This window comes from Pseudomonas rosaeacicularis (assembly GCF_057128745.1).
Map to the genome: position 1 here is coordinate 202,675 of NZ_JBSKHT010000001.1, position 228,320 is coordinate 430,994.

At 58.6% G+C, this 228,320-nt stretch carries 209 protein-coding genes, 2 tRNA genes and 4 pseudogenes (1 of these 215 running past the window's edge); 95 read left to right on the forward strand and 120 right to left on the reverse strand.

Annotated elements, in window-relative coordinates:
- Positions 1–249: 249 nt before the first annotated feature.
- From ACWKWM_RS00980 to ACWKWM_RS01010, 7 genes are all read right to left on the reverse strand, one after another.
- The gene (locus ACWKWM_RS00980; protein ID WP_483844328.1) at positions 250–921 is read right to left on the reverse strand and encodes a gamma-glutamylcyclotransferase; all 672 of its coding nucleotides are present in this window, start codon (positions 919–921) and stop codon (positions 250–252) included.
- A 182-nt stretch (positions 922–1,103) separates the two neighbouring features.
- Positions 1,104–2,072: a CDP-6-deoxy-delta-3,4-glucoseen reductase gene (locus ACWKWM_RS00985; protein WP_483844329.1), complete on the reverse strand. Its 969-nt coding sequence runs from the start codon at positions 2,070–2,072 to the stop codon at positions 1,104–1,106.
- On the reverse strand, positions 2,072–3,538 hold the full coding sequence (ubiD, locus tag ACWKWM_RS00990) for a 4-hydroxy-3-polyprenylbenzoate decarboxylase (protein WP_483844330.1): 1,467 nt from the start codon (positions 3,536–3,538) through the stop codon (positions 2,072–2,074). The genes ACWKWM_RS00985 and ubiD overlap by 1 nt, the downstream gene beginning before the upstream one ends.
- Positions 3,539–3,620: 82 nt before the next feature.
- Complete coding sequence (locus ACWKWM_RS00995; protein ID WP_483844331.1) at positions 3,621–5,576, reverse strand: acyltransferase family protein; 1,956 nt, start codon at positions 5,574–5,576, stop codon at positions 3,621–3,623.
- Between the two features lie 103 nt (positions 5,577–5,679).
- Entirely contained in the window at positions 5,680–6,939 is a 1,260-nt protein-coding gene (rho, locus tag ACWKWM_RS01000) for a transcription termination factor Rho (RefSeq protein WP_032625122.1), read from the reverse strand.
- Positions 6,940–7,168: 229 nt separating this feature from the next.
- Entirely contained in the window at positions 7,169–7,498 is a 330-nt protein-coding gene (gene trxA, locus ACWKWM_RS01005) for a thioredoxin TrxA (RefSeq protein ID WP_331188630.1), read from the reverse strand.
- Positions 7,499–7,623: 125 nt separating this feature from the next.
- Positions 7,624–8,328, reverse strand: a complete 705-nt coding sequence (locus ACWKWM_RS01010; RefSeq protein ID WP_483844332.1) for a FadR/GntR family transcriptional regulator — start codon at positions 8,326–8,328, stop codon at positions 7,624–7,626.
- Positions 8,329–8,579: 251 nt separating this feature from the next.
- Here ACWKWM_RS01010 and ACWKWM_RS01015 point away from each other — a divergent pair, with 251 nt between their 5' ends.
- The 5 genes from ACWKWM_RS01015 (at position 8,580) to ppx (ending at position 13,464) form a co-directional block, all read left to right on the forward strand.
- Positions 8,580–9,365, forward strand: a complete 786-nt coding sequence (locus ACWKWM_RS01015) for a transporter substrate-binding domain-containing protein (RefSeq protein WP_483835063.1) — start codon at positions 8,580–8,582, stop codon at positions 9,363–9,365.
- A 40-nt stretch (positions 9,366–9,405) separates the two neighbouring features.
- Positions 9,406–10,071: an amino acid ABC transporter permease gene (locus tag ACWKWM_RS01020; protein ID WP_483844333.1), complete on the forward strand. Its 666-nt coding sequence runs from the start codon at positions 9,406–9,408 to the stop codon at positions 10,069–10,071.
- Positions 10,071–10,721, forward strand: a complete 651-nt coding sequence (locus tag ACWKWM_RS01025; protein WP_483844334.1) for an amino acid ABC transporter permease — start codon at positions 10,071–10,073, stop codon at positions 10,719–10,721. The genes ACWKWM_RS01020 and ACWKWM_RS01025 overlap by 1 nt, the downstream gene beginning before the upstream one ends.
- A complete protein-coding gene (locus tag ACWKWM_RS01030; protein WP_483844335.1) occupies positions 10,708–11,445 on the forward strand; it encodes an amino acid ABC transporter ATP-binding protein in 738 nt (245 codons plus the stop codon). The genes ACWKWM_RS01025 and ACWKWM_RS01030 overlap by 14 nt, the downstream gene beginning before the upstream one ends.
- A 516-nt stretch (positions 11,446–11,961) precedes the next feature.
- A complete protein-coding gene (ppx, locus tag ACWKWM_RS01035) occupies positions 11,962–13,464 on the forward strand; it encodes an exopolyphosphatase (RefSeq protein ID WP_483844336.1) in 1,503 nt (500 codons plus the stop codon).
- Here ppx and ppk1 read toward each other — a convergent pair.
- Both ppk1 and ACWKWM_RS01045 read right to left on the reverse strand, forming a co-directional pair.
- On the reverse strand, positions 13,451–15,661 hold the full coding sequence (gene ppk1 / locus ACWKWM_RS01040; protein ID WP_483844337.1) for a polyphosphate kinase 1: 2,211 nt from the start codon (positions 15,659–15,661) through the stop codon (positions 13,451–13,453). The genes ppx and ppk1 overlap by 14 nt on opposite strands.
- Positions 15,662–15,677: 16 nt before the next feature.
- Positions 15,678–15,811, reverse strand: a pseudogene (locus ACWKWM_RS01045) (porphobilinogen synthase); the annotation flags it as partial.
- A gap of 369 nt (positions 15,812–16,180) precedes the next feature.
- On the opposite strand from ACWKWM_RS01045, the gene ACWKWM_RS01050 reads away from it, so the two are divergent.
- Positions 16,181–16,798 (forward strand): DedA family protein, encoded by a 618-nt coding sequence (locus ACWKWM_RS01050; RefSeq protein ID WP_483844338.1) that lies wholly within the window; start codon positions 16,181–16,183, stop codon positions 16,796–16,798.
- A gap of 215 nt (positions 16,799–17,013) precedes the next feature.
- Positions 17,014–17,682, forward strand: coding sequence for an isoprenoid biosynthesis glyoxalase ElbB (gene elbB, locus ACWKWM_RS01055; protein ID WP_483844339.1), 669 nt, complete (start codon positions 17,014–17,016; stop codon positions 17,680–17,682).
- A 22-nt stretch (positions 17,683–17,704) separates the two neighbouring features.
- Here the strand turns inward: elbB and ACWKWM_RS01060 are convergent, their stop codons facing one another.
- The 4 genes from ACWKWM_RS01060 to ACWKWM_RS01075 all read right to left on the reverse strand — a co-directional run bounded on the left by ACWKWM_RS01060 (position 17,705) and on the right by ACWKWM_RS01075 (position 21,542).
- The gene (locus ACWKWM_RS01060; RefSeq protein ID WP_483844340.1) at positions 17,705–18,151 is read right to left on the reverse strand and encodes an NfeD family protein; all 447 of its coding nucleotides are present in this window, start codon (positions 18,149–18,151) and stop codon (positions 17,705–17,707) included.
- 10 nt (positions 18,152–18,161) lie between these two features.
- Positions 18,162–19,100 (reverse strand): SPFH domain-containing protein, encoded by a 939-nt coding sequence (locus tag ACWKWM_RS01065; protein WP_483835055.1) that lies wholly within the window; start codon positions 19,098–19,100, stop codon positions 18,162–18,164.
- 189 nt (positions 19,101–19,289) lie between these two features.
- Positions 19,290–21,074: a type IV pilus assembly ATPase TfpB gene (gene tfpB / locus ACWKWM_RS01070; RefSeq protein WP_483844341.1), complete on the reverse strand. Its 1,785-nt coding sequence runs from the start codon at positions 21,072–21,074 to the stop codon at positions 19,290–19,292.
- A gap of 120 nt (positions 21,075–21,194) precedes the next feature.
- A complete protein-coding gene (locus ACWKWM_RS01075; RefSeq protein ID WP_483844342.1) occupies positions 21,195–21,542 on the reverse strand; it encodes a hypothetical protein in 348 nt (115 codons plus the stop codon).
- Between the two features lie 149 nt (positions 21,543–21,691).
- On the opposite strand from ACWKWM_RS01075, the gene ACWKWM_RS01080 reads away from it, so the two are divergent.
- The gene (locus ACWKWM_RS01080; protein WP_483844343.1) at positions 21,692–22,162 is read left to right on the forward strand and encodes an Lrp/AsnC family transcriptional regulator; all 471 of its coding nucleotides are present in this window, start codon (positions 21,692–21,694) and stop codon (positions 22,160–22,162) included.
- A 148-nt stretch (positions 22,163–22,310) separates the two neighbouring features.
- On the opposite strand, the gene ACWKWM_RS01085 is transcribed toward ACWKWM_RS01080, so the two are convergent.
- The gene (locus ACWKWM_RS01085; RefSeq protein WP_483844344.1) at positions 22,311–23,678 is read right to left on the reverse strand and encodes a CYTH domain-containing protein; all 1,368 of its coding nucleotides are present in this window, start codon (positions 23,676–23,678) and stop codon (positions 22,311–22,313) included.
- 166 nt (positions 23,679–23,844) lie between these two features.
- On the opposite strand from ACWKWM_RS01085, the gene argE reads away from it, so the two are divergent.
- Together argE and argA are read left to right on the forward strand one after the other, a co-directional pair.
- Entirely contained in the window at positions 23,845–24,996 is a 1,152-nt protein-coding gene (gene argE, locus ACWKWM_RS01090; protein ID WP_483844345.1) for an acetylornithine deacetylase, read from the forward strand.
- A gap of 118 nt (positions 24,997–25,114) precedes the next feature.
- The gene (gene argA / locus ACWKWM_RS01095) at positions 25,115–26,413 is read left to right on the forward strand and encodes an amino-acid N-acetyltransferase (protein WP_483844346.1); all 1,299 of its coding nucleotides are present in this window, start codon (positions 25,115–25,117) and stop codon (positions 26,411–26,413) included.
- A 185-nt stretch (positions 26,414–26,598) separates the two neighbouring features.
- Here the strand turns inward: argA and gshA are convergent, their stop codons facing one another.
- The 3 genes from gshA to ACWKWM_RS01110 form a co-directional block, all read right to left on the reverse strand.
- Positions 26,599–28,185, reverse strand: coding sequence for a glutamate--cysteine ligase (gene gshA, locus ACWKWM_RS01100; protein WP_483844347.1), 1,587 nt, complete (start codon positions 28,183–28,185; stop codon positions 26,599–26,601).
- Positions 28,186–28,383: 198 nt separating this feature from the next.
- On the reverse strand, positions 28,384–28,767 hold the full coding sequence (locus tag ACWKWM_RS01105; protein ID WP_483844348.1) for a PaaI family thioesterase: 384 nt from the start codon (positions 28,765–28,767) through the stop codon (positions 28,384–28,386).
- A complete protein-coding gene (locus ACWKWM_RS01110; RefSeq protein WP_483844349.1) occupies positions 28,767–31,091 on the reverse strand; it encodes a Tex family protein in 2,325 nt (774 codons plus the stop codon). Before ACWKWM_RS01110 ends, ACWKWM_RS01105 begins: the two co-directional genes overlap by 1 nt.
- 282 nt (positions 31,092–31,373) lie before the next feature.
- Between ACWKWM_RS01110 and ompR the strand changes: the two genes are divergently transcribed.
- Positions 31,374–32,126 (forward strand): osmolarity response regulator transcription factor OmpR, encoded by a 753-nt coding sequence (gene ompR / locus ACWKWM_RS01115; RefSeq protein WP_483835045.1) that lies wholly within the window; start codon positions 31,374–31,376, stop codon positions 32,124–32,126.
- Between the two features lie 173 nt (positions 32,127–32,299).
- Complete coding sequence (locus ACWKWM_RS01120; RefSeq protein WP_483844350.1) at positions 32,300–33,613, forward strand: ATP-binding protein; 1,314 nt, start codon at positions 32,300–32,302, stop codon at positions 33,611–33,613.
- Between the two features lie 59 nt (positions 33,614–33,672).
- Here the strand turns inward: ACWKWM_RS01120 and rimK are convergent, their stop codons facing one another.
- Genes rimK through rimA form a run of 3 tightly spaced genes read right to left on the reverse strand, consistent with a single transcriptional unit; the run spans position 33,673 to position 35,850 of the window.
- Positions 33,673–34,578 (reverse strand): 30S ribosomal protein S6--L-glutamate ligase, encoded by a 906-nt coding sequence (gene rimK / locus ACWKWM_RS01125; protein WP_268798963.1) that lies wholly within the window; start codon positions 34,576–34,578, stop codon positions 33,673–33,675.
- On the reverse strand, positions 34,575–35,057 hold the full coding sequence (gene rimB / locus ACWKWM_RS01130; protein WP_483835043.1) for a retropepsin-like aspartic endopeptidase RimB: 483 nt from the start codon (positions 35,055–35,057) through the stop codon (positions 34,575–34,577). Before rimB ends, rimK begins: the two co-directional genes overlap by 4 nt.
- Before the next feature lie 16 nt (positions 35,058–35,073).
- Positions 35,074–35,850, reverse strand: a complete 777-nt coding sequence (rimA, locus tag ACWKWM_RS01135; protein WP_483844351.1) for a S6 modification regulatory phosphodiesterase RimA — start codon at positions 35,848–35,850, stop codon at positions 35,074–35,076.
- Between the two features lie 123 nt (positions 35,851–35,973).
- Here rimA and ACWKWM_RS01140 point away from each other — a divergent pair, with 123 nt between their 5' ends.
- Positions 35,974–36,375 (forward strand): RNA-binding S4 domain-containing protein, encoded by a 402-nt coding sequence (locus tag ACWKWM_RS01140; protein ID WP_483835041.1) that lies wholly within the window; start codon positions 35,974–35,976, stop codon positions 36,373–36,375.
- 124 nt (positions 36,376–36,499) lie between these two features.
- Here the strand turns inward: ACWKWM_RS01140 and ACWKWM_RS01145 are convergent, their stop codons facing one another.
- Positions 36,500–37,297, reverse strand: a complete 798-nt coding sequence (locus ACWKWM_RS01145; protein ID WP_483844352.1) for a phosphatase PAP2 family protein — start codon at positions 37,295–37,297, stop codon at positions 36,500–36,502.
- A 97-nt stretch (positions 37,298–37,394) separates the two neighbouring features.
- On the opposite strand from ACWKWM_RS01145, the gene hslO reads away from it, so the two are divergent.
- The 4 genes from hslO to ACWKWM_RS01165 all read left to right on the forward strand — a co-directional run bounded on the left by hslO (position 37,395) and on the right by ACWKWM_RS01165 (position 41,450).
- Complete coding sequence (gene hslO, locus ACWKWM_RS01150) at positions 37,395–38,297, forward strand: Hsp33 family molecular chaperone HslO (RefSeq protein ID WP_483844353.1); 903 nt, start codon at positions 37,395–37,397, stop codon at positions 38,295–38,297.
- A 194-nt stretch (positions 38,298–38,491) separates the two neighbouring features.
- A complete protein-coding gene (locus ACWKWM_RS01155) occupies positions 38,492–40,033 on the forward strand; it encodes a phosphoenolpyruvate carboxykinase (protein ID WP_483844354.1) in 1,542 nt (513 codons plus the stop codon).
- A gap of 213 nt (positions 40,034–40,246) precedes the next feature.
- Positions 40,247–41,089 (forward strand): RNase A-like domain-containing protein, encoded by an 843-nt coding sequence (locus ACWKWM_RS01160; RefSeq protein WP_483844355.1) that lies wholly within the window; start codon positions 40,247–40,249, stop codon positions 41,087–41,089.
- Positions 41,090–41,117: 28 nt separating this feature from the next.
- A complete protein-coding gene (locus ACWKWM_RS01165; RefSeq protein WP_483844356.1) occupies positions 41,118–41,450 on the forward strand; it encodes a hypothetical protein in 333 nt (110 codons plus the stop codon).
- On the opposite strand, the gene ACWKWM_RS01170 is transcribed toward ACWKWM_RS01165, so the two are convergent.
- Positions 41,447–42,355: a hypothetical protein gene (locus ACWKWM_RS01170; protein ID WP_483844357.1), complete on the reverse strand. Its 909-nt coding sequence runs from the start codon at positions 42,353–42,355 to the stop codon at positions 41,447–41,449. The genes ACWKWM_RS01165 and ACWKWM_RS01170 overlap by 4 nt on opposite strands.
- A 100-nt stretch (positions 42,356–42,455) precedes the next feature.
- Entirely contained in the window at positions 42,456–43,586 is a 1,131-nt protein-coding gene (locus tag ACWKWM_RS01175; protein ID WP_483844358.1) for a hypothetical protein, read from the reverse strand.
- Between the two features lie 321 nt (positions 43,587–43,907).
- Here ACWKWM_RS01175 and ACWKWM_RS01180 point away from each other — a divergent pair, with 321 nt between their 5' ends.
- Positions 43,908–45,836, forward strand: coding sequence for a RecQ family ATP-dependent DNA helicase (locus tag ACWKWM_RS01180; RefSeq protein ID WP_483844359.1), 1,929 nt, complete (start codon positions 43,908–43,910; stop codon positions 45,834–45,836).
- Positions 45,837–45,891: 55 nt separating this feature from the next.
- On the opposite strand, the gene ACWKWM_RS01185 is transcribed toward ACWKWM_RS01180, so the two are convergent.
- Positions 45,892–47,025, reverse strand: coding sequence for a S8 family peptidase (locus ACWKWM_RS01185; protein WP_483844360.1), 1,134 nt, complete (start codon positions 47,023–47,025; stop codon positions 45,892–45,894).
- Between the two features lie 197 nt (positions 47,026–47,222).
- On the opposite strand from ACWKWM_RS01185, the gene ACWKWM_RS01190 reads away from it, so the two are divergent.
- Positions 47,223–47,648, forward strand: coding sequence for an acyl-CoA thioesterase (locus ACWKWM_RS01190; RefSeq protein ID WP_483844361.1), 426 nt, complete (start codon positions 47,223–47,225; stop codon positions 47,646–47,648).
- Positions 47,649–47,711: 63 nt separating this feature from the next.
- Here ACWKWM_RS01190 and ACWKWM_RS01195 read toward each other — a convergent pair whose 3' ends face one another.
- The 4 genes from ACWKWM_RS01195 to ACWKWM_RS01210 form a co-directional block, all read right to left on the reverse strand.
- Positions 47,712–48,188, reverse strand: a complete 477-nt coding sequence (locus ACWKWM_RS01195) for a glycine zipper domain-containing protein (RefSeq protein WP_483835031.1) — start codon at positions 48,186–48,188, stop codon at positions 47,712–47,714.
- 311 nt (positions 48,189–48,499) lie between these two features.
- On the reverse strand, positions 48,500–50,830 hold the full coding sequence (locus tag ACWKWM_RS01200) for an FdhF/YdeP family oxidoreductase (protein WP_483844594.1): 2,331 nt from the start codon (positions 50,828–50,830) through the stop codon (positions 48,500–48,502).
- A gap of 2 nt (positions 50,831–50,832) precedes the next feature.
- The gene (gene fdhD / locus ACWKWM_RS01205; protein WP_483844362.1) at positions 50,833–51,672 is read right to left on the reverse strand and encodes a formate dehydrogenase accessory sulfurtransferase FdhD; all 840 of its coding nucleotides are present in this window, start codon (positions 51,670–51,672) and stop codon (positions 50,833–50,835) included.
- A 94-nt stretch (positions 51,673–51,766) separates the two neighbouring features.
- A complete protein-coding gene (locus ACWKWM_RS01210) occupies positions 51,767–52,654 on the reverse strand; it encodes a LysR family transcriptional regulator (RefSeq protein WP_483844363.1) in 888 nt (295 codons plus the stop codon).
- A 163-nt stretch (positions 52,655–52,817) separates the two neighbouring features.
- Between ACWKWM_RS01210 and lysM the strand changes: the two genes are divergently transcribed.
- Positions 52,818–53,264, forward strand: a complete 447-nt coding sequence (lysM, locus tag ACWKWM_RS01215) for a peptidoglycan-binding protein LysM (RefSeq protein ID WP_483844364.1) — start codon at positions 52,818–52,820, stop codon at positions 53,262–53,264.
- Positions 53,265–53,373: 109 nt separating this feature from the next.
- Here the strand turns inward: lysM and yrfG are convergent, their stop codons facing one another.
- Entirely contained in the window at positions 53,374–54,036 is a 663-nt protein-coding gene (yrfG, locus tag ACWKWM_RS01220; protein WP_483844365.1) for a GMP/IMP nucleotidase, read from the reverse strand.
- 97 nt (positions 54,037–54,133) lie between these two features.
- Here yrfG and nudE point away from each other — a divergent pair, with 97 nt between their 5' ends.
- Positions 54,134–54,700, forward strand: a complete 567-nt coding sequence (nudE, locus tag ACWKWM_RS01225; RefSeq protein WP_483844366.1) for an ADP compounds hydrolase NudE — start codon at positions 54,134–54,136, stop codon at positions 54,698–54,700.
- Positions 54,697–55,539 (forward strand): 3'(2'),5'-bisphosphate nucleotidase CysQ, encoded by an 843-nt coding sequence (gene cysQ / locus ACWKWM_RS01230; protein WP_483844367.1) that lies wholly within the window; start codon positions 54,697–54,699, stop codon positions 55,537–55,539. The genes nudE and cysQ overlap by 4 nt, the downstream gene beginning before the upstream one ends.
- Positions 55,540–55,640: 101 nt before the next feature.
- Here the strand turns inward: cysQ and ACWKWM_RS01235 are convergent, their stop codons facing one another.
- The 7 genes from ACWKWM_RS01235 to rfbB all read right to left on the reverse strand — a co-directional run bounded on the left by ACWKWM_RS01235 (position 55,641) and on the right by rfbB (position 62,863).
- The gene (locus ACWKWM_RS01235; protein WP_483844368.1) at positions 55,641–56,108 is read right to left on the reverse strand and encodes a YiiD C-terminal domain-containing protein; all 468 of its coding nucleotides are present in this window, start codon (positions 56,106–56,108) and stop codon (positions 55,641–55,643) included.
- 16 nt (positions 56,109–56,124) lie between these two features.
- Positions 56,125–57,504, reverse strand: a complete 1,380-nt coding sequence (locus ACWKWM_RS01240; RefSeq protein WP_483844369.1) for a sigma-54-dependent transcriptional regulator — start codon at positions 57,502–57,504, stop codon at positions 56,125–56,127.
- Complete coding sequence (locus tag ACWKWM_RS01245; RefSeq protein ID WP_483844370.1) at positions 57,501–59,312, reverse strand: sensor histidine kinase; 1,812 nt, start codon at positions 59,310–59,312, stop codon at positions 57,501–57,503. Before ACWKWM_RS01245 ends, ACWKWM_RS01240 begins: the two co-directional genes overlap by 4 nt.
- A gap of 170 nt (positions 59,313–59,482) precedes the next feature.
- On the reverse strand, positions 59,483–60,373 hold the full coding sequence (gene rfbD / locus ACWKWM_RS01250) for a dTDP-4-dehydrorhamnose reductase (RefSeq protein ID WP_483844371.1): 891 nt from the start codon (positions 60,371–60,373) through the stop codon (positions 59,483–59,485).
- Positions 60,370–60,915 carry a dTDP-4-dehydrorhamnose 3,5-epimerase gene (rfbC, locus tag ACWKWM_RS01255; RefSeq protein ID WP_483844372.1) on the reverse strand — a complete coding sequence of 182 codons (546 nt, stop codon included), beginning with the start codon at positions 60,913–60,915 and terminating at the stop codon, positions 60,370–60,372. The genes rfbD and rfbC overlap by 4 nt, the downstream gene beginning before the upstream one ends.
- Positions 60,912–61,787, reverse strand: a complete 876-nt coding sequence (rfbA, locus tag ACWKWM_RS01260; RefSeq protein WP_483844373.1) for a glucose-1-phosphate thymidylyltransferase RfbA — start codon at positions 61,785–61,787, stop codon at positions 60,912–60,914. The genes rfbC and rfbA overlap by 4 nt, the downstream gene beginning before the upstream one ends.
- Complete coding sequence (gene rfbB, locus ACWKWM_RS01265; protein ID WP_483844374.1) at positions 61,784–62,863, reverse strand: dTDP-glucose 4,6-dehydratase; 1,080 nt, start codon at positions 62,861–62,863, stop codon at positions 61,784–61,786. The genes rfbA and rfbB overlap by 4 nt, the downstream gene beginning before the upstream one ends.
- A 277-nt stretch (positions 62,864–63,140) precedes the next feature.
- Here rfbB and ACWKWM_RS01270 point away from each other — a divergent pair, with 277 nt between their 5' ends.
- From ACWKWM_RS01270 to ACWKWM_RS01300, 7 genes are all read left to right on the forward strand, one after another.
- Positions 63,141–66,068, forward strand: coding sequence for an aminotransferase (locus ACWKWM_RS01270; protein WP_483844375.1), 2,928 nt, complete (start codon positions 63,141–63,143; stop codon positions 66,066–66,068).
- A 288-nt stretch (positions 66,069–66,356) separates the two neighbouring features.
- Positions 66,357–67,463 (forward strand): agmatine deiminase, encoded by a 1,107-nt coding sequence (aguA, locus tag ACWKWM_RS01275; protein ID WP_483835016.1) that lies wholly within the window; start codon positions 66,357–66,359, stop codon positions 67,461–67,463.
- A 178-nt stretch (positions 67,464–67,641) separates the two neighbouring features.
- The gene (locus ACWKWM_RS01280; RefSeq protein ID WP_483844376.1) at positions 67,642–67,845 is read left to right on the forward strand and encodes a hypothetical protein; all 204 of its coding nucleotides are present in this window, start codon (positions 67,642–67,644) and stop codon (positions 67,843–67,845) included.
- Between the two features lie 249 nt (positions 67,846–68,094).
- Positions 68,095–69,378 (forward strand): OprD family porin, encoded by a 1,284-nt coding sequence (locus tag ACWKWM_RS01285; RefSeq protein ID WP_483844377.1) that lies wholly within the window; start codon positions 68,095–68,097, stop codon positions 69,376–69,378.
- A gap of 460 nt (positions 69,379–69,838) precedes the next feature.
- The gene (locus ACWKWM_RS01290; RefSeq protein ID WP_483844378.1) at positions 69,839–70,612 is read left to right on the forward strand and encodes an AraC family transcriptional regulator; all 774 of its coding nucleotides are present in this window, start codon (positions 69,839–69,841) and stop codon (positions 70,610–70,612) included.
- 139 nt (positions 70,613–70,751) lie between these two features.
- The gene (locus tag ACWKWM_RS01295) at positions 70,752–70,925 is read left to right on the forward strand and encodes a DUF1427 family protein (RefSeq protein ID WP_483835010.1); all 174 of its coding nucleotides are present in this window, start codon (positions 70,752–70,754) and stop codon (positions 70,923–70,925) included.
- Positions 70,926–70,966: 41 nt separating this feature from the next.
- Complete coding sequence (locus ACWKWM_RS01300) at positions 70,967–71,926, forward strand: quinone oxidoreductase family protein (RefSeq protein WP_483844379.1); 960 nt, start codon at positions 70,967–70,969, stop codon at positions 71,924–71,926.
- A 40-nt stretch (positions 71,927–71,966) separates the two neighbouring features.
- On the opposite strand, the gene ACWKWM_RS01305 is transcribed toward ACWKWM_RS01300, so the two are convergent.
- From ACWKWM_RS01305 to ACWKWM_RS01320, 4 genes are all read right to left on the reverse strand, one after another.
- Positions 71,967–72,749 (reverse strand): substrate-binding periplasmic protein, encoded by a 783-nt coding sequence (locus ACWKWM_RS01305; protein WP_483844380.1) that lies wholly within the window; start codon positions 72,747–72,749, stop codon positions 71,967–71,969.
- A gap of 167 nt (positions 72,750–72,916) precedes the next feature.
- A complete protein-coding gene (locus ACWKWM_RS01310; RefSeq protein WP_483844381.1) occupies positions 72,917–73,543 on the reverse strand; it encodes a glutathione S-transferase family protein in 627 nt (208 codons plus the stop codon).
- Positions 73,544–73,660: 117 nt separating this feature from the next.
- Positions 73,661–73,933: a hypothetical protein gene (locus tag ACWKWM_RS01315; protein WP_483844382.1), complete on the reverse strand. Its 273-nt coding sequence runs from the start codon at positions 73,931–73,933 to the stop codon at positions 73,661–73,663.
- Positions 73,930–74,145: a hypothetical protein gene (locus tag ACWKWM_RS01320; protein ID WP_483844383.1), complete on the reverse strand. Its 216-nt coding sequence runs from the start codon at positions 74,143–74,145 to the stop codon at positions 73,930–73,932. Before ACWKWM_RS01320 ends, ACWKWM_RS01315 begins: the two co-directional genes overlap by 4 nt.
- A 285-nt stretch (positions 74,146–74,430) precedes the next feature.
- Here ACWKWM_RS01320 and ACWKWM_RS01325 point away from each other — a divergent pair, with 285 nt between their 5' ends.
- The gene (locus tag ACWKWM_RS01325) at positions 74,431–74,856 is read left to right on the forward strand and encodes a hypothetical protein (protein WP_483844384.1); all 426 of its coding nucleotides are present in this window, start codon (positions 74,431–74,433) and stop codon (positions 74,854–74,856) included.
- Positions 74,853–75,017 carry a hypothetical protein gene (locus ACWKWM_RS01330; RefSeq protein WP_483844385.1) on the forward strand — a complete coding sequence of 55 codons (165 nt, stop codon included), beginning with the start codon at positions 74,853–74,855 and terminating at the stop codon, positions 75,015–75,017. The genes ACWKWM_RS01325 and ACWKWM_RS01330 overlap by 4 nt, the downstream gene beginning before the upstream one ends.
- 23 nt (positions 75,018–75,040) lie before the next feature.
- Here the strand turns inward: ACWKWM_RS01330 and ACWKWM_RS01335 are convergent, their stop codons facing one another.
- The 8 genes from ACWKWM_RS01335 to ACWKWM_RS01370 form a co-directional block, all read right to left on the reverse strand.
- Positions 75,041–75,244 carry a hypothetical protein gene (locus ACWKWM_RS01335; protein WP_483844386.1) on the reverse strand — a complete coding sequence of 68 codons (204 nt, stop codon included), beginning with the start codon at positions 75,242–75,244 and terminating at the stop codon, positions 75,041–75,043.
- A 322-nt stretch (positions 75,245–75,566) separates the two neighbouring features.
- On the reverse strand, positions 75,567–75,875 hold the full coding sequence (locus ACWKWM_RS01340; RefSeq protein WP_483844387.1) for a DUF6124 family protein: 309 nt from the start codon (positions 75,873–75,875) through the stop codon (positions 75,567–75,569).
- Positions 75,876–76,354: 479 nt separating this feature from the next.
- Positions 76,355–76,430: transfer RNA gene (locus ACWKWM_RS01345), tRNA-Thr, on the reverse strand.
- A 294-nt stretch (positions 76,431–76,724) separates the two neighbouring features.
- Entirely contained in the window at positions 76,725–77,942 is a 1,218-nt protein-coding gene (locus ACWKWM_RS01350) for a methyltransferase (RefSeq protein WP_483844388.1), read from the reverse strand.
- A gap of 240 nt (positions 77,943–78,182) precedes the next feature.
- Entirely contained in the window at positions 78,183–78,872 is a 690-nt protein-coding gene (locus ACWKWM_RS01355; protein ID WP_483844389.1) for an ABC transporter permease, read from the reverse strand.
- A complete protein-coding gene (locus tag ACWKWM_RS01360; protein WP_483844390.1) occupies positions 78,869–79,564 on the reverse strand; it encodes an ABC transporter permease in 696 nt (231 codons plus the stop codon). The genes ACWKWM_RS01355 and ACWKWM_RS01360 overlap by 4 nt, the downstream gene beginning before the upstream one ends.
- A 71-nt stretch (positions 79,565–79,635) precedes the next feature.
- Entirely contained in the window at positions 79,636–80,403 is a 768-nt protein-coding gene (locus ACWKWM_RS01365) for an ABC transporter substrate-binding protein (protein WP_483844391.1), read from the reverse strand.
- A 12-nt stretch (positions 80,404–80,415) separates the two neighbouring features.
- Positions 80,416–81,189 carry an ABC transporter ATP-binding protein gene (locus tag ACWKWM_RS01370; RefSeq protein ID WP_483844392.1) on the reverse strand — a complete coding sequence of 258 codons (774 nt, stop codon included), beginning with the start codon at positions 81,187–81,189 and terminating at the stop codon, positions 80,416–80,418.
- A gap of 452 nt (positions 81,190–81,641) precedes the next feature.
- Here ACWKWM_RS01370 and gabP point away from each other — a divergent pair, with 452 nt between their 5' ends.
- The 3 genes and pseudogenes from gabP (at position 81,642) to ACWKWM_RS01385 (ending at position 83,858) form a co-directional block, all read left to right on the forward strand.
- Positions 81,642–83,030, forward strand: coding sequence for a GABA permease (gabP, locus tag ACWKWM_RS01375; protein ID WP_483844393.1), 1,389 nt, complete (start codon positions 81,642–81,644; stop codon positions 83,028–83,030).
- Positions 83,031–83,282: 252 nt separating this feature from the next.
- Positions 83,283–83,549 carry a type II toxin-antitoxin system Phd/YefM family antitoxin gene (locus tag ACWKWM_RS01380; protein WP_483844394.1) on the forward strand — a complete coding sequence of 89 codons (267 nt, stop codon included), beginning with the start codon at positions 83,283–83,285 and terminating at the stop codon, positions 83,547–83,549.
- Positions 83,521–83,858: pseudogene (locus ACWKWM_RS01385) on the forward strand (type II toxin-antitoxin system RelE family toxin). Before ACWKWM_RS01380 ends, ACWKWM_RS01385 begins: the two are co-directional and overlap by 29 nt.
- A 13-nt stretch (positions 83,859–83,871) precedes the next feature.
- On the opposite strand, the gene ACWKWM_RS01390 reads toward ACWKWM_RS01385, so the two are convergent.
- From ACWKWM_RS01390 to ACWKWM_RS01415, 6 genes are all read right to left on the reverse strand, one after another.
- On the reverse strand, positions 83,872–84,420 hold the full coding sequence (locus tag ACWKWM_RS01390; protein WP_483844395.1) for a cytochrome b: 549 nt from the start codon (positions 84,418–84,420) through the stop codon (positions 83,872–83,874).
- Positions 84,421–84,477: 57 nt separating this feature from the next.
- Positions 84,478–84,981 carry a hypothetical protein gene (locus ACWKWM_RS01395; protein ID WP_483834956.1) on the reverse strand — a complete coding sequence of 168 codons (504 nt, stop codon included), beginning with the start codon at positions 84,979–84,981 and terminating at the stop codon, positions 84,478–84,480.
- A 145-nt stretch (positions 84,982–85,126) separates the two neighbouring features.
- Positions 85,127–85,202: transfer RNA gene (locus ACWKWM_RS01400), tRNA-Phe, on the reverse strand.
- A gap of 102 nt (positions 85,203–85,304) precedes the next feature.
- Positions 85,305–85,577, reverse strand: coding sequence for an oxidative damage protection protein (locus tag ACWKWM_RS01405; RefSeq protein ID WP_483844396.1), 273 nt, complete (start codon positions 85,575–85,577; stop codon positions 85,305–85,307).
- Positions 85,574–86,641, reverse strand: coding sequence for an A/G-specific adenine glycosylase (gene mutY, locus ACWKWM_RS01410; RefSeq protein WP_483844397.1), 1,068 nt, complete (start codon positions 86,639–86,641; stop codon positions 85,574–85,576). The genes ACWKWM_RS01405 and mutY overlap by 4 nt, the downstream gene beginning before the upstream one ends.
- 174 nt (positions 86,642–86,815) lie before the next feature.
- A complete protein-coding gene (locus ACWKWM_RS01415; protein WP_483844398.1) occupies positions 86,816–89,035 on the reverse strand; it encodes an AsmA family protein in 2,220 nt (739 codons plus the stop codon).
- Between the two features lie 379 nt (positions 89,036–89,414).
- Between ACWKWM_RS01415 and ACWKWM_RS01420 the strand changes: the two genes are divergently transcribed.
- The 7 genes from ACWKWM_RS01420 (at position 89,415) to ACWKWM_RS01450 (ending at position 95,709) form a co-directional block, all read left to right on the forward strand.
- Positions 89,415–91,076: an OFA family MFS transporter gene (locus ACWKWM_RS01420; RefSeq protein WP_483844399.1), complete on the forward strand. Its 1,662-nt coding sequence runs from the start codon at positions 89,415–89,417 to the stop codon at positions 91,074–91,076.
- Between the two features lie 291 nt (positions 91,077–91,367).
- On the forward strand, positions 91,368–91,961 hold the full coding sequence (hisB, locus tag ACWKWM_RS01425) for an imidazoleglycerol-phosphate dehydratase HisB (protein WP_483834951.1): 594 nt from the start codon (positions 91,368–91,370) through the stop codon (positions 91,959–91,961).
- Positions 91,961–92,599, forward strand: coding sequence for an imidazole glycerol phosphate synthase subunit HisH (gene hisH, locus ACWKWM_RS01430; RefSeq protein ID WP_483844400.1), 639 nt, complete (start codon positions 91,961–91,963; stop codon positions 92,597–92,599). Before hisB ends, hisH begins: the two co-directional genes overlap by 1 nt.
- Positions 92,599–92,859 carry a DUF2164 domain-containing protein gene (locus ACWKWM_RS01435; protein WP_483844401.1) on the forward strand — a complete coding sequence of 87 codons (261 nt, stop codon included), beginning with the start codon at positions 92,599–92,601 and terminating at the stop codon, positions 92,857–92,859. The genes hisH and ACWKWM_RS01435 overlap by 1 nt, the downstream gene beginning before the upstream one ends.
- A gap of 92 nt (positions 92,860–92,951) precedes the next feature.
- The gene (hisA, locus tag ACWKWM_RS01440; RefSeq protein WP_483844402.1) at positions 92,952–93,689 is read left to right on the forward strand and encodes a 1-(5-phosphoribosyl)-5-[(5-phosphoribosylamino)methylideneamino]imidazole-4-carboxamide isomerase; all 738 of its coding nucleotides are present in this window, start codon (positions 92,952–92,954) and stop codon (positions 93,687–93,689) included.
- A gap of 122 nt (positions 93,690–93,811) precedes the next feature.
- A complete protein-coding gene (gene hisF / locus ACWKWM_RS01445; protein WP_483834947.1) occupies positions 93,812–94,582 on the forward strand; it encodes an imidazole glycerol phosphate synthase subunit HisF in 771 nt (256 codons plus the stop codon).
- A gap of 371 nt (positions 94,583–94,953) precedes the next feature.
- Positions 94,954–95,709, forward strand: coding sequence for a substrate-binding periplasmic protein (locus ACWKWM_RS01450; protein WP_483844403.1), 756 nt, complete (start codon positions 94,954–94,956; stop codon positions 95,707–95,709).
- A gap of 93 nt (positions 95,710–95,802) precedes the next feature.
- On the opposite strand, the gene ACWKWM_RS01455 is transcribed toward ACWKWM_RS01450, so the two are convergent.
- From ACWKWM_RS01455 to gpmI, 4 genes are all read right to left on the reverse strand, one after another.
- Positions 95,803–96,603, reverse strand: coding sequence for a divergent polysaccharide deacetylase family protein (locus tag ACWKWM_RS01455; protein ID WP_483844404.1), 801 nt, complete (start codon positions 96,601–96,603; stop codon positions 95,803–95,805).
- Between the two features lies 1 nt (position 96,604).
- Positions 96,605–97,936 (reverse strand): S41 family peptidase, encoded by a 1,332-nt coding sequence (locus ACWKWM_RS01460; protein ID WP_483834944.1) that lies wholly within the window; start codon positions 97,934–97,936, stop codon positions 96,605–96,607.
- Positions 97,937–97,966: 30 nt separating this feature from the next.
- The gene (locus ACWKWM_RS01465) at positions 97,967–99,280 is read right to left on the reverse strand and encodes a murein hydrolase activator EnvC family protein (protein WP_483844405.1); all 1,314 of its coding nucleotides are present in this window, start codon (positions 99,278–99,280) and stop codon (positions 97,967–97,969) included.
- Positions 99,281–99,433: 153 nt separating this feature from the next.
- On the reverse strand, positions 99,434–100,969 hold the full coding sequence (gpmI, locus tag ACWKWM_RS01470) for a 2,3-bisphosphoglycerate-independent phosphoglycerate mutase (RefSeq protein ID WP_483844406.1): 1,536 nt from the start codon (positions 100,967–100,969) through the stop codon (positions 99,434–99,436).
- A gap of 189 nt (positions 100,970–101,158) precedes the next feature.
- Here gpmI and ACWKWM_RS01475 point away from each other — a divergent pair, with 189 nt between their 5' ends.
- From ACWKWM_RS01475 to secB, 3 genes are read left to right on the forward strand one after another with little or no spacing between them, the layout of a single operon-like run.
- A complete protein-coding gene (locus tag ACWKWM_RS01475; RefSeq protein ID WP_483844407.1) occupies positions 101,159–101,572 on the forward strand; it encodes a rhodanese-like domain-containing protein in 414 nt (137 codons plus the stop codon).
- Positions 101,573–101,827: a glutaredoxin 3 gene (gene grxC, locus ACWKWM_RS01480; protein ID WP_483844408.1), complete on the forward strand. Its 255-nt coding sequence runs from the start codon at positions 101,573–101,575 to the stop codon at positions 101,825–101,827.
- A 39-nt stretch (positions 101,828–101,866) separates the two neighbouring features.
- Complete coding sequence (secB, locus tag ACWKWM_RS01485; protein WP_483844409.1) at positions 101,867–102,358, forward strand: protein-export chaperone SecB; 492 nt, start codon at positions 101,867–101,869, stop codon at positions 102,356–102,358.
- A 70-nt stretch (positions 102,359–102,428) separates the two neighbouring features.
- On the opposite strand, the gene trmL is transcribed toward secB, so the two are convergent.
- Positions 102,429–102,884 carry a tRNA (uridine(34)/cytosine(34)/5-carboxymethylaminomethyluridine(34)-2'-O)-methyltransferase TrmL gene (gene trmL, locus ACWKWM_RS01490; protein ID WP_483844410.1) on the reverse strand — a complete coding sequence of 152 codons (456 nt, stop codon included), beginning with the start codon at positions 102,882–102,884 and terminating at the stop codon, positions 102,429–102,431.
- Between trmL and ACWKWM_RS01495 the strand changes: the two genes are divergently transcribed.
- Positions 102,883–103,323: a hypothetical protein gene (locus ACWKWM_RS01495; protein WP_483844411.1), complete on the forward strand. Its 441-nt coding sequence runs from the start codon at positions 102,883–102,885 to the stop codon at positions 103,321–103,323. The genes trmL and ACWKWM_RS01495 overlap by 2 nt on opposite strands.
- A 382-nt stretch (positions 103,324–103,705) precedes the next feature.
- Here ACWKWM_RS01495 and tauD read toward each other — a convergent pair whose 3' ends face one another.
- From tauD to tauA, 4 genes are all read right to left on the reverse strand, one after another.
- Positions 103,706–104,539, reverse strand: coding sequence for a taurine dioxygenase (tauD, locus tag ACWKWM_RS01500; RefSeq protein WP_483844412.1), 834 nt, complete (start codon positions 104,537–104,539; stop codon positions 103,706–103,708).
- A gap of 62 nt (positions 104,540–104,601) precedes the next feature.
- Positions 104,602–105,456, reverse strand: coding sequence for a taurine ABC transporter permease TauC (tauC, locus tag ACWKWM_RS01505; RefSeq protein WP_483844413.1), 855 nt, complete (start codon positions 105,454–105,456; stop codon positions 104,602–104,604).
- Entirely contained in the window at positions 105,453–106,244 is a 792-nt protein-coding gene (tauB, locus tag ACWKWM_RS01510; protein ID WP_483844414.1) for a taurine ABC transporter ATP-binding subunit, read from the reverse strand. The genes tauC and tauB overlap by 4 nt, the downstream gene beginning before the upstream one ends.
- A gap of 25 nt (positions 106,245–106,269) precedes the next feature.
- Positions 106,270–107,247 carry a taurine ABC transporter substrate-binding protein gene (tauA, locus tag ACWKWM_RS01515; protein ID WP_483844415.1) on the reverse strand — a complete coding sequence of 326 codons (978 nt, stop codon included), beginning with the start codon at positions 107,245–107,247 and terminating at the stop codon, positions 106,270–106,272.
- Between the two features lie 791 nt (positions 107,248–108,038).
- On the opposite strand from tauA, the gene ACWKWM_RS01520 reads away from it, so the two are divergent.
- The 6 genes from ACWKWM_RS01520 to ACWKWM_RS01545 all read left to right on the forward strand — a co-directional run bounded on the left by ACWKWM_RS01520 (position 108,039) and on the right by ACWKWM_RS01545 (position 113,533).
- Entirely contained in the window at positions 108,039–109,427 is a 1,389-nt protein-coding gene (locus ACWKWM_RS01520; RefSeq protein ID WP_483844416.1) for an OprD family outer membrane porin, read from the forward strand.
- A 145-nt stretch (positions 109,428–109,572) separates the two neighbouring features.
- Complete coding sequence (locus tag ACWKWM_RS01525) at positions 109,573–110,211, forward strand: peroxiredoxin (RefSeq protein ID WP_483844417.1); 639 nt, start codon at positions 109,573–109,575, stop codon at positions 110,209–110,211.
- Between the two features lie 459 nt (positions 110,212–110,670).
- Entirely contained in the window at positions 110,671–111,636 is a 966-nt protein-coding gene (locus ACWKWM_RS01530; protein ID WP_483844418.1) for a sulfonate ABC transporter substrate-binding protein, read from the forward strand.
- A gap of 27 nt (positions 111,637–111,663) precedes the next feature.
- Positions 111,664–112,461, forward strand: coding sequence for an aliphatic sulfonate ABC transporter permease SsuC (ssuC, locus tag ACWKWM_RS01535; protein WP_483844419.1), 798 nt, complete (start codon positions 111,664–111,666; stop codon positions 112,459–112,461).
- Entirely contained in the window at positions 112,458–113,267 is an 810-nt protein-coding gene (ssuB, locus tag ACWKWM_RS01540) for an aliphatic sulfonates ABC transporter ATP-binding protein (RefSeq protein ID WP_483844420.1), read from the forward strand. Before ssuC ends, ssuB begins: the two co-directional genes overlap by 4 nt.
- 50 nt (positions 113,268–113,317) lie before the next feature.
- Positions 113,318–113,533, forward strand: coding sequence for a TOBE domain-containing protein (locus ACWKWM_RS01545; protein WP_133773552.1), 216 nt, complete (start codon positions 113,318–113,320; stop codon positions 113,531–113,533).
- A gap of 149 nt (positions 113,534–113,682) precedes the next feature.
- On the opposite strand, the gene ACWKWM_RS01550 is transcribed toward ACWKWM_RS01545, so the two are convergent.
- Together ACWKWM_RS01550 and ACWKWM_RS01555 are read right to left on the reverse strand one after the other, a co-directional pair.
- A complete protein-coding gene (locus tag ACWKWM_RS01550; RefSeq protein ID WP_483844421.1) occupies positions 113,683–114,321 on the reverse strand; it encodes a TetR/AcrR family transcriptional regulator in 639 nt (212 codons plus the stop codon).
- A 229-nt stretch (positions 114,322–114,550) separates the two neighbouring features.
- On the reverse strand, positions 114,551–115,927 hold the full coding sequence (locus tag ACWKWM_RS01555; protein ID WP_268799124.1) for a glutamine synthetase family protein: 1,377 nt from the start codon (positions 115,925–115,927) through the stop codon (positions 114,551–114,553).
- A gap of 620 nt (positions 115,928–116,547) precedes the next feature.
- On the opposite strand from ACWKWM_RS01555, the gene ACWKWM_RS01560 reads away from it, so the two are divergent.
- The 7 genes from ACWKWM_RS01560 to ACWKWM_RS01590 all read left to right on the forward strand — a co-directional run bounded on the left by ACWKWM_RS01560 (position 116,548) and on the right by ACWKWM_RS01590 (position 125,020).
- Positions 116,548–117,906: a glutamine synthetase family protein gene (locus tag ACWKWM_RS01560; protein ID WP_483844422.1), complete on the forward strand. Its 1,359-nt coding sequence runs from the start codon at positions 116,548–116,550 to the stop codon at positions 117,904–117,906.
- Between the two features lie 80 nt (positions 117,907–117,986).
- Positions 117,987–119,351 (forward strand): aspartate aminotransferase family protein, encoded by a 1,365-nt coding sequence (locus ACWKWM_RS01565; RefSeq protein WP_483844423.1) that lies wholly within the window; start codon positions 117,987–117,989, stop codon positions 119,349–119,351.
- A 216-nt stretch (positions 119,352–119,567) separates the two neighbouring features.
- The gene (locus ACWKWM_RS01570) at positions 119,568–120,665 is read left to right on the forward strand and encodes a polyamine ABC transporter substrate-binding protein (protein WP_483844424.1); all 1,098 of its coding nucleotides are present in this window, start codon (positions 119,568–119,570) and stop codon (positions 120,663–120,665) included.
- A gap of 264 nt (positions 120,666–120,929) precedes the next feature.
- Entirely contained in the window at positions 120,930–122,024 is a 1,095-nt protein-coding gene (locus ACWKWM_RS01575) for a polyamine ABC transporter substrate-binding protein (protein ID WP_483844425.1), read from the forward strand.
- Positions 122,025–122,079: 55 nt separating this feature from the next.
- Positions 122,080–123,222 carry a polyamine ABC transporter ATP-binding protein gene (potA, locus tag ACWKWM_RS01580; RefSeq protein ID WP_483844426.1) on the forward strand — a complete coding sequence of 381 codons (1,143 nt, stop codon included), beginning with the start codon at positions 122,080–122,082 and terminating at the stop codon, positions 123,220–123,222.
- A 35-nt stretch (positions 123,223–123,257) separates the two neighbouring features.
- Entirely contained in the window at positions 123,258–124,139 is an 882-nt protein-coding gene (locus ACWKWM_RS01585; RefSeq protein WP_483835385.1) for an ABC transporter permease subunit, read from the forward strand.
- Entirely contained in the window at positions 124,136–125,020 is an 885-nt protein-coding gene (locus ACWKWM_RS01590; protein WP_483844427.1) for an ABC transporter permease subunit, read from the forward strand. The genes ACWKWM_RS01585 and ACWKWM_RS01590 overlap by 4 nt, the downstream gene beginning before the upstream one ends.
- 140 nt (positions 125,021–125,160) lie before the next feature.
- Here ACWKWM_RS01590 and ACWKWM_RS01595 read toward each other — a convergent pair whose 3' ends face one another.
- Positions 125,161–127,548: a penicillin acylase family protein gene (locus tag ACWKWM_RS01595; protein WP_483844428.1), complete on the reverse strand. Its 2,388-nt coding sequence runs from the start codon at positions 127,546–127,548 to the stop codon at positions 125,161–125,163.
- A 237-nt stretch (positions 127,549–127,785) separates the two neighbouring features.
- Between ACWKWM_RS01595 and ACWKWM_RS01600 the strand changes: the two genes are divergently transcribed.
- Positions 127,786–128,703 carry a ParB/Srx family N-terminal domain-containing protein gene (locus ACWKWM_RS01600; RefSeq protein ID WP_483844429.1) on the forward strand — a complete coding sequence of 306 codons (918 nt, stop codon included), beginning with the start codon at positions 127,786–127,788 and terminating at the stop codon, positions 128,701–128,703.
- Here the strand turns inward: ACWKWM_RS01600 and ACWKWM_RS01605 are convergent.
- A complete protein-coding gene (locus ACWKWM_RS01605) occupies positions 128,697–129,302 on the reverse strand; it encodes a DUF6436 domain-containing protein (RefSeq protein ID WP_483844430.1) in 606 nt (201 codons plus the stop codon). The genes ACWKWM_RS01600 and ACWKWM_RS01605 overlap by 7 nt on opposite strands.
- Before the next feature lie 114 nt (positions 129,303–129,416).
- On the opposite strand from ACWKWM_RS01605, the gene bipL reads away from it, so the two are divergent.
- Positions 129,417–130,358, forward strand: a complete 942-nt coding sequence (bipL, locus tag ACWKWM_RS01610; RefSeq protein ID WP_483844431.1) for a phospholipase BipL — start codon at positions 129,417–129,419, stop codon at positions 130,356–130,358.
- A gap of 347 nt (positions 130,359–130,705) precedes the next feature.
- Here the strand turns inward: bipL and ACWKWM_RS01615 are convergent, their stop codons facing one another.
- Both ACWKWM_RS01615 and ACWKWM_RS01620 read right to left on the reverse strand, forming a co-directional pair.
- Positions 130,706–130,963 (reverse strand): hypothetical protein, encoded by a 258-nt coding sequence (locus tag ACWKWM_RS01615; RefSeq protein WP_483844432.1) that lies wholly within the window; start codon positions 130,961–130,963, stop codon positions 130,706–130,708.
- A gap of 331 nt (positions 130,964–131,294) precedes the next feature.
- Positions 131,295–132,041 carry a DUF2059 domain-containing protein gene (locus tag ACWKWM_RS01620; protein ID WP_483844433.1) on the reverse strand — a complete coding sequence of 249 codons (747 nt, stop codon included), beginning with the start codon at positions 132,039–132,041 and terminating at the stop codon, positions 131,295–131,297.
- 195 nt (positions 132,042–132,236) lie between these two features.
- Between ACWKWM_RS01620 and ACWKWM_RS01625 the strand changes: the two genes are divergently transcribed.
- Entirely contained in the window at positions 132,237–132,875 is a 639-nt protein-coding gene (locus tag ACWKWM_RS01625) for a 2OG-Fe(II) oxygenase (protein WP_483844595.1), read from the forward strand.
- A 231-nt stretch (positions 132,876–133,106) separates the two neighbouring features.
- Positions 133,107–133,559, forward strand: coding sequence for a DUF4399 domain-containing protein (locus tag ACWKWM_RS01630; RefSeq protein ID WP_483844434.1), 453 nt, complete (start codon positions 133,107–133,109; stop codon positions 133,557–133,559).
- A 58-nt stretch (positions 133,560–133,617) separates the two neighbouring features.
- On the opposite strand, the gene ACWKWM_RS01635 is transcribed toward ACWKWM_RS01630, so the two are convergent.
- Positions 133,618–134,490, reverse strand: coding sequence for a methyl-accepting chemotaxis protein (locus tag ACWKWM_RS01635; RefSeq protein WP_483844596.1), 873 nt, complete (start codon positions 134,488–134,490; stop codon positions 133,618–133,620).
- Positions 134,491–134,520: 30 nt separating this feature from the next.
- Positions 134,521–135,243: pseudogene (locus ACWKWM_RS01640) on the reverse strand (MCP four helix bundle domain-containing protein); the annotation flags it as partial.
- Positions 135,244–135,570: 327 nt separating this feature from the next.
- On the opposite strand from ACWKWM_RS01640, the gene ACWKWM_RS01645 reads away from it, so the two are divergent.
- Together ACWKWM_RS01645 and ACWKWM_RS01650 are read left to right on the forward strand one after the other, a co-directional pair.
- A complete protein-coding gene (locus ACWKWM_RS01645) occupies positions 135,571–135,804 on the forward strand; it encodes a hypothetical protein (protein WP_483844435.1) in 234 nt (77 codons plus the stop codon).
- Positions 135,801–136,103, forward strand: a complete 303-nt coding sequence (locus tag ACWKWM_RS01650; RefSeq protein ID WP_483844436.1) for a cell division protein ZapA — start codon at positions 135,801–135,803, stop codon at positions 136,101–136,103. Before ACWKWM_RS01645 ends, ACWKWM_RS01650 begins: the two co-directional genes overlap by 4 nt.
- A 147-nt stretch (positions 136,104–136,250) precedes the next feature.
- Here ACWKWM_RS01650 and ACWKWM_RS01655 read toward each other — a convergent pair whose 3' ends face one another.
- Positions 136,251–137,291: a threonine aldolase family protein gene (locus ACWKWM_RS01655; protein WP_483844437.1), complete on the reverse strand. Its 1,041-nt coding sequence runs from the start codon at positions 137,289–137,291 to the stop codon at positions 136,251–136,253.
- A 113-nt stretch (positions 137,292–137,404) separates the two neighbouring features.
- Here ACWKWM_RS01655 and ACWKWM_RS01660 point away from each other — a divergent pair, with 113 nt between their 5' ends.
- The 10 genes from ACWKWM_RS01660 to ACWKWM_RS01705 all read left to right on the forward strand — a co-directional run bounded on the left by ACWKWM_RS01660 (position 137,405) and on the right by ACWKWM_RS01705 (position 149,816).
- Positions 137,405–138,151, forward strand: coding sequence for a TraX family protein (locus ACWKWM_RS01660; RefSeq protein WP_483844438.1), 747 nt, complete (start codon positions 137,405–137,407; stop codon positions 138,149–138,151).
- Positions 138,152–138,380: 229 nt separating this feature from the next.
- Entirely contained in the window at positions 138,381–139,598 is a 1,218-nt protein-coding gene (gene alaC, locus ACWKWM_RS01665; RefSeq protein WP_483844439.1) for an alanine transaminase, read from the forward strand.
- A 441-nt stretch (positions 139,599–140,039) separates the two neighbouring features.
- A complete protein-coding gene (gene glyA / locus ACWKWM_RS01670) occupies positions 140,040–141,293 on the forward strand; it encodes a serine hydroxymethyltransferase (RefSeq protein ID WP_483844440.1) in 1,254 nt (417 codons plus the stop codon).
- Between the two features lie 15 nt (positions 141,294–141,308).
- Positions 141,309–142,559, forward strand: coding sequence for a sarcosine oxidase subunit beta family protein (locus ACWKWM_RS01675; protein ID WP_032628141.1), 1,251 nt, complete (start codon positions 141,309–141,311; stop codon positions 142,557–142,559).
- Positions 142,560–142,579: 20 nt separating this feature from the next.
- Positions 142,580–142,894: a sarcosine oxidase subunit delta gene (locus ACWKWM_RS01680; protein WP_483844441.1), complete on the forward strand. Its 315-nt coding sequence runs from the start codon at positions 142,580–142,582 to the stop codon at positions 142,892–142,894.
- Positions 142,891–145,911 carry a sarcosine oxidase subunit alpha gene (locus ACWKWM_RS01685; protein ID WP_483844442.1) on the forward strand — a complete coding sequence of 1,007 codons (3,021 nt, stop codon included), beginning with the start codon at positions 142,891–142,893 and terminating at the stop codon, positions 145,909–145,911. The genes ACWKWM_RS01680 and ACWKWM_RS01685 overlap by 4 nt, the downstream gene beginning before the upstream one ends.
- A gap of 139 nt (positions 145,912–146,050) precedes the next feature.
- Positions 146,051–146,683 (forward strand): sarcosine oxidase subunit gamma, encoded by a 633-nt coding sequence (locus tag ACWKWM_RS01690; RefSeq protein WP_483844443.1) that lies wholly within the window; start codon positions 146,051–146,053, stop codon positions 146,681–146,683.
- A 156-nt stretch (positions 146,684–146,839) separates the two neighbouring features.
- Positions 146,840–147,697 carry a formyltetrahydrofolate deformylase gene (purU, locus tag ACWKWM_RS01695; protein ID WP_483844444.1) on the forward strand — a complete coding sequence of 286 codons (858 nt, stop codon included), beginning with the start codon at positions 146,840–146,842 and terminating at the stop codon, positions 147,695–147,697.
- A 129-nt stretch (positions 147,698–147,826) separates the two neighbouring features.
- Positions 147,827–149,026, forward strand: a complete 1,200-nt coding sequence (fdhA, locus tag ACWKWM_RS01700) for a formaldehyde dehydrogenase, glutathione-independent (RefSeq protein ID WP_349797674.1) — start codon at positions 147,827–147,829, stop codon at positions 149,024–149,026.
- A 214-nt stretch (positions 149,027–149,240) separates the two neighbouring features.
- A complete protein-coding gene (locus ACWKWM_RS01705) occupies positions 149,241–149,816 on the forward strand; it encodes a DUF1190 domain-containing protein (RefSeq protein WP_483844445.1) in 576 nt (191 codons plus the stop codon).
- Between the two features lie 46 nt (positions 149,817–149,862).
- On the opposite strand, the gene ACWKWM_RS01710 is transcribed toward ACWKWM_RS01705, so the two are convergent.
- Together ACWKWM_RS01710 and ACWKWM_RS01715 are read right to left on the reverse strand one after the other, a co-directional pair.
- Positions 149,863–150,537: an anti-sigma factor gene (locus ACWKWM_RS01710; RefSeq protein WP_483844446.1), complete on the reverse strand. Its 675-nt coding sequence runs from the start codon at positions 150,535–150,537 to the stop codon at positions 149,863–149,865.
- Positions 150,534–151,172 carry a sigma-70 family RNA polymerase sigma factor gene (locus tag ACWKWM_RS01715; protein WP_483844447.1) on the reverse strand — a complete coding sequence of 213 codons (639 nt, stop codon included), beginning with the start codon at positions 151,170–151,172 and terminating at the stop codon, positions 150,534–150,536. Before ACWKWM_RS01715 ends, ACWKWM_RS01710 begins: the two co-directional genes overlap by 4 nt.
- A 218-nt stretch (positions 151,173–151,390) precedes the next feature.
- On the opposite strand from ACWKWM_RS01715, the gene ACWKWM_RS01720 reads away from it, so the two are divergent.
- Positions 151,391–151,957, forward strand: coding sequence for a DUF2780 domain-containing protein (locus tag ACWKWM_RS01720; protein WP_483844448.1), 567 nt, complete (start codon positions 151,391–151,393; stop codon positions 151,955–151,957).
- A 32-nt stretch (positions 151,958–151,989) separates the two neighbouring features.
- Here ACWKWM_RS01720 and cadR read toward each other — a convergent pair whose 3' ends face one another.
- A complete protein-coding gene (gene cadR / locus ACWKWM_RS01725) occupies positions 151,990–152,448 on the reverse strand; it encodes a Cd(II)/Pb(II)-responsive transcriptional regulator (protein ID WP_483844449.1) in 459 nt (152 codons plus the stop codon).
- An 82-nt stretch (positions 152,449–152,530) separates the two neighbouring features.
- Here cadR and ACWKWM_RS01730 point away from each other — a divergent pair, with 82 nt between their 5' ends.
- From ACWKWM_RS01730 to ACWKWM_RS01740, 3 genes are all read left to right on the forward strand, one after another.
- On the forward strand, positions 152,531–154,858 hold the full coding sequence (locus ACWKWM_RS01730) for a heavy metal translocating P-type ATPase (RefSeq protein WP_483844450.1): 2,328 nt from the start codon (positions 152,531–152,533) through the stop codon (positions 154,856–154,858).
- Between the two features lie 228 nt (positions 154,859–155,086).
- Positions 155,087–156,118, forward strand: a complete 1,032-nt coding sequence (locus ACWKWM_RS01735) for a hypothetical protein (protein ID WP_483844451.1) — start codon at positions 155,087–155,089, stop codon at positions 156,116–156,118.
- A 5-nt stretch (positions 156,119–156,123) separates the two neighbouring features.
- The gene (locus ACWKWM_RS01740) at positions 156,124–156,489 is read left to right on the forward strand and encodes a hypothetical protein (protein WP_483844452.1); all 366 of its coding nucleotides are present in this window, start codon (positions 156,124–156,126) and stop codon (positions 156,487–156,489) included.
- Between the two features lie 66 nt (positions 156,490–156,555).
- Here ACWKWM_RS01740 and hutG read toward each other — a convergent pair whose 3' ends face one another.
- The 15 genes from hutG to hutC form a co-directional block, all read right to left on the reverse strand.
- Positions 156,556–157,362, reverse strand: a complete 807-nt coding sequence (gene hutG / locus ACWKWM_RS01745) for an N-formylglutamate deformylase (protein WP_483844453.1) — start codon at positions 157,360–157,362, stop codon at positions 156,556–156,558.
- 21 nt (positions 157,363–157,383) lie between these two features.
- Positions 157,384–158,589, reverse strand: coding sequence for an imidazolonepropionase (gene hutI, locus ACWKWM_RS01750; protein ID WP_483844454.1), 1,206 nt, complete (start codon positions 158,587–158,589; stop codon positions 157,384–157,386).
- Between the two features lie 124 nt (positions 158,590–158,713).
- Positions 158,714–160,108 (reverse strand): amino acid permease, encoded by a 1,395-nt coding sequence (locus ACWKWM_RS01755; protein ID WP_483844455.1) that lies wholly within the window; start codon positions 160,106–160,108, stop codon positions 158,714–158,716.
- A 230-nt stretch (positions 160,109–160,338) separates the two neighbouring features.
- Positions 160,339–161,874, reverse strand: coding sequence for a histidine ammonia-lyase (hutH, locus tag ACWKWM_RS01760; RefSeq protein ID WP_483844597.1), 1,536 nt, complete (start codon positions 161,872–161,874; stop codon positions 160,339–160,341).
- Between the two features lie 11 nt (positions 161,875–161,885).
- The gene (gene hutH, locus ACWKWM_RS01765) at positions 161,886–163,514 is read right to left on the reverse strand and encodes a histidine ammonia-lyase (RefSeq protein ID WP_483844456.1); all 1,629 of its coding nucleotides are present in this window, start codon (positions 163,512–163,514) and stop codon (positions 161,886–161,888) included.
- Positions 163,515–163,528: 14 nt separating this feature from the next.
- Entirely contained in the window at positions 163,529–164,392 is an 864-nt protein-coding gene (locus ACWKWM_RS01770) for a quaternary amine ABC transporter ATP-binding protein (RefSeq protein WP_483844457.1), read from the reverse strand.
- Positions 164,392–165,243 (reverse strand): ABC transporter permease, encoded by an 852-nt coding sequence (locus ACWKWM_RS01775; RefSeq protein WP_483844458.1) that lies wholly within the window; start codon positions 165,241–165,243, stop codon positions 164,392–164,394. Before ACWKWM_RS01775 ends, ACWKWM_RS01770 begins: the two co-directional genes overlap by 1 nt.
- A gap of 214 nt (positions 165,244–165,457) precedes the next feature.
- Positions 165,458–166,426, reverse strand: a complete 969-nt coding sequence (locus ACWKWM_RS01780) for an ABC transporter substrate-binding protein (RefSeq protein ID WP_483844459.1) — start codon at positions 166,424–166,426, stop codon at positions 165,458–165,460.
- Positions 166,427–166,758: 332 nt separating this feature from the next.
- Positions 166,759–168,450, reverse strand: coding sequence for a urocanate hydratase (hutU, locus tag ACWKWM_RS01785; RefSeq protein WP_483844460.1), 1,692 nt, complete (start codon positions 168,448–168,450; stop codon positions 166,759–166,761).
- A gap of 394 nt (positions 168,451–168,844) precedes the next feature.
- The gene (locus ACWKWM_RS01790; protein ID WP_483844461.1) at positions 168,845–169,573 is read right to left on the reverse strand and encodes an anti-sigma factor; all 729 of its coding nucleotides are present in this window, start codon (positions 169,571–169,573) and stop codon (positions 168,845–168,847) included.
- Positions 169,570–170,136 carry a sigma-70 family RNA polymerase sigma factor gene (locus ACWKWM_RS01795; RefSeq protein WP_483844462.1) on the reverse strand — a complete coding sequence of 189 codons (567 nt, stop codon included), beginning with the start codon at positions 170,134–170,136 and terminating at the stop codon, positions 169,570–169,572. The genes ACWKWM_RS01790 and ACWKWM_RS01795 overlap by 4 nt, the downstream gene beginning before the upstream one ends.
- A 104-nt stretch (positions 170,137–170,240) precedes the next feature.
- Positions 170,241–170,771, reverse strand: coding sequence for a DUF3455 domain-containing protein (locus ACWKWM_RS01800; RefSeq protein ID WP_483844463.1), 531 nt, complete (start codon positions 170,769–170,771; stop codon positions 170,241–170,243).
- 134 nt (positions 170,772–170,905) lie between these two features.
- Positions 170,906–172,081 (reverse strand): Na+/H+ antiporter NhaA, encoded by a 1,176-nt coding sequence (gene nhaA / locus ACWKWM_RS01805; RefSeq protein WP_483844464.1) that lies wholly within the window; start codon positions 172,079–172,081, stop codon positions 170,906–170,908.
- A gap of 100 nt (positions 172,082–172,181) precedes the next feature.
- The gene (locus ACWKWM_RS01810) at positions 172,182–172,775 is read right to left on the reverse strand and encodes a HutD/Ves family protein (RefSeq protein ID WP_483844465.1); all 594 of its coding nucleotides are present in this window, start codon (positions 172,773–172,775) and stop codon (positions 172,182–172,184) included.
- Positions 172,772–173,482 carry a histidine utilization transcriptional repressor HutC gene (gene hutC / locus ACWKWM_RS01815; protein WP_483844598.1) on the reverse strand — a complete coding sequence of 237 codons (711 nt, stop codon included), beginning with the start codon at positions 173,480–173,482 and terminating at the stop codon, positions 172,772–172,774. Before hutC ends, ACWKWM_RS01810 begins: the two co-directional genes overlap by 4 nt.
- A gap of 210 nt (positions 173,483–173,692) precedes the next feature.
- Here hutC and ACWKWM_RS01820 point away from each other — a divergent pair, with 210 nt between their 5' ends.
- On the forward strand, positions 173,693–175,057 hold the full coding sequence (locus ACWKWM_RS01820) for a formimidoylglutamate deiminase (protein ID WP_483844466.1): 1,365 nt from the start codon (positions 173,693–173,695) through the stop codon (positions 175,055–175,057).
- Positions 175,058–175,171: 114 nt separating this feature from the next.
- On the opposite strand, the gene ACWKWM_RS01825 is transcribed toward ACWKWM_RS01820, so the two are convergent.
- The 7 genes from ACWKWM_RS01825 to ACWKWM_RS01855 all read right to left on the reverse strand — a co-directional run bounded on the left by ACWKWM_RS01825 (position 175,172) and on the right by ACWKWM_RS01855 (position 185,035).
- Positions 175,172–175,699: a lipocalin family protein gene (locus ACWKWM_RS01825; RefSeq protein ID WP_483844599.1), complete on the reverse strand. Its 528-nt coding sequence runs from the start codon at positions 175,697–175,699 to the stop codon at positions 175,172–175,174.
- Between the two features lie 50 nt (positions 175,700–175,749).
- Positions 175,750–176,004 (reverse strand): hypothetical protein, encoded by a 255-nt coding sequence (locus tag ACWKWM_RS01830; protein ID WP_483844467.1) that lies wholly within the window; start codon positions 176,002–176,004, stop codon positions 175,750–175,752.
- A 216-nt stretch (positions 176,005–176,220) separates the two neighbouring features.
- Complete coding sequence (locus ACWKWM_RS01835) at positions 176,221–176,823, reverse strand: DUF924 family protein (protein ID WP_483844468.1); 603 nt, start codon at positions 176,821–176,823, stop codon at positions 176,221–176,223.
- A 5-nt stretch (positions 176,824–176,828) separates the two neighbouring features.
- Positions 176,829–177,839, reverse strand: a complete 1,011-nt coding sequence (locus tag ACWKWM_RS01840) for a class 1 fructose-bisphosphatase (RefSeq protein ID WP_483844469.1) — start codon at positions 177,837–177,839, stop codon at positions 176,829–176,831.
- Positions 177,840–178,006: 167 nt separating this feature from the next.
- Entirely contained in the window at positions 178,007–179,386 is a 1,380-nt protein-coding gene (locus tag ACWKWM_RS01845; RefSeq protein WP_483844470.1) for a DUF3999 domain-containing protein, read from the reverse strand.
- Positions 179,383–182,235 (reverse strand): DUF2339 domain-containing protein, encoded by a 2,853-nt coding sequence (locus ACWKWM_RS01850; RefSeq protein ID WP_483844471.1) that lies wholly within the window; start codon positions 182,233–182,235, stop codon positions 179,383–179,385. Before ACWKWM_RS01850 ends, ACWKWM_RS01845 begins: the two co-directional genes overlap by 4 nt.
- Before the next feature lie 316 nt (positions 182,236–182,551).
- A complete protein-coding gene (locus tag ACWKWM_RS01855; RefSeq protein WP_483844472.1) occupies positions 182,552–185,035 on the reverse strand; it encodes a glycogen/starch/alpha-glucan phosphorylase in 2,484 nt (827 codons plus the stop codon).
- Positions 185,036–185,337: 302 nt separating this feature from the next.
- Between ACWKWM_RS01855 and pip the strand changes: the two genes are divergently transcribed.
- The 4 genes from pip (at position 185,338) to mdoH (ending at position 191,705) form a co-directional block, all read left to right on the forward strand.
- Positions 185,338–186,309: a prolyl aminopeptidase gene (gene pip / locus ACWKWM_RS01860; RefSeq protein ID WP_483844473.1), complete on the forward strand. Its 972-nt coding sequence runs from the start codon at positions 185,338–185,340 to the stop codon at positions 186,307–186,309.
- Positions 186,310–186,482: 173 nt separating this feature from the next.
- Complete coding sequence (gene dtd, locus ACWKWM_RS01865; protein WP_483844474.1) at positions 186,483–186,920, forward strand: D-aminoacyl-tRNA deacylase; 438 nt, start codon at positions 186,483–186,485, stop codon at positions 186,918–186,920.
- 257 nt (positions 186,921–187,177) lie between these two features.
- Entirely contained in the window at positions 187,178–189,124 is a 1,947-nt protein-coding gene (locus ACWKWM_RS01870; RefSeq protein ID WP_483844475.1) for a glucan biosynthesis protein G, read from the forward strand.
- Positions 189,117–191,705: a glucans biosynthesis glucosyltransferase MdoH gene (gene mdoH, locus ACWKWM_RS01875; protein ID WP_483844476.1), complete on the forward strand. Its 2,589-nt coding sequence runs from the start codon at positions 189,117–189,119 to the stop codon at positions 191,703–191,705. Before ACWKWM_RS01870 ends, mdoH begins: the two co-directional genes overlap by 8 nt.
- A gap of 161 nt (positions 191,706–191,866) precedes the next feature.
- Here the strand turns inward: mdoH and ACWKWM_RS01880 are convergent, their stop codons facing one another.
- The 12 genes and pseudogenes from ACWKWM_RS01880 to ubiE form a co-directional block, all read right to left on the reverse strand.
- Entirely contained in the window at positions 191,867–193,807 is a 1,941-nt protein-coding gene (locus tag ACWKWM_RS01880; RefSeq protein ID WP_483844477.1) for a methyl-accepting chemotaxis protein, read from the reverse strand.
- 269 nt (positions 193,808–194,076) lie between these two features.
- Positions 194,077–194,940, reverse strand: coding sequence for a methyl-accepting chemotaxis protein (locus ACWKWM_RS01885; RefSeq protein ID WP_483844600.1), 864 nt, complete (start codon positions 194,938–194,940; stop codon positions 194,077–194,079).
- A pseudogene (locus tag ACWKWM_RS01890) lies at positions 194,932–195,993 on the reverse strand (methyl-accepting chemotaxis protein); the annotation flags it as partial. The gene ACWKWM_RS01885 and the pseudogene ACWKWM_RS01890, both read right to left, overlap by 9 nt.
- A gap of 278 nt (positions 195,994–196,271) precedes the next feature.
- Positions 196,272–196,979 (reverse strand): 16S rRNA (uracil(1498)-N(3))-methyltransferase, encoded by a 708-nt coding sequence (locus ACWKWM_RS01895; RefSeq protein ID WP_483844478.1) that lies wholly within the window; start codon positions 196,977–196,979, stop codon positions 196,272–196,274.
- Complete coding sequence (gene tatC / locus ACWKWM_RS01900; RefSeq protein ID WP_483834867.1) at positions 196,976–197,770, reverse strand: twin-arginine translocase subunit TatC; 795 nt, start codon at positions 197,768–197,770, stop codon at positions 196,976–196,978. The genes ACWKWM_RS01895 and tatC overlap by 4 nt, the downstream gene beginning before the upstream one ends.
- The gene (tatB, locus tag ACWKWM_RS01905; RefSeq protein ID WP_483844479.1) at positions 197,767–198,288 is read right to left on the reverse strand and encodes a Sec-independent protein translocase protein TatB; all 522 of its coding nucleotides are present in this window, start codon (positions 198,286–198,288) and stop codon (positions 197,767–197,769) included. The genes tatC and tatB overlap by 4 nt, the downstream gene beginning before the upstream one ends.
- Before the next feature lie 10 nt (positions 198,289–198,298).
- Positions 198,299–198,571, reverse strand: a complete 273-nt coding sequence (locus ACWKWM_RS01910) for a twin-arginine translocase TatA/TatE family subunit (RefSeq protein WP_483834865.1) — start codon at positions 198,569–198,571, stop codon at positions 198,299–198,301.
- 44 nt (positions 198,572–198,615) lie between these two features.
- A complete protein-coding gene (locus ACWKWM_RS01915; protein WP_483834864.1) occupies positions 198,616–198,948 on the reverse strand; it encodes a phosphoribosyl-ATP diphosphatase in 333 nt (110 codons plus the stop codon).
- A gap of 2 nt (positions 198,949–198,950) precedes the next feature.
- On the reverse strand, positions 198,951–199,343 hold the full coding sequence (hisI, locus tag ACWKWM_RS01920) for a phosphoribosyl-AMP cyclohydrolase (RefSeq protein WP_483844480.1): 393 nt from the start codon (positions 199,341–199,343) through the stop codon (positions 198,951–198,953).
- Between the two features lie 56 nt (positions 199,344–199,399).
- Positions 199,400–201,019, reverse strand: a complete 1,620-nt coding sequence (gene ubiB / locus ACWKWM_RS01925) for a ubiquinone biosynthesis regulatory protein kinase UbiB (RefSeq protein ID WP_483834862.1) — start codon at positions 201,017–201,019, stop codon at positions 199,400–199,402.
- The gene (locus tag ACWKWM_RS01930; RefSeq protein WP_483844481.1) at positions 201,016–201,639 is read right to left on the reverse strand and encodes a ubiquinone biosynthesis accessory factor UbiJ; all 624 of its coding nucleotides are present in this window, start codon (positions 201,637–201,639) and stop codon (positions 201,016–201,018) included. Before ACWKWM_RS01930 ends, ubiB begins: the two co-directional genes overlap by 4 nt.
- Complete coding sequence (gene ubiE, locus ACWKWM_RS01935) at positions 201,639–202,409, reverse strand: bifunctional demethylmenaquinone methyltransferase/2-methoxy-6-polyprenyl-1,4-benzoquinol methylase UbiE (RefSeq protein ID WP_483835379.1); 771 nt, start codon at positions 202,407–202,409, stop codon at positions 201,639–201,641. Before ubiE ends, ACWKWM_RS01930 begins: the two co-directional genes overlap by 1 nt.
- Before the next feature lie 143 nt (positions 202,410–202,552).
- Here ubiE and ACWKWM_RS01940 point away from each other — a divergent pair, with 143 nt between their 5' ends.
- From ACWKWM_RS01940 to ACWKWM_RS01950, 3 genes are all read left to right on the forward strand, one after another.
- On the forward strand, positions 202,553–202,831 hold the full coding sequence (locus tag ACWKWM_RS01940; RefSeq protein ID WP_483834860.1) for a polyhydroxyalkanoic acid system family protein: 279 nt from the start codon (positions 202,553–202,555) through the stop codon (positions 202,829–202,831).
- Between the two features lie 213 nt (positions 202,832–203,044).
- Positions 203,045–203,467: a phasin family protein gene (locus ACWKWM_RS01945; protein WP_483844482.1), complete on the forward strand. Its 423-nt coding sequence runs from the start codon at positions 203,045–203,047 to the stop codon at positions 203,465–203,467.
- A 10-nt stretch (positions 203,468–203,477) separates the two neighbouring features.
- The gene (locus ACWKWM_RS01950) at positions 203,478–204,395 is read left to right on the forward strand and encodes a phasin family protein (RefSeq protein WP_483844483.1); all 918 of its coding nucleotides are present in this window, start codon (positions 203,478–203,480) and stop codon (positions 204,393–204,395) included.
- A gap of 146 nt (positions 204,396–204,541) precedes the next feature.
- Here the strand turns inward: ACWKWM_RS01950 and ACWKWM_RS01955 are convergent, their stop codons facing one another.
- From ACWKWM_RS01955 to ACWKWM_RS02000, 10 genes are all read right to left on the reverse strand, one after another.
- Positions 204,542–205,156 (reverse strand): TetR/AcrR family transcriptional regulator, encoded by a 615-nt coding sequence (locus tag ACWKWM_RS01955; protein ID WP_483844484.1) that lies wholly within the window; start codon positions 205,154–205,156, stop codon positions 204,542–204,544.
- Between the two features lie 136 nt (positions 205,157–205,292).
- Positions 205,293–206,975 (reverse strand): class II poly(R)-hydroxyalkanoic acid synthase, encoded by a 1,683-nt coding sequence (phaC, locus tag ACWKWM_RS01960; RefSeq protein WP_483844485.1) that lies wholly within the window; start codon positions 206,973–206,975, stop codon positions 205,293–205,295.
- Positions 206,976–207,135: 160 nt separating this feature from the next.
- Complete coding sequence (gene phaZ, locus ACWKWM_RS01965) at positions 207,136–207,990, reverse strand: poly(3-hydroxyalkanoate) depolymerase (RefSeq protein ID WP_483844486.1); 855 nt, start codon at positions 207,988–207,990, stop codon at positions 207,136–207,138.
- Between the two features lie 193 nt (positions 207,991–208,183).
- Entirely contained in the window at positions 208,184–209,863 is a 1,680-nt protein-coding gene (phaC, locus tag ACWKWM_RS01970) for a class II poly(R)-hydroxyalkanoic acid synthase (protein ID WP_483844487.1), read from the reverse strand.
- A gap of 319 nt (positions 209,864–210,182) precedes the next feature.
- On the reverse strand, positions 210,183–210,563 hold the full coding sequence (locus ACWKWM_RS01975) for a gamma-butyrobetaine hydroxylase family protein (protein WP_483844488.1): 381 nt from the start codon (positions 210,561–210,563) through the stop codon (positions 210,183–210,185).
- Positions 210,564–210,727: 164 nt separating this feature from the next.
- Positions 210,728–212,059 carry an ATP-dependent protease ATPase subunit HslU gene (gene hslU, locus ACWKWM_RS01980; RefSeq protein WP_483844489.1) on the reverse strand — a complete coding sequence of 444 codons (1,332 nt, stop codon included), beginning with the start codon at positions 212,057–212,059 and terminating at the stop codon, positions 210,728–210,730.
- 69 nt (positions 212,060–212,128) lie between these two features.
- Complete coding sequence (hslV, locus tag ACWKWM_RS01985) at positions 212,129–212,659, reverse strand: ATP-dependent protease subunit HslV (RefSeq protein ID WP_268799193.1); 531 nt, start codon at positions 212,657–212,659, stop codon at positions 212,129–212,131.
- 286 nt (positions 212,660–212,945) lie between these two features.
- Positions 212,946–213,635 (reverse strand): SPOR domain-containing protein, encoded by a 690-nt coding sequence (locus ACWKWM_RS01990; RefSeq protein WP_483844490.1) that lies wholly within the window; start codon positions 213,633–213,635, stop codon positions 212,946–212,948.
- A gap of 1 nt (position 213,636) precedes the next feature.
- Positions 213,637–215,373, reverse strand: a complete 1,737-nt coding sequence (gene argS, locus ACWKWM_RS01995) for an arginine--tRNA ligase (protein WP_483844491.1) — start codon at positions 215,371–215,373, stop codon at positions 213,637–213,639.
- A gap of 229 nt (positions 215,374–215,602) precedes the next feature.
- On the reverse strand, positions 215,603–217,822 hold the full coding sequence (locus ACWKWM_RS02000) for a primosomal protein N' (RefSeq protein WP_483844492.1): 2,220 nt from the start codon (positions 217,820–217,822) through the stop codon (positions 215,603–215,605).
- A gap of 168 nt (positions 217,823–217,990) precedes the next feature.
- Between ACWKWM_RS02000 and rpmE the strand changes: the two genes are divergently transcribed.
- The 3 genes from rpmE (at position 217,991) to ACWKWM_RS02015 (ending at position 220,496) form a co-directional block, all read left to right on the forward strand.
- Positions 217,991–218,221, forward strand: coding sequence for a 50S ribosomal protein L31 (gene rpmE, locus ACWKWM_RS02005; protein ID WP_268799197.1), 231 nt, complete (start codon positions 217,991–217,993; stop codon positions 218,219–218,221).
- Positions 218,222–218,244: 23 nt separating this feature from the next.
- Positions 218,245–219,048: a thermonuclease family protein gene (locus ACWKWM_RS02010; protein WP_483844493.1), complete on the forward strand. Its 804-nt coding sequence runs from the start codon at positions 218,245–218,247 to the stop codon at positions 219,046–219,048.
- Between the two features lie 179 nt (positions 219,049–219,227).
- Positions 219,228–220,496: a malic enzyme-like NAD(P)-binding protein gene (locus ACWKWM_RS02015; protein WP_483844494.1), complete on the forward strand. Its 1,269-nt coding sequence runs from the start codon at positions 219,228–219,230 to the stop codon at positions 220,494–220,496.
- A gap of 225 nt (positions 220,497–220,721) precedes the next feature.
- Here ACWKWM_RS02015 and ACWKWM_RS02020 read toward each other — a convergent pair whose 3' ends face one another.
- Entirely contained in the window at positions 220,722–223,199 is a 2,478-nt protein-coding gene (locus ACWKWM_RS02020) for a penicillin-binding protein 1A (RefSeq protein WP_483844495.1), read from the reverse strand.
- Positions 223,200–223,405: 206 nt separating this feature from the next.
- Between ACWKWM_RS02020 and ACWKWM_RS02025 the strand changes: the two genes are divergently transcribed.
- The 6 genes in view from ACWKWM_RS02025 to aroK are tightly spaced (at most 53 nt apart) and all read left to right on the forward strand, a layout consistent with a single transcriptional unit that may run on beyond the window.
- Entirely contained in the window at positions 223,406–224,470 is a 1,065-nt protein-coding gene (locus tag ACWKWM_RS02025) for a pilus assembly protein PilM (protein WP_483834833.1), read from the forward strand.
- Positions 224,470–225,036: a PilN domain-containing protein gene (locus ACWKWM_RS02030; RefSeq protein ID WP_483844496.1), complete on the forward strand. Its 567-nt coding sequence runs from the start codon at positions 224,470–224,472 to the stop codon at positions 225,034–225,036. Before ACWKWM_RS02025 ends, ACWKWM_RS02030 begins: the two co-directional genes overlap by 1 nt.
- On the forward strand, positions 225,033–225,656 hold the full coding sequence (gene pilO / locus ACWKWM_RS02035; RefSeq protein WP_483844497.1) for a type 4a pilus biogenesis protein PilO: 624 nt from the start codon (positions 225,033–225,035) through the stop codon (positions 225,654–225,656). Before ACWKWM_RS02030 ends, pilO begins: the two co-directional genes overlap by 4 nt.
- Positions 225,653–226,180, forward strand: a complete 528-nt coding sequence (gene pilP / locus ACWKWM_RS02040) for a type 4a pilus biogenesis lipoprotein PilP (RefSeq protein WP_483844498.1) — start codon at positions 225,653–225,655, stop codon at positions 226,178–226,180. The genes pilO and pilP overlap by 4 nt, the downstream gene beginning before the upstream one ends.
- 53 nt (positions 226,181–226,233) lie before the next feature.
- Positions 226,234–228,315: a type IV pilus secretin PilQ gene (locus ACWKWM_RS02045; protein WP_483844499.1), complete on the forward strand. Its 2,082-nt coding sequence runs from the start codon at positions 226,234–226,236 to the stop codon at positions 228,313–228,315.
- Positions 228,316–228,319: 4 nt separating this feature from the next.
- Position 228,320, forward strand: partial view of a shikimate kinase AroK gene (gene aroK / locus ACWKWM_RS02050; protein WP_483844500.1) — a 1-nt sliver only. It continues 518 nt past the right edge of the window; only 1 of the gene's 519 nt is visible here; its start codon straddles the right edge of the window (only 1 of its three bases is visible, at position 228,320); the stop codon falls past the right edge of the window.

Consider the following 228,320-nt stretch of genomic DNA (forward strand, 5'->3'; position numbering starts at 1 on the left):
TTGTTCGCGAATCATTCGAACTGGCAATTAACAGGTGTTGCCGAACGACCGCCTCGCGAAAAAGTTCGCTCCTACAGTTCAGCACGCGGCTGCTTACACCACCTCACCTTTCATTCTTACTGTCGATTGTCTTGCTTGCGCAGATGCTAGGGCACAACGCAATCCTGTAGGAGCGAACTTGTTCGCGAATCATTCGAACTGGCAATTAACAGGTGTTGCCGAACGACCGCCTCGCGAAAAAGTTCGCTCCTACAGGGCGCCCACCGAGTTACACCGTTTCAACCGCGCCTCCAGATTCAAATCCGGCATGGCGTGGGTGCGCAGTGCGTTGATGGTTTGTTCGACGTAATCGCGGGTGGTGCCGTAACGGCCGCTGGCGCTGGCGAGCACTTGGGTCAGTACGCTGTCAGGGAGGTTGCCGGCGTAGCTGGGTAGATGCCGTTCAAGGACGAAGCCCAAGGCCTGGACCTTTGTGCCATCTTCAAGACGGCAACTGAGCCAGTGGGGGCGATAGGAAGGGAAAGGCATCTCTCGTTGCCACAGCGCGAGCAACGACTCTTCGAGATTGTCGTCCGGCAGCCGGTACGCAAAGCCGCTACACGAGCCGCCGCGATCAAGACCAAATACCAACCCTGGCTGTTCGGGTGTGCCGCGATGTTCGTGGGACCAGAGATACAGGCCGCGATGATAGCCATGCACGCGACCGCGTTGACGCTCTATCGCAGTGCATTCCGGTCGCCAGATCAGTGAGCCGTAGGCGAATAACCAGACCGGCCCACCCTGATGACGGGTCATCGTTGCGTGCATCGAGGCGATCAGTTGTTCACGGGTCAGTTTCGGGCCCAGATCGATTACGGGCGGATAAGCAAGCCCGAGACCATCATGGACTGCCGCCACCAAGCTATTGATTTGATTCCCCATCTGTTCCCCCTGACAGCAAAACTGTCAGTTGCTGCGACCCTGTATCGCATTGGGCCGCATCAGGCTACTGCCACCGGAGAAGTGCTCCGGTGATGCAAAAAGCTTAACGGTAATCTGTCACCGAGAAGACGAATACCTTGGAGCATGCAATTTGTAATCCGTCGTTTGTACCGGCAGTCTGCTCAGCCGCGCGGCGCGTAGGCAAATACATCGGCGCGCATCTGATGCGCATCCATTCCCGCTTCGACCAATGCGTCGAGAGTCGCATAAACCATTGCGGGGGAGCCACTGCCGTAGACGTAAATCGACTTCAAGTCGTTGATGTCCTCGCGCACCGCTTCGTGCAGCATGCCGCAGCGTCCTTCCCAGCCACACAAGTCGCTGACGATTTTATGCAGTTGCAGGTTTTCGAGTTTCTTCCACTCATCCCAGTGGCTGATTTCGTAGAAGTCTTCCGGGCGGCGCACGCCCCAGTACAGATGCACCGGATGCGGGAAACCCTTGGCACGGCAATGTTCGATCAGGCTGTGCATCTGCGCCATGCCGGTCCCGGCAGCGATCAGAACCAGCGGCCCGTCAGGCAGTTCGGCCAGGTGCGTGTCGCCAAACGGCAACTCGATGTGGGCAATGCCGTCACGCTGCAGTTGAGCGATGAGTTTCTGCGCACTGCTTTCGCGGGCCAGCACGTGGATTTCCAGATCGCGACCGGCCTCAGGTGCTGACGCCATGGAGAACGCCGATTTCTCGCCGTCGTCCCGCTTGATCATCAAGTACTGACCCGCGTGATAACGAGGAGGTTTGCCTGCGGGCGCGCGCAGCGTCACGCGAAAAACGTCACCGCCGACATCAGCACACTCGACGACCTGGCAGGCGAGTTTGCGCATCGGCAGTTCTCCGGGAGCAAGCACGCCGTCCCACATCACCACGCAGTCTTCAGCCGGTACAGCGAGGCAGGCGTAGATTTCGCCGTGGTCATGGACTACGCCGTCCTGCGTCACACTGCCCTCGACCAGCAGCGCCGAACAGATATGACAATTGCCATTGCGGCAGCTGTTTGGGCATTCGTAGCCCAAACGCTGAGCCGCATCGAGGATTCGCTCGCCCGGCAACATCTCAAGCACTGCGCCCGAAGGCTGCAAGGTTACGCGCATCAATCTATTCCCAACTGATTCCAGATATCGTCGATCCGGCGAGTGACGGCCTCGTCCTTGACGATGGCGCGACCCCACTCCCGCGTAGTTTCGCCCGGCCACTTATGCGTGGCATCCAGCCCCATTTTTGAACCCAGACCTGACACCGGCGACGCGAAGTCCAGGTAGTCGATTGGGGTGTTGTCGATCATCACCGTATCGCGCTTGGGGTCCATGCGCGTCGTGATCGCCCAGACCACGTCATTCCAGTCCCGGGCATTGATGTCGTCGTCGGTGACGATAACGAATTTGGTGTACATGAACTGTCGCAGAAACGACCACACCCCCAACATGACGCGCTTGGCGTGCCCCGGATACTGCTTTTTGATGGTCACGATTGCCATGCGGTAAGAGCATCCTTCCGGCGGCAGGTAGAAATCGATGATTTCCGGGAACTGCTTTTGGAGGATGGGCACGAACACTTCGTTCAATGCCACACCGAGAATCGCCGGCTCATCAGGCGGACGGCCAGTGTAGGTGCTGTGATAAATCGGTTTGATGCGGTGGGTGATGCGCTCGACGGTGAACACCGGGAAGCTGTCGACTTCGTTGTAATAACCGGTGTGATCGCCGTAAGGGCCTTCATCTGCCATTTCGCCCGGATGAATCACGCCTTCGAGCACGATTTCCGCGCTGGCCGGGACTTGTAGATCGTTGCCACGGCATTTGATCAGCTCGGTTCGGTTGCCACGCAGCAAGCCCGCAAAGGCGTATTCGGAAAGGCTGTCTGGCACCGGCGTCACAGCGCCAAGAATGGTCGCCGGGTCTGCACCCAATGCCACAGAAACCGGGAAGGGCTTGCCGGGATGCTTGTCGCACCAGTCCTTGAAGTCTAGCGCGCCGCCGCGATGGCTCAGCCAGCGCATGATGACCTTGTTGCGGCCAATCACTTGCTGGCGATAAATACCCAGGTTCTGACGTTCTTTATTGGGGCCGCGAGTGACGGTCAGGCCCCAAGTGATCAGCGGGCCGACATCGCCAGGCCAGCAGGTCTGCACAGGCAGCATGCCGAGGTCGACGTCGTCGCCTTCGATCACGATCTCCTGACACGGCGCGTCTTTGACCACTTTCGGGGCCATGGCGATGACTTTGCGGAAGATCGGCAGTTTGGACCAAGCGTCTTTCAGGCCCTTGGGCGGCTCGGGCTCTTTGAGGAATGCCAGCAGTTTGCCGATTTCACGCAGTTCGCTCACGGACTCTGCGCCCATGCCCATTGCCACGCGCTCGGGTGTACCAAACAGGTTGCCGAGCACCGGAATGTCGTAGCCGGTGGGGTTTTCGAATAACAGGGCCGGGCCCTTGTTGCGCAGGGTCCGGTCGCATATTTCGGTCATTTCCAATACAGGGGAAATGGGTACCTGGATGCGTTTCAACTCTCCGCGCTGCTCAAGCTGCTGCACGAAATCCCGTAGATCCTTGAATTTCATTAACCCGGCCACTTAACAAATAGACGCACATCCTACCTGCTCTGGCGGGCAACGGCAGCTTCGGAACGTGGATTTACCCGCGTTATCTGGCGTTTTCGCTGAGGAATATCGGTGCCAACAAAGGCTTCATACGCTCGCCGCCCTGATCGGACAGATGGTTTTCATCCATGTACTGCGAAAAGCCGTCGAATTCGGCGCGACAAATACCTCTGATGCACATCAATGCCGAAGGATCGAGCACGTGCACTTGAGGATCTGCGGCGCTCAGGCGGCGGAACAATGAATCAAGAAACTGCTGACGCGCTTGATGATCGGCTAGCGGACGGCCAACGTTTTCGGCGCTACGGCCGATCATCGCCAGGCTGCTAAGACGCCCGACAGTGCCCTGACGTTGTAGTGGGACTTCCTTGAAAATCCACACCCGTGCGCCCGTCGCCCGCAGCTTCGCGACCATGTCTTCAAGGTCCGCGGCGACTTTCTGCTCAGCCACGGCGCGACTGTCGTTGCGATAAAGAACGTGCTGCCAGTCGCCGTCCTCTTCGCCATACAAATACAGACTCCAGCGTGCGGCCAGCACCACGTCATGAATGTGCTGTTCGCGGACGGTTTGCAGCGTCTGCTGGTTGAAGTCCTGACACTGCGGACGCACTTCGTTACCGAGGATCGGCAGGCACCCGGACAGGCTTGCCAGCCACACAGGCGTCGCAAAACGCTGCGCATCGGCTTTGATCGCGGGCAGCAACGCAGCCGCATGGCTGTCGCCCCACACCAGTTGGATCGGCGGCGTGTCGCCATCTGCGCCGAAGCGGCAGACCTTTTTCAGGTCCGGGCTATCACGTTGTAGCAGGCAATCCATCTGGCCCATTTGCCAGTCACGGGCCTTTGCGTATTGCATGGCCTGACCGGACAGTCGCCCCGGCACACCATCGGCCGAACGAATCACCTGACCCGCGCCAGCGATCACGACCATTGTAATCAGGCCACCCACCAATACAGGCTTGCGCCCGGCCAGCCAGCGTTTCTCCCGAAACGGCAGCTCGATAAAGCGCCAGCTCAGCCATCCCAATACCACGCTCAGCGCCACCCACATCAGCGCCTCTCTTGGCTGCATGCCGTCAACTGACGCCGCATTGGCATAAACGAAAATCGGCCAGTGCCACAGATACAGCGAGTACGAAATAAGGCCAACGCCCACCATCGGGCGCGTACTTAGCAGCCGACCCACCCAAGTGGGCGTTTGACCGTTGGCCCAGAGCATCGCTGTCGCGCCCAGCACCGGCAATAGCGCTGGCCAGCCTGGAAACGCGTTGAATTTATCGAAACCCAATACAGCGAACAGTACCGCGCCGATCCCGGCCAGGCTGATGACTTGATATGCCATCGGCGGCAGTTTGCGCGTCGGCACGGGCATCACTGCGAGCATCGCGCCACAGAGCAATTCCCACGCGCGCATGGGCAGCAGGAAAAAGGCTGCGTCAGGCTCACGCTTGATCATCCACACGTTGAGTGCGAACGACACCAGCAGAAGGGCGAACAACATCAGCCGCCACTGACGCAAATAACGGGTCAGCAGCACCATCAGCAACGGAAAGAAGATGTAGTACTGCTCTTCCACCGACAGCGACCAGGTGTGCAGCAGCGGTTTGAAGTCTGACGCCGGGTTGAAGTAGCCATCCTGGCGCATGAACAGGATGTTGGACATGAACGTGGCTTGATAGCGCACTGCTCGACCGAGCTGCGAATAGTCACTGGGCGGCATGAGCATCCAGCCTACGATCAGCGTCGCGAGCAGGACGACGCTCAGCGCAGGAATGATGCGACGTGCGCGGCGGGCCCAGAAGTCCACGAAGCTGAAACGCCCTGCGCTGATCTCACGAAAGATGATGGAAGTGATGAGGTAGCCGGAAATGACAAAAAATACGTCCACACCGACGAAGCCGCCGCTGATCCCACCCAGACCGAAGTGGAACAGAACCACTGGAATAACGGCCAATGCGCGCAGGCCGTCGATGTCTCGACGATTTCCGAAGGTGTGCATGACGCTCCTTGTCGCGCTTTATGAAAAAAGCGCTGGCAAAAAAAAATGGTGTCCAAAAGGACACCATTCTTTTTTAGCAGTTCAGCCAGTTTGATGACGCGTGTTACTTGCGCTTCATCGACAGGAAGAACTCATCGTTGGTCTTGGTCTGTTTCAGCTTGTCGATCAAGAACTCGATGGCAGCGACTTCATCCATAGGATGCAGCAGCTTGCGCAGAATCCACATGCGCTGCAACTCGTCATCGGCTGTCAGCAACTCTTCGCGGCGCGTGCCGGAACGGTTGATGTTGATGGCCGGGAAGACGCGTTTTTCTGCGATCTTGCGATCCAGAGGCAGCTCCATGTTGCCGGTGCCTTTGAATTCTTCGTAGATCACTTCGTCCATCTTCGAACCGGTTTCAACCAGCGCGGTGGCGATGATGGTCAGCGAGCCGCCTTCTTCGATGTTGCGCGCAGCACCGAAGAAACGCTTTGGTTTCTCGAGGGCGTGAGCATCGACACCACCAGTCAGTACCTTGCCGGAACTAGGAATAACGGTGTTGTAGGCGCGAGCCAGACGGGTGATGGAGTCGAGCAGGATGACCACGTCCTTCTTGTGCTCGACCAGGCGCTTTGCCTTCTCGATCACCATTTCGGCGACTTGCACGTGACGGGTAGGTGGCTCGTCGAAGGTGGAGGCAACCACTTCACCGCGCACGGTGCGCTGCATTTCGGTTACTTCTTCCGGGCGCTCATCGATCAGCAGAACGATCAGATGCACTTCCGGGTTGTTGCGCGTGATGTTCGACGCGATGTTCTGCAGCATGATGGTCTTGCCCGCTTTTGGCGGAGCAACGATCAGACCGCGCTGACCTTTACCGATCGGCGCACACAGGTCGATGACACGGCCGGTGAGGTCTTCGGTGGAGCCGTTACCGGCTTCCATCTTCATGCGGATGGTCGGGAACAACGGCGTCAGGTTTTCGAAAAGAATCTTGTTCTTCGCGTTCTCCGGACGGTCGTAGTTGATCGTGTCGACCTTGAGCAGTGCGAAATAACGTTCGCCTTCCTTCGGAGGGCGAATCTTGCCGACGATGGTATCGCCGGTACGCAGGTTGAAGCGGCGGATCTGGCTAGGCGAGACATAGATGTCATCAGGGCCCGCGAGATACGAAGCATCAGCCGAACGCAGGAATCCGAAGCCGTCCTGGAGGATCTCCAGCACGCCGTCACCCGAGATTTCCTCGCCGCTTTTAGCGTGCTTTTTCAGCAGGGAGAAGATCACGTCCTGCTTGCGCGAACGGGCCATATTTTCTATGCCCATCTGTTCGGCCATTTCGAGCAGATCGGTAATAGGCTTTTGCTTGAGTTCAGTCAGGTTCATATAGGAATGACGTAATCATGTATGGAGGGGGAAATTAAGCTTTTGGCTTAATGAGGCCGCGCCGCAGAGAAGGCGACAGGATCGCGTAGTAAATCGAAAGGAGAGCGTCGGCGACGGCTAGCAGGGGGCAACGGAGAAGCCGTTGCGGGGCCGAATGTACCACCTGATTTTCCAAGCGTCTAGTGTGCCGCCCAAAAAAAACCCCGCTATTTGCGGGGCTTTTGCGCCATCAGATGTTGGCGTCGAGGAATGCTTGCAACTGCGATTTGGACAGGGCGCCGACCTTGGTCGCCGCTACTTCACCATCCTTGAACAACATCAGAGTCGGGATGCCACGAACGCCATGCTTGGCGGGTGTTTCCTGATTTTCATCGATGTTCAGCTTGGCGATGGTCAATTTGCCTTCGTAGGTACCGGCGATATCGTCCAGAACCGGGGCAATCATTTTGCACGGGCCACACCATTCAGCCCAGTAATCTACCAATACAGGACCGCTAGCCTTCAGGACATCGGCTTCGAAGCTTGCGTCACTGACGTGTTTGATAAGTTCGCTACTCATGAGAGTTTCTCCGAGGTCGTAGGCAAAAAAACGTGGTCCATCATAGCGGCACCAGGCCGCGACAGGAAGCCGGGGTTGATTGTCTCTTGCTATGACCGCGTTTCAGCCAGCTAATTGAAGAAACTTCAGCCTGCTGGGGCCACGAACACAATGCCCGTGCGCAACGCCGCGCCCCGGATGTGTTCCTGCATAGCTTTTTGCGCTGGGCCGGACGCATTGCGGGCGAGGGCGCGGAGGATCTTGCGGTGTTCCTGCCACGTTTCCATGGCTCGGCCTGGGCGTATGAACGGCAGTTTCTGACTTTCGAGGAAGATGTCGGCGCTCGCGGTAATGATGCTCAGGATGGCCTGATTGCCGCTGGCGACCAGAATGCGGCGATGGAAATCGAAATCCAGGCGCGCGGCAGATTCGAAATCCCCGCCACGCAACTCCAGACGCATGGACTCGACATTGTCCTCCAGGTTGTCGCGCTCCTCGGCCGTCAGCGTCACGGCTGCAAGGCCTGCAGCGAAGCCTTCGAGCGCATAACGCAGTTGAAAAGTCTCGGACGGCGAAGCAGTTGCCGCAAAAGGCCAGGAAAATCCACTCGTGCTCTGTTGTGGTTCAGAAATCGCCTGAACGAACACGCCTTTGCCAGGCTGAACGTTGACCACGCCCAGCGCACTTAAAGACGACAGTGCCTCACGCAATGAGGCGCGACTCACGCCCAGGCGAACAGCCAGATCACGCTGTGACGGCAGGCTGTCACCTGCCACATAGCCTTGCTCGGCGATCAATTTTCGGATCGCTTGAAAGGCAGCTTCGGGTACTGCAATGGGACTCGGGTGCATGGCAAGTTCAGGCGCATTCGTCGTCGAAAGACCTCTTGTATAACCATCTGGCCGATACAGCAAGTGACGCCCAAGCCAGGTGCGCCGGGGCTTTGGCTCGCTCCAAAGCAGGGCGAAGAAGCTGCGAACTGTTCAGACCAGTAAGACCGAAAGCGTGGCGCAGCCCATCATTCCCGGTGCCTCTCAATGAATGGCATGGGCTGTGCACTACTGCTTTGAGAAATAACTTTCGTTCGATCCGGAGACGTCCCATGACCAAGCGTTACAGCGCTCTGTTTGCCGCCCTGTTTGCCAGCCTGATGCTGACTCAGGCCCCCGCCCACGCCAACGGCCTGGACGATGTGACCGCGCGCGGCACGTTGAAAGTCGCAGTACCGCAAGACTTCCCGCCGTTTGGTTCGGTAGGCCCTGACATGAAACCTCGTGGTCTGGACATCGACACCGCGCAACTGATCGCCGACCAGTTGAAGGTCAAGCTTGAGCTGACCCCGGTCAACAGCACCAACCGCATTCCGTTTCTCACCACCGGCAAGGTGGATCTGGTGATTTCCAGCCTCGGCAAAAACCCGGATCGCGAGAAGGTGATCGATTTTTCCAACGCCTACGCGCCTTTTTACCTGGCAGTGTTCGGTCCGCCTGATGCGGCGATCAACAGCCTGGATGACCTGAAAGGCAAGACCATCAGCGTGACCCGTGGCGCCATCGAAGACATCGAGCTGACCAAAGTGGCGCCGCAGGAAGTGACCATCAAGCGCTTCGAGGACAACAACTCCACGATCGCTGCCTACTTGGCGGGTCAGACCGACCTGATCGCCAGCGGCAACGTGGTGATGGTCGCGATCAGCGAAAAGAACCCCAAGCGTATCCCGGCACTGAAAGTGAAACTCAAGGATTCCCCGGTGTATGTCGGCGTCAATAAAGGCCAGCCGGAACTGCTCGCCAAGGTGAATGAAATCATCGAAGCCGGCAAGAAAGACGGCGCTCTGGAAAAGAACTCCCAGACCTGGCTCAAGCAACCGCTGCCTGCTGATCTTTGATCGCTGCTTCTAATCACTGCATCTGATCCGGGGCGTTTAAATGGCTTATCAGTTCGACTTCATACCGGTGCTGCAAAATGCTGATCTCTTGCTGCGCGGGGCCTTGTTCACGCTGGAACTGACGGCGATAGGGACATTACTCGGGGTCAGCCTGGGCATTGTGGGTGCCATCGTCCGCGCCTGGAAAATCCAGCCGTTCTCGGCAATTTTCGGGGTCTACGTCGAGCTGATACGCAATACGCCATTCCTGGTGCAGCTGTTCTTTATCTTCTTCGGCTTGCCGTCGTTGGGCATCCAGATTTCCGAGTGGCAAGCGGCGATTCTGGCAATGGTGATCAACCTGGGGGCTTATTCCACGGAAATTATCCGGGCGGGTATTCAGGCGATTTCCGCCGGACAGATTGAGGCGTCGGCCGCCTTGGCGATGACGCGCTACGAGACTTTTCGCCATGTGGTGCTGATCCCGGCACTGGGCAAGGTGTGGCCGGCATTAAGCAGCCAGATCATCATCGTGATGCTCGGCTCGGCGGTGTGTTCGCAGATCGCCACCGAGGAGTTGAGCTTTGCCGCTAACTTCATCCAGTCGCGTAACTTTCGGGCCTTCGAGACTTACATCATCACCACGCTGATTTATCTGTGCATGGCGCTGTTGATTCGTCAGCTGCTGGGCTGGATTGGCCGCCGCTACATCGCAAGGAGCAGCTGATGTCTGATTTCACGCTTTGGGACGTCGTCCGCAACCTGCTTACCGGCTTGCAGTGGACACTGGCGTTGTCGCTGGTGGCGTTTATCGGTGGAGGCATCATCGGTTTGATCGTCATGACGATGCGCATCTCGGATACCTCTGCCTTTCGAACGCTCGCCCGCTGCTACATCGAGCTGTTTCAGGGCACGCCGCTATTGATGCAGCTGTTTCTGGTGTTTTTCGGTGTCGCGCTTATGGGCGTCGACATCTCGCCATGGCTAGCCGCCGCACTGGCGCTGACGCTGTTTACCAGCGCCTATCTGGCCGAGATCTGGCGTGGTTGCGTGGAGTCGATCTCCAAGGGGCAGTGGGAGGCGTCGGCGAGTCTGGCGCTTACCCCGCTTGAGCAACTGCGTCACGTCATCCTGCCCCAGGCGCTGCGCATAGCAGTCGCGCCGACCGTGGGCTTTTCGGTGCAGGTGGTCAAAGGCACTGCTGTGACATCAATCATCGGCTTCACCGAACTGACCAAAACCGGCGGCATGCTCGCCAACGCTACCTTTCAGCCTTTTATGGTCTACGGCTTCGTTGCCTTGGGCTACTTCCTGCTTTGCTACCCCTTGTCGCTCAGCGCTCGCTACCTGGAAAGGAGACTGCATGCCTCTGCTTAGAATTTCCGCGCTGCATAAATATTACGGCGACCATCATGTCCTCAAGGGCATCGACCTGACTGTCGAAGAAGGCCAGGTTGTGGCCATCATCGGCCGCAGCGGCTCGGGCAAAAGCACGCTGCTGCGAACGCTCAACGGTCTGGAATCGATTAACGATGGCGTGATTGAGGTTGATGGCGAATACCTCGACGCCGCCCGTGCTGATCTGCGCTCGTTACGGCAGAAGGTCGGGATGGTGTTTCAACAGTTCAATCTGTTCCCGCATTTGACGGTCGGTGAAAACGTGATGCTGGCGCCGCAAGTGGTGAAGAAGGTGCCAAAAGCGGAAGCCGCCCGGTTGGCCAAGGCCATGCTTGAACGAGTGGGGTTGGGCGAGAAGTTCGATGCCTTTCCCGATCGCCTGTCAGGCGGCCAGCAACAGCGCGTGGCGATTGCTCGCGCGCTGGCGATGTCTCCAAAAGTGTTGTTGTGCGACGAAATTACCTCGGCGCTGGACCCCGAATTGGTCAACGAAGTGCTCAGCGTGGTGCGTCAGTTGGCCAAAGATGGCATGACGCTGATCATGGTGACCCACGAAATGCGTTTTGCCCGGGAAGTGGGCGACAAGCTGGTGTTCATGCACCAGGGCAAAGTGCATGAAGTCGGCGATCCGAAAGTGCTGATGGCCGACCCGAAAACCCCTGAACTGGCGAATTTTATCGGCTCGGTAGAGCAGGGCGCCTAGCATTGTTCTGTGGGAGCCGACTTGCTGGCGAGGCCGCCAATGCGGCGTGTCAGGCATGACGCTTCGCGAACAAGTTCGCTCCTACAAAGCCTGGCTTCCGGCTTTTATTGGGCGAGAGGGCGGCATTCCGATTTGCCCGCGAAGCTGGCACAGCGGTTTTCTGATGTACTGAGTGCCTGATTTCAGGGCCGCTGCGCGATCCCGGCCCATCGCTGCCGTCGTGACCTCCGAGAGCTGCTACGCCCTCCGGGCAGAAGCGGATGGCGGGGCGGTTGATTCTGCCCGAAGGGCGTAGGAGCCCTGCTTGCAGGCGATCGGCTGCGCAGCAGTCGTAAAGATGCGAAGGCGGTGTGTCAGGCATGATGCCTCGCGAACAAGTTCGTTCCTACAGAGCACGTACCTGCTTCGCGAAAGCGCAACGCGGGCAGCCAGCTCTGGATCTTCGTCGTCACCGCGTTTGGCGGCAGTGCTGGATCGTGGCACGATGTCGGGGTTATCGACCGAGGCCTTTTCTCCATGCCGCAATCTACAGCCATAAACCTCTCGCTGATCGCTGCGATCGACTTGGGCTCCAACAGTTTTCACATGGTGGTCGCCAAAGCCAATCAGGGCGAGATACGCATCCTTGAGCGCTTGGGCGAGAAGGTGCAGCTGGCCGCAGGCATCGACGACGAGCGCCAGCTCAGCGAAGAGTCCATGCAGCGCGGGCTTGATTGTCTCAAGCGCTTCGCCCAACTGATCAACGGCATGCCGCTTGGCGCCGTAAGAATCGTGGGCACCAACGCCCTGCGTGAAGCCCGCAACCGCGGCGAATTCATCCGCCGCGCTGAAGAAATCCTTGGCCATCCCGTTGAAGTCATTTCTGGCCGTGAAGAAGCGCGTCTGATTTACCTCGGCGTGTCCCACACCCTAGCCGACACCCCAGGCAAACGTTTGGTTGCTGACATTGGCGGCGGCAGCACCGAGTTCATCATCGGTCAGCGCTTCGAGCCACTGCTGCGCGAAAGCCTGCAAATGGGCTGCGTCAGTTTCACTCAGCGCTATTTCAAGGACGGCAAGATCACCCCGGCGCGTTATGCACAGGCCTACACCGCTGCGCGTCTGGAGATCATGAGCATCGAACACGCTCTGCATCGCCTGACCTGGGATGAGGCCATCGGTTCGTCCGGTACCATCCGCGCCATTGGTCTGGCACTGAAGGCCAACGGCCACGGGGCGGGGGAGGTCAACGCCGAAGGGTTGGCCTGGCTCAAGCGCAAGCTGTTCAAGCTGGGCGAAGTCGACAAGATCGATTTCGACGGCCTCAAGCCCGACCGCCGCGCAATATTCCCGGCGGGTCTGGCGATCCTCGAAGCGATATTCGACGCCCTCGACCTGCAACGCATGGACCACTGCGAAGGCGCCCTGCGTGAAGGTGTGCTCTACGACCTGCTAGGCCGTCATCACCACGAGGACGTCCGCGAACGCACCCTCACCTCGCTGATGGATCGCTACCACGTAGATCTGGAACAAGCTGACCGCGTTGAGCGCAAGGCGCTGCATGCACTGGAGCAAGTTGCCAAGGCGTGGGATCTGGAAGACGACAGCTACCGCGAGCTATTGAGCTGGGCGGCGAAGGTCCACGAAGTCGGGCTCGACATCGCGCACTATCACTACCACAAGCACGGCGCATACCTGATCGAACACTCGGATCTGGCCGGGTTCTCGCGCGAAGATCAGCAAATGCTCGCGCTACTGGTGCGCGGTCATCGGCGTAATATTCCGAAGGACAAGTTTGCCGAGTTCGGCGATGAAGGCGTGAAGCTGATCCGGCTATGCGTGCTGTTGCGTTTCGCGATCCTGTTTCACCACATTCGCGGCACCCAAGAGATGCCGCAACCTGTGTTGACCGCCAACGGCAACACCCTTGACGTGCTGTTCCCCGATGGCTGGCTGGAAAACAACCAACTGACTCAGGCCGACTTCGGGCTGGAAGCCGATTGGCTGACTCGAGTCGGTATCGTCCTCACCGTACGCTAAGTACCGGATGGCTCAGGCGCTCCAGCAGGGTCGCCTGGGCGCTTCGAGCGTTCTGGTTGCCGGTTGGCGTGCTACGGATGTAACGGCCATCAGACTGCAACAGCCAGCTGTGGGTGTTGTCGGTCAGGTACACCTCAAGCTCCTTCTTCACTCGCAGAATCAATTTCTTGCCCTCGACGGGGAAGCAAGTCTCGACACGCTTGTCCAGATTGCGCTCCATCCAGTCAGCACTGGACAGAAACATCTGCTCTTCGCCGCCATTGAGGAAGTAGAAGACCCGGGTGTGTTCCAGGAAGCGGCCGATGATCGAGCGCACATGAATGTTGTGGGACACTCCCGCAATCCCTGGGCGCAGGCAGCACATGCCGCGCACCACCAGATCGATTTTCACGCCGGACTGACTCGCCTTGTACAGCGCGCGGATGATCTTCGGATCGGTCAGCGAGTTGAACTTGGCGATGATGTGCGCCGGCTTGCCATCAAGGGCGAACTGCATCTCCCGGGCAATCATGTCGAGCATGCCCTTCTTCAGCGTAAACGGCGCATGCAGCAGCTTCTTCATGCGCAGCGTCTTGCCCATGCCGATCAACTGACTGAACAGTTTACCGACGTCTTCGCACAAGGCGTCGTCGGAGGTCAGCAGGCTGTAGTCGGTGTACAGACGGGCGTTGCCAGCGTGGTAGTTGCCTGTGCCCAGATGCGCGTAACGGACGATTTCGCCCGCTTCCCGACGCAGGATCAGCATCATCTTGGCGTGAGTCTTGAACCCCACCACGCCGTAGATCACCACCGCACCGGCCGCCTGCAGACGGCTGGCCAATTGCAGGTTGGACTCTTCATCAAAGCGCGCACGCAACTCGATAACGACTGTGACCTCCTTGCCGTTGCGCGCCGCATCCACCAGCGCATCGACAATTTCCGAGTTGGCGCCGCTGCGATACAGGGTTTGGCGCACGGCCAGCACGTGAGGGTCTTTGGCGGCTTGACGCAGCAAATCCACGACTGGCGTGAATGACTCGTACGGATGCAGCAGCAGAATGTCCTGCTTGCTGATCACGTTGAAAATGTTTTCGCTGTTCTGCAGCAGCTTGGGGATCGCCGGGGTGAACGGCAGATATTGCAGCTCTGGATGGCTGTCCAGGCCGGTGATGCTGAACAGCCGCGTCAGGTTGACCGGGCCATTGACCTGATACAGCTCGGTCTCGCTCAGGTTAAATTGCTTGAGCAGGTAATCCGACAGGTGCTTGGGACAGGTGTCGGCCACTTCCAGACGCACTGCATCGCCATAACGACGGGAGAACAACTCGCCACGCAGCGCGCGGGCCAGGTCTTCGACGTCTTCGGAGTCCAGCGCCAGGTCAGCGTTACGGGTCAAGCGGAACTGATAGCAGCCCTTGACCTTCATGCCCTGGAACAGGTCATCGGCGTGGGCGTGGATCATCGAAGACAGGAACACGTAGTTGTCGCCAGGGCCGCCGACGTCTTCCGGCACTTTGATGATGCGCGGCAGCAGGCGCGGCGCCGGGATGATTGCTAGGCCCGAGTCGCGCCCAAAGGCGTCGATGCCTTCGAGCTCGACGATGAAGTTCAGGCTTTTGTTCACCAGCAGCGGGAACGGGTGCGTAGGGTCGAGGCCAATCGGGGTGATGATCGGCGCGATTTCGTCACGGAAATAACGACGTACCCAAGTCTTTAGCTTGGTAGTCCAGTAACGGCGACGGATGAAGCGGACCTGATGTTTCTCCAGTTCCGGCAACAGGATGTCATTGAGGATCGCGTATTGGCGGTCAACGTGACCGTGCACCAATTCGCTGATGCGGGCGAGCGCCTGGTGCGGTTGGAGACCGTCGGCGCCGGCTTGCTCGCGGGCGAAGGTGATCTGCTTCTTGAGGCCCGCGACACGAATTTCGAAGAACTCATCCAGATTGCTGGAGAAGATCAGCAGGAACTTCAAGCGTTCGAGCAGGGGATAGGACTCATCGAGCGCCTGCTCCAACACGCGAATGTTGAATTGCAGCTGGGACAGCTCGCGATGGATGTAGAGGCTGCTGTCATCCAGGTTCGGGATGATGATGGCCGGCGCCACCGGATGATGAGGCTCGAAGGCCGGTACGACTTCAATCGTCGGTTCGACCACGGGCGCTGTCTCCTGGGCGTCGATCTCGACGGCGGCTTCGGTGAGTCCTTCGGTATTCATGAATGATCCTGTGAGGCTATTGCCCTTTTAACAGTTGGGCTGCGCGAACGGCAAAAAATGTTGTAATCCCGTGTGCGCCAGCACGTTTGAAAGCGGTGAGGGACTGAAGAATCACACCTCACTCAGCCACCCATTCTGAATCGCGGCCAATGGGAACCGTTGATCAGTTCGCGACAATGGGGTTGCCGACCCGGCCATACGATGAAGACGTCAGGTCGTCCGAAGCGGTCACGCAGCATGGCGGTGGCCTCCTGTAACTGATATGGAAGCGTGTACTCGTGAATAGACAGCTGCCGGGCCGCAATAAATCCAGCCGGGCGAACAGGCGCGACAGTTATAGGCTGCCATTATGACCGGCGTGTGACAGTCTTGGTTTGCTGTGGTCCGTCAAGACGAGCGATCACTTCTGGAGGAATTATCCCTCTACATCGTAGGAAACTTTAACGCCGAGACACATTTGCACACTTTCCTGAATGTCTTGGGCGAGTTAGGCTGCGCGTTCATTTCGCCAGCACCCACATGATGCTCCAGCAATTTCTACAAGAATTTGGCTACTTCGCCCTCTTCCTCGGGACCTTCTTTGAAGGTGAGACCATTTTGGTGCTCGCCGGATTCCTTGCGTTCCGCGGATACATGGACATCAACCTGGTCGTGGTCGTGGCGTTCTTCGGCAGCTATGCCGGCGACCAGCTGTGGTACTTCATGGGGCGCAAGCACGGTCGCAAACTGCTGGCGCGCAAGCCACGCTGGCAATTGATGGGCGACCGTGCGCTGGAGCACATTCGTCGTCACCCGGACATCTGGGTGCTGAGCTTTCGTTTTGTTTACGGCCTGCGCACTGTCATGCCGGTTGCGATTGGCCTGTCGGGCTATCCGCCGGGCCGTTACTTGCTGCTCAACGGCATCGGTGCGGCGGTTTGGGCTGCTGCGCTGGGTGCTGCCGCTTACCACTTCGGAGCGGTGCTCGAAGGTTTGTTGGGCAACGTCAAAAAATACGAGCTGTGGGTCCTCGGCGCTTTGCTGTTGCTGGGCGCAGGGCTGTGGCTGCGTCGTCGTCTGAAGAATGCGCGCATTGCCAGACAAGCCAGGCTTGCTGAGCCTGCACCCGTCGAAGTCAAAAACCGTCCTGACGAATAAACCGCGTGCCAGCGCGGTTGCCATCCTGCCAATATCCCGCCCAAAGAATGAACACCCCGCCGTTGTCGCGATCCATGTAAATAAGATTCTGCGTGTGGCCGCCATTTGACTCTATCGTTAACGCTGGCGCTTCGGTTTGCACACGCGCCATGGAAATCGACTGACCCGGCGCGCCCATTCTGCCTGTAGCGCGCCAACGAATGGGAGCACACAGCATGACCAAGAAAGTAGCTGTCATTCTTTCCGGCTGCGGCGTCTATGACGGCGCGGAGATCCAGGAAAGCGTGCTCACCCTGCTGCGACTCGATCAACGCGGCGCGCAAGTGAAGTGCTTTGCGCCCAATATTGTGCAGCACCACGTCATCAATCATCTCAACGGCGAAGAAATGCCCGAGACGCGCAACGTGCTCATCGAGTCAGCGCGCATCGTGCGGGGCGCCATTGAGGACATCCGCGAAGCCGACATCACCGAGTTCGACGCGCTGATCATTCCTGGTGGGTTTGGCGCGGCGAAAAATCTGTCTAACTTTGCGGCTGAAGGCTCGAGCTGCAAGGTGCAGGCAGAAGTATTGGCAATGGCTGAAGCGTTCGCCGAAGCGGGCAAGCCTATCGGCCTGATTTGCGTGTCACCTGCGCTGGCGGCAAAAATCTACGGCCCAGGCGTGACCTGCACCATCGGCAACGATGCCGACACCGCAGCGCAAATCACCCGCATGGGTGGCAAGCACGAAGACTGTGCAGTCACCGAGATCGTTGAAGACAAGGCGCGCAAACTGGTGAGTACCCCGGCTTACATGATGGCCAAGTCCATTGGCGAAGCTGCGTCTGGCATTAACAAACTGGTGGACCGGGTGCTTGAGTTGACCCACGAGAACGATGCGTAAACCCGAGTTTGCCGAAGGATCGTCAGGCGGGTTCGACCTTCAGAATCGCGCCATCCTGACTCACTACCCGCACCAGACTTCCCACAGGCGCATCGGGACCGATCACCATCCACACGCCGTCGTTGACTTTGATTTTGCCTCGCCCGGCCATGATCGCGTCATGAACGGTGAATGTTCGGCCGATCAGCTCTTGACCGCGCATGTTCAGCCCTGGCTGATCCGATTGCCGAATCACCACCCGTTGCCGGCGCCACCAGTAAACGGCGGTCAGCACCGAGAGCACGGCGAACAGCAAGAACTGCAGCTCCCACGCCATGCCGGGCAGGATGTACGTAAGAATGCCGACGGCGGCCGCAGCCACACCGATCCACAGCAGATAACCGCCTGCGCCGAATACCTCGAGAATCAACAGCACCGTGCCCAGCGCCAGCCAGTCCCAGAACGACAGGGTTTGCAGGTAATCCAGCATGCTCGCCCCCTCAGACTTTTTTGGTCGGCGCAGGCGGCGGCGTGCCGAAGGTGGCTTTGACGATTTCGCCGATGCCACCCACCGCGCCAATCACCTGACTGGCTTCCAGCGGCATGAGGATCACTTTGCTGTTGTTGGCCGATGCCAACTGGCCCAGTGCGTCGATGTACTTCTGCGCGACGAAGTAGTTGATTGCCTGCACATTGCCGGTGGCAATAGCTTCGGACACCACCTGCGTTGCGCGAGCTTCGGCTTCGGCTTGTCTTTCACGCGCTTCGGACTCCAGGAACGCCGCCTGACGTCCACCTTCGGCCTCAAGAATCTGCGCCTGTTTCTTGCCCTCGGCCGTGAGAATGGCCGACGCGCGCAGGCCTTCTGCTTCGAGGATCTGTGCGCGTTTGATCCGCTCGGCTTTCATCTGGCCGCTCATGGCTGCCATCAAATCGGCAGGCGGGCTGATGTCCTTGATTTCGATCCGGGTGATCTTGATGCCCCACGGCGCCGTGGCTTCATCAACGGTGCGCAGCAGCTTTTCGTTGATGTTGTCGCGCTGGCTGAGCATGGCGTCCAGCTCCATCGAGCCGAGCACGGTGCGGATGTTGGTTTGCAGCAAGTTGCGCAGCGCGTGCTCCAGATTGTTGATCTCGTACGCCGCCTGAGCGGTATTGACCACCTGGAAGAAGCACACGGCGTCGATCTGCACTGTGGCGTTGTCTGCGGTGATGACTTCCTGGGGCGGGATGTCCAGCACGCTTTCCATGACGTTGATCTTGCGACCGATGCGGTCCATAACCGGCACGATGATGTTTAGCCCCGGTTTGAGCGTGTTGGTGTATCGCCCAAAGCGCTCGACCGTCCATTGGTAGCCCTGCGGCACCACTTTGAAGCCCATGAACACAATGGCGATCGCCAGCGCGACAAACAGTAAAACCACACTACCGATTTGCATAACCTTTCCCTGTTGGTTGTTGGTTGTTGGTTGTTGGTTGTTGGATGAGGTCATTGAGCGTGAGCGTGCTGCCGCGAAAGCCCTGTAGGAGAGAATTCATTCGCGAGAGTCTTCCAGTCAATGAAACTTCATCGGCTGAACATCCCTCGCGAATAAATTCGCTCCTACAGAGCAAGGCGAAAAATATGCCTACCGCTGTTCGCTCTGCGGCGTCACGCGCAGCACTTCTTCAAGCGTAGTCAAACCGGCGGCGACTTTCTGCGCTCCGGACAGGCGAAGGCTGCGCATCCCTTCTTTGAATGCCTGACGGCGCAACCCGGTGAGGTCCAGGTCCGCGACGATCTGCGACTTCACCGCATCCGACAGCAGCATGATCTCGTACACGCCCGCGCGGCCACGATAACCCGTGTCGCGGCATTCGACGCAACCTACTGCCCGATGCGCACCGGTGGGGACGGGCGCTTGCCATGGGCGTGTCAGGGTCTGCCAGTCGGCCTCGTCCAACTCGATCGGCGCCTTGCAGTGGGGACATAACGTGCGTACCAGCCGTTGCGCCATCACCCCCAGAATCGTGGCCTTGAGCAGATAATGCGGAACCCCCAACTCCAGCAACCGACTGATCGCGCTGGGGGCGTCGTTGGTGTGCAGCGTCGACAGCACGAGGTGCCCGGTGAGCGCTGCCTGAATCGCCATTTCCGCAGTTTCCAGATCGCGGATCTCGCCGATCATGATGATGTCCGGGTCTTGCCGCATCAGCGCACGCACCCCGCTGGCAAAGGTCAGGTCAATGTTGTGCTGGACCTGCATCTGATTGAACGCAGGCTCGACCATCTCGATGGGGTCTTCGATCGTGCAGAGGTTGACCTCCGACGTCGCCAGCTTCTTGAGCGTGGTGTACAGGGTGGTGGTCTTGCCGGAGCCGGTCGGCCCGGTAACCAGAATGATGCCGTTTGGCTGGCGCGTCATGTCCTGCCAGCGGCGCAAGTCATCGTTCGAAAAGCCCAGTTGATCGAAATCCTTGAGCAGCACTTCCGGGTCGAAGATCCGCATGACCATTTTTTCGCCAAACGCCGTTGGCAGCGTCGACAGGCGCAATTCGACTTCGCCGCCGTCGGGTGTCTTGGTCTTGACCCGGCCATCCTGGGGTTTGCGTTTTTCGGCGACGTTCATCCGCCCCAGGCTTTTCAGGCGACTGACGATTGCCATGTTCACCTGGGACGGGAACTGATAAACGTTGTGCAGCACGCCATCAATGCGAAAGCGCACCATGCCCTGATCGCGACGCGGCTCGATATGAATATCGCTGGCGCGTTGCTGGAAAGCGTACTGAAACAGCCAGTCGACGATGTTGACGATGTGGGCATCGTTGGCGTCGGGCTCCTGGTCGCTGGCGCCGAGCTTGAGCAGTTGCTCGAAGTTACCGAGGTTGGTAAGTTTTTGATCGGTCGCATTCGCGCCGCTGACGGACTTGGCCAGCCGATAAAACTCGACGGCAAGGCGCTGGATGTCCACTGGGTTTGCGACGACGCGTTTGATGGGCAGCTTCAGCACGTGAGTCAGGTCGGCTTCCCACGCGCTGACGTAGGGCTGCGCGCTGGCGATAGTCACTGCATCGCGGTCTATACCGACCGCCAGAATCTTGTGGCGTTGGGCAAAGGCGTAGGACATGAGCGGGGTTACGGCGGCTACGTTGATCTTCAGCGGGTCAATGCGCATATACGGTTGAGCAACCTGTTCGGCCAACCATGCGGTCAGGGTTTCCAGATCAAGCTTTCTACCGGGTCGTTGAAGGTTGTCGAGTTGCTGGGTCGCGAGGAATTCCAACGGGTGGACGCTCGCGTTTTGTGCACTTCGGCGAACAGTCAGCGCTTGCTCGGCGCTGTCCTGATCCACAAATCCCTGGGTAACGAGGTCACGCAACAGGTCGTTCAGATCCAGCCAGCGGTCCTGGGAGGATGAAGCGAGGACGGACATGCAGGCTCCTTTGGGCGAGACGGCTTACTTCGGTAAGCAAGAGTAGTCCCAAGCGTGCCAGTTGTTGCGCCTGTCATGTGAGTAAGCGTTGCCAATATTTTTTTTAATCAGTCCGAACGCTCAGCCGGCGGCGAGTGGCATTGTCTCCGGCAGGGCGTGCAATTCGGCGATTGACTCCAGCTCTACCGAGCAAACGCTGACCAAACTGCGCATCTTTTCACCGATGACTTGCGCACGATGCCAAGTCAGATCGCCCACCTGGGCCTGGATCATTAACAGGCCGTCTTGTTGCAGAACGCTGACCTGTTGCGGGATCAGGTACTGCATTGCGAACAAATTGAGCACTCGGCAGAGCAGATCGGGCTCGGCTTCGGCCAACACTTGATAGCGGGCGCGACAATGCGCGTTGCTGGCAGACCATGCATCCGGGCGCAGCGGGACGTTGTGGACGGCTTCGAGATGAGACATGCGGGACGCTCCTTATTCGGCGGGAAGATGATCGGGATTCGTTGGAAGAAATCTTTACACGCGGGAAAAGAAATTTCTGGTCTGAGATCGATTGATTTAGTCTGTACGCGAATTGTTTATGCATCGGTGGTCGATGCTGAGAATTGATTATGCAAATTGAGCTGGATGGCCACGATCGGAAGATTCTCGCGCTGTTGCAGGAGGACGCTTCTCTGTCCAGCGCGCAAATCGCCGAGCAGGTGGGCTTGTCGCAGTCACCGTGTTGGCGAAGGATTCAGCGCCTCAAGGATGAAGGCGTGATTCGGCGTCAGGTGACGCTGCTGGATCGCAAGAAAATCGGCCTGAACACACAGATATTCGCGGAAGTGAAACTCAACGCCCACGGCCGCTCGAATTTTACGGAGTTCACCGAAGCTATTCGCGGATTTCCCGAGGTGCTGGAGTGTTACGTGTTGATGGGGTCGGTGGATTTCTTGCTGAGAATCGTCACGCCGGACATTGAGGCGTACGAGCGCTTCTTCTTCGAGAAGCTGTCGCTGGTGCCGGGGATACAGGAAGTGAATTCGACAGTGGCGCTCTCGGAGATCAAATCGACCACCAGTTTGCCGATTGAGCGGTAGTTCGCGGGAGTGGACCCCCTCAGAAGCATCGCGAGCAAGCTCCCTCCCACCGAATTTTGGTTAAGCGAATAACTTTCCGCCAACCGACAACAGTGTGGGAGGGAGCTTGCTCGCGATGCGGTGAAGCAAGCGCCGGCGTTTTACCGATTTACATCTTCAACAGCGTTTTCCACGAGCGGCTTTGCAGCACGACGATGGTTTGCTGCATGCGGGCATCAAGGAATTCGTCAGTGATGTCCAGGTGCGCCAGTTGCTCCAGCTTGTTCAGCTCGCCGTACAGTCGATCAAGTTCCGGCAAATCCAACGCCGAACGGGCGTAGTGCAGCCAGACCTGAATGCGCTCGATGCGTGGCAATTGTTCAGCCAGATCTTCCGGCTGCTGCTGATAGCGCGCTAGGTTCAGCGCAGTCGCTTCGTCGGCGAGGAAGCGTGCGACCCAGCTTTCAACCATCGCCGCGCCCTGACGGTTACCACGGTTATTGCGCTCAAGGGTCCAGCTACGCGCCATCAACCAGCGTGAGGTATTGAGCGAAAACTGGCCCCAGCGCGGGTCTTCCAGCTCTTCGATGAACTGCTCATGGGCGGCGCCACGGACATCGGCGTCTTCCTGACCGGCCTGCACCAGCGTGCGCCAATCTTCGATCAAGGCATCCAGCGCGGCGCGCAAGTTATGAGTGGTCGAGCGCGGTGCGGCCTGACCGAGGCTGCCAGCCAAGGCGCGCAGTTCAGCGAGCACTTCGACCCACTCCTGCAACAGGCTCCAGTGACCGTTGAAACGATATTGCTCGGCCAGACGCTGGCTGCTGCCCAGCAAATACCAGGCGACGGCGCTGAACGCTTCATCCAGCGACAATTCTGCCGGGATTTGCGGAGTCGGCAGTTTCACCGCGTAGCTGCTGGTATCCGACAACCGATAGCCGCGCTCGGCTTTGCTGATGTCACACGGCATCAGCGCGAGCTTTTCGGCGAGCTCGGCAGCCAATTCCAGCAGTGCCGCGGGCTCGCCTTCGCGCAACTCCAGTTCCAGCTCGCAGATTTCTTCTTCCTGCTTGCCGACGATGACTTTGCCCAGGTCCAGCGCAGCTTCGATGACCACTTTGGATTTGCCACGGCCCCAGGCTATTTCGGCTTTTTCGCGCACGAAATCGGTGGTGAACACCGGTTTGATGGTCTTTTTATCCAGATCGGCCAGCTGCTCGGGCCAGCATTCGCCGTCGAGCTTTTTCAGGTCCAGCTTGGCTTTGGGCAGGTCCCAGTTGTACTCATTGCGCTCAGACAGCCCCGCGACGCTTTGACCGCGGGTCTTGAGCGTCTGGATGATCGCGTCGCCATCACGGCGCAGGCGCAGCGCGACTTTGGCCTGAGCCAGTTCGCGCTCGGGGGTGTCGAAGTACTGGTTGAAAAGCTCGAGGCGCTCCCAACCGCTTTTGTTGCGTTTCTTGAGCAACGGGTGCTCGTGCAGCGCGATGAGGGTTTCGCGGCTGACGCGGAGTTTGATTTCGGTTTCTTTCTGCATGGCCGGAGAATCCAAGCGCTGATCGCTGATAAACGGGGGGCGCAGCCGGGTTCGACACAGCTGCAACGGCCGAGCAGTGTACAGGACATCAACCGTGACAGTTTATTCCCGGACGCCAATCACCCTATGATGGGGCGCGTGTCTTCACCGCTTTGAGGAAGTGCCCATGCCGTTGCCGTCCATGAAAGACCAGTTCGCGGCCTTGATCGCTGCGCCTTCGGTGAGTTGCACTCAGCCGGCTCTGGATCAATCCAATCGCCCTGTCATCGACCTGCTGGCCGGTTGGTTGGGGGATTTGGGTTTTGTCTGCGATATCCAGCAAGTGCTGCCCGGCAAGTACAATTTGCTGGCGACCTACGGCACTGGCCCCGGCGGCCTGGTGCTGGCGGGTCACAGCGACACGGTTCCGTATGACGACGCGTTGTGGAAGACCGATCCACTCAAACTGACGGAAGTCGACGGCAGTTGGGTAGGACTCGGCAGCTGTGACATGAAAGGTTTCTTCGCCTTGATCATCGAGGCCGTGCGGGACTTGGTCGATCAGCCGTTCAAGCAGCCGCTGATCATTCTCGCCACCTGCGACGAAGAAAGTTCGATGTCAGGCGCGAAGGCTCTGGCGGCAGCGGGGAAACCATTGGGCCGTGCAGCGGTGATCGGCGAGCCAACGGGTTTGAAGCCGATTCGGCTGCACAAAGGCGTGATGATGGAGCGCATCGAGATTTTAGGGCGCAGCGGTCATTCCTCGGACCCGAGCCTGGGACACAGCGCCCTTGAAGCGATGTACGACGCCATCGGCGAGCTAAAGGGCCTGCGCACCCAATGGCAGGCGCAATTTCGCAATCCGCAGTTCAGCGTGCCGCAGCCGACCATGAACTTCGGCTGCATCCACGGCGGCGACAACCCGAACCGAATCTGCGGTCAATGCTCGCTGGAGTTCGATTTGCGGCCGTTGCCGGGCATGGATCCGGAAATGCTGCGCGCCGCCATCCGGCAAAAGCTTCAGCCGCTGGCCGAGTTGCATCAGGTGCAGATCAACTACGCGCCGTTGTTTTCGGAAGTGTCGCCATTCGAGCAAGATGCCGATGCGGAACTGGTTCGCGTTGCCGAGCGTCTGACCGGTCATACGGCCCAAGCAGTGGCATTTGGCACAGAAGCGCCTTATCTTCAGCGCCTTGGCTGCGAAACCATCGTGCTGGGCCCCGGCGACATTGCTTGCGCCCACCAGCCCGGTGAATACCTCGAAATGTCACGCTTGCAGCCTACAGTGCGTCTATTGCGCCAATTGATCGAACATTATTGCCTGACGCCCGCCCGGTGAATCAGGTATTACCCAGAAGGAGAGTGCGCGTGTCGCCAAGCCTGTTCCGACGATAAAGCTCATGCGGCTTTGAGTTTTTTCCTACCCCTCGTCCCTCTTTTTACAGGCTCTTTCGGTTATGCCCGATTACGTTAATTGGCTTCGTCACGCTTCTCCCTACATCAATGCCCACCGCGATCGCACCTTCGTCGTCATGCTGCCTGGCGACGGCGTCGATCACCCGAACTTCGGTAACATCGTTCACGATCTGGTGCTGTTGCACAGCCTGGGCGTGCGACTGGTGCTGGTTCACGGTTCACGTCCGCAGATTGAAGCCCGTCTGCAAGCGCGTGGCCTAACCCCCCATTTTCATCGCGATATGCGCATCACCGATGCAGCGACGCTTGAGTGCGTGATCGACGCCGTTGGCGCACTGCGGCTGGCCATTGAAGCGCGCCTGTCGATGGACATGGCCGCTTCGCCGATGCAGGGCTCACGTTTGCGAGTGACCAGCGGCAACCTGGTGACGGCGCGGCCGATTGGCGTGCTTGAAGGCGTGGATTACCAGCACACTGGCGAAGTGCGCCGGATTGACCGCAAGGGCATCAATCGTCTGCTGGACGAGCGTTCCATCGTGCTGCTGTCGCCCGTCGGTTATTCGCCGACCGGTGAAATTTTCAACCTCGCCTGCGAAGACGTCGCCACCCGCGCGGCCGTGGATCTGGCGGCGGACAAGCTGCTGCTGTTCGGTGCCGAACCTGGTCTGCTGGACGCTCAAGGCAAGCTGGTGCGCGAATTGCGACCGCAGCAAGTCCCAGCTCACCTGCAACGGCTGGGTAATAACTATCAGGCTGAATTGCTGGATGCTGCTGCCGAGGCATGTCGCGGCGGTGTGGCGCGCAGCCATATCGTCAGTTATGCCGAAGACGGCGCGCTGCTGTCGGAGCTGTTCACGCGCGCTGGCGGCGGTACGCTGGTTGCGCAGGAACAGTTCGAGTTCGTGCGTGAGGCGGGCATCGGCGATGTCGGCGGCTTGATGCAGCTGATTACGCCGCTCGAAGAGCAGGGCATTCTGGTGCGTCGTTCCCGTGAAGTGCTGGAGCGAGAGGTCGAGCAGTTCAGTGTGGTCGAGCGCGAGGGGTTGATCATTGCCTGCGCAGCGCTGTATCCGATTGCGGATTCCGAGGCGGGGGAGCTGGCGTGTCTGGCGGTCAACCCGGATTACCGTCACGGCGGGCGCGGGGATGAGTTGCTGGAGCGGATCGAAGAGCGAGCGCGGGAGCTGGGGTTGAAAACTCTGTTCGTCCTCACCACCCGCACCGCCCACTGGTTCCGTGAGCGCGGTTTTGAGCCCAGCAGCGTTGATCGCCTGCCAAGTGCGCGGGCGTCGCTCTACAACTATCAGCGTAATTCGAAGATTTTCGAGAAGGCGTTGTAAGCGCCCCCAACGATTTGTAGGAGCGCGCTTGCCGGCGAAGAATTTGTCAGGCGCCAGACAATATCGGGCACGTTGGCCTCATCGCGGGCAAGCGCGCTCCTACAGTCGAGGGTGTCTCTGATTGCAGAATCAAATGTGGGAGCGGACCTGTCCGCTCCCACAAGTTGTTTTGAGTCACTGATTGCTCAGTTACTGATCGCCAGAATACTGGCCTGATACGCGCCGACGAAGATGTCGAAATCTACCTTCTCTTCGGTTTGCTCAAGCTCTGCCTGTTGTGCATGGGAGTTGCGGGCCAGGCTTTCGAAGTGCGATTGCTCCTCAACGCTCAACGGCTGGCTGCGGAAATGCTCGGCATGGGCCTGGCTTTGACGGAACGAAAACGCCGTGAAGCCTTCCTTGTGCTCGGCCATGCTCGCCAGCACCTGCGCCGATGGCGTCAGCGAAGCATCCGCCACTTTTGCGCGCTGCACTGCCAGCGATTTGGCGTGCTCATCAACGCCCTGACTTTCGTCCAGCAGCGCCATGATCGGCTCGATCTTGTCCAGCAACTCGTCGGCCCAGACTTTCAGGTCGATGGTTGTGTCGTTGCGATTCAACTCCAGGCCAGGACGACGACCCTCCTTGACCACCGTCAGGAAGTTCGACGCAGCGTTATTGCATTCGTTTTCTGCCAGCTGCGGGCTTTCCTGCAGGGCACAGAACAGAATGAACGCGTCCATGAAGCGTGCTTGCTGCAAATCAATGCCGGTAGGCAGGAACGGGTTGATGTCCAGGCAGCGGACTTCAACATATTGCACACCGCGGGCGACGAGCGCCTGAATCGGGCGCTCACCGGAATACGTCACGCGTTTCGGGCGAATGGTGGAGTAGTACTCGTTTTCGATCTGCAGCACGTTGGTATTGAGCTGAATCCACTCACCATCCTTGTGCGTGCCGATCTCGACATACGGTGCGTAAGGCGTTGCAACGGCTTTGCGCAGGCTGTCGGTGTAGCTGATCAGATCGTGGTAGCACGGCGTCAAGTCTGCTTGGGCGTTGCTTTGATAGCCCAGATCGCTCATGCGCAGGCTGGTGGCATACGGCAGATACAGTGTGTCGGCATCCAGTTGTTCAAGCTGATGCGAACGACCGCGCAGGAAACTGGCGTCCAGCGCAGGCGATGCGCCAAACAGATACATCAGCAACCAACTGTAGCGACGGAAGTTACGAATCAGCCCGATATAGCTGTGGGACTGATAATCGCGGGCATCGCCATCGAAACTTTCGGTCTGCTTGAGCAGCGGCCAGATGGCTTCTGGAAGCGAAAAATTGTAATGAATGCCGGCAATGCATTGCATCGTCTTGCCATATCGCAGAGCCAGGCCCTTGCGATAGACGTATTTGAGCTGACCGATATTCGACGTGCCGTAGTAGGCGATCGGAATATCTTCTTCGGCGGGCAGCGGGCAGGGCATCGACGGGCTCCAGAGGAACTCGCCACCCAGTTTGCTGTAAGCGAAGCGGTGGATCTGGTCCAGGCTTGCCAGAGTGTCGACCGGATTCTTCAGCGCAGGCGTGATGAACTCCAGCAGGGACTCGGAATAGTCAGTGGTGATCTGCTCGTTGGTCAGCGCAGCGCCGAGGGCCTCGGGATGCGGCGTCTGAGCCAGGCGGGCATCACCTGTCACGCGTAAACATTCACGCTCGATGCCGTGCAAGCACTGCTCTAACAGGGAGAGGTTGGTGCGCTCGCTAAGCAGAGCCAGGCGGCGGTTGAGAATTTCGCTCAAGTTGAATTCCTTCACGCATCAGTCGGCCCTATATGGGGATCGTAATGACGGTCTACAAGGGTGAGGAAAAAAACTGGCGTTGACGCCTCGTTTCGGCCTGAACGCCCGGTTTCCGGTAACCGATGATCCAGCATCGATTTCAGAGTATTTCGACACTGTTACACCGTGCCGAAATTACCCCATAACCATGTCGGACAGCTAGACGACAGCGAACGTGCCCTGCGCTTTCGCGACAAGTTTGTCGTCCTGACGTACTTCGGCTTCGACCACCAGGGTTCGCCTGCCGGCGTGCAGGACCGTGCTGACGCAGGTCACTTCACCGTCGGCCACGCCGCGCACGTAGTTGATTTTGCATTCAACCGTGACGCTGCGTTGTTCAAAACCATGGGAGCTGGAACACGCCAGCCCCATGGCGATATCGACGAGGCTGAAAATCGCCCCGCCGTGCATCACGTTGCCGCGATTGCGCAGGTGCGGCTCAAGCGCCAGTGCAACTTCGGCCACGCCGTCGCCCAATCGCACGACGCGACAGCCGAGGGTCTTGAAGTACGCGCTTTGCGTCAACTCGTCTGGAATTTCCATCAGCGCTTCTTCAGTTGTTTAGCGTTGGCGAACAGCGAGGCCATGGCGTTGTTGGCCGGGGCCGCTGTGGCAGTTTCCTTGCGTGGGGTGCTTTGCTGCTGCTGGCGCGGCGCGGAACCCGGGCGCGCACCACGCGCACCGTCGATCTTCTCGCCGGGTGTATCGCTCATGCGCATCGACAGGCCGACGCGTTTGCGCGGGATATCGACTTCCATGACCTTCACTTTCACCACGTCGCCCGCCTTGACCGCTTCGCGTGGGTCCTTGATGAACTTCTCCGACAGCGCTGAGATGTGTACCAAACCGTCCTGATGCACGCCGATGTCGACAAACGCACCGAAGTTAGTGACGTTGGTCACGACGCCTTCGAGGATCATGCCCAATTGCAGGTCCTTGAGGTCTTCGACGCCGTCCTGGAATTCAGCTGTTTTGAACTCGGGGCGTGGATCACGGCCCGGCTTTTCCAGTTCTTGCAGGATGTCGGTGACGGTCGGCAGACCGAAGGTTTCGTCCGTGTACTTTTTTGGGTCCAGACGCTTGAGGAAGCTGGCATCACCCACCAGCGAGCGAATGTCACGATCGGTTTCGGCAGCGATGCGTTGCACCAGCGGATAGGCTTCCGGGTGAACGGCTGAGGAATCCAGCGGGTTGTCGCCGTTCATGACGCGCAGAAAGCCTGCCGCCTGTTCGAAGGTTTTCTCGCCCAGACGCGCGACTTTCTTCAGCGAAGCACGGGTTTTGAAGGCGCCGTTCTCGTCACGGTGGGCGACGATGTTCTGCGCCAGCGTGGTGTTGAGGCCGGAAATACGCGCTAGCAGGGCCACGGAGGCGGTGTTTACGTCCACGCCTACGGCGTTCACGCAGTCCTCGACCACAGCGTCCAGGCCGCGCGCCAGCTTTAGCTGCGACACGTCGTGCTGGTATTGGCCGACGCCAATGGATTTCGGGTCGATCTTCACCAGTTCAGCCAATGGGTCTTGCAGCCTACGAGCAATGGAAACCGCGCCACGGATCGACACGTCCAGATCCGGAAACTCCTTGGCTGCCAGTTCCGACGCGGAATACACCGATGCACCTGCTTCGGACACCATGACTTTGGTCATTTTCAGACCTGGATACTTTTTGATCAGGTCGGCAGCCAGTTTGTCGGTTTCGCGGCTGGCGGTGCCGTTGCCGATGGCGATCAGGTCAACGGCATGCTTGGCGCACAAGGCGGCCAATACAGCGATGGTCTGGTCCCACTGGTTTTTCGGGACGTGCGGGTAAACCGTGGCGTAGTCGAGCAGCTTGCCAGTGGAATCGACCACTGCGACCTTGCAACCGGTGCGCAAGCCTGGGTCCAGGCCCAACGTAGCGCGTGGGCCGGCCGGAGCTGCCAGCAGCAAATCGTGCAGGTTATGGGCGAAGACGTTGATCGCTTCGGTTTCTGCACCCTCGCGCAACTCGCCGAACAGGTCGGTTTCCAGGTGGGAATAGAGTTTTACCTTCCAGGTCCAGCGCACCACTTCAGCCAGCCACTTGTCAGCCGGGCGATTCTGGTTCTGCAAACCGAAACGTTCGCCAATCATCAGTTCGCAAGGGTGCATGGTGCCTGGCAGCTCTTCGCCGACTTTCAAGGCGGAGCTAAGGATGCCTTCGTTGCGGCCACGAAAAATCGCGAGCGCGCGGTGAGATGGCATGCTTTTCAGTGGTTCGTCGTGTTCGAAGTAGTCGCGGAACTTCGCTCCTTCTTCTTCCTTGCCAGCGACAACACGAGCGCTGATCACCGCCTCGTGCTTGAGGAAGCTGCGAAGTTTCTCCAGCAGGCTGGCGTCTTCCGCGAAGCGCTCCATCAGGACGTACTTGGCGCCTTCGAGGGCTGCCTTGACATCGGCCACGCCTTTTTCAGCGTCGATGAAGCGCGCCGCTTCGGTCTCAGGCGTCAGGCTCGGGTCGTTGAACAGACCGTCGGCTAACTCGCCCAAACCGGCTTCCAGGGCAATCTGGCCCTTGGTGCGGCGTTTTTGTTTGTACGGGAGATAAAGGTCTTCGAGGCGGGTTTTGGTGTCGGCGAGTTTAATGTCGCGCGCCAGTTCAGGCGTCAGCTTGCCTTGTTCTTCGATGCTGGCGAGGATGCTGATACGACGCTCATCCAGCTCGCGCAGGTAGCGCAGGCGCTCTTCCAAATGACGCAATTGCGTGTCATCGAGGCTGCCAGTCACTTCTTTACGGTAGCGAGAAATGAAGGGCACGGTTGAGCCTTCATCCAGTAGCGCGACGGCCGCTTCGACCTGTTGCGGGCGGACACCGAGTTCTTCGGCGATGCGGCTGTTGATACTGTCCATAAAACCACCTGGCAAATGTGAGTGCTAAAAATCCAGCTACTGGCGAACTGCCTTGTTTAAGCGTTGCCTGACCTTGAAGGCGGCGCATTATACCCAGCCAACCCTGAATAGGGGACCCGCCGACGCCGCCCAGCCCAAGCGGCTTGGCAATGTCCGGATTATCCTTCGCAAACCCGCGCGCAAGAGCGTCGGTGGCAGCTCAGGAAAAATCTGCTAACAATGCACACGGTGCGCATCACAGCAGCTACGCCATAATGCGCGCCGAGATCAAAGGAGCATCCTATGAGCAGCACCGCACAAACGGTTGAAGGCGAGAAAATCCTCATTGTTGATGATGACCCAGGCCTTAGCAGTCTGTTAGAGCGCTTTTTCACCAGCAAGGGCTATCGTGCCCGTGCTGTGGCCAACGTAGAGCAAATGGATCGCTTGTTGGCTCGCGAGGTTTTCCACCTTGTTGTGCTGGATCTGATGCTGCCGGGCGAAGACGGCCTGTCGGCCTGCCGTCGCTTGCGTGCAGCGAACAATCAAGTGCCGATCATCATGCTGACCGCCAAAGGCGATGAGCTGAGCCGAATCAAGGGCCTTGAGCTTGGCGCTGACGATTACCTGGCCAAACCTTTCAACCCCGACGAACTCATGGCTCGCGTCAAAGCGGTCCTGCGTCGTCAGGCCGTTCCGGTCCCCGGGGCGCCAGGTACGGAAGACGAGTCCGTTACTTTCGGCGAATACGAGTTGTCACTGGCCACGCGCGAGCTCAAGCGCGGCAATGAAGTGCACATGCTCACCACCGGCGAGTTTGCGGTCCTCAAAGCGCTGGTCATGCATGCGCGTGAGCCACTGACCCGCGACAAGCTGATGAACCTGGCCCGTGGCCGCGAATGGGATGCCCTGGAGCGCTCCATCGATGTGCAGATTTCCCGTCTGCGCCGCCTGATCGAGCCGGACGCGGCTAAACCGCGTTACATTCAGACCGTTTGGGGGGTGGGCTACGTCTTTGTGCCAGACGGCAACAGCGACGCAAATGCTGAAAAGTAATCCCTGACCGGTCACATTTCAGGGCGGTTTCAACGCCCAATCTAATCTCCAGTCGCGCTGATTTCCCCATAAACGGGGCTTTCAGCGTGACTGGTTTTGGCGTACCTCTCGATCCGCCGATTCGCAATACAATCCGAGCCTGACTCGCTCCTGCAAAGTGTGTAGCTGCTGTTATGAAGACACCGCTGTGGTTTCCGCAAAGCTTTTTCTCCCGCACCCTCTGGCTAGTGCTTATCGTCGTTTTGTTTTCCAAGGCGCTGACACTGGTTTATCTGTTGATGAACGAAGACGTGCTGGTCGACCGTCAATACAGCCATGGTGTGGCGTTGACGCTGCGGGCGTATTGGGCGGCCGATGAAAGTGATCGCGAACCCATTGCCGAGGCCGCAGGTTTGATTCGGGTGGTGGGCGGCGGTGTGCCGGAAGGCGAACAGCATTGGCCGTATTCCGAGATATATCAGCGTCAGATGCAAGCCGAGCTGGGTGCCGACACCGAAGTGCGCTTGCGTGTGCATGCGCCGCCGGCACTCTGGGTGCGGGCTCCAAGCCTGGGCGATGGCTGGCTGAAGGTGCCGTTGTATCCACACCCCTTGCGGGGGCAGAAAATCTGGAGCGTGCTCGGCTGGTTCCTGGCTATCGGACTGTTATCCACCGCGTCAGCCTGGATTTTTGTCAGCCAACTCAATCAGCCACTCAAACGCCTAGTGTTCGCAGCGCGTCAATTAGGCCAGGGGCGCAGTGTGCGCTTGCCGGTCAGCGACACGCCCAGTGAGATGACCGAGGTCTACCGGGCGTTCAACCAGATGGCCGAGGACGTCGAGCAGGCCGGGCAGGAACGCGAATTGATGCTGGCCGGCGTTTCCCACGATTTGCGCACGCCATTGACGCGACTGCGGCTGTCCCTGGAGTTGATGCCTGGGGACAACGACCTGACCGCAGGCATGGTGCGCGATATCGAGGACATGGACGCGATTCTCGATCAGTTCCTGGCGTTCATTCGTGACGGGCGTGACGAAGAAATCGAGGAGGTCGATCTCGGCGACTTGGTGCGTGAAGTGGTGGCGCCGTACAACAGTCCCGAGGAACAGATCCGGTTGTGCCTGGAACCGATTCCGCCTTTTGCGCTTCGGCGGATTTCGTTGAAACGGCTGCTGGCAAACCTCATTGGCAATGCCATGCACCACGCGGGTAATGGAGTTGAGGTGGCGGCCTACGTTTCGGGAGACAGTGGCGCACCTTATGTAGTGCTGAGCGTGCTGGATCGCGGGGCAGGGATCGATGAGTCTGAGCTGGAAGGCATTTTCAATCCGTTCATTCGTGGCGACCGCGCACGCAGCGGGAAGGGCACGGGGTTGGGGCTGGCAATCGTCAAACGGATTGCTGCGATGCACGGCGGTAACGTCGAGTTGCGCAACCGGTCAGGTGGGGGGCTGGAAGCGAGGGTCAGGTTGCCGTTGGGTTTGATGCTGCCGAGGGATGCGGATTGAAGTTCTGATCTGTTGGAGCGAGTGGGGCGGAATGCCGCCCACTCGCTCCAACAAAATTATCAGCCTTTTCCCTTTGTCCTGGTCATGTGCGGTCCGCCGTTTTTCTCGATGTATTGAATGATCATCCCGGCTACGTCTTTCCCGGTTGTCGTTTCAATACCTTCAAGGCCGGGCGACGAGTTCACTTCCATCACCAGCGGGCCGTGATTGGAGCGCAGGATGTCGACGCCTGCAACGCTCAACCCCATGACCTTCGCCGCGCGAATCGCAGTCATGCGCTCTTCTGGCGTGATCTTGATAAGGCTCGCCGTCCCGCCCCGGTGCAGGTTGGAACGAAACTCACCAGGCTTGGCCTGGCGCATCATCGATGCGATCACCTTGTCGCCGACCACGAAGCAACGGATGTCCGCGCCTCCAGCTTCCTTGATGTACTCCTGCACCATGATGTCCTGCTTGAGGCCCATGAACGCTTCGATCACCGATTCAGCCGCAGTCGCGGTTTCACACAGCACCACGCCGATGCCTTGAGTACCTTCCAGCACTTTGATCACCAGCGGTGCGCCATTAACCATCTGGATCAAGTCTGGGATGTCGTCCGGTGAGTGAGCGAAGCCTGTCACCGGCAGACCAATCCCGCGCCGCGAGAGCAATTGCAGCGAGCGCAACTTGTCCCTTGAACGGGCAATCGCCACGGATTCGTTGAGCGGGAAAACGCCCATCATTTCAAACTGACGCAATACGGCGCAGCCGTAAAACGTAACGGAAGCACCAATACGCGGGATGACCGCGTCGAAGCCTTCCAGTGGCTTTCCTCGATAGTGAATCTGCGGCTTATGACTGGCGATATTCATATAGGCGCGCAGGGTATCGATCACCACCACCTCATGGCCTCGGGCAATGCCAGCTTCGACCAGACGGCGGGTTGAATACAGACGCGGGTTTCGCGAAAGCACAGCGATCTTCATGCAGCACCTGTGGCAGAGGAATTAGAGGCCGGGAATACCGGCTTGTCCTGAACGTATGTAATGCCCGGATTGACCACCAACTGGCCATCAATCAAAGCGTTGGAACCCAGTAGCAGCCGATAACGCATGGCTTTGCGGCAGGCCAGCGTGAACTCCACCGGCCAGACCCGATCACCGAGCGCAAGCGTGGTACGAATCACATAGCGCACCTGCGCATGGCCGTTGGAGCTTTTTATGGTTTTCATGGCTACCAGTTGCGCTTCGCATCGGCGATGGCGCAGTTGGACGATCGTGCCGAGATGCGCGTTGAAGCGCACCCATTTCTCTCCGTCGCGTTCGAAGGGTTCAATTTCCGTCGCATGCAGGCTGGAAGTGCTGGCGCCAGTATCGATTTTCGCTCGCAGGCCAGCCACCCCCAAGTCAGGGAGCGCCACCCATTCGCGTAGGCCAATGACTGTCAAATGATCAAATGTTTTCAATACGGTTCCGTACGTTTCACGCGGTCTGCCAAACACCCGAATCAATCTGGGCCAAGGCCTTGAATGCAGGCTTGGCGAACCAGTAGCCCTGCATCAGAAAAATGCCGCAGTCGGCGAGAAAGTCCCGTTCCTCGGCATGCTCGATGCCTTCGGCGATGACTGTAACGCCCAACTCGGTACACATTGTGACAACCCCACGAACGATAGCCTGACGAACGCGATCGCGATGAATATCGCGTATCAGCGCCATGTCCAGCTTGATCAGGTCGGGTTGGAAATCTGCGAGCAGTGTCAGGCCTGAGTGGCCTGCGCCAAAATCGTCGATGGCCGTCTTGAAACCGTACTCACGGTACTCGCGCAGGATATGAGCGAGATGAGCGGTGTCCAGTTGCTCGCTTTCGACGGTTTCGAAAATCAGCCGGTCCAGAGGAAAGTTATGCGCCCGAGCGGCTTCCAGCGTGCTGCGTATGCACAACTCGGGACGGTACACCGCATTGGGCAGAAAGTTGATCGACAGATGCGCGGTCATGCCCAACTCGGCGGCAGTGGCGATTGCCCGGGTGCGGCACAGTTGATCAAACCGGTAGCGATTCTGATCGTTGACCCGGGCCAGCACTGACATGGCGCCTTCGCCACTTATGCCGCGCACCAAGGCTTCGTGGGCAAAAACAGATCGGTCTCGCAGGTCTACGATCGGCTGATAGGCAAAGGCAAAATCGAAATCCAGTTCAGGACTGGTTTTACATCCCGCGCAGCCGCCAGGCGACGTTAAAGAAGTGGGGAAATCTGTCACGTCGCACTCCATATGAGTCAGGCGCCATTGGTCTTGGCGCGCATTCTAATCAAGGGTTTGGATTGGTGGGTGATTGGTGTGTCGTAGTACAGTTTCTGACTATTACTCAATCGAGGAATTCAGATGGCACAAAAGTCAGATGAAGACGACAAGGTTCGTTTGGATAAATGGCTCTGGGCTGCGCGCTTCTTTAAAACGCGTGCCTTGGCAAAAGCCGCTATCGAAAGCGGCAAGGTGCATTGTCGGGGCGAGCGTTGCAAGCCCGGCAAGGAGCCGCGCGTCGGAGATGAGTTTCAGATACGTGCCGGATTCGACGAGCGCACAGTCGTTGTTCTCGCACTGTCCATCGTTCGGCGTGGCGCGCCTGAGGCTCAATTGCTCTATAGCGAAACCCCCGAAAGCCTCGCCAAGCGCGAGAACGCCGCCGCACAGCGCAAGGCTGGCAGCCTGGGTGTGACCACCGACGGCAAACCGACCAAGAAACAGCGCAGGCAGTTATTTCATTTTCATTCGGCAGATGATTAAGAGTCGATTGAAAATTTGTGGGAGCGGACCTGTCCGCGAATGCGGTTAGTCGGGCGAAAGAGATGTGCCGCATTCACCGACCTCTTCGCGGACGACTCCGCTCCCACAATGTCAGCAACCCTGATTAACCACGCACTATGCTCAAGCCTCCAACCAGAGGCACCCGCGCCAGCAGCTTGAAAATGGGCGCGGTTGCCCTCAATAACAAAGGTGTCGCCTTGGCAACGAACGGGGTGTAGTAGCTCCAGCCCAGTGCCAGCAATGCGATCATGACGCCGCCGATGTAATCGTCCTGGCCCCAATGCGCGCCCGCCACCAGGCGCGGCATCATGAACAACAGCGCCAGCGCCCAGATGATGATGCGCTGGCCGACGGTGCGGCTGAAAACGGTCATGAACATAGCCCAGATCAACAGCACTGACGCATGGTCACCCGGGAAGCTCTGGCTGGAACGGTCTTTGAGCTGCCACTTGTCTTCAAGGACGGGGAAGATTTCGCTGAGCTTGATGGCGTCAGGAATCACCATTGATGCACTGTCATGCTGAAGCGATGTGTGATCGATAATTTTGGAGAAAACCGTACGGATGATCAGCAGAACGATCAGCGTTACGACAAACCCGATCATGGCCGAGCGGGTCTGTGCGGCCTGGAACACCCAATCGCCTTTGATCAGCAGCGTCAGCAGGATGATGCCGACCACCGCGTCGAAGGGACGCATACTGGCGACAGTCCAGATGTAAAGCCACACTGTGTTCTGCTCCAGCGGACGATTGAGCAGATGAAATAGCCACTCATCGAACTGGGTGAAGAGTGCATGACCTGTGGGCCAGATCCACACAAGCAGCAGCGCAAGCGCCACCAGATTACACAGTACAAAACGGCTGAAATTCCACCTGGGTTGGAACAGCGCGGGATACTCCATAAAATGCCCCCATCGGCTAGACAGTGCACCAATAGGTGCTAAACGGCGCTTTATAAGCGCTTGTCATTACTTTGTCATCAATTCAGATACTTTCCCTATGCATGATTTTCCGGACACCGATTACACCCAGCGCTTCATATTTGACGAGAGCGACGTTCGTGGCGAAATCGTTGCGCTGGAGCGCAGCTACGCCGAAGTGCTGGCCAAACACACCTATCCCGAGCCGGTCGCGCAATTGCTTGGTGAGATCCTCGCCGCTGCCGCATTGCTCGTTGGTACGTTGAAGTTCGATGGCTTGCTGGTGCTGCAGGCGCGCTCCGTTGGCCCGGTGACGTTGCTGATGGTCGAGTGCTCCAGCGAACGTGAGATTCGCGGCATCGCCCGTTACGATGAATCCCTTATCGTGCCCGGCGCTACGCTTCAGCAGTTGATGCCCGACGGTGACTTGACCATGACCATGGACCCGCGACGGGGCAAACGCTATCAGGGCATTGTCGGTCTGGACGGCGTGGACCTGTCGGAATGCCTGTCGACCTACTTTGTGATGTCCGAGCAATTGCCGACGCGTTTCTGGCTCAATGCCGACGGCAAGCGCGCTCGCGGTCTGCTGCTCCAACAACTGCCAGCGGCGCGCCTCACCGACCCACAAGAGCGCGAGGCGAGTTGGCAGCACGTGACGACGCTTGCCAGCACGCTGACGGCTGAAGAGTTATTGAGTCTGGATAACGAAACCGTCTTGCATCGTCTGTTCCACGAAGACCCGGTGCGCATGTTCGACAGTCAGCCGCTAACATTCCGCTGCAGCTGCTCGCGCGAACGTTCTGCCAATGCTCTGGTCAGTCTTGGTCTGGAAGATGCACAGCAATTGGTGATCGAGCACAATGGCGTAGTCGAGATCGACTGCCAGTTCTGCAACGAACGCTATTTGTTCGATTCCACGGATGTAGCGCAGCTGTTCGCAGGTGGTGGCGTGGACTCACCCTCAGACACCCGTCATTGAGGTAGTGCCACGCTCTGAGTGGGCGGTTTCGTGTCAATCAGGGCGGGCAAATCCCATATGTAGTTACTGACCGGAGGGCCCTACCTTTTCTAGGGTTTTCTGGCATAATCCGGCCCACTTTTCGCTGTAGTAGTGGTTGTTTTTTTACTACAAAACGTTTGGAGCACTCGGCCTTTGAGCCGACGGGGACACTCATGACGCAAGCCAATAGCACCGTGTATACCGATCTCAGCATTGATGATCTGGTGAAAGAAGCCCTGAATCGCGGTGAAGGCGAGCTGGCCGATACTGGCGCACTCGTCGTGAAAACTGGCCATCGTACTGGCCGTTCACCGCTCGACCGTTTCATCGTTGAAGAGCCGAGCACTCAGGCCGCCATTGCCTGGGGCCCGATCAACCGCAAGTTCCCAGCCGACAAGTTCGACGCCTTGTGGGATCGCGTTGCGGCCTATCTGGGCGAGCGCGATCATTTTGTTTCTCACGTGCATGTAGGCTCGGATCCGGCTTACTACCTGCCGGTCAAGATGAGCACTGAGACGGCGTGGCACAACATGTTCGGTCGTTGCCTGTTCATCAATCCAGAACAGTACAACGAAGGCGCCAAGCAGGAATGGCAGGTCATGAACGCCCCTTGGTTCGTCTGCGAGCCTGAGCGTGACGGCACCAATTCCGACGGCACGGTGATCATCAACTTCGCGGCCAAAAAAGTGCTGATCGCAGGCATGCGTTACGCCGGCGAAATGAAGAAGGCCATGTTCTCGGTGCAGAACTTCCTGCTCCCGGCTCACGACGTCCTGCCAATGCACTGCGCGGCCAACATGGGCGAAGACGGCGATGTGACACTGTTCTTCGGTCTGTCGGGCACCGGTAAAACCACACTGTCTGCAGACGAGAGCCGTTACCTGATTGGTGACGACGAACACGGCTGGGGTGAAGGCGTTGTATTCAACATCGAAGGTGGTTGCTATGCCAAGTGCATCGACCTCTCCGAGAAGAACGAGCCCGTCATCTGGAAAGCCATTCAGCACGGCGCCGTTCTGGAAAACGTCGTTCTGGATGCTGACAAAAAAGCGGATTACGCCGACGACAGCCTGACTCAGAACAGCCGGGCCGCGTACCCGCGTGAACTGATCGAAAAGCGCGCTCCGAAAAACCTCGGTGGCGAGCCGAACGCAGTGATCTTCCTGACGTGCGACCTGACCGGCGTGCTGCCGCCAGTGTCGATCCTCAGCGAAGAGCAAGCCGCGTATCACTTCCTGTCGGGTTACACCGCACTGGTTGGCTCCACCGAGATGGGTTCGGGCTCGGGTATCAAGTCCACGTTCTCCACCTGCTTCGGCGCGCCGTTCTTTCCGCGTCCGGCTGGTGAGTACGCTGAACTGCTGATCAAGCGCATCCGTGGCTTCAACTCCAAGGTCTATCTGGTCAACACCGGCTGGACTGGCGGTGGCTACGGAGTTGGCAAACGTTTCAACATTCCCACCACGCGCGGCGTGATCGCAGCGATCCAGAGCGGCGCGTTGATTGGTACCGAAACCGAGCACCTGGACACCGTCAATCTTGACGTGCCGAAGTCGGTACCGGGCGTCGACACCGCACTGCTTAACCCACGCAACACTTGGGCAGACAAAGCGGCTTACGACGAAGCTGCCAAAGCGCTTGCGACTTTGTTCACCGAGAACTTCAAGAAGTTCGAAGTGAGTGACGCGATTAAAGCAGCGGGTCCGAAGTTGTAAGATTCGGATTGGTTGAAAGAAAACCGCCCCTCGGGGCGGTTTTTTATTGTCTTGGATTTCACGTTATAGGAGTTGTCTTGTTCTTTTGTACGAAGCTTCCCTAACGCTTGTAACTGTCTTGTTGCTTCTGATTTTCAGCCTTAGCCTGCGCGGCATCGTCGCACGTATGACGGCTGAAAATTATAAGTCACTCCAGGGACAGGTCTGTTCACTATGTATAAAACCGAAGACTTTCGCGTCACGCTAAGCTTTGCTCAAATGGCAGCGATCTTAACTCAAGATTCGTTATCTGAAGGTGAGATAAGATCGAATCGCATATTTGGCAGTTTGCGTTTGGTTGGAGGCATCGTAGAGCTTGCAGGTGCTGGTGTTCTTTGTGCACTTCCAGAGCCGACCATGATAAGCAAGGTCGGATGCGTGGCTATGGGGGTGCATGCTTCCGATCAACTGTCTGCTGCGTCAACGCAGATTCTTACCGGTAAGCAAACCGATTCGTTGGCGTTCAAAGGTGGGGCTTCTGTCGCGAAGTCATTCGGAGCCTCCAATGATGCGGGTCAGGTCATTGGTCTGGCGATGGAGTTCGCAGTCCCGCTTTCGACGGCTTCGCTGTACAACGCATTCAGAGTGTCCTCCGTAAGGGCGGGGAGAATGACTGTCGTGACGAGTGAGATACCGTTGCACGCGCCTAAAAAGCTGGGTGGTGGTCATACGATTGCTAAGCATGTTGGCAAGGCGTTGGAATTTCTGCAACAACGTCTTGCGTCGAGGAAAGTCCATATAGCGAGTACTTTCCCTGACCTCGCGACTGCCGAGCTAGCAGTAAGTCAGGCAATCCATGAGAATAAATTAAAAATTTTAATGTATTCAAAAGTAAAATTTCTTCTAAAGCGGCCTCAGGTTGAGTTTATCACTGATCTCAATAGGGTGATCGGCTGGGGTATCACCAAAAATGCGCCCAATGAGGTTATTGAAATGTCAAAAGTTCACGTGATTATCAAGCTGACTGATTACAATCATATGCCTTATTTCATTATTACTGCTTTTCCAGTTAAGTGAGGTGTCGCCGATGATTTATGGAGTGCTCATGGGGTTTATGTACGAGGTCGGAGCTGGAGTGGGTGAGTTTTTGTCGGATGAAGAGAGGGTTATATATGTTCCGCTTCAATTGTCTGAGATAGTCAGCGAATACTTCGATACCCATGGCATCGTCAGTGTGTTTTTTCTAAAAAGACAGATAAAAAGCTATATCAAAAAAAACATGACTGCTAGCGGGTTGATATACTCCGAGCCGTTTAATCAAGAATTGCGTTTTCCAGAAGACTACTTCGAAGGCGACCTACACGTATTCCTGACAAACGTCCTGTCCTTAATCGACGCAGAGCGCAAGGCGCGGATTAAAAAGTTCTTCTCCCGTTAGCCTGCATTCTCAGTCGACGGAAAGTCCTGTGTGATATCAAAGCTTCCTTTGGCAACCACGCTTTTGGCTTCGCACAGTTTCGCGTCAAACCCCGGATGGCGTTCGCCGTGCTCGGCGGCGTAGGTCGCGGCCTCCTTGGAGCAGGCTTCGTTGGGTTGTTCCGGGCCGGAGGCTGCGTTGAACTGGAAGCTCCCGATCAGTCGATAGCGCACCAGCAGCTTGTTATCGGAATGCAATTTCTCCACCGAGCTGAAATCGAGTTTTACGTTGCTGTTGGCACCTGTCTTGTCTTTGTCGAAGTACAGGTAATACGCGCCGGTGTCGTAGGACGCATTGCTTTCGCCGTGGGAAACCTCAACGCGGCCGCCCTGAAACAGCAGCTCGATATGAGGTTGGGAAGGGTTTTCAAACGAAAAGCCAAGGATCGGGCCGATGCTGACACTGTTGCTGTCGCCATCTTTGATCTGATTACCACTAAGCGTGAGCCAGTTCGCGCCAGGCTCTTTCCCAGGAAGGAATCCGACGGCGACGTCATCGCCTGTCGCCTCGTAATGCAGATTCAGATCGCCAATCACGTCGATCGACATTTTTTTCAACGGACCGTCTGTATTGGCTCCGACGCGTCTGGCTTCAGGGGCTTCATCATTGCCACAGCCGGAGAGCGTAGTGAGCAGAACTGCGAGCAACAGCATGAACAGGCGAGAAAACGGGCGTGCGGCAGCGGGGGTCATGTGCTTTTCCATAAGTGAGCGGCTGGAGGCGCTTCTGTTTGGTTGCAGATGTGACCGCAGAAATGAGGCGTTGCTCGCACAATCATCAAAATAATAGCAATCGCCCCTGAGCAGGGGCGATTGCTTTGGAGCTGAATTCTTGGCGCGGCGTCGTTCTATCAAGTCAGCCGTCAAACCGGTGAATCATCGAATCGCACAAAATGTGGTATTACAAGAAACCGTATGTCGCACTATGCAATAAGTTTCGCGTTGGAGCAATGATCAGCGTATTTGTTCACTTGATGTTTTTATAGGCCTCATCTCCTTTCGCCAAAGTTGCCGCCAAGCCTTCCTTTGGTGCCAGGGGCGCACCCGCGATAGTCGAAAATGCCTTTTCCTTTTCGCCATGACTCACGATGCGTTCGTCATTTCGGTGCTCGGTAATCAAAGTATAAGTCTGCTTATGCATGTTGGTGAACTCCTTCTCCCGCTTCACTATACTTTTATGCAGGGCGCTGATTTTATCCGGCGTCAATTCGAGTTTGTTCTTCAGCGAAACACCCCACCGAGTCAAACAGACTTCGGCATAGTGGCGCGTCAGTTGGCCGGGTTCGGGCAGGACATCGGGTCCCGATGCGCCGGTCGCTGAAGTGTTTCCGACCAGCGTGGCGTGGCGGCCAGGCATTGGGTACAGGTTCACGGTGGTGCTAGGATCGGTTTTTGGAATCACACAAGCGAACCCTTTTGAGCGCTCATCACGGGCATAAAACCCGACGTATTTTTTAACGTTGGACCCAAGATGCACCTTCCACAGCTGGAAGTTAAGTGGGCCAGGCACTGGATCAATTGCCAGGATATTGACCGGGACCCCACGCAGAGCGGGGTCTGCGCTCATGGCATTTGCCAGCATGTGGCAGCTGATGCCGCCGCGACTCCAGCCCACCAGATTGACCTGCGTAGGAATAGGCCCGTCAATGCGGAACATTTTTATGATTCCCTCCTGAAGCTCTTGCTGGCTGACCTTGCGATCACCGTAATCATAAGTGCGCCAAAGCCAGGAGCCTGCCACTTCAACATCTTGAATAGGCACTCCGGCCTTTTTCAGTCGTTCATAGTCCTGTTGTGAGAGTTTACTTCTTTGCCAGTGACTCTTGCCTTTCATCACGTTGATCGCATGTTGGACGTTTTCGTGCCAGCCTTTGCCGAACGCAGTACCACTCATGCCATAACCCTCGGACTTGGTAAATAAGTCGTCGGCTTGCAAATTACCGCTGCCCGGCCCGTCCACAATTATCCATTCTGCGAACTCTTTGCCCAGGCAGTTACCGGCCAATGTTGAAATTAATTCGCCATTCTTGAAGTCTTTGTTGATGGTGTCGTATTTGTTGGAGCCGGTGCCGCAAAAGAAAACTGTAAAAGTACTCATGATGTATCCTCATTCCATTGAAGGTAGGAATGAGGCTACATGAATATTTTATTAGTTTAGTTCTGCTGTTGTTACCTGATATTTAAAAGCGGTAAATACTCATCCCTTCCCAGTGCGGGTTTCAGGACATTTGTGGACGAGAAGCACAGACTGCATAAGGAGCAACAGGATCCAACGCTTTGTCTAATCGCAGACTCAGACGTAAATTTTGCAGCTGACCTGTATCCTGCTTTCATTTCTGTAACGGTTTTGGCCTGTTGAAGCCCAGACCCGCCGCGTTAAGGTTTCAGCTCTTTCTGGCGGTCAAAGGAGTGGCAGCATATGCATCAAACCCTTGAGCAGGTTTTTGGATTTCAGCAGTTTCGCGCAGGGCAAGAGGTCACGATTGCCGCGGTATTGTCGGGACGTTCGGCGGCGGCGATTTTCCCAACCGGTTCCGGCAAGTCCCTGTGCTATCAACTTCCCGCGTTGTTGTTGCCGCACCTGACATTGGTGGTGTCGCCGCTTCTGGCACTGATCCAGGATCAACTGGCGTTTCTCCAGCGCCACGGTATAGCAGCGGCCAGCATCGACTCGGCACAAAATCGCGACGAGGTTGCTGATGTCATGTCCCGAGCACGCTCCGGTGAGCTGAAGATTCTGATGATTTCCGTGGAGCGTTTGAAGAACGAGCGTTTTCGGCATTTCATCACCCAGATTCCCATTTCCTTACTGGTAGTGGATGAAGCGCACTGCATCTCCGAATGGGGACATAATTTCCGCCCGGACTATCTGAAATTGCCGGACTACCAGCGCGAATTCAACATCCCGCAAGCATTGCTCCTGACGGCCACCGCTACGCCGGACGTGATTGCAGACATGCAGAGCAAATTTGCTATCGCGCCGGAGGACGTGGTCACTACAGGATTTTATCGATCTAACCTCAAACTGCTGGTGGAACCGGTGGCAGGTCACGATAAACGTCGGCGTTTGGTGCAGTGGCTGGGCGAGCGAGCCAATCAACCGGCCATCGTCTACGTGACACTGCAAAAGACTGCCGAATTTATTGCTCTGCATCTCTCTGAAAATGGCATTCCTGCTTACGCCTACCACGCAGGACTCGTCCACGATAAACGCGAGTCGATTCAGCGTCAGTTCATGGACGGCAGGATTAACTGCATCGTCGCTACCATCGCCTTCGGCATGGGCATCGACAAGAGTGACATTCGCAACGTCGTGCATTTCGATCTGCCCAAATCCATCGAAAATTACAGTCAGGAAATTGGCCGGGCAGGACGTGACGGCGCGCCGTCCGAGTGTTTGGTGCTGGCCAATCGTGACAGCGTGAATGTGCTGGAAAACTTTGTGTACGGCGACACACCTGAGCTTGAAGGCATACGGCGCGTACTTGAGGACGTGCTCAATGCGCGAGGCGATGGTCAGTGGGAGTTTCTGCTGACGCCGCTTTCGGACATGAGCAACATTCGCCAGCTACCCCTCAAAACGCTGCTGGTGCAGCTCGAACTCCGCGGCATCATTGCGCCGCGCTATTCCTATTTTGCGGAGTATCGATTCAAGTTCCTGCTGACCGCAGAGCAAATCGTCCAGCGTTTCGAGGGCGAACGCCGACAATTCGTACAGGCCCTGATGGAGACCTCCAGCAAGGCGCGTACTTGGGCGACAGTAAACTTTGACGCGATGTTTCAGCAGTACCAGGCTGATCGCGGGCGCGTCGTTACTGCGCTGGATTACTTTCAGGAGAAGGGCTGGATCGAGCTGGAAAGCAAGCAGATGACGGAGGTGTACAGCCTGCTCGACACAGACTTTGATCTGGACTCGCTGAGTGGCGAATTGCACGCGCACTTTGCTCACCACGAGCGCACTGAAGTTGCACGGGTTCACGCGATGCTGGATGTGTTCAGCAGCGAACAATGCTTGAGTCATCGGCTCGCCCGGTATTTCGGCGATGAACAGTCGCCTGAGCATTGCGGGCATTGTTCAGTGTGCGAAGGGCGCGTCGCCCGATTGCCAGCGCCCCCTGTGCTCGCGCCATTTGAAGCGCAGGATTTTCAAGGGCTGTGCGGCGAGTTTATTGCCAGGCATTCGAGTGCCAAGGGCTTTGAGCCGAGCGCAGAATGCCTGACCCGATTCCTGTGCGGGATCAGCGTGCCTATGTTCACCAAGCTTAAGGCCCGGAGTATCACTGGGTTCGGGATGCTGGAGAATTACCCGTATGCGTTGGTGCGCGAGTGGGTCCAGAGCCAGGTTTGATACAGCTCGCTGTGGCTGCGACGCGATCATCACAGCCACGCTCGGGCGCGCAATCTTATGAGTCGCTGTCCTCAGGCGTTGCGAATTGCTGTTTCGCTTCGATCGCAGCCGCATCAAGATCCAGAACGCCTTGGCCATACGCTTCTTCATTGGCAAACATGCCATTGCGGTTAGCGGTAGCCAGCAAGATCGTGCGCAACTGCTGAAGGCTGGCCTGGGGATAAAGACTTTGCATCGCCGCCAGTGCGCCGCTGACCATGGCCGTGGCCGGAGAGGTGCCCGCAGTTTCAGTTAATGCTCCGTCTTTGCCCGTTGTCAAAAGGCCGCGGTCCTTGCCTCCATCTCCACCCGGAGCGGCGATGCACCACTTCGCGGCGACCGCGCAGTAGTTGGACTTGTCGGTAACCAGCGTTCCCTCATTATTGAGCGCCACAACGGCCAGCCAGCCTTTTTCCAGTTCACTCACGGCAAAGGGCAGGCCGGGCTCTGCCAGAGGCTGTCGCTTGAGCTCGTTTCCGGTTGGGAAAACAAACACCGCACCGTTACTTACCAGCTCACGCGCCATTGCTAATGACTCCGGCATCACCTGCTTGTAACGCGCCTCGGTAATTTCTGTGGCTGGGATGGAGTTTGCCCAGGAGTTGCTGATGATTCGCGCTCCGGCGTCGAAGCTGAGCTTCCACGATTGAGCTATCTCGCTATCAAAGAAGAAGGGTTCGTCATTGTCCCCGAAGCGCATCGGGATAACTTGTGAGTCGTAGGCGACGCCGTGGATACCTTCACCATCTTTATTGGCGGCGATGATGCCTGCCATTTCGGTCCCGTGGCCCTTCACGTCGATTGTGCCGGGGACATTGCGCATGAAGTCATACCCCGGATCAGCGATGCGGCCGCGAAACTCCGGGAGAGCGGTATTCAGGCCTGAGTCTATAACGGCGACAGTAACTCCCTGTCCCGTACCGCCGAGCGCGTAAAGCGTTGAAGCCTTGATGATGGCGAGACCCTTTTGAGCCTTGTACTCATCGGTTTCAAACTCGGTGATGTTCCAGTTGTCTTGAGAAGTGTCGGCCTGCTTCGCGGGTGTGATGCAACCCGTGAGCAGCATCGGCAAAATCAAAGTGGCAATGCCCAAGCGGTGTTTTGTGTCGGGGGCTTTCAGTGTGAGACGGTTCCGGGGAAATTTGTACATACGCAGCTCCATGATGTAAATCCACTACGCTTCCTGCGTAATGGTCGTCGGCTGGCAGTATCGAGGCTTTATCAGGCTTTATCAGGCTTTGGAGTCGTAGATATGTATCTTTTTATGCGCTGCGCAACTGACGAAGGGGGTGGTCATTTGAGTCCCCGGCAGCGACCTCTCATCCGCTTGAGCAAGGTTTGTGATTAATGAGTACAACGCAACGCGCCGACTACGTTCACTTCCAGCCGATCACCACCCGCTGGCATGACAACGATATCTACGGCCATGTGAACAACGTTACTTACTACAGCTTCTTCGACAGCGCCGTGAATACCTACCTGATCGAGCGGGGCGGCCTGGATATTCATGACGGTGCGGTGGTGGGGTTTGTGGTCAGCTCATCGTGCGATTACTTCGCGTCAATTGCCTATCCCGATCTGATCGAAATTGGTCTGCGGGTCGCCAAGCTGGGCAACAGTTCAGTGCAATACGAACTGGCGGTTTTTAAATCGGGTGAGGATGACGCCTGCGCGGCGGGGCGATTCGTACACGTTTTCGTGGACCGCGCCTCGAATCAGCCAGTGCCGATCCCCGACGCGCTGAGAAGGGCTATGACATTGTTGCAGGTCTGAAAACAACACTGGCCGCTTTTCAGGGCGGCCAGTGGTTGAACTCTTGATCACGGGCGTAACGGATTAACGGTGACGCCAATGACGTTGGTTCTTGCGATGACCGTAGGCGTGGCCGCGTGGGCCATGGCCGTTACGGTAATCGCGACGATCACCGCGATAGCTGCGGTCGTCATCACGACGGCTCTCGTTGCCCATATAGTTACCCAGCGCGCCACCTGCGCCACCACCGGCTGCGGCGCCGATCAGGCTACCGGTGCTGCCGCCAACGCTGCGGCCGATGACGTTACCGCCGGCTGCGCCCAGGCCACCACCAAGGGCTGCTTCAGTACGGTTGCGGCGATTCGCGCCAACCGCACCACCCGCTGCACCACCTAAACCTGCACCAATGGCCGAACCTGTGCTGCCGCCAATCTGTTGGCCGACAACGGAACCGAGTACCCCACCCAATGCTCCGCCCACACCGGCAGTCACATTGTCGCCAGCTGAAGCGAAACCAGTGGCCAGAGTGAGTGACAACAACAGAATCGAGGAATACTTCATGTATGGACTCTCGTAGGGATGACGGCGCGATCCTGCAATCATGTAGGAAATGTCACAATCAAAATCCGACGAGTAGCACGACTTGTATACAAAACGCTAAGTTATTGTTTTGGTTGAGGAACTAAGGCCGGAATCGACAGTCCTAGATTACTTCACACAGGCCCGAATCACGCGATTCGGGCCTTTTTTGTGGGGCAAGTCCTGTAGGAGCGAATTTATTCGCGAGGCCCGTCTGGCTAGCAAAGTTAGCCAAACGGTCCTACGGCTCGCGCATGAATCCGCTCCTACAGAGAAGTTATCCCCGGTACAAATCATACAATCCGCGCCACCTCAACATGCCGCTCCAGCTTGATCGCGACAAACTTCGATGTCGGCGTGCTGCTGCCTTCGCCAACGCTCTCCAGCGGCACCAGCGGATTGACCTCAGGGTAATACGCCGCAGCCTGCCCGGCAGGGATGTCGAATGCAAGCAGGGTAAAGCCCTTCACGCGGCGCACGATGTCATCGCCCCAGATCGACACGATATCGGCCTTCTGCCCCGGCACGAAGCCCAGGCGAACAATGTCAGCCTCGTTCATGAACATCACGTCACGCTGACCTTTCACACCACGATAACGGTCGTCCAAGCCATAAATGGTGGTGTTGTACTGATCGTGTGAGCGCATCGACTGCATGATCAGGTCGGGAATGATCCCTGTCGCGCGAACGCCCTCGTGCACCAGATCCACCGGCAGCAAGTTCGGCTTGAAGTTGGCACGAGCACTTGGCGTGTTCCAGCGACGAACGCCCGCCGAGTTACCGAGGTAGAAGCCGCCCGGATTTTTGATCTTCTCGTTGAAGTCTTTGAAACCCGGAATGGTATCGGCGATCAGGTCGCGAATGCGGCTGTAGTCTTCCACCAGCCACAACCAGTCCACCGGCTGCTTGCCCAATGTTGCGTTGGCGATGCCTGCAAGGATCGCAGGCTCGGAGCGCATCTGCTGGGACAGTGGTTTGAGCTGGCCGTTGGAGGCGTGAACCATGCTGAACGAGTCTTCTACAGTGACTGCCTGCGGACCTTCGACCTGAATGTCGATATCGGTACGACCGAAGCACGGCAGGATCAACGCGTCTTTGCCGTGCATCAGGTGGCTGCGGTTGAGTTTGGTGCTGATCTGCACCGTCAGGTCGCAATTGCGCAGCGCTTCGGCAGTGCGTGGACTGTCCGGCGTCGCCTGAGCAAAGTTGCCACCCAGACCGATGAAGACTTTCGAACGACCTTCCAGCATCGCGTGAATCGCTTCGACCACGTTATGCCCGTTGCTGCGTGGCACTTTGAACTGGAAACGTTTTTCCAGAGCGTCGAGGAAGAACACCGGCGGGCGCTCGTTGATGCCCATGGTGCGGTCGCCTTGCACGTTGCTGTGGCCACGTACCGGGCAAAGACCTGCGCCAGGGCGGCCGATGTTGCCGCGCAGCAGCATCAGGTTGGCGACTTCCTGGATGGTCGGTACCGAATGGCGATGCTGGGTGATCCCCATCGCCCAGCACATGATCACGTTTTTGCCTTTTGCGTACATGCGCGCGGCGCGCTCGATATCTTCCAGCGGCAGACCTGACTGCTCGATGATCGCTTCCCACGTGGTGTCGTCGATCTTGGCCAGGTAATCGAGCACGCCCTGGGTGTGCTCATTGAGGAAGTCGTGGTCGAACACCGACGGCGCATTGGTCGCCTGGGCCTCACGTTCCCACTGCAGCAAAAATTTGGCCATGCCGCGCAACAGTGCCATGTCGCCGCCCAGTGCCGGGCGGAAGTAAGCGGTGTTGGTGGGCTCGGAGCCATTGCTGAGCATTTCCAGCGGGTGTTGCGGGTGCTGGAAGCGCTCCAGGCCGCGCTCTTTGAGCGGATTGACGCAGACCACTTGCGCGCCACGCTGCACTGCTTCACGCAGCGGTTCAAGCATGCGCGGGTGGTTAGTGCCGGGGTTCTGACCGAGTACGAAAATAGCGTCGGCGTGTTCGAAATCATCGAAAGTCACAGTGCCTTTGCCGACACCGACGCTTTGCGACAGCGCCACGCCGCTGGCTTCGTGGCACATGTTCGAGCAGTCAGGGAAATTGTTGGTGCCGTAAGCGCGAACGAACAGCTGGTACAAATAAGCAGCTTCGTTGCTGGCCCGACCTGAGGTGTAGAACTCGGCCATGTCCGGGCTTGGCAGGTTGTTCAGGTGTTTGGCGATCAGCGCGAACGCATCGTCCCAGCTGATCGGCTTGTAGCGATCGGTCTGGGCGTCGTAGGTCATCGGCTCGGTCAGGCGGCCCTGATATTCCAGCCAGTAATCGCTTTGCTCCAGCAATGCGCTGACGCTGTAACGGCTGAAAAACGACGGGTCGACGCGGCGCTTTGTGGCCTCCCAGTTCACCGCCTTGGCGCCGTTCTCGCAGAACTTGACCATGCCGCTTTCTGGCGAATCGCCCCATGCGCAACCCGGGCAGTCAAAACCGCCGTTCTGGTTGGTCTTGAGCATCATGCGCAGGTTTTTCAGCGCGTTGTCGCTGGTCAGCCACGCCTGCGTCACGCTGATCAGTGCGCCCCATCCACCGGCCGGACCTTTGTACGGCTTGTAACGCGGAATCGGGGTTTTGTCGGCTTGTTTGTGCATGCTCAAACTGGATTCTCCATCGCAGGGCTGTAAACCCGCGGCGCACTTTTCTGCGGCAGGTGGATTAAATTGAGGTTGTGACGACGCGCCCATTGCAGCGCCAGGCCCGTGGGCGAGGACAGGCTGACCAGGGTTTGAATGCCTGCACGCAGGACTTTTTGAATCAGTTCGAGACTGCAACGACTGGTGACGATAGCCAGGCCGCCCGCCGTAGGAATGTTCTGGCGAATCAGCGCGCCGATCAGTTTGTCGAGGGCGTTATGCCGGCCGATGTCTTCGCGGCCCATGAGTAATTCGCCTTCATCGTTCATGAACACCGCGGCATGGACGGCGCCGCAATGCATGCCCAGTGGCTGGAATTCATTGATGCGCTGGCGCAGGCCTTCAAGCCATTGAACAGGGGGGAGCGGGGCGCCGGGCAATACGTTCAGTTCAGGCAGCGCCTGCTCAACGGCTTCGACGCCACACAGGCCGCAACCGCTGGTGCCAGCCATCTGGCGACGTTGAGTCTTGAGGTTCCAGAAGGCGCGATTGGCGATTTCTACTTCAGCGGTCAACGCCGACCCGCAGCCACCGAGCTTGATGTCATAGATTTCGTCGGGAGAAGCGATGAGGCCACTGCCCAGACTAAAGCCCACAACGAAGTCCTCGAGATCGGTTGGAGTGACTAGCATTACTGCCTGGCTGATGCCGTTGTACGCGATGGCCAACGCCACTTCTTCGGCAAGATCGGCCGGCTCTTCGGCGTCACGCGCGAGGTTGGTGTAGCTGTAGGGCTGGCTTGCGGCGGGCGCGGGCAGGGTTTTTGCGGGCGCCGTGCTGTCCGTGCGCTTGGCGTGCATGGGAAGTACCGGCAGAGTTGTCAGGCCTTTAGCCTAGGCTTGTTACCATATGGCGTCTAATTGCTAGTACTGATGCGCCGATAGATGACGTCGATCAAGATAGCTCGATCATTTTCTGGTATAGCGCAAAGCATGCCTCGGCCAGTGCAGAGCGCGGCGCAGCACGGCGCATGATCAGCCCAAGGCGAGCCAACGTTTGAGCATCCTCTATGGGCTGCAATCGCAGGTGTTCAGTCAATGATTCGAGCCCGCCCTGCAGTGGCATGATTGCGCAGCAGAATCCGCCGTGGACGGCCTGCATCAGTTGATGCACCGCATCGGTCTGGATCAGCGGCTGGGGTTGCAGACCGCGGCTGTGGAAGTTGTGGTCGATGGACTGACGAAAATGCATACCGCTGGTGAGCATGCCGAGCGGCAGTTCGATCAGGCTTTCCCAACTTATTGGGGCTTCGCCGAAACTGAAATGACGCTGGTCGTACATCAGGCCCATGCGTGTTTCGGCCAGTTCCAGAGAATCGAAACGGTCGTTATCCAGGCGCTCGAGATAAGAAACGCCTAGATCCAGACGATTGCTCGCCAGCTGGTCGAGAATCTGCTCGGAGCTCAGGGACGACAGTTCAAAGCGCATATTCGGATGAACGGTATGCAGTCTTTGCAGCAAGGGCAACGGATCGAAACTCGACAACGGCACCACGCCCAGCCGCAATGTCCCGACCAGATGGCCCCTGCACGCCGCGGCTTCAGCCAGCAAACCATCGTAGGCCGCCAGTACAGTCCGCGCCCATGCCAGTACGCGCTCGCCTGGAGCTGTGAAACCCTCAAAGCGCTGACCGCGATTGACCAACGGCAAGTCGAGCTCTTCCTCAAGGCTGCGCAAGCGCATGGAGAGGGTCGGCTGAGTGATGTGGCATCGCGCTGCGGCTTGCCCGAAATGACGGGTCTCATCGAGCGCAATCAGGAATTTCAGCTGTTTGATGTCCATCGTCACTCCATTGGGTGCAAGGCAGGCGCCGCGATTCTAGCGCGACCGGATGTCGCATGGCTTGAAACCTTGCGTAGGGGTCATTGGTCGGAAGTGCTGTTCGGGCAAAGTCAGCGGACTAAGGTTGTTGCTTAGGACATCAAAACCACAATGGAGAAACGACATGAGTCTGTTTAGTTTTGTGAAAGAAGCCGGTGAAAAACTCATCGACCTTCTGACGCCTGGCAATGCCAATGCTGAAGAATCCCTGAAGAAGCACATTTCAGATGTGGGGTTGGGCAATCCCAACGTTTCGGCAACCGTCGACGGTGACAAAATCACTTTGACCGGTGAAGTCGCAAGCCAGGAAGAAAAGGAAAAGATCGTGCTCGCCGCGGGCAATATTGCGGGCGTGGGCAGTGTGGATGATCAACTCACTATTGCCGCAGGCGCGCCTGCTGCAGTTGCCGCCAAGTTTGTGACTGTCGAGAAGGGCGACACGCTGAGTGCTATTTCCAAGCGTGTATACGGCGATGCCAACAAGTATCAGAAGATCTTCGACGCCAACAAACCGATGCTCAAAGACGTGAACAAGATTTATCCGGGTCAGGTGCTGCGTATTCCGGAATAAGGGCCCCAGCGCCTGTTTAATCGCTTTCGCGGACAGTTCCGCTCCCGCAACAGCATCGATATCTGTGGGAGCGGACCTGTCGTGAAGACGGTAGTCCTGACAATCCGATTCAAAGCCCCGCTATCAACTCCTGATAATCCGTCACCGCCTCAAATTCCTCGGTATTTTTCGGCCCTTTGCGGCTGTCCGGCTCTCTCACGGCCAGCAAATGCCTGACGCCATAACGCCCCGCGCTGCGCAGGATCGACAAGGTGTCGTCGATGAATAGACTGCGTGCCGGGTCGAAATCTATCTCAGCGTGCAGCGCATCCCAGAATTGCGGGTTTTCCTTGGGGAAGCCGTAGTCATGGGAGCTGATCAGGCGCTCGAAATAGGGGGCAAGTTCGATGCGCTCCATCTTCAGCGACAGCGAATCGCGGTGTGCATTAGTGATCATGATCACCCGCTTGCCCGCGTGTTGAAGCGCCGCAAGAAAGGTTTCGGCGTCAGGACGCAGGGCAATCAAATGGGCAATCTCGACTTTGAGTTCACGCACTGAAAGCTTCAGCTCGGTGCTCCAGAAGTCCGTGCAGTACCAGTTCAGCGTGCCGGCGTTCTTCTCGAAAAGCGGCAGTAGCTCCATTTCGGCCATCGCTCGGCTGACGCCGTGCAGTTCGGCGTAGCGCTGCGGCAAGTGCTCAAGCCAGAAGTGGTTGTCGAAGTGCAGGTCGAGCAGCGTGCCGTCCATGTCCAGCAGAACGGTGTCGATCTCGCGCCAGGGCAAAGAAGGCATAAAAAACTCTCAGCGGTGAAAAAGTGCGCCGGCAGATCCGACAAAGACATTCGCAAAAGCCACGGTATAGTACTCCGTCCACGCCAAGGAGCCCGTCATGCGCCAGAAACCCACCGTATTAGCCCGCGAAATCGTCGCCAGCAGCCGCCTGTTCCGTGTTGAAGAAGTGCAACTGCGCTTTTCCAATGGCGTCGAACGCGTCTATGAACGTTTGGTCGGGCGCGGCAACGGATGCGGCGCGGTGATGATCGTGGCAATGCTTGATGATGAGCATGCGGTATTGATTGAAGAGTATTGCGGCGGCACTGACGAATACGAGTTGTCCCTGCCCAAGGGCCTGATCGAGCCGGGCGAGGACATTTTGGCCGCTGCTAACCGAGAGCTTAAAGAGGAAGCAGGCTTCGGCGCACATCAGCTGGAGCTGCTCACTGAGCTGTCATTGTCTCCAGGCTACATGAGCCAGAAAATCCAGGTGGTGCTGGCGACCGACTTATATGAAGAAACACTCCCAGGCGATGAACCCGAGCCGATGCGGGTGGACAAGGTCAATTTGCGCGAGCTGTCGAGCTTGATCGAACACCCGCAATTTTCCGAAGGTCGCGCTTTGGCGGCGCTGTATCTGGTGCGCGATCTGCTGACCCAACGCGGGGTGTTCCAGCCATGACTGATGCGTTCGCGCACTTGCCGCATCCTTTGTTGGCACCGGTTGTGGACTTGTGCCGTCGGGCGGGTGAAGCCATTTTGCCGTTCTGGCGCAATGGCGTTGAAGTCACTTCAAAATCCGACAATTCTCCGGTCACGGCGGCTGATCTGGCCGCGCACCATGTGTTGATCGACGGCCTCAAATTACTCGCCCCTGACATTCACATTCTCTCCGAAGAAGATGCCGACATTGCGCTGAGCCAACGTTCGGGCTGGGATCGCTGGTGGTTGGTCGATCCACTGGACGGCACCAAGGAGTTCATTGCTGGCAGCGAAGAGTTCACCGTGAACGTGGCACTGATCGAAAACGGTCGGGTGGTGTTCGGCGTGGTGTCGATGCCGACCAACGATCGCTGTTATTTCGGCGGAGAAGGCCTCGGCGCATGGCGCAGTGAGGCTGCCGGACACCTGGCGCCTATTTATGTACGTACCGAGCCTGCCGCAGGCGAGACGTTTACCGTGGTTGCCAGCCGCCGCCATTCCAGTCCTGAGCAGGAGAAGCTGCTGGCCGGATTGTCTTCGGCAGTCGGGCCATTGCAGCTCACCAATATCGGCAGTTCGTTGAAATTTTGCCTGTTGGCCGAAGGCGCCGCCGATTGCTATCCGCGTCTGGCGCCTACCTCGCAATGGGACACGGCTGCGGCTCAAGGCGTGCTGGAAGGCGCGGGCGGCGTGGTGTTGGATCTGGCGGGGGAAGTGTTCACCTATCCGCCCCGGGAATCTCTGCTCAACGGCTTCTTCCTGGCACTGCCGGCCAAAGCCCCTTGGCGCGATGCGCTGCTGGAATTAGCCAAAAACTGATGCAGATCCTGTAGGAGCGAACTTGTTCGCGAGGCGCTCTGGCTGATACACCACGTAAGCCGCATCGCCAACAAGTTGGCTCCTACAGGAAATATGCGAGCTTATCGATGAAGCACGAACTGCCCGCTGAACGTCACCGCCGATTTATCTGAATCCTGTGCAACGATCCGCGTATCCAGTGTCAACCGCGCTCGTCCACGTCGCTCGTACATTCTCAAAAACCGATTCCACGTCGCTTCATCCGGCGCGTCGCATATCGCCACAGCATCGGTTTTTACCGGCAGCGGATAGCTGATCTGTCCTTCCTGAATCACGATATGACCGTCGTCGATGCCGGCCTCCTTGAGCCGCACATGCAGCCAGCCCCAGCCCGCCAGCACCGCGCCGCAATACAGGCTGCCGCCGAACAGCGTGCTTTTGTGGTTCACGTTGGGCGCAAGCGGCAGGTGCAGGCGCAATGTGTGGTCGTGCCAGCTAAGCACTTTTATTCCCATGTCGCGGGTCAGCGGGATGTCGCGATGCAGCACCGCTTCCAGCGCCTTGGCCTGGGCGCAATCGCCGTCGTCCATGGACCGTTTCACCTGATCACTCGACGTCATCGTGACCCCCGCCGCTGAAGGTCAGACCGTGCTTGCGCAGCTTGTCGTGCAAGGTTTTACGCGGTAGCCCGAGTGATTCGGCCAGACTGCGCACAGAGCTGTGAGGGCGCGACAGTTCGGCGGCGATCAGCGAGCGCTCAAAACTCTCGACCTGCTCGCTGAGCCCACCGCCAGTGCTTGGCAAGTCCGGTTGCTGATTGCCTTCCAACTCCAGCTCCAAACCAAGGGCGAACCGCTCGGCGGCGTTTTGCAGCTCGCGCACGTTGCCGGGCCAGGTGTGACGCAGCAGCAGCGCGCGATGCCCCGGTTGCAACTCGTGGCGCGGCAAACCGTGACGCAAACTTGCGGCGTCGGCAAAGTGCTGGAACAGCACCAGCGGATCTTCGCCACGCTCACGCAGGGGCGGAATACGCAGCGGCGCAACGTTGAGCCGGTAGTACAAGTCGGCGCGGAAGCGGCCTTGATCGGCGGCCTGGCGCAGGTCTTCTTTGGTGGCGGCAATTACTCGTATATCCAGCGCGATCTGCTGATTGCCGCCCAGTCGCTCAACCACCCGCTCTTGTAGCAGGCGCAGCAGTTTGACCTGCACGTCCAGGCTCATGCTTTCGATTTCATCGAGAAACAACGTGCCGCCGTTAGCGAACTCGAACTTGCCGATGCGACGTTTTTGCGCGCCGGTAAACGCTCCGGGCTCATGCCCGAACAGCTCGCTTTCCACCACGGATTCGGCCAAAGCCCCAGCGTTGATGGCCACAAACGGCCCGTTTCGGCGATTGGACAAATCGTGCAGCGCCCGTGCGACGACCTCTTTGCCAGCGCCAGTTTCTCCCAGGATCAGCACGTCGGCCTTGGTCGCTGCGAGCGCGCCGATCTGGTCGCGCAGGCGTTGAATCGGCGCCGAAAACCCGACCAGCCGATTGCTCAGTTGCTGACGATCACTCAGTGCCAGACGCAAGCTGCGGTTATCAAGTACCAGACGGCGCAGGGCGAGGGCGCGGCGTACGCTGTCGAGCAACGCGTCGCTGGCGAACGGTTTTTCCAGAAAGTCGTAAGCACCCGCCCGCATGGCCTGGACCGCGAGCGGAACATCGCCGTGGCCAGTAATTAGCAACACCGGCAAGTCGGGGTCTTGAGCGTGCAGCTGTTTGAGCAGTTCCAGGCCATCGATCCCCGGCATCCGGATGTCGCTGACGATCACGCCGGGCCAGTCGCGCTCGATGCGTGCCGGTAAACCTTGGGCATCGCTCAGGGGCAGAATTTTCAATCCGGCGAGGTCCAGGGTCTGACTCAGCGCCTGACGCAGATGCGGGTCGTCGTCGATCAGCACAACCTGAATCCGGCTGTCGATGGCGGTGTCCGTACTCATGCAGATAAGTCCTCTGACGGTTGTAGGTTGACGCCCGAAGCGCCGGCGCGCATGCGCAACGTCAGCAATGCGCCGCCGTCTGGATGATTGGCGAACAGCAACTCGCCGCCCAGCGCGCGCATCAGCGTATCGCAGATCGCAAGGCCCAGGCCAAGGCCCTGGGTGCGCGTCTTGGTGGTGAAAAACGGCTCGCGGGCGCGTTCCAGTGCTTCTTTGGAAAATCCCTGCCCGTTGTCGCGAATGTACAGATTGACGCCATCCTCGATGCGCTCGGCACTTATCCACAACTTGCGCGGCGGGCCCTTTTCAGTGAGCGCATCCAGCGCGTTCGCCAGCAGATTGCCGAGCACCTGGCGCAGTCGCGTTTCGCCCGCCTGCACCCATAGCGTCGCAGCTGGCAGATCGCGGATCAGCTCCACTTCCATGCCCCGACGACGTTTGGCCAACAAGGCCAGTGCATCGTCCAGCGCCGGTTGCAGGGCCACGCTTTCAGGCGCATGGCGATCGCGGCGGGCGAAAGCGCGCAGGTGGGCAATGATTGAAGCCATGCGCCCGGTCAGCTCGCTGATCAGCTTGAGGTTGCCGCGCGCATCTTCGGTGCGCTCGTGATCAAGCAATACTTCGGCGTTCTCGGCGTAACTGCGAATCGCCGCCAGCGGTTGATTGAGTTCGTGGCTGATGCTCGCCGACATGGTGCCCAACGCCGACAGCTTGCTGGCCTGCACCAGCTCATCCTGCGCCCTGAACAACTCCTGCTGCGCGTGCTCGCGTTCGAGCACTTCCTGACGCAGCCGGCCGTTTGCGCCTTCCAGATCGCTGGTGCGTTCGATCACGCGGATCTCCAGTTCGCGCCGGGCCTTGGCTTCGAAGGCGATGCGATCCAGATAGTGACGACGGCGCTGCATCATGATACCCAGCAACAGCATCAGCACCATTAACGTCGCGCCGCCGATGGCGACCACAGTGCGCACGGGACGCGAGACCAGCACCCGAGGCGCCAGAATATTCACGCTCCAGCCGGTTTCGCCGATTTGCTGGGTCTGGGTCAGCCAGCTCGGCTCATCGAGCAGCAAGGGGCGCGGATCGCGAGTGGGATACGGCTGGTTGGCGACGATGGCCTGTTTTTCCTCTTCACTCAGCGGACGGGTCGCGCGGAATCGCCAGTTGGGGTTGGAGGTCAGGATGACGACGCCGTTGTGGTCGGTGACCAACAGCTGTTCCGGGGTTTTGCCCCACAGGGTTTCGGTGTGGTCCAGATCGACCTTGACCACCAGCGCGCCGAGCACGTTATCGCCATCGCGCACCGCCGCGCCGAAGAAGTAACCGCGCTTGGCGGATGTTGTGCCCAGACCGAAGAAGCGCCCAAGGCGCCCGGCCATGGCATCGCTAAAATAGGGGCGGAAGGCGAAGTTGCGCCCGACGAAGCTGTCGCGCTTGTCCCAGTTGGAGGCCGCGAGCGTGTCGCCGTTGGGGGCCATCAGGTACATGACTTCGGCGCCAGTCTGTTGCGCCGTCGTCATCAGCAGCCGGTTGGCAGCGTCTTGGGCCTGTTTGTCCTGAGGGTTGGCCAGCGCGGCGCGCAGGGCAGGAATATCGCCGAGGATCTGCGGCATGACTTCGTAGCGGTGCAGGGTGCCCAGCAGGTTGGCGACGTAGAGGTCCAGGGTCTGACGATTCTGGCTCAGCAGTTCGTTGCGGTAGTAACGCTCGGCGAGGTGTTCGAGCGGCCACAACAGCGGCGCGAGAATCAGCGCCAGCAAGGCGAGACTGCGCCAGCGGGGGCGGCGTGGGAGGGTTGCGGTGTTCATCGTTGCGCTTACGCCGATTGATTCGTCGGTGTCTGCACCTACGTCTTCGCGGACAGGTCCGCTCCCACAGGATTTACGCAATCAATGTGGGAGCGGACCTGTCCGCGAACGAGCGCGAAGCGGTCGCAAACAGGTGAGCCCGTTGTCCTCGGGCAGTCACCGCATTATGCCTACCGCTGCTGTGCTAAGCACTCCAGCAATGCGTTGTGCCAATCCGGTTGGCTCACGCCCCATTCGCGCTGCAGCAGACTGCAATCCAGGCGCGAGTTGAGCGGGCGCGCGGCGGGCGTCGGAAACGCACTGGACGGAATTGGCTCAAGCGCTGCGCAGGGTTTGCCTTGTTCGATCAATTGCTGACCAATCGCTTGCGCGAAGCCGAACCAGGAAGTCTCACCGCTGGCGGTCAGGTGATAAACACCCCAAGCGCCAGCGTCACCGGTTTGCCAGCGCTCGATCAATTGCTGCGTGCTCTGGGCAATGGTCCCAGCCCAGGTCGGCGCGCCGATCTGATCCGCCACAATCGTCAGTTTTTCGCGTTCCTGCAGCAAGCGCTGCATGGTCAGCAAAAAGTTACGACCCACCAGCGAATACACCCAACTGGTGCGCAGGATCAGGTGCTGCCCGCCGACCGCTGCAATGGCCTGCTCGCCCGCAAGTTTGCTGCTGCCATAAACACCGAGGGGGTTGGTCGCATCCGACTCGATCCACGGGCCGTTCTTGCTGCCGTCGAACACGTAGTCAGTGGAGTAATGAATCAGCGGGATGCCCAGCGCCGCAGCTTCTTCGGCCAGCACGCCTGGCGCCAAGCCGTTGATGGCCAGCGCCAGTTCAGGCTCACTTTCCGCCTGATCCACAGCCGTGTGCGCAGCCGGGTTGATGATCAGGTCCGGCTTGATCTCGCGCACTGTGGCCCGAAGCGACTGCGGTTGGCTCAGGTCAAATTGATCGCGGCCCAGCACGATCAGCTCGCCCATGCCTTTCAAGCTGTGCTGCAACGCCTGGGACACCTGACCGTGCTGACCGCTGATCAGGATGCGCAGCGGCTTTGACGGCGTACTCATGGGAACAGGTCCGCGTCTTTGAAGCGCTTGCCGTCCTGATCCTTGGCGGACAGCTTTGGCGCTTCACTTAAACCCCAATCGATGGCCAGGTCCGCGTCGTCCCAACGGATGCAGCGCTCAGCAGACGGCGTGTAGTAATCGGTGGTCTTGTACAGGAACTCGGCGTGCTCGCTGAGCACCACAAAACCGTGGGCGAAGCCAGGCGGCACCCACAACTGACGAGCGTTTTGCGCCGACAGATGCACGCCTACCCAGCGGCCGAAGGTTGGCGAGCTGCGACGAATATCTACAGCCACGTCAAACACCTCACCCACGGTGACGCGCACCAGTTTGCCCTGCGCGTGCTCGACCTGATAATGCAGGCCGCGCAGCACGCCTTGTTGCGAGCGTGAATGGTTGTCCTGAACGAACTGCGCGGTCACGCCAGTCGCCTCAGCGAAGGCTTTGGCGTTGAAGCTCTCATAGAAGAAACCACGCTCATCACCGAACACTTTTGGCTCGATGATGAGGACTTCAGGCACTTCGCAAGCGGTGACTTTCACTGACTTTCCCCTGCCACTTTGAACAGATACTGACCGTAACCGGTTTTGCCGAAGTAGTCGGCGCGGCTGAGCAGATAATCCTTGTCGATCCAGCCATTCTGAAAGGCGATCTCTTCCAGACACGCCACTTTCAAGCCTTGGCGATGCTCGATGGTCTGCACGTACTGCGACGCTTCCAGCAGGCTGTCATGGGTGCCGGTGTCAAGCCAGGCAAAGCCACGACCGAAGCGCTCGACGCGCAGATCACCGCGTTGCAGGTAAGCATTGTTGACGTCGGTGATTTCCAGCTCGCCCCGTGGTGACGGCTTGACGTCCTTGGCGATCTGTACGACTTCGTTGTCGTAAAAATACAGCCCGGTTACGGCGTAGCTGGACTTCGGTGTCTTGGGTTTCTCTTCGATGGACAGCGCTTGCCCGTTTTCGTCGAAATCCACCACGCCGAAGCGTTCCGGGTCTTTCACCCAGTAGCCGAACACGGTAGCGCCGGATTTCTGATCGTTGGCGCGCTTGAGTTGATCGCTGAAATGCTGGCCGTGGAAGATGTTGTCGCCCAGGATCAGGCAAACCGAGTCATCGCCGATGAATTCTTCGCCAATCAAAAACGCCTGTGCCAGACCGTCGGGCTTTGGCTGTTCAGCGTAGTGAAAGTTGACTCCGAATTGGCTACCGTCGCCCAGCAGGGCGCGGTATTGCGGCAGGTCCAACGGGGTGGAAATCACCAGGATTTCTTTGATGCCCGCCAGCATCAGCACCGAGATCGGGTAGTAAATCATCGGCTTGTCGTAAATCGGCAGCAGTTGCTTGGAAACCCCAAGAGTAATGGGGTGCAGGCGCGTGCCTGAGCCGCCTGCCAGTACGATTCCTTTGGTCATGCGATCAAGTCCTTAAGTGAAGTGCCCAGGCGTTCGCCCTGATAACTGCCGTCTTGCACGTTGCGGCACCACTCGAGATTGTCGAGGTACCACTGCACGGTTTTGCGCAGGCCAGATTCGAAGGTTTCCTCCGGCGTCCAACCCAGGTCGTGTTCGATCTTGCTGGCGTCGATTGCGTAGCGCATGTCGTGGCCGGGGCGATCGGTGACGTAGGTGATCAGATCGGCGTAGTTGTCGACGCCTTTGCGTTGCTCCGGCGCGAGCTCTTCAAGCAGCGCGCAGATGCCCTTCACTACGTCGATGTTCTTCTGCTCGTTGTGACCGCCGATGTTGTAGGTCTCGCCGACAACGCCTTTGGTGACGACTTCGAGCAGTGCCCGGGCGTGGTCTTCAACGAACAGCCAGTCGCGCACTTGCAGGCCGTTGCCATAGACCGGCAGTTTCTTACCAGCCAAGGCATTGAGGATGACCAGCGGGATCAGCTTTTCCGGGAAGTGGAACGGGCCGTAGTTGTTCGAGCAGTTGGTCACGACCACTGGCAGCCCGTAGGTGCGATGCCAGGCGCGGACCAGATGGTCGGACGCAGCCTTGCTCGCAGAGTACGGCGAGCTGGGCGCGTAAGGGGTGGTTTCGGTGAACAGGTCGTCAACGCCGTGCAGGTCGCCGTACACCTCGTCCGTGGAGATATGGTGGAAGCGGAACGAGGCCTGTTCGGCTTCGGTCAGGCTCGACCAATAGCTGCGGGTGGCTTCCAGCAAACTGTAAGTGCCGACGATGTTGGTCTGAATAAATTCAGACGGGCCATCGATTGAGCGGTCGACATGGGATTCAGCGGCCAGATGCATGATCGCCTGAGGCTGAAACCGTGCGAGCACTTTGCTGACGGCATCTTGATCAACGATGTCCGCCTGCACAAACTCGTAACGGCTATTGGTTACGATACTTTGCAGCGATTCCAGATTGCCCGCGTAAGTCAACTTGTCGAAGTTCAGTACGTCGTGATCAGTGTTATTGATGAGATGGCGGATCAGCGCTGAGCCAATAAATCCCGCACCGCCAGTGACAAGTATTCGCATGGGTGGACCTTCTTCCCTGGATAGACGTAAAGATAATGAGCCATAGCTTGTGGGGCGACGCGCCTGCGCGCAAGGCAGAACTGGCCTTAAGGCCATGAAATTAATTGATTGCGGGTCATAACGTGCGTCATAAAACCGCCGCAAGTGTTTCACGCGCCTAACGGCTACGCTAAATATCGACCGCTAAGGCTTTTTGCTCAGGCCGCACCACCACACTTGCTTCCTGCTCTGGCAACGGGCGAAATGATCCGTTCATCGCCGCCAACGAGAAAATTGTATGCCCCTCGAGACCTTGATTCGCCGATCCAGTCTGCCGTGCCCCGTTGTCAGCGCAGCTCAGGCATCCGAGTGGCTGGCGATCCACTATGGCTTGACTGGAAAAATCAAGGAATTGGGCAGCCATCAGGATCGAAATTTTCGCGTGGAGAGTGAAGACGGCTCCGGTGCTAAACGGCGCTACGTTTTGAAAATATGCCACGGCGCCTATTCGGTCGACGAACTTGCCGCCCAACATGCAGCGCTGCGGCATTTGGCCGTCAATTCCCAAGTCATAGTGCCAGCCGTTATCGCCGCGCTTAACGGCGAAGACTTGCTGACGCTGGAAGTGAACGGCAGCTTGGTGCATGTCCGGTTGCTGGAGTTCATCGACGGCCAGTCCATTGCGCATGTCGCCCATCTCGGCCGGGATGTGGTGGTGGCGCTGGCCGAGCTCTGTGCCGAGGTCGACGTGGCGCTGGCAGGTTTTGAACACCCAGGTCTTGACCGGATCTTGCAATGGGACCCGCGTCACGCCAGTGCGCTGGTCAAACATCTGTCGCCGGTCATCGATAATGCAGACGAACGCGCGTGCATCAGCGACGCCGCCGAACAGGCCCACGCGCGATTGCTGCCCTTGATTGCAGCGTTGCCCTTGCAAGCGATTCATCTGGACATCACCGAATACAACGTCGTGTGGGCCAAAGATGCCCATCGCCAGTGGCAGCTTCAGGGGCTGATCGATTTCGGCGATCTGGTCAAAACCTGGCGCATTGCGGACCTGTCCGTCACCTGCGCCGCTTTACTGCATCACGCCAATGGCGATCCTCTTTATCTACTGTCAGCAATTAAGGCCTATCACGCCATCAACCCGCTGAGACGCGAAGAGTGGCAGGCGTTATGGCCGTTAATCGTGGCCCGTTCGGCCGTGCTGGTGTTAAGCAGCGAGCAGCAGGCCAGTATCGAACCGGACAACGCGTACATTCAGGCGAATCTGGCCAGCGAGTGGAATATTTTCGACGTCGCGACATCCGTGTCCATGCCATTGATGGAAGCCGCGATTCTGCAGGCAGTGGGCTTGCTTGAGCTGTCAGATGCTTTTCCGGTCAGATCGCCTTTGCTGCCGACATTGAGCAAGCACGCGTTTATAGCGGTGGATCTCGGCGTACTCAGCGAACATTTTGTGGCCGGGAACTGGGAGCAGAGCGGCATCGATGAGCGTTTGCTCCAGCACGCAGCGCACGCAACGGGCGTGGCTGGTAGTCGCTACGGGGAGTATCGGCTGTCGCGCACTCAGCCCGATTGCGCCACTGAACCCGACACCTTTGCGCTGCACGTTGAGCTGCACATCACTGACGCGGCCCCGGTTCATGCGCCGTTTGACGGTGTGCTGGGCCACACGGCGGACGCAGCGTTAGTACTGGTCGGCGATTGCGGGGTTCTGCGGCTTTGGGGTGTGAAATCGGACTTTGATTCGGGCACGAGCCTGAGTGCTGGCGACGTCATCGGGCAGGTCGCGGGTTCGGTGATCGTTCAGGTTTGCCGAGACCCTGAGCTGAGTCCCCCATTATTTGTCACGCCGTCGTGGGCGCCGGCCTGGCAAGCGCTATGCCCTTCGCCCAAAGCCATGCTGGGGTTCGATTGCGACGCGCCGGCGCTGGATGATTCTGCCCGGTTGCTGGCCCGTCGCGATGCCAGTTTTGCGCGCTCGCAAAAGCACTATTACGCCGCTCCGCCGCATATCGAACGTGGCTGGCGCAATCACCTGATCGACATGCAGGGCCGCTCCTATCTCGACATGCTCAACAACGTGGCGGTGCTGGGCCATGGGCACCCGCGCATGGCTGACGTCGCCAGTCGGCAATGGTCGTTGCTCAATACCAACTCGCGCTTTCATTACGCGGCGATTGCCGAATTTTCCGAGCGTCTGTTGCAGCTGGCGCCGGAAGGTATGGATCGGGTGTTTCTGGTCAATAGCGGCACCGAAGCCAATGATCTGGCGATCCGGCTGGCGTGGGCCTACAGCGGCGGGCGGGATGTATTGAGCGTGCTGGAGGCGTATCACGGCTGGTCGGTGGCGACCGATGCCATTTCGACTTCGATTGCCGACAACCCGCAAGCGCTGAGTACGCGGCCTGATTGGGTGCATCCGGTGACGGCGCCGAATACTTATCGCGGCGAGTTTCGAGGCCCTGACAGTGCGCCGGCCTATGTGCGCAGTGTCGAAGCGCATCTGGCAACGCTGGCTGAACAGCAGCGTCAGGTGGCTGGGTATATTTGCGAGCCCGTGTACGGCAATGCTGGCGGGATTTCGTTGCCGCTGGGCTATTTGAAAGAGGTCTATGAGCAGGTTCGCGCGCACGGTGGCGTGTGCATCGCCGACGAAGTGCAGGTGGGTTACGGCCGTTTGGGCGAGTATTTCTGGGGCTTCGAGGAGCAGGGCGTGGTGCCGGACATCATCACCATGGCTAAAAGTATGGGCAATGGCCATCCACTGGGCGCTGTGATCACTCGGCGGGAAATTGCCGAGGCACTGGAAGCCGAGGGTTATTTTTTCTCATCGTCGGGAGGCAGTCCGGTCAGTTGCCGGATCGGCATGGCGGTGCTCGATGTCATGGAGGAAGAACAGCTGTGGGAAAACGCCAAAGTCGTGGGCGGTTATTTCAAAGCGCGACTGCTGGCGCTGATCGATAAACATCCGCTGGTGGGCGCGGTGCATGGCAGCGGATTCTACCTGGGCGTCGAATTGGTCCGGGATCGCGAGACGCTGCAACCGGCCACCGAAGAGACGACTTATTTGTGTGATCGACTGCGGGAGCTGGGCATTTTCATGCAGCCCACGGGTGATTATTTGAACATCCTCAAGATCAAACCGCCGATGGTGACGACGCGGCGGAGTGTGGATTTCTTTGTCGATCATGTGTCGAAGGTGTTGGGCGAGTTGGAATGACTTGGCGGCTGATGAGGGCTGTTGGCCTGCAAGTATCTTCTTGTGGGAGCGGACCTGTCCGCGAAGAGGATGGTACATCCGGTCTATCTTTATGGGCTGAGAATCCGTATTCGCGGACAGGTCCGCTCCCACTGTGGTAGCGGTATTTCAGATTAATATCGGCTATAGAGCTATTTGGCTCTGCTCATAGTGATCTTTATTGTTTTATTACCGATTTTTATCGGCTATAAAGCGTCCTGATTTCACGGCACAACTCTGCCAAGACCGTCCACCGGAGTCCTGAAACCCATGACGACACTCAACAGCACCCCACGCGCCGATGGCTTCTACATGCCTGCCGAGTGGGCGCCACAGACTCAAACCTGGATGGTCTGGCCTGAGCGTCCGGACAACTGGCGTCTGGGCGGCAAGCCGGTGCAGACCGCGCACGTTGCCGTGGCCAAGGCCATCGCGCGTTTCGAGCCGGTGACGGTTGCAGTGTCTGCCGGGCAATACGACAACGCCCGTGCTCGTCTCGATGTGCCGAATATCCGCGTTGTCGAAATCAGCAACAACGACGCCTGGGTGCGCGACACCGGCCCGACCTTCGTCATCAATGACAGCGGCGAAGTGCGCGGCGTGAACTGGGGTTTCAACGCCTGGGGTGGTTTCGACGGCGGCCTGTATGCGCCTTGGAACCTTGATGAACAGCTCGGCGGCAAGGTCCTGGAAATCGAGCGTTGCCCGCGCTACGTCACCGAAGGCTTCGTGCTCGAAGGCGGCTCGATTCACGTCGACGGCGAAGGCACTTTGATTACCACCGAAGAATGCCTGCTCAACCGCAATCGCAACCCGCATCTGTCCCGCGAAGAGATCGAAGCGGTGTTGCGCGATCACCTGTCGGTGGAAAAGATCATCTGGCTGCCGGATGGCCTGTTCAATGACGAAACCGACGGCCATGTGGATAACTTCTGTTGCTACGTGCGCCCCGGCGAAGTGCTGTTGGCCTGGACGGATGATCCGCAAGACCCAAACTTCCCCCGTTGCCAGGCAGCGATGGCTGTTCTGGAAAATACCCGCGACGCCAAAGGGCGGCCGATCATCGTGCACAAGATGCCGATTCCGGGACCATTGTTCGCGACCGAGGAAGAATGCGCAGGCGTCGATCAAGTGCACGGCAGCCAGGAACGCAACCCATCGGTGCGTCTGGCGGGTTCTTATGTGAATTTTCTGATCGTCAACGGCGGCATCATCGCCCCCAGTTTTGACGATCCGCTGGACCAGGTCGCTCACGACCTTCTCCAGCAGTTGTTCCCGGAGCACGAAGTAGTGATGGTTCCAGGCCGCGAGTTGCTACTCGGCGGCGGCAATATTCACTGCCTGACGCAGCAACAGCCGGCGCCTCATCGCGGCTGAGTTGGTTCGCTTCTTGCTGTCATCAAGCCCATCAGACGATGGGCTTTTTTTTGCCTGACTATTCATGCGGATCTGCGAGAAATTCTATCGCCGGTGACTTAATGTCCGCCCGTTCCGTTCGTCTGTCACAAAAGCTCCGTAGATTTCGCAGTCCAAAGACGTATAGAGGTTGTCACCTATGAACGCAGGTTATGAGCCGCGCATGGCTCAAGGTTTGTCTGCGAGCAATGAAGCACGGCAGATGATGGCGGACTGGTTACGGATAACCCGAGCACCCAAAATAGAAGCGCCCGACTACCGCACGATGCTGCTGCAGCGTTACCCCAAAGGATTGATTAACGACGCCGAACTCGAAGCGTTACTGGGCATTCTTTACAACTGATTTGCGTCGCGACCGCATGAGTCGTGAGCGCGGCAATTCATTTCGTCATTCATCGAATTGACACTCATCGGCAGTCGCGGATAGGATTCGCGCCTTCACTGCCCCGTGGCTAAACGCCATATACGTGCATCAGTAGTCCACTGCGATGATTTCGTGCGGGCTTTCGAGGCTGTCTATGCTCGAGAGACGCAATTACCTGTCTGGGTATTTGCCACGGCGCATGATCAATCCGCTGACAAGGACAACAAGATGAACACACGTATTGGCATGCTCGCGCTGAGCATCATGACTGTGACGACTGCTACCCAGGCGTTCGCCGACGGCCAGGCGGATGCAAAAGGCTTCGTGGAAGACAGCAGCCTCAAGCTGCGCCTGCGTAACGCCTACATTAGTCGCGATTATAAAGACGGTCGCGACGACAAGGCCGAGTGGGGCCAGGCTTTCATGGCCAATTACGCGTCGGGCTTCACCCAGGGCACCGTGGGTTTCGGCGTTGACGCATTCGGCCTTTACGCCAAGCGTCTGGACGGCGGCAAGGGCAAAAGTGGGGCGGGCGGCATCGACTTCTTCCGCAAAGGCGACAACGGCACTGGCGACGCAGCTGATGACTTGTCGCGTTTTGGTGGCGCGGTCAAAGCGCGTTTTTCCAACACCGAGCTCAAATACGGCGACATGATGCCGGAGCTGCCAGTCCTCAGTTACGACAACTCGCGTCTGCTGCCTGAGTCATACACCGGCACCATGATCACTTCCAAAGAGATCAAGGGCCTGGAACTGGTCGCTGGCCGCTTCACCGCTCAAACCCGCAAGAGCGCCCAAGGCCGAGACAGCGGTGATGTCAAAAGCATCAACGTCTACGGCGGCAGCTACAAATTCAACGAAGCCTTCAGCGCAGCGTTCTACGGCTCCGACGTTGAAGACGTGCTGAAAAAACAGTACCTGAATCTGAACTACGTGTTCGCGATGCCGAAAGACCAGTCGCTGACTTTCGACTTCAACGGCTACAAGACCAAGCTCGACAAGGACTTCGCGGTCGACGACGCCCGTGACAACAAGATCTGGAGCCTGGCCGCAACCTGGGCCGTGGGCATCCACTCCTTCACCATCGCGCATCAGCGCAGCACTGGCGAAACCGGCTACAACTATGGCGGCTACCGCAACGACGGCGGCGTGGGCGATGGCGGCAACAGCATCTACCTGGCCAACTCGTACTGGTCCGACTTCAACGGCAAGGACGAGCGCTCCTGGCAGTTGGGCTACGGCGTGAACCTGTCGACCGTCGTCACTCCCGGCCTGAGCTATCGCATCGCCTACGTGCGCGGTGACAACATTGACGACGGCAGCAACCGTGGCAATGGCGACGAGCACGAACTGTTCAGCCAATTGACCTATGTCGTCCAAAGCGGCCCGGCGAAAGACCTGTCCGTCCGCCTGCGTAACTCGATCCTGAAAGTGTCGAACAACGCCAGCAACTACAACGCCGAAGGCAACGAAACCCGCATCTTCGTCGATTACCCGATCAACGTCTTCTGAGTTGAGCGGCCAATAAAAAACGCCCCGGTCTATGGATCGGGGCGTTTTTGCTTTCGTAACCTGTCCCATAGCAATATGGGAGCAACTGTCTTCCCTCTGATTACTGTCGCCTGACATTAAGTCTTCGCGGACAAGTCCGCTCTCAAGGGTTTTGTGATCGACCGGTATTCTGCAAACACCACAAATTCCCTGTAGGAGCCAACGAGCCCGTGCGAGGCCGCGATGCGGTGTGTCAGGCAAATTGCATCGCAGCCTCGCGCTGCTCGTCAGCTCCCACGGGTTTGGCGTCAGCCCCTGATAACGGTAGCGGCTCAAATCCAATGTGGGAGCGGACCTGTCCGCGAATACGGTATTTCAGACACGACAAGGTGCCGGTTGTACTGACCTCTTCGCGGACGGGTCCGCTCCCACGGGACGGTTTGCTACCATCGCCCCATTTCGACTCCGGAAAGTCCATCCCATGGCCCTCGCCGCCCCACCCGATCTCACCAACACCGCCGTCGCCGTGCAGCCGCTGTCGCGCACGTATCCGCGTGGGCAGTACATCGAGCCGCATGAGCATGATTGGGGGCAGGTGCTGTACGCGATGTCGGGAGTGATGTGGGTCGAGACGCCCCATGAGGCGCTGGTTGTCCCGCCGCAGCGGGCGGTGTGGTTGCCACCGGGCGTGCCGCACGGGATTCGGGTGGTGTCGGATCTGCAGATGCGCAACATCTACCTGCGCCCCGAGATCGCTCAAACCCTGGAAACCACCGTGCAGGTGTTTGAGGTCGGCGGCCTGCTGCGCGAGCTGATCCTCAATCTGGTGGCCGAAGCCGACAAGAACTCTGCGTATTACAACGCTTTGGTCGCGCTTTCTTTGCTGGAGCTTCAGCGCGCCAAACGTTCGCTGTTGAAAGTGCCGATGCCGGACAGTTCCGACCGGCGCCTGATGAACCTCTGCCAAGCCGTGATGATCGAGCCGTCCCTGGATATGTCGTTCGAGCAGCACGCCGAAAACGCTGGGGCCAGTGTCCGCACCCTCGCTCGGCTGTTTCAGTCGGTGCTTGGCATGGGCTTCGCTGAGTGGCGCAGGCAGGTGCAGTTGGCAACGGCTGTGGCGGAAATCATTCAAGGGGTGCCGGTCAGCAGAATCGCCCGATCAATGGGCTATTCACCGAGCAGCTTCAGCGACATGTTCCGCCGCGAACTGGGCATGCCGCCTTCGCAATACCCCCTAGGCGCGCAGGCATAGCTGACCCTTGCAGCCCAGCCTGTCCGAAATTCAGAAGCACTTGGCCGATAGCCACGCCAGTGCGTCCCTAAACTCTGGTCATCGCTAAACGCAAACGAGCCGCCGTCGCGCAGCCCGATGCACAGCCCCGGAGTTGACCATGAGCTACGTTATTTCACTCGCAATCGGCATCGCCGTCGGCCTGCTCTACGGCGCGCTGGATTTCCGTTCACCCGCGCCGCCGTTGATCGCGCTGGTGGGTTTGCTGGGCATGCAGGCTGGTGAACAGCTATGGCCAATGGGCCGTCAGCTTTTGGCGAACTGGATAGCCTGAATAACGATGCCGATCCCTGACCTCTTCTGGAAACCACACCCATGCACGCACTGCAATTTTCACGAACCGGCGACTTGGCTGCGCTGGAATACGTCGAGCTGCCGACCCCGACCCCCGCGCCTGGAGAGGTCTTGGTGCAAATTAAGGCGGCTGGGTTGAACCCCAGCGACGTGAAAAACGTCCTCGGCCGCTTTCCCTACACCACGATGCCCCGTATTCCCGGCCGGGACTTTGCCGGCGTCGTCGTTGATGGCCCGCAGGAGTTGATAGGCCAAGAGGTCTGGGGCACCGGTAAAGAGCTGGGTTTTGTAAGCGACGGATCACACGCCGCTTACCTCACGCTGCCCGTGAACGGCATCGCGCTCAAACCCAAATGCCTGAGCTTCGCTCAAGCTGCCAGCCTGGGCGTTCCGTACACCACAGCGTGGGACGCGTTGCAGCGCAGTCTGGTCGATGGCAATACTCGATTGCTGGTGATCGGCGCCAACGGCGCAGTCGGCAGCGCGGCGTTGGCACTGGCCAAGGTGCTGGGGGCGAAGGTCCTCGCAGCGGTGCGTCGCCCGGAACAACTCAAGGGCTTGGCCGCCGAAGGTTATGACGCGATCCTGCTGGATAAAGGCGAGGATTTGGCCGCACAGGTCAAAGCGTTCTTCCCCGAAGGCGCCGACGTGATTTTCGACACCACTGGCTTTTGGTTGCCGGCGTCCGTTACCGCCTTGGCCCCCTTCGGCCGCATCGCCATCATCGCCGCCCCGGTGGACGGCCACGTGCAGCTCCCGGCGTTGGCGCTGTACCGCAAAGGTGGCTCGGTGGTCGGCATCAACTCGCTGTTGTGTGGCGTCGAGGCCTGCGCCCGGATGCTGGAGCATTTTGGAAAGTGGTTCGATGATGCAGCGTTGCCCCTGCCGACCGGATTACTGGAATCCCCACTGATTGAAGGACTGCAGCGGTATGCGCAAGTGAATGCGGGCGGGGCCGATAAAGTGATTTTGATTCCCTGAAGAGAGTACGTCCGGCTCCTTTCTGATCCAAGGCATCGGCTCAGCGCGTGGGCAGGCCGTTTAGATAGTCGTCGATCAGTTGGTTGATCGTGCCATCGCGCCTTAGCCCCTCAACGGCTTGGCTGAGCGAATCAACCAGCGCCGGATTGCACGACTTCGAGCAAGCCAGATACAGGTCCGCCGTCATCACCGGCGGACTCATTTTCAGCGGGCGCCCCGACAGCTGGCGCCAGATGTACTGGCTTTCCGGCACGCCGTTGAACCAGGCGTCGACCCGTCCGCGCAGCAGCATCTGCGCAGGGTTCTCGCCGATTTTCAGCGGATAGATCTGGTCGTCGCGAAAGCCTTCGTCCCGCAGTTTCTGCTCCTGCGCGCTACCCATTCCCACGGCGATCAGGCCGTAAGTCTTCTTGGCCTCGGCGAAAGACTCCACCCGTTTGTTCAACGTGAAGAAGGCACGGTCCATCGTCATGATCGGCGCAATCCACGTGTAGTTATCTTCCCGCTCAGGCGTGCGAGACAGCGGCACGATCAGCCGGTCCGAGCCGGTCTGCACGTCTTTTTGAGCGCGCGCCCACGGCAGAGAGACCAGCCGCAGCTCATACCCTGCAATGGCAGCCGCTTTAAACGCCACCTCGCCCAGGATGCCGTGACTGTCACCTTGACTCAGCATGCTCAGCGGCGGCGCTTCGCCCACGTACAGGTCGACCGTACGTGTCGGGGCGGCGAGCGAACCCAAGGCGTACAGCAGCAAAATAACGCTTGTGAAAATAGAAGCTGACAGCGGTCCGGTACGACGATAAACCCCGGTTATGCGACTCATGGCAGTGAGACTCAAAAGGATGCTGTGAGCAGTTTAGCTGGGGATCAGAGGGAAGGGATTTTCTGTGGGGCCACTTTCTGTAGGAACCAACTTGTTCGCGAGGCGTTTTACCGGGTGTGTCTGGGATAACGCTTCGCGAACAAGTTCGCTCCTACAGTACTGATTTATCACCCAGCCAGGTTGTATTCGCCACCCTGTTTCATCGCCGCCTGATACGCAGGACGCTGCTGAAAACGCTGTGTCCAGGCCTTCAGGTGCGGGTAGTCAGCGAGCAGGCCCTGCTGATTGGCCACTTCACCGATGAAACTCATCTGAATGTCCGCACCGCTCAGTTCATCACCCATCAGGTAATCGAACTGGCTCAGCGCCTTGTCCAGATAACCCAGGTAATTCTTCAGCTCGCTGTCGATGCGCGGACGCAGCGGCGCACCTGCATCGCCCAAGCGGCCAACGTACAGATTAAGCATCAGCGGCAACATGGCCGAGCCTTCAGCGAAATGCAGCCACTGCACGTACTCGTCATAAGTCGCTGTAGACGGGTCCGGCTGCAAGGCGCCGTTGCCATGACGTCGAATCAGATAATCGACGATGGCTCCGGATTCAATCAGCGTGTGCGGTCCGTCCTGAATGACAGGCGACTTGCCCAGCGGGTTGATCGCTTTCAATTCCGGCGGCGCCAGATTGGTCTTTGGGTCGCGCGAATAACGCTTCACTTCGTACGGCACGCCCAGCTCTTCAAGCAGCCAGAGAATACGTTGCGAGCGCGAGTTGTTGAGGTGGTGAACGGTAATCATGGGCAGGTCCGTTGGTGGAGGAGGGAAGACCTGCTGCACCGATCGCATTGCCGTGCAGGGTCTTAAAAGCAGACCTCGCTGAATGGGCGGAGTGCCTGATTTCTACGCGCACCGTTTTCAGGCCTTGGGCGGAAGGCTTTCCAGCCGCGCCTGCACAGCGTCATCAAAAATGATGTAAAGCGTTTCGATATCGCCCTTGCGCACGCGCTTGTCGGACTCCAGATCGTGGATGAAGCTGATCTGCACTTCGGCTTCGCTCTCAACTTCCTCGCGGGTATTGGCCCCTTCAAGGGAGCGCAACAGTCTGTCGATGGGTGTACGAATCTGTTTGTGAAGCTTGATCTGATCGAGCTTGTACTGCGGGCTGTTTTCGTCTGTGTCGGTATTCATGTGGTCGTGAACTCGCTGCTGCCGGGTTTGTGAGAGCCGTACTTGGATTCGTAGCCTGTCCCGAGCTTGGCGGCCTGCGCTTGGGCCAGCTCTTGGGAGGCGAAGATATCGACGAAGCGCCAGGGTGTGCGACGGATGACTGCCCACCCGAGGACGTGAGTGGGGTTGTTCGGATCCTTCGGTAGGGCTCGGACTAGGCTGACGAGGGTCATGAGGACTCCGTGGCGCGAAGGGTGGGGTGGGAAGATAGCATTTTGAAGAGGTGGGGATTTGGGAGTGGTTGCTGTTTTTCGGTAATGCCGAGCATCTCGCTGACTATCAGAGAAGTCCTACGGGGGTTGGTATTTTTAGCCGAGCAGCGTTTCGGGATGTCTGGGTTATGTAGGAGAAGGCGTAGCGATGGTTGAGAGTTTTCCCGTCCAGCGAATAGACGTTTGAGGAAGTTAGCCTCGGTATGGTTCATCCAAGCTTAAAGACCTTAACCGGGAGAGCTTGGAATGTCGGAGTTTTATAAGTATTTCAAAGAGAATATGGAAAGCTTGGGGCTGGAAGCGCCTGAATCGCTTTTCGGGAAAGTGACAACTGCAGCGGCCACTGCGAACACAATTCTTAGTCAAATCGAGAAGCACGGTAAGACCGTGACAGTAGGGGAGCTGATTCGGGCAGGTACAAGAATGGAGCAACTAACGATGGTTGGGGCTTGCTCCGCTGCCTATTACGTTGGGGCAGTGATCGGTAGCATCGCTGTAGCCACCGGTAGGATTTTAGGAAACGGAACGTCGCTTTCAGATGTTCTGTTAAGCGCCCGCAGGGAAGGACTTTACCGTGAATGGCTGGTGGGTTGTTTCCGAGTTTATCCAGGTATTTATGAGCCTGATCAGCCGAATAGAGCTAACCACCACGTGATGCGGTACCTGGCATGAACGACTCATTGCTATTGATATTGGCAGCAGCGCTGGTTGCTTTAGCAGCGTGGGCTTTCTGGCATTATTTTGGGGAAGAGGCGGTGGACGCTTATACCGCAGTGATGGCTGTGCTTCTTGTCTTGGATAATGTGCGTCTGCGTCGAGCTTTGAAAAAATAGTTCGAAGCTGGGATTGCTCTACCTCAATACAGCTTGGCGGCGGCCAGCCTCAACCGTTCAACCGACGATTCAATGGCCTCGATGCTCAAGCTGATATCCAGGTGTCCCCGGTTTGACTGCCTGTGGGCAGAAAAAAGCAGGTGGCCGGACATCACCGCAGAGAGCTGCTCGAAATGCGCAGCAGTTTCTTCGAGGTCACGTTTCATGTTCGACAGCGTTACAAGCATGGATCAAGCTCTCCAGAGGGATGACGCAATGGCCGTTTCCGAAGAGTCGGAGGGCCAAAATCCGGGCAGCGCAGCAAGAGGTCGTCTGCGCAAAGTGCCGGTTAACGTGCCGTATTCAAACTTCATCCATCCGGCGGGGCCAATGAGTTGGCTCAATAGCTGCTCCATGCGAAAGCTATCGGAAACGTGCGCGGATTCTTGAGGGTGAGTGGGGGAGAGGGAAGCAATTTTAATTCGCCACGCAATCGCGATAACGCCGAGCTAAACGGGGACGAACCTTCGTCGCTAAAACGATGCTGATCCGCCCCTCGCTCGTGGCGCATTACCTACCTGTTGGCACCGTGACCGCCGAACTGCCCACCTTGGCGATCGACACCTCAATCAACGCCCTCGCAGCTTCGAGCTGATGCACGACAGACCGAGCCAAAGGCCGGAATTCCAGCGTGCAGTTATCGGCGACTTCATAGGCGGTGGCTGCGGCGCAGGCGAGGTATTCGGAGGCGGTGAGCAATGCGTCTTCAACTCTGACGCCGGGGTTGACCGAGAACAGGCTCAGGTTGCCGAGGTTGGCGTTAGTGCAGGTTGGTTTTGAAGCGGGTGTTTCGGGCGGGTGAGGGGTGGATCTGATCATGGTGTCTCTCCTGACTTGGATGAGACCGACACCGTTCGCGACTAAACGAATAGGTGGCGGCTGTACGCGGGTTAGTCGACCGGGAAGTCAGGCACCCGGCGCACCCGAAGGTGCCCCTCGTACAGCCACCATAAAAGGACAGAACCGATGTCGACGACAGCGGTTCTGGTTATGGGGCGTTACGCGCCTGACGTGTGTTCGGGCGACTAAACCCGGTCGTTGTTTGCAACGACACGCGGGAAGGTAGTCGCCCGATCCGGCGCGTTCAAGCGGTCGGGAGGATATCGCTTAATTTCAGAAGCGTCCTACTGGATTTGGGACTTTTTGTATAGGTTGGGCGGGGAGGTAGTGCGGTGGTGTTGCGAGGGGAGGCTTCGCGAGCAAGCTCACTCCTACAGGATTGGCGGCGTGCCTGACGGCAGCAAATTCGGCACAAACAAAAAAGGCCCACCTTTCGGTGAGCCTCTTCCGCTAAATCTTGGTGCCGGCACCAGGAGTCGAACCCGGGACCTACTGATTACAAGTCAGTTGCTCTACCAACTGAGCTATACCGGCGTGATGGGCGCTGATTATAGGGATTTGGTTTCTTGAGTAAAGCCTTAATTTCAGTTTTTTTAGGTCTTTATGCCGATTCGCTCTGATGCTTATTCACAAGCGGCGCAAAGGCCCTACAACGGGCAGTGTCATTTGTGGAACAGTTCTCATTAGTTCGCAAGCTACTGAATTGCCGGAAATTAATCACCTGTACAAAAAATGACCAATTAGCGAAATAGCCAGCAAGCTACGTATTTCTTGTGGCCGTAAATATTTCGTCAACAGAGTTATCCACAGGACGGGCCTTTTAAACGGTCAGTCTTGCTCGGCCAAAATCATCAGATTGCGTGGGGTGGTCTGGCTGTCGCAGAAGGTGCCGATGCGCACGTCGTAGCCGTGAGCCGTCAGGTAGAGGGCGCGGTCGAGGATGAGCCAGAGTTCGAGTGGGCGGCGGAAGAGGTTGCGCACCAGTTCCAGGTTGCGGACTTCGGCGAGGCGTTGCCAGCCGGCGGCTTCCAATGCTGACCAGTCTCGCTCGCCAATCAGGGAAATCTCCTTCAGCGCTGCGAGATCGCGGATGTAGTCGGCGAAGGGCTTTTCCAGCCAGGCGACAGGCAGCGATGGCGTGGGCAGGTATTGGTCAACACCGCTTAGCTCCCGCTGCAGCAGGTCGAAGGCCAGGCGGCGGGCCATGGAGGTGTCGCGCTGGCGGCGCACGCGGGCGCCTGCGGTGACGGTTTCGCTGAGGGGCAGGCCGAGGTCGTCGATGGACAGTTGCAACGTCGAGGCTTGGCCTTCGGCTGACAACGCCTGATAGCGGTCGGCAGCGATGCGGTTGTAGCAGCACGGCGCGATGGCGAGTTGTTGGCAGTTGGCGTCGCTCGCCAGTTGCATGAGCCGTACGTGCAGATCGCCGCAGGCGTGCAGTGCGACCGGTGTTTGCCGGGCATGCAGGCGCAAGGATGCGTCGGCGGCCATGACGTCTTGTGTGAGGTGTTCAGCGGCGATGTTCAGGCGTGCGCTGAGTTGGTGGCCTGCTTCGACCAGTTTTGGGTCGTACTCAAGGCACGTCAGCGCCTGACCATTCTGGGCCAGGCGACGGCCGAGATGACCTTTGCCCGAGCACCAGTCGAGCCAGTGTTCAGGCGTTTTACGAAAATCCAGAGCGCTGGCGAAGGATTCGATTTGTTGCCACTTTCGGCCCGGAACATCGACTGCCATGCGCGATGACACCGGTTGCAGCTCCATCATGGGCAGCGGGCCGATTGCGCTGAGTGCTGCGGATTGGGCGGCAATCTCGGCGAAAGGCGCAGGGGCGCTCAGGTGTTCGGGATGGTTATGCGCTAACTCGGCTTCGGCCAATGTGCGACTGCGTAGCCAATCGGCCAGCTCAGGGTGTTGGGCTTCCCAAGGCAGTTGCCTGTGGGTGAACGGTTTGGGGCGCCACAGGGTTTGGTGATCGAGCAGAAAGCGATTCAGCGCCTCGAAGCGGGCGCGCAGGTCGGTGGTGTGCAGGATCGGGATGGGAGTCATGGGCTGAGGCGCGGGAGGTCGTGCGTCAGGGTAAGCGTCGGTGGGTTTGGGAGCAATCGCAGCCTTTGGCAGCTCCTACCGAAAGGATGCGTTCAGCATGATGTGTGGCGCCTGTCTGGGCCTCTTCGCGGACGGGTCTGCTCCCACGGGAATGTGCCCAGCCAGGGATTTAGGAGCAGCCGTGAATCTATCGCTCTTTGAGTGACTATCAGAGTCCGTGCCAACGGATACCGAACCTTTTTACCGCCCCTGACACTGATCCACGCGCAGCGCTTTCTCCAGCAGTTTGAAGCCTTGCACCAGCACGAACGACATCAGGAGATAGAACACGCCAGCGGCGAAGAATATTTCGACCGGCAGATAGGTGCGGGCGATGATCGTGCGGGCCATGCCGGTAAGTTCTAGCAGGGTCACGGTGCTCGCCAGGGCGCTGGCCTTGAGCATCAGGATGACTTCGTTGCTGTAGGCGGGCAGGCCGATGCGGGCGGCGCGGGGCAGGACGATGTAGATCAGCGCCTTGGCTTTGGACATGCCCAGCGCGCGAGCGGCTTCGACCTCGCCCACCGGGACGGCCTGTATCGCGCCGCGCAGGATCTCGGCGATATAGGCGGCGGTGTGCAGCGTCATGGTCAACGCCGCACAGAAGAACGGATCACGCAGATAGGGCCACAGCGGGCCTTGTCGCACTGCATCGAACTGCGCCAGCCCGTAATAGACGAGGAACAGCTGCACCAGCAACGGCGTGCCGCGAAAGAAGAAGATGTAGGCATAAGGCGCACTGCGCACATAAGGATTGCGCGACGCGCGAGCGATGCCCAGCGGGATCGCCAGCAGCAAACCGGCGATGACCGCCACGGCCACCAGCTCCAATGTCAGCGTCGCGCCTTGCGCCAGTTTCGGCAGCCATTTGATGATCACGTCCCAGTTCACGAGGCGCTCCTTGCAAAGCCACGGGCGGCGCGTTGTTCGAGAAAGTGCATGCCGGTCATCGCCACCACGGTCAGGCCCAGGTACATGAAGGCCGCCACCATATAGAAGGTGAACGGCTGCTTGGTCGATGTCACCGCGATCTGCGAATGGCGCATGATTTCTTCCAGCCCGATGACCGACACCAGAGCCGTGTCCTTCATCAGGATCATGAACAGATTGCCCAGGCCGGGCAGGGCGATGCGCCACATCTGCGGTATGATCAGCTTGATGAAGATGCGCGAGCGCGACATGCCGAGTGCTAAACCTGCTTCACGATGCCCTTTGGGGATCGACAGAATCGCCCCGCGGAACACTTCGGTCGCGTAAGCGCCGAAACACAGACCCAACGCAATGACGCCTGCCGAGAAGGCACTAAGCTCAAGGCTCGGCATGCTCAACGCTTCGCCGATAGCGCGCATGGCGTTGACGGTGCCGAAGTAAATCAGCAACACCCACAGCAATTCGGGAATGCCACGCACCAGCGTCGAATAAGCACTACCTAGCCAGTTGAGCGCTCGATAGGGGGAGGTTTTCGCCAGCGCGCCGAGCAGGCCGAGGACCAACCCCAGGCACAGCGCCGAGAGCGCAAGTTGGACAGTCATCAGCACGCCAGCGGCAAGCGCGGGGCCGAATCCGTAAAGATCAAAATTCATGGCAGGGCTTGTTTCAAGGACGTGCGCTGCTGCGCCTCTCTATAGAGGCACAGCAGCGCGCGTCGGGCGGATCAGAGAATGCTGAACGGGAAGTACTTGTCGTTGATCTTCTTGTAGGTGCCGTCTTCGATGATTTCTTTCAGCGCCAGGTTCAGCTTCGCGCGCAAGGTGTCGCCTTTTCGCACAGCGATACCGATCTTGTCGTCGTTGTAAACCGGGTTGCCCTTGAACTCGTAAGCCTGGCCCGCTGGGCTTTTCAGCCATTCGTAGCTGACGTATTTGTCCGAGAGGATGGCGTCAAGTCGGCCGGAGGTCAGGTCCAGGTAAGCGTTTTCCTGAGTGTCGTACAGCTTGACGGTAACATCGCTGCCCCAGTTGTCGTCCAGCCAGGTGCCGGACAAAGTTGCGCGCTGGGCGCCGATGGTCTTGCCGTTCAGGGACGCTTTCAGCTCATCGACAGTGTTGCCCTTGATGTCGGTGCTTTTCGGTGCGATGAACTGCAGCTTGTTCGAGTAGTAGGGTTCGGTGAAGTCCACAGCGGCTTTGCGTTCGTCAGAGATCGACAGTGAGGAAACGATGAAGTCGAACTTCTTGGCATTCAGGGCGGGGATGATGCCGTCCCAGTCAGAGGTCACGATTTCGCACTCGGTCTTCATCTTGGCGCACAGGGCCTGACCGATTTCGACGTCAAAGCCCACGACCTGGCCGCTGGCGTCCTTGTTATTGAAGGGGGGATAAGCGGCCTCGACCCCCATTTTCAGTGTCTCGGCAGCAAATGCGCTGGAGGTGAAAGCCAGCGTGGTGGCTGCGGCCAGCAATAGTTTTCTGAAGATCTGCATGGTGTTGCTCCGTTAACGATTGCTGGACATGAATTGTTTGCAGCGCGCCGACTGCGGGTCTTCAAAGACCTGCTGCGGCGATCCTTGTTCCTCTATCAAACCCTGATGCAGAAACACCACTTCGCTCGACACCTGCCGCGCGAAGCTCATTTCGTGGGTCACCAGCAACATCGTTCTGCCTTCTTCGGCCAGCGCGCGGATCACGGCGAGGACTTCTTGCACCATCTCCGGATCGAGGGCCGAGGTTGGCTCATCAAACAAAATGACTTTGGGCTGCATCGCCAGCGTGCGGGCGATGGCGGCGCGTTGCTGCTGGCCGCCGGACAACTGTGCCGGATAGATATGTCGTTTGTCACCGATGCCGACTTTAGCCAGCAACGCTTCGGCCACCTCAATGGCCTCGGCCTTGCTCTGACCCAGTACCCGGCGCGGCGCTTCGATGATGTTATCGAGCACGCTTATGTGTGGCCACAGGTTGAAGTTCTGAAAGACAAAGCCGATTTCGCTGCGCAGGCGATTGATCTGCTTGTTGTCGGCGGCGATCAATTCGCCGTTGCGCGCGGGCTTGAGTTTCAGCTCTTCGCCGGCTACCAGAATCTGACCCTGATGGGGATTTTCCAGCAGGTTGATGCAGCGCAACAACGTCGATTTGCCAGAGCCGGATGAGCCGAGGATCGAGATCACATCGCCGTCCCGCGCCGTCAGCGAAATGCCCTTGAGCACTTCGAGGTCGCCGTAGCGCTTATGCAGGTTGCGAATTTCCAGCGCGGGCGTGGCCTGAGCCATGTGCGGTCCTCACGGTTGTGTGTCTGCGTTCGGTGTCGAGCTAAATGATGCACTGTTTGAGTGCCATCTCGGCGAGTGGTCTGCGCAAAAAACGCGCGATATTGCCAGCTTTGACCTGCCATTTAAAGCTTGGAAAAGCCTGTTTGGCTTAAGCGAAGCACACGGCGTGCATTTAAACGGGGCGCGTTGAGACTTAATGTGTATTTTCGGTGCGCACAAATGCACTTAGGCTGGGGTGGCCGGTAACAAATCCTACATGGCTGGCGGAATGCCATAGCAATCAACAGGTTGTGAAACAGCGCTGGGCCGGGCGTTTCCAAGAGCGACGTCGTTTCTGAAATAATTTGGCGTATTTCTTGCGTAAAAAATAAATAACAGAGCCGTAAGGATATTTTTACGAATGTCCTCAGCGCGTCTCGATCCGTTCGAAAAGTCCTTCAAAGGTTGTTCCTATGAGCAGTACTAGTTCTTCGAATCTTGAGCAGGGCCTCAAACCGCGCCACATCACGATGCTGTCCATTGCCGGCGTCATCGGCGCAGGTCTGTTTGTGGGGTCAGGGCATGCCATCGCTGAAGCGGGCCCTGCCGTGCTGCTGGCGTATGGCGCTGCAGGTACGTTGGTGGTGTTGGTCATGCGCATGCTGGCGGAAATGGCCGTGGCGTCGCCCGATACCGGGTCTTTTTCAACGTATGCCGACCGCGCGATTGGACACTGGGCGGGTTTCACCATCGGTTGGTTGTACTGGTGGTTCTGGGTGTTGGTGATTCCGCTTGAAGCCAACGCTGCCGCGACCATTCTGCATGCCTGGTTTCCGAACGTAGCGATCTGGGCCTTTACGCTGGTGATCACGTTGCTGCTGACCGCGACCAACCTGTTCAGCGTGAAAAACTACGGCGAGTTCGAGTTCTGGTTCGCGTTGATCAAGGTCCTGGCGATTCTCGGATTCGTCGTGCTGGGCGTACTGGCTATTTTCGGTCTGTTGCCGAACACCCAAGTCAGCGGCGTTAGCCATCTGTACGACACTCAGGGCTTCATGCCCAACGGTATCGGCGCTGTGCTGGCGGCGATGCTGACCACCATGTTTTCGTTCATGGGCACCGAGATCGTCACCATCGCTGCGGCTGAATCGAAGAACCCTGGCCAGCAAATCACCAAGGCCACCAACTCGGTGATCTGGCGGATCTGCCTGTTCTATCTGGTATCGATCTTCATCGTCGTGGCCTTGGTGCCATGGAATGACAGTCGTCTTGCCGACGTTGGCTCGTACCAGACCGTGCTCGATCTGATGGGCATTCCGAACGCCAAGTTGATCGTTGATCTGGTGGTCCTGGTCGCCGTGACCAGCTGCCTGAACTCGGCGCTCTACACCGCTTCGCGCATGATGTTCTCTCTCGGCAAACGCGGTGATGCGCCCGCTTTGTCGCAACGCACCAGCAAAGCCGGAACGCCGGTGTGGGCCGTGTTGCTGTCGACTGCTGCAGCCTTCGTGGCAGTGTTCGCCAACTACGTCGCGCCCGCTGCCGTGTTCGACTTCCTGCTCGCCAGTTCCGGCGCGATTGCGCTGTTGGTGTATCTGGTGATCGCAGTTTCACAGCTTCGTATGCGTCAAAAGCGCCAGGCTGCGGGTGAGAAAATCGCCTTCAGCATGTGGCTGTTCCCGGGCCTGACCTATGCCGTGATCGTCTTCATCATCGGCGTGCTGGCCATCATGCTGGTGCAGGAAGCCCACCGCATGGAAATCATCGCCACCGGTTTGCTCAGTGTGCTGGTGATTGCGGCGGGGCTGATCGTGTCGAGCCGCCGCAAGAATGCGCGGGCGGGGAAGGTTGTGCTCAATTGATGTGAGGGGTTGAGCTGTTGGGGCTATAAAAACGGCCGCGATCACCAGTGATTGCGGCCTTTTTTTGGATTGCACAAAGCCAAAACGAAGGTGCAGTACATATTTAGGCTTTTATGCGTATTCTAAGTGGCACTATTAAAGGGTCGATATGTTTCAGGTTGGCCCCTTGAAAGGATCGGATATCAGTCTCTTTTTGTGATGTGAAGGACTGGTTTCGAGCTCTCGGCAAAAGGCTGAACAGGAGAATAAACGATGGCGTATGCACTGCTGGCGGAAGTGGCTGCATCGGTAACAGATCTGAAGAGAGATCCCATGGGTACTTTCCGCGAAAGCAATGGCGATCCTATGGTGATTCTAAATCGCAACGAGCCAGCGTTTTATATCCTCTCTCCCGAGCGATATGAAGAGCTTCTAGATCTGCTGGATGATGCCGAGCTTGTCCGCATCGTGAAGCAGCGACGGGGCGGCCGGACGGTAAAGGTAGATATAAATGACCTCATCGCGGAGGCTGAAAAATGACCGGGCGTTATCCTTGCCAATCAGCACCTACTCATTGGAATTTCTGCTAGAGGCAAAAAAGAATATGACCGACTGGATAAAAGCATCCAGTTGCAGCTTCTTAAAAAACTGCGCTCAAGGCTCTCAGAACCCAGAGTTAGCGCCGACAAGCTGCGTGGGATGGCTGACTGCTACAAAATTAAGTTGAGAGCCTCTGGCATCCGTTTAGTTTACGAGGTCATAGATCGCAGGCTTGTGATCACCGTTATCGCGATCGGCCGCCGTGAAAACGATGCAGTGTACGACAGTGCCAAAAAGCGGATCCGATGATCTTCAATCGTAGCTAACACTTTGCCCACATCCGCCCCAACACCGACCGCCCCAGCACCTGATGCTGCACCACCGCCGTCACATGTACCGCCACCAACCCCGCCAACCCCGCGCACAAGACGTGATGCACTTCATGCAGCGTGCTTAGCGCCGTGGCTGAATGAATCAGCTGCGGCAATTGGACAAGATCAAGCATCGTTACCGGGTGAGTCATCATCAACACGCCAGTGATCAGCACGCCCGTCACGGTCAGGTAAATCGCCAAGTGCGCCCAATGGGCCAGTTGCTCTTGCAGGGTTTGCGGCGTTGCCTTCGCATTCGCTGTCATGGCCAGCCATGCGCGCCACAAGAACACCGGAATGAACACGCTGGTGAGTTGTGGATTGAAGGACTCGACCCACGCACGAAAGCTATCGTCGGGTGCCAGTAGCGCAACGCCGAACCCGCTGAACGTCGCCCACAGGATCACCGCAGCGGATACCCAGTGCAGATAAATGCGAGGTGTGGAGTAAGGCGGGGAAAACTCGGTCAACGTGCGGGCCTTGTTGAGAAGAGATGTCATTCTCGTTAAGGTCGGCACGCTAACCGCGTAGTGGCACTTTGTAAATTAAATTCGCCGTTACGGGTGCGGCTGAACCGGGCGGCTGGTGCGGGCATTCTTCTTTTCGAGGATCTGCGAAGCCTGGTTGTAGTCAGCCTGGAATGCCTGACTGCTGATCCACTCGATGGCAGTGTCTTCGTCTTCGTTGTGCTCGATGGCGCGATAAGTGATCAGCAAGCCCATCATGAAATCGGTAGCGGGTTCTTCCTCTTCCTCGGCGATGACCAGTTCCAGCACCGGGTATTGGAGGAACACCACGCAGAGCGCCAATTGGCTGATGGCTTCTGCGTTTTTCATGGCCTCAAACAGGTCATCGAAGTCGGCAGGGTCGAAACCGTTTTCTACGATGTCTTTGAAATCGAACGTGCTCAGGTCGATCTCGACGTCATCGAAAGGCTCGTTGACGAACGGATTGCCGAGTACCGGGTGGATAACGCTGGTCCCAGCCTTGCCCATGCGGTTCTGCTTGGCTTTGACTTTCGCCCGCTTGGCGCGTTTCTGTTGTTTGTCAGGGGAGGCCATTCAGGTGATTTCCTTGTGCGGGCGAGTTAGGCGCTGGTGCGGTATTGAAGCGCAGACGTTGCTAATAGCCAAGAGGAAGACGAGTCGAAATCGCGCCCAATAAAAAACCCCTGAATCTTTCGATGCAGGGGTTTTTCGGTATTTATGGTGCCCAGAGACGGAATCGAACCGCCGACACGGGGATTTTCAATCCCCTGCTCTACCGACTGAGCTATCTGGGCAACGGGGCGCATTAAACGTGTTTTTCAGGTGGTCGTCAAGCGAGTTTCTAAAAAAAATCGAATTATTACCGTCGCTTACGACCCGCACTGCTCAATAGCCTTTTATTCTGCGGGCGGGACATACCCTTCAGCCTTGGCGTATTCCTCGCCGGACAGGAACTTGTCCATCTCGGCCTGGAGAAATTTCCGGTCCTCGGCGTTCATCATGTTCAGGCGACGCTCGTTGATCAACAGGGTCTGGTGTTTCTGCCAGTCGCCCCAGGCTTTCTGCGAAACGTGATTGAAGATGTCTTCGCCTTTGGCGCCCGGGTAAGGAGCACGTTCCAGGCCTGGCAGTTCTTCTTTGTATTTGCGGCACATTACGATGCGGGTCATGAGGACTCTCCTGCATTCAAGACGTCGGCTGCGTTTTTCAGCAGCTTCTTCACCGGGGCGGCAAGGCCCAGGCGCGGCGGGGTGGCGAGGTTATACCAGAGCCAGTCGTCCTCGGCCACGTGATGGGCGGACTCCTGAACCTGAACCAGCCAAGGCTCGATGGTCAGCTGGAAGTGGCTGAAGGTGTGAATCAGCCCCGGCAAGGCGTGATGCTTGCCAAGTTCCAGTGCGTGTTGCGATGCCAGATGCTGCACGTCATCGAAATCGTCCAGTTCCGGCAGGCTCCATAAACCGCCCCACAGGCCGGTAGATGGGCGGCGATAAAGCAAGATCGCGCCATCGCGGTTGGCGAACATCGGCATCAGCGTGCGCTTTTGCGGGATGGTCTTGCGCGGCTTGGGGATCGGGTAGCGCGTTTCCAGGCCCAGCATGTGCGCCTCACAGCCGCGCTCAAGCGGGCACAGCAGGCAGCTCGGTTTGCTGCGCGTGCAGAGCGTGGCCCCCAGATCCATCATCGCCTGCGTGTAGTTGTTCACGCGCTGATGCGGCGTAAAACGCTCTGCAGTGGCCCAAAGCTGTTTGGCGACCTTGGGCTCGCCCGGATAGCCTTCCTGCGCCGTGAAACGCGCCAGCACGCGTTTGACGTTGCCGTCCAGAATCGGCGCGCGAAGGCCCATGCTGATACTGGCGATGGCGCCAGCGGTAGACAGCCCGATACCCGGCAGCAGGATCAGCTTTTCCACGTCACGCGGGAATTCGCCATCGTGATCGGCAACTACGATCTTCGCGGCTTTGTGCAGATTGCGGGCGCGAGTGTAATAACCCAGGCCTGTCCACAAGTGCAGCACTTCGTCTTCCGGCGCCTCGGCCAGTGCCTGGACACTGGGCAGCGCTTCCATGAAACGATCGAAGTAGTTGAGCACAGTGCTGACTTGGGTCTGTTGCAGCATGATTTCCGAGACCCACACTCGATACGGCGTGATGTCGTGTTGCCACGGCAGGTCGTGACGGCCGTGACGGTCATACCACTCCAGCACGGCGCTGGAGAATTGTTCGGCTTGCATGGGGCTTCCGGGATGACTGAAAGGGTTGTGGCGTTTCGAGATGCCTGATCCTGGCGCGCAACCGTGGGAGCGGACCTGTCCGCGAAGGCGATCATTCGGCCGATACAGATGTATCGACTGAACAGACCTCTTCGCGGACAGGTCCGCTCCCACAGTTGTCACGGCAGCCGTTGGTTATCTTTTGAACAATCCCTTGATCGCGTCTTTGAGCTCCGGGCTGACCTTGTCGCCCAGCTTCTCATCAATTTTGTCGCCAATGCGGTCACCCGCAAGTTTCGCGGCGACCTTGCCCAGGCCTTCGTTATCCAGACGGCAGGCTTTGGCACCCAGCTCCAGCGGGCCACGGCACTGTACGGGCCATTCTACGCCGACGAAGCGCGGGTTCACTTCACAAGCAGGATCCGGCATGTCGCTCTTGTCGCCTTCGATAACGATGCCGACCCGATAATTCATGCCCAGCACGCGCAAGTCGATGTCACCGTCGCCATTGACGGTCAGACCGGGCGTACGCACTTTCAGGTCCGGGTTGCTGGCGACGCCGTTACGGAACACTAGATTGCCGTTCAACTGCTGGAAGGGCGTGTCCTTGCCTCGGGGTTCGCCGCTCAGAGATTTGCGGTTAAGCGCGGCGATCCCACGGCACAATTGCTGTTCCAGATTGGCGTTGACCAGCACGCCATTGTTCAGCGCAAAACTGGCGGTACCGTTGAGGCTGTCGATCAATGCTTTTTCGCTATTACCCTTGCCGGTGAGGTCGCTGTTAAGGGTCAGCAAACCACGCAGCGGCGGGGTTTCGTCTTGCGCTTGGATGAAGCGCTCGACCGGCACTTTGGCGATGCGCGTTTGCACGCTGGCGAGCGGCACTTCCGGACGTACATCCAGATTGCCTTTGACTTCGAAATTACCGTTATAGAGGTCACCTCGCAGGCTGTCGACCTTGACGATCCCGTCCAGCGCAGAGGTTTTCAGCGCGGCGTTCTGGATCAGCAATTTCTGCACTGTCAGCTGGCCAAACGTCAGGTCCGCATCGACATCCAGTTTGCGCATGCGCTCCAGAGGCAGCAGTTTGGCATCGCTCCACGCCGCTTTGGTCGGTTGCTCCGGCAGTGGGGTCGTGCCTGCGCCGGCCAATGCCTGAGCTTCGCCGCCTTCGACTTCAGCCTTGCGCGCGGCACTTGCGCCCTTGCGTTCTTCGCTCGGCGCCGGGCGATATCGATCAGCATTAAAAGTATCGGCCTTGAGCTGAAGACGCAGCGACTGTTTGGCGATGTCCTCGACCGCAATGCGGCCGGTGATGGTGCTGTCGTCGAGCTTCAGGGTCAGGCCGTCCAGGGTAACGCTGGTCGGGTTGGCGGCGATGCGGGTGACGATTTCAAACTTGTTGAGACTGCCTTCCCCCAATGCCGGCGCCGGCTGGCCGATGTTTTCGAGAAAATCGCGCAGGTTGATCTGGGCGATCGACAGCGCGCCGCTCAGTTGCGGTGTCTTGTCCAGATCGCGGACATGCAGCTCGCCCAGCGCACGAAGCTGATTGGCCGACAGCTTCATACCCGTCCACTCGGCGACGTTGGCAGCCTGGTCCACCAGCAGATTGCCTTGGGCGGCAAAGGTAACGGTTTTACCCTGCAGAGGATCTCCGGCCGCTTCGCCCGACAGACGCATGTCTTCAAATTGATAGCGCTTGAGCGCGCGGTCGAAGCGCAGCTGACCGGACAGTTCGGTCTTGGTGCGGATGACCGGTTGATTAGTACTGAGGAAGGCGGTCAGCTTGACCGGAATGTCAGTCGCTTCATGCACTGCTCCGGTGCTGATCTGAATGCTCTCGGCGGTAAATTGCCGGGCTTTGGGAATGTCGTTGTATTCAACGCGCGCGTTGTTGACGGTCAGGCTGTCGATGTCGAGCTTGATAGGCTGCGAAGGACGATCAGGTTTTGCTGGTGCAACGGAACCGTCCGGGGCAGGGGTCGTGGCGTCGGTCGAAGCGGTGGCAGGCACTTTGCCGATGTCTTCCCAATTGCCGTGGCCGTTGGCATTGCGGGTCAGCATCAGGTTGAGGCCTTCAACACGCACATCGCTCATCTGCACTTCTTTGCGCAGCAGCGGCAGCACGCGCACCGACAGGCCGAGCATCTGCAGATCGGCGAACGGTTTGGTCGGGTCGGTCAGGGTTGCGACGCTGGCGTCATGCAGCTCCAGCCCAAGCCAGGGGAACAGGCTCCAACCGATATCGCCATTGAGCGTCAGCTCCACATGGGCTTTGTCGCGTGCCAGTTGTCGAATCTCGTCTTTATAGTCGTTGGGATCAAACAGATGGCTCAGGGCGAAACCGAGAGCCACGATGATCAGCAACAGCCCGAGAATAAACAGTCCCAGGATTTTGCCGAACGCTTTCATGGGCGAGTCCTTGTTGTCGTGTCGTTCAAAAATTTAGCCCGCGAGTATAGCGGTGTCACGCAAGAGTAGTTCGCATCGCGACTCATGTGCCAAATTTCCGGCATTTTCCTACGGCTTAATTAGCCGTGAGCAGCAAAGTGTCAGCTTTTTTACGCACTCTAAGTTGCAGGACAGACGGCATAAAAAAGGTAGTAGCAGATTGCTTTCTTTTGCCCGGTAAATGGTAGAGTTTCGCGCTTCGGGGCTTATCCTGCGTCGAATTGTCACGTAATCAAATGTGCTGCCGATAAAACAACCGTTGCCATCGTGCATCAAGGTTGTGGGCGGACACATTGCCATTGCCTTGCGTGACACAACTAAAAAAATTGGGGGAATAACAATGAGTACAAGTACTGCGTTGGGCGGCTCTGTTGCTCAACCTGCGTTCTTGTCCAAAGAGCGCATTATCGCGAAGAGCGGTTTCAACCGCTGGCTGGTACCACCTGCAGCCCTCGCGATCCATTTGTGTATCGGTATGGCTTACGGTTTCTCGGTGTTCTGGCTGCCGCTGTCCAAAGCAGTTGGCATCAAGACCGCCGTTGCCTGTGCACCGGACATGAGTTTCTTCGAGCAAGTCTTCTCTTCTACCTGTGATTGGCCGATCTCTATGCTCGGCTGGATCTACACCCTGTTCTTCATATTTCTGGGTTGCTCGGCAGCTATTTGGGGCGGCTGGCTGGAACACGCAGGCCCGCGCAAAGCCGGTGTAGTTTCGGCACTGTGCTGGTGTGGCGGTCTGCTGATTTCGGCGCTGGGCGTGTATACGCACCAGATTTGGCTGATGTGGATTGGTTCGGGCGTAATCGGCGGTATCGGTCTGGGTCTGGGCTATATCTCGCCAGTATCGACGCTGATCAAGTGGTTCCCGGACAAGCGCGGCATGGCGACCGGCATGGCGATCATGGGCTTCGGCGGCGGTGCGATGGTCGGTGCGCCACTGGCGACCGCTCTGATGAGCCACTTCGCAACGCCTGACAGCGTCGGCGTATGGCAGAGCTTCGTGGCCATGGCGGTGATCTACTTCATCTTCATGATCGGCGGCGCTTTGTCTTATCGCGTTCCGCCAACCGGCTGGAAACCTGAAGGCTGGACCGCTCCGGTCAAAAAAGCCAACAACGCGATGATCACCAACCGCCACGTCCACGTGAACGTAGCCTGGAAAACTCCGCAGTTCCGTCTGGTCTGGCTAGTGCTGTGCCTGAACGTTTCGGCCGGTATCGGCATCCTCGGCATGGCTTCGCCGCTGCTGCAGGAAGTGTTCGGCGGCAAGCTGCTGGGTACCGATCAGGGCTTCACTCAGCTTGACGCTTCGCAACTGGCCGCGATCGCTGCGATTGCAGCTGGCTTCACTGGGTTGCTGAGCCTGTTCAACATCGGCGGGCGTTTCTTCTGGGCCTCGTTCTCGGACTACATCGGCCGCAAAGCTACGTACTTCGTGTTCTTCGCCTTGGGCTTCCTGCTTTACGCGTCGGTACCGACCTTGGGTCACATGGGCAGCGTTGCGCTGTTTGCGGCGGCTTTCTGTGTGGTGTTGTCGATGTACGGCGGCGGTTTCGCGACTGTCCCGGCTTACCTGGCTGACCTGTTCGGTACGCAAATGGTCGGCGCGATCCACGGCCGTCTGTTGACTGCCTGGGCCGCCGCCGGCGTGCTGGGTCCGGTGTTGGTGAACTACCTGCGCGAATACCAACTGAGCCACGGCGTTGCCCGTGCCGATGCTTACAACATCACGTTGTACATCCTGGCGGGTCTGCTGGTGCTGGGCTTTATCTGCAACCTGCTGGTGCGTCCGGTGGCCGACAAGTACTTCATGACCGACGCGGAGCTTAAAGCCGAGCAGTCCATTGGTCACGACGTAGGTGCCGATCACAGCACTTCGCTTGAGTGGAAAGCTGCGCCGAGCACCAAGCCCCTGGCGATCCTGGCCTGGCTGGCCGTGGGCATCCCGCTGGCATGGGGCGTGTGGATCACGCTGCAGAAAACTGCGGTGTTGTTTCACTAAAACGCTGTAGGTGTCGGCCTGAGACTTCAGGCCGACACTGAACCTGTAGGAGCGCGCTTGCCCGCGATGGCGGTCTGACAGTCGACGTAGTTGTCGAACGTGACGGCCTCATCGCGAGCAAGCTCCCTCCCACAGTTGTTTTCAGAGGGTTGTGATTGCTTGTACAGACATGTATGTCCCCTTAACCCGCTGGTTCCCTCTGTCAGCCATAGCGCGTCTCGTGTTTATGTTTCATGCGCTGCACGCCTATAATGCTCGCCTTTTTCGCCCAATGATTTTGCGGAGCTGGTGATGGCCGAACGTATGGCGTTCGTCGAGCGCGACACCCTGGAAACCCAGATTAAAGCCTCGATCAACCTGGATGGCACCGGAAAGGCCCGATTCGACATCGGCGTTCCCTTCCTTGAACACATGCTCGATCAGATCGCCCGTCACGGGTTGTTCGATCTGGATATCGAAAGCAAAGGCGACCTGCACATCGACGACCACCACACGGTGGAAGACGTTGGCATCACCCTGGGTCAGGCTTTCAGCAAAGCCATCGGCGACAAAAAAGGCATCCGTCGTTACGGCCACGCCTACGTCCCGCTGGATGAAGCGCTGTCACGGGTGGTCATCGACTTCTCCGGCCGTCCTGGCTTGCAGATGCATGTTCCTTACACTCGCGCCACCGTTGGCGGTTTCGACGTCGATCTGTTCCAGGAATTTTTCCAGGGCTTCGTCAACCACGCCAATGTCACGCTGCACATCGACAACCTGCGCGGCCACAACACCCACCACCAGATCGAAACCGTATTCAAGGCTTTCGGCCGCGCGCTGCGCATGGCTGTTGAGCTTGATGAGCGCATGGCTGGTCAGATGCCGTCCACCAAGGGCGTGCTCTGATGCAGACGGTCGCGGTTATCGATTACGGCATGGGCAACTTGCACTCAGTGGCCAAGGCCTTGGAGCACGTGGGCGCCGGTCGTGTGCTGATCACCAGCGATGCCGATGTGATCCGCGAAGCCGACCGCGTGGTGTTCCCGGGTGTCGGTGCGATTCGCGATTGCATGGCCGAGATTCGGCGTCTGGGTTTCGATGCGCTGGTGCGCGAAGTCAGCCAGGATCGCCCGTTTCTCGGCATCTGCGTCGGCATGCAAGCGCTGATGGACCGCAGTGAAGAGAGCGGCGGCGAAGACTGCATCGGCCTGTTTCCAGGTCAGGTCCGGTTCTTCGGCAAGGGTCTGCACGAAGACGGCGAGCACCTGAAAGTGCCGCACATGGGCTGGAACGAAGTGGCGCAAGCGGTGGATCACCCGTTGTGGCACAGCATCCCGGACATGGCGCGGTTCTACTTCGTGCACAGCTATTACATCGAATCGCCCAATGCCAGGCAGATCGTCGGGCGTGGTCATTACGGTCTGGATTTCGCCGCAGCACTGGCGGACGGCTCGCGCTTCGCTGTGCAATTTCACCCGGAGAAGAGCCATACCCACGGCCTGCAGTTGCTGCAGAACTTCGCCGCGTGGGACGGTCGCTGGTAATGAGCAAGAAGAGCAAGCCCCCGATCCTGACCCTCACTCCCGAGCAGGAGAGTGAGGCATGTCACAAGATCAAGCGCTTCATGGAAGACCGCTTCGAACTGGACCTGGGTTCGTTCGAGGCTGGGGAAATCCTTGAGTTGTTCACCCGCGAAATTGCGCCGCACTATTACAACCGAGCGATCTTCGATGTTCAGGCGCACTTGAAAGAGCGCTTCGAGAGCATCGAAAGTGACGTTTGGGCGTTGGAAAAGAGCAGCTGAAAGCTTCAGGTTTCAAGCTGCAAGAATTAGTACGCTCGCCTGCTTGCAGCTTTTAGCTCGCAGCTTGCAGCTCTTTGACGAAGGAAAAGCTCATGCTCATCATTCCCGCAATCGACCTTAAAGACGGTGCCTGCGTGCGTCTGCGTCAGGGCCGTATGGAAGATTCGACGGTGTTCTCCGATGACCCGGTGGCCATGGCCGCCAAATGGGTTGAGGGCGGCTGCCGCCGTCTGCATCTGGTCGATCTGAACGGCGCCTTTGAAGGTCAGCCGGTCAATGGCGAGGTAGTCACGGCCATCGCCAAGCGCTACCCGCAACTGCCAATCCAGATCGGCGGTGGCATTCGCTCGCTGGAAACCATTGAGCACTACATCAAGGCCGGCGTGAGCTACGTGATCATCGGCACTAAAGCGGTCAAGGAACCTGAGTTCGTGGCTGAAGCCTGCCGTGCGTTCCCCGGCAAAGTGATCGTTGGGCTCGATGCCAAAGACGGCTTTGTCGCCACCGACGGCTGGGCTGAAGTCAGCTCGGTTCAGGTGATCGATCTGGCCAAGCGCTTTGAAGCGGACGGCGTTGCGGCCATCGTTTATACCGACATCGCCAAAGACGGCATGATGCAGGGCTGCAACATCCCGTTCACCGCGGCGCTGGCTGCGGCCACGCGGATTCCGGTGATTGCGTCCGGAGGTATCCACAACCTGGGCGACATTCAGGCGCTGCTCGACGCCAACGCACCTGGGATTATTGGCGCCATTACCGGCCGTGCGATCTACGAAGGCACGCTGGATGTGGCTGAAGCTCAGGCGCTTTGCGATCTGGCCCAGCGGTAGACATTCACTGTAGGAGCGAACTTGTTCGCGAAGCAATTTGATAGCCGCCAAAGTTTCAGCGGATCGAAAGATGTCTCGCGAACAAGTTCGCTCCTACAGCTACGGATTTCGGAGATAACCCCATGGCCCTCGCCAAACGCATCATCCCTTGCCTGGACGTCGACAACGGCCGAGTGGTCAAGGGCGTCAAGTTCGAGAACATTCGTGACGCCGGCGACCCGGTGGAAATCGCTCGGCTGTACGACGAGCAGGGCGCAGACGAGATTACCTTTCTCGACATCACCGCCAGCGTTGATGGCCGCGACACCACGCTGCATACCGTCGAGCGCATGGCGAGCCAAGTGTTCATCCCGCTGACCGTGGGTGGCGGCGTACGCACTGTGCAGGACATCCGCAATCTGCTGAATGCGGGCGCAGACAAAGTTTCGATCAACACTGCTGCTGTATTCAATCCTGAGTTCGTCGGTGAAGCTGCGGCGCGTTTCGGCTCCCAGTGCATCGTCGTCGCGATCGATGCGAAAAAGGTTTCACTGCCGGGCGAGACTCCGCGCTGGGAGATCTTCACTCACGGGGGTCGCAAGCCGACTGGGCTTGATGCGGTGCTGTGGGCCAAGAAGATGGAAGATCTGGGCGCAGGCGAAATCCTGTTGACCAGCATGGACCAGGACGGCATGAAAAACGGCTTCGACCTGGGCGTCACCCGCGCGATCAGCGATGCATTGGGGATTCCGGTGATCGCCTCAGGCGGCGTCGGCAACCTTCAGCATCTGGCTGATGGCGTGCTGGAAGGTCACGCCAGTGCAGTGCTGGCCGCGAGTATTTTCCACTTCGGCGAATACACCGTGCCCGAGGCCAAGGCGTTCATGGCCAAGCAGGGGATTGTGGTTCGGTAAGCAGCGTCTGACCGACACACACATATCCCGTGGGAGCGGACCTGTCCGCGAAGAGCCCCGTGCAGCCGATACATCTCTATTGGCCGTAGTTGAGCCTTCGCGGACGAGTCCGCTCCCACTGGGGTTGCATCAGACTCCTAGTCCGTCACCGCCGCCAAATTGTTGGAGCGAGGCTTGCCCGTGAAGCTGACACCACGGTTTGCCTGACCCCACGCATTCGCAGGTTCGCGGGCGAGCCTCGCTCTAGCAGGCCCTGCACAGCCTTGAAATAGACACCTCTGTTCTGAAAGCGACTTCCTACGTCACCAAACTGGACTTCCCACAACGTTCGCGGCACTCTTCTGCCGTCGTCAGGAGAGGGTGCCAGGGATATGTTCAAAGGTGTTGTTCTAGCGCTGATCAGCGTTTTAACTTTGGTGGTTGGTAACGCCCGTGCCGGCGATGCGTCGCCTTACTCGATTGTCCTGCTGACCGAGAATTTTCCGCCGTACAACATGGCCACGGACGGGAAAAACTTTGCCCAGGAAAGCAACATCGAAGGCATCGCCGTCGAGATAGTGCGCCAGACCTTCAAGCGTGCTGGCATCGGTTACAACATGACCCTGCGCTTCCCGTGGGATCGCATCTACAAACTCGCACTGGAAAAGCCCGGCTATGGCGTCTTCGTCACGGCGCGGTTGCCTGAGCGCGAGAAACTCTTCAAATGGGTCGGGCCGATCGGTCCGGACGACTGGATCATGCTGGCCCGCAGCGACAGCCCGATCGAGCTGAAAACTCTGGAGCAAGCCAGGCAGTACAAGATTGGCGCCTACAAAGGCGATGCAATTGCCGAAGAGCTTGCGCGCCAAGGGCTCAACCCGATCACAGTGCTGAGCGACAAAGACAACGCCAGGAAGCTGGTCGATGGTCAGATCGATCTGTGGGCCACCGGTGATCCGGCAGGACGTTATCTGGCGCGGCAGGAGGGCGTTTCGGGGTTGAAGACGGTATTGCGCTTTAATCAGGCTGAGCTGTTTCTGGCGCTGAACAAAGAGACACCTGACGCGGTGGTCGCCAAGCTGCAAAAAGCGCTGGATGACATGCGCGCGGAAGGGCTGGTGGACAAGATTCTGGGCAGTTATCTGTAGATCTTCTGTAGGAGCGAACTTGTTCGCGAGGCGCCGCAACTGTCACACCCTGTTGCTCGGCTCGCCAACAAGTTGGCTCCTACAGGGCTGTCGCTACCGATACACCCCATTTCTGCCATGCCCAGCCATCGCCTCATTCCCACGCTCAGTCACCATGTGGCGAATTTCGATCCACTCGATGCCTTGTGATTTGAGCTTGGGCAGTTCGCGCTCAAGCACGTCCAGCGTCACCGGATAAGGATGGCCGATCATCACGGCTGAGCCCTGCTTGTGCGCCAGTTTGATCGCCGTTTGCAATTGCCCGGTGATCGCCTCGGCGGTGCGCTCATCGTCCAGAAACACATCCCGCGAAACGCTCGCCAACCCAATCTTCTGCGCCTCAGCGGCGGCAACGGTTTTCGCGCTGGTGCGACTATCGACCAAAAACAAATGACGGCGCTGCAACTCACCCACCAGCCAAGTCATGGCGACCGGTTCAGCCGTCATGCGGCTGCCCATGTGATTGTTGATGCCTGCGGCGTAAGGCACTTTGAGCAGCGCCGCGTTCAGGCGTGATTCAAGTTCGGGCAGGGGAAGTTCGGGGTGCCAGGCGTAGGGCCCGGTGGCCGGGTCCATCGGCATGTGCAGAATCACGGTCTTGCCGGCTTTGTGAGCCTGACGTGCGAATTCTGTGGCGTGTGGCGTGTCGGGCATGATCGCCAGCGTGACAGGCCCTGGCAATTTGAGCGCACGAGTGTCGCGCTCAGGATTCTGTCCCAGGTCATCGATGATCAAACTGAGGTAAGCGACTTTGGCCGATTTGCCAGGGGCATCGGCCGCGTTGACTGGCGCCGCGTGAACGGCGCCAGTCAGGGCAGCAAGGGCGCCAATGAGCCCGGTCAACCAGACGCGCATATTAGTTGCCGCGCGTCACACTCAGGCCTTTGAGCAAGCTGAGCGCCTGATTGAGCTGGTAGTCGTCGTCCTGCGGACGCGCTTTGCTCGCCTTGGCCTTGGTGGTCGGTTTGTCTGCGCCGCCGTTGCCGTTGCCCAAGTGGCCAAGCAGATCGGCTTCCTTGTAGTTCTCGGCGTCGGTTTCAGCGGTCAGCTTGGCGCGACGCACTTCGATGTCCGGGTTGATGCCCTGAGCCTGAATCGAGCGACCATTCGGCGTGTAGTACAACGCCGTGGTGATCTTTAACGCGCGGTCGTTGTTCAGCGGCAGGACGGTTTGCACCGAGCCTTTGCCGAACGTATCAGTGCCCATCAGAATGCCGCGCTTCTGGTCTTGCAGCGCACCGGCGACGATTTCCGACGCCGAAGCAGAGCCGCCGTTGATCAGCACTACCAATGGCACGCCTTCGCTGGCGTCGGCAGGGTCAGCCGAGAAGCGCAGTTCGGAGTTGGCGATGCGGCCCTTGGTGTAAACGATCAGGCCTTTGGTCAGGAAGTGGTCAGCCACTTCGACAGCCGCTTGCAGCACGCCGCCAGGGTTGTTGCGCAGGTCCAGAATCAGCCCGCTCATCTTCTTGCCGTTGTCTTTGCGCAGTTTCGCCAGTGCCTTGCCGACCTCTTCGCCGGTCTTGACCTGGAACTGCGTGATGCGGATATAGCCGTAGCCGTTCTCCAGCATTTGCGCTTTCACGCTCTTGACCTGAATGGTCGCGCGCGCCAGCGTCACGTCGAACGGCGTGCCGCCATCGCGCACCAGCGTCAGAGTGATCTTCTCGCCGAGCTTGCCGCGCATCTTGTCGACCGCTTCCTGCATGGTCTGACCTTGGGTCGGTGCGCCATTGATCTTGACGATCAGGTCGCCCGCTTCGATGCCAGCCTTGGTCGCGGGAGTGTCGTCGATAGGCGAGACGACTTTGATAAAGCCATCTTCCACGCCGACTTCGATACCCAGCCCGCCGAATTCGCCGCTAGTGCTTTCCTGCAGCTCCTGGAAATCTTCCGGACCCAGGTAGGCCGAATGCGGATCAAGGTTGCTGAGCATGCCTTTGATGGCGTTCTCCAGCAGGGTCTTGTCATCCACCGGCTCTACGTAAGCGGCTTTGATCCTGTCCATGACCTCGGCAAAGGTGCGCAGCTCGTCGAGCGGCAGCGGCGCTTTGGCGTTAGGCGCAGTGGCGGCAGTCGATGCGGCGGGAGTCGCTGCTGGAGCGGCACCCGCAGCGTGGGCCAGAGGCGCGCCGATAACCACGGCGATAGTCAGGGCCAGCGAGGTGAGGCGGGACGAAAACAGCATGTCTTACGAACTCCTGAATGAGGCGTCGACTTATCCTTGAGTGCGACACCATTGGGCCGGATCACTAGGGCGACCCTGCTGACGAATAGCGAAATACAACGCCGGAGTGTCTTGACCGCCACCACTGTTACCGACAGTGGAGATCGCTTCCCCGGCTTTTACAACGTCCCCAGCCTCTTTCAACAGACTCTGGTTGTGACCGTACAGACTCAGATAGCCGTTTCCATGGTCGAGAATGACCAGAAGCCCTGCGCCACGCAACCAGTCGGCGAACACCACACGGCCACCGTGCACAGCGTGTACCTGACTGCCTGCGGCAGCGCTGATCATCACGCCGTCCCACTTGGTTCGCTCGTCGTCGCCACGTGTTTCACCGAAGCGCGCCAACAATCGACCATCGACAGGCCAAGGAAGTTTTCCTTTTGCCTGATCAAAAGCGCCGCCATACGACTGACCGGCACTGGAAACCATCGCGCCGGGCGCTTTTACCGGGCGGCGAGGGGGCTCATCGCTATCATCTTTCTTGCTCCGGCTGGCTGCCAGCGCCTCTTGCTCACGCTGGCGCTTCTCGGCTTCCTGCTGGGCAATCAGCGCTTTCTGACGCGCTTCTTCGGCTTCTCGTGCCTGGCGAGCCAGGGTTTCTTCGATGGTTTTCAGCACTTTCGCCAGATCAGCTTGATCTTGCTGGCGTGATTGCAGTTTCTGGTCGCGAACCTTGTAGTCCTGATTCAGCTTGGCCAGCGCGCTCTGGCGCTCTTTGCGCACGTCGTCGAGCTTGGCTTTCTGGTCATCCAGCGAGCTTTTCTGCACCAGCAATTGCGCTTGCTGCAGATCAATGTCTTTTTCCACCCCGGCCAGTTGGCGCAAGGTTTCGTTGAAACTGCGTAACTGCTCCAGGCGCGCCTGGCTCAGGTAATCGTAATAGGTCAGGGTGCGGGCAAATTTTTCCGGGTTCTGCTGATTAAGCAGCAGTTTCAGGTATTCCTGGCGGCCGCTCTGATAGGCGGCGCGGGCCTGCATGGCAATCAATCGTTGCTGCTCAACGCGAGCGGTCTGGAGTTTTTTTTTCTCCTGGTCGAGCCGTTGCAGCTCGCTTTCACTCTTTTTTAGTTCCTTTTGCAGGACCTCGACCTGCTTTTCCAGCTTGCCCATTTCGGTTTCAGTGGTGCGCAGGTCTTTCTGAACGCCGGATTTTTCTTCCTGCAACTGCCCGAGCACCTTCTTCAGCTCGGTAATGTCCTGACGCGTGGCATCCAGTTGTTTCTGAGTCTGTGCGCGATCGTCGTCGGCGAACGCCGGGTTGAGCAAGCACATCAAAGCAAGGGCGATCAGGGCGCGAAGCATGGGGGCGGGCGATACCAAGGAGTGAAGACGGGCCTAGTATGCCCGCCGGACGCTGCAAAAAAAACGCTCAGAGGGCGCGGCTTACAGACATTTCATACAAAAAACCGGCCTGCCATCCGATGACAGACCGGTTATAGGCCGGTTTAGAGCGAGTTAGTTCGCAACCAGAATGGAGTGGCCGGTCATCTCTTGCGGGACTTCCATGCCCAGCAGCTGCAGCATGGTCGGCGCAACGTCAGCCAGAACGCCGCCTTCACGGACTTTCAGGTCCCGCTTGCCGATATAAATGAAAGGCACGGGCTCAGTGGTGTGCGCGGTGTGTGGCTGATGGGTTTGCTCATCGGTCATCTGCTCGACGTTGCCGTGGTCAGCGGTGATCAACGCTTCGCCGCCGACCTTCTCCAGCGCTTCAGTAATACGGCCAACGCACACGTCCAGGCATTCAACCGCTTTGATCGCCGCTTCCATGATGCCGCTGTGGCCGACCATGTCGCCGTTGGCGTAGTTGACCACGATCACGTCGAAACGCTGGTTTTCAATGGCATCGACGATCTTGTCGGTGACTTCCGGCGCGCTCATTTCTGGCTGCAGGTCGTAGGTCGCGACTTTCGGTGACGGGATCAGGATGCGCTCTTCACCGGGGAACGGTTCTTCACGGCCGCCCGAGAAGAAGAACGTCACGTGCGCGTACTTCTCGGTTTCAGCGATGCGCAGCTGAGTCTTGCCGTTGTTCGACAGGTACTCGCCCAGCACGTTGTGCAGGCCCGCTTTGGTGAAGGCCGCCGGGGCGTGGATGCTGGCCGCGTACTGGGTCAGGGTCACGAAGCCGGCCAGTTTTGGCTGACGGGCGCGAGCGAAGTCTTTGAAGTCATCTTCGACAAACACGCGGCTCAACTCACGGGCACGGTCAGCACGGAAGTTCATGAACACCACGGCATCGCCGTCTTCGACTTTCACCTGCTCGCCAATGCGCGTGGCTTTGACGAATTCATCGTTCTCGCCGCGCTCGTAAGCCGCATCGAGGCCCGCCTTCGGAGTCGCAGCCTGAAATTCCGAGGTGCCGTCGACGATCAGGTTGTAGGAGGATTCGACACGGTCCCAGCGGTTGTCGCGGTCCATGGCGAAATAGCGGCCAATGATAGTGGCAGTGCGGCCTTTGCCTAACCGCGTGTAGGCGGTTTCCATCGTTTCCAGGTATTTGTGCGCGCTACGCGGTGGGGTGTCGCGGCCATCGAGGAACGCGTGCAGATAGATCTTCTCGGCGCCACGCTTGGCTGCCAGTTCAACCATCGCCACCAGGTGATCTTCATGGCTGTGCACGCCGCCATCCGACAGCAGGCCGAGGATGTGCACCGCTTTGCCAGCGCCGACCGCAGCATCGACGGCTGTGCAGATGGCCGGATTTTCAAAGAACTCGCCATCGCGGATCGCTTTGGTCACGCGGGTGAAGTCTTGATACACCACGCGCCCGGCGCCGAGGTTCATGTGACCGACTTCGGAGTTGCCCATCTGACCGTCCGGCAGGCCGACATCCATGCCCGAGCCGGAAATCAGACCGTTGGGCATGGTTTTGTACAAGCGGTCAAAAACCGGCATTTTCGCGGAATAGACGGCGTTGCCTTCGTGGCTGTCGCTGTGTCCGAAGCCGTCCAGGATGATCAGGACCAAAGGTTTAGGCGTGGTAGTCATAGATCCCTCGTCTGCGAATGGTGTGAAAATTACGCGCTGATTTCACATCACTGGCATGGCTTAAAGAAGAAGTAGAAAAAAGATCGACAGTTTAAGGACAAGTTCAAACGGCGTCACTGCCGTACGGGCTTTGGCCGACCTTGGGGGCTGTGTATACTGGCCGACATTTTAACGCCCTGGAACCTAATGATGGTCGCTCACCTGATCCAATTTGCCACCGAACACTATTTACTGGTTGGCGCGTTTGTCATTTTGCTGGCTCTGCTGATTGCGTATGAGCTCAGCAAAGGCGGCCGTAGCCTGAGCACTGGCGAGCTGACCGCGCTGGTCAATCGCGACGAAGGCGTGGTGATCGACGTGCGCACCAAGAAGGACTTCACCGCAGGCCATATCGTTGGCGCGTTGAGCTTCCCCCAGGACAAGGTGATTTCTCGCGTTTCCGAGCTTGAGAAGTACAAGGAAAAAACCCTGATCATCGTCGACGCAGCCGGTCAGCATGCTGGGGCCACTGCCCGCGAATTGCTCAAGACCGGTTTCAAGGCAGCCAAGCTGTCTGGCGGCATCTCCTCCTGGCGCGCAGATAACCTGCCATTGGTGAAATAAATGCCTGAAGTCATCGTTTACTCCAGCGACTATTGCCCCTACTGCTCGCGCGCCAAGCAACTGCTTAACAGCAAGAAGGTGGCGTTCGACGAGATCGTTGTCGACGGCAAGCCGCAGCTGCGTTCAGAAATGATCAAAAAGGCAGGGCGCACATCTGTTCCGCAGATCTGGATCGGCTCGGTTCATGTCGGTGGATGCGATGACCTCTTCGCCCTGGAGCGCGCCGGCAAGCTGGATGCGCTGCTGGCCGCCTGAATTCAACCCTACAAGACCTTAAAGTAAGAAGGATTTGAGATGACTGATCAACCCAACACCGGCGCCGTCTCCAACGAAGAAGGCCCACAGTTCTCCTTGCAGCGTATCTACGTGCGCGACTTGTCCTTCGAAGCGCCGAAAAGCCCGGCGATCTTTCGTCAGGAATGGACGCCAAACGTCAGCCTGGATCTGAACACCCGTCAAAAGCAGCTCGAAAATGATTTCTACGAAGTCGTGCTGACCCTGTCGGTTGAAGTGAAGAATGGCGAAGAAATCGCCTTCATCGCTGAAGTACAGCAGGCTGGCATCTTCTTGATCAAAGGTCTTGATCAGGCGTCGATGAGCCACACCCTCGGCGCGTTCTGCCCGAACATTCTGTTCCCTTACGCTCGCGAAACCATCGACAGCCTGGTTGTGCGCGGCTCGTTCCCTGCGCTAATGCTGGCGCCGGTGAACTTCGACGCCCTGTACGCGCAAGAACTGCAGCGCATGCAGGAAGCTGGCGAAACGCCAACGCCGACTGTTCAGTAAGCGTCTGCTGCTGGCATGAAAAAAGCGCCCCGTGTGGGCGCTTTTTTGTGGGTGCAGTAGGAGCGATGGGTTATTTAAACCCCAACTGCCGCCATCCTTCGTACACCGCCACCGCCACGGTATTGGACAGGTTCAAACTTCGGCAACCCTCGCGCATCGGCAGTCGCAGGCGCTGTTCGCTCGACAATGCGTCCAGCACATCTGCCGGCAACCCTCGGCTTTCGGGGCCAAAGAGAAACGCGTCGCCCTCGGCGAACTGTGCATCGTGAAAAACCCGCGAACCCTTTGTGGTAAAAGCAAACAGGCGCGGGTGGCCGATGCTTTCCAGGCAACTGGCAAGGTCGGCGTGACGATGCAGCGTGGCGTATTCGTGGTAGTCGAGCCCGGCGCGGCGCAAGCGCTTGTCGTCCAGCTCAAAGCCCAGCGGCTCGATTAAATGCAGGCTGCAACCGCTGTTGGCGCAGAGCCTGATGATGTTGCCGGTATTCGGCGGAATTTCTGGTTGAAAAAGGATCACGTGAAACATGCACGGCTCCGAACGAAAGGACGGGATGCATTCTACCCCTGAAGACGATCCAAGACCGAAGCTCTGGCCGAAGGTTTTGGGGTCGTTCGCTATCGTCGGCTTTATGGTCGGGTTGATGATCGGTCGCATTACCACGCCCGATCCCACGCAGTTGCAGCAGATTGAAGCAATCCCCAACGGCCTGGCCCTATGGTTCAACAACGAGCCGCAACTGCACGGCGAGCACATCGACGGCGCGATTGCTTTGTTGTTCAACGCCAAAGGCGAGCCGCAGCGGGGCGAGTTCAAATTTGAAGGGCGTGATGTGCGATGGAGGGTGCAGCGAAGTGACAAGGGGTTGTTGCTGAACCTACTGGCGGCCCGCCCGTTGCACGGTGACTGGCACGGTGCAACTCAGGACGGGCGCTGGAGACTGGAGGTCAGTCTCCGAGAGGAATAAAAGAGGGGAATCCCCGGCCTGCCTGTACCAAGGTCCCCAAAACTGGAATTACTTTATGTATTGCAGAGCGCGTGCCAGTTTTGGAAAAACGCAGCAGGTAATATTGAAAATCTCTCGTAAGGCCCTTATCCAGCGCGGTTCAGGAATATCTGAATGCGCGAATCGCTTTCGCTTGGTCACGCAGTCTTTTCGAATCTGGCTATTTTCTGATCGCTTTTGCACGCTATTCGCGCATTTTGGTGCGGTGAGTGACCAAAGTGATGCACGGCCGCGACTCAACGCCGTTTCTCTGTAGGAGCCAACTTGTTGGGGAGCAAACTATGCAGTGTCAGTCGGACCGCCTCGCGAACAAGTTCGCTCCTACAGATTCACCGCCAACCATTCAGAACGGCACATCCCCCAGAATCGTCGCCCGGTGCATCACCCTGCGGTGCGGGCGGTAGTCGTCCACGGCGTAGTGCTGGGTCACGCGGTTATCCCAGAAGGCCACGTCGTTTTCCTGCCAGCGCCAGCGGAGGGTGAATTCCGGGCGTGTGGCGTGGGCGAACAGCAGTTTCAGAATCGCTTCGCTTTCCGCAGGCTCTAACTCATTGATGCGCGTGGTGAAGCCATCGTTGACGAACAGCGCCTTGCGTCTGCTCACCGGATGCGTGCGCACGACAGGGTGCGACAACGGCCGGTTCTTGCGGCGGGTTTCTTCCCAGCGCGCAAGGTCCTCAGCGGTATTGCCGAAGCGCTCCAGCGGAAACGACCGCGTAAAGTCGTGTGTCGCGCTCAAACCATCGAGCAACGCCCGCATCGGCGCAGACAGGGCCTCAAACGCCGTAATGCCGCTGGCCCACAACGTGTCGCCGCCATAGGGCGGCAGCTGCTTGGCGCTCAGAACAGCGCCAAGGGCGGGTGTTGGCAGGAAGGTCACGTCGGTATGCCAGATCGCGTTGTCGCGCACGTCGGTCACGGCCGTATCGAGGATCAACACCTCAGGCTGCTCCGGGACGTTCGGGTAAATGGGGTGAACGTGCAGATCACCAAAGTTTGCGGCGAACCGCGCCTGCTGCTGCGGCGTGATCGGCTGGTCGCGAAAGAACAGCACTTGATGGGTCAGCAATGCCTGCTCGATGGCGTTGCGGTCTTCATCGCTTAGCGTCTGGCTGATGTCGATGCCGCTGATCTGGGCACCCAGGGCAGAACTGAGTGGGGTGATATGAAGGCTCATGGTGAATCTCTTCTCTCAAGCGCCGATATGTCGGCGTGGTCAGGGTGCTCAGCCTGGGGAAGTCAATGCGACTGGCCGTGCCACGGCACCAGTTTGCGCTGCAGGGCGCGCAGGCCCATTTCCATGGCGAAAGCGATCATGGCAATGACCAGAATCCCAAGCACCACCACGTCGGTGACCAAAAATTGCGCGGCGGACTGGACCATGAAGCCCAAGCCACTGGTGGCGGCGATCAACTCGGCGGCGACCAATGTCGACCAACCCACGCCAAGACCGATGCGCACGCCGGTCAATATGTCTGGCAATGCGCTGGGCAAAATCACATAACGAATCAACTGCCAGCGCGTCGCGCCCAGTGATTGCGCCGCACGCAATTTGGCACCGTCGACCGTACGCACACCGTTAGCAGTGGCGATTGCAATCGGTGCGAAAATCGCCAGGTAAATAAGCAGGACTTTGGAGAACTCGCCGATGCCACACCAGATGACGATCAATGGCAGATAAGCGAGCGGCGGAATCGGGCGGTAAAACTCGATCAGTGGGTCGAAAATCCCCCGCGCAATGCGGTTATAGCCAATGGCGATACCCACCGGAATGGCCGTCAGAATCGCAAACCCCAGTGCCAGGCCAATGCGTTGCAGGCTTGCGCCCAAATGCTGCCACAGCGTTGAGTCCATGTAGCCCTTGGTCATCAGCAGCCAGCCCTTTTCGAGCACGGCCGAAGGCGGTGGCAAAAATAACGGTTCGATCCACTCAAACGCTGTGACTGCCCACCAAGCGGCGAGCAAGGTCACCAAGGTAAGCACGCTGATAGTGCGCGTGCTCAGGCGCCAGCCTGCCGTAGCGGGCCGTACCTTATTAATCACGGCTTCTTCAACTGGCGCTTGAGCAGTCGATTGCGGTTGATAGCTGCTCATGCGCGCTGCTTCTGCAAGGCATGGCGTTGCGAGAACACCCGCGCCAGGACATGCTCGCGGGTTTCGATGAAGCGCGGATCGGATTTGATTGCGCGAGCCGATTCACCGGCGCCGTAACGCTGACCGAAGTCCAGCTGCAGTCGCTCGACCACCCGACCGGGGTTGGGCGCCAGCAGAATGAGGTCTGTTGCCAGAAAGACGGCTTCTTCTATGTCGTGAGTGATCAGGAACACCGGCTTGGCGCTGCGCTTCCAGACTTGCAGCAGCAGCTCCTGCATTTGCTCGCGGGTGAAGGCGTCCAGTGCGCCGAAAGGCTCATCCATCAGCAGTACGCGCGGGTCTGCCGCCAATGCGCGGGCCAGACCAACACGCTGCTTTTGGCCACCAGACAGTTCCCAGACACGGCGCTTTTCGAAGCCGGCGAGGTCGACTAAAACCAGCATCTCCCGGGCTTTTTTCTCCCGCTGCTCACGGGGGATGCCGGCCAGCTCAAGGCCGAAACCGACGTTGGCGAGCACGTCTTGCCAGGGCAGCAGCACGTCGTCCTGAAACACCACGCCGCGCTCGGCACTCGGGCCATTGACCGGCACGTCATCAAGCGTGATGCGCCCGGCGCAGGGCTCGACGAAACCCGCGATCAGATTAAGCAGCGAGGTCTTGCCACTGCCGGACGGGCCAAGGGCAACCAGCAACTGCTGCGGGCCCAGGGTCACTGAAATGTCCGACAACACAGGCTCGGCAGCGCCGGGATACTGTGCGCTGATGCGCTCCAGCTGTAACAAGGCCATCGCGTGGTCTCCTGCCTCGAAGGGCTTATTGAGTGACGAACCTGGCGCTGACGTAAGGGGTGTAGTCGGCCAGGACGGAGTCGACCTTGCCCTGCTCTTTAAGGAAAGCGGCGGTTTTGGTGATGGCGTCGGTAGTGGGTGCGCCTAGCTCGGTCGCTTGATCAGCGGCCAGCGGATAGACGTTGCCTTCCAGCAGGCCAGGAATGTCGCTGGCTTTAGCACCGGAGAGCTTGACCAGTTTGTCGACATTGCTGGCGTCGGCGATCCAGGCGGCCGGGTCTTTGCGGTAGGCGGCGTAGGCGTCGAGGGTGGTTTTGGCGAAGGCTTTTACGATCTCTGGATGCTTGTCGGCAAAATCCTTGCGCACGATCCAGGCATCGAAGGTAGGCGCGCCGACTTTGGCCAGCTCACCGGAAGTGATCAACACTTTGCCGGTTTCCTTGGCAACGCCTAGCGCCGGGTCCCACACATAGGTGGCGTCGATGTCACCGCGTTTCCATGCCGCGGCAATGGCCGGTGGTGCGAGGTTGAGAATGGTGACTTTCGAAGGGTCGATGTTCCAGTGCTTCAATGCGGCAAGCAGGCTGTAATGCCCGGTGGACACAAACGGTACAGCGATTTTCTTGCCGATCAGATCCTGCGGCGAGTTGATGCCGGAGCCGTTGCGCGCAACCAATGCTTCAGCCGCGCCAATCTGGGTGGCGATCAAGAACGTTTCTACGGGCAGCTTGCGGGTAGCGGCAGCGGTCAGCGGGCTTGAACCCAAGTAGCCGATCTGTACGTCACCCGAGGCGATCGCGGTAATGACGTCGGCACCGTTATCAAATTTGCGCCAGGAGATCTTCGAGCCGGTGGCTTTCTCGTAGGCACCATCCGCTTGGGCGACTTTGGCAGGGTCGACGGTGGTTTGGTAAGCGACAGTGAAGTCTGCTGCTTGGGTGAGCATCGAAGCACCGGCCAGCGACAGCGCAGCCAACAAACGAAGAGGGATGGATAATTTCATGGGTGCAGCTCCGAATCAGGCAGGCCGGGGACAGCGTGAAGCGGATCGTAAATGATCTAAGAATACGGAAATAAATAACCTTTTAGCATTAGCTTAGAGGTGATTAAGGTGGGAAGGGAGGAGTTCAAACGGGGAGGGTTCGGCTATTTATCCGATTGTCACAATCTGTAAGTAGGATCAGCGCGCGTACCTGGCGGCCCCGATAAGCAGCCTAGCGAAATCCACCGATTTTCGGACTTGGTAGCGCCAAGGTCACCGCTTAGGCCGCAGATTTGACGCAGATGACCTAAAAAATCGTCGATCCCAAGAAATATTCTGAAGAACGTAACAATCAGACCGGCAGCAGGGTGACAACTGTAACAATGCGGGCTAGCGGGTTGAATAATTCTACTAATCAACAGGTTAGATCGCTGGTTGTAATCCGATTTCGCAACTATTTCGTGACTGAGTGGTCGCGAGCTGGTTGTACGACGTGGCAAAACTAATCGATCTGACCAGCGGTGTAGAAATATTTTTTGGGAATTACGTTATCGGGCCGATACACTCCGCAACGGACGGCTGAAACGGCTTGTGACATATGTCTGTTTTGACTAAAAACAGAACATTTAAGTCTTTTTAGGATTAAAGGTAGTGCCTTACCTTGCAGCCAGCTGCATACGCGGTCTAGTCAATTAGTCTTGAGGCCATTGACTCTCTGAGTCGGGTCCAGCGCTAATCGCGCATCTGCGGTTTTGAGCCTTCGCTCGAAGCCCTGGAAATACAAAAATTAGATTCATGAGGAGCGAAACACAATGAAGAAGTCCACCCTGGCCTTGGCCGTATCTGTAGGTGTTCTGGCCACTCAGGCCGGTGCCGCTGGTTTCATCGAAGACAGCAAGGCAACACTTAGTTCCCGTACCATGTATTTCGAAAACGACCTGCGTGATGGCGTTCGTGCTGCTGACCAGCGCGAAACGGCTGAAGGTCTGTTGTTCAACTTCATCTCCGGATACACCCCAGGTACCGTTGGTTTCGGTCTGGATGTACAGAGCGTGTTGGGTATCCACTTGGGTGGCGGCATTGATCACCACGGAACGGGCACATCCAACTCCTTCTTCCCGACTGATACTGACGGTTCGTCCGTAGACAGCTGGAACCGCACTGGCGCCAACGCCAAGGCCAAGTTCTCGAAGACCGAGCTGAAAGTAGGTACTGCACTGCAGCCTAACCTGCCGATCCTGGTATCGAACGATGGTCGTTTGCTGCCTCAGAACTTCACCGGTGGCACGATTCAGTCGAAAGAAATCGACAACGTCACCCTGAACTTCGGCAAGCTGGAACATCAGTCGGCTCGTGCTTCGAGCAACTACTCGGGTCTGTCGGTCAACGGCGCATCCCAGGACTCCAACAACTTCATGTTCGCCGGTGCAGACTGGAGGGTCACCAAAGACCTGACCTTGCAGGCTTACCACTCTCAGCTTGAAGACTTCTACAAGCAGACCTTCCTGGGTCTGGTACACGTCTTCCCGATCGCTGACGACCAGTCGTTCAAGACTGACCTGCGTTACTTCGACAGCAGCTCTGACGGCAAAAACGGTCAGGCCGCTACGGGCTACCGCTTCAACAACAACGGCGGCTACGCAAACAACGCCGGCGAAGTTGACAACAAAACCTGGTCCGCCATGTTCACGTACACCTTGGGCGGCCATGCTTTGATGCTCGGTCACCAGAGTGTGAGCGACGACGGCGGCATGGTGTGGTTGAACCAGGGTAGCGTCACTAAAGACGGTACTGCCGGCAGCCACAGCGATGGTCAAGGTGGCTCGAGCTTCTACCTGTTCACGGACAGTATGATTGGTCAATTCGCCCGTGCCGGCGAAGACACCAACTTCGGTCAGTACTCGTATGACTTCGCGCGTCTGGGCATCCCTGGCCTGAAAGCAGCATTCGCTTACCTGCACGGTACCAACATCAAGGCCACCAGCGGTGCGTCGGGTGTGGGTGACAGCTCCGAGTGGGAACGTGACATGCGTATCGACTACGTGTTCCAGGACGGTCCTCTGAAAGGCTTCGGCGCTACCCTGCGTCGTGCAAACTACCGTTCGGACTTCGACAACCACGGTACTGCTGCTCAGAACACCCGTATCTCAGACGCGGATCAAACCCGTCTGATCTTCAACTACACCTACGCTTTCAAATAAGCCGGTTGAGTTGATGAAAAAGAGCCCCGCTTCGTGCGGGGCTTTTTTATGCGTTTAAGAAATAGGATCTTCGTTATTTATTCTTTTTATTCTTGGTCGCCGCAGTGCACAGTGGCCTCATAACTCAAGCCAAAGGAGCCGCACCATGGGTATCAAACTTGGCGATATCGCCCCGGATTTCGAGCAAGAGTCCAGCGAAGGGCGTATCAGATTTCACGAATGGCTGGGCAGCAGCTGGGGGGTGTTGTTTTCTCACCCGGCTGACTTCACGCCCGTTTGCACCACCGAGCTGGGCTACACCGCAAAGCTCAAAGGGGAGTTCGACAAGCGCGGGGTGAAGGCTATTGCCCTGTCGGTCGACCCGGTCGACTCGCACATCAAGTGGATCGATGACATCAACATCACGCAAAACACCACCGTGAACTTCCCGATCCTCGCCGATGCCGATCGCAAGGTTTCGGATCTGTACGACCTTATTCACCCCAATGCCAATGACACGCTGACTGTGCGCTCGCTGTTCGTGATCGATCCGAACAAGAAAGTGCGCCTGACCATCACCTATCCAGCGAGTACCGGCCGTAATTTCAACGAGATCCTGCGGGTCATCGATTCGCTGCAATTGACCGACAGCCACAAGGTCGCGACGCCCGCCAACTGGCAGGATGGCGACGACGTAGTGATCGTGCCTTCGATCAAGGATGAGGAAGAGATCAAGCAGCGCTTCCCCAAAGGTTACAAGGCCGTCACGCCATACCTGCGCCTGACGCCACAGCCCAACCGCTGATCAACCGTTTCAACCACGATCTTTGGGCCGATTCGTCGGCCCTTTTTTTCGCCCGGGATTTGTGGTGTTGGGAAGGGGACTGATTTATTTACAGCGCTTCTTCGCGGCCATCGGAGACTGATTTATTTATCGCGCTTTTTGATAAATCAATCTGTCCCCTTTCACGTTGTCGCAAACGCAAACCCGTGGGAGGGGGCTTGCTCGCGAAGGCTTCATTCCAAACGCGAGAGATATTGCGCAGGTACTGACCTCTTCGCGAGCAAGCTCTCTCCCACATGGAAATTGCTTATTTCTTTTAGTGCTAACCAAATGAATAAATAAGATTTATAGGAATAAAAATCTCCTGTTAAGGTCTGCTTCTTCCTGGCGTATTTGCCGGCAATGAATCCCGAAAACACCTTACTTGTCCGCCATCGTTCGAGCAGGTGCCACCTGACAGCTACAGCAAAGGAGCGCGCCATGCGCACTGTTATTTTGCGTCAAGGCCTGGTTGCTCTGTTTGCCGCGGCGGTGTCGTTTGGCATCGTGTCTCAGGCGCAGGCCGATACCTTGCGAATCGGTTACCAAAAGTACGGCACGCTGGTGCTGCTCAAAGCCAAGGGTTCGCTGGAAAAGAAACTGGCCGACCAAGGCGTGCAAGTGCAATGGACCGAATTCCCCGGTGGCCCGCAGCTGCTGGAAGGCCTGAACGTAGGCTCCATCGATTTCGGCGTGACCGGCGAGACGCCTCCAGTGTTTGCTCAGGCCGCAGGGGCAGATTTGCTCTACGTCGCCGCCGAGCCACCGGCACCGACCAGTGAAGCGATCCTGGTCCCGAAAGACTCGCCGATCACGTCGGTCAAAGAGCTCAAGGGCAAGAAGGTCGTCCTTAACAAAGGCTCCAACGTGCATTACCTGCTGGTCCGCGCGCTGGAAGAAGCGGGCTTGAAATACACCGACATTCAAACCGTGTTCCTGCCGCCTGCCGATGCGCGTGCCGCATTTGAACGCGGCAGTGTCGACGCCTGGGTCATTTGGGACCCGTATCAGGCCGCCGCCGAGCAACAGCTGAAAGCCAAAACTCTGCGCAACGGCACTGGCATCGTCGACAACAACCAGTTCTACCTGGCTACCAAGCCTTACGCGCAACAGCATCCGAAAGTGATCCAGACGCTGGTTGAAGAAGTGCGCGCGGTGGGGGAATGGTCCAAGGCCAACCCTGAAGAAGTCACCAAGCAGGTCGCCCCGTTATTGGGCCTGCCGGAAGACATCACCCGCACTTCGGTCAAGCGTCAGGGCTACGGGGCTTTGTTCATCACGCCTGAGACAGTCGCCGCGCAGCAGAAAATCGCCGACACCTTTTACGAACTCAAGTTGATCCCTAAACCGCTCCGCATCGCTGACGTGATCTGGACTCCGCCCGCTGCTGTTGCGAAAGCACAGTAAGCGCCGGCCCCAACAGGAGACAACTCCATGAGCCTCAGCTCAACCGAACGATTTACTCACAGACTGGCGCCCTGGGTGCTACCGGTCTTGCTGTTGGCAATCTGGCAACTGGCAGTCAGCGCGGGCTGGTTATCGACGCGCATTCTTCCGGCCCCGAGCGCTGTGATTGAAGCTGGCGTGAACTTGGTCCGCAGCGGCGAAATCTGGACCCATCTTGCAATCAGCGGCTGGCGCGCAGGCGTCGGTTTTGCCATCGGCGGCAGCATTGGTCTTGTACTGGGTTTCATCACTGGTCTGTCGAAGTGGGGCGAACGCCTGCTGGACAGTTCAGTGCAGATGATTCGGAACGTGCCGCACCTGGCGTTGATCCCGCTGGTGATCCTGTGGTTTGGCATCGACGAAACCGCCAAAGTGTTTTTGGTCGCCCTCGGCACCCTGTTCCCGATTTACCTGAACACCTACCACGGCATCCGCAATATCGATCCAGCGCTGGTGGAGATGTCGCGCAGCTACGGCTTGTCTGGCTTTCGTCTGTTCTGGCACGTGATTCTGCCGGGTGCCATGCCATCGATTTTGGTGGGCGTGCGCTTCGCCTTGGGCTTCATGTGGCTGACGCTTATCGTCGCCGAAACCATCTCGGCCAGCTCCGGCATCGGTTATCTGGCGATGAACGCCCGGGAGTTTTTGCAAACCGACGTCGTGGTGCTGGCAATCGTGTTGTATGCCGTGCTCGGCAAGCTGGCTGATCTGGCGGCACGCGGTCTGGAACGGGTCTGCCTGCGTTGGCACCCGGCCTATCAAGTACAGAAGGGTGGTGCCGCATGAGCAATCTCCAACAACCGGCAAACCTGTTGCGCGGGATTCCAGTGAAAGTCCGCAATCTGAAAAAAACCTTCGGCTTGCGGGAAGTACTCAAAGACATTGATCTGCACATTCCCGCGGGTCAGTTCGTAGCCGTGGTCGGACGCAGTGGCTGCGGCAAGAGCACGTTGTTGCGCTTGCTGGCCGGGCTGGACAAACCCACCAGCGGCCAACTGTTGGCAGGCTCGGCGGCGTTGTCCGATGCGCGAGAGGACACCCGATTGATGTTTCAGGAAGCGCGTTTGCTGCCCTGGAAGAAAGTCATCGATAACGTCGGTCTTGGCCTCAGTGGCGACTGGCGTCCCAAAGCCCTTGCCGCGCTGGAAGCTGTTGGCCTGGCCGAACGTGCTGATGAATGGCCAGCCGGCTTGTCTGGTGGGCAGAAGCAGCGTGTGGCTCTGGCCCGAGCGTTGATCCATCAACCGCGGTTGTTGCTGCTGGACGAGCCGTTGGGGGCGTTGGACGCCCTGACCCGCATCGAGATGCAGCAACTGATCGAGCGTCTGTGGCAGCAACATGGATTTACCGTGTTGCTGGTGACCCACGATGTCAGCGAAGCGGTAGCGATTGCTGACCGCGTGCTGCTGATCGAAGAGGGCGAGATTGGCCTCGATTTGCTGGTCGATCTGCCGCGTCCTCGTGCTCGCGGCTCTTATCGCCTGGCCGCTCTGGAAACCGAAGTATTGAATCGCGTGCTGTCGATCCCCGGATCGCCGCCTGAACCCGAACCCTTTTCACCGTTGCCCACGCAATTGCGCTGGGCCAATTAACCAAGTCGCCCTACGGCGTCAGACATCGATCTCAAACAGGAAGCCTCATCATGACTATCAAAGCCATCAACGTTCGCAACCAGTTCAAAGGCACCATCAAAGAAATCGTTTTCGGTGACGTGCTGTCGGAAATCGACGTGCAGACCGCGTCAGGCGTCGTGACTTCGGTGATCACCACCCGCTCTGTGAAGGAGCTGGAACTGGTGGTTGGCAGCGAAGTGATCGCGTTCGTGAAATCCACCGAGGTGTCGATCGCCAAGTTGTGATCAATGCGTCGCTCGCAACCCCGAAGCGCGCAAGCCCTTCGGGGGTTTTTGTGGGTTTAGCTGCTTCGCGTTCTTCTGTAGGAGCCAACTTGTTGGCGAGAGGCTTAGCGCGGTATGCCTGATACGCCGCCTCGCGAACAAGTTCGCTCCTACAGAATGTCGGTGTGTTTCGGAAGATAGGGCGGCAGATAAAGGCCTAGATAAGCATCAAACACCCGCATGCCTTCTTCAGCCATGCGTTCGGTGATTTCTTCATGCAACTGCACCGAGCGCGCATAGACCCGGTCTGCGAGTTCAATCGCGAGGGCGAAGACGTCCACGTCGTCAGGTAATGCGGGCAGTTGAAAGTGCCGGGCAAACAGCGCCTGCAGCAGATTGCCCAATTCAATGTCGTGCTGGCGATCGGCCTGGGTGACTTCGGTCAAGCCGTGTTGCGCGAGGATCAACTGCTGCGCTGCAGCATCTTGTCTGTAGATCGCCAGCATGCGCGCTTCAACTACTTGGGTCAGATCCCGCCAAGTGTTCAGCCGGTCATGATCAATGGGCTGCTCAAGGGTCTCGCGAAAGGCTGCGTGCACATCAGCGGTGAGAGCCTGGAGCAAGGCTGGCACGCTGGCGAAAAAGTGATAAACCGAGGAGGGCGGGATCTCGGCGCGCTCGGCCACGCTGTAGATCGACAGCCCCGCCACACCTTCTGTTGCCAGCAGCGTGCGCGCCGCGTCGAGGATCGAGTCGATCCGGGCCTGGCTGCGTGCGCGGGGTTTGCGGGGTGTGGCGGGGCGGGTCATCGGAGGGTCTCTGGGCGCGCGGGGTTGGGGGATTGTACGCGACGCCGTGAGTTCAGATGCGGACCTTGTAGGAGCGCGCTTGCCCGCGATTGTGTTGTGTCAGCCAACTCATTCATAACTGATCCACCGCCATCGCGGGCAAGAGCGCTCCTACCGTTCTTCGTCGCTGTCACAAAAAACGCCGCCAACCCTCTCGGGCCAGCGGCGTTCTTTTTATTGCGCACAGCCATCAAACGGTGTGCAGGTACCAGTTGTACTCAAGGTCGGAGATGGAGTGCTCGAACTCCTCCAGCTCGCTTTCCTTGCAGGCGACGAAGATATCGATGTACTTCGGATCGATGTACTTGGCCATGACCTCGCTGTCGTCCAGCTCGCGCAATGCATCGCGCAGGTTGTTCGGCAGACTTTGCTCGTTCTGCTCGTAGGAGTTGCCTTCCACGGGCGGGCCCGGTTCGATCTTGTTGGTCAGGCCGTGGTGAATACCGGCCAGCACCGACGCCATCAACAGATACGGATTGGCATCTGCACCGGCAACCCGGTGTTCGATGCGCACCGAGTCTGGTGTGCCGGTCGGTACGCGTACAGCGACCGTGCGGTTGTCCAGACCCCAGCAGGGCGAGTTGGGCACGTAGAACTGAGCACCGAACCGGCGATACGAATTGACGTTCGGACACATGAACGCCATCTGCGCCGGTAGGGTCTCGAGCACACCGCCGATCGCATGACGTAATGCGGCGTTCTGCTCGGGATCCTCGCTGGTGAAAATGTTTTTGCCATCGCGATCAAGAATCGAGATGTGGACGTGCAGACCATTACCCGCCTGGCCAGGATACGGCTTGGCCATGAAGGTGGTGTCCATCTCATGGTCGTAGGCGATGTTCTTGATCAGCCGCTTGAGCAGTACCGCGTAGTCGCATGCCTTGAGGGCATCAGCGGTGTGGTGCAGGTTCACTTCGAACTGCGCCGGGGCACTTTCCTTGACGATCGCGTCGGCAGGAATGCCTTGCTCCTTCGCACCTTCCAGAATGTCCTGGAGGCAATCGACGTATTCGTCGAGGTCGTCGATCAGGTAGACCTGGGTCGAGTGCGGGCGTTTGCCGGAAATCGGCGAGCGCGGAGGTTGCGGACGACCGTTCACGTTCTCCTGATCGATCAGGTAGAACTCCAGTTCGAACGCTGCGCAAATGGTCAGACCCATTTCATCGAACTTGCTGACCACCTGACGCAGTACTTCACGCGGGTCGGCAAAGAAGGGCGTGCCTTCCAGTTCGTGCATGGTCATCAGGAGTTGTGCGGTAGGACGCTTCTGCCAGGGCTCATTGCAGAGAGTGTCAGGGATTGGATAACAGATTCGGTCTGCGTCACCGATGTCCAGACCCAGACCGGTGCTTTCCACCGTTGAGCCATTGATATCCAGAGCGAAAAGAGAAGCTGGGAGGTTGATGCCTTTTTCGTAAACCTTATGAAGGCTGGTGCGTTCGATGCGCTTGCCGCGCACCACTCCATTCATATCTGCAATCAGAAGGTCAACGTATAGAACCTCAGGATGTTCCTTAAGGAACGCGTTCGCTTCGTTGAGCTGAACGGCACGCGGGGGTACCGACATGATGCAACACCTTTGTTGTTGAAAATATCAATCATCGAGCATTACGGGTTTCAGTCAATCCGAAAGCCCTCATGAAGTCAAGAGAGCCCGCAATTGCCCTAAAAGGGCGCCGAACGAGCATTTTTGCCGCCCTTTAGGGCAAATTTTAGCGGCTGAACGTCACCAGAACTGCGGGGTTCAGAGGACTGTGTTGTATTTTTTACGGGGGTGTTGTGTAAAAAAATGAACAAGGCTAAGCTCGATTGCAACCCATAACAGCAATAATTCCGGGGGTCACATGTCTCGCCTGCCGCTGATTCTGCCCTCGCTGGCGGCGCTGTTCGATCCTCTCGAAATACCTTCCGTGTCAAAATCCTGCAATCGGGCTGCTCCAGTCTTAATACTGACCCTTTCTGTACCTTCCTGGAAAATCTGCCCGTCGATGCCCGCACGATGGGTTCAAGTATCACCTTATCCCTTATTCGCGCCTCACGCAGAAACCCGGCTATCGTTCAAACGTCCGGCATTTGGCGATGCCCGGGGAAAACCAGCAACATAACGCAGCACAGCGCGACGCCGATGCGTCGAAAAAACGCCTGATCGCCATGACGGCCATCAGGAACCGAAACCCTGAGGTATTTATGAGTACCAACCTCGACCAGCTCACCGATTGGTTGAAAGAGCACAGGATTACCGAAGTCGAATGCATGATCGCCGACCTCACCGGTATCACTCGCGGCAAGATCTCACCGACCAACAAGTTCATCGCCGAAAAAGGCATGCGCCTGCCTGAAAGTGTTTTGCTGCAGACGGTGACCGGCGATTACGTCGAAGACGACATTTATTATGAGTTGCTGGACCCTGCAGACATCGACATGTTCTGCCGCCCGGATCAGAACGCAGTTTTTGTCGTGCCCTGGGCCATAGAACCCACTGCGCAGGTGATTCATGACACCTACGACAAGCAGGGCAACCCCATCGAGCTGTCGCCGCGCAACGTCCTCAAAAAGGTTTTGAAACTCTACGCCGATCAAGGCTGGCAGCCGATCGTGGCTCCGGAGATGGAGTTTTACCTGACCAAGCGCAGTGACGACCCCGACTATCCGTTGCAGCCACCAGTGGGCCGCTCGGGCCGTCCGGAAACCGGTCGCCAATCGTTTTCCATCGAAGCGGCCAACGAATTCGACCCGCTGTTCGAAGACGTCTACGACTGGTGCGAACTGCAAAACCTCGATCTCGACACGCTGATCCACGAAGACGGCACGGCGCAGATGGAAATCAACTTCCGTCACGGTGACGCGTTGTCTCTGGCCGACCAGATCCTGGTGTTCAAACGTACGATGCGCGAAGCCGCGCTCAAGCACGATGTCGCCGCCACCTTCATGGCCAAGCCCATGACCGGTGAGCCCGGCAGCGCCATGCACTTGCACCAGAGCATCATCGACATCGAAACCGGCAAGAACATCTTCTCCAACGAAGACGGAACCATGAGCCAGTTGTTCCTGCACCACATCGGTGGCCTGCAGAAACTCATCCCCGAGCTGTTGCCGCTGTTCGCGCCTAACGTCAACTCCTTCCGCCGCTTCCTGCCGGACACATCCGCGCCGGTGAACGTTGAGTGGGGCGAAGAGAACCGCACCGTGGGCCTGCGGGTGCCGGACGCCGGGCCGCAAAACCGCCGCGTTGAGAACCGCCTTCCGGGTGCCGACGCCAATCCGTATCTGGCGATTGCCGCCAGCTTGCTGTGTGGCTTCATTGGCATGGTCGAGGGCATGAACCCGAGCGCGCCGGTGGTGGGGCGTGGCTACGAGCGCCGCAACCTGCGCTTGCCGTTGACCATCGAAGATGCGCTGGAACGCATGGAAAACAGCAAGACCGTCGAAAAATACCTCGGCGAGAAATTCATCAAGGGCTACGTCGCGGTCAAGCGCGCCGAGCACGAGAACTTCAAGCGCGTGATCAGTTCGTGGGAGCGGGAATTCCTGCTCTTTGCCGTCTGACTATCCCGGTCGCCGATCAATTTCCACCTTGTTGGAAATCGTCGGCGTCCGACACGCGATACCGGAATCTGGAGCGCTACATGAGTTCGAACAACCCGCAAACCCTCGAATGGCAAGCCTTGAGTAACGACCATCACCTGGCGCCATTCACCGATTTCAAGCAGCTCAAAGAAAAAGGCCCGCGCATCATCACCCGCGCCAAGGGTGTTTATCTCTGGGACAGCGAAGGCAACAAGATCCTTGATGGCATGGCCGGTCTCTGGTGCGTCGCCATCGGTTACGGTCGTGACGAACTGGCCGAAGCCGCCAGCAAACAGATGCGCGAACTGCCTTATTACAACCTGTTCTTCCAGACCGCTCACCCACCCGCGTTGCAACTGGCCAAAGCCATCTCCGATGTCGCGCCTGAAGGGATGAATCATGTGTTTTTCACAGGTTCCGGTTCCGAAGGCAACGACACCGTGCTGCGTATGGTTCGTCATTACTGGGCGATCAAGGGTAAGCCGAGCAAGAAAATCATCATCAGTCGCGTCAACGGTTATCACGGCTCTACCGTGGCAGGCGCGAGCCTGGGCGGGATGACTTACATGCACGAGCAGGGCGATTTGCCGATCCCGGGCATCGTCCACATCCCTCAGCCGTACTGGTTTGGCGAAGGCGGCGACATGACCCCGGACGAATTCGGGGTCTGGGCTGCCGAGCAACTGGAGAAGAAGATTCTCGAGCTGGGCGTCGATAACGTGGGCGCTTTCATTGCCGAGCCGATCCAGGGCGCGGGCGGCGTGATTGTTCCGCCGGACACCTACTGGCCCAAGATCAAAGAAATTCTCGCCAAGTACGACATCCTGTTCGTTGCCGACGAAGTGATCTGCGGTTTCGGCCGCACCGGTGAGTGGTTCGGTAGCGATTTCTACGGCCTCAAACCCGATTTGATGACCATTGCCAAGGGCCTGACCTCGGGTTACATCCCCATGGGTGGCGTGATCGTGCGCGATGAGTTCGTCGCTGTGCTGAACGAAGGCGGCGACTTCAACCACGGCTTTACCTACTCCGGGCACCCGGTGTCGGCGGCGGTAGGCTTGGAGAACATCCGCATCCTGCGCGACGAAAAGATCGTCGAACGGGTGAAATCGGAAGCGGCACCATACTTGCAAAAGCGTTTGCGCGAGCTCAGCGATCACCCGCTGGTGGGCGAAGTACGCGGTGTGGGGCTGTTGGGCGCTATCGAGCTGGTGCAGGACAAAGCCACTCGCAAGCGTTACGAAGGCAAAGGGGCCGGCATGATTTGCCGAACGTTCTGCTTCAACAATGGCCTGATCATGCGGGCTGTTGGCGACACGATGATTATCTCGCCGCCGCTGGTGATCAGTTTTGCCGAGATTGACGAGTTGGTCGAGAAAGCCCGCAAGTGTCTGGACCTGACTTTGGAAGCATTACAGGCCTGAATTGTAGGAGCGCGCTTGCCTGCGAAATCGGTATGTCAGGTATGAACATCTCGACTGACAAAACGCAATCGCGGACAAGCGCGCTCCTACAAGGGCGGTTCAGAAAATCATTAACAGTTTCATGAACCCCGGCTTGAAAGATCGCTTTGGAAATTGCCAGACTAATGGCTAGAAGCCGCTACCCTAACGGTCGTGATTAACAATGGAGCTGTACGCATGAAGATATTTGGCAAGACCCTCCTCGCGCTTTCCCTGATGGGCGCAGTGGCCGCAGCTGCTCAGGCCGACGACAAAGTTCTCCACGTTTACAACTGGTCCGATTACATCGCACCGAACACCATCGCAGACTTCGAAAAAGAGTCAGACATCAAGGTCGTCTACGACGTCTTCGACAGCAACGAAACCCTGGAAGCCAAGCTGCTAGCGGGCAAGTCCGGCTACGACATCGTTGTGCCGTCGAATAACTTCCTGGCCAAGCAAATCAAGGCTGGTGTCTATCAGGAGCTCGATAAGACCAAGCTCTCGAACTACAAAAACCTGAACCCTGCGCTGCTCAAGGCCGTGTCGGTCAGCGACCCGGACAACAAGCACGCCTTTCCCTACATGTGGGGCTCGATCGGCATCGGCTTCAACCCGGAAAAGGTCAAGGCTGCGCTGGGTGCTGATGCGCCCGTCGATTCCTGGGACTTGCTGTTCAAACCGGAAAACGCAGCCAAGCTGAAAAAGTGCGGCATCAGCTTCCTCGATTCGCCAACAGAAATGTTGCCGGTCGCGCTGCACTACCTGGGCCTGCCAACCGATTCCCAGAAGAAAGAAGACATCGCCAAAGCTGAAGACCTGTTCAAGAAGATCCGTCCTTCGGTCACCTACTTCCACTCCTCCAAGTACATCTCGGACTTGGCCAACGGCAACATCTGCGTAGCCGTGGGTTACTCGGGTGACGTGTACCAGGCCAAGGCGCGTGCTGAAGAAGCGGGCGGCAAGGTCAAAGTCAGCTACAACATTCCCAAAGAAGGCGCTGGCAGCTTCTACGACATGATCGCGATCCCTAAAGACGCCGAAAACGTCGAAGGCGCCTACAAGTTCATGAACTTCATCCTGCAGCCTAAAGTCATGGCGGAAATCACCAACGCCGTGCACTTCCCGAACGGTAACGCCGCTGCGACTGAGTTCGTCGACAAGGACATCACCTCCGATCCAGGCGTTTATCCACCTGCGGACGTGCTGGCCAAGCTGTATGCGATCGCCGATTTGCCTGCGGCAACGCAGCGGATCATGACCCGCAGCTGGACCAACATTAAATCGGGTAAATAAGCCTTACGCGTCGTCCCTGACGACGCAAACCCCTGTAGGAGCGAACTTGTTCGCGAGGCGGTGTGACTGACACACCGCATCAATCTCTCGCCAACAAGTTGGCTCCTACAGAATTACCGTAAGCCAAATTTCAGGTCCGTCACAAAAAGTTGTTTTGCGAGAAGGGTTTATCACAGGTAAGTTGCGCGCCGGATTTGTCACTGGCGGTCATCACCGTCAACGACGACACGGGCAACAGGCCCACCTACTAAAAGGACTGCAAACGTGTCTATTTCTTTATTTTCAAAAAGCGTGCTCCTCGGCGCAGGTCTGACGTTCGCCGTCAGCGCTTTGGCTGAGTCCACCGTACGCATTTATAACTGGTCCGATTACATCGGCACCGACACCCTGGCGGAATTCGAATCCACCACGGGCATCAAGACCAAATACGACGTCTTCGACTCCAACGAAACCCTGGAAGGAAAGCTGCTCGCCGGTCACACCGGTTATGACGTGGTGGTGCCGTCCAACCACTTCCTTGGCAAGCAGATCAAGGCCGGTGCGTTTCAGAAGCTCGACAAGTCTCAACTCCCCAACTACAAAAACCTCGATCCCGCACTGCTCAAGCGCCTTGAGAAAAACGATCCCGGCAATCAGTACGCCGTGCCGTATCTCTGGGGCACCAATGGCATCGGTTACAACGTCGACAAAGTAAAAGCTGCGCTGGGCGTCGACACCATCGACTCCTGGGCCGTGCTGTTCGAACCCGAGAACATCAAGAAACTGCAGAAATGTGGCGTCGCCTTCCTCGACTCGGCGGATGAAATGCTGCCGGCTGTGCTCAATTACATGGGCCTGAGCCCGAACAGCACCAACGAAGCCGACTACAAAAAAGCCGAAGAGAAGCTGCTCAAAGTGCGTCCCTACGTGACCTACTTCAACTCCTCCAAATACATCTCGGACCTCGCCAACGGCGAGATCTGCGTTGCCGCCGGGTTCTCCGGCGACATCTTTCAGGCTCAGGCTCGGGCCAAGGAAGCCGACAAGGGCGTGAACATCGCTTACGCCATTCCCAAAGAAGGCGGCAACCTGTGGTTCGACATGCTGGCGATCCCGGCTGATGCGCCGGACGTCAAAGCCGCCCACGCCTTCATCAACTACATCCTCAAGCCTGAAGTGATCGCCAAGGTCAGTGACGAGGTCGGTTACGCCAACCCGAATCCGGCTTCGGACAAGATCATGGATCAGGACATTCGCAACGACGACGTGGTGTACCCGCCACAGGAAATTCTGGATCGGCTGTACGTCAATTCCGAATTACCGCCCAAGATTCAGCGTCTGATGACTCGCAGCTGGACCAAGATCAAATCCGGTAAATAAAGACCTCGCGCCCGGCCATGCAGGCCGGGCAGCAAACCAGTTGGGAGTTTCACCCATGGCAGTTGCCTCCGGCGCCTACAAAAAAGCCCTCGAAGGTGATCAGCAACCGAAGCAGGTGCTGGTTAAAATCGATCGGGTCACGAAAAAGTTCGACGAGACGATTGCTGTGGACGATGTGTCTCTGCAAATCAACAAGGGCGAGATCTTTGCCCTGCTCGGCGGATCTGGCTCAGGAAAATCCACGCTGCTGCGCATGCTGGCCGGTTTTGAACGGCCTACCGAAGGCCGCATCTATCTCGACGGCGTAGACATCACTGACATGCCGCCGTACGAACGTCCGATCAACATGATGTTTCAGTCCTACGCGCTGTTTCCGCACATGACCGTGGCGCAAAACATCGCCTTCGGTTTGCAGCAAGACAAGCTGCCCAAGGCCGAAGTCGAAACCCGCGTCAACGAAATGCTCAAACTGGTGCAGATGACCCAGTACGCCAAGCGCAAACCGCATCAGCTTTCCGGCGGTCAACGCCAGCGTGTGGCACTGGCGCGGTCATTGGCGAAGAAGCCAAAACTGCTGCTGCTCGACGAGCCGATGGGCGCGCTGGACAAGAAGCTGCGCTCGCAGATGCAGCTGGAGCTGGTGGAAATCATCGAGCGCGTTGGCGTGACCTGCGTGATGGTGACGCACGACCAGGAAGAGGCCATGACCATGGCCCAGCGCATCGCGATCATGCACTTGGGCTGGATCGCGCAGATCGGCAGCCCGGTCGACATCTACGAAACCCCGACCAGCCGTCTGGTGTGCGAGTTCATTGGTAACGTCAACCTGTTCGATGGCGAAGTGATCGAGGACATGGAAGGTCACGCGCTGATCCGCAGCCCGGAGCTGGAACGCGATATCTACGTCGGCCACGGCGTGAGTACGTCGGTGGAAGACAAGCACATCACCTACGCGATTCGCCCGGAAAAGCTGCTGATCACCACCGAGCAGCCAACGGTCGAATACAACTGGTCGCGCGGCAAAGTGCATGACATCGCCTACCTGGGCGGGCACTCGGTGTTCTACGTGCAATTGGCCTGCGGCAAGCTGGTGCAGTCGTTCGTGGCTAACGCCGAGCGCCGTGGCGCGCGTCCGACCTGGGACGACGAAGTCTTCGTCTGGTGGGAAGACGACTCCGGCGTGGTACTGCGCTCATGAAAGTACGAAAAATAAAGCGCGCCCTGAATCGAATCATCCCCAATGGCCGGCAGATGGTCATCGGGGTTCCGTTTCTCTGGTTGTTCCTGTTTTTCGCACTGCCGTTTCTGATCGTCATCAAGATCAGTTTCGCCGAAGCCGACGTCGCGATTCCGCCGTACACCGAGATATTCACCTACGCCGAGCAAAAACTCGACGTGGTGCTCAACTTCGCCAACTACGCGCTGCTCACTGGCGATGACTTGTACATCTCGGCGTATCTGGGCTCGCTGAAAATGGCGTTCTTCAGCACGCTGCTGTGCCTGTTGATCGGCTATCCGATGGCCTACGGCATCTCCATCGCCCGCAAAGATATGCAAACCGTGCTGTTGCTGCTGATCATGATGCCGACCTGGACCGCGATCCTGATCCGCGTTTATGCGTGGATGGGCATTCTCAGCAACAACGGTCTGCTCAACGCGTTTTTGATGTGGCTGGGGTTGATCAACGAGCCGTTGCAGATTCTCAACACCAACCTGGCGGTGTACATCGGCGTGGTTTATTCGTACCTGCCGTTCATGATCCTGCCGCTGTACGCCAACTTGGTGAAGCACGATCAGAGTCTGCTGGAAGCCGCGTCTGATCTGGGCTCGAGCACCTTCAACAGCTTCTGGAAAATCACTGTGCCGCTGTCCAAGAACGGCATCATTGCTGGATGCATGCTGGTCTTCATTCCGGTGGTGGGCGAGTTCGTGATTCCTGAACTGCTCGGCGGCCCCGAGACGCTGATGATCGGTAAAGTCCTGTGGCAAGAGTTCTTCAACAACCGCGACTGGCCGGTGGCGTCTTCGCTGGCGGTGGTGATGCTGTTGATCCTCATCGTGCCGATCATTCTGTTCAACCGCAGCCAGGCCAAAGAACTGGAGGGCAAGGCATGAGAGGCTTCCGATTCTCGAACCTGATGTTGGTGCTGGGCCTGATTTTCATCTACGCGCCCATGGTCATTCTGGTGATTTACTCGTTCAACGCCTCCAAGCTGGTGACGGTGTGGGGCGGCTGGTCGGTGAAGTGGTACGTCGGCCTGCTCGACAACACCCAACTGATGAGCTCGGTGATGCGCTCGCTGGAAATCGCTTGCTACACAGCCATTGCGGCTGTGGCACTGGGGACCATGGCGGCCTTCGTCCTGACCCGGATCACACGTTTCAAGGGCCGCACGTTCTTCGGCGGTCTGGTGACGGCGCCGCTGGTCATGCCCGAGGTGATCACCGGTCTGTCGCTGTTGCTGCTGTTTGTGGCGATGGCGCAGATGATCGGCTGGCCGCAGGAGCGCGGCATCGTCACCATCTGGATCGCTCACACAACGTTCTGTGCAGCCTACGTGGCGGTGGTGGTGTCGGCGCGCTTGCGTGAGCTGGACATGTCGATTGAAGAAGCGGCAATGGATCTGGGCGCGCGGCCGTGGAAGGTGTTCTTCCTGATCACCATCCCGATGATTGCGCCGTCGTTGGCGGCGGGGGCAATGATGTCGTTCGCCTTGTCCCTGGACGACCTGGTGCTGGCGAGCTTCGTATCTGGGCCGGGCTCGACGACCTTGCCGATGGAGGTTTTTTCGGCGGTGCGTCTGGGCGTGAAGCCTGAGATCAACGCCGTGGCGAGTTTGATTCTGTTGGCAGTGTCGATTGCCACGTTCATGGTCTGGTTCTTCACTCGTCGTGCGGAGAATGCTCGCAAGAAAGCCATTCAACTGGCCATCGAAGAGGCTGCGGCCAACACCTATCAGCAACCCGATCCACGCCGGGCCGCAGCGCCGGTTTGATCAACGATCGATAACCTGTTCGATGAACAGGTTATCTCTGTAGGAGCGAATTTATTCGCGAGCAATGGTCAGGCGATGGAGATGTGTCGCTGTGTTGACCTCTCGCGAATGAATTCGCTCCTACAGAACTCCAGCTTTGCTTAGTTTCCGGGTACCAACCGCAACGTCGACTGCGTATTCCCCGCCACATCCCCCTCACTGAACCGCTCCGGCATGTACTCGCCTTTGACGTAGGCCGCTGCCTGATCCGAGTAATGCTTGTCGAACAACACACCGCTCTGCCCAACTGGATTGATACCCAAGGCATGAGCCGGGTCGGCGAAGTCGATCAGGCGCCGGGTCGATGGGCCGTAGGTCACCGGCCAAGGCGCGGTGGTGATGCGCGCCGACAGGTTGTTCGGCACTTCGTGGGTGCCGGGCGCGGCAAACGGCCCGACGTTGAACAGCATATCCAGCGGCGGCTGGCGGCCCAGCGGATGCTCATGGGTCAATGTGTGCGCCTTGCCCCACATCCATTCGTCCGGGTTCACGCCGTACAGGGATTTCAGGTGCGAAACCGTGGCATGCCAAGCCATCTTCACTGTATTGCCACGGCTCTCCTCGGCGGGCGAGTTGACGTTGTTCCACCACGGTGAATGCTCGTCCGCTGCCAGGCGGGGCAGGGCGCTGTCGATCACTCTTGTGGACAGCAGTGTTTCAAACAGGCCGTCGCCAAGCTGGTCGTGAAAGGTCTTCTCGGTCAGATCGAACAGGAACTGGTTAAACAGCGTGGCGCCCACTGAATCCACGGAGTACTCGCCGTTCCACTGCGCCAGACGCTCAATCAAATCGTGTTCTTCTGGATCGCTGATTACGCTTCGCAACACAGGAATCAGCGGCTTGAGAATCTTCTGCGCGTAATCGGTGCGGGTGCCCAGTTGCAGCTTTTTACTGTTTTGCAGATCCCACTTCACCGAGTTATCACTCAGCTGCTTGTCGAGCTGCTGACCGCGCTCGGCGAGGTTGTAGTAACCCGGAATCTGCATGCCGGTGGGCGAGACGGGCTGGAAGTTCGCGGAAACGATGTAGCCACGCGAAGGGTTTTCTTCCTGCGGGTTGGCGCTGAACGGGTAAAAACCATCCTTGTCCGCTTGCGCGCTGCTGCCGTCGAGAATGAATGCCGGGTTAACGCCTTCAGGCCGTTTCGGCAATTGCGCCGCAGCCCACCAGCCGATGTCACCCTTGGCATTGGCCCAGACCACGTTCAGCCCCGGCGATTGAATCTTCTCAGCGGCACTGCGCATCTTGTCCAGCGTGTCAGCGCGATTGGCTTCGTAGAACCCTTGCAGGATCGGGTTTTCCGATTCGAGGAACGACCACCACATGGCAATCGGCGCGGTGCCGGCGTTGCTCCCCAGTGCGTCGTTGATGATCGGGCCATGGGGCGACTGGCGCAGTGTGAGCGTCACCGAGGTGCCGCCTTTGACGCTGATGTGTTCATCCCGCGAGGTCATGTCGACCCACGCGTCGTGGTACCAGACTTGATTGGGATTGTCGGGATTGACCTTCTCGGCGATCAGGTCGAGGTCATCGTTCTGGAACATCGTCAGGCTCCAGCCAAAATCCATGTTGTGGCCGAGCAGGGCGAAGGGGTTGAGGGCCTGAAAGTGGCCGTACAGCTCGAAACCCGGCGCTGACAATTGCGCCTCGTACCACACCGACGGCACCGAGAATCGGATGTGCGGATCGCCCGCCAACAGCGGTTTGCCGCTTTTGGTGCGAGTGCCCGACACGGCCCAGGCGTTGCTGCCCTCGAATTGCGGCAGGCCGGCTTTTTCCAGCGCCTGCTCGCTGAGCAGGGCGAGATCATTGAGGCCCTTCCAGTCTTTGCTGCCCAGCGTCGGCGCTTGACCGAGTGCGCCCTGTGGCTGCCAGCCCAGATCAAAGACCTTCAGATATTCAGGGCCCAGTTGATCGCGCACATAGGTCAGCAATGGCTCGGTGCGAAACGCGGCGGCGAAGCTGTAGGCCAGATAGCCGCCGATGCTCAGGGTGTCTTCGGCGGTGAAGGGGCGTTCGTTTATGCCGAGCACGTCGAACTCGATGGGTTTGGCGTGGGTGTTCTGGTATTGATTCACGCCGTCCAGATACGCTTCCAACGCCTTCCACTGCGGCGTGTTTTTGTCCTGTTTGGCGACGTAGGCGTCGGCGTGTTCGCGAATGCGCAGGCTGCGAAACAGGCGGTCGGTGTCTAGCAGCTTGGGGCCCAGGACTTCAGCCAGTTCGCCGCGCGCCAGACGGCGGAGCATTTCCATCTGGAACAAGCGGTCTTGGGCGTGCACGTAACCAAGGGCGCGGTAAACGTCCGCTTCGTTTTCGGCCTTGATGTGCGGTACACCGCGCTCGTCGTAGCGCACTGTCACTGGCGCTTGCAAATGCGTCAGCGCCATCTCGCCGTGACGCACTGGCTGTTTGCTGTGGACATACCAAAAGGCGCCGCCGGTGATGAAAACGATCAGGACGAGGAGAACAATGAGGCTGCGTTTCATCCGGGGGCTCAAACGGTAATTGAGAAAGATTTGCAGGCTACAGATTTGCGTTGCTGCTGGGTAGGTGGCCACCGCTCGCCCAACCAATACCGCTTCTGTAGGAGCGAACTTGTTCGCGAGACGGTGTGCCTGAAACCGCGATATCAAGCCCTCGCCAACAAGTTGGCTCCTACAGGTCGGCGTTGCATTCTCGATTTCGATTAAGCTCCCACTCAATTCCCGCCAAGAGTCCCGACGATGCGAATTCATTCATGGTGTGCCGCGCTGCTGTTGGGCGTGTTCGCGGTTCAGGCTCATGCAGGCTTTACGGCTCCCAAGCCGGGCGATGTCGTCGAAGTCACCCTGGACCAATTGCATCCGACCCAGGCTGTGATCGGTTTCGACCAGATCTACTACAAGCTCGGACGCTTCTCCAAAGTGCGGCAGAAGCTCTTCGATGAAATCTGCGAAACCAACGGTCAGCATCAAGCCAAGAAGATCAAGCCTGACGCTGACCCGCTGCGGCCTGAAACCTACACCTGCGAAGACCGACCGAACGCTCATCCCCAAGACATGAATACAGTGGTGGTTGGGCCAGAAGGCAAGTTCTATCTCACTGACGGCCACCATGGTTTCACTACGTTGTGGGAACAGCCTGGTGCAGGGCCGCAGATGAAAATGAAAGTCCGCATCACCGATAACTTCAGTGACAGCCAAGACCTCCCGGCGTTCTGGCAGCGGATGGAGCAGACCCACAAAGTCTGGTTGAAAGACGGCAACGGTCAGTCCATTTCTCCGGCTCAGCTTCCAGAACACTTAGGGCTGCAAGGCATGCAGAACGACATCTTTCGCAGCATCGTTTATTTCGTGCGGGACGCCGCTTACGCCAAGCCGAAAGCGGGCGATGTGTCGCCCGAGTTTCTTGAGTTCTACTGGGGTGACTGGCTGCGCGATCATTTGCGACTAGAGGATTTCAATCTCAGTCAACGCAGCGGTTATCACCAGGCCTTGCAGGCGGCGAGCGATCTGATCGTGGCCAAGCCCGCGAACAAGATCATCGGGGGCGGATTCAGCGCCAGACAGCTAGGTGCGTTTGCCAAGGTCAGGCGCAACACCCTGACCCGAACGGCCAGCGACAAGCTGCCTTATGTGCTCGATTACAAAAAGCCTCATTGAGTGGAAGACTGGCCTTCAGACCACGAGCAGTAACAACCCATCGCCATGTTGTGCGTCGCGCTGACGGATCGACTGTCGAGCAGCGCCAGCAAGATAGGTTCGATGAAGCTGTTGCTTGCGTTGCAGGTCAGCCCTTCGCTGTAAGGACCGAAATAGGCCAGTCGTCCCTCCCGATCCCAGATGGCGACGGCGGGTGTCGAAGTGATGTGTTCGGCGCCGGGCAGGCTGTTCAAAGGCGTCATCGTATTCAGGCTCGAGGGCAACTCGCCCTGAGTATCGGGCTTCTGGACCGAGTAGAACTTCACACCTGATTGGCCAGCGGCGTCGTCGCCAGCAAAACGCTCGATCAGTTCTGTCAGGTGCTGTTGATTGCCTACGTTGCACGGGCAGGCCGGGTCCCAGAAATGCACCAGCCGAATTGGCCCGGGGCCAGCCAGCTCGGGCGGCAGACTCAAGCTGTCGCCCGCAAACAACGCTGCATGATTGCTGAACACGCGGACATAGCGACCCTCAAACCACTGGTAGGTCAGCCACAGACTTGCAGCACACAAGATTGCGATCATGGCGTAGAGAACGGTACGGCGTGGCTTGAGGTTCATTCTTTGGCTTCGATACAAGGTGGCGTTACTTGCCATAGCAGGGCAGACGGAAGAATATCCCAGCCCGTTTAGCCGTCCTGCATAACTATTAATATTTTTTGATCTGGAATACCGATGTCCCATTTGTTCGACCCCGATCGCCTGCGTGCCAGTTTGCAACCTTTGGCCGCACTGCAGCCATTGTCCGAAGAGGGCCGGGCTTATCAGCGCTTTTACGGGTTAGAGCAGCTTACTCACGACGGGATGGTCAGCAGCCGTTTGGGACGTTTCGATGTGGGCGGTTACGAGATCGTCATCCAGATATGGACGCCTGAGCAGCCCGTTGCGACGCTAATTCTGATGCACGGCTTTTACGACCACATGGCGCTGTATCGCCACGTTATCGAGTGGGCGTTGGCGCAGGGTTTTGCGGTGATTGCCTGCGATTTGCCAGGGCACGGTTTATCGAGTGGCAGCCGGGCGAGCATCCGGGATTTTGCCGAATACCAAAGGGTGCTTGAGCGTCTGTTTGTCGAGGCGGATGAATTGGCGCTGCCCAAGCCCTGGCACCTGTGCGGGCAAAGCACGGGCGGGGCGATTGTCGTTGACCACGTGCTCAACAGCGGCGCTGCGAGCCCGGCGAAAGGGGAGATCATCCTGCTGGCGCCGCTGGTGCGACCGCGCGCGTGGGGCTGGTCGAAACTCAGCTATTACCTGCTGCGCCCGTTCGTCAAAGGTATCGAGCGACGTTTTAGTGAAAACTCCACCGCCCCGGATTTCCTGCCGTTTCTGCTGACCGATCCGCTGCAACCGCGCCGCCTGCCCACCGCCTGGGTAGGCGCACTCGCCAAGTGGATCACGCGCACAGAAGCCGCTCCCCGCAGTGAGCGCAGCCCGTTGATCATTCAGGGAGAGGCCGACATGACGGTGGACTGGGCGCATAACCTTGGCGTACTCAACGCCAAGTTCACCCGGCCCCGTGTGCTGATGATTCCCGAAGCGCGGCATCATCTGGCCAACGAATCCCCGGAAATTCGCGCGCGGTATTTTGAGTTTTTGAAGCAGCGGATGGGGTGAGCTAACTCGCAGGCCGCCTTTTTATCCGCTTGATCGTACGACGCAGGCGATGGTTGTCGATTGCTGTTAACAACAGCATCCCCGATAAGAAGACAGGCAATGCGCCCTCGTCGAGATAGTGCCAGAACGCCCAGGATACAAGGCTCAATACGGCTGCGGACGATAAGAGCAGTAGTCGATCTTTCATGCCAGACAGGCATCCAGTTGATGGTGATCGCCCGGAAGATCGGCAACGTAAATGGCTGGATATTTGCGCAAACAGTCAGCGAGCCACTCGGTATGCAGCCCTTTCGATCTTGCGACAAATAGCACGTCGCTCAAGCTTGTGCCGTTACCCAACGTCCTGCCTAACGCGACGGCAATGCTTCCGATGACTGCTCCGGCGTAATACGCGGCCGAGCAGGCACCAATGACTGCCAGCTTTTCAAGCTGGGTGCCTGCCCGATGATTTCTCTAATCGTCACTTTTTTCCCGAACTTCTCCACTTGGGTAAGGATAGTGGTCGACGTAGCTATTGCCGTGGAAACGGAGCCGAACAGTGACTGAGGCGCTGGCAGCCCCAGGCTTTCCATGTTCTCTCTGAAGTAATCGTAAAAAGACGGCATCTGGGTGCTCCTCGGCGCAATTGATGGGCCGGTGAAAATGGCTTAATGACCGAAGGCGAACGTAGGGTTTTCTTTTTTGCGACGGTAGGATTTTTCTGGAGCGTAAGACAGGCTGGTCCTACGGATAGGGCGTTAGCGGCGTTGGAACCCAATGCGGCATCACCTAGCCAACGAATCCCCGGAAATCCGCGCGCGGTATTTTGAGTTTTTGATGCGGCGGATGGGGTGAGGGAGTGAGTGTTATTTCTGTAGGAGCCAACTTGTTGGCGAGACGATGGGTTGGCAGACAGGGCGTCTCGCGAACAAGTTCGCTCCTACAGATTGGCGTCCATCAATTGCCGTTTTGTCCCACCGCCAATCCTGCGCGGATCGAGGCCAGGGCCGCCTGGTAATAGGCCTTGCCCTGAGGGGATTCGGCGAACGTGGCGAACTCGTCCAGTTCGGGGTCGGTGAGGTCTCGGTAGACGTAGAGCAGCGTGTTGTTCATGTCCTGGGCGATCTGCGCCATCAGTCGTTGGCGCTGGCCGTCGAGCATGCCTTGCGCCTGACCACCGCCTATTCCCATCAGCCCAGGGATCATCGAGCTCAGACTGTCAGCGGCCACACCAGCGATTGCCAGGCTGACTTCCGCTCCTGCTTCTTTGGCTGGCAGGGCCTCGGCCAAGTGGCCGATGATCAACTGACGACTGTCGCTGACTTGCATCTTCGGCAGGCCTTGGGCGTTTTTCGCAAGTTGATCGGAGCGAGTGGCGGTCAGCTCCGCGTTGACGATCTTGCGTCCCAGCGGCGACTGAAAAAACTGCAGCGCGGGGGCAGGGTCCTGCAGGGTTTGACGCAGCTTCTGCTCGGCGCGCTGATCCATGGCCTGGGGCGCAAAGCGTTGGTTGCTGTTGCTGACGAGCGCATCATACACAGCGGGCGGCAGGCTGTTTTTGTAGCGTTGCTGGGCAGCTTTCAAGGCGTCGTTAAAATGCGCGCGCTGTTCTGGCCAGCCCGCGACCTTATATAACTGGTCGTGGCTGTCTGCCCAGGCGGGCATCGTGCAGAACATCAGCAGCAAGAAAAACAAACGGCGCATAGAGACTCCTGTCGGCAGGCCGCTATTCTCAGTGGCGCGGCGGGGATTTGTCGAGTTAACAGTTGCCCAGACCCCACGAAAATCAGTGTGTTCGCAAATCCTTCGTTGAAAACGCCATCGACTGTTTAAACAGCCGAAATATTTCGTTGCCGTGCAGACCGCAGGCTCTGTCCCATTGATTGGCGTATGGATACTATGCGGCCCATGCAAATACCCCTGGATCACCCGCTGCTGTTACGAATCGTTGACGATGTAGCCGAGCGCGGCTGGTCGCAGCAGGACATCTTTTTGCCCGAAAGCCTGACCCGTGAGCTGGCGCTCGAATGCCGCAAACGCGCAGCCGAAGGCGAACTTGCGCCCGCATCGGTCGGGCGCGGTCTGCTGCAGGAGGTACGCGAGGGCATTCGCGGTGATCACATTCAGTGGATCGAGGCCGGACAAGCCGAGCCCTGTGACCGATATCTGGGACTGATGGACACCCTGCGCCGAGCGCTGAACCGCGGCCTTTTCCTGGGTCTTGAGGACTACGAAAGCCATTTTGCGATGTACCCGCCGGGCGCGTTTTACCTCAAGCACGTCGACCGTTTTCGCGACGACGACAAACGCATGCTGTCGGCGGTGCTGTATCTGAACGACGCCTGGTTGCCCGAACACGGCGGGCATCTGCGCATGTACCTGGAAGGCGGCGTTGAATACGACGTTCAGCCGTCAGGCGGCTGTCTGGTGGTGTTTCTCTCCGGCGATATCCCCCACGAAGTCCTGCCCTCGACCCGCGATCGGTTGTCGTTGACCGGGTGGTTTCGCAGGCGCGGGACAGAGCCGTTTGAGTTGTGAGTGATCGACGCGGCATGTGTTTCTGTAGGAGCCAACTTGTTGGCGAGAGATGCGTCGACTGAAACACCGGCTCGCGAACAAGTTCGCTCCTACAGGGTTCAGCGTTGGCAATATCGCGGCGTCAGGGCGATCTGCGGTCAGCCCAACATGAAACCTTTTTCAGAAACGCATCTTCAGGACCGGGCTAAGGTGATAGCAGCCCACTGAGCCAAACAACAACCTGGAGAAACCATGAAAGCCTTATTCGCAAAACCCGCCATCGCTGGCCTGCTGCTTGGTTCCGCGCTGCTCGGCGCTGCGTTCACCGCCCAGGCGGCGGACGTTCCGCGCACCGCATCTCCTGCGGGAGCGGAGGTGTACATCATCTCACCCAAAGACGGCGCGACCCTGAACGGGACGTTCAAAGTGCAGTTTGGCCTCAAAGGTATGGGCGTTGCGCCAGCCGGAGTCGACGTCCCGGATACCGGCCACCACCACCTGCTGATCGACGTTAAAGATCAGCCGTCCATGGATGGTCCGCTGCCGATGACCGACAACATTCGCCATTTCGGCAAAGGCCAGACCGAAACCGAACTGACCCTCACGCCCGGACAACACACCTTGCAACTGCTGGTCGGCGACAAGAACCACGTACCGTTGAACCCACCGGTTGAATCGCAAAAAATCACCATCACCGTGAAGTAACAGTTCAGCTTCAACGCTGCTGGCAAAGAGGCCGCACCCGGCGGCCTCTGCTCAAGCCTTACAGGCGAAACCGCGAGACCATCCCGTTCAAATCAACCGCCAGGCGCGCCAGTTCGTTGCTGGCAGCGGTGGTCTGATTCGCGCCGGTAGCCGATTGCGCCGACAGATCGCGGATGTTCACCAGATTGCGATCCACTTCGCGGGCGACCTGTGCCTGCTCTTCCGCTGCGCTGGCGATCACCAGATTGCGCTCGTTGATTTCCACTACCGCGACGTTAATGGTGTCCAGCGCCAGACCAGCGCCTTTAGCGATGTTCAGGGTTGATTCTGCGCGCTCGGTGCTGCTGCGCATCGAGTTGACGGCCTGTTCGGTCCCCCCCTGAATGCTGCCGATCATGCGTTCGATTTCGCTGGTCGATTGCTGGGTGCGATGCGCCAGGGCGCGTACTTCATCGGCGACCACGGCGAACCCGCGACCCGCTTCGCCCGCACGGGCTGCTTCAATGGCGGCGTTAAGGGCCAGCAGGTTGGTTTGATCGGCCAGGCCACGGATTACGTCCAGCACCTTGCCGATGTCGCGGGATTCCTCGGCCAGATTGCCGATCAGTGTGGCGGTACTTTGCACGTCGCCGCTCATGCGCTCGATAGCGCCGACCGTTTCTTGCACCAGATCACGGCCATCGCTGGCAGAAGTGGTGGCGTTTTTCGACGCTTCGGAGGTGCTCACTGCATTACGCGCCACTTCTTCGACGGCGCTGGTCATCTCATTGACGGCGGTGGCGGCTTGCTCGATCTCATTGTTCTGCTGCGACAGGCCGCGTGCGCTTTCGTCAGTGACCGCATTCAGCTCTTCGGCGGCCGATGCCAGTTGTGTGGCCGAGCCGGAAATACGCTGCAGGGTGTCACGCAGCTTGGACTGCATCTTGAGCATCGCGGCCAGCAGGCGACCTGCTTCGTCGGTGCCGTCGGCTTTGATGGTGCGTGTCAGGTCGCCTTCGGCAATTTCTTCGGCGGCGTTCAAAGCCGCGGCGATAGGCTGGGTAATGCTCTTGGTGAGTAACCAGGCAAACAGTATCGTCAGGATGGTTGCGACGATGAGCAGCCCCACGACCATGTTGAAAGCGCTGGCGTATTGATCAGTTGCAGCCTTGTTGGCTTCGTTCATCTGTTGAGTGTTGATCTCAACCAGCTTGGCCAGCACGGTATTCATCTGGTCCGAGTTGTTTTGCAAACCGACGTTCAGCAGATTGGCGAGTTCGTCCAGTTTGTTGGCCTGGCTCAGGGACCTCATCTGGCTTTCCAGCTGACGGTATTCGGCGAGTAACGACGCATACTGGTCGTAAGCAGCTTTTTCCACTGGGCCGTCAATCAACTTAATGTAGTTGTTCTGCGCCTCGTCGATCTGGCGATTACGCGTGGTCAGCAACTCGAGAGTTTTCTCAACAGTACTGTCTTCGCGATTGAGCAACAGGCGATACGACAACACCCGCAAGCGAACGATGGCCTCGGTGAGTTTGTCGATGCTCTTGATGCTCGGCACGGTATTAAGCGCAATCCGGTTGGTAGCGTCGTTGATTTTGCTCATCTGGGTCAGCGCGAACACGCCGAGGACCAGCATCAGCAGGCCGATGATGGAAAACCCGAGGAACGCGCGAGGCGCGATGTTGATATTACGCAGAGACATGTCAGTACCTGAAAAGGAGCACGCGTTCCGTGCGGCGGGGCGAAGAGAAACCGGGGGAGTTGCTTAACCTATCGGTCATGCAGCGAAACTCTTGAGCCGCGGTTTACCCGGATTGGCGGGGTGTGCGCTTTTGTCACGGTCTGACGAACAGCAGGAACAAGATGCCAAAAACGCAGTCAACAGGGCCCTTATGCGTTTTCGTCACTGAAGATCTAACGGCGCTGAATGGCCGGAGTATTACCTGGGGCCTAACCCCCGATGGTTCTGGTGTGAACAGCGTCTTTTCTTTATCGTACGCGCCCGTTGAAATTTGCTTGAGAATTCAAAATGTTGGAAGCATCCCTAAGCCAGTTGGAACAACTTGTCGGTGACCTGGTACAGCAGAACCAGGACCTGCAAAACACAAACGCGCAACTCGCCACTGAGTTGGCGCAAGCCAAGGATGACAACGACAGCCTGCAACTGAGCCTGATGGAACAGGAAGACAAGCACGGCGCCACTGCCGCGCGTATTCAGGCGTTGGTTGACCGCGCGACCGGCGTTAACGCCGTCAGCGCATGATCATCAATGAGGAAGGGGTGAACGTCGTTTCCATTCTGGGCAACGACTACTCGATCAAGGCCCCGGAAGGACAAGAGCAGGCGCTTTCTGACGCCGTGATCATGCTCAAGACCGCGCTGGCAGAAACCAAGCGTAATTACCCGACGCTGATCGGCGACCGCTTGCTGGTGCTGGCGGCGCTGAATCTGTGTTCGAAGCAGGTCGAGTTGAAAAAGCAGCACGCCGAAGAGCTGGAACGCTGCCAGCAACAGGTGAGCGCGACGGTTGATGTGATTTCAAAGGCGATCGGGCAGGTTTAACGGTTTTACCAATTTCCCTGCTGACCACGAACCGTGGGAGCGGACCTGTCCGCGAAGAGGTCGGGACAGCCAAGACAGATGTATCGGCTGTACCTAAGCATTCGCGGACAGGTCCGCTCCCACGGTTTTGAATCGTGCCGTTTTTGGTCAGGCGCTCATCACCACCCGAATATCCGCAGCCAGCTCTCGCACGCGGGCTTCTTCGGTGTCCCACGAGCACATGAAGCGCGCACCGCCGTTGCCGATAAAGGTATAGAAACGCCAGCCCTTGGCCGTCAGCGCCGCAATAGCCGCTTCGGACAGTTGCAGGAACACCCCGTTGGCCTGCACTGGGAACATCAGCTCAACCCCCGGAATATCCTTCACCAGTTCCGCCAGCAGTTGCGCGCAGCTGTTGGCGTGACGAGCGTGTTTTAGCCACGCATCGTTTTCCAGCAAACCCACCCACGGCGCGGACAAGAAGCGCATCTTCGACGCCAGTTGCCCCGCCTGTTTGCAGCGATAGTCGAAGTCCTCGGCCAGCTTGTGGTTGAAGAACAAAATCGCCTCGCCCACCGCCATGCCGTTCTTGGTGCCGCCGAAGCACAGCACGTCGATTCCGGATTTCCAGGTCAACTCAGCCGGTGAGCAGCCCAGGTACGCGCAGGCGTTGGCGAAGCGCGCGCCGTCCATGTGCAGGTTCAGACCCAGTTCTTTGCAGGTCGCGCTGATGGCCTTCAGCTCGTCGGGCTGGTACACGCTGCCCACTTCTGTGGCCTGGGTCAGCGTTACGACGCGGGGTTTGGGGTAGTGAATATCAGCGCGTTTGAGCGCCACTTCGCGAATCGATTCCGGCGTCAGCTTGCCGTTCTCACTGCGAGCAGTCAGCAGTTTGGAGCCATTGGAAAAGAATTCCGGCGCGCCGCATTCATCGGTCTCGACGTGGGCAGTTTCCGAACAGATGACGCTGTGATAACTCTGGCACAGCGACGAAAGGGCCAAGGAGTTGGCGGCTGTGCCGTTGAAGGCAAAAAACACTTCGCAATCGGTTTCGAACAGCTGACGGAATTGATCGGCGGCACGGGCGGTCCATTGATCGTCGCCGTAAGCGCGTTGATGACCGTGGTTGGCTTGCTCCATCGCCGCCCAGGCTTCCGGGCAGATTCCCGAATAGTTGTCGCTGGCAAACTGCTGGCTTTGGTCTGTCATGGCCGGTTCCCTGTAAACGAATAGGGTGCGACTTTAACCAACAACGGGGGTGTCGGTCATGCCCTGTTATCGAGCGTTGTCATTGCTACTCATAGAGCAGGTATTGGAACGGCATGACTGACGCGAATATCCCGATGAACCATGGGCGCAACAAGGCGCTGGACCTGCTCAAGTGGCTGGCGATGCTCAGCATGGTCATGGACCACCTGCGTTATGTCGGCTGGCACGCAGACTGGCTGTACGTGCCGGGTCGGCTGGCGTTTCCGTGGTTTTGCCTGGCGATCGCATTGAACCTGGCGCGCAGTCGGACCGATGACGCTGAGCCTTTGGTTCAATGGAAGTATCTGGCGTGGCTGGCGGTGTTCGCTGTCGTAGCGGAGGTGCCGTATCGACTGTTCATGACGGACGAGGCCTACACGCTGAACGTGCTGCCGACGCTGGCGTTGGGGTTGTTGGTGGCGCAGGGCTGGGTAGGGCGTGCTTGGTCGGTTCGTATATTGGGGCTTCTCGCGTTGGGGATCGGTGTGTTGTTCAGCGAGCACCTGATGTTCGGGGCCTTTGGCGTGCTGCTGCCGCTGGCATGTTTGCTAGTGCTCAGGCGGCCTGTCTGGCTGGCGATCATCCCCGGCGTGGTATGCCTGTTCAGCAATGCCTGGCGGCAGATCATCGATGGGGCGCAGTGGGGCGATCCGATTTCGGTGGGTGCGCTGATTTTTTGCCTGATCGGGCCGTTGTTAGGGATTGCGCTGTTGCGCGTGCAGCCTCCGTTTGCTGTCCTGCCCATGAGGCGATGGGCTTATGCGATCTACCCCGTGCATTTTTTGCTGCTGCTGGGTGTGCGGCAGATGCTTGCGCTTTGACGGGCTGTAACTCTTGTTGGAGCGAGGCTTGCCCGCGAAGTCCAAAACGCGGTGTGTCAGGCGAAACCGGGTCGCAGCTTCGCGGGCAAGCCTCGCTCCAACAGAAGACGAGTTCGGCTTGAAATCCCGATAGACAAACCGCCACCCGCGCCATTATCTTGCGCACAGGCCACCGCAGTGGCCTGCGTCGCTCGGACGGTTCCGGGCGCTTACGTTTTCTGAGGCTCACATGGCTGACCACGCTTCGCCGCGCCGTTTTGCGCGCATCGATCGACTCCCCCCTTACGTCTTCAACATCACTGCCGAGCTTAAAATGGCTGCCCGCCGTCGTGGTGAAGACATCATCGACCTGAGCATGGGCAACCCCGACGGGCCAACCCCGCCGCACATCGTCGAAAAACTAGTCACTGTCGCCCAACGTGAAGACACGCATGGCTATTCGACTTCGCGTGGCATCCCGCGTCTGCGTCGGGCGATTTCCAACTGGTATAAAAAACGCTACGAGGTCGACATCGACCCTGAAACCGAAGCCATCGTCACCATCGGCTCCAAAGAGGGCCTGGCGCATTTGATGCTGGCGACGCTGGATCAGGGCGATACCGTCCTTGTACCGAACCCCAGCTACCCGATTCACATTTATGGCGCCGTGATTGCTGGCGCCCAGGTGCGTTCGGTGCCGCTAATACCGGGTGTGGACTTCTTCGCCGAGCTGGAAAAAGCCATTCGCGGTTCGATCCCCAAGCCGAAGATGATGATTCTGGGCTTCCCGTCCAACCCGACCGCGCAGTGCGTCGAGCTGGATTTCTTCGAACGCGTGGTGGCGCTGGCCAAGCAGTACGACGTGCTGGTAGTACACGACTTGGCTTATGCCGACATCGTCTACGACGGCTGGAAAGCCCCGTCGATCATGCAGGTGCCCGGTGCCAAGGACATCGCTGTCGAGTTTTTCACCCTGTCCAAGAGCTACAACATGGCGGGCTGGCGCATCGGTTTCATGGTCGGCAACCCGGAACTGGTCAACGCGCTCGCGCGGATCAAGAGCTATCACGACTACGGCACGTTTACGCCGCTGCAAGTGGCCGCGATTGCTGCGCTGGAAGGCGATCAGCAATGCGTGCTCGACATCGCCGAGCAATATCGCCAGCGCCGCAACGTGTTGGTCAAGGGCCTGCATGAGCTGGGCTGGATGGTCGAAAACCCGAAAGCGTCGATGTACGTCTGGGCCAAGATCCCCGAGGCTTACGCCGCCATGGGCTCGCTGGAGTTCGCCAAGAAGATGCTGCTGGAGGCAAAAGTCTGCGTCTCGCCCGGTGTCGGTTTTGGTGAATACGGCGACGATCACGTGCGTTTCGCCCTGATCGAGAATCAGGACCGGATTCGTCAGGCCGTACGCGGCATTCGCAGCATGTTCAGGGCTGATGGGCAGTTGCCGGCTAAATCGGTCTGATTGCGACATTCGCCTTACAAAATCCCCGGCCTCGACCGGGGATTTTCATGTGTACTGCGTTTCTCGTTCCCGCTTCTGCCCGGAGGGCGTAGGAGTCCGGCTTGCCGACGATTGGCGGCGAAGCCGTCATGAAACCTGAAAGCAGCGTCCCCCTAACACACCGCATTTTAAGGGCTTGCTGCCGGTCCCCGGCAGGTCGTCGGCAAGCCGGACTCCTACGCCCTCCGGGCAGAATCAAAAGCAGGTCGCCGCAAGCCGAGACGAAATCACAGGTCCGAGCAGATCATTTATCCCTCCCCGCCAACCCATGTCGTAAACGCACCTTTGCGTGGCGCCCGTAGGCATCTAGCCAGTGGGCGTCGGCCCTACCATCGCTTCCAAGGGGCATTCCACACGCCCTACCGAAAAGTCAGGCGCCGCGCCGCCGCTGGGAGAACCGCGATGTTCAGCAAGCAAGACCAAATCCAGGGTTACGACGATGCACTGCTGGCGGCGATGAATGCCGAAGAGCAGCGTCAGGAAGATCACATTGAGCTGATCGCCTCGGAGAACTACACCAGCCAGCGCGTGATGGAAGCTCAAGGCAGCGGCCTGACCAACAAATACGCCGAAGGTTATCCGGGCAAGCGTTACTACGGCGGTTGCGAGCACGTCGATAAGGTCGAGCAACTGGCCATCGACCGCGCCAAGCAACTGTTCGGCGCCGATTACGCCAACGTTCAACCGCACTCCGGCAGCCAGGCCAACGCCGCTGTTTATTTGGCCCTGCTCAATGCAGGCGACACCGTGCTGGGCATGAGCCTGGCCCACGGCGGTCACCTGACCCACGGCGCCAAAGTCAGTTTCTCGGGCAAGCTCTACAACGCTGTCCAATACGGCATCGACACCACCACTGGCCTGATCGATTACGACGAAGTCGAGCGTCTGGCCGTCGAGCACAAGCCGAAAATGATCATCGCCGGCTTCTCGGCTTACTCGAAAACTCTGGATTTCCCGCGTTTCCGCGAAATCGCTGACAAGGTGGGCGCCTACTTCTTCGTCGACATGGCCCACGTTGCCGGTCTGGTTGCTGCGGGTCTGTACCCGAACCCGCTGCCGTACGCCGACGTTGTGACCACCACCACCCACAAAACCCTGCGCGGTCCTCGTGGCGGTCTGATCCTGGCAAAAGCCAACGAAGAACTGGAAAAGAAATTCAACTCCGCCGTGTTCCCCGGTGGTCAGGGCGGCCCGCTGATGCACGTCATCGCCGCCAAGGCCGTGTGCTTCAAAGAAGCCATGGAGCCGACGTTCAAGGCGTACCAGCAGCAAGTGATCGATAACGCCCAGGCCATGGCGCAAGTGTTCATCGATCGTGGTTTTGATGTGGTGTCCGGCGGTACCGACAACCACCTGTTCCTCGTCAGCCTGATTCGCCAGGGCCTGACCGGTAAAGAGGCCGACGCCGCATTGGGTCGCGCTCACATCACCGTCAACAAGAACTCGGTACCCAACGATCCACAATCGCCGTTCGTGACCTCGGGCCTGCGCATCGGCACCCCGGCCGTCACCACCCGCGGCTTCAAAGTGACCCAGTGCATTACGCTGGCCGGCTGGATCTGCGACATCCTCGACAATCTCGGCGACGCCGATGTCGAGGCCAATGTGGCCGGTCAGGTTGCCGCCCTGTGCGCCGATTTCCCGGTTTACCGCTGAGTCAGGAGTAGCACCATGCAGCATTACTCAGGCTTCGGCCTTCTGAAACACTCCCTCAGCCACCACGAAAACTGGCAGCGCATGTGGCGCACGCCGACCCCGAAAAAGGTCTACGACGTGGTCATCGTCGGCGGCGGCGGTCACGGTCTGGCGACGGCGTACTACCTGGCCAAAGAACACGGCATCACCAATGTGGCCGTGGTCGAGAAGGGCTGGTTGGGCGGCGGCAACACCGCGCGTAACACCACCATCGTGCGCTCCAACTACCTGTGGGACGAATCCGCTCACCTGTACGAACACGCGATGAAACTGTGGGAAGGCCTGTCTCAGGACCTGAACTACAACGTCATGTTCTCGCAGCGCGGCGTGTACAACCTGTGCCACACCCTGCAAGACATGCGTGATTCCGAGCGCCGCGTCAGTGCCAACCGCCTCAACGGCGTCGATGGCGAACTGCTCAACGGCAAGCAAGTGGCGGACGAAATTCCGTACCTGGACTGCTCTAAAAATACCCGTTACCCGATCATCGGCGCGACCGTGCAACGTCGCGGCGGTGTAGCACGTCACGACGCCGTAGCCTGGGGCTTTGCCCGCGCTGCCGATGCGTTGGGCGTGGATTTGATCCAGCAAACCGAAGTCACCGGTTTTCGTAAGGAAAACGGCGTGTGCATCGGCGTTGAAACCAACAAGGGCTTCATCGGCGCCAAGCGCGTCGGTGTGGTGACAGCGGGTAACTCCGGTCATATGGCCAAACTGGCGGGCTTCCGCCTGCCGATCGAATCTCACCCGCTGCAAGCGCTGGTGTCTGAGCCGATCAAGCCGATTATCGACAGCGTCATCATGTCCAACGCCGTACACGGTTACATCAGCCAGTCCGACAAGGGCGACCTGGTGATCGGCGCCGGTATCGACGGCTGGGTCGGCTATGGCCAGCGCGGTTCGTACCCGGTGATCGAACACACTATTCAGGCCATCGTCGAGATGTTCCCGGTGTTGTCCCGCGTGCGCATGAACCGTCAGTGGGGCGGCATCGTCGACACCACGCCGGACGCCTGCCCGATCATTTCCAAGACGCCTGTGCCGAACATGTTCTTCAACTGCGGTTGGGGCACCGGTGGTTTCAAAGCCACACCGGGCTCGGGCAACGTGTTTGCCGCAAGCCTGGCGAAAGGCGAAATGCACCCACTGGCTAAACCGTTTTCCATCGACCGGTTCCACAACGGCGCTCTCATTGACGAACACGGCGCTGCCGCGGTCGCGCACTAACCACTCACAGGAGAAATCCCATGCTGCACATCTTCTGTCCTCACTGTGGCGAACTGCGCTCCGAAGAGGAATTCCACGCGTCAGGTCAGGCTCATATCCCGCGTCCGCTGGACCCGGCTGCCTGCACCGACGCCGAGTGGGGCGACTACATGTTCTTCCGCGACAACCCGCGCGGCCTGCACCACGAACTGTGGATTCATGCCGCCGGTTGCCGTCAGTACTTCAACGCCACGCGTGACACCGTGACGTACGAGATTCTCGAAACCTATCTGATTGGCACCAAGCCGCAGTTCGTCAATCAGGCGCCTGCTGTCGGTCGCGGAGACAAGGTATGAGCCAGAACAATCGACTGCCCAATGGTGGCCGCATCGACCGCAGCAAGGTGCTGAATTTCACCTTCAACGGTCAGGTGTATCAGGGCTTTGAAGGCGACACTTTGGCCGCAGCCTTGCTGGCCAATGGCGTTGACATCATTGGCCGCAGCTTCAAGTATTCGCGTCCTCGGGGCATTTTCGCCGCCGGTTCCGAAGAGCCGAATGCGGTGTTGCAGATCGGCGCCACCGAAGCCACCCAGATCCCCAACGTGCGTGCCACTCAGCAAGCACTGTATTCGGGCCTGGTCGCCACCAGCACCAACGGTTGGCCGAGCGTCAACACCGACATGATGGGGATTCTGGGCAAGGTCGGCGGCAAGCTGATGCCGCCGGGCTTCTACTACAAAACCTTCATGTACCCGCAATCGTTCTGGATGACTTACGAGAAGTACATCCGTAAGGCGGCAGGTCTTGGTCGTTCGCCGACTGAAATCGATCCGGATTCCTACGACAACTTTAACCAGCACTGCGACGTGCTGATCGTCGGCGCAGGCCCTGCTGGACTTGCGGCTGCACTGGCTTCGGCTCGCAGCGGCGCCCGTGTGATCTTGGCTGATGAACAGGAAGAATTCGGCGGCAGTCTGCTGGATTCTCGCGAGAGCCTGGACGGAAAGCCGGCTGCTGAATGGGTCGCCACCGTTGTTGCCGAACTCAAAAGTTTGCCTAACGTGGTGCTGCTGCCTCGCGCCACCGTCAACGGCTACCACGATCACAACTTCCTGACCATTCACGAGCGCCTGACCGATCACCTCGGCGATCGCGCGCCGATTGGCCAGGTGCGTCAGCGCATGCACCGTGTCCGCGCCAAGCGCGTGGTGTTGGCGTCCGGTACTCACGAACGTCCTCTGGTCTACGGCAACAACGACGTGCCGGGCAACATGCTGGCCGGCGCGGTTTCCACCTACGTGCGTCGTTACGGCGTCGCACCGGGCAAAAAGCTGGTGCTGACCACCAACAACGATCACGCCTACCGCGTTGCTTTGGATTGGCTCGACGCCAGCCTGCAAGTGGTGGCCATTACTGATGCCCGTCATAACCCGCGCGGCGCGCTGGTTGAAGAAGCGCGCGCCAAGGGGATTCGCATCCTGACTGGCAGCGCCGTGACCGAAGCCCGTGGCAGCAAGCGCGTGACTGCCGCCCGTGTCTGCGCCATTGACGTCAAAGCCCACAAAGTCACCAGCCCAGGCGAATGGCTCGATTGCGACCTGATCGCCAGCTCCGGTGGCTACAGCCCTATCGTTCACTTGGCCTCGCACTTGGGTGGCAAGCCGGTCTGGCGTGAAGACATCCTCGGTTTCGTACCGGGCGAAGCACCGCAAAAACGCGTGTGCGTCGGCGGCGTGAATGGCGTCTACGCCTTGGGCGATGCACTGGCTGACGGTTTCGAAGGTGGCGTGCGCGCTGCCAGCGAAGCCGGTTTCAAAGTGGTCGAAGGCGTGCTCCCAAAAGCCTTGAGCCGCGTTGAAGAACCGACGCTGGCGCTGTTCCAGGTGCCCCACGACAAAGCCACTGCCCGCGCGCCGAAGCAGTTCGTCGACCTGCAGAACGACGTCACCGCTGCCGCCATCGAACTGGCGACCCGCGAAGGTTTTGAGTCGGTCGAGCACGTCAAACGCTACACCGCGCTGGGTTTCGGCACCGATCAGGGCAAGCTGGGCAACGTCAACGGTCTGGCCATCGCGGCCCGCTCGCTGAACGTGACCATCCCGGAGATGGGCACCACCATGTTCCGCCCCAACTACACGCCCGTGACCTTCGGCGCTGTGGCCGGTCGTCACTGCGGTCACATTTTCGAGCCTGTGCGCTTCACTGCGCTGCACGCCTGGCATGTGCGCAATGGCGCCGAATTCGAAGACGTCGGCCAGTGGAAACGTCCGTGGTACTTCCCCAAAGCCGGTGAAGACATCCACGCCGCCGTCGCCCGCGAATGCAAAGCCGTGCGTGCAAGCGTCGGCCTGCTGGACGCCTCCACCCTGGGCAAGATCGACATTCAAGGGCCGGATGCGCGGGAGTTTCTTAACCGCATCTACACCAACGCCTGGACCAAGCTCGATGTGGGCAAGGCGCGTTATGGCCTGATGTGCAAAGAAGATGGCATGGTGTTCGACGACGGCGTGACCGCCTGCGTTGCCGACAACCACTTCATAATGACCACCACGACCGGTGGCGCTGCACGCGTGCTGCAATGGCTGGAAATCTACCAACAAACCGAATGGCCGGACCTGAAGGTTTACTTCACCTCCGTGACCGACCACTACGCGACCATGACCTTGTCGGGCCCCAACAGCCGCAAGCTGCTGGCCGAAGTGACTGACATGGACTTGGGCCGTGAAGAATTTCCTTTCATGACCTGGAAAGAAGGTTTGGTCGGTGGCGTACCGGCGCGGGTGTTCCGGATTTCGTTTACAGGTGAGCTTTCCTACGAAGTGAACGTCCAGGCCGACTACGCCATGGGTGTTCTGGAAAAAATCATCGAGGCGGGCAAGAAGTACAACCTGACGCCGTACGGCACCGAGACCATGCACGTGCTGCGGGCCGAGAAGGGTTTCATCATCGTCGGTCAGGACACCGACGGCTCGATGACCCCGGACGATCTGAACATGGGCTGGTGTGTCGGTCGCACCAAGCCGTTCTCGTGGATCGGCCAGCGCGGCATGAACCGCGAAGACTGCGTGCGCGATCAGCGCAAGCAGCTGGTGGGCTTGAAGCCGATTGATCCGAACAAGTGGCTGCCGGAAGGCGCGCAACTGGTGTTCGACCCCAAACAGTCGATCCCGATGACCATGGTCGGTCACGTCACGTCGAGCTATGCGGCCAACTCCCTGGGTTATTCGTTCGCGATGGGCGTGGTGAAAGGCGGGCTGAAGCGCATGGGTGAGCGGGTGTTCTCGCCGCAAGCGGATGGCAGCGTCATCGAAGCCGAAATCGTGTCCTCGGTGTTCTTCGATCCGAAGGGTGAGCAGCAGAACGTGGAATAAGCCCGCCGGGCTGGTGATTTCTCTGTAGGAGCGAACTTGTTCGCGAGGCGGGCGCCCTGATACACCGCGTCGCCTGCCTCGCCAACAAGTTGGCTCCTACAGAATCTACGTTCACTACAGAATTCAGGAAAGGTGCTCTATGACCACAGCCAACGTTTACCAACAACGGCCAACGACCGGCGCGAAAGCCGAGTCACCGTTGTTTCACGCTGACCTCAACAGCCTGGTCGGCAAGGGCCGCGCCAACGCTGGCGTGACCATTCGCGAGAAGAAACTGCTGGGCCACCTGACGATTCGTGGCAATGGCCATGACGCCGCTTTTGCTGCTGGCGTACACAAAGCTCTGGGCATGGAATTGCCAAGCGCGCTGGCAATGGTGGTCAGCGGCGAAAGCTCGATCCAATGGCTCGGGCCGGATGAATGGTTGCTGATCGTGCCAAGTGGCGAAGAGTTCGCTGCCGAGCAGAAACTGCGTGAAGCGTTGGATGGCCTGCACATCGCGGTCGTCAACGTCAGCGGCGGGCAATCACTGCTGGAACTGACCGGCCCGAAAGTCCGTGAAGTGTTGATGAAATCCACCAGCTACGACGTGCACCCGGACAGCTTTCCGGTGGGCAAAGCGATTGGCACTGTGTTCGCCAAATCCCAACTGGTCATCCGCCGTACCGGCGAAGAAACCTGGGAGCTGGTCATCCGCCGCAGCTTCGCTGATTACTGGTGGCTGTGGTTGCAGGATGCGAGTGCGGAATATGGCCTCGCCATTGTTGAGTAATAACGGCTGATACAAAACCTGTGGGAGCGGATCTGTCCGCGAAGAGGCCAGCGGGTCAGATAAATATCCATCGTCTGGCAGATGGTCTTCGCGGACAGGTCCGCTCCCACAATGAATTTGCGTTCATCGCGCAGTTTCGTGACCTAAGGAATCAATATGAGCCGCGCCCCCGACACATGGATTTTGACCGCCGATTGCCCCAGCGTACTGGGCACGGTGGATGCGGTGACGCGCTACCTGTTCGAACAGGGCTGCTACGTCACCGAGCACCATTCGTTCGATGACCGTCTGTCCAGCCGCTTCTTCATTCGTGTGGAATTTCGTCAGCCCGACGGCTTCGACGAGCAGGCCTTCAGGGCAGGGCTGGCCGAACGCGGACAATCCTTTGGCATGATTTTCGAGCTGACGGCGCCCAACTACCGGCCAAAAGTGGTGATCATGGTCTCCAAGGCCGATCATTGCCTCAACGACTTGCTCTACCGCCAGCGCATCAATCAGCTGTCCATGGACGTGGTCGCCGTGGTGTCCAATCACCCCGATCTCGAACCTCTGGCGCGCTGGCACGAAATTCCCTACTACCATTTCCCTCTCGATCCCAACGACAAGCCCGCGCAGGAAGCTAAGGTCTGGCAGGTGATTGAGGAGTCCGGCGCCGAACTGGTGGTGCTCGCGCGCTACATGCAAGTGCTGTCTCCGGACCTGTGCCGCAAGCTCGATGGCAAGGCGATCAATATTCATCACTCGTTGTTGCCAGGGTTCAAGGGCGCCAAGCCGTATCATCAGGCCTACAACAAGGGCGTGAAACTGGTCGGCGCGACGGCGCATTACATCAACAACGATCTGGACGAAGGTCCAATCATTGCGCAGGGCGTCGAGGCGGTGGATCACAGCCATTACCCCGAAGACCTGATCGCCAAAGGCCGCGACATTGAAGGCCTGACGTTGGCGCGTGCGGTGGGGTATCACATAGAACGGCGGGTGTTTTTGAACGCCAATCGAACGGTTGTCCTTTGACCTGTAGGAGCCAACTTGTTGGCGAGATGAATTTACGCGGTGTGTCAGGTAAGCCGCCTCGCGAACAAGTTCGCTCCTACAGGGTTTGATCCACTCTCTTCTACAACAACAAATAAAGAGGTGACATGCATGTCTGGTAATCGTGGTGTGGTGTATCTCGGCGCTGGCAAGGTCGAAGTACAGAAAATCGACTATCCCAAAATGCAGGACCCGCGCGGCAAGAAGATCGAGCACGGTGTCATCCTGCGTGTAGTTTCCACTAACATCTGCGGCTCGGACCAACACATGGTGCGCGGTCGCACCACCGCCCAGGTCGGTCTGGTCCTGGGCCATGAGATCACCGGTGAAGTGATCGAAATGGGCACCGGCGTCGAAAATCTCAAGATCGGCGATCTGGTTTCTGTACCTTTCAACGTGGCATGTGGCTTATGCCGCTCCTGCAAAGAACAGCACACGGGCGTGTGCCTGACCGTCAATCCGGCTCGCCCCGGTGGCGCCTACGGTTACGTCGACATGGGCGACTGGGTAGGCGGCCAGGCTGAGTATGTGCTTGTGCCGTACGCCGACTTCAACCTGCTCAAACTGCCTGATCGCGACAAGGCGATGGAAAAAATTCGCGACCTCACCTGCCTGTCTGACATTCTGCCGACCGGTTATCACGGCGCGGTGACGGCCGGCGTCGGCCCAGGCAGCAGCGTTTACATCGCAGGTGCTGGCCCGGTGGGTCTGGCTGCCGCTGCGTCGGCTCGCCTGCTGGGCGCTGCCGTTGTCATTGTCGGTGACGTCAACCCGGTACGTCTGGCTCACGCCAAGGCTCAGGGTTTTGAAATTGCCGACCTGTCCAAGGACACCCCGCTGCACGAGCAGATCGTGACGCTGCTGGGCGAACCTGAAGTGGATTGCGCGGTAGACGCCGTAGGCTTCGAAGCCCGTGGTCACGGTCATGACGGCGTCAAGGCCGAAGCCCCTGCAACGGTGCTCAACTCGCTAATGGGCGTGGTGCGCGTGGCAGGCAAGATCGGTATTCCCGGCCTGTATGTCACCGAAGATCCGGGCGCTGTCGATGCTGCCGCGAAAATGGGCAGCCTGAGCATTCGCTTTGGTCTGGGTTGGGCCAAATCCCACAGCTTCCACACTGGCCAGACCCCGGTCATGAAGTACAACCGTCAGCTGATGCAGGCGATCATGTGGGACCGCATTAACATCGCCGATGTTGTCGGTGTCGAAGTCATCACCCTAGATGACGCGCCGCGCGGTTACGGCGAATTCGATGCGGGCGTACCGAAGAAATTCGTGATCGATCCACACAAGTTGTTCAGCGCGGCATAGCGCTCAAGGCCGGGACGGAAGGGCGGCTGAGGTCGCCCTTTTTTTATTATGCAGGTAAGTCTCTGGATCAACGGCTGTAGGGGTTTTCCGCAAGTTGGAACGGAATTTTTGACTTCTGTTTCATGCCGTTTCAAGCGCATTTTTGCTGTGTTATCTGTCCGGCCCGATTTTTTCAGGCTGTGGGTAATACATGTTTGTTTGTGCCGTAAGAATATTGATCCAGACGCTTCTCGGACTTTGGCTGATAGCGGGTCTCACCAGTACGCTGGCCAGTGCGCAATTGTCGCGCCCGGCACCGCGCTGGATCTACTCGACGGTTTTCTATGAAAACGCCAATGCCTGCATGTGGGCAGGGGTTGCGGCCGATATCTGCCGCGCAGGGTATCGTTCGGCGTTTCGCCAGCACCTGAGGACGGTGCCGACCTATCGCCAAGAGCAAGAGTGCGAGAACGATTTTTATCCCGACGAGTGCTCATCCGGGGCAAAGTATCTGCTGTGGAGCCCTTGGCTGTCGGGCTTTTCGTTGACTCGACGCTCATCACTGGGCACAGCTTTTGGCAGTGGCTCGACCTCAGGTATCACGCATTATTTCAGTGAGCCGTTGTATTGGGAGCGCGATGGTCAGGGCGGCTCACAACTGACGACGCTGCGCGACAAACTTCGAGCGGGTCAGCACTTCGAGCATGCCGTCAGCCGTCACCCGGAGATTCAACCGGGTTCAGCGTTGAGCGACCGCAGGCTCGCGCGGGCTTTCGAGCCGCAGCGGCTGTATGAGCCGGTTGCGCCGTGATCGTCCGCATGCGGGTTATGCCGCTATCCCACACCCAGAGACCTTCCTACAACGATGCCAGTTTCCCTTGATACAAGACCGGTCCGGTCGGTTTGCCACTAGGCGAGCCGCCTTGGGGTTCCAGGGTAATAGCCAGGGTGGTCGGCGTGCCTATCAACGTGCGCTGACGTTCGCTTAGATCGACGCGGCCCTTGCCGTCGTTGGGAATAACGCCCAGCGACACCGGTACGCCATCGGCCGGAATGGCCCACAGTTCCAGGCTACCCCCAGGTTCGACCGACGCGAGTGCCAGCGGCTCGACTTTCAGGTAGCGGTCGTAGGCTTGCACGGCCAAGGCGGGCTGTTGATTGGTCGCGACCAGGGTTGCGTTGAACGTGGCGGTGTCGCGGGTGAAGATCACGCCGAGAATCCCCGCAACCACCACAGAACAAGCCACAGCCGTAATCCGCAGCCAATTCCAGAACGGGCGTCGTGCCGGAACGTGCAACACCTGCGGATCGATGCGCGCGACGATGGCCTGCCAAACGCGTTCCGGCACGTCCTTCGGTTCAAGGGACGAAGTCAGCCCGGCCAGAGATTCCTGCCATTGCGCCAATTCCCGTTGCAACGACGGGTCATCGAGCAACAGGCTTTCAAAACGCCTGCGGGCGGTCAGCGGCATCAGGCCGATGGCGTAATCGGCAGCGAGGGCGCGGCGCAGTTCGGGTCGTTGGTAGTTCATGATTCCAGGCACCTGCGCAAGCGTTCCATGCCGCGGCGAATCCACGATTTGACCGTGCCCAGTGGCGCCGCCAGTTGCGTGGTCAGATCCCCATGGGATGCGCCATGAAAGTAAGCCGTGATGATCGACTGACGCTGCATCGTTTCCAGCGTGTCGAGGCAGCGTTGCAGCGCATGGTTGTCGCGGTGGCTTTCAAGCTGCTCCTGCGCTGAAGGCGCCTCATCAAACAGCGCGTGGGCCTGCTCGTCGGTGAGGGGCTCTTCACGGTGCTTGCGCAGTTGGTCGATGGCTTTGTTGCGAGTGATGCTGATCATCCAGGTCATCGGTGCCGACAGGTTGGCATCGTATTGGGCGGCGCTGTTCCAGATCCGCACGAAAGCTTCCTGTAATACGTCTTCGGCCAGATCACGCTGGCCCATGCAGCGCAGTGCCACGGCGAACAAATATCCGGACGTTTTGCGGTACAGGGTTTCGAAAGCACGACGATTGCCCAGTGAGCATTGCGCTAGCAGTTGCCTGAGTTCATCTGTGTCGACGGGCGAAATAGCAGTTCTCCAGCCAGAATGCGAAGCGCGGCTGCGCTGATGGCGACGATAGTGGCAGGTTAGTCCAGGTTGGGCCGTAGTTCCATTCACAGTCGTGTCGCTCTTGGAGGCTGGGCATGGGCTTAGGTTCGGTCCATGTTTGATATACGCAGCCCGTGGCATATCGGATGCAGCCGCCTGCGAGTATTTCGATACAGGCCCACCCAGCCGACGGAGGACCGGAACTTCTTTTTCTGAGAAGGTCCAACGCGTGTTTAGCCGGCTTTGCCGGATCTTTTGCCAATGAGGTTGCTGGGATGAAGGTTTCTATGAAGGGTTCTGCAAACAAGGCACGCGGTGTCGCACTGGTGACACTGATGGCGCTGGCTTCAAGCCCGGTGTTTGCTTTCAACCTGAACGACGCGGCGAATGCTGTTTCCAACGCCACCGGCGGTAATCAGAAAGCCACCGCCGCGCCAGAAGCCGCCGGTTTGCTCAATACCTTGGGCACGCAACTCAATGTCACGCCGCAACAAGCGGTCGGCGGCACGGGCGCATTGTTGGGCCTGGCCAAGAACAAACTGGCGGGTAACGATTATTCGCAACTGAGCAAGACAGTACCGGGGCTGGATCAGTTGGCCGGTACATCCGCGCTGGGCAGTCTGGGTGGTTTGGGCGGCATGTTGGGCGGTTCGAGTGGCAGCAACTCGGCAGTCAACAGCGCGCTGGGCAATGTGCAAAGCATGGGCGACGTGAACACCGCGTTCAAGGCGCTGGGCATGGACAGCGGCATGGTCAGCCAGTTTGTGCCGGTGATCCTTCAATATCTCGGTCAGCAAGGCGCGGGCGGCACTGCGCTACAGAGCTTGGCTGGCGTTTGGGGTGCAGGAAGCTGATTTCACAGCAGTTGCGCATCTAGGCGCTGTGATCAGTGCCCGTGGCTGCGACCGACGTGGGAATGCTCCACGTCCGCCGTGACCACGCTGCCGCTGACTTCCAGCCGATCCAGAATCCCGCAATGGTCCGGAGCGCCTTCGCTGCAGCGTTCGCGCAGATCGGTCAGTTGCCCTTGCAGCGCCATCAGGCTGGCGATCCGGGCGTTGACGTGCTGAATGTGATCGTCGATCAGCGCATTGACGCTTTCGCACTTATCCTGTGGGCTGTCGCGCAGGGTCAGCAGGCTGCGGATCTCATCCAGTGTCATGTCGAGGCTGCGGCAATTGCGGATGAAGGTCAGCCGTTCGACGTGTTCCCGGGTGTAAAGCCGGTAATTGCCTTCGCTGCGGGCGGGCTCGCTGAGCAGGCCTTCGCGTTCGTAATAGCGAATGGTTTCCACAGGGCAGTCGGTGAGTTTTGCCAGCTCGCCGATCTTGTAGGACGCGCTCATGGTGATCAATCTCGTTTGTGTGCTTGACCCTATAGTGGCTACAGGGTGTTCACTTGGCAACAAGCACCTTACGGACTCCACGATGAGTGACTCTGCAAACAAATCCCCGCTTCACGATCACGCCAATCACGATCACGCTGAACATGACCACAGCGGTCACGATCATGCCGCGCACGACCATTCTGGCCATGACCACGCCGGGCACGATCACCCGCCTGCCAAACTCACGCCTGTTCATCAGCACGACGCTCACGCCTGCTGCTCCCATGAGAGCGCGCCTGCGGTAGTGACCTTCGCTGCTGCGTCCGAAGCCGGCGGCAAGATGAGCAGCTTCCGGATCGAGGCCATGGATTGCCCCACCGAGCAGACGTTGATCCAGAACAAGCTTGGCAAAATGGCCGGGATTCAAAAACTCGAATTCAATTTGATCAATCGCGTCCTTGGCGTTTGGCACGAACTGCCATCCACCGATCCGATTCGCGAAGCCATCGGTTCGCTAGGCATGCAGGCGGATCTGCTCGAAGAGGGCGCAAGCAAAGAAACCGCTTCGCTGCCCCCTGCGAAAAAGCCGTGGTGGCCTCTGGCGTTGTCCGGCGTGGCTGCGCTGACGTCCGAAGTGGTGCATTTCACTAACGCCGCGCCGACCTGGGTTGTCGCGCTAATCGCGCTGGTTGCGATCTTCAGCGGCGGTTTGACCACGTACAAAAAGGGCTGGATCGCCCTGAAGAACTTCAACCTGAACATCAACGCGCTGATGAGCATCGCTGTAACGGGTGCGGTGTTGATCGGGCAATGGCCGGAAGCGGCGATGGTGATGTTCTTGTTCACCGTCGCCGAGTTGATCGAGGCCAAATCCCTGGATCGCGCGCGCAACGCGATTGGCGGGCTGATGCAACTGACGCCGGACATGGCGACCGTTCAGCAGGATGGGCAGTGGGTCGAAGTCGACGCCAAGCAAATCGAAATGGGAGCGGTGGTCCGGGTGAAGCCGGGAGAGCGCATCGCGCTGGATGGTGAAGTGGTTTCCGGCACTTCCACCATTGACCAGGCGCCGATTACCGGCGAAAGCCTGCCGGTGGAAAAAGCCGTTGGCGACAAGGTGTTTGCGGGCACGATCAATCAGGCCGGTTCCCTTGAGTTCAAGGTGACCGCCGCGGCCAGCAACTCGACGCTGGCGCGGATCATTCACGCGGTCGAAGCGGCGCAAGGCGCACGGGCGCCGACACAGCGCTTCGTCGATTCGTTCTCGAAAATCTATACCCCGGCGGTGTTCGCGCTGGCGCTGGCGGTGGCTGTCATCCCGCCTCTGTTCATGGGTGCGGTGTGGTTCGACTGGATTTATCGCGCGCTGGTGTTGCTGGTCGTCGCTTGCCCGTGTGCGCTGGTGATTTCTACGCCGGTGACCATCGTCAGCGGCTTGGCCGCCGCGGCGCGCAAAGGGATTTTGATCAAGGGCGGCGTGTATCTGGAAATGGGCCATAAGCTCGACTTCATTGCCCTCGACAAGACCGGCACCATCACCCACGGCAAGCCGGTGCAGACCGATTACGTGCTGCTTGATGAAGCTTTTGGCGATAAAGCGGTCGCGGTTTCTGCCAGCCTGGCAGGTCGCTCCGATCACCCGGTTTCGCTGGCGATTGCCAAAGCGGCGCAGGTGGAGTTTCACCTTGAGGTCAGCAACTTTGAGGCGCTGGGCGGGCGCGGCGTCAAAGGTGAAGTCGACGGCCGTGTGTATAACTTGGGCAACCACCGTCTGATTCACGAGTCCGGGCTCTGTTCGCCAGAGCTTGAGGCAAGGCTCGAAGCGCTTGAGACACAGGGTAAAACCGTCGTCCTGCTGTTTGACGAAACCAAGCCGTTGGCACTATTCGCCGTGGCCGACACGGTAAAAGACAGCAGCCGCGAGGCCATCGGTCAGTTGCACGAGATGGGCATCAAAACCCTGATGCTGACCGGCGACAATCCGCACACGGCCAAGGCGATTGCTGGTCAGGTCGGCATAGACCAGGCCCAAGGCAATATGCTGCCGGCGGACAAGCTGGCGGCGATTGAAGGGTTATACGCCAAGAACCATCGGGTCGGCATGGTCGGCGACGGCATCAATGACGCGCCAGCACTGGCGCGCTCGGAGATCGGTTTTGCCATGGCAGCAGCGGGCACCGACACTGCCATCGAAACCGCCGACGTCGCATTGATGGACGATGATCTGCGCAAGATCCCGGCCTTCATCCGCCTGTCGCGTCAGACCTCCGCCATCCTCAAGCAAAACATCGCACTGGCGCTGGTGATCAAACTCATCTTCCTCGTCGTCACGTTCGCAGGCCTTGCAACCATGTGGATGGCGGTGTTCGCCGACATGGGCGTGAGTTTGCTGGTGGTGTTCAACGGGTTGCGGTTGTTGCGCAAGTAAGAACACCGGAGAGCGTCAGCACTGACGCTCTCGCGTATGCCGCGGACAATCGTAGGAGCGCGCTAGCCCGCGATGACGGTGTGTCAGGCATCATTTTCATATCAGGCCTACCGCAATCGCGGGCAATCGCGCTCCTACATATTGGGTTCGTTTGTAAGACGCTTCCCCAGGCCGCTGTAATCCACCTCTGAAAACCTCGCGCCTGTGCCGCTTTAAACGCCGTGTTTAATGACACCCATCAAACGACAAACCTATCGTCTGTTTCTCATCGAGACGATCAGGGATGTCGCGGTCATGCCCAAACCCTACACCTTCATCAATCCGAAACTGCAAGGCTATGAGTCTCTCCGAGACAGCCTGGTATCCGATACCAATGCGCGGTTGAAATTTGATCAACTTAACCAGTCCCTGCGCAGGCAACTGGTTTTTCCTGGCGAATTAGTGATCGTCGGCGACGCCTCCACGCGTTTCCATACTTGGGATGAGCGGCACCTGATGACCTATGCGGGCGATGTCCGACACTCCATCCTGTCGAACGGGCGCACCGCCAACGACGTCATGGCGCAAAATTTTGACCTGCTGCAAAGCATCATGACCTACAGCTCGATTGGCATCGGCAGCGCCTCGGGTGCCTGGAGCAAACACCTGGATGAAATCAAAGAAACGCTCACAGATATTGAGTCGCTGCATAAGCGCTGGCGGTCAGGGGGGCTGACGAAAGATCAGTTCATTGCGCAACGTCGGCCGCTGTTTTCGAAACTCGACACTCAACTGGAAGGCGTCGGCCGATTTGGTTCGGGCCTGAAAAATGAACGCGGAATAAAAAGCATGCTCGGCATTTCCAGCAAAAGTTATCTGTATTCAGGCGAGATAGCGGGTTACGCCAATACCGTCAGAGGTGTCTCGAAGATGGCGACTGTGCTGAGCAAAGGTACTTATGTTGGCATTGCGCTGGATGTAGGGGCGGGTGCTCTGGAGATTCAGGAAGCGTGTTCTGTTGATCGGGCGGATCAGTGTACGAAGGCTAAGTATGTGGAGGTGGGGAAAATGGCAGCGGGGATTCCTGCTTCGATGGCCGGTGGTTTAGGTGGTGGATTCGTTATGTCGGGCATTTGTGTCGCAATTGGCGTGCCGACGGGAGGGTTAGGTGCACTTGCTTGCGCTATTGTCGGAGGCGCTGTGGGAGCTTGGGGTGGAGGAACGCTCGGAAGTCAGGGGGGCGAGTTCCTGGGCACGCGGTTATATGACCAGGCCAGGTGATGACTATGGGTTATAGCTTGGTATTGCTCGGGCTCTATATCACTTTAGTGATTAACCTTTTCATATTTTTTTATGTGGCGAAATTTAAACTCGACGAGTTGGAAGTAAGGTTATCCCAATCAAAAATTGTTACGGATGCAAAGTTGAGCTGGGACGCCAATCATATGCGCGCACGACTGTTCCGCCTGAATATGGTGTTGATCGCTCTGACCGTTCCAAAACACTGGAGTAAACGTGGACTTGTTGACTTGAGAGAAGTCAGGGATTTGCCTGTCTCGCTGGCTCGTTGGGTAATCATTCCAGGAGCCTTGAATGTATTGATAATAATGGCCGTCTATTGTATGCAGAAACATGGAGGAATCAGTCCGTGATCCTTCCCATTGCTGTGCGTGGGCATCCTGATCCGGACGCCCTTCGACCAAAGTGCACAGTGCTCATTACTTCCCGTACTTCTCCCGCCCCCAGTCGATCATCCCCTGCAACAGCGCTTTCAGCACAACGCGGGTTGGGTCGGCGAGGTCCGGGCGATAGTGGAATGGCACGAACTCGTCCATGTAGGTGCTTTGGGTCAGTTCCAGTTGCACCGCGTGGATATGGTTGGCCGGGTCGCCGTAGTGGCGGGTGATGTGACCGCCCTTGAAGCGGCCGTTTAGCACGTGGCTGTAGTTTTCGCCCGCTGCCGCGCAGATCGCCTCTGCTTTGCTCGCCAACGCCGGGTCGCAACTGACGCCGTTGAAGGTGCCGAGGTTGAAGTCCGGCAGGCGGCCATCGAACAGGTGCGGGATGTGCCCACGAATCGAATGTGCATCGAACAACAGCGCATAACCGAATTCGTCGCGCAGCCGCGCCAGTTCCTGCTGCAGCGTGTCGTGGTAGGGCGTCCAGATCTCTTCCAGATACGTCGCACGCTCTGCTTTGCTGGGGGCCAGTCCTTCGTGAAAAAGCGGGTCGCCTTCGAACAACGTCGCTGGATACAGGCCCGTGGTTGCACCGGCGTACAGCGGCTTATCGTCGGACGGCCGATTCAGGTCAATGACGAAACGCGAGTACTCGGCGGCCAACACGCTGGCACCCATCTCATGGGCGAAATCGTACAGACGCGGGATATGCCAGTCGGTGTCGGGCAGGCTCAGGGCCTCGGTGACGAGACCGGCCTTGACCGTTTCAGTCAGTTTCAGCCCTGGGTGCGGCATGCTGATCAGCAGCGGTACGCGACCGCGAGTAAAACTTAGAACCTTATCCACTTCGTTCTCCCGAAAAGTCAGTTAGAAAGTGCTTTCGACGCCGTGACGCACGACCCGTTTTTCCAGATCGCCGCCCAGCCAATACGCCAAATCCGCTGGCCGTTCGATGTTCCATGCGACGAAGTCCGCGACCTTGCCGACCTCCAGTGACCCGTGAGTGTCGGCCATACCTAGCGCTTTTGCTGCATGAACTGTTGCCCCGGCCAGCGCTTCCTCCGGTGTCATACGAAACAGCGTGCAGGCCATGTTCAGCATCAGGCGCAGCGACAGACCGGGCGAGGTGCCAGGGTTCAAGTCAGTGGCGATGGCGATATTGACGCCGTGTTTGCGCAGCGCTTCCATTGGCGGCAATTGGGTTTCACGCAGGAAGTAAAACGCGCCCGGCAGCAACACCGCGACCGTTCCGGCGGCGCCCATGGCGATGGCGTCCTCTTCGGTCATGAACTCAAGGTGATCCGCCGACAGCGCTTGATAACGCGCAGCAAGACTTGAGCCATGCAGCGATGACAACTGCTCGGCATGCAGCTTCACCGGCAAACCCAGTTGCCCGGCCGTGATAAACACCTGCTCCACCTGAGCCGTCGAAAACGCCAGGTATTCACAGAACGCGTCCACCGCATCCACCAGCTCTTCAGCTGCGAGCGCGGGCAGCATCTCGCTGCAGATGTGGTTGATGTAATCGTCGGCGCGGTCTTTGTATTCAGGCGGCAGAGCGTGGGCGGCAAGGCACGTCGCCCGGACGGTGACGGGCAGTTGCTCACCCAGGCGACGGGCCACGCGCAGCATCTTGCGCTCGTTTTCCAGGTCCAGGCCGTAGCCGGATTTGATCTCAACCGTTGTCACGCCGTCTTTGAGTAGGTGCTTCAAGCGGCTTTCGGCGCTGGCGTAGAGTTCGTCTTCGCTGGCCGCTCGAGTGGCCCGAACGGTACTGGCGATGCCGCCGCCTGCCGCCGCGATCTCGGCGTAGCTCACGCCCTGCAGCCGTTGTTCGAACTCGCCGCTGCGGTTGCCGCCGAAGACGGTGTGAGTGTGGCAATCGATCAATCCGGGCGTGACCCACATGCCGTTCAGGTCAACGGTCTGGATGTCGTCTTGAGGCGGCAATTGCTTGCGAGGGCCGATCCAGGCGATGTGCGCTCCCTCGGTCACGATGGCGGCGTCCTCGATGATCGAGTATTGGCCGTGCGCCATGCTTGCGACGTGACAGTGTTGCCAGAGCGTTTTCATCGATTGTCTCCAGAATTCAATAAAAATCCTGCAGGAGTGAGCTTGCTCGCGATAGCGGTGTATCAGAGACGATTTTGTCGTCTGACTCTCCGACATCGCGAGCAAGCTCACTCCTACACGTTAATCATGAGCGGCGCGACTCAAGTTGGGTCGAGTCCTGCTTCGGCCTCACCCACAGGTAATAAGCGATCACCAACAGAACAATCCAGATCGCCCCAACAATCAACGCTGCCTGGGTGTCCGGAAACCAGCCCAGCACGCCGAATACGAACAGCATGAACGCGGTTGCTGCAAGCGGCGCCACCGGCCAGAACGGCACCGGGAATTTCAGTTCGGCACTCTGCTCGGATGTCATCGAGCGGCGCATGGCGATCTGCGTGATCAGAATCATCAGCCATACCCACACCGTGGCGAAGGTCGCGATGGACGCGATCAGCAGAAACACGTTCTCCGGGATCAGGTAATTCAGCACCACACCGCACAGCAGCGTGATACCCATCACCACCACGGTCATCCACGGCACGCCGTTGGCCGAGAGCTGCGCAAAACCCTTCGGCGCCTGACCTTGTTTGGCCAGGCCGTACATCATGCGGCCTGCGCCGAAGATGTCGCTGTTGATCGCCGAGATGGCGGCCGAGATCACCACGATATTGAGCACGGTCGCGGCCGAACTGATCCCCAGGTGATCGAAGATCTGGACGAACGGGCTGCCTTCGCTGCCAATCTGCTGCCACGGATACAACGACATCAGCACGAATAGCGTCAGTACATAGAACAGTAAAATCCGCAGCGGCACCGCGTTAATGGCGCGCGGAATCACCCGTTGTGGATCTTTTGCTTCACCCGCCGTGATGCCAATGATTTCAATACCGCCGAAGGCGAACATCACCACCGCAAGCGAAGCAATCATCCCGCCCACGCCATTGGGCATGAACCCGCCATGGGTCCAGAGGTTGCTGACACTGGCGACGCTTTCGCCCGACGCCTGACCCAGACCAAACAGCAAGATGCCGAAACCCGCCAGGATCATCGCGATGATCGCGCCGACCTTGAGCAAGGACAGCCAGAACTCGGTTTCCCCGAAGACTTTGACGCTGCACAGGTTAAGCGCGCCGATGAAGAAGATGATGCTCAGCACCCAGATCCAGCGCGGCACGTCGGGGAACCAGAAGCCCATGTAAATCCCAAAGGCCGTGACGTCCGCCAGACAGACGATGATCATCTCGAACGCGTAGGTCCAGCCCAGCACGAAGCCTGCAAGCGGACCCAGATAAGTGGTGGCGTACTCGCCGAACGAGCCCGACACCGGGTTGTGTACTGCCATTTCCCCCAGCGCGCGCATGACCATGTAAACGGCAGCGCCGCCGATCAGGTAGACCAGCAACACCGCTGGCCCCGCCATTTTTATGGCCTCGGCAGACCCGTAGAACAGCCCGGTGCCGATGGCCGATCCCAGCGCCATGAAGCGAATGTGACGCGCGGTGAGGCCGCGTTTCAGAGAAGTTTGTGGCGTATTCATTTCGCGATCCTTGTTGTTCTTGTGCGGCGAAATGGTGTGAGAAGCCCGGGGTCAACGGTCACCCTGTAGGAGCTGACGAGGCACGAGGCTGCGATAGATCTTGAATTCGATGGAGACCTTCAGATTTTTCGCAGCCTCGTACCTCGTCAGCTCCTACACGAGCGCAGGTATCGGCCAGATTGCATCCCACAATCATTTCATCGACAGACCCATCCTGGTCTGTCCGAGCATTAAAGGCTTGGAAGCAGATCCGCAGGTGCCAGGGCATTCAGGCATTGTGAAGCGAGCAATTGGATGGCCGCGTCGATGTCCGGCGCGAAGAAGCGGTCCTTCTCATAGAACGGCACCTGGCTGCGCAAGGCGGCACGGGCTTTTTCCAGCTTGATCGAAGTTTTGAGGCCGTTGCGCAGGTCCAGGCCTTGGCAAGCGGCGAGCCATTCTACGGCAAGAACGCCCCGGGTGTTTTCCGCCATTTCCCACAAACGCTTGCCGGCTGCTGGCGCCATCGACACGTGGTCTTCCTGGTTGGCCGAGGTCGGAATGCTGTCGACGCTGTGCGGGTGGGCCAACGCTTTGTTCTCGCTGGCCAGCGCCGCTGCAGTGACCTGCGCGATCATGAAGCCGGAGTTCACGCCGCCATTGGCCACCAGGAACGGCGGCAATTGCGACATGTGCTTGTCCATCATCAACGAAATACGGCGTTCGCTCAGCGAGCCGATTTCCGCCAGCGCCAACGCCAGGTTATCAGCGGCCATGGCGACCGGTTCTGCGTGGAAGTTACCGCCGGAGATCACTTCGCCTTCTGCGGCGAACACCAGCGGGTTGTCCGAGACCGCATTGGCTTCGACGCTCAGCACCTCGGCGGCCTGACGCAGTTGAGTCAGGCACGCGCCCATGACTTGCGGCTGGCAGCGCAGGGAGTAGGGGTCTTGAACCTTGTCGCAGTCGCGATGGGATTCAGAGACTTCACTGCCGTCGCCGAGCAAATCGCGATAAGCGGCAGCGGCGTCAATCTGCCCGCGCTGACCGCGAGCAGCATGAATCCGCGCATCGAACGGCGAGCGTGAGCCCAGCACCGCTTCAACAGTCAGCGCGCCACAGGCCAAGGCGCCGGCGAACAAATCTTCACCTTCGAACAGGCCGCGCAGGGCGTAGGCGGTTGATACTTGCGTGCCGTTGAGCAGCGCCAGACCTTCTTTGGCGGCCAGCGTCAGCGGTTCCAGCCCGGCAATCGCCAGTGCTTCAACCGCGTTCAGCCATTGGCCGTTATGCCGGGCCTTGCCTTCGCCCAACAGCACCAGCGACATGTGCGCCAGCGGTGCCAGATCGCCGGATGCGCCGACCGAACCCTTGAGCGGGATGTGCGGATAGACCTCGGCGTTGACCAGAGCAATCAAAGCATTGATGACCTTGCGGCGGATGCCGGAGAAACCACGGCTGAGGCTGTTGACCTTGAGCACCATGATCAGGCGCACCAGCTCGTCGCTGATCGGCTGACCGACGCCTGCAGCGTGAGAAAGCACCAGCGAGCGCTGCAGGTTTTCCAGATCGGCGCTGGCGATGCGCGTGGAGGCCAGCAGGCCGAAACCGGTGTTGATGCCGTAGGCGGTGCGGTTCTCCGCCAGGATCTGCTCGACGCAGGCGACGCTGTCTTCGATCTGTTGGTCAGCGCTGCTGTCGAGGGTCAATGTCACGGGCTGCTGATAGATCGCACGCAGTTGCGCCAGGGTCAGTTGGCCGGGGATCAGGTTCAGCGGGGTCGCCAGTTTTGAATCAGTCACGATGCTACTCCTTCGTTGATATCGGTCGGTTGCCCTGAGCTGGCTCCTGCCTGCTCCGCACTGGTGGCGCTCGGGTCCCGACGGCTACTGGTTGATGATTGTCCGTCGCAGGCGCGGAAAATCGTTTGAAGCGATTCTTCGTTTTTGAGCAGTGTCACGCTGCTGGCGATATCGGGCGCCAGCCAGCGGTCCTCGTCGTACGCCGGGACTCGCTCGCGCAGCAATTGCCACGCGACATCAGTACCCGCGCCGAAGCGCTGCTCTTTAAAAAATTCGAATGCCTGGGCCGCCAGCAGATACTCGATGGCGAGGATCTGCGTGACGTTTTCCAGCACTTTGTGCAGCTTCAATGCCGCGCTGGTGCCCATGCTTAGATGATCCTCCTGCATGCCGGAGGTCACGTAGTTGTCGATGACTGCCGGTTGCGCCATCTGGCGGTTTTCGGCGCACAGCGAGGCGGCGACATATTGCACGATCATCATCCCGGAATTGACTCCCGGCTGAGTGACCAGAAACGCCGGCAAGCCACTGACCGCCGGGTTGATCAGGCGATCAAGCCTGCGCTCGGCAATCGAGCCCAGTTCGGCCATGGCAATCGCCAGCAGGTCTGCGGCCATCGCCACCGACTGGCCGTGGGGATTGGCTTGCGATACCACGCGATAGGTCTCGGGCGTGCCGAGCAACAGTGGGTTATCGGTGGCGGAATTGAGCTCGATTTCGATCTGTCTGGTGGCGTGCGCCAGTTGATCCCGGGTCGCGCCGTGCACTTGGGGAATCGAACGGATGCTCAAGGCGTCTTGGGTGCGAATGCCTTTACTCAGCTCCAGCACCTCACTACCGGCCAGCAGCCCGCGCAGGTTCTTGCCGACCTGCTGCATGCCGGGGTGCGGCTTGAGCGCAATGATGGTTTCGTCGAACGCATCCAGTTGCCCGCGCAGTGCTTCGAAAGTCATGGCGCCGATGACGTCGGCCCATTGCGTCAGGCGCTGCACGTCGGCAATCGCCAGGCAACTGAGGCCGGTCATGCACGGCGTGCCGTTGACCAGGCACAGGCCGTCTTTTGCGCCCAGTTCGACCGGCGACAGACCTTCTTCGCTCAAGGCCTGCAGCGCTGACATGACCTGGCCGTTGTAACTGACCATACCGACGCCCAGCAGCGCGACGCCGATGTGCGCCATGTGGGTGAGATAGCCCACCGAACCCTGGGACGGCACTTGCGGGGTAATGCGGTGATTGAGCAGTGCGATCAGCGCTTCTACTACTTGCCGATGAATGCCGGATTTGCCCTGGCTGTAGTTGATGATCGCCGCGCAGGTGATGGCGCGGGTCTGCTCGTCGGGCAACGGCAAACCCACCCCGCACGCGTGACTGAGCAGGGTGTTGCGTGACAGCCGACTCAGTTGCTCGCCTTCCAGCGACACGTTGCACAGCGCGCCCAGACCGGTGTTGACCCCATAGGCGCGCTCGCCACTGGCGACGATGCGCTGAACGATCCCTTGGGCGTTGTCGATCCGTGCCCAGGCGGCGGCGGACAACTCGACCCGTGCACCGTGGCGCGCGACCGCAACCACGTCCTGCCAGCGCAAAGGCGCGTCACCGATGATGATCTGTTCAGCTCGCAACATGACGGCAGCGGTCCTTAAAGAGTGGCCACACGCCGCTGGACGAAACGATCGACGTATTCATCAGCAGGCGAGTATAGGATTTCTTTCGGCGTACCGACCTGGATCAGCTTGCCGTCCTTGAGGATGGCGATGCGGTTGCCGATGCGTACGGCCTCATCCAGATCGTGGGTGATGAAGACGATGGTCTTCTTCAGCGCTGATTGCAGCTCCAGCAACTGGTCCTGCATTTCGGCGCGGATCAGCGGATCGAGGGCGCTGAATGCTTCGTCCATCAGGATGATGTCGGTGTCCGCCGCAAGGGCTCGGGCCAGGCCGACACGTTGGCGCATCCCGCCGGAGAGCTGATGCGGGTATTTGTTTTCGTAGCCTTTCAGGCCCACCGTGGTGATCCAGTGCTGCGCACGCTCGTCGCACATGGCTTTGGTTTCGCCGCGCACTTTCAGGCCGTAAGACACATTGTCGGCAACTGTCTTGTGCGGCAGCAGGCCGAAGCTCTGGAATACCATGCTGATCTTGTGCCGACGGAAGTTGCGCAGCGCTTCCATGTCGTAGGTCAGGATGTTTTCGCCGTCCACCAGAATCTCTCCGCTGGTGGGGTCGATCAGCCGGTTGAAATGGCGCACCAGTGTCGATTTGCCGGAGCCGGAAAGGCCCATGATCACGAAGATTTCGCCGCTGCCGATAGCCAGTGACAGGTCGTTCACGCCAACTACGCAGCCGGTTTCAGCGAGCACCTGATCCTTGGATTTGTGCTGCTGAATCATGCTCAGCGCTTCTTTGGATCGGTTGCCGAAGATCTTGTAGACGTTCTTCACCACAATCTTGTTGGGCGCTGCGTTTGGGATTGGAGTGGGTTCTGAATTCGATGGCGCGTTCATCATTTGTTCGCCTCATGCCGTGGACGGCCGTAAGCCTGCGTGATGCGGTCGATCACCACCGCGAGGATCACAATCGCCAGACCCGCTTCAAGACCGCGTCCGACGTTCAGGGTCTGAATCCCGATCAGCACGTCTTCGCCCAGACCGCGGGCGCCAATCATTGAGGCGATAACCACCATCGACAGGGCCATCATCGTGGTCTGGTTTATGCCAGCCATGATGCTGGGCAGGGCCAGTGGCAGTTGCACGCCGAACAGTTGCTGCCAGCGATTGGCACCGAAGGCGTTGATCGCTTCCATGACTTCGCCGTCCACCTGACGAATGCCCAGATCGGTCAGGCGAATCAACGGGGGCGCTGCGTAGATCACGGTGGCGAAGATCGCCGGGACTTTGCCCAGACCGAACAGCATCAGCACCGGGATCAAATATACGAAGCTGGGCATGGTCTGCATGATGTCCAGCAGCGGCATCAGCACCGAACGCAGGCGATTGCTGCGTGCGGACAGAATGCCCAGCGGAATGCCGATCAACACCGAAATGAAGGTTGCGACCAGCATTAAGGCAAGGGTCTGCATCAGCTTGTCCCACAAGCCGACTGCGCCCACCAGAAACAACAGGCCCACGATCACCGCTGTGGTGGTGATTTTTCGTGTGGCATGCCAGGCGATGCCGCCAACGATAGCCAGCAACACCCACCACGGTGCGATGCGCAGCAGGCCTTCGAGTTTGACGATGGCCCACAACAGCGTGTCGGAGATGTGCCGGAACACGTCGCCGTAGTTGGTGACCAGCTTGTCGACCCAGTCATTGACCCAGTCAGCAATGGAGAATGTGAAACTTTCGGGAAACATAAGGTGCTCTCGATCAAGTGGGTGGAGCGTGTTCGTGCGCATTGCGATGCGATTTAAACGCTGCTATTTGGCGTTGCAAATAACCTGTGGGAGCGGACCTGTCCGCGAAGACGTCAGTCAATTCGATACAAATCTTGCGTCTGCTCCTCAGCATTCGCGGACAGGTCCGCTCCCACAGTGTTTGCCGTTGCCGTCAAATAGCGGCGGCCAAGTCTTACAACGACGCATCCACCTTCTTCGCCGCGTCTTCAGTTACCCACTGGTGCCAGATTTCCGGGTGTTCCTTGAGGAAGATCTTCGCCAGTTTTGGCGATTCGATGCGGTCCTTGGTCATGCGCGCCAGATTCTGGTTCAGCAGCTCGATCGGGATGTTGACCTTCTCCATCACCGCTACCAGCTCAGGCGCCTGCTCGTGGAACGCTTTGGACAGGCCGACCTTGATGTCGATGGTCTTGTTCACGCCGGCTTTCTCTTCCAGGCGCACCATGTCCACCTGACCCATCAACGGCGTCGGCGACCAGTAGTAAGCCAGGATTGGCTCGCCACGCTTGTAGCTCGACAGGATCGCGGCATCCAGCGCAGGGCCGGTGCCTGGGCGGAAGTTGGTGTACTTGTCTTCCAGGCCATAGCTTTTCAGCATTTCGCTGTTTTCAAGCTCGCAGGTCCAGCCAGCAGGGCAGTTGTAGAAACGGCCTTTCTCAGGCTCTTCGGCGTCCTTGAACAACGAGGCGTATTTGGCCAGATCGCTGATCGATTTCAGGTCCGGCGCTTTGGCCTCGAGCTTGCGTTTGGCGTCGCCTTCGATCACGTAGCGCGGCACGTACCAGCCTTCGATGGCGCCCTTGACCGGCGCACCGACGCCGACCACTTTTCCGGCTTTTTCGGCCTTGTTCCAGACTTCGCTGCGGCCGACCCACTCTTCGGCGAACACTTGAATATCATTGGTGCCCAAGGCGTTTTCCATGGTGATGGAGTTGCCTGGCAAGCTGTCGACTTCACAGCCATAACCTGTTTTCAGGATGTCTTGCAGCACGTCGGTCAGCAACATGGCGCTTTCCCAGTTCAGGCCTGCGAATTTCACAGGTTTACCGGACTCACACCAACCCGCCGCCTGGCTCGCGCCGGCTCCGGTCAGCAAGCCTGCGCAAAGCAACGTGGATAGCAGGGCCTTTTTCGTTTTCATTGTGTGACGCTCCTGGTCTTGAAATGGATTACGGCAGTAACGAAAAGCAAAGTGGCATCCAGCCTGTGGGAGGCGCCGTTTCAGCGCCATCCCGTTTCTCCCCAGCGTAGCTTTACACCAGACGTGCATTGCGCCCGGTCAGTTCACCGCCGCGTGCGTCGCGGGGCCATTTCGATTGTCTGGCGCAGCCATTGCCAGCGTTCCTCTGGAACTGTGTGAGCGTCATTAACCTTGTAGGAGCGTGCTTGCCCGCGATTGCGTTGTGTCAGTCACCCGTCATGTTGAATGGGCCAACGCAATCGCGGGCAAGGGCGCTTCTACGATGTCGCTTTTCAGTCGGTAATCATCGGCAGGTTCAGGCCCTGCTCTTTGGCGCAATCGATAGCGATCTGGTAACCGGCATCGGCGTGACGCATAACCCCGGTTGCTGGATCGTTGTGCAGAACGCGGGCAATGCGCTCGGCCGCTTCATCGGTGCCATCACAGACAATGACCATCCCCGAATGCTGCGAGAAGCCCATGCCGACGCCGCCGCCGTGGTGCAGCGAAACCCAGGTCGCGCCGCTGGCAGTGTTGAGCAGGGCGTTGAGCAAGGGCCAGTCGGACACTGCGTCGGAGCCGTCCTGCATCGATTCGGTTTCGCGGTTCGGGCTGGCAACCGATCCCGAATCCAGGTGATCGCGACCGATGACGACAGGGGCTGACAGCTCGCCGCTGCGTACCATTTCATTGAACGCCAGACCCAGCTTGGCGCGCTGGCCCAGGCCGACCCAGCAAATACGCGCCGGCAGACCCTGAAACGCAATGCGCTCGCGGGCCATGTCCAGCCAGTTGTGCAGGTGCGCGTCGTCCGGGATCAGCTCTTTGACCTTGGCGTCAGTTTTGTAGATATCTTCCGGGTTGCCCGACAGCGCGGCCCAACGGAACGGTCCTACGCCACGGCAGAACAGCGGGCGGATGTAGGCAGGCACGAAGCCTGGAAAATCGAAAGCGTTGGTAACGCCTTCTTCCTTGGCCATCTGGCGGATGTTGTTGCCGTAGTCGAAGGTCGGGATACCCATTTTCTGGAACGCCAGCATCGCTTCAACGTGCTCGGCCATCGATTGCTTGGCGGCTTTCACCACGGCAGCGGGTTCAGTGGCGGCGCGGTCGCGGTACTGCTCCCAAGTCCAGCCTTTTGGCAGATAACCGTTGAGCGGGTCGTGGGCGCTGGTCTGGTCGGTGACCATGTCCGGGCGAACGCCACGACGGACCATTTCCGGGAGGATTTCTGCTGCGTTGCCGCACAGCGCGATGGAGATCGCCTTGCCTTCTGACGTGTACTTGGCGATACGTGCCAGCGCGTCGTCCAAGTCATTGGCCTGCTCGTCGACGTAACGGGTTTTCAGGCGGAAATCGATGCGGCTCTGTTGGCATTCGATGTTCAGCGAGCATGCGCCTGCCATGCCAGCGGCCAAAGGCTGCGCGCCGCCCATCCCGCCAAGGCCTGCGGTCAGCACCCACTTGCCTTTCAGGCTGCCGTTGTAATGCTGGCGACCGGCCTCGACGAAGGTTTCGTAGGTGCCTTGAACGATGCCTTGGCTGCCGATGTAGATCCAGCTGCCCGCCGTCATCTGGCCATACATGGCCAGACCTTTTGCGTCGAGTTCGTTGAAGTGTTCCCAGCTCGCCCAGTGCGGGACGAGGTTGGAGTTGGCGATGAGGACGCGCGGGGCGTTGGTGTGGGTCTTGAACACGCCGACCGGCTTGCCGGACTGCACCAGCAGGGTTTCGTCATCGTTCAGGTTGGTCAGGCTTTCGACGATCTTGTCGTAGCATTCCCAGTTGCGGGCTGCGCGACCGATACCGCCGTAGACCACCAGCTCGTTCGGGTTCTCGGCGACGTCCGGGTCGAGGTTGTTCATCAACATCCGCAACGGCGCTTCGGTCATCCAGCTTTTGGCGGTCAGTGTGTTGCCACGGGCGGCGCGGATTTCGACGTCGCGGCGTTTGGTCCATTGCGGGGTTTTGTTTTCAGTAGTCACGTAGCAATCCTCGATGATCGGTCCAGACCGGCCCAGGCACTGGGCGAGTGGTGCCTGCGGCGAACAGGCCTAACAGGTAGTTGGTACGTCTCGCTGCGTTGACTGTAGCAGTCGTTACTAATGCTTCAGACGTCACTCATGCGTACCTATCTTTACTTGTACATACAAGCATATGCAAGCAGAGGACCAACTTTTGCGACGAGTGCTGAAAAACCGAGCGCACCCTTCTGGATCGGGCTTGCAGGACGATGCATTACTGAGCGGGCGTGCTCGGTTTGAAGGAGTCGGAATAGAGGCAAGCTGTTACTTTTCGGTGCGCCGCGCTCCGAAGCGGTGCGCGCGGTAACAGCCTGTTACGCCACATCATGGCAGCAGACCGGACGTAGAAGGCGTGTCAGATGACTTTAACCGCGCGACCAATAAACTGAATCGGGCCGGTAGGTTTTCCCGTTGGCGAGCCGGTGGACGTCTCAAGTGTCAGCTCGAACAACTGATTGGGCTGCAGCGTCGGCAGACTATCCAACGGGACTTTCAGGACTTGCCCGGGCTTGACCAGGCCCAGGGAAACCGGGCCTTTCCAGTCATCGGCCTTGGTCCAGAACTGCAGCGCCTTGTCCTGTGGCACTTCGGCCATGCCCAGCGGAATCAACTGGATCTCACGGGAGTCGCTGGTCTGGATGACCCATCCAGGCGCTTTGTCCTGCGGCGCGACCAGCACCACCAGATACGAAGGCGGTGGAGGCGAGACGGTATGGGTGATCAGCGTGATGCCCAGCACCAACGAGGCGGCCAGTCCTGCGCCGGCCAAGCCTCGCCACACGCCAAGACTGTCCCACCAGCGCGTTTTTATCACGGGGCGGGTTTTCAACGAATGAGGTTCAAGGGCATCGACACTGCGTTCGATTCGATCCCACAGGCGCGGCGAGGGCGTTTGCGGTTCGGCCAGTTGAGTGAGGTCGAGCAACCGGGCTTCCCACGCATCAACTGCCGCTTGCAGTGCAGGTTCGCGCGGCAGACGTTCTTGCACGTCCTTGCGTTGTCGCGCCGATAAGGTGCCAAGCACGTATTCGCCCGCAAGCGTTTGCAGGTCAGGATCGCGGGCATTGCCTGGGGTTTCGTTCATCCAATGCACTCCCGCAGGGCGGCGAGGCTACGTTTGATCCAGGCTTTGACGGTGCCCAGCGGCGCGCCAATTTTGCTGGCGATTTCCTGATGGGAGTAACCGTCGACATAAGCATGAAACACACAATTGCGACGCACCGGCTCCAGCTGTTCAAGACAGAAGTCGATGCGTCCGGGGTTGACCCGCCAATCGAAGGCGTCCTGAGTTTCCTGCCAGCCGTCCAGCGTGGCCTGCACCTGGCTGTCGTCAATATCGTCGTCGTTCATCGGCACTTCCCGTGCGTTGTTGCGCACGGTGTTGAGCGCCAAATGCCGGGCAATCGTGAATATCCAGCCCCGCGCCGAGCCCCGACTGTTATCGAAACTGCTAGAGCGGCTCCAGATTTTGATAAAGGCGTCATGCACGATGTCTTCGGCCAGTGCCGTGTCACGCACGATGCGCTGAACTACGCCCAGCAAGCGCGCACTCTCCTGTTCATAAAGACGATGCAGCGCCTGCCGATCGCCACGAGCGCAGGCATGCAAAGCAGCTTCGTAATCAAAAGGAGTCTGGTGCGCGGACAAATCGATCAGCCGTGAAAAGAAAACTCCATTCCCCGATCAATGACCGGGGCATCCCGCGCAGGAGCATAGACCACTTCCTGCGTCAGGATAAGGAGTCGGTTCTGTCAGTTAGCGGCCCAAAAAATGTAGTCCGCTTGATACTTGACCACTTCTTTCGCGCCTTTGTTGGCGGCTGCACAGACGGTGGCCGGGGCAACGCCGCCTTTGAGCGCCACGCGCTGGATGTACGTAACACCGGTCATGGCGCCTTTGCCTTCAGCCGGGTTGGCCTTGACCAATTGATACGGCAAGTTTCCAGCGCTCGAAGGCGCCACGGCCAGCTGGGTGCCGGTCACTTTGGAGCCGTCTTTGGCTTCCCAGGTCGCTGGCGGGCCGAAGTAGGTGCCTACTTGCTTGCCGCTGCGGTCGTTGAGCACCGCTTTAGGACCCACGAATACCCACTCTGTCTCATTGGCGTTGGTGGCTTTGACTTTGCACTCGTAGGTAATTTCGCCGACGCCGGTGGTCTCCATGCTGACCTTGTGCCCGGCCGGGACTTTGATGGAGTCAGGCAAGTCAGCCTGAGCAAATACGGAGGTTGCGCAGCTCAAGGCCATTGCGCCGGCTGTCAGGCAGAAGCGTTTTTTAGCGTTCATGGGTGGTTCTCCTGATGGGTAATCCATTGGCAGCGAAGGGCTGCTGTCTGTACTACCCGTCAGGAAAGGATCTGGATGCAGTGGTTTGGAAATAATTTTGAAAATCGAACCCCACAGGATCGTAGGAGCTGATATCAGTGCTGACTCATCTTGCTACGCAACAAAATCACCCCACCAATCGCCGCCAGTATCGAGCCCAGCAATACGCCCACTTTTACTTCATCAATCAAGTGCGGGATGCCGGGGAAGGCGAGGTTGCCGATGAACAAGCTCATGGTGAAGCCAATCCCGCACAACAACGCCACGCCGTAGAGCTGCGCCCAGTTGCTACCCTCGGGCAGCACGGCCAGGCCTGCGCGAATCGCCAGGACCGCCGCGAGGAACACGCCAATCTGCTTGCCGACAAACAGCCCGAGCGCCACGCCCAACGGCACCGGGTCCACCAGATTACCCAGCGTGATGCCCGACAGCGAGACCCCGGCGTTGGCGAAACCGAAGATCGGCACCACGGCAAACGCGACCCAGTAATGCATCTTTTCTTCCAGAAACAGCAGTGGCGAGCGTGCTTCGTCCTCCGGTTTGCCCAGTGGAATGCACAGCGCCAGCGCAACACCTGCGAGTGTCGCGTGAACGCCCGATTGCAGGACAAAGAACCACAGCAGCAAGCCCAGCAGCAGATAAGGCGACAGACGCCGAACGCCCATACGGTTCATCACGATCAAGACAGCGAGCGTGGCGAAGGAGGCAAGCAGCATCGGCATGTTCAGGCCGGTGCTGTAGAACAGCGCGATGATGGTGACAGCGCCCAGATCATCGAGAATCGCCAGTGCGGCGAGGAACACTTTCAGCGAGGTCGGCACGCGTTTGCCTAACAGCGACAGCACACCGAGGGCGAAGGCGATGTCAGTGGCGGCCGGAATGGCCCAGCCGGCGAGGGTTTCGGGATTACCCCAGTTCACAGCGATGTAGATCAGTGCCGGAACTACCATGCCTCCGACTGCCGCGAAACCGGGGAGGGCGCGTTGACTCCAGCTCGACAGGCCGCCGGCCAGCACTTCGCGTTTGATTTCCAGGCCGACCATCAGGAAGAAGATCGCCATCAGACCGTCGTTGATCCACATCTCAATCGACAACCCACCCCACACGCTATGCAACGCTGCGAAGTAGCCTGGGGCGAGCGGTGAGTTGGCAACGATGATCGCGGCCAGCGCAGCGCCCATCAGCACCAGGCCGCCTGCGGATTCGGAGGCAAGAAAGCTGGCCAGTATGGCGAGGGCTCGTGGGGTTTCTTTGTTATTGATGGTCGTCATTGGCAGTTTGAGCGTCCCTGAAAAAAGGCAGCAAATTAGCACAGCTGGTGCGCGCAGATGTTTCCGTACCAGATTAGTCGCTGTGCGGACTGCCGCAGATTCAGATCGCCGTCAGCTCAATCACGCAGCAACGGCTAGCCCGCGGCGCGTACAACACCACTTCAAGCAGCGCGCCAGTTTCGTTATCCAATTGTAGGCAGTCGTGTTTTTCAAGAAGTTGCGGCGGATGCTCGGCAGCATTGACGGCCACTTGTTCGGCAGCGCTGAACAGCAGGAAAACGCTGGCAGAGGTAAAGAACCGCTGCGGCAGTAATACGTCGATCCATTGCAGTCGTGCGCGATAACGGGTGGGCGCATAGATCAGGTTGAAATCGCGGATCGGGCCGTCGAGCAACGTGCAGGAAACCTGACTGTCGCCGCTGAAGGCAAAAGGGTCAGACGGCAGCAACGCTTCGCTGGTCGCACCATCGACGTCCAGCGTCATGCCTGCACCTTGCAGCACGGTGATGATGCGCTGGTAGCCGGCAAACGAGGAGAAGCCACCAGACTGCTCGATGTCGGCGATCGACAGGCGCCAGCCGAAACCGTCGAGCCCGTCGCCGGCGTCGCGGGTGATTTCTTCAGTACTGCCGCCGCCGTTTTTCCAGGGCATGCGCGGGTAATTGGCCGCGCGCAGAACAGTCAGTGGAGTCATTTGCTGAAGCGTCCTTCAAGGCGGTGGCGGGAACCGGGGTGAATCAGGCGCGCGGCGGTCACCGGTATGCGGCCCGACCAGGTGCGACGGCGGATCAGCAGGCAGGGCTCGCCCTTTTCAATCTGCAACAGTTCGCACTCGTCCGATTCGGCCAGAATCGCCTCGACCACGTGTTCGCCCTCAGTCAGGGGCGCGACGTTCGACAAATAGGCATAAGGCGTTTGCAGGGTGAAGTCCTGAAGCAGGTATTCAGGGGCCACGGCGGCGTTGACGAAACGGTCCTCAATTTGCACCGGGATATCGTTTTCGAAATGCACGATCAATGAATGAAACACCCGCTGACCTTCGCGCATGTCCAGAGCCAGCGCGCGTTCGGAGCCGGCGGCTTCTTCGCAGAGAATAATGACCTTGCACGTATGACGGTGGCCGCGAGAGGCGATTTCATCAGCGATGTTGTGCACTTCGAACAGCGCGGATTGGGTTTTGGGTTCTGCGACGAAAGTGCCGACGCCCTGCATGCGTACCAGCAATCCCTCGGCGGTCATCTCCCGCAGGGCGCGGTTGATGGTCATGCGGCTGAATCCAAGTTGGGTCACCAGTTCGCTTTCAGAAGGTACGCGATGATGCGGCGGCCAGGTGCCGTTGGCGATTTGCTGATTGATCATCTGCTTGACCCGGGCGTATAGCGGCGCCGGACTTTCACCCATCTGGGCGGCCAGCGGAGAGATGGCGGGCGGAGTCGGCACAGAGAAATCCTTGTTTGGCGTAATGAAGGGTCAATGGTCTATTAACAGCAACAAATAGCAGCAGCGCTCACGCTAACCATTAACCTGTTTGACGACAAGCTTGTCGCAGTTTACCGAGCAGGCAAACGTCTGTATATGTATAGACAATTTCACGCGAGGGGTGCAAAAACGATGTCCGTTTTCTTTGCTGAACGTGCGTTGCTGCCAACCGGCTGGGCAACTAATGTGCGTTTTGACGTCAGTCCGGATGGAATGCTGACACGGGTTTTGGCCAACGCCGACAGTGAAGGCGCCGAGCTAATGAACGGTCCGGTCGTCCCAGGCATGCCGAACCTGCACTCCCACGCATTTCAACGCGCGATGGCGGGGCTGGCGGAAGTTGCCGGCAATCCCAACGACAGCTTCTGGACCTGGCGCGATTTGATGTACCGGCTGGTCGGCCAGATCAGCCCGGAGCAGTTGGGCATCATTGCCCGACAGCTGTATATCGAAATGCTCAAGGGCGGTTTCACCTGCGTCGCCGAATTCCATTATGTCCACCAGGACACCAGCGGCAAGCCCTATGCAAACCCGGCCGAACTGGCGATGCGGGTCAGCGAGGCGGCGAGTTCGGTGGGCATTGGATTGACCTTGCTGCCCGTGTTGTACAGCCATTCAGGCTTCGGCGGCCAGGCGCCGAATGAAGGGCAACGGCGTTTTATCCACAGCACTGACAGCTATCTCGACCTGCAGACCAGTCTGCGTCAGATCATCCAGACCCAGCCGGCTCAAGCGCTGGGCCTGTGTTTCCACTCCTTGCGCGCAGTGACGCCGCAGCAGATCGGCGATGTGCTGGCCGCCAGCGACAAGCAATGCCCCGTTCATATCCACATCGCCGAGCAGCAGAAGGAAGTCGACGACTGCCTGAACTGGAGCGGTCGACGCCCGCTGCAGTGGCTGTACGAAAATGTCGATGTCGATCAACGCTGGTGCCTGGTGCATGCCACCCACGCCGAAGCCGATGAGGTCGCGCTAATGGCCAGCAGCCGTGCTGTGGCGGGGTTGTGTCTGACGACCGAGGCGAACCTTGGCGACGGCATCTTTCCGGCAGTGGACTACATCGCCCAAGGCGGGCGTTGGGGGATTGGCTCGGACAGTCACGTGTCGTTGAGCGTGGTCGAGGAGCTTCGTTGGCTCGAATACGGCCAGCGTCTGCGTGATCAGCGGCGTAATCGGCTGTATCGCAGCGATCAACCCATGGTGGGGCGCACGCTGTATGACGCTGCGTTAGTGGGTGGCGCTCATGCGATGGGGCAACCTGTTGGGGCGCTGGAAGTCGGCAAACGCGCAGATTGGCTGGTGCTGGACGGTGATGATCCGTACCTGGCCACGGCATCAGGCGACGGCATTCTCAACCGCTGGCTGTTCGCGGGCGGAGATCGGCAGATTCGGGATGTCATGGTCAATGGTCGCTGGGTGATCAGCGATGGTCGGCACGCCGATGAAGAGCAAAGCAGTCGGGCGTTCGCGCAGGTGCTGCGGGAGATGTTGGGCTAGGGCAAGACGCGGTCGACTGTAGGAGCGCGCTTGCCCGCGATTACAGTGTGTCAGGCAAAACATGGGTTACTGACATACCGAAATCGCGGGCAAGCGCGCTCCTACAATGGCCGGTTACTCGGCTTTCCCAATCTTCGAATCGTCCACCCGCCAGATCAGCATCGTGGTGTCGTATCCCTGCTGCTGCGCCTTGGCCAGCAGATCTTCTTTGGTCCGCTCGGACACATGGGCAGTCCTCGACAGCAGCCACAGGTATTTGCGGCTTGGGTTGCCGACCAGCGCAGTTTTGTAGTCGTCGCCCAGGTACAGCACCCAGTAATCGCCCTTCGCTACACCGGGCAGCAGTCGCGAAAACCAGTTATCGAACACCACCCACAGCTTGTCGGTCTTGCCCGGCACTTGTGGCGACGCCGTGCCGGTGGCCTCTTCCCACTTGCCATCGATCGTGCGGCAGCGGTTGGTGACGGCGACGTTGCCGTCATCCTTCAGCTTGTAGAGTGCTTCGGATTGCGCGCAGTTGCGTTGAAAGAACATCGGCATACGCGCCAGTTCGTACCACGTGCCCTGATAGCGTTTGAGATCGACGTGGTCCACGGTTCGCGGAGCCATGGAGTCTCCACCCGACGAAGCACAACCCGCCATCAACAGCGCTACAAGTGCGAGCGCGCCTATTTGCAAGGAATGACGGATGTTCATTTGAGCCCCTGACCGGAAAACAGCACCACTTTGTCACCGGCGTATTGGACGCTGATAAAACGCTTCTGATCGCCCCACGTACAGCTCGACATACCCAACGCGCTGGAGCATTCGGTTGGGCTGCCTAGCAATCTCTCTACATCGGCCTTGGGCATGCCCGCCGAGATTTTCGAATAGTTTTCCTGATTGACCTTGCTGCAAGCCGCCAGCAAAACGCAGAACGACAACAATGCAAGAGAGCGCAATGACATGGATGAAGCTCCTGAAACGAAAGGGGGGCGACGTCGCAGCGTTCGTCCGTGACGCAACACGCTGGCGCGATACCGAAAGCTTAGAAGAGAAAGGTAGGTGGCTGGTTCCCTGGCTGACCGTTTATTCCTGTAGGAGCCAACTTGTTGGCGAGACAACCAGCGCGGTGTTTGAGGCAGAATGCATCGCGCACAAGTTCGCTCCTACAGGGCTAATATTTAAAACCTCGACCCACGCTCCTGCAAAAACGCCACTTCCTCCTCCGTCGACTCCCGTCCCAGCACCTCATTACGATGCGGAAACCGGCCAAACCTTTTAATTACGACCTGATGCTTGCGGGCGTAAATCAGGCTTTGGGTGAAGTGTTCACAGTCGGTCGAGGGCAGCAGCGGGATTAAATCGGTGAAGCGGCGAATGGCCTCATCCTGGTCAGCGAGGTTTTCGCTGTGTTCTAGCACGAGGTAAAGAAAGGTCCGTTGCAGCGGAGTGAGCGGCAGCTCGCGTTGCAATTTCAGGCCATGTTTGACCAGTTGCAGCGCGCGGGGATCGCCAGAATAGGCCTTGGCGATGTCACGAAAGATCATCCGTGGCAGTTGATCGAGCAGCAGCACCAGCGCCAGCCAGCCTTGGGGGCTTTCAACCCATTCGGACAAACCACCCGCCAGTGCCTGCTCCACCAGTCCACCGAAGCGATTGTGCGCGTCGGTGTCTTGGCTTTTCTTCTTGCCGAACCACAATTTGCCCTTGGCCTTCGCCGCTTCGCTGGGCGATTCGGTCGTACCGAACCACCACTCAAGCAACGGCAGCCAAGGCGCGGTCATGGCGATCAGCTCTTGTGGTACGAGGTCGCGCGCTCAACTTCTTCTTTCGAACCCAGGAACACCGCAACACGCTGGTGCAGGCCTTCAGGCTGAATGTCGAGAATGCGTTGATGACCGTCAGTGGATGCGCCGCCGGCTTGCTCAACCAGAAACGACATCGGGTTGGCTTCGTACATCAGACGCAGTTTGCCCGGTTTGGACGGCTCGCGACTGTCGCGCGGATACATGAACAGACCGCCACGGGTCAGGATGCGATGCACGTCGGCAACCATCGCGGCAACCCAGCGCATGTTGTAGTTCTTCTTCAGCGGGCCGTCTTCGCCAGCCAGCAACTCGTCAACGTAGCGTTGTACCGGGGCTTCCCAGTGACGCTGGTTGGACATGTTGACTGCGAATTCCTGAGTGGACTCCGGGATCGTAATGTCTTCATGAGTCAGCACGAAGCTGCCCATTTCGCGGTCCAGCGTGAAGCCCTTGACGCCATCACCCAAGGTCAATACCAGCATGGTCTGCGGGCCGTAAATGGCATAACCGGCAGCGACTTGCTCGGTGCCTGGCTGCAGAAAAGCCTTTTCATTCAAGGCTTCGTTCTGGCTGAGGTATTCATTGGGGCAACGCAATACCGAGAAAATGGTGCCGACCGGGGCGTTTATGTCGATGTTGGACGAACCGTCCAGTGGGTCGAACACCAGCAGGTAAGCGCCCTTCGGGTATTTGCCCGGGATCTGGTAGGCATTGTCCATTTCTTCGGACGCCATGCCGGCCAGGTGACCGCCCCATTCGTTGGCTTCGAGCAAGATTTCGTTGGAAATCACGTCGAGCTTCTTCTGCACTTCACCTTGGACGTTTTCAGTGCCCATGCTGCCAAGAACGCCGCCTAAGGCGCCTTTGGAAACGGCGTGGCTGATTTCCTTGCATGCGCGCGCGACCACTTCGATAAGGAAGCGCAGATCGGCAGGCGTGTTGTTGCTACGGGTCTGCTCAATCAGATAGCGACTCAGGGTAACGCGGGACATGGAGAGCTCCGAAGAAGGGGATTAAAAACGCGCACAGTTTAACGCGTGTGATGACGTAATACTGCCTGTCAGACTGGGTTCAGAGCCATTGAGTTCACGTCGCCCCTGAGCGTAGCCGCAAAACGCCAACATCTCGCTCTGTTTGCGACGGCGGTATCGATTCAGCATCAGCGACTTTTTTTCGACGTGCGCAACGTACTCAACGCCATCCAGCCTAAAAACAGGACCCCGATGACCAGCACCGCCCATAGCCCCATGCGTTTCCAGTCGCGCGCATCGGCCACCACTAAAGGTGCTGCCGGCGTCATGACCGGGGTGGACAGGAGCGTAGCGCCACCCAACGAGGCAAGCTTTTGCTCGGTGACTCCGGGGACCAACGTCGATAATGGCAAGTTGGCGCCGCTGATCGTTTTGTTGCCAATGGCCAGCGTGTAAGGCGGCGCACTGCGCCCGAGGAACACCAACTGCGTGGCACGCACGGCGACATTCAGACGCGGCGCATCGGCGCCCAGCCCGCCGCCACGTTCGTCGACTTCCAGCTTCAGTTGCTGCACCACATCGCCGGGCAGTTGGATTTCATTCTGCGTGACGTCCTGACCGTTTTGAGTCAGTCGATACAGCAATCCGTCGTTGATCTGCCGCCACGGCGCGCTTGCGTCACGTCGGCCGTACAGCGTCGCGGGCGCCAGGCTATTGGCTTGCTGGAGGTCGACTTTCATACGCTCGATCGGCAGCGCCACCGGCAACGCCCAGGTATAAACGCCAGCCTTCTCGGTCCGTCCAGTAATAGCGGGCGACCAACTGAGCGGCAGAACGCCCGGATGAGTACTGAGCAATTGAGCGGAGGTCAGGGTCGGCGCCGATTGCGGGTTATTCCACAGCAACCGCAAATACCGAGCCTTGCGGCCAGGCAACGGCACTTCGCGCTGTTCGACCAGTTCATCGGAAAACGACAACCGCGCGACCTGGCCTTCGCCCCAGCGCTGCCAATGTTGCAGATCGTCACTGGCTTCGATGGTGAAACGCTGGAAGCCTTCGCGCTCGGTGTTCCAGTCGATGATCAGTTGATCGAGCGGCGCATTGATCGCGCTGGTGTCCAGCAGCCAGCCGCGCAGTATTTCTTCTCCGGCCTCGATTTCACTTTGCGGCTGCACCTCCACCAGCGTGCCATTGGGGGTGCGCTCGACACGGATGGTCGGCTCGGCGTCTTTGGCGTCGTCGCGGTTGTACAGCGGGAACCACTTCACCGAAATCGGCTGTTCGTCTTCCGCTCGTTGAGGCCGACTGACTGTCAGCGCATAAGGCTGAGCCTGCCCGTCGGCATTGAAAATCCGCACGTCGTTGAGGTTGCCCTGCTGCGCTTGCAACTGCACCGACAGGGGTAATTCCAGTCGATACCACGGGCCGTCGCCGCTGAGGGTGAGCGGCGTCTGGCTGGCGAAGTCGTCCGGCAAATCTTCGGCGTGGCCGAACGACATGGTGCAAAAAAGGGTGCCTAACACAGCGGCCCTGGCAATGAAGTGACGACTCAACAACGCATTCCTCATGGGCGGGGCGAATCCGTGGCGGGCTCTTCGGAGGAGCAAAGGCGCGCAGGGGATTTCGGCGGAAGTGGTGCGAAATATCCCACTACGAGCAGCAGAATGCCAACGCCGATAAACGAGACGATCCGCTCCAGCCCACCCCGGTCGCTGAGTTCGACGAAGAACAGCTTGGCAACCACAACGCCGATCAGCACTGCGCCCACCAGCCAGACGTCTCTGCGCTGACGCAAATGGCCGCCGATCATCAATGCCAGCGCCATGAGCGTCCAGACGATAGAAAGCCCGGCCTGCACGCGCATCGACGACACCAGCGATTCGCCGTCCCACGGCACGCTCGCCCAATGGTGAGCGGTGCGCATGACTATCGCAGTGATCAGCGCAAACAGGGATGCGCCAGCGATAAGCAGCGCAGCCTTTTGCGCGTTAGCCGGGGGCATGCCCAGCTGTGGCAGAAGTTTCCAGGTCCACAGGCAAATGCCCACCAACGCCAGCAGCAGGCCCAATTCCAGCGGATTGATCAGTGGCAGGTACGGCAGCGGATCGGCGGCGCCTTCGCTGAAACCGTTGGCCAGCCAGAACCACGCCAGCATCAGCGCCGCCAGTGGTGCGGCAGCCCAGACGCGATAGGGTTTAGGGTAATCGCTGATCGGCCACGGCCAGTTGCGCGGGGAGGTCATCGCCAGCAAATACAGACTCGGCAGCAGCGCCCAACCCAGCCAGCGCCAGGCGTTGTAGTGCTCCGAAAGCTGCATCAAGGCATAGCGCAACTCCAGCGACAGCACGCTGATGATCAACCAGCAGCCCAAGGCGTGGGTGATGTTGAGCATGAGTGGCGGGATCATAGGGGCCAGGCGCCGCAGCGACAGGAAGTGAATCACCAACACCGCCATCCAGCCGAGCCAGCCCCAATCGGCGGCGGGGTTATAGCGCGTGTCGACGATCTCGATCAGTAGCAGCGCGCCAGATAACGGGGTGAGCAGGGTGCAGAGTTGCGCCATGCCTGGCCATTGTAGACGCAGCGCGATCAGCATCCACAGCCCGACACTGATCGCGCCACCGAACAGCAGATAAGGAATGCCTGCCTCGCCGGGAATAAAGTGCGTCGATACGCACAGCGCAACCGCCCACCACAGGGCACCCCACAGCAGTAACGCGGGTTGCAAAACTTTCCGGCTCAAGAATCGTAACGTGCCAATGTTGTGGACCATCCACGCGCTAAGCAGTCCGGCGGCGGCGATCAGCAGCGGCGTCCAGAAATCGCCGTGGTCGAACGTCGGTGCAAACCAGGCATTGATTACGCCGAAAAACGAGATGCCGGCGCCCAGTTGCAACAGCAGGCCAAAGCTCCGGGCCAGGACTCTGTCCTGGCGCATGCCGAGCCAGAACACCGCCGCGCCTTCGATGGCCCAGGCAATGGTAGTCCACTGCGCGTCGAGCCCAAGTGGAATGGCCAATGTCGCGAACACTACGCCCAGCGCCAGGCAGGTTTCCACCAGCAGCAACGCGCGGCCCGGCGCATGTCCGGCGAGTACCCGCGCGATGGCCATATAGAGAATGCCCATTGCCAGCGCGCTGAATGCCGTGCCGAACGGTATGTGTTCGATCAACGCGTATTGCAGGCCGAAACCGGCGATAGGTGTACCAAACAGTAAGCTGCCGTCGACGTAATGGCTCTGTTTGGCGGACCAACGCAGTAGCGCGGCGCGGCTATCGTCTTCCGGCCCGGTTGCGTGTTCCTGGAGCTTGCGTCGGGCGAACAACAAGCCGATAGCCAGATACATCAGGAAGAACAGAATCAAGAAAGGCTCGGTGCTCCAGAATAATGCCGGCGTATAGGCTTTGAGGCCCCAGGCGAGACCGATGCCGAACGTGCCGATGAAGCCGATCAGGTTCAGCGGGCGCCAGGCCTTGAACCAGGCGATGGCGAAGATTCCGGCGTTGAGCAATGCGAAGTAACTGAACAGTGCGACGTGGCTGCCCTCGCCGGTGGACGTCAACAGGGGGGCTGCAAAACCGCCGAGCGCCGCAACGCAGGCCAGCGCCAATGCGTTTTGCGTGACGGCGAGCACGGCAGAAAACACAGTCACTGCGACCAGCAAACTGAAAGCCATTCCGGGGCTCATCAATGCTTGCAGCTTCATCGCCGCGAAGACCGTCAGGTACAGCACCGCGATGCCGGTGCCTTGCATCATCAGGGCGAAAGTCGCGTTGCGCTGCCTCAACCACCAACCCAGGCCAAGCAAAGCCAGGGCGCTGGCAGCCACAGCTGCGTATCGCGCCTCAACCGGGACGACCATGCCTTCGGTGGCATAGCGCAACAGGAACGCCAGGCCGAGAAACAGCAGCACCACGCCGACGCGCAGCACGGTATTGCCGCCCAGCAGCCAGTTTTTCGCGCGCAGCAGGGCGCTGTCGAGCAGGTTGGGTGTTTGAGGTTTTTGTGCGGACGGTTGCTTGGCGTGTGAAGGTCTGCGCCACTCGGAATCGCCTTCCGGGATTGGCGTCGCTTGTTCGATATCGGGCAAGTCCCAGATCAGTTCGGGGCGGTCGGTGCTGACGGTCTGGACGTTCAAAGGCTCAGGCAGCGGATCTGCGACGGGAATTGAATCAGCAGTTTTGAAGGCGCTGGCGGGGGAGGTTTCCAGCAGGGCAAGCCGCTGTTGCAAGGCGGCCAGGGTGGTTTGGGTCTGGGTCAGTTGCTGTTGATGCTCGGCTGACTGTTTACTTAGCGACGAGAGACGAAGCACCAAGCCAATCGTCAGGCCCAGCACCGCGCCCAATGCCCCGCCCATCAGCGACTCATCGAGCAACGCCCCCATCAATAAGCCTGCCAGCAGAAGAATCCATTGCACGCGATGACATCCCTTTTCGGCCGCAAACGGCGATGCTGGGAGTATATCGGGCGTGAGAGAGAATGAAGCAAATTGTGGCGAGAAGGGCGGGGCTTGGCTGTGTATCTGACCCGTATTACAGCAGCGCCTCAAATTTTATTGTGGGAGCGGACCCGTCCGCGAAGAGGCCGTTACCTCCGCCACATCTCTAGCGAATGCAATGACGTCTTCGCGGACAGGTCCGCTCCCACAGGATTTGCGGTCAACCGAAATGTTGCAGGTGCAGACAGTCACTTGGTTGCATGCGCCGCGGGGTTCGCGGCGCATTGTAGTTACCTCAATCCAGCGCTTTCCAGATATCGGTCGCGTACTCGCGAATCGTCCGGTCCGAGGAGAACCAGCCCATGCGTGAGGTATTGAGCACTGCCGAGCGCCACCATTCGGTAGGGTTGTGCCAGTGCGCCTCAACCTTGGCCTGAGCCTGCCAGTACGACTCGAAGTCCGCGCAGACGAAGAAACGGTCGTACGCGATCAACTGATCGATCAACCCGGCATAACGGTACGGATCATCCGGTGAGAACACTCCGCCACGAATCGCCTGCAGCACATCGTTCAAACGGCCGGAAGAGGCAATGTCGCCGTGGGCGTTGAACTCCCCGGCATGTTTGCGCGCTTCGACTTCCTGCGAGGTCATGCCGAAGATGAACATGTGCTCAAGCCCGACCTGCTCGCTCATTTCCACGTTGGCGCCGTCCAGGGTGCCGATGGTCAGTGCGCCGTTCAGGCCGAATTTCATGTTGCTGGTGCCTGAAGCCTCCAGACCTGCCGTGGAAATCTGCTCCGACAAGTCGGCTGCCGGAATAATGCTTTCCGCCAGGCTGACGTTGTAGTTGGGCAGAAATACCACTTTCAACTGCCCGCGCAATGTCGGGTCGTTGTTGACCGTGCGCGCAATGTCGTTGGCCAGTTTGATGATCAGCTTGGCCGAGTGATAACTGGCCGCTGCCTTGCCCGCGAAGATCTTCACCCGCGGCGCCCAGTTAGTGCTCGGGTCGGCTCGCATGGCCTGATACAGCGCCACGGTGTGGAACAGGTTCAGCAGTTGGCGCTTGTACTCGTGAATCCGTTTGACCTGCACATCGAACATCGCCTCAGGATTGATCACGATGCCCATGCGTTCCTGAATGATCGTAGCCAGCGCTTTCTTGCTCTGCAAACGCTGCGCGGCGAACTGTTTCTGGAAATCAGGTTTGTCGGCATACGGCTCAAGCTTTAGCAGAGCGGTTTCATGGTTGTCGAGCACCTGCTCGCCCAGCTCGTTGACCAGCATCGAGGTCAATTCCGGGTTGGACTGGAACAGCCAGCGGCGGAAGGTGATGCCGTTGGTTTTGTTATTGATGCGATCCGGATGCAGCTTGTGCAAGTGCGCGAACACGGTTTTGCGCATCAGCTGGGTGTGCAGCGCCGAAACGCCGTTAGTGCTGTGCGAACCAATGAACGCCAGGTTACCCATGCGTACGCGCCGGCCGTTGTCTTCTTCGATCAGCGACACGGCACGCAGCAACCCGAACAGGTCCGGATCGTCCTTTTGCGATTCACGCACATTGTCGATCAGTTGGGCGTTGATCATGTAAATGATCTGCATGTGCCGCGGCAGCATGCGTTCCATCAGGCCCACAGGCCAGGTTTCCAGCGCTTCGGGCAGCAACGTGTGGTTGGTGTAGGCCAATGTCCCGACAGTGATGCGCCAGGCTTCGTCCCACTCCACATCGTGCAGATCGATAAGGATGCGCATCAGCTCGGCCACGGCGATCGAGGGGTGCGTGTCGTTCATCTGGATCGCAGCGTGTTCGGGCAGGCTGCCGATGGTGTAACCCATGTTCTTGTGGCGACGCAGCAAGTCCTGCAGTGAAGCCGAGACGAAGAAGTACTCCTGACGCAGGCGCAACTCCTGGCCGGCTTCGGTGCTGTCGTTTGGATACAGCACGCGAGAAATACTTTCCGCGCGCACCACTTCTGCCACAGCGCCAACGTGGTCACCGGCGTTGAAGCGCTCAAGGTGCAGATCTTCAACAGCTCGGGCGCGCCATAGACGCAAAGTATTGACGGCCTTGCCGCGCCATCCGACCACGGGCGTGTCGTAGGCAATTGCCCGAACGGTTTCGCCTGCGTGCCAGATCTGTCTGGTTTCGCCGGAGGCATCCAACGCCGGGATTCCTGCCTCGTCCAGCACTGGCTGCACGCTGCCGCCAAAGCCGATCAGGTAGATTACTTCCGGACGCTCAAACTCCCACGGGTTGCCGAAGTCCAGCCAGTTTTCGGTTTGTTCCTGCTGCCAGCCGTCGACGATCGCCTGACGGAACAACCCGTGCTCGTAGCGGATGCCGTAGCCGTGACCGGCGATGCCCAAGCTGGACATACTTTCCATGAAGCAGGCGGCCAGACGACCCAGGCCGCCGTTGCCCAGTGCGGCGTCCGGCTCCAGGGTGCGGATCTTTTCAAGATCGACGTTCAGACCCTTGAGCGCCACACGGGCGGTTTCCAGGATGCCGAGGTTGCTCAGGCTGTCGAACATCAACCGCCCGATGAGAAATTCCAGTGACAGGTAATAGACGCGTTTCTTTTCCTGTTTATAGATGTAGCGAGTGTGATTCATCCACCGCTCAGCCATCTTGTCGCGGGTCGCCAGCGCAATTGCCATGAACCAGTCATGGTCGAACGCATGGTCGGGATCTTTACCGACGGCGTACTCAAGTTTATTGAGCACAGCTTCACGAAATGCTGCCACTTCAGCGTCACGAACATTGGGTTCCGGAGACATCGGTTACGACCTCATGTTGGTTTGACGATGCAAAGGGGTTGTTTGACTGTAGGGCGTGTCATCGGTTATTTCCTGCCAAATGAGTGAAATAACCGATGACGCGACCCACGCTTGGACTCAAACAGAGTGTTGTGGTTCGCATCACACTTCAAGTGTCAAACGCCTGCATTGATCGTTCCATTCTTGATTGGGCGGCGTAAATACGTGAAAAAACAGTGGGGCATGATCATTCACTGATTCGGGTTTATGATGCCCACCGGCAGATAGACAGCAGCCCCTGAATTAGACTTTGTGGAGCACCTATGCAGACTTTGTACCCGCAGATCAAACCTTATGCCCGGCACGATCTGGCAGTGGAAGAGCCGCATGTGCTGTATGTCGATGAAAGCGGTTCGCCTGCGGGCTTGCCGGTAGTGTTCATCCACGGTGGGCCAGGCGCGGGATGTGATGCGCAGAGTCGCAGGTTTTTCGATCCCAACTTGTACCGCATCATCACCTTCGATCAGCGCGGATGCGGTCGATCTACGCCCCACGCGAGTCTCGAAAACAACACCACCTGGCATTTGGTCGAAGACCTTGAGCGCATTCGCAAACATCTAGGCATCGACAAGTGGGTGTTGTTCGGCGGTTCGTGGGGTTCGACGCTGTCGCTGGCGTATGCCCAGACTCATCCTGACCGGGTGCATGCGCTGATCCTGCGCGGGATCTTTCTGTGCCGTCCCCAGGAAATCGAGTGGTTCTATCAAGCGGGTGCCAGCCGTCTGTTCCCGGATTACTGGCAGGACTACCTCGCGCCGATCCCGCTGGATGAGCGTCACGACCTGTTGGCGGCGTTTCATAAGCGCCTGACTGGTAGCGATCAGATCGCGCAGATGCACGCTGCCAAAGCCTGGTCGACATGGGAAGGCCGGACTGCGACTTTGCGCCCCAATCCGCTTGTCGTAGACCGCTTTTCCGAGCCGCAACGTGCGCTGTCGATCGCTCGGATCGAATGCCATTATTTCACTCACAATGCCTTCCTCGAAGAAAACCAGCTGATTCGCGACATGCCCAAAATCGCGCATCTGCCGGGAGTCATCGTGCACGGTCGTTACGACGTCATCTGCCCGCTGGACAATGCATGGGAATTGCATCAGGCGTGGCCCAACAGCGAGCTGCAGGTGATCCGCGATGCGGGGCACGCGGCGTCCGAACCGGGGATTACCGACGCACTGGTGCGCGCAGCTGCACAGGTGGCGCAGAGATTGCTGGACCTTCCGCCAGAAGAGGCGTGAAGAGACCTGTAGGAGCCAACTTGTTGGCGAGCAGGCTATTGCGTTGGGCATGACACACCGCCTCGCGAACAAGTTCGCTCCTACAGAGGTCGGCGGCTATACAGGGTTCTTGTAGGAGCCAACTTGTCGGCGAGGGGCTCACCGCAACCTTCTTGTTGAACATAGGTTTTTGAATGAAAGGTTTGCTTCAACGGGTTTCCCAGGCACGGGTGGATGTCGGCGGCGTAACCGTCGGCGCTATCGATCAGGGGCTTTTGGTCCTGATTGGCGTTGAACCTCAGGATACTCAGGCCAGCGCCGAGAAGCTTTTGCATAAACTGCTTAACTATCGGGTGTTCAGCGATGCCGATGGCAAAATGAACCTGTCGTTGAGCGATGTGCAGGGCGGTCTGCTGCTGGTTTCCCAATTCACGCTGGTCGCGGATACCAAAAGCGGTTTGCGTCCCAGCTTTTCAAAAGCGGCGCCGCCAGCACTGGGTGCCGAGCTTTTCGAATATCTGGTGCAGAAGGCTAAAAGTTTGCACGGGAACGTCGGCACGGGCCAATTTGGTGCAGATATGCAGGTCCATTTAACCAATGATGGCCCTGTGACATTTTTGCTTGAGGTGTAAAAGCCTGATTTTGCTCCAAGGCCCGACTTTATTAGCTAAAAAGCCATAAATACTTTTGTTCACCTGATGCGTTGTAACGCGGCCTGCTAGATAATCGCGCGCTACAAAGACGGGTATTGACCTGTCCAATCAGTAAAAACGCAGACTGGTCCGGCACCGCTTGGGGAATCATTAGCCTCTTTCGGAGTCGGAACAATGCTCGCCAACCCGGCATTTGATAGCTGGCCGTTGGTTTCTTCATCTGTTTTCGGCGAGGGTTGCTCGTGATTGTTAGTCCATGTAATGCACCAAAGACTTCCGGCAAGCGCTTGCATCGTGCGCTGTTGGCGGGGTCTGCTCTGTTTTGTCTGTTGGGCGCCAGCCAACTCTGGGCGTTCGATCTTGACGACGTGGCGACAAAGGCCAAAGAACTGGCCGGACAGAAATTCGTAGCGCCTAAAAGCAACCTTCCGGCGGAATTTCGCGACATGAAGTTCGCGGATTACCAGAAGATTCGTTTCTTGCAGGACAAGGCTGAATGGGCCGCTGACAAAACGCCGTTCAAGATTTCGTTCTATCACCAGGGCATGCACTTTGATACGCCGGTGAAGATCAACGAAGTCACGGCCACAACCGTCAATGAGATCAAATATGATCCGTCACGGTTCGACTTTGGCGATGTGAAGTTCGATCCCAAGTCCACCGAGAACCTCGGTTACGCGGGTTTCCGCGTCATGTACCCGATCAACAAAGACGACAAGCAAGACGAAATCATGACCATGCTGGGCGCAAGTTATTTCCGCGTCATCGGCAAGGGTCAGGTCTACGGCTTGTCCGCTCGCGGCATGGCCATCGACACCGCGATGCCGTCTGGCGAAGAATTCCCGCGTTTCACCGAGTTCTGGATCGAAAAGCCAAATCCAGACGACAACCATCTGGTCATCTTCGCGCTGCTTGATTCCCCACGCGCTACCGGCGCTTACAAGCTGACTCTGCGTCCTGGCACTAACACGCTGGTGGACGTGCAATCGCGTATGTACCTGCGTGACAAGGTCGGCAAGCTCGGGGTTGCGCCACTGACCAGCATGTACCTGTTCGGCGCCAATCAGCCTTCCAAAGTGCTCAACTACCGGCGCGAGCTGCACGATTCCAGCGGTTTGTCGATTCAGGCAGCCAACGGCGAGTGGATCTGGCGTCCGCTGAACAACCCTAAACACCTTGCTGTGAGCAGCTTCTCGGTCGAGAACCCACGCGGTTTCGGTCTGCTGCAACGTGGTCGCAACTTCAGCCATTACGAAGACCTGGACGACCGCTACGACAAACGTCCGAGCGCCTGGATCGAGCCGAAGGGCGATTGGGGCAAAGGCACTGTCGATCTGGTTGAGATCCCGACTGCCGATGAAACCAACGACAACATCGTTGCGTTCTGGAAGCCTGAAACCCAGCCTGCGCCAGGTGAGCCAATCGACTTCAACTACCGTCTGCACTGGACCATGGATGAAAACTCGATTCACTCCCCTGATCTGGGCTGGGTCAAACAGACCCTGCGCTCTACCGGTGACGTGAAGCAGTCCAATCTTGTGCGTCAACCAGACGGCAGCGTTGCTTATCTGGTGGACTTCGTGGGTCCGGTTTTGGCCAAGCTGGGTGAAGATCCGGCGATTCGTAGCCAGGTCATCACCGATGACAACACTGAGCTGGTCGAAAACAATCTGCGCTACAACCCTGTGACCAAAGGCTGGCGCCTGACGCTGCGCCTGAAAGTCAAAGACACCAACAAGTCAGTGGAAATGCGCGCGTATCTGTTGCGTGAAACCCCTGCCGAGCCTGGCAAGGAGCCTGCAGTTATCACTGCGGACAAGACCGATAAGAACGCCGACAAGCATGTGGACGCCAAGCCGGCCCCGGCAGCGCCAGTCGTTGCTAGCGCTCCAAAGGAATCGAAAGAGACCAAGGCGCCGATTGTCAACATTGATGCCGCACGTGCTGATGGCGTGAAAGCCGATGCAGCCAAAACTGCAGAAGCAGCGAAAGTTGCTGAAGCAAAAGCTGACGCAGAGGCTTCGCGACCAGAAGCAGCGTTGGGCGATGCAGCAAAAGCCAACAAAGGCAGTAAGGACCTTCAGCAGCCAGCTCCAGCGGCTGCATCCACCCAGCAGGACACGGCCAAGATCCAACAAATCTTGACCGAGACCTGGAGCTATCAGTTGCCAGCCGATGAGTAATTCACAAGCCGTGCCTGAGTCTCTTAACGAGTACCTGGCACACCTGCCGATGACCGATGAGCAGCGTGCCGAACTGGCAGGCTGTGGGTCATTCGCTGAGCTGCATGAACGCCTTTCGGCGCAGACCGTCACCGATCCAGCCGATGCCGCTTTGCTGTCGGTGGAGCGGCGTCTGACCCTGACCACCGCTGATGAGCTGCACGAGGCTGAAATGCTGGCTGTAGACGCCAGCGGTCGGGTATGCCTGAAAGCCACGCCGCCTATCCGCCGGACCAAGGTGGTGCCAGAGCCTTGGCGCACCAATATTCTGGTGCGCGGTTGGCGCAGCCTGACCGGCAAGGGCAACCCGCCCAAGCCGGCCCACGACGATTTGCCACGTGACTTACCCAAGTCACGTTGGCGCACGGTCGGTTCTATTCGTCGTTACATTCTGTTGATCCTCATGTTGGGCCAGACCATTGTTGCTGGCTTCTACATGAAGGGCATCCTGCCGTATCAAGGCTGGTCGCTGGTTTCGTTCGACGAAATCAGCCACCAAACCCTGCTGCAAACCGCCGCTCAGGTTTTGCCGTATGCACTTCAGACCAGCATTTTGTTGCTGTTCGGGATCCTGTTCTGCTGGGTGTCCGCAGGTTTCTGGACCGCCTTGATGGGTTTTCTCGAGCTGCTGACCGGGCGCGATAAATATCGTATCTCCGGCGCCAGCGCAGGTAACGAGCCGATCGAAGTCGGTGCGCGCACCGCACTGGTGATGCCGATCTGCAACGAAGACGTGCCGCGGGTGTTTGCTGGCCTGCGCGCAACATTCGAGTCGGTCAAAGCGACTGGCGATCTGGATCGTTTCGACTTCTTTATCCTCAGCGACTCCAACGAAACCGATATCTGTGTGGCCGAGCAGCAAGCCTGGCTGGACGTATGCCGTGAGACTGGCGGTTTCGGCAAGATCTTCTATCGCCGTCGTCGCCGCCGTGTGAAACGTAAAAGCGGCAATCTGGATGACTTCTGCCGTCGCTGGGGTGGTGACTACCGTTACATGGTCGTGCTCGATGCCGACTCGGTCATGAGCGGTGAATGCCTGACCAGTCTGGTGCGCTTGATGGAAGCCACGCCGGACGCCGGTATCATCCAGACCGCGCCGCGCGCTTCGGGCATGGATACGCTGTATGCCCGCATGCAGCAATTCGCTACCCGTGTGTATGGTCCACTGTTTACGGCCGGTCTGCACTTCTGGCAGTTGGGTGAATCCCACTACTGGGGACACAACGCGATCATCCGTATGAAGCCGTTTATCGAGCACTGCGCCTTGGCGCCGTTGCCGGGTAAAGGTGCATTCGCGGGCGCCATTCTGTCTCACGACTTCGTTGAAGCTGCGCTGATGCGCCGTGCCGGCTGGGGCGTTTGGATTGCCTACGATCTGCCGGGCAGTTACGAAGAGCTGCCGCCCAACCTGTTAGACGAACTCAAGCGCGACCGTCGCTGGTGCCACGGCAACCTGATGAACTTCCGGTTGTTCCTGGTCAAAGGTATGCACCCGGTTCACCGGGCGGTGTTCCTGACCGGCGTGATGTCGTACTTGTCGGCGCCGTTATGGTTCTTCTTCCTGGTGCTGTCGACTGCGTTGTTGGCCGTCAACACGTTAATGGAGCCGACGTACTTCATGGAGCCTCGTCAGCTGTATCCGCTGTGGCCTCAATGGCACCCGGAAAAAGCTGTCGCGTTGTTCTCGACCACTATCGTGCTGCTGTTCCTGCCTAAAGTACTCAGTATCATTTTGATCTGGGCCAAAGGTGCGGTCGGCTTCGGCGGTCGGATCAAAGTCACGATGTCCATGCTCATGGAAGTGCTGTTTTCCATGCTGCTGGCGCCCGTGCGGATGATCTTTCACACCCGCTTCGTTCTGGCCGCATTCCTGGGCTGGGCTGCGACCTGGAACTCGCCGCAACGGGACGATGACTCCACGCCATGGAGCGAGGCCGTCAAACGCCACGGTCCGCAGACCTTGCTCGGCTTCTGCTGGGCGCTGTTGGTGGTCTGGCTGAATCCAAGCTTCCTGTGGTGGCTGGCGCCAATCGTCGGTTCGCTGATGCTGTCGATCCCTGTGTCGGTGATTTCCAGCCGCACCAACCTGGGCCTTAAGGCGCGTGACGAGAATCTGTTCCTGATTCCTGAAGAACACACTCCGCCGCAGGAACTGGTGTCGACCGATCAGTACACCCACGAAAATCGCTGGCATGCTCTGAACGACGGGTTTGTGCGCGCGGTGGTTGATCCGCAGCAGAACGCCTTGGCCTGCGCCTTGGCGACATCGCGTCACCGTCACGCCGAGCCGATCGAGTGGATGCGTACCGAGCGTGTTCGTCATGCGGTCAAGGGCGGTCCGGAGTTGCTCGACAACAGCGAGCGTCTTGCGCTGTTGAGTGACCCGGTCGCGCTGGCTCGTTTGCACGAAATGGTCTGGACCGAAGGGCTCACGTCCTGGCTTAACGCCTGGCGCGAGTCGATCCAAGCAGACCCACACGCGCCGCTGCTGCCTTTGCAGCCTGCCGGTCATGTGCTTGAGCCAACGCTCGTAAACGCGTGATCGCTGGCTGAAATAAAAGACGCCCCTGAAGCTCATGCTTCAGGGGTTTTTTTTGACGCGATATTCTGTAGAAGCCAACTTGTTGGCGAGCGTTTGATTCGGTTTGTCGGGCACACCGCCTCGCGAACAAGTTCGCTCCTACAGGTAGCACTAGGTGCGTTTCAAACCCGAAACTTCCCCACCATCCCCTGCAAGTCGAGCCCCAACCGCGCAAGCTCTGCGCTTGAAGCTGCGGTTTGCTCACTGGCGGCGGCGGTCTGATCGGAGATATCGCGCACGTTCAAAATGCTGCGGTTGATTTGCTCGGCCACGGTGCTTTGTTCTTCACCCGCCGTGGCGATTTGCTGATTCATGTTCTGGATGGTCGAGACCGTTCGGGTGATGTGTTCCAGTGCGCAGCCGGCTCGGCGACTCAGGTCCACGCTGCTGTCAGTCAGGCTTTTGCTGGCATCCAGCGCAGTGACCACCTGCTGCGTGCCGTTTTGCAGTGCAGCGATCAGCTCTTCAATTTCTTCCGTGGACTGTTGGGTCCGCTGCGCCAGGCTGCGCACTTCATCGGCCACCACGGCAAAACCGCGACCCGCCTCGCCGGCCCGTGCGGCTTCGATGGCCGCATTCAAGGCCAGCAGATTGGTTTGCTGAGAAACCGACTTGATCACGTCCAGCACACCGCCGATCTTGTCGCTCTCGGATTTCAACTGGCTCATCGCCTGGGTCGAGTTGGTCACTTCGCTGGCCAGCCGTTCGATCTGTTCAATGGCATCGTTGACCACCGCGTCACCCTCGCGCGCTTGTTGATCAGCCTGGCTCGCAGCCTCCGAGGCCTCCTCGGCATTGCGCGCCACCTCCATGACCGTGGCAGTCATCTGATTCATCGCGGTTGCCACTTGATCGGTCTCCTCCTTCTGGTTGTTCACGCCGACGGCTGTTTGCTGTGTCACCAACGACAACTGAGCAGCTGCACTGGCGATTTTCGCCACGCCTTCGCTGATACCGCCGATCAACTGCCGCAAGTTCAGCGTCATCGACTGCATGCGTTGTTGCAGTTCGCCCATCTCGTCACGACGGGTGACGACAAGGTCCTTGCTGAGGTCGCCCTGGGCGATGCGTTCAGCAGCGCTCAACGTCTGGCGCAGCGGGGTGATGATCTGTTGGGTGATCAGCCAGGCCGCCAGCAAACCGAGAAACAACGCCAGCCCGGCAACGCCAGTCAGTGCGGTACGCGACTGTGACGCCTCGCTGTCACGGCGGGCGCTTAACAATGTGCTCAACTCGTCTGTCGATGCCAGCAGTGTCTCGCCCAGTGCTTCCATGCTTTCGTGCGCAGCTTCGGTCTTGACCTGAATGTCTTTGAATTGGCCGAGTTGACTGCGGTAGTTCTGTAAGGCCTGACTGGCCAGTTTCAAACCGGAGGTACTGCCTTCGGCCTGATCCTGAGAAATCTCGCCAATTTCCTTGAGTGACTCGTCGATGGCAGTGATCGCCGCGAGCTCGTAACTCTCCTGCCCGCTGAACACGTACGCGAGTACCTCGTAGCGCGCGTTTTGGATCTGCCGACGCAGTTGGAGAATGTTGGTAAATTCGTCCAGTTGCTCACTGCTGTCCTGTTCCTGGCTGACGGTTTTTAGCACCTCACCTTCCACTTGGCCCACTGCGGCCACTGCTTGCGCGGAGTGCTCGTTCAGGCGCAGCTGAGCCGCTGCGCGATCTTTGAGCAACTGGCCAAGCCCGGTGAAGTTTTTTTCAAGCGTGCGCACCGTTTCGCTTTGCCCGTTCAACAGCTTGACCTGCTCGGCCTGATCCGTATCCGCACGCAGCTTTATCAGATGAGCTTCGATTTCATTGAGGCGGTTCACGACTTGAATGGCAGTTTCGGAAGTGTTTTCGGTGCGGAAGGTCACACGCTCGGCACGCAGGTCCTTGGTCATTGCGTTGAGTTGACCTACGGCGGTGATCGACTCGGAGCGTTCGATCATGGTGTCCAGCCCATGCCAGCCAGTGAGCGCAATCGCCAATGTCAGCAGCAACACCAGCCCGAAGCCCAGTGACAGCTTGAGTTTGACGCTGGTATTACCGAGCGCCTGATTAATCCCTCCAAACATGGTGTATCTCCTGCGAATGAGCCATCAAAGGCCCGCCCGGCAACAGCTGAGCGTGCGTTGAAAGCGCATCGGCAGGGGATCGAACTGCACGACCTGAAGTAGTCGTAGGAGATTTCTGATTAGCAGGGCGGGGTGATGCGGGTCACGGATTTACGCGGTTGCCGAAACGTTTAAGAGCTGCCGAAGGCTGTGATCGCGGTGTGTCAGGCACATCGAATCGCAGCCTTCGGCAGCTCCTACAGGGGTAGCGGGGCGCGCCGCGATCACGCTTAAACGCGGAAACGCCCCACCAACGTCTGCAAATGCGTACCCAACCGAGCCAGCTCAACGCTCGACGCTGCAGTCTCTTCACTGGCGGCGGAGGTTTGCTCGGAGACGTCGCGCACGTTGAGCACGCTGCGGTTGATCTCTTCGGCTGTGGCGCTTTGCTGCTCGGCGGCGGCAGCGATTTGCTGGTTCATGGCTTGAATCGCGGACACGGTTTTGGTGATGTTCTCCAGCGAGCTGCCGGCGCGGCGGGTCAGTGCCACGCTGCTGACGGTCAGCTCGCGGCTGTTGTCCATGATCGTCGCCACTTGCTGCGTACCGTTTTGCAGGCCGGCAATCAGCGATTCGATTTCTTCGGTGGACTTCTGAGTGCGCTGGGCCAGGCTGCGCACTTCGTCTGCCACCACCGCAAAGCCACGCCCGGCTTCACCCGCACGCGCCGCTTCAATGGCGGCGTTGAGGGCCAGCAGGTTGGTTTGCTGGGCCACTGACTTGATCACGTCCAGCACGCTGCCGATCTTGTCGCTCTCGCGCTTGAGTTCGCCCATGGCTTCGGTGGAGTGGCCCATTTCGCTGGCCAGTCGCTCGATCTGGTCAATGGCCTCATTCACTACCCGGTCGCCTTCGCGCGCCTGCTGATCCGCTGCAACGGCGGCTTCGGAGGCTTCCTCGGCGTTGCGTGCGACTTCCTGCACCGTGGCCGCCATTTCATGCATCGCCGTCGCCACCTGATCGGTTTCAACTTTCTGGCTGTTGACCCCGGCGCTGGTCTGCTCGGTCACGGCGGACAGTTGTTCTGCCGCGCTGGCAATTTGCGTCACCCCGTCGCTGATACCACTGACCAGCTGGCGCAGATTGACGGTCATGCGTTGAATGCTGCCTTGCAACTGGCCCAACTCATCGCGTCGGTCCACGACAAGGTTATGGGTCAAGTCGCCAGACGCAACGCGCTCGACGGCGGTCAGTGTGTCGCGCAGCGGATGTGTGATCTGCCGGGTGATCAGCCAGGCAGCGATGATGCCGAACAGCAGGGCGATCAACGTGACGATCCCGAGTGTTTTCTTGGCGTTGCTGCTGTCTGCTTCGCGTTTGGTGTTCTGGGACACGTTCATCTTGTCGCTGAGGTCCAGCAGTTGCTGACCCAACGCCGTCATTTTATCCATCGCCTGACGGCTGCTCAGTTGCGCATCGCGGTACACGCCCACGGCCGCGCGGTAGCCTTTGAGTGCTACGCCGGCCCGCTGCAATTGAGGGATGTATGCCGCCGGAATCTCGCCGGCCAGGGTGTTGATGCCGGTCACCGCGTCGTCAATGGCTCCCGTCGCGTTCTTCTCGAAATCCGGGTTGCCGCTGTAGGTGTAACCGCGCACCTGAAAACGTGCTTGCTGGATCTGCTTGCTGACTTCCACGGCGCTGTTGAACTGCAGGATATTGTCGTGCTGCAACAGGGTTTGCTCGATCTTGCCCACTTCGTCCACAGCAGCATCGGCGGTAGCGCCGAGATTGACCCGGCTGGCTTCGCGAGCCTGGATGGCTTTGGTCATGTCTTCGAACGCGCGACGGTAGTCGCCCGCCATCTGAATTTGCGTGTCCAGCAGCTTCAAGTCCTCAGGGTCAATCATTTTCGCGCGTGCGGTTTTCAGGGACGCGTCGAGCTTATCGAGGGTTTTGCTGACCTCGGCTGCGGCTTCAGGGCTGAATTTTGCGTCGTAGACCATCCGCGCAATGCGTAGCTCAAGGGTGGCTTCATTGACCAGCGAGATGTTGCCGAGCTTGTCGCCTCGGTTAATCACAGAGCTCACACCCGACCAACCGGTGAGCATGATGAGCACAGTGAGCAGCAGCACCAGGCCGAAGCCGATACCCAGCTTGAGACTGACGCCTGCGTTGGCGAGACGTTGGGCAAACCAGCGAGTCATGATGATTCCTTCAGCGTTGTTATTGTCGACGCCTGTGCATCGGCGCGGCGTAACAAAACTGAAGGACTGTGACAAATTTCCAGATGAAGTGTGGGAGGGGGTTGCTCCTACAAGGATTAAGGCGTTTGCAAGATTTCGGTTAAGACGAAATTCCTGGGAGCGGACCTGTCCGCGAATGCGGTGTTGCAGGCGGTGAGTCTATGTCGAATGTACCGGCCTCTTCGCGGACAGGTCCGCTCCCACAGGATTAGTGATGGCTCGCGGGATTTGCGTTGTGGTCAGAACAGACGCGAAAGCAGGGCGGTGACGGCAGTTTCGACACGCAGGATGCGCTCGCCCAGTTGCACCGGTTGCAGGCCGGATTTGCGCAGCAGTTCGATTTCGTAGGGAATCCAGCCCCCTTCCGGGCCGATGGCCAAGGTGATGGGCTGTTCGACGGCGCGGGGGCAGGGCGGGAAGTCACCCGGGTGGCCGACCAGACCGAGCGTGCCCTCGACCAGCGCAGGCAGCCGATCTTCAACGAATGGCTTGAAGCGCTTCTCGATGATCACCTCAGGCAGGACGCTGTCACGGGCTTGTTCTAAGCCCAGCACCAACTGCTCGCGAATCGCTTCAGCCTCCAGGAACGGCGTTTGCCAGAAGCTCTTCTCGACGCGATAGCTGTTGAGCAAGATGATTTTGGGTACACCCATGGTCGCGACGGTCTGAAACACCCGACGCAGCATCTTGGGCCGTGGCAGCGCCAACAGCAGGGTCAGCGGCAGCTTGGCGGGCGGTTCTCTATCAAAGCTGACCGACAACTCGGCTTCTTGGGATTCCAGCCGCAGCAGTTCGGCACTGCCCAATTGCCCGCCCAGGCGACCCACACGCAGACTGTCGCCGACCACCGAGCGATGCACTTCCTGCATGTGTTTGAGGCGGCGGTCGCGCAGAACAACGCGATCCGCCGCGATGAAGTCGGCTTCTTCCAGCAGCAGCAAATTCACGGCTGGGTCGCTGGCGGCTGATCCTGTTTGTCTTCAGCGGCTTCGTCGTCTTCATGGTCGCCGCGCTTGGTGATCATCGAACTGCACAGCACACCGATCTCGAACAGCAGCCACATCGGCACCGCCAGCAGCGTCTGCGAGAAGATGTCCGGCGGCGTCAGAATCATCCCCACCACAAAGCAACCGATCACCACATAAGGGCGAATCTTCTTCAGGTATTTGACGTCGACAATGCCGATCCAGACCAACAACACCACCGCCACAGGAATCTCGAACGCCACGCCGAAGGCGAAAAACAGCGTCATCACGAAATCCAGATAGCTGGCGATGTCGGTCATCATCGACACGCCTTCAGGCGTCACGCTGGCGAAGAAGTGGAATATCAGCGGAAAGACCAAGTAGTACGCGAAGGCCATACCGGCGTAGAACAGAATGATGCTCGACACCAGCAACGGCACGGCAACGCGCTTTTCATGCTTGTACAGGCCGGGTGCAATGAAGCCCCAGATCTGGTGCAGGATCACCGGCATCGCCAGAAATAGCGCCACCATCATCGTCAGCTTGAACGGCGTGATGAACGGTGAGGCCACGTCTGTGGCGATCATCGTCGCGCCTTCGGGCAGGAACACGCGCAGTGGCGCTGAGACGAAGGTGTAGATCTTCTGCGTGAAGTAGAACAGGCAGCCGAAGATCAGGAAGATCGCCAGCACGCAGCGCAGCAGGCGCGAGCGCAGTTCAGTGAGGTGCGAGACCAGCGGCATCTGCTGGTCGTTTTCCGGGATAGTGCTCATGGGGCTCGCGGCGGCAATGACGAATCGTTGGCGGAAGGCGCAGTCTGCACCGGCACGGTGTGGTTGGCAGCAGTCGGTGGGGTGGCTGGCACCGAGTGAACAGGCTCGGGACTGACCGATGCGCTTTCGGCGGGTGCTGCCGGACCGATGTCAGCACTTGGCGGGACCGGTGTCACAGGTATTGGCGTCGCAGCAGTGACCGGCAGCGGTGGTTCTGCAACCGGTACAGGCGCAGACGGCGTAACTGACGTCGCTGGCTCGACGGGTGGTTGCTGCGGCGAAAGAATCTTGCGCGCTTCCTGTTCCATCGAAAGGATGTGTTCGTTGTGCAACTGACGGCGAATTTCATCGGCGCCGATTTCGCGTTCAACTTCCTGTTTGATCGCATTGAAGCTGCGTTTCAGCCGCCCGACCCAAAGCCCGGCGGTGCGTGCTGCGCCCGGCAGACGCTCGGGGCCCAACACCAGCAGGGCAACGAGGCCGACGAGCAGCAGTTCAGAGAAGCTGATACCAAACATGCGTCACGACCTAGTCTTTGCGGATGGGCTCTTCGACTTTCTGTGCTTGCGCGTCGATGGTGTGCGGCTGGTTCAGCGGCGAGGACTGAGTGGTCGTGTGCGGCTGTGGTTGTGGCTGCACCGGCGGTTGTTCCGGGGCTTTTTCTTCATCGCTCATGGCTTTGCGAAAGCCCTTGATCGATTCGCCAACGTCGGTGCCAAGGCCTTTGAGCTTCTTGGTGCCGAATACCAGCACGACCACGATCAGGATGACGATCCAGTGTTTCCAGTCAAAAATACCCATGACGCGTTCCTCGTAATAAATTCAGAGCCCGTAAGCGTGAGTGTTCATTCAGCCGACCGAGCAGCCTTTTCGTCGTGACCGGACAGGCCGAAGCGGCGGTCCAGTTCATCGAGCACGGCCTGTGGATGTTGGCCCAGCGATGCGAGCATCACCAGGCTATGGAACCACAGGTCAGCGGTTTCGTAGATGACATCGCTGCAATCGCCGCTAATGGCAGCGTCCTTTGCCGCGATGATAGTTTCAACCGACTCTTCGCCGACCTTTTCCAGAATCTTGTTCAGACCCTTGTGATACAGGCTGGCGACATAGGAACTGTCGGCGGCCGCGCCTTTGCGTGCTTCAAGCACTTCAGCAAGGCGAGACAAGGTATCAGTCATGTTCAGTGTCCTGCTTGATAAATGGCGTCGGGGTCTTTAAGGACCGGGTCTACGGTCTTCCAGCCAGCGTTATCGTATACGCGGTAGAAGCAGCTTTCACGCCCGGTGTGGCAGGCGATGCCGCCGATTTGCTCGACCATCAAGATGATCACGTCCGCGTCGCAGTCCAGACGCACTTCGTGCAGCTTTTGTACATGGCCTGATTCTTCACCCTTGCGCCACAGCTTGCTCCGCGAGCGCGACCAGTAAATGGCGCGGTTTTCAGCGGCGGTCAGGCTCAAGGCTTCACGGTTCATCCAGGCCATCATCAGGACGCGTCCGGTCTTGTGGTCCTGGGCAATCGCCGGGACCAAGCCGTCGCTGTTCCAGTGAATCTCGTCCAGCCAGTCTTTCATCGTCGGCTCCGGCCGCTCTGTGGAAGGGTTAGTGTGCCAGCGGCCTGCGCCCATGGCTATCGGCGAACGACCAGATACAGGCCCGCCACCAGCATGATCCAGGTCGGCACGGCATTCAATGCAACCCATTCGGCGCCTGATTGCACATGGGCCGACGCCATCACGGCGCCACCGGCCAACAGCGCTGCACCGATCAGCCGCAGCGCCCAATGATCGCCACGTTCGCGCCACGGTGGCGGCGGATCGTTACGATGCGGTTGCGACATGCGCTCCAGCAGATCACGGGTCATGCCAGCCAGATGGGGGATCTGCTCGACTTGAGATTGCAGGTTGCCCAGCAGCGTTTTCGGACTGACGCGCTCACGCATCCAGCGCTCGAGGAACGGCTGCGCGGTGCTCCACAAATCCAGATCTGGATACAGCTGACGGCCCAGGCCCTCAATGTTGAGCAGGGTTTTTTGCAGCAGCACCAGTTGCGGCTGGACTTCCATGTTGAAGCGCCGAGCAGTCTGGAACAGACGCATCAGCACCTGCCCGAAGGAAATGTCTTTGAGCGGCTTCTCGAAAATCGGTTCGCACACGGTACGAATGGCGGCTTCGAACTCGTTGAGTTTGGTTTCCGCCGGCACCCACCCTGAGTCGATGTGCAGTTGCGCGACACGACGGTAGTCGCGCTTGAAGAACGCGAACAGGTTGCGCGCCAGATAGTCCTGATCTTCAGGAGTCAGGCTGCCGACGATGCCGCAGTCGATGGCGATGTACATCGGGCTCCACGGCTTCACCGTGCTGACGAAGATGTTACCGGGGTGCATGTCGGCGTGGAAAAAGCTGTCGCGAAACACCTGGGTGAAGAACAGCTCGACGCCTCGCTCGGCGAGCATTTTCATGTCGGTGCGTTGATCGGCCAGAGTGGCCAGATCGGTGACCTGCACGCCGTAGATGCGCTCCATCACCAGCACTTTCGGCCGGCACCAGTCCCAATAGACTTGCGGCACGTACAGCATCTCCGAGCCTTCGAAGTTACGACGCAGCTGACTTGAGTTCGCCGCTTCGCGCAACAGGTCGAGTTCGTCGTAGATGGTCTTTTCGTAGTCCAGAACCACATCAACCGGGTGCAACAGGCGGGCGTCGGCAGACAGGCGCTCAGCGATGCGCGCCAGAATGAACAGCCACGCCAGATCGGAGCCGATGATCGGCTTGAGGCCTGGACGCACGACTTTCACGACGACTTCTTCGCCGGTCTTCAGTTGCGCGGCGTGAACCTGCGCCACCGAGGCCGACGCCAGCGGCTCAACGTCGAAACGGCTGAACACCTGGCTGATCTTCGCGCCCAGTTGGGATTCGATCAGGTCGATGGCTTTCTGAGATTCGAACGGCGGCACTCGGTCCTGCAATCGCATCAGCTCATCGGCGATGTCTTCGGGCAACAGATCGCGACGGGTGGACAGCAGTTGGCCGAACTTGATGAAGATCGGGCCCAGGTCCTGCAATGCCAGACGCAAGCGTGCGCCACGGGTCAGCTCGCTTTTGCGTCTCGGCAGCCAGCGCCAAGGCAACACATAGCGCACCGCCAGCAGCCACCACGGCAATGGCAAGGCGAACAGCAGGTCATCGAGGCGGTAGCGGATTACAACGCGCTGGATGCGAAACAGACGGCGGACGGCAAGCAGGCTCATGCGTTATCGCTGGATTTGAGGGATTGGGCGAGACGTTCGAAGCGGGCTTCGAGGCGTTCGAGGTCTTGTTTGGCCTGATCAAGTTCAGCGAAGCGCGCTTCTGCTTCACGTTTGCCCACCAGCGTGCGTGATTCCTCGCTCAGGTAATCGGCGAGGTTGTGGCTCAAGCTGGACGCGGTGTCGCGGGTCCAGCTCGCGCGGCTGCGCAGGTGAGCGCCGATCAACGGGCTGGCGACAGGGCCCAGCCAGCGTGACAGCTCGTACTCCCAGTCCAGATCAAGGTCTTGCAACACGCCGACTAGCTCCAGCAACACAGCGCTTTCACCCTCAAGCTCGACTTCCGGGCTGTGCAGCACGGCGGTTTTGTCTTTACTCAGGGCCAGACGGATCAAGCTCGCAGCCGGCGCGCGCAACGTGCAGTCGGCGCCCGCATCCCAGTTGGAGGCGAGCATCAAGCCTTCATCGCTGGGCAGGATGAACAGATGAAACGCTGGGCTGGTGCATTCCACGGCGATCACTTTGCCGCTCAGCCGATCAAGGCGCGGCAATGCGGTGCTGTCCATTCGCAGGACGCGGTTGATGCCGTGTTCGGCGCTTGCCAGCAGGCCGCGAATCAACATCAGGGCTTGATGCCGCGATGCAGAGCGACGATGCCGGAGGTCATGTTGTGGTACGTCACGCGGTCGAAACCGGCATGTACCATCATGGCTTTCAGCGTTTCCTGATCCGGGTGCATGCGGATCGATTCGGCCAGGTAGCGATAGCTCTCGGAATCGTTGGTGATCAACTTGCCGGCCAAAGGCATGAACGCGAAGGAGTACGCGTCGTAGATCTTGGACATGACCGGGTTGGTGGGTTTGGAGAATTCCAGCACCAACAAGCGACCGCCCGGCTTGAGGACGCGCAGCATCGAAGCGATCGCATCCTCTTTGTGGGTGACGTTGCGCAGACCGAAGGCAATGGTCACGCAGTCGAAGTAGTTGTCGGGAAAGGGCAGTTTTTCAGCATCGGCCTGGACGAAGCTCATGTTGCCAGCCACGCCGCGATCCAGCAGACGGTCGCGACCGACGCGCAGCATGGATTCGTTGATGTCGGCGAGTACGACTTCGCCGGTCGGGCCGACGAGATGGGAGAATTTCTTTGCCAGATCGCCTGTGCCGCCGGCGATGTCCAGGACGCGATTGCCGACGCGTACGCCGGACAGTTCGATGGTGAAGCGCTTCCACAGGCGGTGCATGCCACCGGAGAGCACGTCGTTCATCAGGTCATACTTGGCGGCAACGGAGTGGAAAACCTCGGCGACTTTGTCGGCCTTCTGGCTTTCCGGAACGTTTTTGTAACCGAAGTGGGTGGTGGGTTCGGCATCGCTGCCTTTGCGCGGATCATTCATATCGCTGTCACCGGAATAAAGTGCGGCCATTCTAATCGCCGGGGCTGGCTTTGTCTTGACAAGGCTCATCGCGAACAGTTTCTTCGCTGTGACCCGCTGTTATAGTGCGCCCACGATTTACCCCTTGATGAAGGAGTCTTTGAATGGCCCGAATTACCGTTGAACGCGCTCATTCTCTGGGCAAGGAAAATGCCCGGGAAAAGGCTGAGGTCATGCTGCAAAAGCTCTCGGACAAATACGGCATCGCCCATGAATGGGACGGTGACACGGTCGCGCTGGAAGGCAAGGGCGCCAAAGGCACGGTCGACGTTGAGGATGATCTGGTACGGGTAAACATCGAACTCAATTTCTTTTTGTCTGCCATGAGCGGCTCGATCAAGTCTGAAGTCGAGAAGCAACTGGATAAAGTGCTAACTGCTTGAGCGATACACCTCCTGTAGGAGCGAACTTGTTCGCGAAGCGGTGTACCTGAAACACCGTATCCACCTTCTCGCCAACAAGTTGGCTCCTACAGATCGGTGTTTCCCCGCCACCCACCCCTAGGGTGAGCATTCTAATTTTTATCTCTACTTTGTGCCCATGCCCCACACCGTCCGGGGCTGTATCTCCTATCCCTTTCGAGCGTGAGGTGCACCATGGCCAAAGTTACCCTGAAGAAAATCAAAGCCGAAGAGGCGCATACCGTTTCCGAAGTCCGTCTCTACGCGCGCAAGATCTGGCTCGCGGGCCTGGGCGCCTACGTCAAGGCTGGCCAGGAAGGCGCCGAGTACGTCAAAGAGCTGATCAAGACTGGTGAGCAGACTGAAAAGAAGGCCAAGACCCTCATCGATGAAAAGGTCGATGCCGCCAACAGCGAGATCGATTCGGTCAAGGACGACGTCGTCAAAGCCAAGGGCCGTGTCAGCGTTCAGCTCGATAAGATCGAGAGCGCATTCGACCGCCGTGTCGCCAGCGCCTTGAATCGCATTGGCATACCGTCTAAACATGATGTTGAGACACTCTCTGCTAAGCTCGATGAGCTGACGGCATTGCTCGAACGTGTCGCGCGTAAACAATAAGGAGAGCGGGATGGCTGGCAAAAAGAAAACTGAAAAAGAAGGCAGCTCCTGGATTGGCGAAGTTGAAAAATACTCGCGCCAAATCTGGCTGGCTGGTTTAGGCGCTTACTCGAAGATCAGCAATGACGGCAGTAAGCTTTTCGAAACGCTTGTCAAAGACGGCGAGAAGGCTGAGAAACAAACCAAGACCGTCGTCGAGAAACAGGTCGACACGGCCAAGGCTGGCACCAAATCCCGCGTGGGTGACGTGAAGGACCTGGCCCTGGGCAAATGGGGCGAGCTGGAAGGTGCTTTCGACAAGCGCCTGAACAGCGCGATTTCCCGACTTGGCGTTCCAAGCCGCAACGAAGTCAAAGCGCTGCACGGCAAAGTCGATTTGCTGACCAAACAGATCGAGAAGCTGACCGGATCGTCGGTGACGCCGATCTCGAAAACAGCAGCAAAACCTGCGGCCAAACCCGCTGCCAAAGCCACGACCAAGCCATTGGTTAAAGCGGCTGCGAAACCTGTCGCCAAGGCAGCAAGCGCAGTGGCCAGCAAAACAGCGGCGGCCAAACCTACCGTGGCAAAAGCTGCGACCAAGCCTGTCGCTGCAGCGTCTAAGGCAGCAGCGTCTACCGCAGCGAAAGCCAAATCGGTAGCGGCTAAACCTGCACCCAAAGCTGCGGCCAAACCGGCAGCCAAGCCTGCTGCCGCGGCCAAACCCGCGGCCAAGCCGGTCACCGCAAAACCCGCGACCAAACCTGCAGCAGCCAAAAAACCTGCTGCGAAAAAGCCTGCCGCACCCAAGCCTGCCGCCGCCGCAAAACCGGCCGCGTCTACTCCGGCTTCAACGGCAAGCGCATCATCGTCCACCCCGGCAGCAAGTACCTCGGCAGCCAATTCGGCGAATTCATCTACTGCATCGCCACCTGCCAGCCAGTCCTGATCACAGGCTGGAAACAACAAAACCCGACCTGTGAAAGCAGGTCGGGTTTTTTTATTGGCCGCCGAACACAATACCCGCGGGAGCGGACTCGTCCGCTCCCACAGATACTGTATTTTCCATTTTGGATTTAGAGGCCCCTTTAAATATCACTCCTCCAAATAATGCAGCGCCAGTTTCTCTGCCGCATGCCTGGACGCCGGCGACAGGTGTGGCGCAACCAGCATCATAATCTGGTAAACCACTACTCGCACTTCGCCTTCGCGATCGAGAATGCGTTGGTAGTCCAGTGAAAACAGCAACGTCATGGTGATCTGTTCCACCAGTTGCCCCAATGCCTGAGTATCGCTGACGACTTGCCCCTCAGCCTTCACTCGAGCGAGCAGCGAGGCGAGGGTGCGCTTGATTGCATTGAGCAGATTGCGAATGCCGCGAGCCAGTTTTGGCAGGCGGCTGGCCAGGTTCGACAGGTCCTGAAACAGGAAGCGGTAATGGGCCAGGCGCTCGACGATCAGGTGCAGGAACAGCCAATAATCTTCGGCCTCCAGTCGTGCGTCGGCGGGCGGATCGAGCAGGGGCGCCAGCTCGGCCTGAAACCGCTCGAACAACTCCAGCACCACGGGCTCCTTGCCGTGGAAGTGGTAGTAAAGATTGCCAGGGCTGATGTCCAGCTCATTGGCAATTTCCAGCGTTGAAACATTGGGCTCGCCCTGCTGATTGAACAGCTGCAGGGCACATTCGAGAATGCGGTCGCGGGTTTTCATCCAGTCTTCTTGTTCAGGTTTTCAAAAATCGGAATTGCCTTTTCCCTGTAGGAGCTGCCGAAGGCTGCGATTGCGGTGTGTCACGGGAAACCTATCGCAGCCTTCGGCAGCTCCTACATGGGAACCATCCATCCCTTCAACGCACCCGCACATACGTCCCAGGTGCGGCCTCCATCGGCGGGTAATTCTGGTTTCCCACTGCGGTCAGAGTCTCCTTCTGCGCGCCGGAGCGTTCCTGAATCCAGCTCAGCCAGGTCGGCCACCAGCTGCCCTCCGTGCGTTGCGCGTCGTAATACCAGGCGCGTGGGTCGCTGCTGAGTTTGCTGTTCTCGACGAAACTCGACTTCGGATTGCCGGGCGGGCACAGAATGCTTTGCACATGCCCGCTGCTGGACAGCACAAACCTTCGCTGGCCGCCCAGCAGCAAGGTGGAGCGATAGACCACATCCCACGGCGTGATGTGATCGTTCTGACCGCCGACGCTGAAACTGTCCACTGTCACTTTCTGCAGATCCACCGGCGTGCCGCACACCTCAAGGCCACCGGGATGGCTCAGCGGGTTGTGCTTGAAGAAGTCCAGCAGGTCGCCATGAAAGGCGGCCGGCAAACGCGTGCTGTCGTTGTTCCAGTACAAAATATCGAACGGCGGCGGCGCCTTGCCCAATAGGTAATTATTGACCCAGTACGTCCAGATCAGATCGTTGGGGCGCATCCAGGCGAACACCTTCGCCATGTCGCGGCCGGCCAGCACACCGCGTTGGTACGAGCGCCGCTTTGCGGCTTCCAGGCTTTGCTCATCAATGAACAGCGTCGCCGGGCTCTCGATCTGGCTGTCCATCAAACTCACCAGGTAAGTTGCGCTGGACACCCGCTTCATCTGCCGCTTGGCCTGCAAATGCCCTTGGAGCGCTGCGATAGTGAGCCCTCCAGCGCAGGCACCCACCAGATTGACCTCGCGCGCGCCAGTGATCGCACGGCACACATTCAACGCCTCCTCGGCTGCCGCCACATAACTGGAGAGCCCCCATTCCCGATGACGCACGTCAGGGTTTCGCCAGCTGATGATGAAGGTCTGGAGGCCGTTTTTCAGGGCGTACTGGACGAAACTGTTGGTGGGACTCAAATCGAAAATGTAGAACTTGTTGATCTGTGGCGGCACGATCAGCATGGGCCGGGCGTACTGTTTTTCGCTCATCGGCTTGTACTGGATCAGCTCCATCAGCTCATTACGAAACACTACCGAACCTTGGGTCACCGCCACGGTTTTGCCGACTTCGAACGCATCTTTTGTCACTTGGCTGGGTAGGCCGTTGTTGTGCAGCAAGTCATCGAACATATGACTTAAGCCCTTGATCACGCTGGTGCCGCCCGAGTTGAACAGCTCCTTGACGGCCAAGGGATTGAGCAGTGTATTGGTCGGCGACACGGCGTCGTTGAGCAAGGAAAAAATGAAGTGGGCGCGGGCGCGATCATCCGTCGATAACTGGCTGTGATCGATCCACTGATGCAGTTGGTGCTGCCACACCAGATACCCCTGCAAACCGCGTCGGTACAGCGGATTATGGGTCCAGGTGGGGTCAGAGAACCGGCTGTCGTGAGCGTCGGGTGTATGTGGCATGTCGCCGAGCATGACCCTGCCGAGTTGACCGCCGAGGGTCAATGCGTGGCGCGCCGTATAAAGCGGGTGCTTGAGGCCCTGCATCGCGACATTGCGCAATGTGGAAAACAGGTCGCCGCCGCGCAGGCCAGTGATCGCGCTTTGCGCGTTGATATAAGTCGCTGGCGTGGACACAGCTTTCTTCGCGGATTTGTCTTGCATGGTTCAACACTCCTTCGTCATTCCATCAACACATACACCTGCGCAGGTTCTTTCACTCCGGAACTGCGCCGCTCTGCGCCATGACATCCGGTCTATGTCGCAGTCAGTCAAGCAACTGCTTTTGCTGGGTAAGCGAACTCCTGAAACCTACAGCCTGAGCTTATCGGGCGAGGGGTGAAGGCTGCGGGTGCATGACGGCGCGCTGCCGTTCCTGCTGGAGAAATTTCATGATGATGGGCGCTACCGCTTCGGCGCGGGTAATCAGAAACAAATGACCGTCGTCGATTATGTGTAGCTGGGCATTGGGGATCCGCCAAGCCAGCAGGCGCATATTGATCAGTGGTATCAGGGGGTCATCGTCGCCTGCCAGCACCAGCGTTGGCTGCCGGATCTTGTGCAGCCAGTGAATACTGGTCCAGCCCATGCCCGCGAACAGTTGCCAGTAGTAACCCAGCTTTCCGGACGAACGGACCTTCGCGGCGTGGTTTGCAGCCAGGTGAGGATCGCGGCGGAAGGCGCCGCCGTAGATCTCCGGTGCGATGCGAATTACATGGGACGGCTGAATGTAGCGCCTGGGGCTGGCCATCAACCACAGGACCCGTGGTTTGCCGGGCACCATCACCGCACCCGCTGCTGTTGCGGCGAGCACCAGCTTTTTGCAGCGCTCGGGGTAGTCGTAGGCAAATTGCTGCGCCAGCGCCCCTCCCCAGGAAACACCGATCACGTTGACCTGCCCGTAGTCCAGATAATCGAGCATGCGCGCCGCCAGTTTCGCCAGTCCGGGAAAACGGTAGGGGCGGCTTGGCGTCGACGAACCGCCTACGCCTGGGACATCGAAGGCGATTACTTCCAGATCCGGGTCCAGTGCGTCGACGAACGGAAACACCAACTCCAGGTTGGCGCCGATGCCATTGAAAATCAGCAGCGGGGTGAGATGGCTTTTGCCAGATCGCACCGCCGTGCGAATGGTGTGACCGTCCAGGTCGATGGAGCGAAATACAAACGGTTGCGGCATGCGCGAAGCCCTGTGGATTAAAACGTCGGTGGTGCTGTTTTGCGCGTTGCCGGTCGTGTGTTCGATGTGCCCAAGTCAACGTATGTTCTGTAGGAGCTGCCGAAGGCTGCGATGCGGTATGTCAGGGAAGCCGAATCGCAGCCTTCGGCGGCTCCTACAGGTAGTTGTGTCATCGGCAAATCATCGTCATGTCCTATCGCTCATGCACATACGTTCCCGGCGAGGCTTCACCTGCCGGATGCGCTTTGTTACCCAGATTAGCCGGTGCCTTTTTCAATTTACCCGAGCGCTCGGCTTGCCACTTCTGCCAGTGCAGCCACCAGGAGTCGGTGTGTTTAGTGGCGTCTTCCTGCCATTTGGCCGAGCTCTCCGGCAGATCGGGGTTGGTCATGTATCGCGACTTCGGATTACCCGGTGGATTCAGAATGCTTTGGATATGGCCGCTGCTGGAGAGAACAAATTCCGTCTTTCCGCCGAACAGTCGTGCTGACTTGTAGCAAGAGCCCCACGGCGTGATGTGATCGTTGGTCCCGGCCAGGCAGAAAACATCGCTTTTGACCTGCTTCAAATCGATCGGTGTGCCGCTGACCTCCAATGCGTTGGCGCGAATCAGCGGATTGTTTTTGAACATCTCGATCAGGTCACCATGAAACGCCGCCGGCAGGCGAGTGGTGTCGTTGTTCCAGAACAGGATGTCAAACACCGGTGGCTCGTTGCCGAGCAGGTAATTGTTCACCCAGTAGTTCCAGATCAGGTCATTGGGACGCATCCAGGCAAAGACCTTCGCCATGTCTTTGCCTTCCAGCACCCCGGCCTGATACGAATGACGCTTGGCTGATTCCAGGGTTTGTTCATCGACGAACAGCGCGACGTCGTTGTCGAGCGTGGTGTCGAGCACGCTCACCAGCAAGGTCAGCGCGTTGACTTTCTGCTCACCGAGCGCGGCGTAATGGCCCAACAGCGCGGTGCAGGTAATGCCGCCGGAGCAGGCGCCCAACATGTTCACGTCTTTACTGCCGGTGATGGCGCAGACCACATCCACCGCCTCTTTTACGGCGTCGATGTACGTCGACAGGCCCCATTCGCGCTGGGCTTTGGTCGGGTTGCGCCAACTGATAATGAAGGTCTGAACGTTATTGCGCAGGCAAAAGCGCGCCAGGCTTTTGTCCTGGCTGAGATCGAATACGTAGAACTTGTTGATCTGCGGCGGCACCACCAGCAGCGGCCGCTCGTGCACCTGTTCGGTAATCGGCTTGTACTGAATCAACTCCAGCACGTCGTTGCGAAACACCACCGCGCCTTCGGTCGTGCCAAGACTCTTGCCCACTTCAAAGGCGTCCATGTTGACCTGGCTCGGCATGCCGCCGTTATTGACCACGTCCTTGGCCAGATGCGAAAGGCCGTCCAGGATGCTCTTGCCACCGGTTTCAAAGAAGCGCTTTACCGCAGCAGGGTTGGCTGCGCCGTTAGTGGGCGACATGGCTTCGGTCATCAGGTTGATCACGAAATGACCACGGCTGATGTCTTGTGGTGAGAGATTGCTGTCATCGATCCAGCTGTGCAGCTCCTTGCGCCAGGCCAGATAGGTCTGCAGATATCGACGATAAAGAGGGTTCTGGCTCCAGGCAGGGTCAGCAAAACGACGGTCGTCACTGCCAGGCTCAAGGGTGGATTTGCCAAGCAGTACGTTTTTTAGCTCAAGCCCGAAGTGGGCGACGTGCTTGACGCTGTGAATCGGTTGCCGGATGGCTTGGGTCAACACCATGCGTGCCGTGGTGAGCAGATCTTTACGACGCAAACCGACGACGGGGTTCAAGCCCAACGTGTGCTCGGAGGCTTGACGCGGCAGGTCATCGTTACTCTTGTTACTCATCTACGACGCTCCATTGTCCTGAGACGAGCACTGCCTTTGCTGTGAATCAGCGACACAGGCATAAGCCAGCACTGCTTCTCGGGTGACCGATGATTAACACATTCCAGAAGGTGCTCGTGCCGACGATCAGCCTGCGGGGCAGGCGACGAAACGGGGGAGCACCGGCAGCGTCCGCATAAACTCCGATGCAGAGAACTTGCCAGAATCATTGGTTACGCGAGATTTCAAAAAATCGCAAGCAGGGCCAATCGTCAGCCGCTGCGCGGAGCATTGAAGCAGATGGGATTAGAAAGTGCGTCCTAAAACGCCAAGCGGCGGGCTAGAGCATCAGCTTGATGATTTGCTCTGAAGGGTCGCGGGTTTTGCCAGCCGCTTTTAATTCGCTCAGGTAATCCTCCCACAGCGCCTCCTGACGTTGCGCCAGTTGGTAGAGGTATTCCCAGGTGAACAATCCACTGTCATGACCGTCGTCGAAGGTCAATTTCAGTGCGTACTGACCGGCCGGTTCCACCTTGGTCAGGCCGACGCCCAGCTTGCCGAACTGCAAAATCGGATTGCCATGGCCCTGAACCTCCGCCGACGGCGAATGCACCCGCAGGAATTCGGCTGGCAGGTGGTACTCCTCGCCCTGGCCGTATTTCAGCGTGAGGGTTTTGGAGGCTTTGTGCAGCTGGATGGCGGTGGGGATTTTAGACTTCAATAGGTGACCTGCATTCAGTGGTCGGCTTATATGCTTTAGCAGATGACATGACAGTGGGAGGGAGCTTGCTCGCGATGCGTTTTTTCAGACGCTGCAGTAGTGATTGACCCATTGCAATCGCGAGCAAGCTCCCTCCCACGTGACTATCGCTCCCCTCCCTAAGCTTAGAGGATGTATCTGGAGAGATCTTCATCCGCCGCCAGCTCGCCCAGATGGCTGTTGACGTATTCGGCGTCGATTTTGATTGTCTCGGCATCTTGCGCGCTGGCCAGGTCGCCGGCGCTGAAAGACACTTCTTCTAGCAGACGCTCAAGCAGCGTATGCAGGCGACGGGCACCGATGTTCTCGGTCTTCTCGTTCACCTGCCAGGCAATCTCGGCCAGACGCTTGATGCCTTCAGGCAGGAACTCGATGTTCAGACCTTCAGTCTTCAGCAGCTCGCGATACTGCTCAGTGAGCGAGGCATGCGGTTCGCTGAGGATGCGCTCGAAGTCTTGCGGGCTCAGGGCCTTGAGTTCGACACGAATCGGCAGACGACCTTGCAGCTCAGGCACCAGATCGCTCGGCTTGCTCAGGTGGAACGCGCCGGAGGCGATGAACAGGATGTGGTCGGTCTTGACCATGCCCAGCTTGGTGTTGACGGTGCAGCCTTCAATCAGCGGCAGCAAGTCGCGCTGTACGCCTTCACGGGACACATCGGCCCCGCCGACATTGCCGCGCTTGGCGACTTTGTCGATCTCGTCGATAAACACGATGCCGTGCTGCTCAACTGCTTCCAGCGCCTTGGCTTTCAGCTCTTCGTCATTGACCAGACGCCCGGCTTCCTCGTCACGCACCAGCTTCAGCGCTTCTTTGACTTTCAGCTTACGGCTCTTCTTTTTGCCTTTGCCCATGTTGGCAAACAGGCTCTGGAGCTGGTTGGTCATCTCTTCCATGCCTGGCGGCGCGGAAATATCGACGCCGGCCATTTCAGCCACTTCGATTTCGATTTCCTTGTCGTCCAGCTGACCTTCACGCAGGCGCTTGCGGAACAACTGACGAGTGTTGGTATCACTGGGCGACGCTTCGTCCTGGAAACTGCGAGCCTGTGGCAGCAGCGCATCGAGGATGCGGTCTTCAGCGGCGTCTTCGGCGCGATGACGGACTTTGACCATTTCCTGTTCGCGCAGCAGCTTCATGGCGGCGTCAGCGAGGTCACGAATGATCGATTCGACGTCGCGGCCTACGTAGCCGACTTCGGTGAACTTGGTCGCTTCGACCTTGATGAATGGCGCATTGGCAAGCTTGGCCAGACGACGCGCGATTTCGGTTTTACCGACGCCGGTCGGACCGATCATCAGGATGTTCTTGGGCGTAACTTCAACGCGCAGCTCTTCGGGCAGCTGCATCCGGCGCCAGCGGTTACGCAGCGCAATGGCGACGGCGCGCTTGGCATCGTCCTGGCCGATGATATGGCGGTTGAGTTCGTGGACGATTTCACGGGGAGTCATGGACATGGTTTTCAACGGTCCTCTGGCGCGAACAGGCTTGACAAGCCGCAGTGTTCTGCGGCCAGTGCCAGGCGCTTATTCGGCGAGGTCCTGCTCCTCAATGGTGATGTTGTGGTTGGTGAATACGCAGATGTCGCCGGCAATGTGCAGCGCAGTCTCGGCGATTTCCCGGGCCGACAGCTCGGTTTTAAGCAGCAGGGCGCGCGCGGCGGCCTGAGCAAATGCGCCGCCCGAGCCCATGGCGATCAAACCATCTTCGGGTTCAACGACATCGCCGTTGCCGGTGATGATCAGAGAGGCATCTTTGTTGGCAACGGCCAACATGGCTTCAAGGCGGCTGAGCGAGCGGTCGGTACGCCATTCTTTGGCAAGCTCGACGGCGGCGCGGATCAGGTGGCCCTGGTGTTTTTCGAGCTGACCTTCAAAGCGTTCGAACAAGGTGAAGGCGTCAGCGGTGGCGCCGGCGAATCCGGCGATGACTTCGCCGTGGTACAGGCGGCGGACTTTCTTCGCGTTGCCTTTCATGACGGTGTTGCCCAGGGAAACCTGGCCGTCGCCTGCCATGACGACTTTGCCGTGGCGGCGCACTGAAACGATGGTGGTCAAGGGGAGAGTCTCCACGCTGCGGGGCGAAAATGCCCTGATGCAAACTCATATGGGGGTGGGGGCGGGTATTTCAACTGCTGAGGGGGTTGGGGGATGAATGGTGATGATGGGATCTGCGGGTTGGCGCATCTCCGTGTAGGAGCGTGGCTTGTCCCGAGATCGGCCGGGAACCGGTCGTAAATGCTAAAAACGCTGTCTGCCGGACACAACGCATTTGCAGCACATACGACGACTACGTCGCCGATCGCGGGACAAGCCACGCTCCTACAGAAGTGCGTGCAAATCCTTACCGACTCTGCCGCTGTTGCAGCAGCAAATTGCTGAAACCGCCCCCTGCCAGTTGCTTCTGCGCAGTGGTCAGTTGTTCGCGATTGCTGAACGGGCCGACCAGTACGCGGTACCAGGTTTCGTCTTTCACCGTGCCCGACTCAACCGTTGACGCCTGGCCCAGCAGAATGATCTGCGCCCGCACTTTGTCGGCGTCAGCCTGCTTACGGAAAGATCCCGCCTGCAGGAAGAACGTCGTCACGGGGGCAGGTTTAGCAACCGGTGGCTGCGGAGGCGGCGTCAAACCGCTGAGGGCCGCCTGAGCGCGCGCAGTGTCGATCTTCGCTGCTTGCTCGGCAGATACTGGCGCAGTCGGTGCGACGACCGGCGACGGCGTCTTCTCAGGCACCGCCTCGTTTGGCACGATCACTTCAGACTCAGGCAGCAACGTATAGAAGTCGTACTTGGGCTTGACCGGCGCCGTGGGGCTTGGCGGTGTCTTGTTGGCTTCAGCGATCTTCGCGGCCTTGGCGTCGGCTCGTACGCGCTTGATGTCGTCGCCACCGGGTTCGAGTTTCATCAGAAAAACGATGAAAGCGCCGACCGTCAGGCCGATCGCCATCCACAACCATCCTGGAATCGGCTTCTTTGCGGGTGCCTGATAACGGCTGGCGCCGCGCTTGGGAGCAGGTTTCTTTTTGACTGCCAACTTACATACGCTCCAGAGTTTCCAGACCCAAGAGATCCAGGCCTTGCTTGAGGGTGCGGCCGGTCAGGGCAGCGAGACGCAGACGACTCTGTTGTTGCTCGGGATTTTCGGCGCCGAGGATCGGGCAGTTCTCGTAGAAACTCGAGAACAGACCAGCCAGATCATAGAGATAGGCGCACAGCACATGCGGCGTGCCTTTTTCGGCGACGTTGTTCAGGGTTTCACCAAACTGCGCCAGACGCGCAGCCAGTTCCTGTTCCTGCGGCGCATCGAGCATGATTTGCCCTTTGCTTGGGTCGAATGCGGAGCCGAGCTTGCGGAACACGCCCGACACCCGGGTATAGGCATACAGCAGATACGGCGCGGTGTTGCCTTCGAAACTGAGCATCTGGTCGAAGTTGAAGCTGTAGTCGCTGGCGCGGTGCTTAGACAGGTCCGCGTATTTCACAGCGCTGATGCCGACCGCTTTAGCGATGCTGCGCAGCTCGCTTTCGGCGACTTCCGGATTCTTCTCTTTAACCAGCGTGTAGGCGCGTTCTTCGGCTTCGTCGAGCAAATCGACCAGCTTCACGGTGCCGCCATCGCGGGTCTTGAACGGACGGCCGTCGGCGCCGTTCATGGTGCCGAAACCCATGTGCTCCATCTGCATGCCGTTGGTGACGAAGCCTGCGCGTCGCGCCACTTCGAACACTTGCTGGAAGTGCAGGGCCTGACGCTGATCGACGAAATACAGCACGCGATCGGCTTTCAATACGTTGCTGCGGTAGCGGATGGCGGCCAGGTCAGTGGTGGCGTACAGGTAGCCGCCGCCAGCTTTTTGCACGATCACGGGCAACGGCGTGTCTTCGGCGGTTCTGAATTCTTCGAGGAATACGCACTGTGCGCCGTTGCTCTCGACCAGCAGACCCGCTTTTTTCAGGTCAGCCACGACATTGGCCAGGTCGTCGTTGTAAGCGCTTTCACCCATCACGTCTTCGGGCGTGAGTTTGACGTTGAGGCGCTCATAAACTTCCTGGCAATGCGACAGCGAAATGTCCTTGAACCGGGTCCACAGGCTCAGGCATTCAGCGTCACCGGCTTGCAGCTTGACCACCAGGCCACGGGCACGCTCGGCGAACTCTTCAGACTCGTCGAAACGGCCCTTGGCGGCACGGTAGAAGTCCTCCAGGTCAGCCAGTTCGTCACTGGTGGCCGGGGTTTCCTGCAGATAAGCCAGCAACATGCCGAACTGCGTGCCCCAGTCGCCCACGTGATTCTGCCGAATCACGGTGTCGCCGAGAAACTCCAGAACGTTAGCCACGCCGTCGCCGATGATCGTCGAGCGCAGATGGCCGACGTGCATCTCCTTGGCGAGATTGGGGGCGGACAGGTCGACGACCACGCGCTGTAACGGAGCTGCTTTGCGCACCGACAAGGTAGCGTCGGCCAATGCAGTGTCCAGGCGAGAGGCGAGGGCTTGGGTGTTTTGAAAGAAATTGAGGAAGCCGGGGCCGGCGATTTCGACCTTGGTGATCTGCTCGTCGGCTGGCAGCGCGGCGATCAGTTTTTCGGCCAGATCGCGTGGCTTCATGCCGGCAGGTTTGGCCAGCATCATGGCGATGTTGCTGGCGAAGTCGCCGTTTTTCTTGTCCCGAGCGTTCTCCACCTGAATCGCTGGCGTCAGGCCTTCCGGCAAGACGCCATCAAGGACGAGTTGGCTCAAGGCTTGTTGGATCAGCTGGCGAATGGTGTCTTTCATGATGCTCTCTTCGACCGCAAGCGCGGCAGCGCTTGATGCGCGGGTGGAAAAACGGGGCATTATCCGTTGCCGGAGCCACCTTGCCAACCGCGTTGGATGTGCGGTTGTGATTTGTTCATGTCGGCAACGCCGATCTCTGTAGGAGCCAACTTGTTGGCGAGAACGGCAATGCGCTGTGTCAGGAAGGCCCTCTCGCGAACAAGTTCGCTCCTACAGATGGGGCGTTCGTTCAGTAGAGATCCACCGGATCAACATCCAGCGACCACCTGACTTGCCTGCCGCTCGGCATGTTTTCCAGCGCCAGCAACCAGGTAGCCAGCAACTTGTGAAGCGGCGCGCGGGCATTGGCCTGGACCAGCAATTGCGCGCGGTAACGTCCGGCGCGGCGTTCCATCGGTGCAGGCACCGGCCCCAGCAACTCGATGCCACCCAGCTTCATATCGATCAGCAGTTGCTCGGCCTCAGTGCACGCTTCATCGAGAAACCCCTCGGCCTGACCAGGTTTGTGCGCTTCGGCCCGCAGCAGCGCCAGATGCGAAAACGGCGGCAGGCCGGCGGCCCTGCGCTCGCTCAGGGCCTGCTCGGCGAAAGCGAAATAGCCTTGCTCGGTCAATTGGATCAGCAGAGGGTGCTCGGCCAGGTGCGTCTGGATAATCACGCGTCCCGGCTCTTCGGCACGTCCTGCCCGGCCTGCAACCTGAACAATCAACTGCGCCATGCGCTCGCTGGCGCGGAAGTCGCCGGAAAAGAGCCCCCCGTCCGCATCGAGAATCGACACCAGCGTCACCCGAGGAAAGTGATGCCCTTTGGCGAGCATCTGCGTGCCGACCAAAATGCACGGGTTGCCTTTCTGGATGGTGGCGAACAACTGATTCATCGCGTCCTTGCGCGAGGTGCTGTCTCGGTCGACGCGCAAGACAGGGAAGTCCGGAAACAAAATCCCCAGCCGTTCTTCTGCACGCTCAGTGCCTGCGCCCACGGGCCGCAGATCGACCTTGCCGCACGACGGGCAGTTGCGCGGCACGCGTTCCACATGGCCGCAGTGATGGCAGCGCAGCTCCCCGGAGCGCTGATGCACGGTCATGCGCGCATCACAACGAGGGCAGCCCGACAGCCAGCCGCAGTCATGGCACAACAACGTTGGCGCGAAACCACGACGGTTGAGAAACACCAAAACCTGCTGGCCGGCTGCCAGGGTTTGCCCTATCGCCTGTTGCATTGGCCCGGAAATGCCGCTGTCCAGCGGACGGCTTTTCACGTCCAGGCGCAGGAAGCGCGGCTGCTGCGCGCCACCCGCGCGTTGATTCAGGCGTAGGAGCGCGTACCTGCCGGTGTAGGCGTTGTGCAGGCTCTCCAGCGAAGGCGTCGCCGAACCTAGCACGATAGGGATGTCTTCCTGGCGCGCACGGACCAGCGCCAGATCCCGTGCGTGGTAGCGCAGACCTTCCTGCTGTTTATAGGAGCCGTCGTGTTCTTCGTCGATGATGATCAGGCCGGGATTCTTCATCGGCGTGAACAGCGCCGAACGGGTGCCGATAATGATGTCGGCCTCGCCGTCGCGCGCGGCCAGCCAGGCGTCGAGGCGGTCGCGGTCATTCACGTTCGAATGCACAAGAGCGATGCGCGCGTTAAAGCGTTGTTCGAAACGCGCCAGGGTCTGAGGGCCGAGATTGATCTCGGGAATCAACACCAAGGCCTGCTTGCCTGCTTCAAGGGTTTCGCGGATCAGCTGCAGATAGACTTCGGTCTTACCGCTACCAGTCACTCCCGCCAGCAATGAAGCGTGAAAACTGCCGAAGCCTGCGCGGATCGCTTCATATGCGGCGCGCTGTTCCGGGTTCAACGGCAATTCAGGCTGCGCCAGCCAGCGTTCGTGACGTTCGACCGGCTTGTGACAACGCACCTCGACCTGCACCAGCTCCTTGGCCAGCAACAGATTCAGGCTTTCGCGGTTGAGCATCAGCTTGCTCAGCAACTGATGCGCCACGCCGTGCGGGTGCTGCGCCAGCGTCACCAGCGCTTCCTTTTGTTTAGGCGCGCGAGCAATGCGTGGGTCATCGACGCTGGCGTTCGGTGCGATCTGCCAGAAACGCTCCTGGCGTGATTCGGCCGGCTCGCCCTGACGCAATAGCACTGGCAGTGCCCAGCTCAGGGTGTCGCCCAGGCTGTGCTGATAATACTGCGCGGTCCACAGACACAACTTGAACAGCGCAGGCGGCAACGGGGCTTCGCTGTCCAGAATGGCGATGGCAGGCCTGAGTTTGTCCGCGGGCACTTCGCTGTGATTGGCGACTTCCACCAGAATACCGATCATCTCCCGGCGTCCGAACGGGACGCGCACGCGCGTGCCGGGCTGCAAGTCGCTGGCCGAAACGCCTGCGGGCGCAAGGTAATCGAACAGGCGGCGCAGGGGCGAGGGCAGGGCGAGGCGCAAAATGGCGTCGGGCACGCGGGGGATATCCTGTTACGGAGTATGACGAAGGGCGCGATCTTAGCAGACGACCGGTTTAAACGTCCGCTTGCGTGGTTTGCAATAGCTGGTACTATGCGCGGCCTAATTCCGTGCGGTATTCAACAATAGTGTTGGGTGGCGGCACGCTAGCCTGAGGAAGTAATCATGAAAGCTGATATCCATCCAGTTTACGAAGCCATTGACGCAACCTGCAGCTGCGGCAATGTCATCAAAACCCGTTCCACACTGGCCAAGCCTCTGAGCCTGGACGTGTGCAACGAGTGCCACCCGTTCTACACCGGCAAGCAAAAGACTCTGGACATCGGCGGTCGTGTCGACAAGTTCAAGTCGCGTTTCGGTGCTTTCGGCGCAACCAAAGCTCCTGCTGCAGAGTAAGGTTGGCCGTTCTGGAGTTTCCAATGGGTTTCTCCAGGCTGCTTAAAAAGGCGTCCCTCGCGGGCGCCTTTTTTATGTCTACGATTTGGCTGTCTGCTGCCAATGCTTTTTGTCCGGCCCCCACGTCGCTACCAGTGGCACACGTACAGCGTGTGGTCGATGGGGACACCGTACGCCTGGATGACGGGCGAAGTGTGCGCATGGTCGGAATCAATGCACCGGAAACCGGCAAGAAAGGCCAGACTGCCCAGCCATTTGCCGAAGCTGCCAAGCGACGTCTACAGACGCTGGTTGATGGGAGCGACGGGCAAGTCAGCGTGCAAGTGGGTGAGCAGCCAACCGATCATTACGGGCGCACGCTGGCCAATCTCTATGGCCGCGACGGTGCCAATTTTGAAGCGCAGTTGCTAGCGGAAGGGTTGGGCTATCTGGTCGCCGTATCGCCCAATGTCGCGTTGGTCGGTTGCCAGCAAGCGGCAGAACAGGCTGCGCGCAAGGCCGGTCTTGGTCTGTGGCGCAATTCACCGGTGCAATCGCCCGATCAAATCCAGAACGGCGGATTTGCGCTTATCTCCGGTCGCGTCAGCAGTGTGCAGCGCAACAATGGCGGAATCTGGATCGCGTTTGATGATTCGCTGGTACTGCGTATTGCGCCCCAGCTGGAAGGACAGTTCGACAGCGCTATGCTCTTGCGTCTCAAGGGGCAGCAGGTGGAAGCGCGGGGTTGGGTGGTGGATCGTTCGCGGCGCGGGGGGCTGCAATCGGGCCAGCCTCGCTGGATTATGCCTATTACCCATCCGGCAATGTTGAATACGACTGCCAATTAAAATTGTAGACATTTTTACCTGTTTATTGTCTACACTGAGGTCCGCGTTCTCGTGGTTCTACGCCAAAAGTCGTATTTCCAGCCACTTGACACCCGTGACCCATCAGTCTTGTTAGGACTTTCTGACTTGCGTATGCTCCTCGGTCCGTCTGTCCAACAGCAAAAAAGCGGAATGCCCTCATGTCAGATTTGAAAACTGCCGCGCTCGAATACCACGCCAGTCCTCGTCCAGGGAAGCTGAGCGTAGAGCTCACAAAAGCCACCGCTACCGCGCGCGATCTGTCGTTGGCTTACAGTCCTGGTGTTGCCGAGCCGGTCCGCGAAATCGCTCGCGACCCTGAGCTTGCGTACAAATACACAGGTAAGGGAAATCTGGTTGCGGTCATCTCCGACGGCACCGCGATTCTCGGTCTGGGCAACCTCGGCCCGTTGGCTTCCAAGCCGGTGATGGAAGGCAAGGGCGTTCTGTTCAAGCGCTTCGCCGGCATCGACGTGTTCGACATCGAAGTCGATTCCGAAAGCCCGCAGGCGTTTATCGATACCGTGAAGCGCATCTCCATCACTTTCGGCGGCATCAACCTGGAAGACATCAAGGCACCTGAGTGCTTTGAGATCGAAAAAGCGCTGATCGAACAGTGCGACATCCCGGTGTTCCACGATGACCAGCACGGCACTGCAATCGTGACCGCAGCCGGCATGATCAACGCTCTGGAAATCGCCGGTAAATCCCTGGCGTCGGCGAAGATCGTCTGCCTTGGCGCCGGCGCTGCGGCCATCTCTTGCATGAAGTTGCTGGTGAGCATGGGCGCGCAGATCGAAAACATCTTCATGATCGACCGCAATGGCGTGGTTCATGACGGTCGTACTGACCTGAACCAGTACAAGGCTCAGTTCGCGCATTCAACCGAAAAGCGCACGCTGGCTGACGCACTGGATGGCGCTGACGTTTTCGTCGGTCTGTCCGGTCCGAACCTGCTGAGCGCCGAAGGCCTCAAATCCATGGGTCCTAACCCGATCGTTTTCGCGTGCTCGAACCCGGATCCGGAAATCTCCCCGGAACTGGCTCACGCGACCCGCGACGACGTGATCATGGCGACCGGTCGTTCGGACTACCCCAACCAGGTCAACAACGTGCTGGGCTTCCCGTTCATCTTCCGTGGCGCACTGGACGTTCGTGCCAAGCGCATCAACGAAGAGATGAAAATCGCCGCCGCTAACGCCCTGCGCGAGCTGGCCAAGCTGCCTGTACCGCAGGAAGTCTGCGACGCCTACGGTGGGATCAAGCTGGAATTCGGTCGTGAGTACATCATCCCCAAACCAATGGATTCCCGTCTGTTGGGTCTGATCTCCGATGCCGTGGCCAAGGCCGCTATCGCGACCGGCGTTGCGACCCTGCCGTATCCGAAGCACTACCCGCTGAATAGCGTGGATGAAGTGTTTAACGGCTAAAAGCAGTCGCCCATAAAAAACCCCGGTCATTGGCCGGGGTTTTTTGTGAGCGCCTATCTGTAGGAGCGAACTTGTTCGCGAAGCGTCTTTGCTGTCTGACAAATCTCTCGCCAACAAGTTAGCTCCTACAGGGTGTTGCGTGACGGCACATCCTGTATCGATGGCGAATGACATACCGCGATCGCGGGCAAGCGCGCTCCTATAGAGGACCGCGCGCGTTCAGAGTCAGAACAAATCTATCGGCGCAGCCTCATCAGCAGGCAGCGGGCTGCCTGGCGCTGGTGCGCCACCCATTTCGTTCATGCTAGGCGGCGTGTCTTCGCTTTTGAACAGCTCGAAGAAAGCGTTCGGCGTGCTAGGCGTGGCGGCACGCCCACTGATCGGGTCGACCCGCAGGCTCAAGATCCCGTCTGGCTCGGCCTGGACGTGAGGTGGCTTGTCCTTGAGCGCAGCGCTCATGTAGTTCATCCAGATCGGCAAGGCCACGGTTCCGCCGAATTCATGGCGACCCAAACTCTCCGGTTGGTCAAAGCCCGTCCACACCGTCGTCACGTAGTCAGCGTTGTAGCCGGTGAACCATGCGTCTTTCGATTCGTTGGTCGTACCGGTCTTGCCTGCGATGTCTGGGCGATTCATGGCCAATGCCCGTCGCCCGGTGCCGCGCTTGATGACGTCCTGCAGCATGCTGTTGAGGATGTAAGTGGTGCGGCCATCGACGATGCGCTCGGCAACTGCTGGCGCAGGCGCCTCGCCGGTATTGGTAATCGCGTTTGGCACCACATTGGCCGTCAGTGCCGGTGTTTCGGGCGCCGCGAACGTCGCCGCATCGCTGGTCGCTGTAGCGCTAACCGCTTTGGGATTCGGGTCATTGGCCGGGACGGTAGGCGGATTGGCAACAAACAAGGTTTTGCCTTCGCGATCGTCGATCTTCTGAATCAGATACGGCGTGACCTTATAGCCACCATTGGCGAAGGCACTCCAGCCACCGACCACTTCCATCGGCGTCAGGGTTGCGGTGCCCAAGGCCAGCGACAGGTTGCGTGGCAGATCCTGCTTGTTGAAGCCAAAGCGCGTGATGTAGTTGATCGCGGTGTCGATACCCAAGCCTTGCAGCAAGCGGATCGAAACCAGGTTGCGCGACTTGTACAGCGCTTCACGCAATCGGATCGGACCCAGGAAGGTGCCGGTGTCGTTCTTCGGACGCCATTCCTTATCCAGGTACTGATCGACGAACACGATAGGGGCATCATTCACCAGGCTGGCGGCGGTATAGCCGTTGTCCAGTGCGGCGGAATAGAGGAACGGCTTGAAGCTTGAACCTGGTTGACGCTTGGCCTGCATGGCGCGGTTATAGTTGCTCTGCTCGAAAGCAAAGCCGCCAACCAGGGCACGAATGGCACCGTTTTGCGGGTCAAGTGACACCAGCGCACTTTGGGCGACTGGCAGCTGGCTGAACTTCAGCGAGTTATCGGCCTGGCGCTGAACCCGGATCAGGTCGCCCACGTGAGCGATATCAGCCGGGCCTTTGGGGTTGGCGCCGACACTGTTGGTGTTCAGATAGCTGCGGGCCCACTTCATGCTGTCCCAGGCGACGGTTTCTTCTTTCTCGCCGTTGTGGGTCAGCACGCGAATGCCGGTTTTGTCGACCTGGCTGACGATCGCAGGCTCCAGACTGCTGATGGTGCGTTGCTTGATCAGCTCTGCCACCCATCCATCGCGGGTCAGGCCCGGGAAGCGGCTTTCAGGGCCGCGATAGCCGTGGCGCTGGTCGTATTCGATCAGGCCGTTCTGGACAGCAGTGTTCGCGCTTTCCTGAAGATTGCTCGGGACGGTAGTGGTGACGCGGAAGCCTTCTGTGTAGGCTTCGCTGCCGTAGCGCCCGACCATCTCGGCGCGCGCCATTTCAGCAATGTACGGCGCGTTAACTTCCGGGCTCTGGACGTGGTAGCTGGCGTTGATAGGTTCTGCCAGCGCGACCTGATAAGTGCTCTCGTCGATTTTGCCCAGCTTGAACATGCGGCCGAGAATCCAGTCGCGACGTTCTTTGGCGCGCGTCGGGTTGGCGAGGGGGTTGAAGCGTGAAGGCGCCTTTGGCAGACCGGCGATCATCGCCATTTGCGCGACACTCAAGTCGCGGATGGATTTGCCGTAATAAACCTGTGCGGCCGCCTCGATACCATAGGCCCGGTTGCCCAGGTAGATTTTGTTGACGTACAGCTCAAGGATCTCGTCCTTGGTGAGTTGGCGCTCGATTTGCAAGGCAAGAAGAATCTCGGTGGTTTTACGCGAGAAACTGCGCTCACTGGTCAGGAAGTAGTTTTTGGCGACCTGCATCGTGATGGTCGAGCCGCCAGACTGAATGTGGCCACTTTTGACCAATTGGCTGGCGGCGCGCATCAGGCTGCTGGGGTCTACGCCGTAGTGATTGGCGAAGTTGTCATCCTCGGCGGACAACAGGGCGTGAATGAAATTGGGTGGAATGTCGGCGAAACGGATAGGGGAGCGGCGCATTTCACCAAACTCGGCAATCAGTTTGCCGTCGCTGCTGAAAACGCGCAGCGGGATTTGCAGTTGGATGTTCCTGAGCGCATCGACGGATGGCAGGTTCGGGGCCAGGTAAAGGAACGCGCCGCTCAGACCGAGCAGCAGCCCGCAAACGATAGCGACGAAAGACCACCAGAAAAACTTCAGCAGGCGTATCAAGGCTTTTGGATTTCCAGAAAAAAGAATGGGTTAAGCGCAGGCATTTACAAATGAACACGCCTTGAAGCTTCGGCACACGAAAAAAACGCTGGGCATTATAAGCATTTTTCGTCGCCGAGCGTTATTTGCGCTACTGTCAAGACTGCTGACAGTGGCACGGTATAAAAAAACGCCCGTAAGTGGCGGAATCTCATAGGGAAACGGTTGTGTTCGAACTCTTCAGTAAGAAGGCCAATACCCTTCTGGGGATCGATATTAGCTCCACCTCGGTAAAACTCCTTGAATTGAGTCGTTCCGGCGCTCGTTACAAAGTCGAGTCCTATGCCGTCGAGCCTCTCCCGGCGAATGCCGTGGTCGAAAAGAACATTGCCGACCTCGAAGGGGTCGGCAGTGCGTTGACGCGTTTGCTGGTAAAAGCCAAGACAAATGTCAAAAACACGGCGGTTGCAGTCGCAGGTTCTGCTGTGATCACCAAGACAATCGAAATGGATGCCGGCCTTTCCGATGATGAGATGGAAAACCAGCTCAAGATCGAAGCCGACCAATACATTCCTTATCCGCTTGAAGAAGTCGCCATCGACTTCGAAGTGCAGGGCTATTCGGCGCGCAACCCTGAGCGCGTAGACGTGTTGCTCGCCGCATGCCGCAAGGAAAACGTCGAAGTACGTGAAGCCGCCTTGGCACTTGCAGGTCTGACAGCCAAAGTCGTTGACGTCGAAGCCTACGCGCTTGAGCGCTCCTTCGGGCTGTTGTCGGCGCAACTGGGCCACGATCACGAGCAACTGACGGTCGCGGTAATCGACATCGGCGCCACCATGACCACGCTCAGCGTGCTGCACAACGGCCGCATCATTTATACCCGCGAGCAATTGTTTGGCGGACGGCAGCTCACTGAAGAAATTCAACGCCGCTACGGCTTGTCCGTGGGCGAGGCGGGCCTTGCGAAAAAACAGGGCGGTCTGCCGGACGACTACACCATGGAAGTCATGCAGCCGTTTAAAGACGCAGTAGTCCAGCAAGTTTCCCGTTCGCTGCAATTCTTCTTCGCCGCCGGGCAGTACAACACCGTGGACTACATCATGCTGGCAGGGGGGACGGCCTCCATTTCCGGCCTTGACCATTTGATCCAGCAGCGTATCGGCACCCCGACCATGGTCGCCAACCCGTTTGCCGACATGGCGCTTAGTGCCAAGGTAAACGCGGGGGCGCTGGCCAGTGATGCGCCCGCATTGATGATTGCCTGCGGGCTGGCGTTGAGGAGCTTCGACTAATGGCTCGGATCAACCTATTACCCTGGCGTGAGCAGCTTCGCGAAGAGCGCAAGAAGCGATTTCTTACCTCGTTGGCCGCCGTGTTGGTCGTCGGTATCGGCGCTGTGTTGCTGGCCAATCAATACATCAGCAGTGCGATCAGTCATCAGAATGCGCGCAACCAGTTCATCACCACTGAGATCGTCCAGCTGGACACGCGGATCAAGGAAATCAGTGAGCTCAAAGCACGGCGCAAGCAGTTGCTGGAGCGGATGAAGATCATTCAGGACCTGCAAGGCAACCGACCGATCATTGGCCGTATTTTTGATCAATTGGCCCGCACGCTGCCCGATGGCGTGTATTTCAGCGAAGTGAAGATGACCGACAAACTCATCAGCATTGCCGGCTCGGCCGAATCGAATAACCGCGTCTCGGACCTCCTGCGTAATCTGGACGCCTCAGATTGGCTGGAGGCACCGAGCCTTACCGAAGTCAAAGCCACCACCGCGGGCGCCGTTGATCAGGCCAATACCTTTCAGTTGACGGTACGCCAGACGCAGCCGGCCGTTGAGGGGGGCAAGCCATGAATGCTTCCGAATGGATGGAAAGCCTGCGCAAGATCGATATTGGTGACCTGGACCTCAACAACCTCGGCTCATGGCCTGCGGCAGTCAAGACCATCGCCGGCGCGCTGCTGATGGTGTTGGTGCTGGCAGGCGGTTACTTCTTTTATATTCAGGACATGCAGGCGCAGCTGGATCAGGCGCAGGCCCAGGAAGTCGCGCTCAAAGAGCAGTTTTCGACCAAGGCTTTCCAGGCCGCCAACCTGCCAGCCTACAAAACCCAGATGACCGAAATGGAAAACACCTTCGGCGCGCTGCTGCGGCAATTGCCCAGCGACACCGAAGTGCCAGGCCTGCTCGAAGACATCACACGTACAGGTTTGGGTAGCGGGCTGGAGTTTGAAGAGATCAAGTTACTGCCAGAGGCTGCGCAGCAGTTTTACATCGAGCTGCCGATACAGATCACGGTAGTGGGCAACTATCACGATCTGGCGACCTTCGTCAGCGGCGTTGCCAGTCTGCCGCGAATCGTTACCCTGCACGATTTTGAAATCAAACCGGCTGATCCCAAATCGCCCAACAAGCTGCGCATGAGCATTTTGGCCAAGACCTACCGCTACAACGATAAAGGACTGCAGAAATGAGTGCGGCGCGATGGTTGTGCGTCAGTGTGGCGCTCATGGGATTGGTGGGTTGTGACAGTCAAAGCGAGTTCGGCGACCTGACCCAGTTCATGAACGAAGTGCGTGCCCGGCCAGTGGGGACGATTGAGCCGTTGCCGAAATTTCGGGCCTACGAGGCCTTCACGTATGCAGCGTCGAGTCTGCGCAGTCCGTTTCAGCCGCCAGTCAAAGTCGATCCGCTGCGGCGTCAAAAGGGCTCGCTGATGGTTCAGCCCGACCTGACGCGGGTCAAGCAATTCCTCGAAGGGTTCAACATCGAAACCTTCGAAATGGTCGGCACTATCAGCAATCCGACCGGCACCTTTGCGTTATTGCGTGGAGCTGGCGGGGTGCATCGGGTCAAGGTGGGCGACTACCTGGGGCGCAACGATGGCCGTGTGGTCGGCATCAGCGACGCATCGGTGGAAGTGATGGAAATCGTTCCTGATGGAGAGGGAGCGTGGCTGGAGCGGCCGCGCAGCATTTCCCTTAAAGAGCGCTCATGACAATGGCAAGCAAGCGCAACGCCTTCGGGTCAGCACAGTGGTGGAATTTGATCATGAACAGGATTCTTTCGATTATCGGCGTGTCGCTATGGATGGCGATGGTCTCGCCGATTCTCCAGGCGGCCAACCTCAAAACCCTGGATGTTGCTGCATTGCCGGGGGATCGGGTCGAATTGAAGCTGTCTTTCGACGGCCCGGTGCCCGCGCCGCGTGCTTACACCACCGAACAGCCGGCGCGTATTGCGCTGGACTTGCCAGGTGTCAGCAGCCAATTGGCCATTAAGAGTCGTGACCTGGGCAACGGTAACGCTCACAGCGTTGTGGTCGTCGAGGCGAAGGATCGTACGAGGGTCATCATTAACCTGACCGTACTTGCGCCTTACAGCTCTCGGGTTGAGGGCAACAATCTGTTCGTCGTCATTGGTCAGGGCGCAGCAGCCGCCCAGGGCTCCCAGCCAAGTTCGGCAATGGGTGCAACCCGCGTCAGCGTTCCGCCTGCTACCGCCAAAGCCGCTCCCAAGGCATACGCCCCTGTAGGCAAGTCGGTTCGAAACGTTGATTTCCAGCGCGGCGAATTGGGTGAAGGCAACGTCGTCATCGAGTTGAGTGATGCTGGCATCGCGCCGGACATTCAAGAGAGTGGCGGCAAGATCCGTGTCGATTTTGCCAAGACCCAACTGCCCGACAAGTTGCGCGTACGCCTGGACGTGAAGGATTTCGCCACCCCCGTGCAGTTCGTGAACGCCAGTGTCAGCGGCGACAAGGCCAGCATCTTGATCGAGCCTTCGGGGGCGTACGACTACTCGGCCTTTCAGACCGACAACAAACTGACCATTAGCGTGCGCCCGCTCACCAACGAGGATATGGACCGCCGCAACGCCGAGAAACCGGTGTACACCGGGGAGAAACTTTCTCTGAATTTCCAGGACATCGACGTGCGCTCGGTGCTTCAGCTGATCGCGGACTTCACCAACTTGAATCTGGTGGCCAGTGACACGGTCCAGGGCGGCATCACTCTGCGCCTGCAAAACGTGCCGTGGGACCAGGCGCTGGATTTGGTGCTCAAGACCAAAGGCCTGGACAAGCGCAAAATCGGTAACGTTTTGCTGGTTGCGCCAGCGGATGAAATCGCCGCTCGCGAGCGTCAGGAGTTGGAATCGCTCAAGCAGATCGCCGAATTGGCGCCGCTGCGCCGTGAGCTGCTGCAAGTGAACTACGCCAAGGCGGCGGACATCGCCAAGTTGTTCCAGTCGGTGACCAGTGCCGACGCCAAAACCGACGAGCGCGGCTCGATCACGGTCGACGACCGCACCAACAACATCATTGCCTACCAGACCCAGGACCGCCTGGACGAGCTGCGCCGCATCGTCTCGCAACTGGACATCCCGGTGCGTCAGGTGATGATCGAAGCGCGCATCGTCGAGGCCAACGTCGATTACGACAAGGCGCTGGGCGTGAGCTGGGGCGGATCTGCCAATCGCGGCAATTTCACGGCTGGCGGCGGTGGCACTGTCACCGGCACACCGGGCGCCGTGACCAATGCGCCGTATGTCGACATGGGCGTTGCCAGCCCTACGTCGTCGATCGGGCTGGGGTTCATCACCAACAACACCGTGCTGGATCTTGAGCTCAGTGCCATGGAGAAGTCCGGCAACGGTGAAATCGTCTCCCAGCCCAAGGTCGTGACCTCGGACAAAGAGACCGCCAAGATCCTCAAAGGTACGGAGGTTCCGTATCAGGAGGCCAGTTCCAGCGGTGCAACGTCGGTGTCGTTCAAAGAAGCGTCGTTGTCCCTGGAAGTGACCCCGCAGATCACTCCGGACAACCGCATCATCATGGAAGTGAAGGTCACCAAGGACGAACCGGACTACATCAACACCGTCCTGGGGGTACCGCCGATCAAGAAAAACGAAGTGAACGCCAAGGTGCTGGTCGCCGACGGCGAAACCATCGTAATCGGTGGTGTGTTCTCCAATACGCAGAGTAAAGTCGTCGACAAAGTGCCATTTCTCGGCGATGTGCCGTATCTTGGCCGACTTTTCCGGCGGGATGTGGTCTCGGAGAAAAAATCCGAGCTGTTGGTGTTCCTCACTCCGCGTATCATGAACAACCAGGCGATTGCTGTGAGTCGTTGATTCTG

Excerpts from the sequence above, each read along its gene's own strand:
- ACWKWM_RS00980 (WP_483844328.1), bottom strand. The coding sequence starts at position 921 with ATGGGGAATCAAATCAATAGCTTGGTGGCGGCAGTCCATGATGGTCTC.
- ACWKWM_RS00985 (WP_483844329.1), bottom strand. The coding sequence starts at position 2,072 with ATGCGCGTAACCTTGCAGCCTTCGGGCGCAGTGCTTGAGATGTTGCCG.
- ubiD (WP_483844330.1), bottom strand. The coding sequence starts at position 3,538 with ATGAAATTCAAGGATCTACGGGATTTCGTGCAGCAGCTTGAGCAGCGC.
- ACWKWM_RS00995 (WP_483844331.1), bottom strand. The coding sequence starts at position 5,576 with ATGCACACCTTCGGAAATCGTCGAGACATCGACGGCCTGCGCGCATTG.
- rho (WP_032625122.1), bottom strand. The coding sequence starts at position 6,939 with ATGAACCTGACTGAACTCAAGCAAAAGCCTATTACCGATCTGCTCGAA.
- trxA (WP_331188630.1), bottom strand. The coding sequence starts at position 7,498 with ATGAGTAGCGAACTTATCAAACACGTCAGTGACGCAAGCTTCGAAGCC.
- ACWKWM_RS01010 (WP_483844332.1), bottom strand. The coding sequence starts at position 8,328 with ATGCACCCGAGTCCCATTGCAGTACCCGAAGCTGCCTTTCAAGCGATC.
- ACWKWM_RS01015 (WP_483835063.1), top strand. The coding sequence starts at position 8,580 with ATGACCAAGCGTTACAGCGCTCTGTTTGCCGCCCTGTTTGCCAGCCTG.
- ACWKWM_RS01020 (WP_483844333.1), top strand. The coding sequence starts at position 9,406 with ATGGCTTATCAGTTCGACTTCATACCGGTGCTGCAAAATGCTGATCTC.
- ACWKWM_RS01025 (WP_483844334.1), top strand. The coding sequence starts at position 10,071 with ATGTCTGATTTCACGCTTTGGGACGTCGTCCGCAACCTGCTTACCGGC.
- ACWKWM_RS01030 (WP_483844335.1), top strand. The coding sequence starts at position 10,708 with ATGCCTCTGCTTAGAATTTCCGCGCTGCATAAATATTACGGCGACCAT.
- ppx (WP_483844336.1), top strand. The coding sequence starts at position 11,962 with ATGCCGCAATCTACAGCCATAAACCTCTCGCTGATCGCTGCGATCGAC.
- ppk1 (WP_483844337.1), bottom strand. The coding sequence starts at position 15,661 with ATGAATACCGAAGGACTCACCGAAGCCGCCGTCGAGATCGACGCCCAG.
- ACWKWM_RS01050 (WP_483844338.1), top strand. The coding sequence starts at position 16,181 with ATGATGCTCCAGCAATTTCTACAAGAATTTGGCTACTTCGCCCTCTTC.
- elbB (WP_483844339.1), top strand. The coding sequence starts at position 17,014 with ATGACCAAGAAAGTAGCTGTCATTCTTTCCGGCTGCGGCGTCTATGAC.
- ACWKWM_RS01060 (WP_483844340.1), bottom strand. The coding sequence starts at position 18,151 with ATGCTGGATTACCTGCAAACCCTGTCGTTCTGGGACTGGCTGGCGCTG.
- ACWKWM_RS01065 (WP_483835055.1), bottom strand. The coding sequence starts at position 19,100 with ATGCAAATCGGTAGTGTGGTTTTACTGTTTGTCGCGCTGGCGATCGCC.
- tfpB (WP_483844341.1), bottom strand. The coding sequence starts at position 21,074 with ATGTCCGTCCTCGCTTCATCCTCCCAGGACCGCTGGCTGGATCTGAAC.
- ACWKWM_RS01075 (WP_483844342.1), bottom strand. The coding sequence starts at position 21,542 with ATGTCTCATCTCGAAGCCGTCCACAACGTCCCGCTGCGCCCGGATGCA.
- ACWKWM_RS01080 (WP_483844343.1), top strand. The coding sequence starts at position 21,692 with ATGCAAATTGAGCTGGATGGCCACGATCGGAAGATTCTCGCGCTGTTG.
- ACWKWM_RS01085 (WP_483844344.1), bottom strand. The coding sequence starts at position 23,678 with ATGCAGAAAGAAACCGAAATCAAACTCCGCGTCAGCCGCGAAACCCTC.
- argE (WP_483844345.1), top strand. The coding sequence starts at position 23,845 with ATGCCGTTGCCGTCCATGAAAGACCAGTTCGCGGCCTTGATCGCTGCG.
- argA (WP_483844346.1), top strand. The coding sequence starts at position 25,115 with ATGCCCGATTACGTTAATTGGCTTCGTCACGCTTCTCCCTACATCAAT.
- ACWKWM_RS01105 (WP_483844348.1), bottom strand. The coding sequence starts at position 28,767 with ATGGAAATTCCAGACGAGTTGACGCAAAGCGCGTACTTCAAGACCCTC.
- ACWKWM_RS01110 (WP_483844349.1), bottom strand. The coding sequence starts at position 31,091 with ATGGACAGTATCAACAGCCGCATCGCCGAAGAACTCGGTGTCCGCCCG.
- ompR (WP_483835045.1), top strand. The coding sequence starts at position 31,374 with ATGAGCAGCACCGCACAAACGGTTGAAGGCGAGAAAATCCTCATTGTT.
- ACWKWM_RS01120 (WP_483844350.1), top strand. The coding sequence starts at position 32,300 with ATGAAGACACCGCTGTGGTTTCCGCAAAGCTTTTTCTCCCGCACCCTC.
- rimK (WP_268798963.1), bottom strand. The coding sequence starts at position 34,578 with ATGAAGATCGCTGTGCTTTCGCGAAACCCGCGTCTGTATTCAACCCGC.
- ACWKWM_RS01140 (WP_483835041.1), top strand. The coding sequence starts at position 35,974 with ATGGCACAAAAGTCAGATGAAGACGACAAGGTTCGTTTGGATAAATGG.
- ACWKWM_RS01145 (WP_483844352.1), bottom strand. The coding sequence starts at position 37,297 with ATGGAGTATCCCGCGCTGTTCCAACCCAGGTGGAATTTCAGCCGTTTT.
- hslO (WP_483844353.1), top strand. The coding sequence starts at position 37,395 with ATGCATGATTTTCCGGACACCGATTACACCCAGCGCTTCATATTTGAC.
- ACWKWM_RS01155 (WP_483844354.1), top strand. The coding sequence starts at position 38,492 with ATGACGCAAGCCAATAGCACCGTGTATACCGATCTCAGCATTGATGAT.
- ACWKWM_RS01160 (WP_483844355.1), top strand. The coding sequence starts at position 40,247 with ATGTATAAAACCGAAGACTTTCGCGTCACGCTAAGCTTTGCTCAAATG.
- ACWKWM_RS01165 (WP_483844356.1), top strand. The coding sequence starts at position 41,118 with ATGGGGTTTATGTACGAGGTCGGAGCTGGAGTGGGTGAGTTTTTGTCG.
- ACWKWM_RS01175 (WP_483844358.1), bottom strand. The coding sequence starts at position 43,586 with ATGAGTACTTTTACAGTTTTCTTTTGCGGCACCGGCTCCAACAAATAC.
- ACWKWM_RS01180 (WP_483844359.1), top strand. The coding sequence starts at position 43,908 with ATGCATCAAACCCTTGAGCAGGTTTTTGGATTTCAGCAGTTTCGCGCA.
- ACWKWM_RS01185 (WP_483844360.1), bottom strand. The coding sequence starts at position 47,025 with ATGTACAAATTTCCCCGGAACCGTCTCACACTGAAAGCCCCCGACACA.
- ACWKWM_RS01190 (WP_483844361.1), top strand. The coding sequence starts at position 47,223 with ATGAGTACAACGCAACGCGCCGACTACGTTCACTTCCAGCCGATCACC.
- ACWKWM_RS01195 (WP_483835031.1), bottom strand. The coding sequence starts at position 48,188 with ATGAAGTATTCCTCGATTCTGTTGTTGTCACTCACTCTGGCCACTGGT.
- ACWKWM_RS01200 (WP_483844594.1), bottom strand. The coding sequence starts at position 50,830 with ATGCACAAACAAGCCGACAAAACCCCGATTCCGCGTTACAAGCCGTAC.
- fdhD (WP_483844362.1), bottom strand. The coding sequence starts at position 51,672 with ATGCACGCCAAGCGCACGGACAGCACGGCGCCCGCAAAAACCCTGCCC.
- ACWKWM_RS01210 (WP_483844363.1), bottom strand. The coding sequence starts at position 52,654 with ATGGACATCAAACAGCTGAAATTCCTGATTGCGCTCGATGAGACCCGT.
- lysM (WP_483844364.1), top strand. The coding sequence starts at position 52,818 with ATGAGTCTGTTTAGTTTTGTGAAAGAAGCCGGTGAAAAACTCATCGAC.
- yrfG (WP_483844365.1), bottom strand. The coding sequence starts at position 54,036 with ATGCCTTCTTTGCCCTGGCGCGAGATCGACACCGTTCTGCTGGACATG.
- nudE (WP_483844366.1), top strand. The coding sequence starts at position 54,134 with ATGCGCCAGAAACCCACCGTATTAGCCCGCGAAATCGTCGCCAGCAGC.
- cysQ (WP_483844367.1), top strand. The coding sequence starts at position 54,697 with ATGACTGATGCGTTCGCGCACTTGCCGCATCCTTTGTTGGCACCGGTT.
- ACWKWM_RS01235 (WP_483844368.1), bottom strand. The coding sequence starts at position 56,108 with ATGGACGACGGCGATTGCGCCCAGGCCAAGGCGCTGGAAGCGGTGCTG.
- ACWKWM_RS01240 (WP_483844369.1), bottom strand. The coding sequence starts at position 57,504 with ATGAGTACGGACACCGCCATCGACAGCCGGATTCAGGTTGTGCTGATC.
- ACWKWM_RS01245 (WP_483844370.1), bottom strand. The coding sequence starts at position 59,312 with ATGAACACCGCAACCCTCCCACGCCGCCCCCGCTGGCGCAGTCTCGCC.
- rfbD (WP_483844371.1), bottom strand. The coding sequence starts at position 60,373 with ATGAGTACGCCGTCAAAGCCGCTGCGCATCCTGATCAGCGGTCAGCAC.
- rfbA (WP_483844373.1), bottom strand. The coding sequence starts at position 61,787 with ATGACCAAAGGAATCGTACTGGCAGGCGGCTCAGGCACGCGCCTGCAC.
- rfbB (WP_483844374.1), bottom strand. The coding sequence starts at position 62,863 with ATGCGAATACTTGTCACTGGCGGTGCGGGATTTATTGGCTCAGCGCTG.
- ACWKWM_RS01270 (WP_483844375.1), top strand. The coding sequence starts at position 63,141 with ATGCCCCTCGAGACCTTGATTCGCCGATCCAGTCTGCCGTGCCCCGTT.
- aguA (WP_483835016.1), top strand. The coding sequence starts at position 66,357 with ATGACGACACTCAACAGCACCCCACGCGCCGATGGCTTCTACATGCCT.
- ACWKWM_RS01280 (WP_483844376.1), top strand. The coding sequence starts at position 67,642 with ATGAACGCAGGTTATGAGCCGCGCATGGCTCAAGGTTTGTCTGCGAGC.
- ACWKWM_RS01285 (WP_483844377.1), top strand. The coding sequence starts at position 68,095 with ATGAACACACGTATTGGCATGCTCGCGCTGAGCATCATGACTGTGACG.
- ACWKWM_RS01290 (WP_483844378.1), top strand. The coding sequence starts at position 69,839 with ATGGCCCTCGCCGCCCCACCCGATCTCACCAACACCGCCGTCGCCGTG.
- ACWKWM_RS01295 (WP_483835010.1), top strand. The coding sequence starts at position 70,752 with ATGAGCTACGTTATTTCACTCGCAATCGGCATCGCCGTCGGCCTGCTC.
- ACWKWM_RS01300 (WP_483844379.1), top strand. The coding sequence starts at position 70,967 with ATGCACGCACTGCAATTTTCACGAACCGGCGACTTGGCTGCGCTGGAA.
- ACWKWM_RS01305 (WP_483844380.1), bottom strand. The coding sequence starts at position 72,749 with ATGAGTCGCATAACCGGGGTTTATCGTCGTACCGGACCGCTGTCAGCT.
- ACWKWM_RS01310 (WP_483844381.1), bottom strand. The coding sequence starts at position 73,543 with ATGATTACCGTTCACCACCTCAACAACTCGCGCTCGCAACGTATTCTC.
- ACWKWM_RS01315 (WP_483844382.1), bottom strand. The coding sequence starts at position 73,933 with ATGAATACCGACACAGACGAAAACAGCCCGCAGTACAAGCTCGATCAG.
- ACWKWM_RS01320 (WP_483844383.1), bottom strand. The coding sequence starts at position 74,145 with ATGACCCTCGTCAGCCTAGTCCGAGCCCTACCGAAGGATCCGAACAAC.
- ACWKWM_RS01325 (WP_483844384.1), top strand. The coding sequence starts at position 74,431 with ATGTCGGAGTTTTATAAGTATTTCAAAGAGAATATGGAAAGCTTGGGG.
- ACWKWM_RS01330 (WP_483844385.1), top strand. The coding sequence starts at position 74,853 with ATGAACGACTCATTGCTATTGATATTGGCAGCAGCGCTGGTTGCTTTA.
- ACWKWM_RS01335 (WP_483844386.1), bottom strand. The coding sequence starts at position 75,244 with ATGCTTGTAACGCTGTCGAACATGAAACGTGACCTCGAAGAAACTGCT.
- ACWKWM_RS01340 (WP_483844387.1), bottom strand. The coding sequence starts at position 75,875 with ATGATCAGATCCACCCCTCACCCGCCCGAAACACCCGCTTCAAAACCA.
- ACWKWM_RS01350 (WP_483844388.1), bottom strand. The coding sequence starts at position 77,942 with ATGACTCCCATCCCGATCCTGCACACCACCGACCTGCGCGCCCGCTTC.
- ACWKWM_RS01360 (WP_483844390.1), bottom strand. The coding sequence starts at position 79,564 with ATGAATTTTGATCTTTACGGATTCGGCCCCGCGCTTGCCGCTGGCGTG.
- ACWKWM_RS01365 (WP_483844391.1), bottom strand. The coding sequence starts at position 80,403 with ATGCAGATCTTCAGAAAACTATTGCTGGCCGCAGCCACCACGCTGGCT.
- ACWKWM_RS01370 (WP_483844392.1), bottom strand. The coding sequence starts at position 81,189 with ATGGCTCAGGCCACGCCCGCGCTGGAAATTCGCAACCTGCATAAGCGC.
- gabP (WP_483844393.1), top strand. The coding sequence starts at position 81,642 with ATGAGCAGTACTAGTTCTTCGAATCTTGAGCAGGGCCTCAAACCGCGC.
- ACWKWM_RS01380 (WP_483844394.1), top strand. The coding sequence starts at position 83,283 with ATGGCGTATGCACTGCTGGCGGAAGTGGCTGCATCGGTAACAGATCTG.
- ACWKWM_RS01390 (WP_483844395.1), bottom strand. The coding sequence starts at position 84,420 with ATGACATCTCTTCTCAACAAGGCCCGCACGTTGACCGAGTTTTCCCCG.
- ACWKWM_RS01395 (WP_483834956.1), bottom strand. The coding sequence starts at position 84,981 with ATGGCCTCCCCTGACAAACAACAGAAACGCGCCAAGCGGGCGAAAGTC.
- ACWKWM_RS01405 (WP_483844396.1), bottom strand. The coding sequence starts at position 85,577 with ATGACCCGCATCGTAATGTGCCGCAAATACAAAGAAGAACTGCCAGGC.
- mutY (WP_483844397.1), bottom strand. The coding sequence starts at position 86,641 with ATGCAAGCCGAACAATTCTCCAGCGCCGTGCTGGAGTGGTATGACCGT.
- ACWKWM_RS01415 (WP_483844398.1), bottom strand. The coding sequence starts at position 89,035 with ATGAAAGCGTTCGGCAAAATCCTGGGACTGTTTATTCTCGGGCTGTTG.
- ACWKWM_RS01420 (WP_483844399.1), top strand. The coding sequence starts at position 89,415 with ATGAGTACAAGTACTGCGTTGGGCGGCTCTGTTGCTCAACCTGCGTTC.
- hisB (WP_483834951.1), top strand. The coding sequence starts at position 91,368 with ATGGCCGAACGTATGGCGTTCGTCGAGCGCGACACCCTGGAAACCCAG.
- hisH (WP_483844400.1), top strand. The coding sequence starts at position 91,961 with ATGCAGACGGTCGCGGTTATCGATTACGGCATGGGCAACTTGCACTCA.
- ACWKWM_RS01435 (WP_483844401.1), top strand. The coding sequence starts at position 92,599 with ATGAGCAAGAAGAGCAAGCCCCCGATCCTGACCCTCACTCCCGAGCAG.
- hisA (WP_483844402.1), top strand. The coding sequence starts at position 92,952 with ATGCTCATCATTCCCGCAATCGACCTTAAAGACGGTGCCTGCGTGCGT.
- hisF (WP_483834947.1), top strand. The coding sequence starts at position 93,812 with ATGGCCCTCGCCAAACGCATCATCCCTTGCCTGGACGTCGACAACGGC.
- ACWKWM_RS01450 (WP_483844403.1), top strand. The coding sequence starts at position 94,954 with ATGTTCAAAGGTGTTGTTCTAGCGCTGATCAGCGTTTTAACTTTGGTG.
- ACWKWM_RS01455 (WP_483844404.1), bottom strand. The coding sequence starts at position 96,603 with ATGCGCGTCTGGTTGACCGGGCTCATTGGCGCCCTTGCTGCCCTGACT.
- ACWKWM_RS01460 (WP_483834944.1), bottom strand. The coding sequence starts at position 97,936 with ATGCTGTTTTCGTCCCGCCTCACCTCGCTGGCCCTGACTATCGCCGTG.
- ACWKWM_RS01465 (WP_483844405.1), bottom strand. The coding sequence starts at position 99,280 with ATGCTTCGCGCCCTGATCGCCCTTGCTTTGATGTGCTTGCTCAACCCG.
- gpmI (WP_483844406.1), bottom strand. The coding sequence starts at position 100,969 with ATGACTACCACGCCTAAACCTTTGGTCCTGATCATCCTGGACGGCTTC.
- ACWKWM_RS01475 (WP_483844407.1), top strand. The coding sequence starts at position 101,159 with ATGGTCGCTCACCTGATCCAATTTGCCACCGAACACTATTTACTGGTT.
- grxC (WP_483844408.1), top strand. The coding sequence starts at position 101,573 with ATGCCTGAAGTCATCGTTTACTCCAGCGACTATTGCCCCTACTGCTCG.
- secB (WP_483844409.1), top strand. The coding sequence starts at position 101,867 with ATGACTGATCAACCCAACACCGGCGCCGTCTCCAACGAAGAAGGCCCA.
- ACWKWM_RS01495 (WP_483844411.1), top strand. The coding sequence starts at position 102,883 with ATGCACGGCTCCGAACGAAAGGACGGGATGCATTCTACCCCTGAAGAC.
- trmL (WP_483844410.1), bottom strand. The coding sequence starts at position 102,884 with ATGTTTCACGTGATCCTTTTTCAACCAGAAATTCCGCCGAATACCGGC.
- tauD (WP_483844412.1), bottom strand. The coding sequence starts at position 104,539 with ATGAGCCTTCATATCACCCCACTCAGTTCTGCCCTGGGTGCCCAGATC.
- tauC (WP_483844413.1), bottom strand. The coding sequence starts at position 105,456 with ATGAGCAGCTATCAACCGCAATCGACTGCTCAAGCGCCAGTTGAAGAA.
- tauB (WP_483844414.1), bottom strand. The coding sequence starts at position 106,244 with ATGGCCTTGTTACAGCTGGAGCGCATCAGCGCACAGTATCCCGGCGCT.
- tauA (WP_483844415.1), bottom strand. The coding sequence starts at position 107,247 with ATGAAATTATCCATCCCTCTTCGTTTGTTGGCTGCGCTGTCGCTGGCC.
- ACWKWM_RS01520 (WP_483844416.1), top strand. The coding sequence starts at position 108,039 with ATGAAGAAGTCCACCCTGGCCTTGGCCGTATCTGTAGGTGTTCTGGCC.
- ACWKWM_RS01525 (WP_483844417.1), top strand. The coding sequence starts at position 109,573 with ATGGGTATCAAACTTGGCGATATCGCCCCGGATTTCGAGCAAGAGTCC.
- ACWKWM_RS01530 (WP_483844418.1), top strand. The coding sequence starts at position 110,671 with ATGCGCACTGTTATTTTGCGTCAAGGCCTGGTTGCTCTGTTTGCCGCG.
- ssuC (WP_483844419.1), top strand. The coding sequence starts at position 111,664 with ATGAGCCTCAGCTCAACCGAACGATTTACTCACAGACTGGCGCCCTGG.
- ssuB (WP_483844420.1), top strand. The coding sequence starts at position 112,458 with ATGAGCAATCTCCAACAACCGGCAAACCTGTTGCGCGGGATTCCAGTG.
- ACWKWM_RS01545 (WP_133773552.1), top strand. The coding sequence starts at position 113,318 with ATGACTATCAAAGCCATCAACGTTCGCAACCAGTTCAAAGGCACCATC.
- ACWKWM_RS01550 (WP_483844421.1), bottom strand. The coding sequence starts at position 114,321 with ATGACCCGCCCCGCCACACCCCGCAAACCCCGCGCACGCAGCCAGGCC.
- ACWKWM_RS01555 (WP_268799124.1), bottom strand. The coding sequence starts at position 115,927 with ATGTCGGTACCCCCGCGTGCCGTTCAGCTCAACGAAGCGAACGCGTTC.
- ACWKWM_RS01560 (WP_483844422.1), top strand. The coding sequence starts at position 116,548 with ATGAGTACCAACCTCGACCAGCTCACCGATTGGTTGAAAGAGCACAGG.
- ACWKWM_RS01565 (WP_483844423.1), top strand. The coding sequence starts at position 117,987 with ATGAGTTCGAACAACCCGCAAACCCTCGAATGGCAAGCCTTGAGTAAC.
- ACWKWM_RS01570 (WP_483844424.1), top strand. The coding sequence starts at position 119,568 with ATGAAGATATTTGGCAAGACCCTCCTCGCGCTTTCCCTGATGGGCGCA.
- potA (WP_483844426.1), top strand. The coding sequence starts at position 122,080 with ATGGCAGTTGCCTCCGGCGCCTACAAAAAAGCCCTCGAAGGTGATCAG.
- ACWKWM_RS01590 (WP_483844427.1), top strand. The coding sequence starts at position 124,136 with ATGAGAGGCTTCCGATTCTCGAACCTGATGTTGGTGCTGGGCCTGATT.
- ACWKWM_RS01595 (WP_483844428.1), bottom strand. The coding sequence starts at position 127,548 with ATGAAACGCAGCCTCATTGTTCTCCTCGTCCTGATCGTTTTCATCACC.
- ACWKWM_RS01600 (WP_483844429.1), top strand. The coding sequence starts at position 127,786 with ATGCGAATTCATTCATGGTGTGCCGCGCTGCTGTTGGGCGTGTTCGCG.
- ACWKWM_RS01605 (WP_483844430.1), bottom strand. The coding sequence starts at position 129,302 with ATGAACCTCAAGCCACGCCGTACCGTTCTCTACGCCATGATCGCAATC.
- bipL (WP_483844431.1), top strand. The coding sequence starts at position 129,417 with ATGTCCCATTTGTTCGACCCCGATCGCCTGCGTGCCAGTTTGCAACCT.
- ACWKWM_RS01615 (WP_483844432.1), bottom strand. The coding sequence starts at position 130,963 with ATGCCGTCTTTTTACGATTACTTCAGAGAGAACATGGAAAGCCTGGGG.
- ACWKWM_RS01620 (WP_483844433.1), bottom strand. The coding sequence starts at position 132,041 with ATGCGCCGTTTGTTTTTCTTGCTGCTGATGTTCTGCACGATGCCCGCC.
- ACWKWM_RS01625 (WP_483844595.1), top strand. The coding sequence starts at position 132,237 with ATGCGGCCCATGCAAATACCCCTGGATCACCCGCTGCTGTTACGAATC.
- ACWKWM_RS01630 (WP_483844434.1), top strand. The coding sequence starts at position 133,107 with ATGAAAGCCTTATTCGCAAAACCCGCCATCGCTGGCCTGCTGCTTGGT.
- ACWKWM_RS01635 (WP_483844596.1), bottom strand. The coding sequence starts at position 134,490 with ATGCTCAAGATGCAGTCCAAGCTGCGTGACACCCTGCAGCGTATTTCC.
- ACWKWM_RS01645 (WP_483844435.1), top strand. The coding sequence starts at position 135,571 with ATGTTGGAAGCATCCCTAAGCCAGTTGGAACAACTTGTCGGTGACCTG.
- ACWKWM_RS01650 (WP_483844436.1), top strand. The coding sequence starts at position 135,801 with ATGATCATCAATGAGGAAGGGGTGAACGTCGTTTCCATTCTGGGCAAC.
- ACWKWM_RS01655 (WP_483844437.1), bottom strand. The coding sequence starts at position 137,291 with ATGACAGACCAAAGCCAGCAGTTTGCCAGCGACAACTATTCGGGAATC.
- ACWKWM_RS01660 (WP_483844438.1), top strand. The coding sequence starts at position 137,405 with ATGACTGACGCGAATATCCCGATGAACCATGGGCGCAACAAGGCGCTG.
- alaC (WP_483844439.1), top strand. The coding sequence starts at position 138,381 with ATGGCTGACCACGCTTCGCCGCGCCGTTTTGCGCGCATCGATCGACTC.
- glyA (WP_483844440.1), top strand. The coding sequence starts at position 140,040 with ATGTTCAGCAAGCAAGACCAAATCCAGGGTTACGACGATGCACTGCTG.
- ACWKWM_RS01675 (WP_032628141.1), top strand. The coding sequence starts at position 141,309 with ATGCAGCATTACTCAGGCTTCGGCCTTCTGAAACACTCCCTCAGCCAC.
- ACWKWM_RS01680 (WP_483844441.1), top strand. The coding sequence starts at position 142,580 with ATGCTGCACATCTTCTGTCCTCACTGTGGCGAACTGCGCTCCGAAGAG.
- ACWKWM_RS01685 (WP_483844442.1), top strand. The coding sequence starts at position 142,891 with ATGAGCCAGAACAATCGACTGCCCAATGGTGGCCGCATCGACCGCAGC.
- ACWKWM_RS01690 (WP_483844443.1), top strand. The coding sequence starts at position 146,051 with ATGACCACAGCCAACGTTTACCAACAACGGCCAACGACCGGCGCGAAA.
- purU (WP_483844444.1), top strand. The coding sequence starts at position 146,840 with ATGAGCCGCGCCCCCGACACATGGATTTTGACCGCCGATTGCCCCAGC.
- fdhA (WP_349797674.1), top strand. The coding sequence starts at position 147,827 with ATGTCTGGTAATCGTGGTGTGGTGTATCTCGGCGCTGGCAAGGTCGAA.
- ACWKWM_RS01710 (WP_483844446.1), bottom strand. The coding sequence starts at position 150,537 with ATGAACTACCAACGACCCGAACTGCGCCGCGCCCTCGCTGCCGATTAC.
- ACWKWM_RS01720 (WP_483844448.1), top strand. The coding sequence starts at position 151,391 with ATGAAGGGTTCTGCAAACAAGGCACGCGGTGTCGCACTGGTGACACTG.
- cadR (WP_483844449.1), bottom strand. The coding sequence starts at position 152,448 with ATGAGCGCGTCCTACAAGATCGGCGAGCTGGCAAAACTCACCGACTGC.
- ACWKWM_RS01730 (WP_483844450.1), top strand. The coding sequence starts at position 152,531 with ATGAGTGACTCTGCAAACAAATCCCCGCTTCACGATCACGCCAATCAC.
- ACWKWM_RS01735 (WP_483844451.1), top strand. The coding sequence starts at position 155,087 with ATGACACCCATCAAACGACAAACCTATCGTCTGTTTCTCATCGAGACG.
- ACWKWM_RS01740 (WP_483844452.1), top strand. The coding sequence starts at position 156,124 with ATGGGTTATAGCTTGGTATTGCTCGGGCTCTATATCACTTTAGTGATT.
- hutI (WP_483844454.1), bottom strand. The coding sequence starts at position 158,589 with ATGAAAACGCTCTGGCAACACTGTCACGTCGCAAGCATGGCGCACGGC.
- ACWKWM_RS01755 (WP_483844455.1), bottom strand. The coding sequence starts at position 160,108 with ATGAATACGCCACAAACTTCTCTGAAACGCGGCCTCACCGCGCGTCAC.
- hutH (WP_483844456.1), bottom strand. The coding sequence starts at position 163,514 with ATGTTGCGAGCTGAACAGATCATCATCGGTGACGCGCCTTTGCGCTGG.
- ACWKWM_RS01770 (WP_483844457.1), bottom strand. The coding sequence starts at position 164,392 with ATGAACGCGCCATCGAATTCAGAACCCACTCCAATCCCAAACGCAGCG.
- ACWKWM_RS01775 (WP_483844458.1), bottom strand. The coding sequence starts at position 165,243 with ATGTTTCCCGAAAGTTTCACATTCTCCATTGCTGACTGGGTCAATGAC.
- ACWKWM_RS01780 (WP_483844459.1), bottom strand. The coding sequence starts at position 166,426 with ATGAAAACGAAAAAGGCCCTGCTATCCACGTTGCTTTGCGCAGGCTTG.
- ACWKWM_RS01790 (WP_483844461.1), bottom strand. The coding sequence starts at position 169,573 with ATGAACGAAACCCCAGGCAATGCCCGCGATCCTGACCTGCAAACGCTT.
- ACWKWM_RS01800 (WP_483844463.1), bottom strand. The coding sequence starts at position 170,771 with ATGAACGCTAAAAAACGCTTCTGCCTGACAGCCGGCGCAATGGCCTTG.
- nhaA (WP_483844464.1), bottom strand. The coding sequence starts at position 172,081 with ATGACGACCATCAATAACAAAGAAACCCCACGAGCCCTCGCCATACTG.
- ACWKWM_RS01810 (WP_483844465.1), bottom strand. The coding sequence starts at position 172,775 with ATGACTCCACTGACTGTTCTGCGCGCGGCCAATTACCCGCGCATGCCC.
- hutC (WP_483844598.1), bottom strand. The coding sequence starts at position 173,482 with ATGGGTGAAAGTCCGGCGCCGCTATACGCCCGGGTCAAGCAGATGATC.
- ACWKWM_RS01820 (WP_483844466.1), top strand. The coding sequence starts at position 173,693 with ATGTCCGTTTTCTTTGCTGAACGTGCGTTGCTGCCAACCGGCTGGGCA.
- ACWKWM_RS01825 (WP_483844599.1), bottom strand. The coding sequence starts at position 175,699 with ATGGCGGGTTGTGCTTCGTCGGGTGGAGACTCCATGGCTCCGCGAACC.
- ACWKWM_RS01830 (WP_483844467.1), bottom strand. The coding sequence starts at position 176,004 with ATGTCATTGCGCTCTCTTGCATTGTTGTCGTTCTGCGTTTTGCTGGCG.
- ACWKWM_RS01835 (WP_483844468.1), bottom strand. The coding sequence starts at position 176,823 with ATGACCGCGCCTTGGCTGCCGTTGCTTGAGTGGTGGTTCGGTACGACC.
- ACWKWM_RS01840 (WP_483844469.1), bottom strand. The coding sequence starts at position 177,839 with ATGTCCCGCGTTACCCTGAGTCGCTATCTGATTGAGCAGACCCGTAGC.
- ACWKWM_RS01845 (WP_483844470.1), bottom strand. The coding sequence starts at position 179,386 with ATGAGGAATGCGTTGTTGAGTCGTCACTTCATTGCCAGGGCCGCTGTG.
- ACWKWM_RS01855 (WP_483844472.1), bottom strand. The coding sequence starts at position 185,035 with ATGTCTCCGGAACCCAATGTTCGTGACGCTGAAGTGGCAGCATTTCGT.
- pip (WP_483844473.1), top strand. The coding sequence starts at position 185,338 with ATGCAGACTTTGTACCCGCAGATCAAACCTTATGCCCGGCACGATCTG.
- dtd (WP_483844474.1), top strand. The coding sequence starts at position 186,483 with ATGAAAGGTTTGCTTCAACGGGTTTCCCAGGCACGGGTGGATGTCGGC.
- mdoH (WP_483844476.1), top strand. The coding sequence starts at position 189,117 with ATGAGTAATTCACAAGCCGTGCCTGAGTCTCTTAACGAGTACCTGGCA.
- ACWKWM_RS01880 (WP_483844477.1), bottom strand. The coding sequence starts at position 193,807 with ATGTTTGGAGGGATTAATCAGGCGCTCGGTAATACCAGCGTCAAACTC.
- ACWKWM_RS01885 (WP_483844600.1), bottom strand. The coding sequence starts at position 194,940 with ATGACCGTCAATCTGCGCCAGCTGGTCAGTGGTATCAGCGACGGGGTG.
- tatC (WP_483834867.1), bottom strand. The coding sequence starts at position 197,770 with ATGAGCACTATCCCGGAAAACGACCAGCAGATGCCGCTGGTCTCGCAC.
- tatB (WP_483844479.1), bottom strand. The coding sequence starts at position 198,288 with ATGTTTGGTATCAGCTTCTCTGAACTGCTGCTCGTCGGCCTCGTTGCC.
- ACWKWM_RS01910 (WP_483834865.1), bottom strand. The coding sequence starts at position 198,571 with ATGGGTATTTTTGACTGGAAACACTGGATCGTCATCCTGATCGTGGTC.
- ACWKWM_RS01915 (WP_483834864.1), bottom strand. The coding sequence starts at position 198,948 with ATGACTGATACCTTGTCTCGCCTTGCTGAAGTGCTTGAAGCACGCAAA.
- hisI (WP_483844480.1), bottom strand. The coding sequence starts at position 199,343 with ATGAAAGACTGGCTGGACGAGATTCACTGGAACAGCGACGGCTTGGTC.
- ubiB (WP_483834862.1), bottom strand. The coding sequence starts at position 201,019 with ATGAGCCTGCTTGCCGTCCGCCGTCTGTTTCGCATCCAGCGCGTTGTA.
- ACWKWM_RS01930 (WP_483844481.1), bottom strand. The coding sequence starts at position 201,639 with ATGTTGATTCGCGGCCTGCTGGCAAGCGCCGAACACGGCATCAACCGC.
- ubiE (WP_483835379.1), bottom strand. The coding sequence starts at position 202,409 with ATGAATGATCCGCGCAAAGGCAGCGATGCCGAACCCACCACCCACTTC.
- ACWKWM_RS01940 (WP_483834860.1), top strand. The coding sequence starts at position 202,553 with ATGGCCCGAATTACCGTTGAACGCGCTCATTCTCTGGGCAAGGAAAAT.
- ACWKWM_RS01945 (WP_483844482.1), top strand. The coding sequence starts at position 203,045 with ATGGCCAAAGTTACCCTGAAGAAAATCAAAGCCGAAGAGGCGCATACC.
- ACWKWM_RS01950 (WP_483844483.1), top strand. The coding sequence starts at position 203,478 with ATGGCTGGCAAAAAGAAAACTGAAAAAGAAGGCAGCTCCTGGATTGGC.
- ACWKWM_RS01955 (WP_483844484.1), bottom strand. The coding sequence starts at position 205,156 with ATGAAAACCCGCGACCGCATTCTCGAATGTGCCCTGCAGCTGTTCAAT.
- phaC (WP_483844485.1), bottom strand. The coding sequence starts at position 206,975 with ATGCAAGACAAATCCGCGAAGAAAGCTGTGTCCACGCCAGCGACTTAT.
- phaZ (WP_483844486.1), bottom strand. The coding sequence starts at position 207,990 with ATGCCGCAACCGTTTGTATTTCGCTCCATCGACCTGGACGGTCACACC.
- phaC (WP_483844487.1), bottom strand. The coding sequence starts at position 209,863 with ATGAGTAACAAGAGTAACGATGACCTGCCGCGTCAAGCCTCCGAGCAC.
- hslU (WP_483844489.1), bottom strand. The coding sequence starts at position 212,059 with ATGTCCATGACTCCCCGTGAAATCGTCCACGAACTCAACCGCCATATC.
- argS (WP_483844491.1), bottom strand. The coding sequence starts at position 215,373 with ATGAAAGACACCATTCGCCAGCTGATCCAACAAGCCTTGAGCCAACTC.
- rpmE (WP_268799197.1), top strand. The coding sequence starts at position 217,991 with ATGAAAGCTGATATCCATCCAGTTTACGAAGCCATTGACGCAACCTGC.
- ACWKWM_RS02010 (WP_483844493.1), top strand. The coding sequence starts at position 218,245 with ATGGGTTTCTCCAGGCTGCTTAAAAAGGCGTCCCTCGCGGGCGCCTTT.
- ACWKWM_RS02015 (WP_483844494.1), top strand. The coding sequence starts at position 219,228 with ATGTCAGATTTGAAAACTGCCGCGCTCGAATACCACGCCAGTCCTCGT.
- ACWKWM_RS02030 (WP_483844496.1), top strand. The coding sequence starts at position 224,470 with ATGGCTCGGATCAACCTATTACCCTGGCGTGAGCAGCTTCGCGAAGAG.
- pilO (WP_483844497.1), top strand. The coding sequence starts at position 225,033 with ATGAATGCTTCCGAATGGATGGAAAGCCTGCGCAAGATCGATATTGGT.
- pilP (WP_483844498.1), top strand. The coding sequence starts at position 225,653 with ATGAGTGCGGCGCGATGGTTGTGCGTCAGTGTGGCGCTCATGGGATTG.
- ACWKWM_RS02045 (WP_483844499.1), top strand. The coding sequence starts at position 226,234 with ATGAACAGGATTCTTTCGATTATCGGCGTGTCGCTATGGATGGCGATG.